This window comes from Peribacillus sp. FSL K6-5616, from assembly GCF_038008245.1.
In the GTDB taxonomy this organism is placed as follows: Bacteria; Bacillota; Bacilli; order Bacillales; family DSM-1321; genus Peribacillus; species Peribacillus frigoritolerans.
This window is the reverse complement of record NZ_JBBOYT010000001.1, coordinates 1,430,914-1,661,599: the sequence shown is the minus strand read 5'-3', so window position 1 is coordinate 1,661,599 and position 230,686 is coordinate 1,430,914. Positions and strand designations below refer to the sequence as shown.

Below are 230,686 nucleotides of genomic sequence, written 5' to 3'. Positions count from 1 at the left end.
TTGGAACGAATGATAGAGGTATATTTCGCCTACTCATTTTTAACCCTTTGCAAGCGTTTGACCTTATATTGTTCAAAATCCCAATTCGACAAAAAATCTTTTGCAGAAGTATAGCCTGATTTATAAAGAAAGTTGATTTCTTCCTCATTCAGTTCAAAATCCGTTGCATTGATGCCGCCAATAGGAATTTGAATCGTGCGTTCAATCGTTTCTTCGTTCATATGTCGTAAATCATGGGCTTGTAGCATCGTTTTAAATATATTTTTGGATAGGTGGATTGGCGTTGGTATAACCCCGCCTATGTTAACTTCATCTTTCACAAAATGGAAACCGAATGTTGGAAAACGAGGATTGTCTGTATCAAATATCCATATCGGGAAGTTACTAAGTAAACCACCATCTAAAATGTAGGATTTTTTCCGGTCTTTTGATTTCCAAATAACCGGGCGGAAGAAAAATGGTAAGGAGGCACTCATCATTACGGCAGTTGAAACTTTTAAATCAGCAGGAGACATCCCATAGCGGTCCAAATCATCTGGCAAAATAAGCATCTTTCCATTCGAAACATCAGAAGCAATGATCTTCAACTTTCCATCTGGAAGATCCGCGAATGTCTTTATCCCTTTTTCTGAAAGAAGTGAATCTACCCATGTCTCCAAATAATCGTTTTTGTAAATCCCAAGATGAACCATAAGTTCCAAAAAGAAGCCCAAAATGGGAATTCGATTCAGAATTGTCCTGCCTCGAAACTTTGAGTAATTGATTTCACTAAACCGTTCTCTAATTTCATGGCTTTTATATCCACTAGCCAAAAGTGCAGCTATTACTGCTCCTGCTGATGTCCCAGCAAGTCTTTCCCATTCGACATTTGCCTCTTCCATTGCTTGAATTGCTCCAATAAAAGCAATTCCCCTGACCCCCCCACCTTCAAAAACGGCATCTGCTCTCATTTTTTTCCACCTCTCGATAAGAGTTATTATCATATTAACAATATTTGAAAATAATGTGAACTTTCACACTCTTTAACCCTTTGATGGCAATCTAACGTAATAACAATAGTAGGATAGCTTCTATTATCATGGTATGTAGAAAACGAAGCATTTGCATGGACAAATTATCAGATTAGGAAGCAGCCTTTGATAAAGGAATTCTTTAAATGATGTCGAAAAGGATATGTAACAATTGAAGGAGTGAAAAAATGGAAAATAACCGTGCCAAGAAAATGTATGATTACCATGTTTGGGCTAATCAGCAAGTGTTCCAAAAACTAAAACAATTACCGGACGGAGTTTATGGAGACACGATAAAAAGTGTCTTTCCATCCATCAATGAAGTCCTTGTTCACCTTTACGCAACAGATATTACCTGGTTGGAGATAATGAAAGGAAGCACAGTTCAAGAAACTTTTAAAAAAGTTGAACAGCGGCGGAAAGAAGTGGACGGAATCTCATTAAATGAACTGGAATCCTCATATGATGAACTTGCAAAGGATTATGACAATTTTCTTAATTCGCAGCCTGATCTTGAACGGACCATTGTAACCGAACATCCGAAAATGGGGGCTTGTGAGTTTGTACTTGCCGACCTCATCCATCATGTAGTGAATCATGGGACCTATCATCGCGGTAATGTATCAGCGATGCTCCATCAACAAGGTGAGAATGGGGCACCAACAGATTATGTATTTTACTGTTTAAAATAAGCGGTTTGACAACCTTTAGGAGTTGCAGTAACATTGCCGCTCATTCCAGATGAAAGCCGATGGTCCTCTTGTGAAGGAATCATCGGCTTTATTTGGATTTATTAAAATTCATACGCCCGTAGTCAGTACAACTTTCTTCTATATATGTTACATGACCTTTAAAGCTTTATCCGTTGAAGGCGAAGTGCATTCAATACGACTGACACAGAACTGAAGGCCATGGCAGCACCCGCTAACCACGGAGCAAGCAGTCCGATTGCCGCAATTGGTATTCCGATTACATTATAGGCAAAAGCCCAGAATAGGTTTTGTTTGATATTTTTCATCGTCTTCCTGCTCATGAGGATGGCATCTGCAATACTGTTCAAATCACCCCGGATCAAAGTGATATCGGCAGCCTCCATGGCTATGTCCGTCCCAGTTCCTATTGCCATTCCTATATCGGCTAGTGCCAGCGCGGGCGCATCATTTATCCCATCACCGACCATTGCCACTGTTTTACCGGCGGCCTGCAGTTTTTTCACTTCTTCCGCTTTCCCTTCAGGTAGGACTTCTGCGATTACATGGTCAATGCCAACTTGATGGCCGATGGCATTTGCTGTTCTTTGATTATCCCCGGTTATCATGATGACCTGGATATCCATTGCTTTTAACCTTTTAATCGCCACTAGTGAGCTCTCTTTTATCGTATCCGCAACGGCAATGAGTCCTGCATATTCCCCTTCAATGCTAGCGAGCATTGCAGTCTTCCCTTGCTCTTCAAATTCTTCCATCGCTGTTAGCGCCTTAGTGATATCCACGTTATTTTGCTTCATCAATTTACGGGTTCCGATGAATATCACTTTTTGATCCGCAACAGCTCTAATCCCGTATCCAGGCATCGCTTCAAATTGCTCAACCGCTGCAAGTGAAATCTGTCTTGCTTGAATTCCTTGAACGATTGATTGAGCAAGAGGGTGTTCAGATTGTTTTTCAGCTGCACCGATTAATGATAAAAACTGTTCTTCCTCCATACCATTCTCAATGAGGACATCTGTCAGCACAGGGGTACCATTCGTTACCGTTCCCGTTTTATCCAAGATGACCGTATCAATATGGTGGGTGGTTTCCAGATGTTCCCCGCCTTTAAATAAGATGCCGAATTCGGCCGCCCTTCCAGATCCTGCCATGATAGAAGTGGGAGTGGCTAGGCCTAGAGCACATGGGCAGGCTATGACTAGCACTGCAATCATCGCTTCAAAAGCTGGTGTGAATTCTCCAGGGTTAACCCAAATCATCCAAACCAGAAAAGTTAAAAGAGCGATTCCGACAACAATGGGAACGAAAACACCGGAAATTTGGTCAGCAAGCCGTTGAATCGGCGCTTTCGAACCTTGAGCATCTTCGACGACTTTGATGATTTGGGAAAGAGCTGTATCCCTTCCTATTTTAGTCGCTTTCATTTTGAGAAACCCATTCTTATTCAATGTTGAACCGATAACAGTATCCCCATTTGTTTTATCGACCGGAATGCTCTCACCCGTTAACATGGATTCATCGACGGCAGAGTTCCCCTCGATTACCTTGCCATCGACAGGGATCTTTTCACCCGGCTTCACCAAAATCGTATCCCCTACGATGACTTCTTCAAGTGGTATTTCCCGTTCTTCCCCATTTCTTAAAACCAATGCCGTTTTGGCCTGAAGCCCCATCAATTTTTTGATGGCCTCGGAAGAACGTCCTTTTGCTTTTGCTTCAAACAGCTTCCCCAAAAGAATGAGGGTGATAAGAATCGAACTGGTTTCGAAATAAAGTTGTGCCGTATTGTGATGGGACCCCATCGAGATGATCGCCTGATAGACACTGTAAAAATAGGCAGCGGATGTTCCCATCGCGACTAATACATCCATATTGGCACTTTTATTTCTCAAGGCTTTATAAGCTCCAACATAGAACTGCTTTCCAATCAAAAATTGAACGGGGGTTGCGAATGCCATCTGCACCCAAGGATTCATGAGGAAATCAGGCATATAGATAAACGAAGTAAAACTAAAATGGCTTACCATCGCCCATAACAATGGAAAAGATAAAATGACCGAAAAGATGAATGTATTCTTTTGTTTTTGTATTTCTTTTTGACGGAAATTCACGGATTCCACTTTATCTTCCTTAATGATCGCCCCATACCCCAGCTTCTCAACTCGTTGAATGATGTCAATTGGGGAAGCTTGGGAAGGATCATATTCGACGGTCGCATTTTCAAGCGCTAGATTGACATTAGCCATGCTCACCCCATCCATCTTATTTAACCCTTTTTCTATTCGGTTAGCACAGGCCGCACAGGTCATGCCAGTAATCGTAAATTCCTTTTTCTCTTTTACTACATCATAGCCAAGATCTTGAATTTTCTTTTCAAAGTCCTGGTTGCTTACTTTTTCCGAATCATATTTAATAACCGATTTCTCAAGTGCCAAATTAACGGTGGCTTCCTCAACGCCTTCCATTTTGTTTAACCCTTTTTCAATTCGGTTTGCACAGGCAGCGCAAGTCATTCCTGAAATCTGTAAACTTGTTTCTTTTATTTGGCTGCTCACTTCATCCCGCCTCCCTATACCGCTATGGGGTATATTTCATTGTAAAAAAGAAGTGCTTAAAAGCACTCTCATAACTTACTCGACATCGTAACCTTGATCATCGATTGTTTCTTTTATTTTCTCAAGTGATACTTTTTCCTTGTCAAACGCTACATCTACTTTTCCTGTTTCCAAATGCACCTTTACGCTTTCAACACCTGCAAGTTTTCCTACATTCCCTTCAACTGCATTCACACAATGACCACAAGACATTCCACTTACATTCAATGTTACATTTTCCATTCTATCCACTGCTCCTTTATTTTTTCATTAATTTTTGTATCGTTACAAGCACTTCATCTATAACCTCTGTATCCCCTTCATTAAGGCGTTCCACCACACAATTCCTTAGATGCCCTTCCAGTAAAATCTTGGCCACACTATTCATCGCGCTTTGTGTAGCTGCTATTTGGGTGATCACATCATCACAGTACGTATCTTTTTCAATAAGACCCTTTATACCGCGAATTTGACCTTCAATTCGATTTAACCGGGTCGTTAAATTCTTTTTTACTGCTTCTGAGTGATGACTCTTTCGGCCATGGGAAGAGGTCGTACAGCATTCTTCTTCATTCATCGCCTCTTGCCCATTCATCATTTCATCCATTGCCCATCCCTCCTCAAAAATTAATATACCATACCCTCCTACCCTATGCAAAGAAAAAGATTTATGTGCATCATTTATTACTATCCGTATTTTAACATTTTCTATTCTTAAGCTCAGAGCCTGCTCCTATCTGCCAAGTCTCGCAGGGGCTCGGCTAGCCAGTCATTTCTGCAGGAGTGTCGCAAATTTCTTCAATCTCTGTGTGGTTTCATCCATAAGAAAAGTAATACAAGTTTGTTTTAAAGTTAGGGTTGAGACCATATCCGAATCAGATGTTTAATTTGTTTTAAGGATTGTAATAGCCATTTAAGCATACTTAGAATTAAAATTCGCATATATTGTTTTCCATCTCCTTTGGATGTTACTATATAACCTTCTAATACTGAAAATTTCGTCCAGTTTCCAGGTATCAGGATTATAGGTTATTTATTCTTACTCATAGAAAACCTCCGTCCATTTCTCATTACACCTAATGAAACATAAAAAAACCCGGATAAGGGACTTTTTGATGTGTGTCCGTTATTCGGGGTATAGTTTATGTTTCTTCAGCGTTATTATTTTCTTTTAGTTTAAGATTCCAATGTGATTATCACAGTTCTTTTGAAATATTATTATTCCTTTTCTTTTTCACTAAAAGAATGATGCCAATGATAAAAGCAACTGCGCTGTATAACCAGGTGTACATAAAGGCAAGGCCCAGTCCGATATTTGCGTCCATATAATCGTTTTTCACATGATCTATGGCTAAATATAAAAGCGGAGCAGCTCCAATGATGAACAGGATGACCCAGAGAACATTTCTTTTCGGATTCTTAGTTGATAAAATAATAATGATGAAGGACAACAAGAGAAACACTTCTGAAACTATCGTCAACGTTACCAGATTGCTCATAATAATTCACTCCTAATCGTGGTTGCATAAAGGGAATTTATTTTATGTTCCCTTATATCTATGCTACTTTTCGTTCCTATATTATTAACTTAATAAAACCTGAACCCTTCCAACAGGAATGAAGGATCCAGGTTTCATGTTAATTTTTCTTGGATAATTGCAAGGCATTCTTGATGCTTTTCAGTGATTTTGAGCTACCGTACATCAAGACTCCGCCACGATAGATTTTTGCTCCGATTATTCCAAGTAAAACAATCGTTAAGATCAAGACAGCAATGCTGATGGCGATTTCCCAGAATGGAACCTCAAGCATCCCTACGCGCAAGAACATGATCATCGGCGTGAAAAATGGAATGAATGATGTAATCGTAATATAACTGGCTGACGGATTCCCCAGTCCAAACATTGCAATCATGAAGGCGATGACAACTAACATGGTCATCGGTGAAATCATTTGCTGGACATCTTCAATTTTGCTGACAACGGATCCAAGGCATGCTGCAAGAGTCGCGTACAGAAAATACCCGAGCAAAGCGAAGATGATTGCATAAATGATCGTTGAGATATCTGTGCTGCCGAAACCGAAAAATGAAAAGAATCCTTCATCCATACCTGTCAAGTTTTGTTTAATCGAGAAATAGCCCACCCCAAAAAATAAAATCATTTGAGTAAGACTAAGTAAAGCAACACCCATTATTTTGGCAAACATCTGTGTGACTGGCGGGACACTTGAAATCAGGATTTCCATGACTCGTGATGTTTTCTCAGTAGCCACTTCCATTGCAATCATCGTTGCATACATCAACACACCGAAGTAAATCACAAATAGGAGCACATACACGAGACCGCGTGCTTGATTGAGATCCTCTTCCGTTTTTGCATTTTTCTGAAGAGCAATCGTATCAAATGCTGGCGGCGTATTCAATTGGGCGATTTGCTGCTCTGTCAAATTCAATTCCTTCGCCGTTATTTGACCCTTCAATTGAGTAAGCGCTAATAGTAAATCATTACTTACCGCAGAATCTGAAATTTGATTCGCTTTGTACGTTCCCTTGAAGCCGAGAGTTTTATCCTTTTGGATTAATAAATACCCAACGATTTCTTCCGCGCTGACCATTTCCTCCGCTTCCTTTTCATCCTGGGCGGATATTATCGATAGGTCATCGTTAACACCTGCTACCGCTTTTTTATAAGAATCAAATAAACCGCCTTCAGTCTGATCGATTACGGCAACCTTTTCCTGTTCATCACTGTCGAATTTATCAATAAGATTCGAAAGATTCGAAAGTAGGAGAATCAGTGCCATCATAATGATTGTAGAAATGATAAAGGATTTCGTCTTTAATTTTGATAGGTATGTATGGGAAAGGACAATCCAAAATTTATTCATAGACGGCACCTACTTTTTCAATGAAAATATCCGTTAGCGATGGTTCTTCCAATTCGAATTTCCGGACGAAACCTCTTGGAACAAGATCACGTAGCATGCTCTCAGCCACATCTTCACCAGTTACTTGAAGAACTTTCCCTTCCATCGTGTTCTTGACTTTTGTTACACCTGCATAATGATCCAAGAAAGATAGATCAAAATCCGCTTTAATTGAGACATTCTTTTTACCAAAAGAACGCTTGATTTCTTTTAACTTTCCAGCCACAACAGGTGAACCTTTATGCATGATGCAAAGATGCTCACACATCTCTTCGACATGCTCCATGCGATGGCTCGAGAAAACGATCGTCGTGCCGCTGTCCCTTAAGTCAATGACCGCTTTCTTCAGGATTTCCACATTCACTGGATCCAGTCCGCTGAAGGGTTCGTCAAGAATAAGTAATTCAGGTTTATGAATCATGGATGCGATCAGCTGGATTTTTTGTTGATTTCCCTTTGAAAGCTCTTCAACTCGCTTATCGATATACTCGGGCACCATAAAGCGGTCCAGCCAATACTCCAATTCTTTCAAAGCATCCCGTTTGTTCATCCCTCTTAATCTAGCCAAATAAACAATTTGATCGCGCACCTTCAGTTTTGGATATAGTCCGCGTTCCTCAGGAAGATAGCCAATCATTGAACTGGTCGTATAATCGATTTTCTTACCATCCCAGACAACTTCCCCTTCAGTAGGGTCAAGCAGGCCAAGTATCATCCGGAACGTGGTCGTTTTCCCCGCTCCATTCCCGCCTAAAAAGCCGAACATTTCTTTTTCGGGAATAGTTAAATCAAGCTTGTTGACTGCTGTGAAATCCCCGAATTTTTTCGTAACTTCTTTAATGTGTAAAACCAATGCGCAACCTCCTATTATATGATTCTAATTATATGTTAACGGAAAGGTTTTCCAATTTCAACTATCACCAAAGACCAAATAAATCTACTTCTCTGCGATTATATGCAAATTTCCAGAAAAAATTAACGTTTCACGTTTGCCCTTTACCCTAATAGTATTTTTTCTGCGAAAATTAAGACAAAACCCCCTTTCCCTTCCAATTGGTAATATTCACAACCCCGTACGTCTCCTGCCTTTCCCTAACGCAAGCATGTTACTAAACTGAAAGCCCTTTTTTTGGAAACGAGGCAATAATAAAAATAGATTGCTCGCTTTAAAGGACACATTTCCCAACTGTCGCTAATAATTCTATTTTATTTTACAATCGTTACTTTTACATTTCTTTTTTCAAGCAATTTTCTTGATGCTTCATCTATTTCTCTATCCGTAATGACCTCATCCACTTCACTAGGCGGAACGATTAATGAAAACGCCTTTTTTCCAAACTTTGAGGAATCCACCATCAGGATCACTGCATCCGACCTTTCGATCATTTTCTTTTTTAATAAAGCCTGCCCTTCATTAGAATCACTGAGTCCTTCTTCTAAGTGAATCCCCTTGCAAGACAAAAACGTTTTGTTGACATGATACATCGTTAATGATTTCTCTGCTATCGGACCAACAAATGATAAAGACTTTGACAGTAATCTTCCCCCGGTTGAAATAACCTCTATTTTTTCTTTTTTACTCAATTCCATCACCACTTTGGTGGAATTGGTAATAACCGTTAGCGGTATGTTTGGTAAGGCTTTTGACATATACCAGGCAGTTGTACTTGCATCTAAAATAATCCTGTCACCTTCCACTATCCGCTTTGCCGCTTCATATGCTATCACTTTTTTTTCGTTGACATTTGTTATCACTCTTTCGGAAAAATGGATTTCCGAATCATCTTCTTGCAGGCTAACGGCACCGCCGTGGCTGCGTTTTAGTTTTGTTTCTTTCTCAAGCTTTTCGAGATCACGTCGGATTGTTTCCTCTGTTACTGAAAAGATTTCACTTAATTCTGTAACACGAATACTCGAACGTTCATTTACGAGATCGACAATTTTTTGGTGTCTTTGAGCTACAAGCATACCAACTTTCTCCTATCTATATAATCTTTGTTTACTTTTGTTTGTTTTTGTATTGTAACATATATAAAGCCCTCTATATAAATAGAGAGCTTAGGAACTGCCTTTTTTCATTGATATGGTTATTTGGCAATTAGCTTAAAACCTTCAATAATTTCTTCAATATCTTCATCACTAATATCGATTACTTCGCCAATACTTTTAGCGTACACCAATGCTTTTGCACTATATTCAGCTACTTCTAGCCTATCAAATACACTCAGTAAACTTTTTCCTGAGACAACTGCATACCCATTTTCAATTAATAGGACAGGATTATCCTCTGCTAGTTTAACTGCAATCATTCTATTATGATTTTCCCCCATTCCAAAAGGCACTTTATCTATATCCCGAAGAACAATGTAGGCCTCTGGAATTATATGTGTATTATATTTAACATCTGTCACAGCATAGGCCATTAAAAATCTTGGGTTCGCAATGATTACGGATGTAAGCTCCGGGTTTAACTCATATATTTTTTGATGAAGCTCAAAAAACTCACATGGTTCCTTTCCAGCTTCACTATACTCCTGATGAATCAGAACCAATTCATCTTCCTTAATATATTTACGGTCCTGTTGAGAAGGCGTGATTAAAATAGAGCCATCTTTAAGGCGGGTTGAAAAGCTGCCTGAGATACTTGTAAAAAGCTGACGATCATATAACCGTTCCAATAACCTGATCATTTCTTGACGGCAAGAAACCTCTTCGACAGAATGGTGCTTCATTTCTATCTGTGTTAATTTATCCGCTTTATATAAATCTATTTCTTGTAAATTTTGTTCGGTCAGTTCAAATGGTTTCCCTATATTCCTTGCATTTATTTCCATACAAGCAGTATCTTCAAGTGTTTCAAACAACATAAAGGCATCAAATATAGTGGGTTTCCCTACCACAATACCATGATTCTCCAATATGACCGCATCCCCTCCTTTTGCAAATTCAGCCGAAATATTTTCCTTTAATTTGTCGCTTCCAGGGATCGCATAAGGTGCAACCTGAAGGGAATCTGCTACACTCATATATGCATGTAAAAGCAACTTTGGGTTTGGTCCTTTACGAGCCATGCTAAAGGAAACCAAAGCCGGGGGATGTGCATGTACGATAGCTTTTATATCGGGCCTTGCTTCATAAATTCCTTGATGAAAAGGAAGCTCTACCGATGGTTTATGTTTCCCTATGAATGTACCGTCCTTTTTGACGCACATGATATCATCCATGGTTAATGCCCCTTTATCAATTCCCGAAGGAGTAATCCAAAGGTCACCATTTTCATCTAGAATAGAAAGGTTTCCTCCTGAAATTGTTGTCATGCCATATTTATAGACACGTTCCATGATCATAACAATTTGTTCGGCTGGATGCAGATTTTCATTCATATTTTATCACTCCTATTATTTACATTCTTCTTTCATGGAAATTGCTTGTTTGAATTTTTCAATCAGGGATGATGATTCAATTTTTTCTTTTGGCTCATATTTTTTTATAAGGAACGAGTGTTCTATTAACTGACGTGCCGTTTGTAAATCGCTTATTTCATTGCCTGAAATCATTTGTACTAGTATATTCCCAATCGCCGTAGCCTCTGTTGGTCCAGCGTATATGGTTTTCCCGCTAAGGTCTGCCGTAAGTTGATTAACGAATTCATTTTTCGCCCCTCCTCCGACAATATGAAGTTGCTCGATACTTTTCCCGGTTATCTCTTCTATTTGCCGAATGGACATCGCATAAATAATAGACATATTTGTAAATATACAGTTCGCTAATTCGCCCACTGTATGTGGAATCTCCTGATTCGTCTCCCGACAATACTGCTGAATTTCTTGAATCATATTTTCTGGATTTAAAAATCGTTTATCATTAAAGTTGATGAACTGCCTGCACACCTTTATTTTCTCTGCCTCATATACAAACTGCTCGAAGTTATAGTCTTCCTTTAAATGCCTTCTGACCTCTTGAATAACCCACATACCAATGATATTTTTCAGAAAGCGGTAGGTTCCGTATGCCCCCCATTCATTTGTATAATTGTTTTTAAGGGCTAACTCATTCACTATCGGTTTATCGCTTTCAATCCCAAGCAACGACCACGTTCCGCTACTAATATAGGCCCATTTCTCTCCATTACCAGGTGAACCGACTATGGCGGAAGCAGTATCATGTGAAGCAACGATAATCACTTCTGTATTGGGAAGATCAAAAGTAGAAAAACGTTCTTTCATCAGTTTCCCTAATCGTTCTCCCGGATTAGCAAAAGGCGGGAATTGATCTTTTGACAATGCAATCAGGTTTAGTAACTCTTCATCAAACTTCTTCGTATTTACATTCAATAATTGCATCGAAGAAGCACTTGTAACTTCTGTGACCTTTTTCCCCGTTAGGCAGTAACCTAAATAATCTGGCACAGTCATGACATTCCTAGTGACTTTCAGGTTCTTTATATCTTCTTCGTACAATTGGTATAACGTGTTAAATGATAAGAATTGAATCCCCGTTTTTTGATAAATGATTTCTTTAGGTAGTGTTCTTGTGACCTTTTCGATTGTATTTTCGGTGCGCTTATCACGATAAGAGAAAACTTCTTGCACTCTGTGTCCATTATCATCCAACAATACGTAATCCGTTCCCCACGTATCAATTCCAAGTGTACAGTGGTCGTATCCAAGCTTTTTTGCTGATTCTAACCCCTTTAAGATTTCATTCAATAAATGATCAATATCCCAAAAACAGGTTTCATTTTGTGTGGTGAAACCATTCGCAAATCGATGGATTTCTTCAATTACTAATTTCCCGTTCTCCATTTTCCCTAAGACCAGCCGGCCACTTGAAGCACCAATATCCACCGCAATATGTATCATTAGTCCACACTCCTCAATTTCTTTAAACCATGCATTATGGAAATATGATCGCGGCCAAAGAAGTCATGCAGTTCTAAATAATAAGCATACAGTTGTTGATAAATACTTACATTTTCTTTAACCGGTATAAAAGTATCTTCTTTTACTTTTGCCATCTTAGAGGATGCCTCCTCTATGGAATCATACCCACCATTTATACGGCCGGCAGCCGTGGCAGCGTATATGGCTGCTCCTAATGCAACCACTTGTTCCCCATCCGCGATTTTAATTTCACGATTTAAAATATCGGCATATATCTGCATTAACAGTTTATTTTTTTGAGGTAATCCGCCACAGGCAAACAAATCGTTTATCTCTATACCATCATTCTCAAAGGTTTCAAGGATTTTCCTTGTTCCAAAGGCTGTTGATTCTAAAAGTGCACGGTATATTTCTTCCGGCTTCGTAGAAAGAGTAATCCCTGCTATCACACCTGACAAGTTCGCATCTACAAGGACTGTTCGGTTGCCATTCCACCAATCTAACGCCACTAACCCAGATTGACCAGGCCTTAAGCAAGAAGCCTTTTTTTCCAGTAAGCTATGTAGATTGACACCTTCTTGCTCAGCTTCTTTCTTTACATACTCAGGAGCAGTTTGCTCAATATACCATGCAAACGAATCGCCAACAGCCACCTGTCCCGTTTCATAACTGAATGATCCGGGAATTATTCCATCCTCCACTACTCCACAAATACCTTCTACTGTTTGTTTTTTCTCGGAAATTAACATGTGGCAAGTAGAGGTTCCCATCGTCATCACAAATTGGCCTGGATGGACAGCTCCTACAGCTGGAACACCTGCATGGGCATCGATTATGGATACAGAAACAGCCGTACCAGATTTCAACCCCATCTTCTTAGCCATCCCTTCTGTTAAACCACCCGACCGTCCAGCGATGGGTAATACTTCACCACGCATTTTTGTATCCAGTATATCCAGAAGACGTTCATCAATAGCCGCTAAAAAAGCAGGGTCCGGATATCCATCTTTTTTATCCCAAAATGCTTTATAACCGCTCATATTACTGCTGCGTACCAGCTCATTCGTCAGACGGAAGGTAATCCAATCTCCGGCTTCCATAAATAGATCCGTTTCTTCATAGATATCAGGTGATTCACGTAACACTTGTAAAATCTTAGGGAACATCCATTCAGAAGAAATTTTCCCGCCATATCGTTGCAGGAATGGTTGATTCGTTGCCTGTGCAATGCGTGTAATATCATCCGCTTCTTTTTGTGCGGCATGATGCTTCCATAATTTGACCCAACTGTGAGGGTCCCTTTTCCACTTCTCATCAAAACAAAGGGGATTTCCTTTCTTATCAACAGGCAAAATGGTACATGAGGTAAAATCGATTCCAATGCCTATCACATCATTCGCATCTACTCCGCTTAACCGAATCACTTCAGGAACAGAAGTATATAAAACGTCCAAATAATCACCTGGATGCTGGAGAGCCCAATCTTTTTCAAGTTTACATCCGTCTGGAAGCCTATTAGACAATACTCCATGACGAAAAGGTGTAACATGTGTAGCCATTTCATTTCCGTTCTCTATATCTACTAGCAGCACTCTTCCTGATTCAGTGCCAAAATCAATTCCGATTGTATATCTCTCATTCATCCCTTCATCATCTCCTAACATGCAAGTCACGCAATGATATTTAATAAAAAGGCCCCTCTAGATAGTTGAGAGGGGACTTTTCGGTCTATCTAACCTTAAAAATTAAAATCAGCTGCATTGTCTTTCGTAAAATCTGTCGGTGGTCCCATGATGATTGTTTTTCCATCCTCCCACACGTCAATTTCACCTACATTTTCAACTTTCAAACCATCTTCTGGTTTCTCCCCTTCAGCTAGACGTTTGGCGAGGGCAACTGTTAAATAACCTAGTTTGTCTGGCTCCCAAAGAATGGCTACATCTAGAGATCCATCATTTAAATATGGTGAAGAGTCTTTCGGTAGAGCAGTTCCAACAACTGTTATATCATCTTGCAGTCCTTTTTCCTGAACAGCTTGGGCTGCCCCAAGAGGTGCCGGAGTAGAAAAAGCCATGATTCCTTTTAATTCAGGATTTGATTTTATTAAATCCAGTGTTTTTTGGTATGCCACCTGTTGTTTTTCATCTGTCGCGATTTTATCCGATACTAATTCAATACCTGGATAATTCTCTTCCAGTTCTTTTTTTGCTGCATCAATCCAGGTGTTTAAGTTTGCAGCTGAAAGCCCTCCAGTTAATATAGCGATTTGCCCTTTTTCAACACCCATTTGTTTTACGAGTGATTTAGCAATATGGCGACCGTATGCTTCATCGTCTATTTGGTGGACGGATAATTCTACAAGGGATTGATCAGCTGGTGTATCCCAATCCATTACAATTATTCCTTCATCCTTCGCCTTTTGAAGGACTGGTGAGAGTGATGCAGCGTCATTTGGTGCTACTGCGATTACATCCACATCTTGACTAATTAAGTCTTCAATGACTTTTACTTGCTGTGCAGCATCCGGTTCCGTAGGTCCTGTGTAAATGGTTTCCACACCAAGATCTTTACCTGCTTGAATCGCTCCTTTTTCAGAAGCATTGAAATATGGTATCCCCATTAATTTTGGAACTACGGCAATTTTCAACTTCTCATTACCACCTCCGCCACTTGTTTCTTTTTCACTGTTCCCCGATGCTCCTTCTTGTGATACACAGCCTGCTAACAGTCCCCCAGCTAAAATAGCTGTTGCCAATATCCCCGTCATTTTCTTCATAATGATCCCCCTTACAATTTTTCTGATTTTTCACTAAAGTATTTTCAGAGATTACCTGGTCATGTAAATTACGCTACAGAGTTTGAAGGTAACTTCTTTTGACTTTTTTCGTCTAATTTCGTTTTCACGAAGTTTATGACCAATACCGTGATTAAAATAACCCCCATCATTACAGTTACGATCGATCGTGGTACACCCATTAAGTTCAATCCACTTGATAACATTTGGAAAATGACCACTGCGTAAACAGTGCCGATAACTTTGCCATAACCACCTTGAATTTCAGTTCCGCCAAGCACGGCTGCCGCTACACTTTGTAATAAATAAGAAGATCCCAGATCCACTTTTGCAGTATTATAACGGGATGTCATAATAATAGAAGCAATTGTGGCAAGAAGTGCCGCATATAAGTAAACCCTCATTAATACCTTGCTATTATTTATACCTGAAAATAATGTGGCGATCGGATTGCTACCCACCATATAAACACTTCTGCCCCATTTGGTTTTTGACAGCAATATAGCTGTTATTATTGCAAATAGTACAAAAATAATGATGGAAAGAGGAACGATCCCCATATAGTAGCCGTTTCCAATTAAGCTATAACCCTCACTGAATCCTGAAATTGAATTTCCTTTCGTAATGCTTAAGATCAATCCTTCAAAAAGCACCATCGTTCCGAGTGTTACCAGTATTGGCGAAACACCGATTTTTGAGATGATTACGCCGTTAATCAATCCGCAGCTCAGCCCGACTAAAACACCGATTAAGATTGCGCCTAGCATTGGGTATCCGCTGCTTGCCATAAGTGCGATTGTCACGCCAGACAAGGCAGCTGTATACGTAATCGATAGGTCAATCCCTCCAGTTACAATCACCACCATCATTGCTAATGCGATTAAACCAAACTCCGGGAGCTGGAACATCATATTGGTTAAATTATTTGAAGAAAAGAATCCAGGTATTGAAAAACTCATTAACACAAACAAGCCTGCTGTAATTACACCTAAAGTATTTTCTTTTGATATTGAAAGCCGTTTCATTTTTTCACCTCTTTCTTACGCTTCCACTTCAATTTTCGCTAACTTATCTTTTGAGCGTTTATATTGAATGTGGTCGTATGACACAGCCAGTAATATAATCAATCCAGTGAATACTTTTTGCCAGAAGGTATCAATTTTTGCCAAGATAAGTCCATTTTGTACAATACCTAGCAGAAGAACGCCCAAAACCGTTCCCAAAATGGTACCGCGCCCCCCCATGATGTTCGCACCGCCCAAAACAACGGCTGCTATGACCATCAGCTCCAGACCAAGCATTCCATTAGGATCCACAGCTTTTGTATATGCTGTTTGAGCAATGGCTGCTATTCCTGCAAGAAACCCCATATAGGAGAAAACAAATATTTGAACTTTGTCAAAATTTATCCCAACCCGAATGGCTGAATCTTTATTACCGCCAATCGCCAATACTTCGCGACCGATTAATGTGTATTTCAAAATATACCAAGTAAGCAGTGCTACGGCGATAAAAATTAGAATGATGATAGATATACCAAACATCTCAAAACTGGCAAACTTGATGAATACGGTTGGAAAACTGCTGCTGTTCAAATACTGTCCATTCGTAATGTACAACACGAGCCCATTAATGATACTCATCATTCCAAGTGTCACGACAATAGCTGGAATTTGAACCTTTGCAACAAGCAGTCCATTCAGTGCACCTAAACAAACCCCAAGAAATGGCCCAATCAAAAAGAGTAATAGTATAGAGATGGGATGGTCAGGCATGAGCATCATTACTTTTCCAACGATGACACAGACAGCACTTGTAACAGCAGCCACCGATACGTCAATCCCGCCAGTGATGATTACAAGTGTCATACCCACCGCCAGAATTCCAAGTACAGCATTCCCTTTTAGTACATCCAGCAAATTGTCTACAGTTAAAAAATACGGGCTTAAGAATGTCAATGTAATACATAGAAGCAAAACAATCATTGCGATGCTGATTTCCTTCGACTTCAAAATGGCGTTCATGCACGTACCTCCTCTTTTAGCGGAAGCCCTTTTTTGGAAGGAGATTGAGAACCAAGCAGAGCATAATTCATGATATTTTCCTGTGTCGCTTCTTCTATACCAAGCTCTCCGGCTATTCTTCCATGTCTCATGACCAAAATCCGATCACTGACAGCAAGTACTTCTGGAAGCTCTGAAGAAATCACAATAATGCCCATTCCTTCAGCAGCCAGTTCCCTCATTAACTTATGAATTTCTGACTTCGCCCCAATATCAATCCCATTCGTCGGTTCGTCAATAATTAGGATTTGTGGTTTAGTAGAAAGCCACTTGCCGATCACGACTTTCTGTTGATTTCCGCCTGATAGGTCACCAGCTGCCCTTTTAGGCAAAGAGGGTCTAACATCTAGCGTTTTCATATAATGATCAGCCAGCTTAACTTCTTCCTTTCGCTTAATCAATTTGAATTTATTTCTCAATTGTTTCAAAACAGGTAATGAAATATTATTGATTATGGACTGGCGAAGGATGAGTCCTTGCGTTTTTCTGCTTTCTGGAATATATGCAATCCCTTGCTTTACAGCATGTTCAGAAGAGTTGATTTTAGTAGAAACCCCATTTATTTTCATACTTCCATCGTAGGGCCTGTTGACCCCGAATATCGCTTGTGCAAGCTCTGTTCTTCCTGATCCGACAAGTCCTGTAATCCCAAGGACTTCTCCAGCTTTCAATTCAAAGGAAATATCTTTAAAGTTACCTTCTTTTGATAAACCATTCAGTTCCAAAAGAGTTTTTCCTGTTTTTCCTTTTACCATATTCTTGTTATATAAAATCTGACGTCCCACCATTAGTGTGATTAATTTATCTTCATCAAGTTCTTCAGTTTCATAAGTGCCTACATATTTCCCATCTCGTAATATTGTAAATCGATCGGAAACAGTAAATAACTCTTTTAACTTGTGGCTGACAAAGATTATGGAAATTCCACGATCCTTTAATTTTTTTATAACTTTATAAAGTTTTTCAACTTCCCCTGCGGATAGGGATGAAGTCGGTTCGTCCATTACAATCAACTTGGAATCAAAAGCGAGGGCTCTGGCGATTTCAATCAGCTGCTGTTGAGCAATGCTTAATTTTTCAACGGGTGTATGAACATCAATCTCAAATTCTAGTTCTTTAAGTGCCCGTTTTGCTGTATCCTCCATCTCCTTCCATCTAATCTTTTTCCATGGTTTTTTGTCACTATCCCGGCCAATATAGATATTTTCAGCTACAGATAGGTTTGAAAATAAACTTAAATCCTGATAAATGATTGAAATGCCTTTTAGCGTAGCATCAATCGGTTTTTGAATTTCGGCTTCTTTTCCTTCAAAGTAAAACTTGGCGCCTGGGTCCGGTCGATAAATGCCAGCTAATATTTTAATGAGCGTTGATTTCCCGGCACCATTCTCACCTATTAACGCATGAACTTCTCCTTTTTTCACTTCAAGCTGAACGCTATCCAGTGCTTTTACACCTGGGAAGGTTTTACTGACATTCGTCATTTGCAATAAGAAATCAGACATGTTTCTCTCCTTTCCAACCTTAATCAGTCATAAATTTTATTCAACTTTTGTTTTTTACCATAATAATTAATGTTATTGGTTTCACAAAAATGTTCCACTTCTGCTAGCCTCGGCACACCATCTTGGGCCCCCATTTTCGTTACCTTCATCGCCGCTACAATTGAAGCAAACTCGGCTGCTGATTCGATCGTCTCCCCATCTGCAATGGCACAAGCAAGGGCTCCTGCGAACGAGTCTCCTGCCCCCACTGTATCAATAGCTTTTACAGCAATGGGCTCGATAAAGTTTGTTTCACCGTTTTGATAAACCAATGCTCCTTTATGTCCCAACTTAATAATGCTATTCTCCACGCCAAAATGATTCTCAAAGAAAACACCCGCTTTGCATGCACTTTCCTTCGAGTTGACGTCAATCCCAGTCAACACTTTTGTTTCCTGCCAATTCGGCGTAATCAAATTGGCATACGTCAGTGCTTCAGTCGTTACCCCTTCTGCCGGAGCAGGGTCCAGGATAATAAACATATTTTTTTCTTTAGCCCTTTTCATGGCTTGTAGAACAGCCTCATTAGGAATTTCCATCTGTACAAGTAAAACAGCATAGTCATCACTGATGGTAGAAAAACAAATGTCAATATCACTTCTTGTCAAATGTTCATTGGCCCCTTTAATGACAAGCATGGTGTTTTCTGCTGTAGCATCTACTGTAATGACTGCGCATCCAGTTGGATGTTCTGCAACATGTTTCAAGGAGGATATGTTCACGTTATTTTGAAGAAGAGAACGTTCTATTTCATGCCCGAATGCGTCGTCGCCAACCGCACCGATCAGTTTTACTGGTTTTCCAAGTTTAGCGCACGTCGTTGCTTGATTTGCGCCTTTTCCACCACTTAATAGTTTCATATTTTCTCCGAAAATCGTTTCCCCATGCGCTGGATACTGATTAGTGACTGCGACAATATCCATATTAATACTCCCTACCACTACAACCCCTTTCATGCACAACCCTCGTTTTTCATTTTCATTTGCTCTAAGAATGCCCGTAGTTGGCCAACGGCATCTTCCAGTAATACATCGTTTTTAAATAAACAGGAAGTCCCGCAAACCAACATGTCGGCTCCATTTTTCAATACACCCGGAATGGTTTCGAACCCAATGTTTCCATCTACCTGAATATCAATTTGGTAGCCTTCCGATTGAATTAATTCTTTTATCTTTTTTATTTTCTTATACATAAGCGGTACAAAGGACTGCCCGGCAAAACCAGGATTCACCGTCATCACCGTTACATAATCGACTACATCCAATACATGTTCAAGCTCTGTGATGGGGGTTGATGGATTTAAGGCTACCCCTGCCTTAATCCCATCATTCTTCAGCTTTTGTAGTGATCTCTGTAAATGGGCAGTTGCCTCTGCATGAATGGAAATCATATCTGCCCCCGACTGAATGAAAAGATCTAAATGGTCTTCCGGTCTTTCAACCATTAAGTGAACATCAAATGGTTTATCCGAGAATTGCCTAATGCGTTTAATTAGATCCGGGCCCATTGTAAAATTAGGAACAAACGATCCATCCATTATATCTAGATGAAAGAAATCAACACCTGCACGGTCTAATCTCATTACTGATTCTTGTAAATTCCCCATATCTGCACACATAAGTGAGGGTCCAATTAAGGTCATATAAACACTCCCGTTCCATTTCGTCTTTTATCAAGAAAGCGTTTCCCTCATAAAGGAAGCGCTTTCTTTTCTGATACTTTCACTATAAAGGGAATTGGCATAAGCTGGTAGGTGATAAAATTCGGGTAGGAGGGATTTTCTTCGGGACATTTTCAATGTAGACATAAAAAAAAAGCTCCGGAATGGAAGCTTCTACTTTTTCACAAAAAACTCATGAGTATCTCGATATTGAGACGGAAGTTGTCCTGTCCATTGCTTAAACAGCCGACTAAAATATTTGGTATCTTGATAGCCTACTTTTGAAGCGATATCATAAATCTTTAAATCTGTATGACTTAATAATTCCTTCGCCACTTTTAACCGTTCATTGGTTACATAGTCAAGCACGGTTTCACCTGTCTGATTTTTAAAATACTCACAAAAATAGGTTGAATTTAAATGGACATGATTGGCGATTTTTTTTATTGTGATGTTATCGCCTATATGTTTTAGAATCCATTCTTTTGCCTGGCGTATGGGATCTGTTTGGTCATTTTGAAATGCTGCTTGCTTTTTTAACATATTCATGACCCAGCGCTCCGTCTCCTTTTTTAAATGATTAAAATGAGAAGAATCCTCGGCAATGCTAAATGCTTCCTCAAGTAAAAGCGGAAGTTCTTTAAAACCATCACTTTTAATCCATTTATTAATAATTCTAATAGACAAATAGCGAACCGATTCTTGTATTACGAAAGGGGACGTGACATCTTTCAGTTCGTTAAAGAATTGCCTGAGAGAACGAATGGCAGCTTCTTCACCATGCTCCATCGCCTCCACTGTCTCTTCTGCCCATTTATAGATGGATGGCGGCACTTCAATCACTTTATTATATGATACATGCTTAAGCATTTCAGTTCTGAAAATTTTATTGCCTCCTTGTATCATTCGATATTGCAAGGTAGATCGTAATTCATCTTTAATATTTACTAAAAGGGTAAGGTCATTAAACTCATTCCCAAGGGCAATGGAAACCGTAAAAGGGGTTTGCCGTTGGACAGTTGTTTTTAATGTTATACACAATTGCTCCAAAGCTGTAGGGGTAGTATCCTTAATCAATAACCAACTGGCATGTAGACTATCTTTCCACATCCAATGCGTTGAATGAACATCTAGTAAGTCTGTTATAAGTTTTTTTATTACATCATTCCATCCACCCCAATCTTCTGGTGAAAAACTTTGGGTTTTGGCAGATGTATGATCGATTCCAATATGGATCAGGGAATAGGTTCCTTCTGGAAATTGCCGCGTCCATTCAAGTAATGATAAGTCCATTGCATCTTTCCACGTAATTTCCATCAGCAATTGAAGCTGCTTTTCATGGGTTAATATCAAGGCTCTTTCTTCTATTTCTCCTATCTTTTCCCTTTCCTTTCGTGCCTCAATTACTTTTTCCTGCACAGTCTTCAACTGCAGTTTAAACTTTTCTCGATCAATCGGTTTCAATATATAATCGACAGCTCCTTCCCTTAGGGCAGTCTGTACATAGAGAAAATCATCATACCCGCTTATAATGAATGGAAATAGCCTTGGTTTAGTTTTTTTCAAATGTTGAATTAACGTTAACCCGTCCATGACAGGCATTTGTACATCTGTTATTAATACATCAACTTCTTCTACTTGATTGATAATTGCATCGTATGCCTCTTGGCCATCGGAGTAAACACCTACAACATGCCACTCTTCCCCACAAGATTGTACTAGTCTTTCTATGCCTCTTCTTATCCTTGGTTCATCATCTACAATGACCGTCCTGACCCTTTGTATCATCTCTTTTCTTCTCCTCTCCTTGAACATACATGCTTACTTGTTGGGCATTTATTTTGGGAAGTCGGATAATCACACTCGTTCCCTTTCCGTATTCGCTATTAATTTGAAGATTATATTGTTCCCCGAACATCATGCCAATTCTTGCATTTACATTGATAATCCCAAAGCCAGAGTCCCGTTTCATCATTGGATCCAAACGTAACTTTTCATTTAATTCAATTAATTTGCTTTCTGTCATCCCTGGTCCGTTATCACTGACTATCAGCAAAAGATATTCCTCACCTGTCTGAGTTTCCTCTTCAGAAATATGTATTTGAATGTCTATTTCCTTTCTTTTTTCCAATCCATATTTAATGGAATTTTCAACGATTGGCTGTAAAACAAACTTGGGTATATAATAATTAACTACATCTGCTCCTTTTTCTATCATAAAATGCAAACGATCTTCAAAACGGAATTGTTGGAGGCTTAAATAATCTTCAATGTGCTGAACCTCACTGTTTATAGGAACCAAGCTTTCTTTATTACTGATTGAAAAGCGCATCATTCTACCAAGCAGAGTCACCATCTTCACGACTTCATCGCTCTCTCCTTCTTCCACAGCCATGCCTATGGTTTCCAGCGTATTATACATAAAGTGAGGATTTATTTGAGATTGAAGGGCGTATAATTCAGCTGTTTTTTTTCGCAGTTCAATGTGGTAGTTTTTATGAATCAGCTCTCTTATCTCTGCAAGCATTGATCGAAAACTGTTCGCGAGCATCCCGACTTCATCCTTGGAATGTATAGGTATTTCTACTAATAAATCACCTTTTTCCACCCTCTTCATTATATCTCCTAATTCGTTTAGTGGACGTGTAACGGTCCAGGCAAAAAAGATAGAGATCAATGTAGTAATGAGTGTAAAAAGGATAAAAACGAAAATTGTCACATTTCGGATAACATCCGTTTTTTCTGTCATGTTTTTGATAGGTATGCTATGAACGAGTACCCATGGCAGCTCATTTGATTCACTTATACTGATTAAATTCCGTTTTCCATCGATTTCTGTACGAAAACTACCATTCAGTAATGGGTAATCATGTATCCCTTTTTCCACTGTACCAATTTTTGAATGATCCTTATGATAAATTATCTTCCCCTGCTTATTCATGATCCACATCGTAACATTCTCTTCCTTTTGCAAATCCTGAAGTGATTGCTCAAAAAAGGCTACATCGATGGCTATATAGAGCGTTCCTAAATTTTTTCTATTATCGAAATCAGTAATTGTTTTGACCAGCATAAAATAGGAGGGATCCCCTTCAAACGTTAAATTAGTCTGATTAGGAAGGAGCAACTGCATCTCGCCTAGCAATCCTAGGTCATCTGCATATGGCAAGGAACCATCTTCAAAACCAAAACTGTCATAATGCAGACTTGTACTTGCAAATGTACGATTCTTGGAAACAAGAAACGCCCCCAAAATATGAGATGAATTGTTATTTAAATAGGTTCTTGTCAAATAACTCTTCATGATATACTCATCGTGTAGCAAAACCGATTTTTTTTTTGATTGGCTGTCTCTTAAAATAGCCATAACATCACCGGAATTATAAATTAAATCAGGTAAGGTCTCTAGTTTTTGAATGTCATTTTCAATGTTGCCATTAACCTGTTTGACAAGACGGGGAATATATTCGCCTACTTCTTCTTCTATTGATTTTGTGTATTGCCAGTATGCAATGAACCCAAGGAAGGCCATAGGTAGAACCGTTAATAATGTATAGGTTGTAACTAGTTTTGTCGTTAAACGCAGGTTTTTTATCTGGATAGGCTTTTTTCCTTTAAAAATCATACTGGTTCACATTTCCCTTTGTAAAATCGATGGGCTCTCCCATAATGACCATGTCACCGGTGAATTTAATCCTACCTATGTTCTTAATGTTCTGTCCTTCATACGGAAATTCATCATTCAATAAGTTTTTTGCTAGGCTAACAGTCAAGTAACCTAACTTTTGTGGACTCCATAACGTAATGGTCTGGGCAGCCCCTTCCTGTAAATACTCATTCATTAAATTAGGAGTCGATGTACCGACTACGGCAACCTTGCCGATTTTCCCTGCATCTTTCACAGCCTGAGCCGCAGCAGGAGGATTAACCGTTGAAATACCAATAATTCCTTTTAGGTCCGGGTATTTTTTAAATAAATTTTGTGTTACCTTATACGCTTTATGAATATCTTCGTTTGTATATTCCACTTCAACTAGTTTCATAGTTGGATAATATTCTTTTTGTTGGATTTGAATCCAATCAATCCATGTATTAAGATTGGCAGCGGTAGGAGATCCCGTCATAATCGCAAACTCCCCTTTTTCTTCCATTTCAATAGCGAGAGTATCCATTACATGCCTGCCAATTATCTCAGGATCTATCATGTTCACAAAAAAGCTTCTGTATGATGCATTAGTATCAGAATCCCAGGTGATCACCTTGATTCCTTTAAGCTTTGCTTTTTTCAGCACCCTGCCTAATTTATATGGATCATTTGCAGATACCGCAATTACGTCCACTTTTTTTTCAATTAATTTTGTTATAATCTCTTCCTGCTTTTCAGAGCTGGGGGTAGGTGGGCCTGTATATATGACCTTAACACCTAAGTCTTTTCCCGCCTCCAACGCCCCCTCCTCTACCGCTTTAAAATAAGGTATTCCGTCAATTTTAGGTATAACAGCTATCGTATACGAATCTTTTTTATTCTCGACAGGTTTTGTATTGACGTCGATACTTTCTTCATCATTGTAAATAATCTCGTATTCTGCAGAATGATCACAGCCGCTTAGTATAAATAAAAACAAAATAAAAAAGATGGGCATCCTTAACATGATTAGCTACCTTCTTTCTTAAATTCTAAACATTAGCACGTATCATGGATATTGTAATAAGGAATGACTTAAGAAGTGCTTTTCTCATCCGGTTACATTCACCGCTGCTTCTTTCTAAGAAAACGGTTTCATAAATGATGGATTTTACCGGGAGTATAACCTTAATTTCTTTACTAAAATAGGAAACCTATATATACTTTCAGGTTTCCCTATAATTTATTGTCCAGCCATGTCCTTCTCTGTTATGTTCAACCACTAACTTACACAAAAAGCGAGATGAAAACTGGAAAAATCGTATTTTAGCAACAAGAATGAGCGCCTTTCTCATTCTCTTCTATATGTATTAAAAATATCTCTATTGTACATTTGACCCTATCATTTTTTTCTTTTTATTATTGATTTTTACTGTTTTTGAAAGGTTTGTCAATTTAAATTTCACGAATATTTTTAAAATTCAAATAATATCTTTATATAGTTTCACTTGCTCATAGTGTTTCATTTTTAGTTGTATTGGAGAATTACAAAGCAGTCTACGTCATTACATTTTCTATATCCTTTTTTCATAGTGCTTTTATTATCTTAAACTGTAGTTTGATACCTTCAATCCAAATCCTCCCCTTTTAGAAAAAGTTACTTTAACGATTCCTCCTCAATCCTCAGTCTAATTTTCAACTGATTAAATCAATTTGGTGCACGAGACTCTCATTCCGGATTTAATACAAATTGACTAGCTTTCATGTCTATTTATTAATGTGCAATCAAAAAAAATAAAATATACCCATAGAAAGACCTGTGTCATAGATCGTTATAGGTATATTTTATAAAGGAATTACCTTTCTAATAAGTTTTCCTTTTTAACTATATTAATTTTCTAATTTAAACAAAAACTTTTTTACTTTTTCTCCACTTCTTCGTTATACTTCGGTAATTCCAGACCATTCACTCGGGACGAATCGATAGACCCCATATTAATACAGCGGAATTAGTCACACATCGGTTTGCGGATTCAGGACAACCTGTTATTTTAACGCTTTGCTAAAACATCATGTTCATATTCTTTCACTTGCGTCAGCCATCTTTCTTTTACCGGCACATTCATTTTTTCACAATAATAATCCCAAATTGCACCAAATGGATAGGTTTTAAATTCCTCCATTAATGCCAGTCGCTCAGTAAAATCGCCTTTTTCTTGAAGTTCTTTCAAATGATCGTTCGGTACAAGTAAGGCATATAAGAGGGCCTTAATCATATTACGCGTACCAATCGTCCAGGCAGCAACACGGTTGATGCTGGCATCAAAGAAATCAAGGCCAATGATCACCTGGTTTAATGCATCATTGCGAACAATTTCAAGCGCAATTTCACGAAGCTCATCGTCTAAAATTACGACGTGGTCACTGTCCCATCGAACCGGGCGCGAAACATGAAGTGCTAGTTTATCACTGTATAATAGCATCGAAGAAATTTTGTTCGATACAGTTTCAGTCGGATGATAATGACCTGTATCCACTAAGCAAATCTTGTTATTTTTCAGTGCGTAGCCAAGGTAGAATTCATGCGATCCTACGACATATGACTCGGAGCCAATACCGAAAACTTTACTTTCCACAGCATCCCAATTACATGTTTCATCCACTTCTGCTGTAAAAATTCGATCAAGGGATTCTTTTAATCTCTTTCTCGGTGTCAAACGGTCGCTTGGAATATCTTTGTAGCCGTCTGGAATCCATATATTTGTTAAGCAGGGATTGCCTAGTTCACGGCCAAAGTACTCTCCGATTTTCCGGCTGGCGATGCAATGATTAATCCAGAATTCACGAATTTCTTCATTTGGATGAGAAAGGGTCAAGCCGTCTGCTGCTTTTTCATGGGAAAATAGTGTCGGGTTAAAATCCAAACCAAGACCGTTTTCTTTAGCCCAATTCAACCAGTTTTCGAAGTGCTTTGGCTCAAGCTGATCGCGTTCGACTGCTTCTCCATTTGTTTCCGCATAAATGGCATGCAAATTGACCCGATGTTTCCCCGGAATAAGAGATAGCGCTTTTTCAAGATCCATGCGCAGCTCTTCCGGCGTAGTGGCTTTTCCTGGATAATTTCCCGTTATATCAATACCGCCAGATAATTCACTTTTGTTCACTTCAAATCCACCAATATCATCACCCTGCCAGCAATGAATCGAAATGGGCACTTTTTTTAGTGTTTCGAGTGCCGCATCAACATCAATTCCCCAATTCGCATACGCTTGTTTCGCTGCTACGTACTGTTCTTTAATTGTCATATCGTCCCATCCTTTTAACGGATTGAATTGATTACTCCATGATTCCTACTACCTTTTCACATATTCTTCACTTATCATAATGGGCAGTACATACTTAATCTATTATTTTTCGATAGATTGATTCTACCTATGACAAACCCTCCACTTAAAGCAAAAAAATCCAAGAAAACAGGCAAAACCTATTCAGCGATTAAAAGCTCCAGGTACACCGCCGTCTACAGTGACCATGCAACCCGTTGTTTTGTCTGCTTTTGATGAAGCGAAAAACGCTATGGACTCAGCAATGTCTTCCGGGAATATGTTTACTAGCAATGTAGTACGTTTTTTGTAATGATCTTCAAGTTGGTCTGGTTCTATTCCGTATGCAGCGGCACGCTCTTGACGCCAACCCGATCCCCAAATGGAAGATCCTTGTAATACGGCGTCTGGCAAAACAGAATTAACACGGATTCCGAAATCCCCGCCTTCCACTGCAATGCATCGTGCTAGATGTGTTTCAAGTGCTTTGACTGAACTGTAAGCAGAAGCATTTTTTCCAGCGTAAACAGAGTTTTTCGATCCCACAAATACCATATTTCCTCCTGTTCCCTGTTGTTTCATTTGCTTAAAAGCTTCACGTGCTACAAGGAAATAGCCTGTCCCTAGTACATTCATGTTTAGGTTCCATTCTTTTAAGGTTGTTTCATCAAACGGGCTGGATGTGGCAAGGCCGGCATTGTTGACGATGATATCAATTCCCCCAAATGTAAGAGCTGATTTCTCAAAGGCATCCTGTACCTGCTCTTCACTGGTAACATCCATTTTAAAAGCTGCAGCACGTATTTCCCCGTATTCTTTATTGATTTCATCCGCAACTTTTTCAGCACCTTCAATATTTAAATCAGCTAGAACTACATGGGCACCTTCAGAAACTAAACGCCGTGCTGTTGCGCTGCCAATACCGCCCGCACCGCCTGTAATGAAGGCTACTTTGCGTGAGAACTCCGCTTCTGCCGGTGAAAGAGACAATTTATAAAGCTCAAGTGGCCAGTATTCAACGTTATATGACTCATTTTCACTGAGAGATACGAACTCGCCAAGTGCTGTTGCCCCTTTCATAACCGCAATCGCTCGATGGTAAAGTGCTCCGCTCACATTTGCCATGGCTACGTTTCTGCCTGTATTGACCATTCCGACACCTGGAATCAAAATAACTCGTGGTGCAGCCTCAAACATCACATCTCCTTCGTTTTTATTTCGCTCGAAGTATTGCTTATATTCTTCCTTATATTGTTGAATACCCGTTTTAACTTTTTCCACCAAGGATTCAGTCCGTTCATTTTGAGGATCCCAGTTAATGTAAAGCGGCTTCATTTTTGTATGTACAAGGTGATCCGGGCAAGCGGCACCGACTTGTGATAGGGCTGCCGCATTTTTGCTGTTCAAAAATTGCAGGACATCATCTGCATCGTCAAAGGTTAAAAGCATTTTTTTCTCCTCACCCACAGCACCGCGGATAACCGGCATAATCGAAGCAAGAACCTTTTTGCGCTCTGCTTCAGGTAAAGAGTCAAATGCCTGTCCACCAAATGCATCTTCTTCATGCTGGCGGCTTTTAACAAACTCTTCTGCTTCCGTTATGATCGATATGGTTTTTTCATAAGCTTCTTTCGATGTTTCACCCCAAGTAACCAATCCGTGTTTTTCCATTAAAACAAGCTCGGCTTGCGGGTTATTTTTCACACCTTTTGCGATCATTTTAGACAAAGTGAAGCCGGGGCGCTCATATGGTACCCAGACAAAACGATCACCGAAAATTTCATTGGCGACTTCTTTTCCATTGTCTGCACAACAAAGACTAATAATTGCATCTGGATGTGTGTGGTCAACATGTTTAAAGGGAAGGAAGGCATGAAGTAAAGTTTCAATCGACATACGTGGATGCTTACTGTCGATCATGCAGTGTGACAAATATTCAACCATATCTGCATCAGTCATGTCATCACGCTCGATTAAAGGGTGAATATCCGCTAGATTCAAACCTGTGAAATTGCCCGCTTTCATTGTTGCAAGGTCGGAACCGCTTCCTTTAACCCACATGACTTCAATTTCCCGGCCACGAAAATCCTTTTCCATTGTTTTCATGGATGTATTGCCGCCTCCCCAGTTGCAGACGGCTCGATCTGTACCGATTAAATTAGACCGATATACCAGTTCTTCTACTCCAGATGTCACTTTTGACGCTTCTTTATCATTCCATAAATTATTAACCATTTTGTTTTACCCCCGTTTATCTTTATTTGTGTTTGTTTTATTGTATAACACTTTTGTTTTCATTTGAAGAAGTTTTTTTAATTGTTTCCAATTTTACGAAAACAAGGAAAATCGTTGAGCGTGAAAGACAATGGATGTATCCGCATTTTCAACAATCCAAATCATTCTGCAAGGTAAATATCATCTAAAAAATCACCATTTTCCTTAGATGAAGTCTGTAAAATAAACGTAAATACAACAAATGACCAGGAATGTAAACACCATGTCCCTTCCATCCTTAGAAAAAGAAAGATGCAAAACTTCCCAAAGACTTCGCAGGACATTTCCTACGGAAAGACATAATTTTCACGGGTAAACAGGCAGCTAGACAAACTTCTTTCTAATCCAAATACCATTGATGCAATAATGCTTCTCAATCCTTTTTACTGAAATTAAGAGATACAGTGTTTTTAATCGAATTCCATTTGAAAAATCGGTGCTGTGGCTTTATTGAGGTAATATGAGTTACTGTTCAAATAAGAAATGGTCTTGGGCTTTCACACCAAAGATGGGGTTAACCTTTTGCTATCGTCTTTCGTTTTAGTACATTTGGAGCTTTTTTTTCTATTTAAAATCAAAGATTCACAAAAGAGTGGATTGGGTACAATATGAAATGAACTAGTAAACGTTATCTTAGTTTCGGGAGGAAGTTTATATGATTAATGAAAAAGTGGCTTTGATATTAGAAGATAAAATTAACGTTATTAAAAGTGATGAAACATCCATTTATTTAGTCGGCCCAATCAAATTACCCGTTAACTTAGAGGGCGAAACAATTATATTCCAGTGGTATTGCTGGTTAAGATGTGAGAATATGGCGGGTCATTTTTGTGGTGACGGCACTTATAATATAGAAAAGATCATTGAAACTTTAGCCTCTTCCAACTTAGCGGAAATGCAGCAATCAAGTGTGTTACTGTATGGAGATTTCCAACATTCAGCTGAAGCCCTTATTCGGATGCATAGTATTTGTCATACTGGGGATATATTTGGCAGCAAACGCTGTGATTGTGGCTTTCAATTAAAGCAGGCTATGAAAATGATTGCAACTCAAGGATCCGGGGCTTTATTTTATTTAGCCAATCACGAAGGAAGAGGCATCGGATTATATAGTAAAGCCATGGCTTATGTTCTGCAAGAAAAAGGATTGGATACGGTGGAAGCTAATTTGGAGCTTGGATTTGTGGATGATGCACGCAACTATGATGACGCCAATCGGGTGTTAAAAAAACTGCGCTCTAATCCAGTGACCCTTATCACCAACAATCCGAGAAAATTAGAAGCCCTTCAAAACTCAGGTGCCAATGTTGCAGGAAGAGTTCCGTTATGGGGAGACATTTCCGAGTTTAATGAAAAATATTTAAAAACTAAAGTGGTACGTTCCGGTCATTTAAAAGATAGTAAAAATGAATGAATTATTTGTTTTATATGAAATTGTTTCTACCCCTAAATAGGTTTGAAGTGAAATAAATCAACTTGTTACCGTATGCTTTTCCTTTTTAAGTTCTTTGATTTATAACATCACAGGTTACCGTAAAATGAAAACACATACGAGTATAAGGGATATAAATAAAATTGCTCACGTCTGGATAATAAGTAAATACATAAAAACAGGATGCAACGGAAAGTTGCACCCTGCCTGAAAAAGGGGTTTGCTTCATTTCGAATCAGCATAAATTCTCTGCGATAAACACCTCATCTACATTAGAGTAAGAACTGGTATCTGACTAGAGTTTACCATCCAAAGCAACCATCCCCTATATCTTAAAAGTTTAATCAACTTTCAAAGCATAAATGACAATTATTGAATGAGTTTTCTGCTTTTACGTGCAAGAGAACCATCTCCTTGCTCGAATCGATTTTTTAATGAAGCTATCAGTAGTTAAGTTAAACGTCTTTAACTAACACCTCATTTACTATATGATGTGAATCATACGTAATCAGTAGCCCCTTCTTCTTTATTTATAATGACCATCAGCGGCTAAAAAATAACTGGTTGTTTATGGATATCAAGAGTTCTTTCAAACGATTTCCAGCAAACAAAAAGGAATTTAATGGGATTCCAAACGAAAATCTTCGCAATCTCAATGGCTTAACAAATGCTTTGTTCCCTAACGATCCTTTTTAGCACATTAATTAGTGGAATTAAGCTAAACTAAACAGATAATTCTCTACACTAAGTTCAACTCCCGTCAGTGGAAATGGCGAGTGAGCAAAAATAAAAAAGGCGCCAGTCAGTTAGTTTTCAACGACTTGTACACCCCCTTCCAGTATTTACTTTATCTTTAATTTAGAAAGGACAAAGCGAATAACCTCGCTTTGTCCCTCCCTCATAGCACTATGAAGATGATTATTGCGCTTTCAAATCTGCACGATAATCGTCAATAATCGCTTGTATCTCCGGGTTAGCCGGAACATTTGTGACGTCGTAAAGGAATCCATCGGATTCGACCAAAGTCATTTTGGCGTCAACGACTTCAAAAGTCAAATTAAGACGGCCCAAATAATGTTCTTGTTCTCCGCCAGCTTGAGTAATTGGCACCATCACCTCTCCGTTGAATTCATATTCGGGAGTTTCGATGACCTTGTGTGTATCTGCCCCGATTACCGCCGAAACTCCGGGAACCTGAGCCAGCTTGTGGTCTTCGGGATTTCCAGCATGCGAAAGGAGAATGTTTACGTCTGACTTCTCACTCACTTCAGGAAGCAACGCATTCAACGCTTCAACCGGTTCGATGAAATCGAGGTCTGCAACATCATCCCAACCTCGAATTTCCGGCTTCATCGAAGTAAGACCAATCATGCCGACTTTAACGCCTGAAAAAGTAAAACTCTTCCAAGTCTTGACATTCTGTATGTACTTTCCTGTTTCCCTTTCAATGACATTTCCAGTAAGGATGGGGAAATTTACGTTGCGGTGGTAATCCTTTAACTGTTCATAACGGCTGTCCGGTGTGCCCTCCCCGGCAGGGTAAACACGGAAATCGTTGTTTCCTAGAGCCATAGCATCATAGTCCAATGCTTTTAACAGAGACGTTTCTAACTCTCCTTGACCAGCTTGAAACTCGCCGCGCAGGAAGACATCCCCGCCATCGACGAGAAGCACATTCTCCTCTTCATTGCGCACATTTTCAATGATGGTGGCGTACTTTGCAATAGAATTGTGATGAACGGTTCCATCATCCAGCGTGACGATGTCATCCAGATGACCGTGAAAGCCATTTGTCTGGAGAATGGCGAGTTTAAACTTCTCTCCTTCCTTGAGCTTTTCCTCCGCAACTGCCGTAACGGGCTTTGCGGCAAAAGCGGCAGCCATCGCCAGCGAAAAGCAGCCCTTCAAATAAATCTTCCTTATTATATTCATACTATTTCCTCCATGCATTTACTCTATTAAATGATAAAAGTAGTTATTTAGTTTCCAGTCTTTTCGGATTTCTCGAGAGCTATTCGATTGTTTTTTTCTTCAAAGTTAGTTTTTTCTTCTTTGTCATTGCTGATCAAATCATTTGTCGCTTTTTTAAATTCTTTTAATGTGTTTCCAAAAGCCTTTCCAATTTCGGGTAATTTAGAAGGGCCAAAAATGATTAATGCTATGACTAGAATGAGAATTAAACCAGGGATGCCAATACTGGATAACAAACGTCTCACCCCCTATTCCATGATGGTTTGTTTAGTAATCAAAAAATGAGATCATTACTTATAAAATTGGCATGCCATGACGCTCTAAAGCTGCTGCTTCTAATATAGACATGCCTTGTTCTTCTGCGAATGCAGTAAGTTTATCCGAAACAACTGGAGCAAGACTTGCTGGCGGCAAAGCCTGGTTCATAGCTCTTCTACGGGTAGAATTTCTGCGTGCAAATGGTCCCCAAATCGCAAAGGTGATACCTGGTGTTTGCATATTCACAAAGAAAGTATTTCCATCTGGAGCAAATGTAGGGCCAGCAAATTCAGAACCGTTCATCATATTCTCAGCGAAAGTATAAATATTTCCTTCAGGAGTTAATCCGACAATACGGTCATTGCCGCCGCCATCTTCGGCGATCCAAAGATCTCCCCAAGGAGTGATCGTAATGTTATCCGGTGCTTCTAAATCATTTTTATCAGTAGACTCATAGAATAGTTCTAAGTTGTTTGTCGCTGGCGTGTAGCGATAAACACGGCCAAGGTGTGCTGAACCTGCACTTGTATCATCAAACCATAAAGTACCTTCAGAAAAATAAGCCCCTTCTAAGCGGCTAAACTGAATGCAGCCTTTATCCTTGGCATCTTGCTGTGCAATTTCAGGATTTAATTTTTTCCAAACAACCCCGAATTTTTGTTCAGTACTAAATTGACTTGCAGCTGCAGCTGGCAATTCATCAATCGCTGCTGCTTCAAGGATACCTCCCTTTTGCAGAGAACCTAGCTTTTGACTTCGGTCATGTGGTGTAAAGCGGTACAAGAAGCTTGGACTTGCGTCTTCGGTTAAATACCAAATTCCTGTTGAAGGGTCAACATGCCCAGCTTCATGAGAGAAATAACCCATATCACGGATCGGTGTTCTTGACATTTCGTTTTCAGGATCAAGCGGATTCACTTCAAATACAAAACCATGTCCCATATCACGAGTTTCTTCCATTGTTAACCAGGTCCCCCAAGTCGTAGCTCCACCCGCACAGTTACGGATCGTACCTGAACTTGATACATACTGATCAATGACCTTGTTATTTTGTCCAACGATTATTGTGGTTGTGCCGCCGGCAGCACCAGCGCTCCAAGGTTTTTTCCCGTTTACAGGGTAATCTGAATTTGTCCCATTTTCATGGTTTCTTACAAGAATGGTTGTACCCTTCTCCCCTTTATAGGCAGCCATTCCATCGTGAGCAGAAGGGACAAGGTCACCATTAGGCATGATATCACCAGTTTTTGAAAGCATTTTGTAATGAAATCCCCTTGGCAGATCGAGAACACCATTTGGATCCTTTACTAGTGGGCCATATCCACCAAATCCGCTTGTTGGTTTGCTGGAATCCGCTGCAAATCCTTTTGTAGCCCCCGCAAGAGAAAATATCCCAGTTGAACCAAGTGTTAATGCTAAAGTACTCATACCGCCCACTTTTAAGAAATTACGTCTGTTTAAACCGCTATTGCTGGATTTCATCAACATTACCTCCAAAAAATCTTTTTGAGGGGTGCTATATTCCTTATAGCAAACCCTACCCTCAAAATTAACAGAACATTTTAAATGCTCTGTTAAGCTCATGTGATTTTATTCCTTCGCATGAAAGATAAACCAAAAGTCACTGTTTTCACGAAAACAATGGAGGTTATAATGACATTTTTAACATGTAAAGGGTTGAAATTGATGGTATGAGTCAAAAGTGGAGAAAAAACTAAGGATTTAGTCATAAAAAGACCGATGCAGAATATTAAAGCTTATTAATCGTTTGTAAATATAAGAGATACACTATGACAAACTAGTTAACCCGATTAATTTTACCAAAATCTATTTAAATTTTTGAAAGGGTATCGGTTAAAGACATGCTATATCATTAATCTGGAAGTATTCTGGTTGTAAACCCAATCCCACATACTCCCCCAAATAAATTAAAGGGCTTGTTTGGATTACTGCCATTTTTCAGAGTGTTAAATGCTAATAATTTAAAAATATCCATCAGTCACAAGCATTTGCTCATATTTACATGCATGATATCTTTTTAATTCGTATAATAGAGTGAAGGGAAATCAAAATGAGTCTAATTTACAAAAAGAGGGAGCAGATTTGTTCTGTGGAACCAAAAGGCGAAGAAATAAACAGTTTAGCATTAAAAGTCAAAGAGATTATTCAATCTTCAGGATGTCAAAACGAAGATGTAATCTTTCTGTGTATTGGTTCAGACCGATCGGTCGGGGATTCATTGGGCCCTTTAGTCGGGACGATGCTTAAAGAACATACGGTGCCTTATCGTGTTTATGGTACCTTGGAAAATCCCGTTCATGCATTTAATTTAAAAGAGACGTTGAAAGAAATTAAAAAGCAATTCAAAAAGCCTCTTATTTTTAGTGTGGATGCATGTTTAGGGTATCAAAACCAGGTCGGTTATGTTTTTTTGAAGGATGGACCTCTTGTCCCAGGGAAAGCTTTAAAAAAAGTATTACCTGAAGTGGGAGATTATCATATTATAGGAATGGTAAATTATATAGATCCGCTGCCAACGATGCAATTTTTAAATGATACTCGTCTATACACGGTTATGAATTTGGCGAATAAAATCGTAAAAATCATTACTCAAGCGACCGGCGAGACTTCTAAACCTTATTAAAAGAATGGGCTGTCCCAAAAACCACTAATAATAATTGGTTTTGGCACAGCCCTAATTGTTTAAGTTCGAGAATTTATTTAACGTTATACTTAAATAATAGCCCCTGTCAAGATAGCAGCAATAATAAGGACTAATGAACAAATTAGAGCCCATTTAAATGCATACCGCTGTAGTTCCCCGATATCTGTCTTTACCATCCCTACCAGTAAAAGAGTCGAGGCCACGAGCGGACTTAAGAAATGTACAGGCTGCCCCAGTACGGAAGCTCTGGCAATTTCTAAAGGACTCACCCCATAAGCGGCTCCTGCTTCTGCTAGAATTGGCAAAACACCAAAGTAGTAAGCATCATTTGATAAAACGAACGTAAATGGCATACTTGTGAACGCAACGACCATCGGTAAAAAAGAGCCTAAAGAATCCGGAATGATGGCCACTAATGAATTTGCAATGGCGTCTACCATTTTCGTTCCGGAAAAGATCCCTGTGAAAATACCAGCCGCAAATACTAATGTGACAACGGTTATAGCGTTTCCTGCATGTGACTCGATTCGCTCTTTTTGCTGTTCTAAATTAGGGTAATTAATGATCGAAGCAAGAACAAACCCGATTAGAAACAACACCGGTACCGGTACTAAGCCCATGACAAGAACGACCATGACTGTGAGCGTCAACAAAAGATTGACCCATATTAATTTAGGGCGCTTTAAATCGTCTTGTATGGCGGAAGCTACCGCTGCTTCAGCAAGAGCCCCTTTCATTTCAGGTGCAGATTTGATATAAACAACGCCAAGCCTTTTGCGCTCTTTTTTACCAAGTACATAAGCGGTAAAAAGAATGGCTGCCATTCCTGATAATAATGTTGGGATAATCGGGACAAAGAATTCATTTGCATCCAAACCTAATGATGCTATTGCTCTAGTTGCAGGACCTCCCCAAGGAGTCATTCCACTCATAATACTGACAGCCAGCATAGAAATAGTGGCAAGAATAAGTGGATTCATACCAAGTCGCAAGTAAAGGGGCAGCATAGCGGAAATCGTAATCATATGAGTCGTGGTACCATCACCATCTAAGGCAACGGTCATTGCGATTACTGCTGTTCCTACCGCTATTTTAACCGGATCCCCTTTTACGATTTTCAACATGGTTTTAATAAGCGGATCAAATAATCCAGCGTCAATCAGAACTCCGAAAAACAAAATAGCGAACAATAGCAAAGCGGCTGAAGGTGCGACAACCTTTATTCCATCGAGCATCATATCTCCGAGCTCTGGGCCAAATCCGCCAATTAATGCAAAGATAATTGGAATGACTACAAGAGAATTAACAGGTGATAACCGTTTAGACATGATTAAATAAGTAAAGACAACGACCATTGAAATTCCAAGTAATGTTAGAATATTAATCCCTCCTATTAAAGAAACCGCTTACAAATTGAATAAAAAGTTTGAATAACTAAAAAATATTACATATTATTTCTGTTTCCCTGTTGCTTTATTTTCTATTTTTAGAATAGTTCATATCATCAAATAAGTGAAATACATATTTTTTGTACTTTTTCGAAAAAAAAACTTATAATCCATTTTATATTAAATTAAGAAATCCAAAAAGCACAATGAAATTGTCAATAATTTCATTGTGCTTTTTCGTTAAAGATTGGAATTTTTATTCAAGAAATCAATAAAGTTTTTCACAGTAGAGAGTTTTAATGAATCCTGGTTATACATTAACCATGTATTTCTTAACACTGGCTTCCCATTTTTGTAGGATAACCCGTATGTATGCAAATTATCTGAAGGCTGCAGGCATATTTCCGGCAGAATGGAAACACCAAGATCATTTTTGACCATCTCTTTGCACGTCTCCTGCCGATCTGTTTCCATAGTTACAAATGGTGGCTCTGGGAATCTATCATGCCACCAGCCATTTATTAAGTTTTTTAAAGAACTGTCGGTCTTATAATTTATGAATGGAAGTTCCGGCAAATTATCCAAGTCTACCTCTTTCTTAGAAATTAAACAAAGTCTTTCTTTATGCAGTAACGATTTGATTCCATACCATTCATAATTTCCACGCAGAATGCCTAATTGAACACTAGAGGAATCCAGAAGATGCATGATTTCAGTACTCCACCCTGTATTCACATTAAATTGTACATGAGGATATTGTGTTGAAAACTTTTTCAATATTTCTGGTAGTTTATATTGGGCAAAGTTGCTGGAAACGCCAAGCCTTAACGTTCCTCTTACCTCATTTTTCATATTCAGCATATAATCTTTCGTTTTTTGCAACTTTTTCACCATTTCTTCCGCATAGCCCGCTAAATGTACCCCTTCTGAAGTGAACTCGATGCCTCCTTTTATTTTGAAAAATAGGTTTGTGCTAAATTCTTTTTCTAAATTTTTAAGCCGGTACGTTAGCGCCGGCTGCGATATATATAAACGTTCTGCGGCACGGCTAATGTTTTTTTCTTCATATAGTACCCTTATCGCAATCCAATCTTTTTCGTCCACTTAACCATCTCCCGATTTTTGGATTATAAGTTTTTTTATCATTTTCATTAAAAAAATATGTATTTTACTTATGAATAAACATATCATACTATATTTTCAAAGGAACCGGTAGTGCTATAAATATTCATTTGAGAAAAGGTGGTTATACAATGAAAGTACCTGTAGTTGTAATGCGCGGCGGGACAAGTAAAGGTGTGTTCCTTAATTTTGAACATATGCCTTCGAATCCCTTACACTGGGAGGATTTCTTACTTGACGTGATGGGCAGTCCGGATCGGAGACAGATCGATGGTCTTGGAGGAGCGAATTCATTGACAAGTAAAGCAGCGATTATCAAAAAGTCAGAATCACCGGAATTCGATGTGGAATATACATTTGCTCAGATCAGCATCGATAATCAAATGGTTGATTTTAAAGGAAATTGTGGAAATATATCTTCCGCTGTAGGACCTTACGCAATTGAGCAAGGATTAGTCCCTATACAAGAACCTGTTACAACGGTGAAAATTTTTAACGTGAATACACAAAAACTGATTATTGCAGAGGTAGAGGTTGAAAATGGACATGTGAAATCAGAAGGATGCTGCTCAATACCTGGGGTGCCTGGTAAAGGATCACCTATTTATCTTTCTTTTACTCGTGCAGAAGGAGCAGTTACAGGAAAACTTTTCCCTACAGGAAATCCGATTGACATGATTAAAACCAAGGATCGGCTAATTCAAGTTTCTATCATTGATGTTGCCAATCCACTCGTTTTTGTCAGGGCACAGGATATTGGTCTAAGCGGAACCGAATTACCCAATGATTATTCACAGGAAAAATTAATTGAACTGGAAGAAATCCGGTCAATTGCAGCTGAAATGTGTCAATTTTCCGATAAGAAATCAGCTACTGTCAAATCTCCTGCTGTACCTAAAATGACTCTAATTGCTCCTCCTATGGATTACGTCGATCTAAACGGATCTGAAAGAAAAGCGTCAGAGATGGATTTGATGATCCGAATGATGTCGATGCAAAAGCCCCATCAAGCGCTTGCTATTACAGGAGCCATCTGTGCAACAGCGGGGGCTTACTTACAGGAAACGGTTTTATCTGAGATGGTGAACATTAAACACGAAATTTTCCGATTAGCCCATCCTGCAGGGATAATGGAAACAAAGGTTGATTTCTTGGCAGGACACATACGTGCTATTAAAGTGGTACGCACAGCAAGAATCATATTGGAGGGCTACGTGTACACGAAAAAAAATTACGAGCATTCCTATCAATTAGCTTGATAGTAAGGGATCTGCAAATTACAGCAAAAAGTTCCCTTTCACTTGGGGGCTTTATCAAATGTGGGTCTTCACTATCTTTTTATAGGAAAATAGTAAAATATTTGAATTAGGCGAAACGAAAGAAAGATTCAAAAATATGAAAGGCACTAAAATTCCCCAGATAAGCTAAAACCCCTAAAAATCTGGTTACAGTTACTAAAACCAGATTTTTATGGTTACTATAATATTTTAAAAAAGCTAATTACTATCCATCATCTTGTTTAGAGAAAAATACCAATACACAAAATCCCTACCCTTTTTCATGCTGAATTTTAGAATCGAGCGGTAAACAGCAATAAGTTAGAACTGTATTCATACGCGTTGATGCCCATCTATCCATTCAAGCTATTGCTGAACTCGAAAAGCTAGTAATGAAGAACCTTAATGTCTCGCCATCAAGACGATTAAAGCTATACAATCACTTCATCTGAAAAAGCTCCAATAGATAAACTGTTACTAAGTTTGACCTTTTATATTCCTATATGATATGAGTTTTAGTCAAAGCATAAAGACTTTAAATATGTTAAAATACCAAACAGCCAAGGACTTTTAAGCCTTGGCTATTTTTCATTCTTCTACTTCACGTATCTCCATTATTTTTTTGGACACATTCTTATCCAATAAACCATTCAAGGAAAAGACTCAGTGATTATTGATCGTTTCAACCTTTTCTTGAGTATAGCGTGCTGCGGATGAGCCAGCTAATTTTCCAAAGACTGCTCCAGACATTAACCCGGATCCACCAGGATAGTTTTCATAAAAAATCCCCCCAATCATTTCACCAGCCGCAAAGAGACCTTTTATCGGTTGTTCTTCTTTGTCTAACACATGACCCGTTGTATCTACATGCAAACCACCGAACGAGAAGGTAATTCCGCACGTTACAGGGAAAGCATAGAATGGACCTTGCTCAATTCGAAGTGCCCAGTTGGATTTAGGAGGGGTAATTCCTTTCGTTCCTTTGCCATCTTTCTCTACGGGTCTATACTCGCCATCTTGTACCGCACTGTTATACTCTTCGATCGTTTTAAGAAATTGTGTTTGATTGACCGGCAGTAAACTAGCCAACTCTCCAAGCGTATCTGCTTTATAAAAAGTCGCTTCTTCAAGGTCATATTCTTTACGCAGCATCAGGCGTACCTGTGCATCATAAATTTGATATGCCACATGTCCAGGCTGTTTTAATACCTCACGGCCGTATTTTGCATAAGTGTAATTTCGCAAATCTGCTCCTTCATCAACAAACCGTTTCCCTTCATTATTAAGCATGACGCTGTACGGATAAGAATGCTTTTTAAAAATATCCCCCGGCTTCGTGAAGTCCCCTACTTTTGGCGCATTATAATCTGTCCCAATAGAATGACATCCAGACCACTGCCCAAATTTTTGAGCCCCTACTGCCATAGCCATGGAAATGCCGTCTCCTGTGTTGAACTCGGTTCCACGAACAATAGCCGCTTCCCATTCTTCACCAATATTTTCACTTCTCATTTTCTTATTGGCTTCAAAGCCGCCACAAGCCAAAATCACACCGGATGTCTGAACTGTCACCATTGTATGATCCTTCTCAACAACGACACCGGTTATTGTATTATGCTCTGATACGAGCTCCACAGCACGTGAATCGTACCAAACGTCGATGCCAATTTCTTCTGTCCGCGCAAAGAGCTGTCTCATTAAGCCAACGCCTTTATCCTCCGTTTTGATAGGCAGTCCTCCCCAGAAATTGCGCTTGCCAGCTTGTACGAAAGATTGATTTTCATAATTCAATTCAAATTTTATTCCCTGATCACGCATCCACGCAATTGTTTCATACGATTTAGAAACCAGCTGCTTTGCTAACTCAGGATTACTTTGTCCACCTGTTACTCGCATTAGATCATTGTAATAATCGGTTTCCGTGTATTCAGGCATTACAATTAACTCGGATTCTTCATCTGTTAATTCAGGTATTATATATCTGATTCCGTCTAAATTATTGTATGCAACGCGAATGGCTCCATCCGTGAAGAAAGAGTTCCCTCCACGCTTTTCCACTGGTCCCCGTTCTAATACAAGAACTCTAGCACCTCCCTCTTTTGCTGAGATTGCGGCACATAAAGCTGCGTTTCCTGCCCCTACTACAACTACATCATAATATTGTGCATTTGACATTTTTACCCCTCCTGTTAAGTAGTGATAACTCTTCATGTAAATAATAAGTGAAAATAATGAATAAAAATAATATTGTTTTTTTATTCATTGCCATAGAAAAATTTTATGAAAGAATGCTGGAAAGGCAAAACTATAGTGAGTCTATTGATTTACATAAAAAGATAGATTTCTTTTTTAATTAGCTGTATTATACTTTTAGAAATTAAATAAATTATCATAATTTATAATTACCCATAAATATTTTTTATGGTTAAAGGAGAAAAATTTTATGGATGAAAAAGACTGGCTTATATTAATTACTCTTTACGAAGAAAGAAATATAACAAAGGCAGCACAGCGACTATTTATTTCTCAGCCAGCTTTATCCTATCGTATAAAACAGCTGGAAAAAGAGTTCAAAACAAATTTGATCTCTAGAGGCAAAAGAGGTGTCGAGTTTACAGTTGAAGGGGAATACCTCGTTCAATATTCGAAAAATATGCGTAAGCAATTAGGAGCGGCAAAAGAACACATTTCAAATTTGGATAAAAAAGTAAAAGGAACTTTGCGATTGGGTGTATCTGGCTTGTTTGCCCGATATAAACTACCAGTATTATTAAAAGAATTTCTAACCCTATATCCAGAGGTTGAAATCAGTTTGAAAACTGGATGGAGTTCTCAAATTCATCAAATGCTTCAAAAAGAAGAAGCACACCTCGGGATTGTTAGAGGTCCTTACAAATGGCAGGAAAATAAAGTGTTATTTCAAGAAGAAAAGATTTGTATTGCCTCCAGTAAAAAAATTGAATTAAAAGAACTTCCTTTTCTTCCTAGAGTTAATTATCAGACAGATCAATCGTTAAGAAATACTATTGAAAACTGGTGGCAGGAAACATTTGCGTTACCACCTAAGATTTCAATGGAGGTAGATCGGATTGAAACATGTAAGGAACTGGTTCTTAATGGTTTAGGATATGCCATTTTACCAGAAATCTGTATTAAAGATGATGAACCGCTGTATACTTTCCCCATTGTATTAAGCGATAATAGCTATTTGCTTAGAGAAACTTGGGTTTTTTATCGGGATGTGACTATGGATTTGGCACAAGTGAAAGCATTTATTGATTTTCTTAATGATTCTAAACAATGAAACAAGACGAAACGAAGTAAAACTAATTCAAAGGAAGAGAATTAATATGAAAAAGTGGGATTTAAATAATGCAAGCAAGACAATCCAATTTTCGGCTGCACTTCTAACTGCTTTTATTGGAGGCGGCCTTTTCTCTCTTTTCAGGTTTCCAATCCCCTGGCTTCTTGGCCCAATGGCAGCCCTATTAATTGCATCACGTTTCAAAAACGTTAAATTGATTTGGCCCGTTTCGATGAGAAATACTGGATTAATTATTGTAGGTTATTCAATAGGCATCTCCTTTACCAAGAGCTCACTGTCTGATATGATTAGTCACCTTCCCTCAATGTTGATCCTTACAATCTTAATTGTCCTTGTGTGTGCATGTTCTGCTTTAGTTATGTCAAAATATTCCGGCATTGACTATCCCACCTCCTTAACGAGTAGTATTCCTGGAGGTTTGTCACAAATCGTTGTGTTTGCAGAAGAAATGAAAGGTATTGATATTACTACCGTAACCTTTTTCCATGTTACAAGAGTGATAATGGTGGTTTTCTTAGTTCCCCTGTTAATTATCAGTCCCCTGTTTGCAGCGAATCGTACCAATGATTCATCTAAAATAATGGATAACGTTATTCCAGAGTGGAGTGATTTATTTCCTCTTATCTTTCTGTTCGCCCTTATTTGTTTTCTCGCAGCAAGAGTAGGTAAAATATTCAAATTACCAGCTCCTTACTTTTTAGGACCAGTAATCGTTACTGCTGCAATAGGTCTTTTAGGTTTGCAGGGACCACCACTTCCTCTTTCACTTCTTGATATATCTCAATTTATGGTTGGCGGTTATATCGGTTTACTATTAAAACCGGAACAACTTGATAACAAAAGAAAAACCTTATTATTGGCTTTGATGAACGGACTAATCTTGATCTGCGCAACAATGTTTTTTAGTTTTCTACTGACCAAGTATTATGATTTATCGCCTATTACGGGTTTTTTAAGTTTAGCCCCTGGTGGAATGGATCAAATGGGAATCATTGCACAAGAAGTAAATGCTGATGTATCTACTGTTACCAGCTATCAACTATTTCGGATGGCGTTTATTTATGCCGCAGTGCCTCCATTACTAAAATTGGTATTAAAATTAAGTTTAAGAAAAAAAGACAAGAACAGTAATGTAAAACTAAATGTTAAATAAAAAAGGGGGAAGCTTTGCTCAAGGACAATGAAAAAGTCTGATTTATAAAGAAAAGAAGGTTATCATGCAAAATATTTAGATGATGACCTTCTTTTTTGATCCTAAAAGTAGCATTAAATTTTTAAAAAATTTCGTTATTGAATCATTTATCCTATGGCTTTATTTACTCTCCTCCCCATTCTTTTTTAAAGAATAAATTATTTTGATACCAATACAAAAAAAATATGTATTTAACTTATTGTTCTCTCTGTATTACCTTTAATAAAGAAAAGCGCATAAGCATAATGTAAAACTTATTAATCTACCAGTTTATTTTTCTGAAAAATCACAAAAATATTTCTTAGTCACCCAGAGATCATTTGAAAGCGCATTCAAAGTATGGGAGGGGATTTAATAATGTTTCTTACAATTTTAGGTATCTCCATGGTTACCGTCTTTACCTATTTAATTATGTCCAAACGTTTATCACCCATTGTTGCTTTAACTTTAGTTCCAATCGTTTTTGCTGTAGTTGGTGGTTTTGGAAGTAAAATTGGCACTATGATGATGGAAGGCATTAAGCTAGTCGCCCCTTCTGCCGCTCTATTATTATTCGCCATATTGTTTTTTGGCATTATGATAGACACGGGCTTATTTGACCCACTTATCAAAAAGTTATTAGAAGTTGTCAAGGGAGATCCTGTCAAAATTTCGATAGGTACCACCATTCTTGCATTGCTCGTGGCCCTAGATGGAGACGGTACAACAACGTATATCATTACTGTTTCAGCTATGTATCCACTTTATAAACGAATCGGTATGAATCCATTGATTTTAGCTACAGTAGCCATGCTAGCTTTAAGTGTCATGAGTGGTATGACCCCCTGGGGCGGCCCTGCTACCCGAGCAATAGCAGTATTGGGACTTGATGCATCCGAATTTTTTGTTCCACTTATTCCTACCATGATCGGCGGTGCTATTTGGGTTATTTTCGTGGCATTTATTTTAGGGAAAAAGGAACGTAAACGATTGGGTGTAATACACATAGAAGAGTTAAAAAATGAAATAGCTGCTACTGTAGAAAATGAAGCCACTGATGCATTACCTCATATTGACATTAAACGCCCTCGTTTTTTATGGGTTAACTTATTAATTGTGGTAGGCATTATGGTCATTCTTATTATGGGATTGGTACCTTCCCCTATTTTATTTTTGGTCGGTTTCACTATTGCTTTAATGATTAACTACCCTAATCTGGAAATGCAAAAAAGACGTATCTTAGCACATTCTGGAAATGCTTTAATTGTTGTTCTACTAGTTTTTGCAGCTGGAGTATTTGCAGGAATTTTTTCCGGTACAAAAATGGTTGATGCTATTGCTAATGGACTGGTTGCGATAATACCAGCTTCATTAGGACAGTTTTTCCCTGTCATTGTTGGCATTACAAGTATGCCATTCACTTTCGTTTTATCGAATGATGCCTATTATTTTGGAGTTCTCCCTATTCTTGCAGAGGCAGCTTCAGCCTATGGCATTAGTCCGTTAGAAATTGCCCGGGCTTCTATATTGGGACAACCCGCTCATTTAATGAGTCCGCTTGTTGCTTCAACCATTCTATTAGTTGGCATGGTTGATAAAGACCTTGGAGAATATCAGAAATTTGCATACAAATGGGCCATCTTGACATCGTTAACCTTAACAGTATTAGCTATAATTAGTGGCGCTATCTCTTTTCTGTAAAGTATACAGGTCCTTGTCTACTTGTTTGCTAGTAAATAACCGCAGGACCCTTTCCAAAAACAACTACTAAGGACTTTTAATCAATTTATCATAAATGTGAGGAACAACAACTATTGAAAGATAGACTCGGCGTATATCATTAACAGATAATCACATGGTAATCCTATATCCCATTTGAAAGATAATGAAAAGAAGTTGAAATTAAGCTGGCTGATTACTACATGGAGGTTTTACATAATTTAATGGAGGAACTTTGGGATCGTACGAATGAATACCCAAACATTGAGCGTGAAAAAACAAAAAATCTTTTACAGCTTCTCAATCAAGAATAACCAAAAGAATGAATTGGGAAGAAATACAATTCTTACTTTAATGTTATTACAAAAAATATATTCTTATTTTTGTTATGAAACTGCCTAAAGTAAAAAGCTGCCTTAAAGACAGCTTCAGACTGTAGACAAACTCGATGAAAATCGAGTTTGTCTATTTTTATGGCTTGTACAATTTGGACGTTGATTTCCACTCCAGGCACTCGCTTTCCGCGGGCGGTCGGGGAGCCTCCTCGGCTTTCGCCTGCGGGGTCTCCCCTAGACGCGCTTTTCCCGCAGGAGTCTCGTACCTTCCGTTCCAATCAACTTTGTCTTACCTTTTAGATAGAACACTTTTGCCTGGAGTCATGTTTGTTTTAAAATAGAAGTATTAAAACTTGAGGTGATGAGGATGCTTTCTAAACATGATTCTATTCAGCGAGATCAACTTGAAATGATTACTTTAGATCAATTGGTGCCACCGAACCATTTGGTTCGTAAAATGGAGGCTGCCATTGACTTCACTTTCATTTATGACTTGGTGAAAGATATGTATTCAGAGGTAGGACGCCCAAGTATTGATCCAGTTATTTTAGTTAAACTGACTTTCATTCAATATACCTTCGGTATTCGTTCCATGCGTAAAACGATTGAAGAAGTTGAAACCAATATGGCTTACCGTTGGTTCTTAGGCTATGGTTTCCATGATAAAGTACCTCATTTCTCTACGTTCGGGAAAAATTATGAGCGACGCTTCAAAGATACAGATCTGTTTGAACAGATTTTCTATCGCATTTTAATGACAGCTGCTAATAAAAAGTTAATAAGTGCTGAACACGTTTTCGTGGATTCCACACATGTGAAAGCCAGTGCGAATAAACGGAAATTTGAAAAGAAAATCGTTCGTAAAGAAACACGAGCGTATCAAGGACGTCTTCAAGAAGAAATCAATCAAGATCGTGAAAACCATGGAAAAAAGCCTTTTCCACCAGATAAATTTGATAAAGAAGAGACCAAAGAGATTAAAGAAAGTACAACGGATTCTGAGAGTGGCTACTATGTGAAAGATGAACGAACAAAACAGTTTGCCTATTCATTCCACGCGGCCGCAGACCGCAACGGTTTTGTATTGGGAACGATTGTAACACCTGGAAATACACATGACAGTCAGATCTTAGAGCCACTAGTTGAACAAGTGATTGAGAAAGTTGGAAAACCGGAAGCCGTTGCCGCAGATGCAGCTTATAAAACACCAGCGATTACAAGCTACCTATTTAACAAAGAAATCATACCGGCTTTACCTTATACACGTCCTCGCACCAAAGAAGGATTTTTCCGCAAACAGGACTATGTATACGATGAACATTTTGATTGTTACCTTTGCCCTTCGGGCGAAACTTTAAAGTACTCAACAACAAATAAAGAGGGCTATCGCGAGTACAAATCGCCAAAACAAATTTGTACAACATGCTCATTTTTATCTCGGTGTACAGAAAGCAAAGACTGTCAAAAAGTGGTGACACGGCATATCTGGCAAACACATGTGGAAGAAGCAGATCATCTGCGTCATCATCAAGATGTAAAACCTATATATGCAAAACGTAAAGAAACGATTGAGCGTGTATTCGCAGATGCAAAAGAAAAGCATGGTATGCGTTGGACTACTTTAAGGGGACTTAAAAAATTGTCGATGCAGGCGATGCTTACTTTCGCTGCCATTAATTTAAAGAAGATGGCCAATTGGACATGGCAAGGTCCAAAAATGGCCTAACATAGTGGGCTCGTAGAGCCCCAATCTCTAAACTTCAGGCGAAAATTCAAAGGGAATTTCAAAAGGGGTTCAGAATTTTTTAATTCCGAACCCCTTTTGTCTACAAACTGAAGCTGCCTTAAAGACAGCTTCAATCTTATTATTTGCTCTCAAATGATAAACAATTGTATTTTAACTACCGTAAATAACTGTTTCAAAAGCTAATGGCAGTTGTATTTCTTAGATGAGATCAACTGCTTTCGTTGTGTTTTTTTGTTCCCTATAGGGAAACCTCTAAAGGTTAAGGCTTTTATGCAATCATTATTTAATAAATCCATTGAGAAATTGATATAACTCTTCTAATTCACTTTCTTTTGCCACAATACAGTTAGGGTATTGTTTTATCTCTGCTACGCTGGATAATTTAAAATCATTCGGAGTCGGGAGGCCAGAAGCACAAATCATTAAAAAGTCAGCAAAGTGAATTAACCCAGTCACTGCTGACGTTTTTATGGTCATTTGCCCCATTGCTCGCCCTGCAAATAAACCCTTCATTGCACTTTTTCCACCTGTTCTTTCTATTACTATTCTACTTTCGTCTATTACTACTTTTGTTCCTGATTTTAAATCAAAAGTTTTCAACTTCTCAACCTCCTACTTTTCCCTTAATATTACAACATCTTTATATGAAAATGGCTTATAAATGTCAATGAAAATAAGCTTCAACTAACCTGCCAAGTTTTTTGAATAAGAAAAAGGTTGCCGAAAAAAACCCTAGTTAAAGTGTTAATATAAAGATTCATCAACAAGTTCTTATTGGCAAATTGAGAAATATTTTTATTTCATCGTAAACTTAGTCCATTTATACACATTATACATCTAATGTTAATGAAAGCTGCATTCGTAAAGATTGTTGCAATAATAAGGAATCATTTTTTTGGGAGTATAATATCGAAAGTTCTTCCAAGAAAGAAACAACCGCTTGAAAATCTAATATTAATCCAACATCTATGAGGTGAATTTTTTGGTATAAAGTATATGGGAAGCAAGTAATGACATAATCATGATCTAAACGCCTCCCGTTAGACAAAATAAAGAAAGGCCCAAATATCAAGGATTTGAGCCTTTGGTAGTTGATGACCTGTGCGGGATTCGAATATACAAGAAAAGAATAAATGGTGTTTGTCCCTAAATAGAAATATAATTTAATAGATATATGAAAAAGTAAGTATGAAAAGGTGGAGTTTCATTGGATATTTTATGGTGGGGGTTAACGATCGTCTTATTTGCTTTAAGTTTTGTAGGAATTGTCTATCCTATTATTCCTTCGGTTGTTGCCATTTGGGGAGGATTTGCAGTTTATCGATTCCTGGTTAATCCTGATGAGTTATCGTTATGGTTCTGGATCAGTATGGTTGTGTTGAGCGGTGTATTAATCGCGGCAGACATTATCGCAAACAGTTATTTTGTTAAAAAGTATGGGGGGTCAAAAACATCCGAGACAATAGCAGCTATTGCCACGATTGTTGGTTCATTTGTCTTTCCTCCTTTTGGAATAATTCTCGTACCATTTTTAGCAGTCCTCGTTTCGGAATTAATCATTCAAAAAGATATAATGAAGGCTGCTAAAGTTGGGTTTGCAACTATCATCGGTTTTTTAGGCGGCAGTTTAGCCAAAGTATTAATTCAATTATTGATGATTGTTTGGTTTATTTTAGCGGTAATCTTTTAATTATTTATAAACGGCTGCATAAGGAAAAAGCTGACTTTCAACAGTCAGCTTCAGACTGTTGACAAACTCGATGAAAATCGAGTTTGTCTATTTTTATGGCTTGTACAATTTGGACGTTGATTGGAACGTAGGGCACTCGCTTTCCGCGGGCGGTCGGGGAGCCTCCTCGGCTTTCGCCTGCGGGGTCTCCCCTAGTCGCGCTTTTCCCGCAGGAGTCTCGTACCTTCCGTTTCAATCAACTTTGTCCTACCTTTTAGATAGAACACTTTTGCCTAGGGTCATTTTTGTTTTAAAATAAAAGTAATAGAACCTGAGGTGATGAGGATGCTTTCTAAACATGATTCTATTCAGCGAGATCAACTTGAAATGATTACTTTAGATCATCTGCGTTATCATCAAGATGTAAACCCTATATATGCGAAGCGTAAAGAAACGATTGAGCGTGTATTCGCAGATGCAAAAGAAAAGCATGATATGCGTTGGATTACTTTAAGGGGACTTAAAAAATTGTCGATGCAGGCGATGCTTACTTTCGCTGCCATTAATTTAAAGAAGAAGGCGAAATTCAGAGGGAATTTCAAAAGGGGTTCAGAATTTTCCGCCCCCCTTTAGTCTACAAATTGAAGCTGACTTTCAACAGTCAGCTTTTTCTATTAACAGAAGTCCGTACAAGATAAAAAAAATGATGGAGGAAAAGGAACTATTAGTGTGGCCTATTGTGAACACTTCTTTAACGATAGAACTTCTCACAACTGCTCCCTTCTGTGTCAAAACTCAAGACATGATCCCCGCCCAAGTTTTTACAGCCGTGGCTAAAATCAATAGAGCCAGTATGACTTGCAGTACTTTTACATTCATTTTTTTACCGGCCATTGCCCCAAGCGGAGATGCTATTAAGCTAGCTACAACCATGATCAACGCCGGATAGAAGTCAACTTGACCAGTTGAGATTTTCCCTGCTGTTGCACCAATGGATGAAATGAAAGTAATGGCCAATGAAGAAGCAATCGTGACCCTTGTTGGAATTCTTAAAACGATAAGCATGATGGGAACTAATAGAAAGCCCCCTCCGGCACCGACTATCCCGGCGCCTAAACCAACGATTAATGCCAGGATGGCCGCAAGCCATTTGTTAAAGGTAACTTGATCTACAGGAATGTCATCTATCCCTTTCTTCGGAATGAACATCATGACAGCCGCTATCAACGCCAAGATGCCATAGACGATATTCACTCCGTTTTCCGACATCGATTGTGATCCAAAACTCCCAACCACGCTTCCGATCAACACACTGATCCCCATGTAGAGAATAAGCGTTTTATTTAAATGTCCGCTCTTACGATAGCTCCATATACCTCCGATGGAAGCGAATAAGACTTGTACAGCGCTAATGCCTGTCACATCATGGGCACTAAATGCCGCTAAACCGAAGATTGGGGGAATAAACAGCAGCATTGGATAATTTATTATCGAACCGCCGATGCCGAGCATCCCTGAAACGTATGAACCTATAAAACCAATCAAAAAGATGGTAATGATAAAGGTTATATCCATTTTAAGTGCCTCCCTTAAAAGAAGGGAAACCAAATGGTTCCCCTCTCTTTATCAACCTTTTCTGATCCAAAATTTCAGTATATCATTTTCTTCTGCTGTTTCCATCAGTTCATGGCCACCGGATTTTGACCAAGCGGCTAAGTCTGCTTTAGCTCCTTTATCGGTTACATGTATTTCCAGCACTTGCCCGGTTTGCAAATCATTCATGGCTTTTCTCGTTTTGACGATTGGCATTGGACATGCCAGTCCCTTAGCATCTAGCACTTTATCTGCATTCATATTTCATCTCTCCCATTTTCTTGGTTTCTATTTTTATCGGTTTTAGCGAACCGCACAGCGATTTGGTCCAATTTCCATTTCGCGCTGTTTATCATCATCGGGTTCGATTTTCCCCATATTAGTTTCGCGAATTTCTTGATAAGCGTTTGGCTGAGGCGGTAAATTACCTGTTACCAGCTCTCTGAATTCCGTTTCATCCGCAATGTTCAATCCGTGATTTTCAGCAAACAGCGTACCCAACTTTTTAGCGACGCTTCCATCTTCATTCAATTCATCAATGATCATGAAATGTGATGGCAATACAATTAACTCTTCTGATAATTCTTTATAACGTGTATACAGTGTTTCTCTCAAGTCCCCTACCCAATCCTCAGCCAAACCAGCTAGGTCCGGTCTGCCAATGGAATCGATGAATAGTATATCCCCGCTTAGCAAGTATTTTTGATCCACCACAAATGAAGTCGACCCAATGGTATGTCCCGGGGAGTATAATGCTTGGATATCAATCGCTGTATGACCGATCGTTATCACTTTCCCGCTTTCTAACGGCTGATATTCAAAAGTTACCTCAGCCGCATCCTTTGGGGGCAGCCAGTAAGCTGCATTTGTTTCTTCCGCGATTCTTCTTCCACCTGAAATATGATCGGCATGTAAGTGCGTATCCAGAACATGTGTAATCTTCACCCCGATATCATCTGCGAAATCAAGATAGGCATCTATCATTCTTGTGGAATCAATAACGGCTGCTTCCCCATTGGAAACGACCATGTAAGATAAACAGCCTTTACCAAGTCGAACAAATTGATAAATTCCGGCGCCATTTGTCAATTCGCCTATCCTCACTGGTTCCAAGTGTTCACTCCATGCTTTCATGCCGCCCTTTAAATAAAAAACATCCAATCCAGCTTCAGATAACATTTCAGCAACCATGACGGATGAGCCTTCCTTTGCACATACTACCAGGATTTCTTTATTGGCCGGGATTTGATCGAGAATTTCTTCCACGCCATCCAGTAGATCAAAGTAAGGGATATTAAGGAATTCGAAATTCCGCCCTTCAATTTTCCAATCATTAAAGTCACTTTCATTTCGAACATCAAAAATAAATAAGTCGGTTTTATTGATTACTTTCTTTGAAACTTCAGCGGCTGTCATTTGCTTAAACGTCATATCGTATACCCCCTATAGTATTAATGTTTTCAAAAAATTTTTCCTTCATTAAAAGGTTAATGTAACATCAGCATCTTTCGCGAACTCCAAAAATGTGACCGCTCCACCTACTTCGATACCACCAACGAAAGCTTCTTTTTCAATGCCCAATACGTCCATGGTCATTTGACACCCAATAAACTTGACGTCCATTTCCTGTGCCATAGTAACTAACTCAGGAATGGAAGGAACATTGGCCTTTTTAAACCCTTCGGCAAAATGCTCCTTACCCTCAGGCAGAGGAAGTTTTCCATTCGCGTCTTTATGAATTAAGTTCAAACCTTCGAAAGTAAAGAAAATGGCCACTTCTTGATCTGTTGCTGCCGCTGCCGTTACGATGTTAAACACTTTATATGCATCAAATAAGCCACCATTACTTGCGATTATGGCTACTTTTTTAGTCATGATCTATTCCTCCATTTTATAGTTTTCATTCATTCACAGATTTTTGGGAAGGACCGTTCCATTGGCTCATGCCTGGTACAACATTGAATACCTGTTCAAATCCAGCACTGGTCAGTTTTTGTGCAGCAAGATCACTCCGGCTGCCTGTACGGCAAATCACGAAAATCTCTGACTCTATATCCAGTTCACCCATACGTTGTTCCAATTCCCCCAATGGAAGGGATCTTGCTCCTGGAATGTGATTAAAAGCATATTCTGCGGATTCTCGTACGTCCAGGATGACCATATTTCTATTTTCTTCCATTACTTGCAGAAGTTCTTCATTGGAAATGGTTTTTTCATGCTTCTTCACTTCTGTTTCTTCTCCGCTTGCTTTCCGAAGATAATGTTTTAGTGTCGTTCCTTCTTCAAACGTACCCAAGTATTGGTGACCTGAACTTTCCGCCCAGGCTTTCATATCGGCGGTTGACCCTTTATCAGTTGCTTGAACTTCCAGTACTTCCCCCGCTTCCAGGCCATTCATGGCTTTTTTCGTTTTTACGATTGGCATTGGACAAGCTAAACCTTTAGCATCCAAAACAGAATTTGTTTTAATCATTTTTAGTTCCTCCTTCTAATATAGGTGTGGGGGTATATCCGAATTCAAAATTTTTCTGTGGGACCTTCCCATTCATTCATACCACCTATCATGTTCAACACTGTATATCCATGATCCTCAAGTAACTGTGCTGCCCTTGAACTTCTGCCCCCTGACCGGCAAACCATGATATACTCTTTTGATTTATCCAAGTCCTGCATTCTAAATTCCACCAGACCCAACGGGATGTTCACAGCATTTGGTATTTTCCCTGTTTTTACTTCATCCGCCTCCCGTACATCAATGATGTGGACTGGGGAGTTCCCCTTCAATAATGAGTTCACTTCATTCGGTAAAATTTCTTTCATCTTTATAAGAACCTCCTTTTATTCGCGATAAGAACTCATGCCGCCTTTTACGTTGGTGACTTCTTTAAATCCAAGTTTTTTCAATGCTTTACTCGCATTACTGCTCCTCATCCCGCTTTGGCAGATTACAATCACTTCTTTATCTTTTGACAGTTCCTGTGCCCTTTTGCCAAGTTCGTTTAAAGGAATGTTTTTAAAGTCCTTTATGTGATTGCTCCTATATTCATTAGGAGTACGGACATCAATCAATTGCTTATTTCCTCTATTTTTCAACACAGCTTTTAGCTCTGCCGCATTTATATTTTTTATCCCCTTTACAGGGACAAAGCGCTGATATAAAAACCAAACAATGAAACCTAATATGATGAGATTAAATATAGTTCCCAATGGACCCATCCCTCCGGTACCCAAATTCATATAAATAAGTTTACATTTCCATCCTCTGCTTCAGCTAAATAAGCAGCAACACCTGCATACTCAATTCCATCCAATAATTCCTCTTGCTGTAAACCCAATAAATCCATTGTCATCGTACAGGCTATAAGTTTGATTTCCTGTTCCTGAGCCAACTCAATTAAATTTGGGAGTGACATGGCGTTATGCTTTTTCATCACATGTTTGATCATTTTAGGTCCCATCCCAGCAAAGTTCATGTTTGATAGACCCATTTTATCAGAACCACGCGGCATCATTTTCGCAAACATTTTTTCAAGAAATCCTTTCTTTAATGAAATCGGCTCATCCTTCCTTAAAGCATTCAATCCCCAGAATGTATGGAAGATGGTCACTTCATGATCGTAAGCCGCCGCACCATTTGCAATGATATAAGCAGCCATTGCCTTATCATAATCACCACTAAATAAAATGATCGTCGTTTTTTTCTTTTCAGTCATTATGCTTCCCCCTGATCGAAATTTCATTTTTACACCTTTATACCCAGTGGGGTATATATTATGCTAAAAAATATAGTTCGTCAATCCACTTCACTAAAATAAATGGTTATCTTTATTTGCTTGGTCCATGATTGATTGAAGTCAAACCTTCATTCACTTCGAAAATTTTTCCATTAACCTTCTCTATACCAAACCCATTTAACCGAGCTGTATGCATCGTCAAGTACTTACATTCGGATTCCTTCGTTTCAAACAGATAAATGCCGCCTGCTTCCTTTGCCTCACTGTCTTCGGTCCAAATCTTCCAGATCAAGCCTTCTTCATCATTAATGCTTTTTGCTAAATCTGTAAATTCTTTTACCATTTCGTTGCCGAAAGGTCCCTCCATTTTAAAATCCACTTGTAAAATATAAGACATGAATAACACTCCTTTTTCTACATTTCAGGTCAATTCTTTTACCTGCTTTTTATCAGTAAATTAACCGCTTCCTTGACTAGATGATCAGTGCCCTCTCCATTCTCGACGTTTTCCCGAACACATTGCTCAAGATTGGCACTTACGATAACACCCATGGTCCTATCGATGGCACTTCGCGCAGCCGACAACTGAGTGACGATTTCCCTGCAATCATTTCCCTGCTCCATCATTCCAAGAACACCCTTGATTTGTCCTTCAATCCGTTTCAAGCGATTAATGACACTTTTATCATACTCCATACTCCGCCCCCCATCTATTTACAATCGTTAATATCATAACTGATTACATTAATCCCATTTCCGATTAAGAAGCTCAGTCCCAAGGTCACTTCTCCAAGCAATTATTGTGAATTTGTTCATTTTCTCTTGAATTTGCGTGCTTTACTCGTGAGTTTGAGCGTTTTACTCGTGAATTTGCACGTTTTACTCGTGAGTTTAGGCATTTTACTCGTGAGTTTGCGCGTTTTACTCGTGAATTTATTCATTGATAACTCGTGAGTTCATATTATACCTATAGGGGTATATTGTCAAGCCGTTTAATTCACACTTTAATAAAAAAATAAGCGCCACTTAGTACTAAAACACAAAATGATATTTTTAGATTAAACTGATTACTTGGAGGGAGAGCATTACGCCCATATAAAGCCAAACCAAGATGATGAATTGGCTGATATTTTCTACAACGCCCTAAGAAGTCACCTTTAGCAAAAAATGTGAGCAAATCACTAATGTTTTCAAAACGCATCCAGTAAGCCAAAATAAAAAGACCCAAACCCCTTTAATTTAAAGGATTTGAGCCTTGGGTCCCGTTTATCTTTGTTTTAACTTGTATATCTAAAATATTGAAGAGTTTACATGCTTTTTATTTGCCAATTTAAAACCTAATATAGATTACTATAATAACAAACATAGAAAGCAAAAATTGGTGGGAATGTGTGGGGTTCAATACCGCCTTCACATTATTCAATTAACAGCTTAGTAAAAAGATTTTGGGGCACAGCTGTTTAACATCCTACTACGCTTTTACCTTAAATGGGGACAATTCTACTGTTCCCCCATCCCATCAAGATTGTTTGACCCAAAGTTTTCGAGCAATGCACGCGCTCCATCTGTTGACTCTGTGTTCATTAATTGAACTCTTAATTCACTTGCCCCTCGAAACCCACGGACATATATCTTAAAAAAGCGATGAAGAGCCTTGAATGAACGTAGCTCTAATTTTGAATATTTATCATGGAGATCCAGATGCAACCTTAAGAGATCAAGCAATTCCTTACTACTATGATCCTTCGGTTCTTTTTCAAAGGCAAATGGATTATTGAATATACCACGCCCAATCATAACCCCATCAATACCGTATTGATGAGCGAGCTTTAAGCCAGTTTGACGGTCAGGGATATCCCCATTGATCGTCAAGAGCGTATCTGGTGCCACCTGGTCACGAAGTTTCTTAATCTCCGGGATTAGTTCCCAATGAGCATCCACTTTACTCATTTCCTTTCTTGTACGCAGATGAATGGAGAGATTAACAATGTCTTGTTTCAATATGTGTGTTAGCCAGTCGTGCCATTCGTCCACATCCGTGAAACCAAGCCTTGTCTTTACACTTACGGGCAATCCTCCTGCTTTTGCTGCTTGTATTAATTCTGCTGCAACTTCTGGACGACGGATAAGGCCACTTCCCTTCCCATTCTGTGTCACATTAGGTACAGGACAGCCCATATTGATATCAATACCCCGAAAGCCTAGTTTCGCCATACCTATGCTCATTTGCCGAAAGTATTCAGGCTTATCCCCCCATATATGGGCTACAATTGGTTGTTCATCCTCTGTAAAAGTCAAACGCCCACGTACACTGCGGATGCCCTCTGGGTGACAATAACTCTCCGTGTTTGTAAACTCTGTAAAAAACACATCAGGTCTGGCTGCCTCACTCACTACATGGCGAAAAACTACATCGGTCACATCTTCCATTGGTGCCAGTATAAAAAAAGGTCGTGGTAGATCACGCCAAAAATTATCTATCATATTCAAATTCCAATCCTTTCATTATGGGTTACCAGGCTAACCCCTTATCCCAAAATTAAAAAGCAGAATGTCCCTGCTTCCTTTACACTTATACCATGCTTAAGCACTTTTTATCAAACTGCAGAAATTTTTTTTTCACGAAACCCATCCGACTTCCATATTCCCCCTCCTAGTTTAGAGCCGCAAATGCTCGAAATGGTTTTTCATACACGCAAGTACATAATTTCTAGAGGGCAAAGCCAACATATAAGGAAAGAAATTGAAATGGTCGAGGAGGGAATAATTTGAAGGCATCTGATTTGTTTGTAAGATGTTTAGAGAATGAAGGGGTTCAGTTTATTTTTGGGATACCTGGTGAGGAAAATACGGATCTTATTGATTCTCTAATAAGCTCTGATATTGAATTTATATTGGTTCATCATGAACAAGCTGCAGCTTTTATGGCAGACATCTATGGCCGGCTAACTGGAAAGCCAGGCGTCTGCTTGGGCACATTGGGACCGGGTGCAACCAATTTATTGACAGGGATAGGAAGTGCTTATCTGGATTATTCCCCTGTTGTCGCGATTACAGGTCAGGCGGGCCTTGATCGCATTCATAAAGAGTCGCATCAATATGTGGACATTATTGGCGTTTTCGAGGAAGTAACGAAATGGAATCAACAAATTAAGGTGCCTCATACGATTCCGGAAATTATCCGTAAAGCATTTAAAACGGCTGTCATTGAAAAGCCGGGAGCTGTTCATATAGAACTTCCGGAAGATGTGGCGATGATGGATACAGAAGGGGAACCTCTTCCGGTTACACCAATGCCTAGATCCCGCCCAGCCGAGGAAGAAATCAAAAAAGCCGTCGAATTAATAAATCGCGCTAAAAAGCCTATTATTTTAGCTGGTAATGGCGTGATCCGTGATGGAGCTTCTGAGGTTTTGCGGAAATTTGCAGAAGAGAAGCAAATTCCCGTTGTAAATTCGTTCATGGCCAAAGGAGTTTTACCTTCCGACCATCCATTGTCCCTTTTTACAGTAGGGATGCAAGCAAGGGATTATGTTCTATGCGGATTTGATTTGGCCGATCTTATTATCACCGTCGGCTATGATTTCGTCGAGTATTTGCCAAAGTATTGGAACGATGAGGCAATGAACCCGATTGTTCATATTGATGCTCGACCGGCCGAGATTGATGCCTATTACCCCGTTCAAGCAGAATTGGTCGGGAACGTTAGCGAGGCACTTGAAGCCTTGACGACTGGTGTAGAAAAAAAAGAACTTTGGCCAGAAGTGAAAAGGTTAAGGTCCCAAATCATTGAAAAATTTCATTCTTCGGATGATGTATCAGGAAGCCCAATCATCCCTCAGCGAATCATTGCCGATTTGAAAAGGGCGGAAAAGGGTGATGCCATTGTCATTTCGGATGTGGGTGCCCATAAATTATGGATTGCCCGGATGTATCAGCCGGAAATCCCTAATCATACGATCATTTCTAATGGCTTTGCATCGATGGGAATTGCCATTCCTGGCGCAATTGCAGCCAAATTGGCAAAGCCTGATAAACCTGTCATTGCGGTTACAGGGGATGGTGGATTCCTGATGAATGGAGTTGAATTGGCAACGGCAAAACGTCTAGGTCTTGCCTTCGTGATAGTCATTTTCCATGATTCAAAATACGGCCTAATTGAATGGAAGCAATTGAATAAATTTGATCGTACGAATGCCATTGAATTTACAGATCCAGACTTTTTAGGGTTCGCAAAAAGTTTTGGGGTTAAAGGAGTGAAAGTAACCCACTCCGATGAATTGCTACCTGCATTGGAAGAAGCGCTTTCGAGTCAGGAAATTGTCTTGATTGATGTGGATGTCGATTATTCGGAAAATGTAAAGCTCTCGAAAACATTAGGTGATTATATTTGTAAATTATAGAAGCAGATATTATTGGAGGGATTTCAGATGAAGAAAAAGTGGCAATTGTGGATCGGTGGTAAATGGCGGGAGGCTAAATCATATGAGCCATTATATAACCCCCATTCAAACGAAGAAATTGCACAAATCGGACAGGCTGAACCAGCGGATGCCATTGAGGCGATTGTGGAGGCAAATGCTGCTTTTCAGAAATACCGATCCTACCCGGCTCATGCACGAGCAGAAATTTTATTTAAAGCTGCTGCAATCATGGAAGAACGCAGTGAAGAACTTGCAAGAATCATTTCTCTGGAGGCGGCGAAAACGATTCGAAATGCTCGTGAAGAAATGAATCGTACGGTTCAGACCTATCGTTTTGCTGCAGAAGCGTCCAAGAACAATTATGGAGAACAGATCCCGATGGATGCGGCAGTCGGTGGGGTAAACCGTTTTGGCTTCACGGTTCGCACCCCGATTGGCGTCGTTACCGCGATTACCCCATTTAACTTTCCCTTTAATCTGGTTGCCCATAAAGTGGGTCCAGCTATTGCCGCTGGAAATTCGATTGTGTTAAAACCTGCCGAACAAACCCCATTGAGCGCACTGGTTCTTGCCGATATTTTTAAAGAAGCCGGGTTGCCGGATGGAGTATTGAACATCATACCTGGCAAAGGCGATGTTTTAAGTGAAGCCTTGACGACCCATCCACATGTAAAAAAAGTGACTTTCACAGGCAGTGTAGAGGTCGGACACCTTATCCAGCAGCAGGCAGGCTTCCGTAAGCTTACACTTGAACTCGGGTCCAATTCCCCTTTCATCATTGATGAAGGAGTCGACATCGATCAAATTATTCAAAGAAGTGTAATGGGTTCATTTACGAATAATGGGCAGGTTTGTATCTCGATTCAACGGATTTATGTCCACAAATCACTATACCAACAATTTTTAGATCGTTTCGTCAGTACCACAAAACAGCTTGTCATCGGTTCACCTCTCGAGGAAAATACAAATATTACAGCGGTGATTTCAAAAAAATCATTGGAGCGGTTACAAAGTTGGATTGATGAGGCAGTACAGGAAGGAGCAAAAATTGAGTGCGGCGGTACAGTGGAAGGCAATGTACTATTGCCTACCGTTTTAACCAATGTAAATCGTGACTCAAAAGTATTTCGTTTCGAAGTATTTGGTCCGATTGTCTGCATTTTCCCTTTCGATACGCTTGATGATGCCATCAATGATGCAAATGATTCGCGTTACGGTTTGAACTCAGGAGTGATGACTCCGAGTATAGAACGAGCTTTTTATGCGGCGGAACGCTTGGAAACAGGTGGAGTCGTAATCAATGATATCCCAACTTATCGAATTGATAATATGCCTTATGGCGGCTGGAAGGACAGCGGTGTTGGCCGGGAAGGCGTCAAATATGCGATGCAGGAAATGATGGAGCAGAAGTTTATCAGCTTTAAAATAAGCGACCATTGAGGAATATTAACCCGTGGTAAATGAGACGGCGATATCTTAAGGATCTCGTCTTCTTGTTTTGTCGTACATTATTTTTTTATTGTAGTCTTTGTTATTAATGGGCACAATCGGAAATTATTATTCTGCCACTTGCCGTATCGAACTTCAAGTCTAAAAGGGGTGAGTCGTCAATTGTTTCCAGAATGAGATAGAAGATTATTCTTAAAAAATAAAAAGCCACCATTTACGGCAGCTAATTACTTCAATTCTTAATTATTTCAGCACCATAAGAGTTGTCGATTATACAGCGCCATGTACCCGTGGAATCCTTTTTAAAAACATATGTCGCTGTTCTTTCCATCGAAAATTCGGAATCGTCCTTTTGATTGGCAATTAGCTGGGCTTGTGCCACAACCAATGCCGTATCACCCGTTTCGATTATTGCCATCTTTTCTTGATTGACGATTAAACTATGATTAAAGTATTCAGCGATAGCAATGAATGCCCGGCGAATTTGCTCTTTCCCTTTTGCGACTGTTCCAGGTTTGACAACTAAAGTCGCATCCTCTGAATAGAATTCCATTAGATGATCGAAATCCTCATTATTTATTGCCCTGTCCGCATTTTTTATGACTTGTTCCAGCTCATGATTCTGCATATTCACCCTCCTATTCAGCTTCTTTTAATCAGTCCTCTCTTTAACTATTTGATGTTCGACTGCCAGGGTGGGATATCCTGCTCATTAAGAGAATAGAATCATTTAAATAAAAGTTGAAATCCCACATATATCTTCATGTAAAATACGCGAAGCAATCAATATGTCAGTTGTTGTTTCCATTGTTCTAATGAGGCAAGCAAGTTAGGCATTCCTTCCTGACCGAAATACTCGAGAGAAACAAAGCCAGTATAATTTCGCTTTCTCAATTCTTCTAGTAAGCGAAGATTGTCAACGTCTCCACTAAAAATGGGTGCTGGTTTGTTTTTATAACGCTCTTTATGATCGAAGTGATAATTTTTTAAATGTACATGGCTGACATGGGGGAAGATGGATTCCAATACCTCTTTCGGATTCAATTGATCAACGTATAAGTTAGCACCATCGAAAATCAGTTTTATCCGTGGATGGTCAATATCTTCTAAAAGCTTTTGAATGGCTTCGAGGTTATCCGCAAAGGAGTCATAGTGAATTTCTATTGCTACATCCACTCCATAGAGATCTGCCATTTGCCCTAATTTATTTAATTCGGTAGCCGTTTCCGACCATTGCTCTGGTGAGGCATTCCTTGAAGCTATATGGCCTGCGAACGTCCTTATTAATGGGCAGTTTAATTGATGAGCCATATCTAACAATTTTCTTGCTTGATTAATTTCATTTTGATGTTCTTTTTGGTTCCAGAGTTTCGAAAAAGTCGTATATCCACTAATGGAAGGTATTTGTAGATCATTGGTTTCAAGTAATTTGGCCAATTTGTCCAGTGGTCCGTGCTTCTCCTGAAATCGTTCTATATGTTTATTCCATAATTCAAGTCCTTTAACATCCGCTTGCAACGGAAGCAGCCAATTTATTATTTCCTCTATGTCCCATTCTTTAAATCCTGTCGTGCATAAACTCAGTTTCAATGTAATTCCGCCTTTCTCCATTTAGTTTTTCATCGTGATTTCTATACGCTGGACTTTTCCGATAAGAAAGATATATGCAAAAGCGCCAATTAGGGCCACTACGGATATGAAGGTTAGCGCTGCTGCATAAGAATGTGTCGCACTTATGATTAAACCGACGATTAACGGAGATAATGCCCCGCCAATGTTAGCTACGAAATATAGTGAGGAGCCCGTTAGGCCTACCATTCCTTTCGGTGCAATATCAGCTAAAAGGGCACCGGTAACTGTTGATGCCATCCCCTGTCCAAAGAATGCTATCGCCATAAAGGTGATGACTATGTTTGGTGAATCCGTATAATTCCCCCCCAGAATCAAACAAGACAATAACAATCCGACAATAATGGGCAGTTTACGTGCCAATCCTGTTGATACACCGCGAGTCAGCATCCAATCGGAACATCGGCCGCCAATCAGAGTTCCTAATATGGCAACAATGTAAGGGATACTCGCATAAATTCCGGTTTTTAACATCGTCATTCCCTTTTCATCGATCAAATAGGATGGAAACCAAGTCATGAAGAAAAACAAAGTAGTTTGAATCGAAAATTGTCCGATGAACATTCCCCAAATTTGACGGTGTTTAAGCAGTTGGCCTATTCGTTTCCAGGAGAAAGGATGCTTCTCTTCAGTTCCGATCATTCCCCCGCCTTCTTTGATATAATTTAGCTCTTCCTGAGAAATCCGCTTATGCTCCCTAGGGTTCCGATAGAATCCATACCAAACAAATCCAATAAGAATCCCAATAATTCCGGCTATATAAAACAGGTAATTCCAGCCAAAGGTTATGATGATCCAAGTAAAGACTGGAGTCAGGAAGGCTAGCCCAATATATTGGGTACCCGTATAAATCCCTACAGCAGTTGCACGTTCTTTTTTAGGAAACCACTCGGATACACACCAGGCATTAGTAGGTATGGAAGGAGATTCAAAGGCACCAAGCCCTATGCGATATGTAATAAGTGACGATATATTTTTCGCGGTTCCTACCATGAATGTAAATACAGACCATAAAATGAGGGAAACCGTGTATACCTTTCTAGGACCGAATCTATCAAGAAAGTAGCCGCTGAATAGCATGGAGAAGGTATAGCTCCAGCCAAATACGGAAAATATGATTCCCATCAAAGCCGGATCTATTTGTAAATCGGCTTGAATATTCGGAGCAGCAAGCGAAATGATGGCACGGTCGATGTAATTAATACAAGTGACTAAAGCAATTAGAAATAAGATGAACCATCGAACAGTTTTCTGTTTTCTTTTTTTTGATCCGTCCGTTACCAGTTCCGATGTGCGATCGTCTATTATTGCCTTTAATTCTGAGCTCAATATTTTTCCCCCTAACCTAATGCCCAACATTAGTACATCGTTCTACTAAATTTTATTGAAATTTCATAAATGCTTATATGTTTCCTGCAATCACTTATCAATCTGAGTTTCCCTATAAACATTGAATTGCAGATCCCCTTGTTGCAAAGTTAAACAACCAAGGGGATGTATTCCGAATTGTGAATCATTTCGTTAAATAGTTACAGTCTTCTCTGATTCTACCTCTTCAGTGTCCTCCTTGACTACCCTGTCAAAAGATCCATGTTTTTCTTGGACCAGAATATAACCGACCGCTGCGATGATACTTGGCAGGGCAAATGTAGCAAAAGCCACCTTCGGATCCATGCCTGTTGATAGAAGAAAGGCAATTAAAGTAGGAGCGAGAATGGAGCCGATCCTGCCGATAGCTTGCGAATAGCCCATACCCGTCGTACGGATTTCACGGGGGTAATATTCTGTGATATACGGATTGGCTAAGTTCATGGCACCAACAGTACATGCACCCCCCATAAAAATAAGTAAATATACTCCGATGGTATTAGTCGTAGCGCTCAATGCGACAAAGGTAACGGCCCCTAAAAAGAATAGTGTAACAAGTATTTTACGATGCCCAATTTTCCCCGCATAATAACCGCCGATTAAGGAGCCTCCTATTTGACCAAGGCATAAAACCAGGTTAAATGAAAGGCTTGAGGTGATACTGAATCCAGAATCCTGCATCATTTTTGGAAGCCATGTATTTAATCCGTAAGCCATCATCAATGTACAGAACACAGCCATCCATATGGAAATCGTGCTGAATGCCCGTTTATTCGTGAATAGTTTTTTTACTGGAGATCCTTTCCCCCTCTGTTCAGCTTCACTAAGCCTGAAATCGTCAGTTTCTTTAAAATCCCCTTCTGGTTTGACCTTATTAAGGATTTCAACAACCTTACCAAATTCCTTTTTTGCTAGATAGTAGGAAAGGGATTCAGGAAACTGCTTCATGAATATTGGAAGTGTAAGTAATGGCAAAATCCCAATAAAGTATAATACACGCCAATCCGTATAAGGAATGATATACATTCCCACTAACGATGCCAGGATTCCGCCGATTGAATAGCCACAATACATCGCAGCTACAATGATGGCCCGATTTTGTTTTGGGGAATATTCAGTCATTAGCGATATAACATTCGGCATCAAAGCTCCCATGCCTATTGCCGCTATGAAACGCATGACGGTAAACCATGTGAGGTTGGGTGCAATCCCTGCCCCCAAGGTAAATACGCTGAACAAAATCATGCAGATGACGAGAACATTCTTCCGGCCATATTTATCTGAGATCGGTGCTAAAATCAATGCGCCCATCATCATGCCGAATAAGGAATAACTGCCGACTGCCCCAGCCTGCATCGAAGTTAAATCCCACTCTTCCATCATCCAAGGCAAACCCACACCGTACATCGCTATTTCATACCCATCAAAAGCGATGGCATAAAAACACCAAAGAAAAACAAGTAAATGAAAGCGGTTAAATTTACTAACAGCAATGATATCCGAAGCAATTACACTACGCATTTTCCGCCTCCCATCATTTTAAAAAATATCCGTTACGAATTTATTTTCCGAGTTCCAAAATAGGAACTCGGAAAAAATTGGAAAAATCAGATAATGAAAATTGAAATTGTTCAACAAACTATCTTTTTTATTTTCATTACATACTAGACACCATTTATTAGGGTCTCCCAGTCTAAAATAATTTTGAAAAGATCAGATGTAACTACCCTTTTTTTCGAGATTCTTTGCTTTCATATTCTTAGCGATGATTAGTTTTTCACGACAGCTTTATTGAAAACAGGTTTATCTTGCAATCTTAATTCAAAATCTAAATGAGCCGTATAATAATCATTTTTCAATCCTTTTTCTGCACCTGAATGTTTTTCCAACTTCGTAATTAAGCTTCCGCGAACACCTTGTGCAACATCATTTTCTAAATATTCATCGCCTTCAAAATATATTTGCGTTACTAATCTATCGCCATTTTCCGGTTGGAACAAAAGATGTAAATGTGCTGGACGAAATGCATGATGATCAATCCACTTTAAGAATTGTCCGGAAGGTCCATCTGTTGGAATTGAATAATTACCCGGTACAACTGTTTTTATTTCAAAATTACCATTCGCATCCGTATAAAAAACACCACGCAAATTATCATTTGGAATACCTTCAGCGAAATAGGAGTATTCACCATTTGCATCAGCCTGCCACATATCGATTTTGGTATTTGCCAACGGATTTCCATTAACATCTTTAACAGATCCTGAGAAGTAAAGGGCGTCACCTGGTTCATTTTCTCGTTGTGGCAGCATTCCGGGATTTTGAACGACTGGCGTATTTTCAATGTAATATGGTCCTAGAATAGTAGGTTCCGTTCCTTTTACGCTTTTATACATTTCCTGAAGTGCATGCGTTTCAAAGAATACATCCATAAATAACGGAATTTCCCCTGCCCTGCCTAATTGATCCATCCAATCAACAAGAGCTTGATAGTCATTATGATCTATTTCGTATTCACTAACTAATTCCTTGAATTTAACTACCAATCCATTATAAACGTCGATTACTTTTTGATTCTTCATAATACTTCCTCCAATTTTTTTAAAGTTTTTATATTTGTTGATTTTCAATGATGGTACTGATTCCTAATCCACCTGCTATACATAGTGTGACTAGCCCATATCTTTTTCCCGTTCTTTCTAACTCATGTATCAATTTGGTTGCTAAAATTGCACCAGTGGCACCAATTGGATGTCCCATGGCAATGGCACCGCCGTTAGGATTCACCTTATTCATATCAAGTTTCAATTCTTTGATTACTGCCAAAGCTTGCGCAGAAAAGGCTTCGTTCAGTTCTATTAAAGCAATATCATCCAGTTTCAACCCTGACATTTGAAGCGCTTTCAAGGTGGAGTTGACAGGCCCCAGCCCCATGTAATTCGGTGATACGCCTGCTGCCGCTTGAGCGATCACTCTTGCCTTCGGCTTTTTACCATGCCTTTTTGCTGCTTCTTCCGACATAAGTATCAGAGCGGATGCACCATCATTTCTTCCACTACTATTTCCAGCGGTCACCGTTCCATTTGTCTTGAAAACCGGTTTTAAACTTGCCAACTTTTCCAGACTGGTTTCTCTTGGGTGCTCATCCACATTAAATTCCAATAACCCTTTTTTCGTTTTAAGTTGATAGGGGACGATTTCTTTCGTGAATATTTCAGTAGAAATTGCCCGTCTTGCATTTTCTTGGCTCCTTAAAGCAAATTCATCTTGTTCAGTCCTTGAAATGGAATATTTTTCAGCGAGATTTTCTGCTGTCATTCCCATCGTTAACATTCCGTAATCTTCAATGGGCTGTGATCCTGGCTGGCTTTCCGTATTCGGGTCCAATAACTGTCCATTCCCTGATTTCAATCCAAAACGGATATTTCTCATATAGTATGGGGCCGTGCTCATTGATTCCGCTCCGCCTGCAATGATTACATCTCCTAATCCGCTTTGTATTTGTTGACTGGCAGAATTGATTGCCTGGATGCCGGATCCGCATTGTCTGTGTACGGTATAACCTGGTACTTCCACAGGAAATCCTGCCCGGAGTGATGCAACTCTTGCCAAATTTGAAGCGTCTGAACTTTGTTTGGCTTGTCCCATAATCACTTCATCAATACTCTCTTTAGGAATATCCGCTCTCTTGATCACTTCATCAAGGACAGCAGCTGCCAGGAAATCGGCAGGAACATTTTCCAATGCTCCCCCTAATTTCCCTATAGCGGTGCGAACCGAGTCTATAATAACTACATTGCTCAATTTTCTACCTCCTGCTATTTTTATTTCTTTCTTCTAAACTATCCTTATATCTCTGGTGAGCTATTTTCAGGGCAACAATCACCGACTGCTGCGATGGAGCTAAAAAGTCCGTTTTAATATTCTCTATTAAAGAATCAATATCCTTACTAAAATCAAAACCAACTATCATTCGCTTGAAAAAATCCTGGGCCAAAGTTGTTAAAAACGTAAATTCTGCATTAATGATGATGTGACTTTCCTTGTGAATTTCCAATACCATCCCAGCGTATTTATAATTTTCATACATGCTCGTATTTTGCGGCGCCTTCGCATAGGCGGTGATTAATAATGTTGGCTGTCCCATATAAAACTACATCCTCTCAAGATTACTTGCATAAACTAGTGGGTTTTCCATAATCCCCTTTCTAGTTTATATTAATTAAAGACCTCTTGAAAAATGTTTTACTTTTTCCATATCTATCTCCATGCCAAATCCTGGACCATCCGGGATGATTATTTCATAATTCTCATATTTTATTTCGTTTAGCGTAATATTTTCTTTGAATAGTAACGGACCGAATAATTCAGTACCGAATTCAAATTTGGGAATGGTTGAATAAAGTTGTGCACAAATGGCCGTGCCTAATGATGATTCAATCATCGTTCCTCCATACAAACCAAAACCTACACCTTCAGCAATTGCAGCCACTTTTTTCGTTTGGGTCATCCCGCCATGTTTACATATTTTCAAGGCAAACGAATTACCTGCTCTATGTTTAGCTATTTGGAATGAATCTTGTAAAGAATTCAATGACTCATCGGCCATGATCGGGACCTTAAAACGATCGGTCAATCTTGACATCCCTTCATTATCCCAAGCTGGCAGCGGCTGTTCGACCATGGAAACCCCGCCTTCCTGTAAAGCTTCAATGCAATACGTAGCCGTTGTTTCATCCCATGCCTGATTAACATCAACCGTAATGCGTGCTTGATCTCCCACGGCTTCAATAATTTTCAATACATGCTCCACATTCTTATATGGATTACCTTTGCCAATTTTCAATTTAAAGATATTATGACGTTTTTGGTGTAAGGATTCTTTCGCTTCTTCGATATCTTTACTCGTATCCCCACTTGCCAAAGTCCATGCCACCGGCAATGATTTATGAATTTGTCCACCGAATAATTCATAAGCAGGGATGTTTCTCCTTCTGGCTACTAAATCCACCATGGCTGATTCAACGACAGCCTTCGCAAAATTGTTTCCTCTAACATTTAGTGAAACTTCATGCATGATTTTGTCGTAATGGACGGGGTTTTTTCCAATGATAAGCGGGGCGATATATGTATCAATATTCACTTTGATCGCCTCAGGTGTCCCCTCACCATATGAAGCCCCGCCTATTGTCGCCACTTCCGCCCAACCTTCCGCACCCTCTTCATCCATGACACGGGCAAGAATGATCGTTTGTTCCACGATCGTATGCATGGCAAGCTGATGAGGACGAATTGTGGGTAAATCAATAATGTATACATCAACTGAACGTATTTTCATTTAATCCACCTTTTTAACATTTAATAGATAAAATCCGCTTCTGTTTTTGCTCTTACTTCTTCGATCGTTACTCCGGGCATCAATTCAATCAATTTCAACTGTTTTTCAATTACTTCAAAGACTGCCAACTCGGTGATGATCAAGTCAACGCTTCTAGTGGAAGTAATCGGGTAGGTGCATTTCTTTAAAACCTTACTTTTACCTTCCTTACTTGTATGTGTCATGGTCACGATCACTTTTTTGGCGCCAACCAACAGGTCCATCGCTCCTCCAACACCCATGATATTCTTGCCTGGTACCGCCCAATTTGCAATTTCCCCGGTTTGACCTACCTGCAAAACACCTAAGATGGCAACATCAATGTGTCCTCCACGGATCATTGCAAACGATTCAGCACTATTAAAGAATGATGCACCAATCGATTCCCCTACTGGCAACTTGCCTGCATTGACTAAATTGGGATCGATTTCATCTTCCTCTACATCAGCAACTCCCAACAATCCATTTTCCGTATGGAAAAAAACATTTTCATCATCAATGTACTTTGCAACCAAAGTCGGAATCCCGATTCCAAGGTTCACTATACAAGGACCCGTCAATTCTTTTGCCGCGCGTCTTGCTATCATATTTTGCATGAATTCTTTGTCACTCATAAACTTTGACACCTTCCTTCGTCAGGATTTTCTTTGCCTTAATGATTCCATCGACGAATAGATGCGGTGTTACAATCTCCTCTGGTGGGAGTTCTCCAGGTTGAACTATCTCATCCACTTCCGCAATTACGACATCTGCAGCTGTTGCCATTCCCGGATTAAAGTTTCGCGCCGTTTTATAATAAACAAGATTACCAAGTGTATCTGCCTTCCATGCCCTGATTAAAGCTACATTTGCTCTTATGGCAGGTTCAAAAATATATGTAGCCCCATTTATTTCCCTTTCTTCTTTTCCTTTAGCTAAATCGGTCCCTACACCCGTTTTCGTATAGTAACCGCCTATGCCAGCACCGCCAGCACGAATGGATTCCGCTAATGTCCCCTGTGGTAATAGTTCTAATTCAATTTCCCCGCGTTGGTAAAACTCCCCAATTTCACGATTGCTTGTAAAATAAGAACCGATCGCTTTTTTTATTTTCTTCTGGCTTAGGAGAACTCCCAGCCCTTTTCCTTTCTCGCCTAAATTGTTGCTGATTACCGTCAAGCCTGCTACATCCTTTTTGGCCAAACCATCTATTAATGTAAGAGGGGCACCGATCAAGCCAAATCCACCTACCATTAATGTATGACCGTTCTTCACACAAGATAAAGCTGCTTCTATATCTTGATGTACTTTCGTCATGTTTTCCCCACCAATCTCACGTTACTTATTTTCAATCAATGAATCACTTGCCTCAAACCAAGCAGGTATTCCAGCCGTCAATAAGCAAATCAGACCCACTTCAGCTAATTGTTCTTCCGAGGCCCCATTTAACCTTGCCGCCTCCATCCATTCCCCAACCTGTTCCCCTTTTAATTCTGTAATGAATATTCCTGTCATCAGAAGATGTTTTAGCCTTTTTGAAACCACTGAATCACTTAATATATAATCTTTAAGGGAGTTTTGGTCTTCCGATTTAACCAGTTTCAAAACATTCGAGACGAATCCCGTCTCCTCATCCCCTAATAGTTCAATCATATAAAGCAGGATTTCTTCTGCTGTTCCTTGATGGCCACTTATTTCGGGATATCGAATGCCTTTAAGTGTAAGAGCATACTCCAAAGACTTCATTCCTGTTTTTAATGCTTCTGTTCCGTTATATAAGTATGAAACTATTAGATATTCTACCAGTTCCGGTAATGTTGCCCCGCCATCGATTGCCCCTTTTGTATGGTAAACCATACTCCGTTCATACAACCTTGCAGCATTCATGCCGACCAGTAATATATCTTTCTCCTTCTTCGTCAAGGCTCCCTCTTGCATGATGTTACTGCGCAAGTTGGTATAGTGATCAAGTGCATTAGGGCTATAATCGTGCATTTTTTGTACCCAGCCTGGTACCACATCATAAACTTCCTTGAAATACAATAATCCTTCGCTCATTCGTCTGCACCTCTTTAAATTAATTGAGAGTCAAGAATCGATAGTGCTCTAATAGGTGAAGCTGTTGCATTTTTTAGTTTTAAAGGAATCCCGAAGAAAAGAAAACGGGAATGTTTGGGTAATTTTTCGAGATTCACTAGATTTTCAACGATATATATATCATGGTTCAGTAATTTTTGATGAATTCCGCTTTCTGAATCCTGGTTCAAATCGGCATTGGGCAAATCCAACCCGACAATATGTATTTGCTTTTCAATAAACCATTGGGCCACACTATCATCTAAGGCCTGCGCTTCAAAAAAGCCTTCTTCCCCCCATGATTTCCCCCATGTCCTGATGAGGACGATATCGTTTTTTTCTACATACACCCCCTGCCTGCGTTCCGCCTCTTCAAGTAAAGCTTTCGTAACCGGTTCATGTGTCGCTTTTAACATGCTTACATCCAGTATGAGGGCATCACCAAACATATTCTCCAGATTGATGTTTTCAACCGACTCCCCGTTTTCAAAATAATGTGAAGGCACATCGACATGTGTCCCACTATGATCAGAAAAAGAAATCAACTTGGAACGGCAGCCTTTAGGAAGTGAATCAGATTTCCCCTTTTGTTCAAGAGGTTCATCTTTAATGCCTATTGCAGGTAAATCATTATTTGTAACTAGACCATCGTAAAGTTCCAATGTTAAATCAATGATTTTCAACCATAAAACCCCCAAATTCATTAAGCGTTTACATTATCACGACAAAAATGGCTACCCTAAACATTACTATCAATAAATGACAGCAGGTGTTTAAGGTAGCCAGTTGTTCACTAGTTGTTATTAAAAAAGGTTATTTCTTAATAGCTAATGAATAGGCAATAATTAAGTTTTTTATATATTCTTAATATTACACTATTTTCTGTTAATTTCAATATTTTTTTAAAAAATTTCTTCAAAAAAATCAAATTCTTTTTAAGAAAGATTTTATTCCTTCGTTAATCTCCACCCTTTTTTCAAAAACCATTGTATAGTGATTACATGTAGAAACTATCATTTCAATATCAGGCGTATATTTCTTCGTATCAGCATAGGCTTCTTCATAAAATAATGGAGGAAATCCCCCTATTTTCCCACTGGCATACACCAATAACGTTTTACAGGAAATTTGTCTACAAATCTCTTTAGGGACAAAAGAATAAAAACTATCAAAATCTCTAAGAATGCTGTCTTCTGATGATTTATTCTCCCAGTGACCATCCACTTCATGAACCTCATACTCCGCCACACTTTGCAGGTGATCCGTCCATTTGATACCCAAACGGCTATAGATTTCCTTAATTTCTGCAATATAGCTTTCTTGAGAGTCATATTCTTTACTTAATCGGCCTAGAGAAGGTTGTACGATGTCCCTTTGTTGTTGAGAGCAATTGGCCGCACCATCCAATAATATCAGGGCCTTTACCGAGGTTAATTTGCTGGCTACAACGCTTGAGATGAAGGCTCCCATTGAATACCCGATCAAAATCGGGTTATTTATCTTTAACTCTTGAATTAACTCAATTACATCTTCTGCATGTTTGAATAGAGAAGTCTGCACATCTGCCCTTGAACTATTCCCCCTCGCTCTCAAGTCAATCGAAATGACTCTGTACTCGCCCTTTAACATTTCTGCATAATAATGCATTTGCTTATGATTACCCGTTAAACCATGTATGGCGATAATTGGCCCTTTCGTTCCAGGATAATCAGCAATTTGGATTCTGTGATCCCCCAATTCCTTTACATACATTTCCATAGCAACTCCTCCATTTCCATGTTTATTAACATTAACCATCCTGCTATTTAATAAAAAAAGCTATCTTAACTTCACATCAAGGTAACTTGATCGAGAAATTAAGATAGCCAGTCAGTTCATTAATTTTCATTAAAAAAGGGCATTTTTTAATGATTAATGAATAGGCAAGATATAAATACATGTAACGATTCCATTTTACATGAAGTTCTAATTATTTCAATCACAATTTGATTATTTTGAATCCTTTATTGTCTTAAAGTCGGTAACTGGGATTTTATTGAAGGAGGTCCTCTATGGTAGCGCTCCATCGTTCAACAACTTCTTTAGGGTTTTTCAAGTCGATTTTAATTCCTGAGGTTATTTCAGCATATTTAGCCATATCCTCCCGTGCCTCTATTATTTTGGCGTGGAATCTTTCTCTATTGTATTGCGCATCAGGCATTTCTTTTAATCTCTCTAATGAAAGGCGAATATATTGTGCTTTACCTTTCCAAAACAAAACCAGCGTGGCTTTATGGGTACGAATGACATTGGCTGTAGTCGAAGTATCCGGCCATAGGCCAATCCTTAATTCCTTCCTGCTTATCGCTACGATCTCACCCACGCTAACCATAGCAGTATGCGGCCATCCTTCTTCACTTACCGTCAACAGCATCATGGCTTCATGCTGCTTGTCGACAAGATCTTTACCATTTAACAAGTCGAATACCTCTACTGGCATTTCCACCCCATTCATTTTTTCACCTTTTTCCTTAATTCACTAGCAATCTGTTATATTTTGGTGCGATATTTCATTCCGTCCCACCGTTTCGCACCGTAAGTATCGATTTCAAATTGATCTAACGCCCGATAAGCAAGATGGTCAATGATATCGTTAACATTCTCAGGATGATTATAGAAAGCTGGCATCGGAGGGAATATAATGGTCCCCATTTTGGAAAGCGCCGTCATATTCTCCAAATGAATCGTATTCAGAGGGGTTTCTCTAGTCATTAGTAATAATTTTTTTCTTTCCTTCAACATGACATCAGCAGATCGCGTTAATAAATTATCCGCTAGTCCCATGCGAATGGAAGCTAGCGTTTTCATACTGCAAGGTGCTACGATCATGCCATCAACCCGGTAAGACCCACTTGATATTCTTGCTGCTTGATCTTTGTAGGAATAGGAATGATCAGCTAATCCCTCCACGTCTTTAACAGAATAAGATGTTTCATGTTGAATGGTGGCATGGGCCCACGGGGACATGATTAAATGGGTCTCCACTTCACTGCTTTTAAGCATCTGAAGAATCCTAATTCCAAAAATGGCTCCAGTCGCTCCTGTTATCCCAACAATGATTTTCATTAATTCCCCTCCTTACATTAGTCATTGAATCGAAACTTTATAGAAACTTACGAATTGGAAAATCCAGGAACGAATCGACTTGGATCCACCTCTTTAAATTCAGACCTTTTAAATTCATTTTTTAAATGAAATGGTACTGTGCAGTCAAATATGGTTTTACAGGAAATCCCCTTTTCCTGAATGGTAGGGCTGTATGCAGGATCTTGTGTAGGATCTAACGGGTGACAGCGCACTCCAGGAATGAAAACCGTATCAACATCACCTTGGTAACGAGTATTTAACGCCCATAGAACATCATTGCTATCGAAGGGATCCACATCTTCATCCACGATGAATACATGCTTCAGTTCAGAAAAGGCGGAGAACGCCAATAGTGCAGCTTGTCTTTGGCGCCCTTCATCACTTGGCTGACTTTTCTTGAATTGAAGAACAGCCATGTATTTACCTCCTCCTGAAGTATGGGCATATACATTCAACAATTTTCCTGGCATGGATTTTTCCACCATTTGCAGAATGCTTGCTTCAGTTGGAATGCCAGCCATATTCACATGCTCCTCACTCGGACCAATAACTGTTTGCATGATTGGGTTGACTCGGTGCGTTACGGCTTTCACTTTGATTAGTGGCAGATCCGCAACAGCTGAACCTGTATAACCAGGGAATTCCGGCATTGCTTTTCCCGTATTGGTGTTTTGATCTTCCCGAACACGCACTCCGGGAACCAATTCCCCTTCTATTACATATTCAGCATTCGCGATAGCTTTTTCATCAATCGTCAAGCATTGGACCAATTCTACCGCTTCTTTCCTGATCGCCCCTGCAACACTCAACTCATTAAAGCCAAGGGGTGTCGTTGGTGCTTCAAAACAAGCAGCGACTTCAATAGCAGGGTCAACACCGATACTAATGGAAATCGGTAACGGTTTTCCTGCTTTTTCAGCCTTTTCACGAAAAACTTCCAAATGACGTCCAGGAACAAAATACATGGTCATCTCATCTTTACTTTGTAAACATAAACGATGTATCGTAATATCAGATTCACCCGTTTCTGAATCGGAGGCATAGCACATGCCTATCGTTATATACGGGCCTGCATCTTCCTCTGTATTCGTAGGCGCAGGTATTAATTTTCTGATATCGAAATCCGGATCTTCTGCATAGTGAACCACTTCCTGAGCCTTCGCTTTATCATTTGAAATGGTGATTGGATCAATTGGATTTTTTACAGCTTCATTTAAAAGGAATCCCAGTCGCTCCGGTTTTGTATCCAGCATGAGACCGACTCTTTCCCGGCTGGCTAAAAGTCCGATCACCACGCTTGAATCTTCATGTCCCAATACATGATTGAAAACCATGGCAGGTCCGATTTTTGTTGGACGCATGACTGTTCCGCCAGCACCGACATGACGATAAACCCCAGATAATTCAGCATGAGGATTGACTGGTTCATCCGTTTCAATCAATTGTCCTGGAATCGACTTCAGTAGTTCCAGCGCAGAACGTAAATCTGTCACTTTATTCATTTTTTCAGACATAATAAATCCCCCTGTCACTTTAAGATCAGTATCCTATGTATAGTTACATTAAAATAACCTATATGTTATCGGTTACAATTGATATTCTAAAGTGTATTTCTACTATACAGTCAATGGATATTTGAAAATTCAAGTAATTTTCTCTACAGGGATTTGCAGCTGACAAAAATCAACACTACTATCATTCTCATAAAAGGTCGTATCCAATAAGCAAGCATCCACGACGTCCCCAACAATTCTATAGTGATTTTCACTGATCCATTGAACCAATTCATTTAAAAACTCAATGTTATATGGCATTCCATATTTATACATACATGCATATTGCCCAGCAGGCAACGTCATCATATTATTCATATCAGGATCGATAAAAGGTAATGCAGTATATATTCCCGCACCCTCGAAAACATCATCCGTCCCAAGGTTATCCTTTAAAATAACCGTGCCAAATCCCTCTGACGGAAGCATCTCATGTTTACTTAATACATTCCAAGCTTTCATCAGCGTTAAATGTAATTCTTCTCGGCACAATTCATTTTCAAATGGTATAAATAATACATGCCTTTCAGGAAATTCTTCGATAATAGGTTTATCCAATTCACTTTTAATATTTTTGGCTTCTGAATATTTCATTAACCTCTGTTGAATGAATGTACGTGTATTCATCAAGGCATTTATTTCTTTATCAATGAATTCTTGATGAAATTCCAAAAGTGACATGGCAGTCGTTAAATTGCGATTTCCTATATGGTCCTTAATATCATTCAGTTTGATGCCAATCGACTTCAAAAAGCAAATTTCCCTTAGAAACGGAATTTGAACGGCACTATAATATCGATAACCATGTTCATCTATATGTACGGGTTTAAATAAACCGATCTTATCGTAATAAATGAGTGTTTGCCTTGAGATACTGTGAATGGTAGCCATTTCACTGATTGATAAGTAATTGCCCATATGAGTTCCCCCTCCGCAAAGCCTTTTTATAAAGTCCCTCTACTTCTTATTATTACTTCTACAGCCATGATTTAATTTATTAATCTTTTGATTTCCCTCCTTCCAATCGCCTGTACAGCCGATTGGAGAGGATCCTCCACTAACTTTACCATTTTTCCATGTAAAATGAATGGAATTTCAACGGCCCTTTCTATCGAAATGGAGCATATCAACATCTTCATTAGTAGGCAATAAGTAAGTGACTGCAATGGATACAGAAGGAAAATACCAAAAGGTTTATTTTCTTACCAGCAATGTGGAGTGAACAGCTAATCATCTTTACAAATGTTTAAAAAGAACTTCATCAATCTATCCACTGAAAAAAGAGCACCTCTTGGGCGCTCTTTTTCCATAAATTTTTTTACATGATTCACAAACATATCTTTTTGCTTTTCGTTCAACACTATATTGTATATCCTCAATTTAAGCATTAACCGCTGTTATGAGTTTAATATAATTAGCAGTAAATCGAACCCATAAAACTATTACTCGTCTCTTTCATGACCTGGAACCACAATCACTTCTACCACATGTTTATTTAAGATTTCCTGCATGTTTTTTGGTACTTCTTTGTCTGTAATCACTATATCAACGGAGTTTAAGTCACATACCTTTTGAAAAAAAGTTTTATTAAACTTCGTTGAATCTGCAATCACAATGACCTGGTCAGAACGCTTAATCATTTCGTGAACGAGGAGACCTTCTTCCTCGATGGATGTAGACAGTCCTTCAGCAGATATTCCGCAAGTACCAATGATGCATTTATTCACCTTATAATCTTGTACATCCCTGATGGCTCTTGAACCATAAATGGCTTGGTGTCTAGTGCTTAATGTTCCGCCTAATAAATTAACTTTTATATCGTCCCTCTGGCTTAATACACTGGCAATGTTAATCGAATTAGTCACGACAGTGTTGTTCCGGCTCGTTAAATATTTAGCTACAAATTGAACTGTTGTAGAGGCATCCAAAATAAGATGATCCCCGTTGTTTATCAAAGAAGCTGCAAATTTTCCGATCTTGCCTTTAGCTTCCGATGCCATGTTCATGCGCTCACCATAATTATGGACTTCATTGGAAAGCAGAGCCTTTTTCGCCCCACCCCGTATTCGAATGATCTTCCTCATCTCTTCTAAATTGATTAAGTCTCTTCTGGCCGTATCTTTAGATACATTATTTATTTTACAAATTGTTTCAATATCAATCCGTTCGTGTTCGTTTAAATATTGAACAATGGCGTCTAGTCGTTCATCCTGTAGCATGATCTCACCTCGTAATTTAATTATAAGTTAATCCAAGTTTAATCACAAAGAAACATGAATTTTTTTAAGGATAATTAAGCTTTTGAGGGTAGATTATTAGTAAATGCCGAACACATTAATCAATATACTTAGTTATCAGAATTTCATATCGGGGATATTAACCAGGGATTAAACATGTCGGTCAGCCCACCAAAATATAGATTCCGACCATTGGAAGGATATTTTCCGGGCATGAAAAAAATCAACCTTAAAATGAAGATGCTACTATCTTGGTGCAAGGCCCTTTTTAGACAGATTCATATTTTTTACTTTCTTTTTCCCTTTGATGTCGATTATATACGAATTTAGATAAGCTGACACTGCTTTCATATAAGAGTAATAAAGGTATTGTAACTAGGATATCTGATAGAAAGTCTGGTGGAGTAATCAAAATTGAAATAACTATTAAAATAAAGTAAGAATATTTCCTGATTTTTTGCAAACGGTATGGATTTATAATTCCTAAACTTGTTAGAAACAGGATAACAACGGGCATTTCAAATAGAAATCCAAAAGGCAATGTCATATGAAGCATAAACCGGAAATATTTCTCCGTTGTAAAGAAAGTAGTAAACATGCCGTTTGATAGAGACATTAAAAAATTCAGGACAATAGGAAATAAAATAAAGTAACCAAAACTGATTCCTAATATGAATAGAATAAAAAGAGCTGGAATATAAGCGCTAGTAACCTTGCGTTCTTTTGCTGTTAACGCTGGATGTATAAACAGCCAAGTTTGGTGAGCAGCAACCGGTATAGTAGCCGCGATGGCAACGACGGTGGCAATCATTAAATAAACGAGTATGATATCACTCGGTCCTAACAGGGCTAGCTTAAACGGCAAGTCTTTAACTATTACATTATAAATATCTTGAACATATATAAATGTCAGTACGAGGAACAGCGTGAAAACGACTAATGTTATAATAATACGTTTACGTAACTCCTCAAGGTGCTGAATCATGCTCGTTTTTATTTGATTTTCCAACTTCATCACTCCAGGAAAAAAAGATGTAAGACAGATCCTACATCCTCTCTTCATTTATTTGATTAGCTTTCTTTCTTATTGGTCACATCTGCATGAGTGTCATCTGCTACAAGGTCTCTGGTAGACTTTTTAAATTCTCTTAATGTTGAGCCAAACGCCCTTCCGATTTCCGGTAACTTTGAAGGGCCGAAAATAATAAGGGCAATCACTAAAATTAGCATCAATCCTGGTATTCCAATATTTTGTAGCATAACTTCCCCCATCGGTATTCATATTTTGTAATTCCTTTAAAACGTTAAACGTTAATGTGCTCATCGAACCTATCCCAATTCTTTTTTACCAAGGTTCATTAACATTGTCATACCCTTTTAATTGGTATGAAGCTTAGGCTTCACGCTATCCAGAGAACCCGAAGAGAGAGTTCCCTTATGCAATACGGCAGCACGCTTAGGCAGTCGGGCTACGGCTTCGGCCGAGCAGCTTGCTGGAATGAGTACAGCGGTCGCGGCATCGCCTACCTTTGGCCATATTTGCTTACCAGCCTCGTCTAACGGTGTAATACCACCGGTAGCAAGGGAAAGTGAGCGAGACAAGTTGTATTCGTTTGACCATCCGTATAGATTTGAGGCGAGATGTGCCTTCTGCAGCGTATCGCCAATCCCGAATGGTGACCAGTGATCCGTAATACTATCATTACCTAGCATGACGTTCACCTTATGCTTCTGAAGGAGCGGAATCGGCATTACGTCTTTGCCGATTGGAACGGTTGAGGCAATGGAAATACCCAGCGATGCAAGGCGCTTTGCCATTTCTACGTCGGCGCCATCCCCTAACGAAGCGAGCGAAAACGCATGACTGATCGTCACTTTTCCCTGCAGACCAGCTTCCTCAGTCAGATCAGCCAATCGACGTATTGCCTTCAAACCCGTTTCGCCACCTTCATGAAGGTGAATATCAATACCTGCTTTGTAGTCAACCGCGATCTGTACCATCGTTTGCAACGATTTTTCCATATCCCCGTCAACTAAGGTTGGATCAAGTCCGCCAACATGTGTAACTCCGAGCTGCATGGCTTCACGTATCAATCCCTGAGAATTTGAACGAAGTAGGCCATGTTGAGGAAATCCAACGATTTCATGTGATATTTTATCTGAATAGTTCGCTAAGGCCAGATTTAGTTTTTCAAGATTTTTCAAGCCAACGACTGGATCGATGTTGCAATGGCTTCTGACATAAGTTGAGCCATAGCCAAGAATTAGTTCAATTAATTTCTCCGCACGCTCCTGAGCTGTTGGAAGGAGCTCCAGCAGCAGTGTCTGCTCCAAGGTAATCATGTCAAAAATGCCATTTTTCCTCGTCGCAGCCGCTCTCCAAGGACCGCCATAAAAGGTTTTATCCAAATGAATATGCATATCTCTAAAAGAAGGAAGTAGCAACATGCCTTTAGCGTCGTAGCAATCGACACCTTTTCCATAAGGGGACTTGGTATCTAGTATTCTGGTAATGATGCCTTTTACAATATGGAGGTTCCTCAATACGGTTTCGGTTGCGACGACCTGGCCATCTTTATACTTGTATCCACTTTCCAATCTAACATTCATCAATATGTAGGAACTGTTCTTTCCTGGTTTTTTGGTGTTATGGCCAGCCTTCCTCTCAGCATCCGCACTTGCCGTCTCAGGCATAAATAATCCCACCGTGTCCGTGACACCGAGAACAGCGGAAGCGCTTCCAATTTTACAGACGTTACCTATAAACTTTCTGCGGGACAAACCTTCTTTTTCCTGATTCACCTGTGAAATCCTCCTTTAGTACGTTTATATTTTAAGATGATCATGATTATAAACTTCATTGGAGAACAAGAGGCATCCAGCCCGGTATTTGATTGGATTTACTCTTTTCCTCCAATCTTTCATATCTCTTCTTGTGATGTTTTTGGATTTATTTTTACAATTTCAATCCATCCATATCTGTTGAAATAGTCACTGTTCCAGTTACATGATGTCACCCTATAGATCCAATTATAATTCTACTTAATTTTAATAGCAATAAAATCTGCATTATTTTAAGTTTTTTTAAGTTTTTCGTGGTAATTAATTGATTTCTCATTTTAATTACGACATAAGATACCTTTGTTGTTTCATTCCTTGTTAATGGAAAACAAAAGGAATGGTAAAATCCATCCCTTTTTTACTGTATACAACGCCTTTGTAGTTAAATGGAACCCTTAACGCCAGAAGGCCGACAATTGGCGGCCTTCTGACATTGAAAGACTGTTTTGAAATTGTCCAAGTTCCTTCTTCTTTTCAGTCCGTTATTCATTCAAATACGCCCATGCATATTGGGCATAAAGTTCTGAACCGGTAGCAAGCGCATCCTCGTCGATGTTGAATTTCCCGTGATGATGCGCCCATTCCGTGTCTTTTTCAGGGTTTCCAGATCCCACTAAAGCGAAGCTTCCGGGTACTTCATCTAAATAGAAGCTAAAGTCTTCTCCCCCCATTGTTGGCTTTTCATTATATTTTGCGTCTTCGCCAAACGCTTGTGAGGCCACCTTTTGCACTAATTTGGCACTATATTCATCATTGATGACAGCTTGCGTGCCACGGTAGTAATCAACCTTTGCGGTCGCACCGTAAATGTTCGCAACATTTTCAGCATAAATCTGGAGCTGCTTTTCAATATGGTCTCGTGTTTTAGGATCAAAACAACGGACAGTCCCTTCAATGACGGCATTTTCTGCAATGACATTAAATCGTGTGCCAACGACCATTTTTCCAACTGTCAAAACAGCGGGATTTTGAGGGTCGACCGTTCTTGATACGACGGACTGTACGTTCATGACGAATGAAGAGGCAACAATAGTAGCATCGATACAATCCTGCGGCATTGCACCATGTCCCCCTCTTCCTTTAAAGGTTACGGTAAAGATATCTGCTGAAGCGAATGAAGGTCCTTGAGTGCAAGCAACCTTGTTTGTTGGCATTTGCGACCAAATATGTATGCCAAAAACATTATCAACCCCTTCAACGGCCCCCTGTTTAACCATTTCCCTTGCACCTGTTGCCACTTCTTCAGCTGGTTGAAATATTAATCGCACATTCCCAGGTAATTCTTCTTTTATTTCGTTTAGTGCCTTCGCTGCAATTAATAGCATGGATGTGTGTGCATCATGACCACATGCATGCATTTTCCCTTCTTCTTTTGAAGCATACGGCAAGTCTTTATTTAATTCTTCTACAGAAAGGGCGTCCATATCTGCTCTTAATGCGACGGTTTTTCCGGCCTTACCGCCTTTAATTTCTGCAATGACACCTGTTGGTTCTGCTTTTCGATAAGTAATCCCTAATTTTTCAAGGTATTCACAAATAAAAGCAGTTGTATTTTCTTCTTCCCATGATAATTCAGGTTCGCTATGAAGTTTTCTGCGTATTTCTGTTAATTCATCACTATAATTTTGAATCGCTTCTTTTATCGTTTGATTAATCATTTTTTTCTACCTCCGTTAAACATTTAGCCGCTTCGTAAAAGATTTGTACTCCATTTGCCAAATGACGTGCATCCGACCATTCCTCCGGACAATGACTTAACCCTGCTTTACTTGGAACAAAGAGCATGCCAACATCAGTCACATCGGAAAAAACCATCGCATCATGACCTGCTCCACTATCAATGGAACAGTATGGAATTTCCAAATCAGAACTTTTATCTTTTAATAAAGCTTTAATCTCATTACTCAATACTTTTGGCGGCATATATAAAAGCTGTTCCGCAGTTGTATGGATCCCCTGTTCATGATAGGATTCGATCAATTCTTTCATCCGTTTGATGACATTGTTAATATGTTCTTCCTTGCTTGATCGAATATCTACCGAAAATACCACTTTATTCGGTATGACGTTTGCTCCATTTGGTAAAACATCTAGTCGTCCTGTCGTTATAACCGTTCCTTCTCCTTCCTCAATTGCAAAGTTTGGTATTTGAGAAATAATTTGAGCGGCAGCAACCAATGCGTCCGTACGGCGATCCATTGGGGTTGTGCCTGCATGTCCTGCCTTTCCTTCAATGGTTACTTCAAATTGAGTTAAACCAACAATAGCTTCTACAACACCAATGGAGATATTCTTCTCTTCAAGGATTGGACCTTGTTCTATATGCAATTCGAGAAATGCTTTAATGCTATTGGGATTTCTTCTTTTCGGAAGAGAGAAATCCAGTCCAATTTTTGACATCGCTTTAATTGTGGTGATACCATCTTTATCCTTTAAATTTTTAAAACTTTCCTCACTTAGCGTTCCCACTATTCCTCTCGACCCCATTAGCCCTCCGCCAAAACGAGCTCCTTCTTCTTCAATCAGGGCAACGATTTCCAATGGATATTTAGGTGTTAATTGATTTTCTGCAAATAGGGCAGCCACTTCAAGTGCGACAATTACACCGGCTGGTCCGTCATACGCACCGCCATTTGGTACGGAATCAAAATGTGAACCTAACAGAACGCTTGGTGCATCTTTTAAAGTACCCTCAAGCTTTCCAAAAATATTTCCAAATCCATCTTCCTTTACTGTCAGGCCGTATTCCAACATTTTATTTTTTATATAATTACGTGTAAGCAAGTCTTCCTTGCTATACGTAAGCCGGGTAGTCCCTTCTCCGGGTGTTGATGTAAATTCGCTCAAATCATTTATTTGCTTTTCTATACGTTCGCTAAGCCTCACTTAGAATCCCTCCTATTTTACAAGAATTGTACGAATATTCCTGCCAAAATAACCGACACGATTGTTACCGATATAAATCCGCCAACAAGCATCGGCGGCAGCATATGGCTTAGCAATGCTTCTTTTTCATTTTCATCTTTTGTTAATGAATTGACGACTTCATTGGTGATAATGTAATCAGCTGGAAATCCGTATAATGCTGTTAAAGATACAGCAAAGGCCATTTCTTTGCTGACTTTTAACAATTTCCCTGCTATGAATGAGAATATATACATACCTATCACAGCTAAGATAATGCAAACAACAAGTGGGTAAAGAATCTCCATCATCATACTTGGTGTTGCATTTTTCAATCCATCAAAGACGAAAAGCATAAGGGCCATGATCGCAAATCCAAATCCATTTGCTTTTTGCAGTGTCTGTCTTTCCAAGAAACCGATACTTTTTCCGATAACCCCGAATAGTAAGCAAAGAACAAATGCGTTTATAGATATAATCGGCTCTAATCCACTCGAAACTAGGTAAGCAAGTAAAGCAACAACTGCAAGTCTTAAAAATTTGAAATACTCCGTATTATATTTTTCAGGAAGTTTCTTAAACAGCCTAAGTTCCGTCAGGCCTTCTGCAGCGGCTGCAGTTTCATCCTTTTTTACCGTTAACTTTCCATTGCGGTATTGCCCCAAAAGCTTCTTCCCTTCTTTCTTCAAGACAATTGAAGTTAAAGGATATCCAGCGAAGCCTTGCATGACATAAATAACAATGGCAAAAACGGACAAGCTCGTAAGTCCTGCATCTGCCGCTCCTTCTGACATGATTATTGAAGAAACCATACCTCCCACTAATGGTGGAACCGCTACAAGGACAGTTTGCAGATCAAAAATAAAGATGCCAATTCCGAATAATAGTGCAACAATGCCAAGAATACCAGATAAGGAGATGACAATCGTCTTCCATTGATTCACCAATTCCCTTATTGAAAGCAATGTTCCCATATTCGTGATCAATAAGTACATCATCATGGTTGCCACTACCGGTGGAACACCTGCTATTGAAACGATGTCTTGCGGGAAGAATGTCCAATAACCACAAAGAAATAGAATCGCGGAAATGAAAACGGAAGGTACCCAGGCTTTTGTTCGAACCGCCACTATGTCCCCTACAAATAAAATCAGAATAACAATAACCAAAGCCAACATCTGTGACATATGAGTTCCCTCACCTTCCAATTTAATAGTTTGAATATTCTTATAAAATAATAACACTGAATCATCTGAATTTAAAGATAATTTCATATTTTCAGGTATTTATACACAGATAATAGGAAATGTAAGTGTTTTAATTTCAATTTCACACACCAAACATTCTCAAATAATTAAGGGATTGGATATATCAAAATAATTTTTCTTTGGATACCTCTTTATCTCGAGTGACTAAAACATCTAACATAAACTAATCAAGACCTATTATTTCAAAAAGAAAAAGCCGTCTAAGGACAGCTCTGGTTAAATCCTGTTATTTTTCACTGTAAAACAGTTCTTGTTTCATTCGGATTCATTCTCTAGCAAGTTTTTCCTTTGTGTATACTCGAAAATGATGGTCCAGATCAATTAGTTCAACTTTTTTAGAATAAAACTGTCTAAAAGTTTATGGGCAATTGTGTTTTTATTCACCCAGTTTTTCTTTTATTATGGTGTCTTCAAGAGACAGGATCGCTTCCTTTTCATCAGTTCCTTCAGCTATGATTTTAATTTGATCTCCATGGGCAATACCAAGTGACATAACCCCCATAATAGACTTTAAATTGACCTTTTTGCCATTGTATTCAAGGTTTACTTCCGAGTTAAATTTGCTTGCGTTTTGAACTAATGTTGTTGCTGGGCGGGCATGGATACCCGTTTTTTCAATTATGGTAAATGTTTTTTCTGTCATTTTTAAATCTCCTTTTATCTAATATTAATTAAAATCAAGCTAAACAATTTTTATTATTTGTTAGGGTTATATGTGTGGTACACGAATTAATATCCTAGAATGTTATATAAGTTGAACTATGAATCGAGATGCTTTGAAAGGATGTTTTGTTAAGTAACTGAAAAGAGACTAGGATTCAAAAAGGGTACGAAATGATTCAGTTCATAGCATAGAAATTATGAGATTATGACGCAATAATAACCTTAATTTGGCTTCCAGCCATTACTGCCTCAAATCCTTCGCGCCATTCTTCTAAAGGAACAATTTTTGTAATCATTATGTCTGTATCAATCTTTTGTTCTTCTAGAAGTTGTAAAGCTATGTGCCATGAGCTGGGTTTTTGGGAACGTGTACCAAGATACTTTAATTCTCTCTGAACAATCGATTCTTGATCCAGCTGGTTCATTTTATTCGCAAAAATACCCACTTGTACAAATGTTCCTTTTTTCCTTACCAATGGCAAGCCTTGATTAAGCGCTGGCACTGCACCAGAGCATTCAAACACTATATCAACTCCATAACCATCGGTATGTTTCATGATAACTTCTTCTAAACTCTCTTCTTGAACATCGACAATTACGTCTACACCAAATGATTTAGCTAATTCTAAGCGCTGCTTATCCTTTGTGATGCCTGCTAAAATGACAAACGCACCTTGTGCTTTCACAACTTGGCATTGGAGTAGACCAATTGGTCCTGGTCCAAAAATAAGAACTTTGTCGCCTTTATTAATAGTTGTTTTTTCTAAAGCCGCATGTACACAACAAGCTAACGGCTCAGTTAGGGCTGCTGCTTCAAGGCTTATATTCTCAGACAAAACGTGAACACTTTCTTCGCGAGAAACTACATATTCAGACATACTGCCATTTACTTGAGTTCCGATTCCTTTACGGGAAAAGCATAAATTATAATCTTTTTCTAAGCAGTATTCGCACAAGCCGCATGTTGTGAATGTGGTTTCGCTTGTAACCCTGTCCCCTACCTTAATATTTTTTACTGCGTCTCCAACTTCTACAACAACTCCGGAAAATTCATGCCCCAAAACAACGGGAGTTTTTGAATTTCTATAATCTCCGGTAAATGTATGAATGTCCGTACCGCAAATTCCAGTGTAAGCAACTTTAATTTTAACTAAATCCCCTATTCCTTCTGGTTCTGGAATTTCTACTAGCGACATATTGTCATAACCTGGTTCTGCTTTCACTAATGCTTTCATTGTACCTTCACTCCTCTCTTGCAAATATTTACGCCTTGCCATAAGATTGTTCAGGGCTAATAATCCTGTTTGAAGACTATCTGGGTTCCTTGAGTCTTTATCTATAAGAGATTAATTTTACAAGATTAATTCTTCCATTTTTTTAAAAGTAAATTTCATATGTTTTTTGATATATACCTATAGAAAATCCCCTTCTCGATTAGAAGATAAAGTTCTTTTTTATCTGTCTATTAGAAGGGGATCTCAGAGAGGATGGAGCTTGTTTAAAATAGCATTTTCCATCCATTGTTGTTTAAGTTCTTTTTGGAGATATAAATAAACCGTTATAAAGTCGCAATATATTTCTCGTCCCGGTCGTCAACGCTTACTTTATGGGCAATTGTGCGTGCTAGGTGAACAAAGCACGTTTTGTGCGTGAGAATTTTCAAAAACACAAAATTTTAATGTTACGCCTTCTAAGACACTCTTGTAAACAATTTCAATAATTTACAGTTCGAACATAACCTTTGTAAATACCTCATTATTACTTATGATCCGTTCAAACATTTCTGGTCCCATCTCAAGGGGAACACGATGAGATATAAGAGGTTTTACTTGTAATTGTCCTGTATTCATACAGTGAATGGTTGCATGAAACTCCCTACCGGGGAACGGCGAGGATATGGCGTTCCATGACCCATAAACATGTAACTCTCGACGAACTATTCTTTCAAAATAGAAACGGTCAATCGGCACATCAGCATACGGAATTCCCATAAAAACTACTTCTCCCCCTTTTTTTGGTAAGGCGAATATTTGAGCAGAAGTAATGGGAGATCCGGCAGATTCAACTGCCAAATCAACTCCATGCCCGTTAGTAAATGTCATGATTTGTTCAAATGTATTTCTATCTTTCGGATTTATTAATACATCGGCTCCAACTTGTTTAGCTAAGGTTAATTTCTCTTTTTCAATATCAATAGCATATACTCTTTCTGCACCAAAAATTTTTGCCCATTGGATTACAAGTAAACCAATTGTTCCACATCCCATAACAGCAACAGAGTATCCTGGCTGCATGTTTGTTTTAAAAAGTCCATGAAGCGCAACTGCAGATGGCTCGACAAAGGCAGCTTCTTCAAAAGAAACACTATCTGGGATACAAATAACATTTTCTCTTGGAACCTTCACGTATGTAGCAAATCCGCCGGGGACTTTTGCGCCTGTTACAAGTAATTCAGGACATGCTGCAAAGTAGCCTGAACGACAATACTCACACTTTCCACAATAAAGCGCAGGACATACAGCCACTCGAGCGCCCACATGCAAATCCGTTACATTATCGCTAAATTCAACTACCTCACCAGCATATTCGTGTCCCCAAATGTTACCGGGAGTCACAGGGCCCAATTTTTTATAACGTGAAATATCTGAACCACAGATACCTGCATTTCTTACTCTAATAATAACTTCATCGTTCTGTTCAATTGTTGGTAGAGGAGACTCTTCATATCTCAAATCCTGAATTCCATAGAAACATAATGATTCCATTTCCAATACCACCTCCGTACTTACTGCATCCCATAAAATTTAATTACAGCATCAGCTGCTTTTCTTAAAGCTTTCATGTGTTAAGCATCAAATCTCCGTCGACTTATATAAATCAAATTCTCTTTTTATTTTTGAGAGTGGAGTATACATCCTGTTAAAGTACTCATCATACAGTTTAAAATTTTCTTGTGATGGAAGATACCTATCAAATGAATTAACGTGTATCTGGTCAATAAAGTTTTGCTTTAATGCTGCTAACATGGCGCCGCCTTTTGAAACAGCTTCCTCTGTTTTATAAGAAAGTACTTCGCAGTTAAGAATATCTGCTTTTAACTGTAGCCATAATGGGTTTAATGTGGCCGGGCCAATAACTTTAATACTCTTGATATCTTGATCTGTTAGATCTATATATGCGTCTTTTAAATTTCTCAATTCGAAGCATAAGCCCGCAAAAATCGAGTATAAAATATCTCTCTTTTCTGTTTGGTCCTGTATTCCATATAAGATTCCTTTAGAATGAGAATCACGATGTGGGGGACCACTTCCTCTTAAATGTGGAATAAAAACCAGCAAATTTTCTATAAACTCCTTCGAGTTTTTCTGGTATTCTTTATATAATCCATCACTCATTTGAGTTAATTCATCAAGAGAGGATAAAAAATTTCTTGTAAACCAATTTATACTATAACCAGCTGTTGGCATTGATCCATAGAGACTGAACAAATTGTCTTTTACATATAAACCATTTGAAATAGCATTTTGCTGAAAGTCACTATTTAAAAATGAATCTTTTTTCAATAAAAGTAACCCTTCTGTTGTTCCAGTTGAGTTTAGCAGTTCCTTATCCACATCCAAATTAGTAATTATTGATCCTGCCATATGATCGTGACCCGCTATTGAAATAGTTGTATTAGGACTTAATCCAACCTCAATAGCCAGAGAATCTTTAAGAAAAGAAATAGCTGTACCAGACTCAACAATAGTAGGAAACGTTTGAACTTCCAGTTCAAAGTCTTCAATTAAATGTTTTGACCATTTTCGGGTAGACATATCTAGCAGTAACGTTCTGGATGCAAGGCTCACATCTGTCGCGTATATTCCAGATAGCTTAAAAGCAATAAAACCTGACAAGCATGTCCATTTTTTTAATTTTAGATATTGATCAGGAAAATGATCTCTAATCCAAAGTAGCTTGGTAAGACTATGATTACTGTGAGAGACTATCCCAGTAATCTTATATATTTCTTCCCTTCCAACAATATTGTTGACTAGTTCAGCTTCAGATTTAGAGCGAGGATCATACCATGTGATGGTGGGTTCTAAGATTTGATTATGTTCGTCTAATAAAACGATAGTTTGAGCTGCACTGGCTATCGAAATAGTTTTTATCTCTTTTGGGTTTTTAATTTTTTTTGAGAGAACGTAAAGCCCTTCCTTCACACCCTCCCAAATTTTATCCATTTCAAACTCTGATTCTTTTTCATTCCATTTAGTAGGAGTAGAAAAACGATACACTTCCACTAATTCGAAATTTGGTAATTGAAATAGACAAAGTTTTACGTTAGTTGTTCCAATATCAATTCCAATTACATACATCTTCAACCCCATCCTTTAGAAACATTATCTATTTAAAGTGCTAAATTTATTAATAACTACTTCTTTAACCTCAGATTGTGCTTCTAGCAATACGCTAATAAGGTTATATTCATTTGGGTTTTGTTCATACCGTTTACCGACAGACGCAATAAATCGTTTACGAAGATCACTCGCAAGATTTATTTTGCGTACATTGTAATTTTTTAATTGCTTTAATATATCATCAGGAATTCCAGAGCCTCCATGAATGACTAATGGAATCTCAACAGTATCTGCTATTTCACGAAGTAATTCCAGGTTAATTTTTGGTTGTTCATCTAAACCATGAATATTTCCTACGGATACAGCTAAAAGATCGATTCCTGTACGCTCTACAAATTCTCTTGCAAGGTTAGGATCTGTTTGTGCCGAATCATCACTCTCGTGATCATCTTCTTTGCCACTTAATTCTCCTAATTCAGCTTCTACCGAAACTCCTCGAGCATGACAATACTCTACAACTTCTCTAGTAAATTGAATATTTTCTTCATACGGTAATTTTGAAGCATCAATCATGACAGAGTTAAAACCAGCTTCTACGGCATTTTTTACATCCTCAAAGGTCATGCCATGATCTAAGTGTAAAGTTACAGGCACTTCTACTTTCTCCGCAGTAGATTTTACAATATTGGCAATGTAATCATATCCAGACAGCTTAACGTTTGTAGGAGCAATTTGGACAATAACTGGAAGCCCTGCCTCTTCTGCTCCCCTGATAATAGACAGTGTCATTTCTAAATTGGTAGTATTAAAGGCTGGAGCAATAAGATTTTTCTCTTCTAATAATTGTAAGAACGATTTCATATTTACTAATGGCATACTAAATCTCTCCTTATAATTTAATCTACAATAACTACTTTCATAACTTCTTCATCAGGACTTGCGGCAAATGTAATCGCTTCGCCTACTTGATCAATGGCCATTTCATGTGTAATCATTTTTTCTGCATCTATTGTTCCATTTGATATGTTTAAAATAGCTTCCTCAAATTCATATGGGGATACACTGTAGGTACCGACTATTGATATTTCGTCCTTAAAGAATCTTCCTGCATCAATAGTCACTTCAGGATATTTTTCAAAGGGAGAAAAACAGATCACTCGTCCGCCGCGTCTTAGCAGTTGTACTGCTTCTGGTAACAGAGAGGAAACACCTGCAGCAATGATAACAATATCTACACCTTGATTATCAGTAACCTTATCAACAACATCCTTGAGACTATCATTTTTAATATTTACTGTGTAATCGATACCAAACTCTTTAGCTTTTGACAGCTTATACGAAGAAACGTCAGAAATAATTACATTACTTACATCCTTATGTTTTAGGAGTTGGCCATGAATCACCCCGATCGGTCCTGCCCCCATAATTAAAACATTATCTCCAGGACGTATTTCTGCAGCTTTTTGTCCATGAATACAACAAGCTACTGGTTCTGCTAAAGTTGCGTGCTGGTAGCTCATACTGTCAGGAATTCCAAAAAGTAAATGGCGTACATGTTTTTCAGATAATCGGATATATTCTGCAAAGCCGCCAGGATCAATATTCGTTTCTCTAAATTCAGGACAAAGTGTATAATGCTGTCGTTGACAATAATGACAAGTGAAACAGGGAACATGGATAGCACCAACAACTCTGTCTCCAATTTTAAATTTCGTAACACCTTCCCCTACCTTAACAATCTCACCTGTATATTCATGCCCAAGAACAGTCCCTGGATTAACGGTTTTATGAATTGCTTTGTGAATATCCGTCCCGCATAATCCACAGGCTTTTAACTTCAAGAGCACTTCTCCGAAACCAATTTTTGGAACTTCAACTTCTTCTATTCGAAAATCATTAACATCGTGAAATGCAATAGCTCTCATTATTAGATCTCCTTTTTAAGAATAAGAGGCGAGGTACCTTACTAAAAGCATTGTCCCTTTAGTTAGCAAGTACCTCCTTGTCTTTAATAAACTAACTTCAGATAGTCTAAGAAACATCCTTCAATTTACCATTCTCATCAAAATCTTTTTTGGTTATTTTATATGCCGACCAAATAACAAGACCTACAACTGGAATGGCTCCAATAGCATAGATATTCCCTTGGGATAACATGACCATCCAATAGCGGAATGGATTACCGCCGTCTAAGAAGCTGTTCACCAATTCTGATGCCCCTTCTGGGAATTGGAAATTAATACTTTTTGCTACTTGTGTAACAAGTGGAGCCAGATAAGAAGCGATGTATAAGTTTGCGATAATAACTGGTATACCAATAATAATTGATCGTATAATATTACCTCCGCAAGCAAGAACAATCATTGCCATTGGCACAGTTAAAGTTGATAAATCACCTAGTGGAATAATCTTATTTCCTGGAAGAATAACAGCTAGCAATATTGTAATTGGTGTCATCAATAAGGCTGTTGAAATAACTGCCGGATTACCAATCGAAACTGCAATATCAAGTCCGATGGTAATATCATCCCGATCAGGGAATCTCTTTTTGAGCAAGGCACGAATTGCATCAGACAGTGGGATTAAACCCTCCATAAGGATACGAACCATACGAGGCATAATAAGCATAACTGCTCCCAAGTTCATTCCTAATTTCAATACTCCATCCGCATCGTATCCTGCGAGAATTCCAATAATAATTCCCAAAATCAGACCGATCATCATCGGTTCACCAAATACTCCGAAGCGTTTTTGAATTGAATCTGGATCAGCTTTTAAGTTCCTTACCCCAGGTATGGAACCAATAATTTTATTTCCTAATACTCCAACTGGAAAAAATATGACTGCCGATAATGTGGGAAGGGAAATACCAGGCAAATTAAATCGTTTCTGTATATATGGAGCAGACCAATCAGCCATTTTAAGAATTGTGACTGTAGCTATGGCGGCAGCAAGCAATCCTAAGAAAAAGTTACCTGTTGCACTATAAACTAGCGCCCCTGCAAAGGCAAAATGCCAGTAGTTCCATAAATCAATATCGACAGTTTTTGTCCAACGAAGCATTATCATGGCAATGTTTAGTAAAACAACCATAGGAATTACAAACGGTGCGATTGGTGATGCAAAAGCAATTGCAGCAAGTGGCGGCCATCCAGTGTCGACCACTGGTAAATCAATTCCTGTTCTATCCACCATAGCTTGAGCTGCAGGTCCAACGCTCTCAATCAGTAGATTGAATATTAGGAAAATTCCAACAAAACCCATACCTATAATTACAGAGGATCTTAAAGCCTTCGCTGGTTTAACTCGAAAACAGATCGCTAGTATAAATACAACAATTGGCAACATAACCGTAGGTCCAAAACTAAGAATGTACTGGAATGCTTCTAATATCTGTTGTCCCATTTAGTTCACCCCTTCAACAGTTTAATAATTTTATCAAGCAGCTCTTCTTCTCCAACCCCTGTAATAATAGGTAATGCGTTGACAAGAGGTGTATTTAATTTTGTTTCTACTTGTGAAGTTACTACAATTAAATCAGTTGAGTTATCTAGTGAAGGTAATTCCCCTATGATTGCCTGTTGATACACAACATCAATCCCATGGCCTTTACAATGCTCTACTACTTTCTCTGCTACTACCGTTGAAGTTGCAATCCCACTCGAACACGCAAATACAATATTTTTTTTCATTTTGAAATCCCCCAATTATTATTTATTGATCAGCAAATCTGTTGTCCGATTTAGTTCACCCTTTTAACAATGTAATAATTTTATCGAGCAATTCTTCTTCCCCAACGCCTGTAATAATAGGTAATGCGTTGACAAGAGGTGTATTTAATTTTGTTTCTACTTGTGAAGTTACTACAATTAAATCAGCTGAGTTATCTAGTGAAGGTAATTCCCCTATGATTGCCTGTTGATACACGACTTCAATCCCATGGTCTTTACAATGTTCTACTACTTTCTCTGCTACTACCGTTGAAGTTGCAATCCCACTCGAACACGCAAATACAACATTTTTTTTCATTTTGAATTCCTCCTGATTTATAATTTTACTCTGCAGTCAATTTCTCTTCTAGATAACTATAAAGATGGGTCTTAGACATACTCGAAATTTCAGCTAGAGACCCTTCTTCTTTAATTAACTCAAAAATTTGTTTTAGAATATTTAAATGCTTTGTACTTTTCGACAAACCTAGTAGAAAAATGACTTTCACATTAATACTATTGTTTTTATCCACCATATCTTGAAATATTATTGGTTTATCCAAAACAGCTACAGCAATAGAATCTTGCTTAACATGTTGGGGTTCAGTGTGGGGAATGGCAATTCCCATGTCATAGGTTTCCAAGCCCGTTGGAAAATTTTTTTCTCTTTTTATCAAGCTTTCATAGAAACTATCATGGATAAAACCTTGATCTAAAAGTGAGTCTGCCAGTATCCTTAATGCCTCCTCTTTATTGGATACTTCTAAATCAGTGAAAATAGATTCTTCTGAGATAATAATTTTGGACATTTTCTCGCTCCTTTCGCTTTTTTCATTTAGAAAACTTCTCAATAACCGAGAATATTTCTTTCTTTGTTTCTGCATCTTTTATTTTTTGTATATCTTTTTGGCTCTCTGCCATTCTTCTAAGCTGTAATATAGGGCGAATATGTTGTTCCTTATCCACTGCAGCAATAACGCAAATAAGCTTTACAAAATTCCCACCTTCAAATTCCACTGGTTCATTCAACTTTAAAAAGCTCATGCCTACTTGATAAACATCGTTTTCTGGTCTGGAATGGGGAATGGCAATATTTTTTGCTAACATAATGTATGTACTATCGTTTTGATATTGTTCGATCATTGCCTCCACATAGTTATGACCAATACAATTGTTTTTTAACAAAGGTTCTGAAGCAAACCATAAAGCTTCTTTCCAATCTTTCACCTTATCTCGGATGTTGATTGTTTCATAATATACTAGGTCCTTAAGCGTTAATTTTGAATTTGTTTCAACATTCGTAGCACTTACAAAACTATTTTTATTAAAAAAACTACTTAAACCTTTCAATAACCCACTGGAATCTTTGACCTCAGCATATTTACTAATGACTTGTATAAGTTCGTTTAAATCAACATTGTTAGGTACAAGCCCATATTTTTCATGAAGTATAGTTTTCCTAATCTCGTTTTGCTCTCTCTCATTTATTAAAGATGGAACAATATACTGTTTAATATCAGTAGGTAATCTTTGTGTAGTAAATAAGACATCAATTTTTCCCTTATAATTAGAAAACTCTCTGTGGGACATAGCCTCAAGGAACATAAACTCAGGAAATAGGGATTTTAAATTCACTTGCAGTAATTTTGATACTGATACACCATTAGGACAGACAACAGCTGCAATTTTCTTGTGGTTTAGTTGAACACCATGTTGAGTCAACCATCCACCAACAATCATGGTTAAAAAGGTACTTTCACTCTCAGGGATGGGACAGCCCATTAAGGATTCGATAGGACTAGCAGATACCTTGACAATCTCATGTAGATCCTCTAATTTCTCATCGAACTTAATAAACATTGACGTCATCAAACCTAAATTATATTTGATTCTATAATAGGCCGGCTTTACATGAAGGAATAACTTATCTATCAATTCCTGTTTGTTTGGAATATCAATAGCACTAATATTTTCAATAATTTTAACCATCTCAAATAGTGAGCTCTTTAAGTCTGACAACTTATTATCATTCAGAACTTGAGATGAAGATATATTCATAGTTAAAAGCTGCAAAGTAAGAAAAAGTAATTCCTTAGGTGGTATAACCTCAAGTTCAGAGAAAACTTTTGTTACGGCATGATATTCTTTAGTTTCTTTAAGATCAGAGAAATCAATATTAAAATTAGGCTCAAGGATTTTCCCTTGTTTCACTCTATTTATCCAAACAGCAATAATATAAGGTAGTGTCACTAACCTCTCGTCCGTAAATTTTATACTTAAGTGAACTTCAATCTGCTCAAGTTTTTTACGAAGAGTTTCCACCTCTCTATCCTTAAAAGAGGAATACTGTAGTAGAACCTTTTCCCCTTTATAGAATGAGACTATCGACTGGATGACCGTAATTAGTAATCGTCGTTTATCAAACTCTTTACCTTGAATTCTGTAACCGCTTTGGCGTGAGTAAATAATTTTAAGCTGATATTTTTCCAACTCGTATTGAGCTGCCTTTATTGTCCTTAATACAGTATTCTTACCAACTCCAAGCGCTGAGACCAAATGAATTAATGACAATTCCTCGTCTCTACTAAGTAGCATGAGAAGAATAACGGCAATACGCTCATTCTCAGAAAAAATATATATCTCCACATTATTATCATCATTATCAATTGGGAGTATATGCTTTAATGACGAAGACACAATGAAATTTCCAGTTTTCGTTCTTTCAATTTTTTTTTGGTCTAAACTGCTTAACCAATTATTGATCTTTTCAAAGCTATAATTAATCTGACGCCGATTAATTCCAAGTTTGCTCTCTAAAACCGATAATGTTGTGTTTTGATTATTTAAAATTTCTTGTAATAATTTCATGCTTCTTTCATCAATCACTTAATACTCACCTCCTCCTTGACTTTATTGTAAGCGTTAGCATCATTGTCGGTATACACTATTTCATCCCCTCTTTTTGTATGTGCATTGATTCACATAAAAATGTTGTTTTAATATTAAATTATTTTAAAAAACTTTACGTCAAGTAAAACTATTACAGGTTTTGTATTGCGGAAGAATTTTCACATCACAATCAGAATGAGTTGGTTATTAAGCCCAGATCAATACTATTATCGAACCGACTATCCAATACTTCTGCTTATCGTTTTTCATCATTTCTTCTGCCTTACATTCACAGTCGGTTAATACAGTCTTTGGTAATATCTTTAATGCAATAATTATCCCTAATGGAACAAGAAATAGTAACCAAGAACGGGTATAAAATCGTGTATTAGGTCAATCGGACTGAATGCATAAGCTACAACACAAGCCGTAAATACTTTTGTATACCAAGGCACCCGTTCATCTTTACAAGCAAAGTAAAGGATAAAAAATCTGTCGTTTTGAATTTCTCGTCCAAGTCTTAATATTCTCCATCATATTATCTCCTAATAATACCCAATAATAATTAAGCTTTTATTCCTATTATAACAAAATAGGATTTACAAAAGATTGTTATTCCACTAACCTCATCATTAAACTAATCACGATTCTCTATAATTCATAGGATTTCATAGCGATATCATTATCCATTATCTATGTAAGTTCAGCTTTATTCCTCAAGGATAGGGATTTATCGAATAGCAGTCTTTACCTTTGCCCTAGCATTGCAAGTACTTCCAATCATTAATGTTTGTATTCAAAAAAAGGCATGCTCCCTTTTTCGGGAATCATGCCTTATGCAATGTTGTAGCAGCCTAGGCGTTTCTAGCAACATTCTCACTTAAATGATAGGTTTGACTGTGTATAGTATACTTTTTGATTTTTTCCATGCTTGGTTCATAGCCGATTCCAGGCAATTCTGGAACACTGATCATTCCGTTTTCCACTGTAACTTCAGGGTCAGTGATATCTTCTGCCCAATAGAGGGAGGAAGCTGCGGTATCACCGGGAAGAGTGAAGTTCGGCAGTGAAGTGATTGCAATATTATGAGCTCTTCCAATGCCTGATTCCAGCATACCTCCACACCATAGCGGAATGCCATGTTCTAGGCATAAATCATGGATTTTCTTAGATTCAGTCAAACCTCCGACACGGCCAATCTTAATATTAATAATTTTACAGCTGCCCAATTTAATAGCTTTCCTGGCATCCTCTAATGAGTGTATGCTTTCATCCAGGCAAATAGGTGTTTTTAACCTTGACTGTAAATCTGCATGGTCAATGATATCATTATAGGCAAGCGGCTGCTCAATCATCATTAAATTAAAATCATCCAAGGCGGATAACCGGTCTATATCTTTTAAGGTATAAGCTGAATTTGCATCGGCCATGAGCGGGATTTCAGGATATACTTTTCGTACCTTGTCTATTAATTCAACATCCCAGCCCGGTTTGATTTTTAGTTTAAAACGTTTATAGCCTTCACCGAGACGAGCTTCAATTATATCCAGGGTCGAATCGATCGAATCCTTTATTCCGATGCTTACCCCCACTTCAATTTTCTTTTTTGTTCCACCTAACACATTTGAAAGAGAAGCACCTTGCTTTTTAGCATACAAATCCCAAACAGCACCCTCTAAAGCGGCTTTTGCCATATAATTTCCGCGAATATGGGTGAAATATTTTTCAGAAATTTCATCAGGATGCTTGATTTCATTTTTGAGGATTATTGGAATTAGATAGTCTTCTAGTATATGCCAGTTTGTTTTTAAGGTCTCTTCATTATACAGAGGGTCGAGCATCGCAACCGATTCAGCCCAACCGGAAATGCCATCATCGCTTATGGCTTCCACAAGGATAAAATCCCTATCGTATTCCGTCCCAAAGCTAGTTGTAAAAGGTTCAAGCAAGTCTAGCTTAAGATGCCTTAGAATAACTTGTTTAATTTTCACTTAGAAATTCTCCTTCTGTGATAAAACTGTTAAAGAACACAGTCTTACAAATTTTTTATTAATAGGCTTACACAGCCTGAAATTACTAAACATTATATATATTCTTCTAGTTCATTTCCTTGAAAGCACATAAAACTGAACGGGAATTTCCGTCATGGAATTCTTCATAAAATCTGTTACCTGCCATCCTTGCTCAAATAATCCGATAAAAATGTCCCTGGTTTTCATCCGCCATTGATTGGCCGCTTGTATATTTGTGACTCTTATTGATTGGAAGTCCTTTGGAAGGGCCACAAAAGCTAGTTCACATTCTTGTTCAGGCAGCGGGCGAGTGAACGATGGAACTGGCAATCCCTTTTCAATGGTATCCCATTGAATAAGCGAGTTTTCCATCACAAAGTCCAGCGGCATTCCCCCTCCGCTAGAATCCGTTGTCTCTTTTTTATCAATATGCCATTCGACAAGAAAGCGGTCAGAAGGAATTCCGCTGTTTAAAAGATCTTCCATTTCACCATAGCAGTTTGCGATATATGTGGAGCATACCCCACCGAGCTTGGCTATATTTAAATACCCATTAACACTTTCCAAAGGATCGTAAGTCCAGGTAATAAGGGGATAGCCGAGCTTTAGCGCTTCCTCACGTTGTGCTAACTTTAACTTCTCGCCTATACCTTTGTTGCGAAATTGCTCATCTATGCCTAGTATATGTGAACAAAGATAGGCTGATTGCCCATTGAATCCCGGAAAGCTGTATTGAAATCCAATCAGCTTTCCTTCGCAATAAGCTCCTATAACCAAACCGCCGTTTTTCACGGCTGTTAAGGTTTGGTGTGTGGGGATTGAGTCGGTTTCTCCCCAAATGCTTGACTCTAGCTTTCTTACGTCCTCCAGCTCTTCAATTCCATGAATAGAACGAATTACAATTTCCTGTGATTTCGTCATGGTCAACCTCCTTGGTATAGCACAAGTGCCCTTATTGACAACATAAGATGACAAGGCAGTCCACAGCTGACGGCATGTCGTTACGAGGCACTGAAGCTATCATGTAAATGGTCTTTCTTAATAAGAAATGCTCTCCTGCTTTTTCACAAAAGAGGTTATTCCACTTTACTGAAATCGGCCTCTTGCAATGGAGTCATTTTTGTTCTCTTTACGATTTTATAACCTAGAAAAGCCAGGAAAAATAAAGGAAGCCCGATATAGGAAATTAAAATTCCATACCAATCAATCTCAGGACCGAAAAATGCAGAGTAATTTTGTCCCAGGATTGCCGTAACACATAAAAGTGTGGCTAATATCGGACCGAATGGATACCATTTTGATACATAAGGCAAATCTTTCAAATCTCTACCTTGTGCAATATATGCCTTCCGGAAACGATAATGTGTAATCGAAATTCCTAACCAGGATAAAAAACCGGATAATCCTGCAGCATTCAATAACCAAGTATAAATCGTGCCTTCACCGAAAAGAGAGGTCAGGAAAGCTGCCATCCCAACGATGGTAGAAAAGTACACAGCGTTCACTGGAATGCCGCCTGAATTCACTTTTTTTAGAAACGAAGGGGCTTTTCCTTCTTTCGCCAGCACCCAAAGCACGCGAGAAGCTCCGTACATGGCCGAATTGCCTGCAGAAAGAACGGAAGTAAGAATGACCACATTCATAACGGAGGCAGCGATGGCAAGCCCAGCGTTTTGAAAAACTAGAGTGAAGGGACTTACCGCAATATCTTCAATATCCGAGCTTAACAAACGCGGATCATTATAGCTTATTAAAAATCCAATCACAATTATCGCCAATACATAAAACAAGAGGAGTCTCCAGAAGATTTGCTTAATGGCCTTTGGTATATTTTTTCTCGGGTTTTCACTCTCACCGGCCGCAATTCCTACTAACTCGGTACCTTGAAAGGCAAACCCTACCACCATAAAGACACTTATAATAGATAAAAAGCCTCCTTTAAACGGTGCCTCCCCTTTGGTGATATTTTCAAAACCTACGGCATCCCCTCCCATGATTCCTACAATCATTAATAAACCTACTGCTATAAAAATGATAATCGTCAAAACCTTTATAATGGCAAACCAGAATTCTGATTCTCCATATCCTTTTACCGATAAAATATTCAGGCCAAATATGAGTGCAAGAAATAATGCGCTCCAAATGATGCCTGGAACAGAAGGCAGCCAATATTTCATTATCAGGGAGGAGGCTGCTAATTCCAGTGCGACTACGATTGCATTGTTATACCAATAGTTCCATCCGACCGCAAATCCCAATGCAGGATCGACAAACCTTGATGTATAGGTACTAAAAGAGCCTGTAATAGGAATAAGGGCAGCCATTTCGGCTAAGCTTGTCATCAGAAAGTAAACCATGATCCCGGCAATTATATAAGCAGCCACAGCTCCTCCAGGACCCGCAGTATGAATAATGGAACCGCTTGCTAAAAATAGCCCCGTTCCAATGGTGCCGCCGATTGCGATCATCGAAAGATGCCTTGGTTTGAGTTTTCGCTCCAGTTGTTTTTCATCAGCAGCTGTTTGGTCCCCGGTTTGTGATGTTTGTGCCGTATTTTCCATAAAACACCCCTTCATTAATTTTTTAAGTGAAAAATTTTACTCTTCTGCCACCATCATGACTGTGTTAATTAAAATTTTCGTTCCATAAATAAGTGCTTGTAAATTAAACTTCATATCCGGATGGTGCAGACCAGGCGTTAGATCGCAGCCTAACCCTATCATGGTTGCAGTTATATCAGGATTTTCGGCTGTATAAAAATGAAAATCCTCTCCTCCTTGAGAAACACAGACTGAAACGACATTTTCCATCCCAAGGATATCTGCAATTGCGGCCTCAGCCAGCTTTATCGCCTTTTCATTCAAGGTCGCAGCTGGGACAAATTCTTCCGCAGACCAGGAGATGGATGTTTCAGTTTGTTCCATTGTCTGTTCAAAAGCTTCCTTTGTTAAGCGATTTAGTTCATTCATTACATCATTTGACTGTGCTCTGGCATCAATAGCAAAGACAGCTGTTTCCGGGATAACGTTTGATGCTTTATTGTTTGTTTCAAATTGAGTCATTTTGATGGAATAAGGAATTTCGGTTTCCAGATTAATCTGCTGTAATTTTTGGACAAGCAAAGCTGCTGCTTCGATTACATTTATTCCATCTTGCGGACGGGATGCATGGGCCTGAAGGCCTTTGATTGTACCCCTTATTGTTTCGGCTGAGCCATGGACAATGACGGGGGAAGCCTTCATATAAGGAACCTCCGTACTGGGTCTTACATGTACCCCGAATATATATGTAACATTCTCCAACGCGCCATCATTGATCATTTGAAGAGCGCCTTCCCCTTTTTCTTCTGCAGGCTGAAATATAAATCGGAGAGTGTGTTTAGGCCGGATTCCGCTGGAGGCAATGGCCAACGCTGTATATAAAACCATTGTGCTATGTGCGTCGTGTCCACATGAATGATTGGCTTTAACAACTCCATCTACTTCCTGAACAAGCGCATCCATATCAGCCCTTAATGCCACAACCTTTTTTGAAATGCCTGGAATCTCGGCAATAATTCCATGATGGCTCTGAAATGTTTTTACGGTGACTCCCGCTCCCCTAAGACATTTTAAAATATAGCAAGACGTTCTTTCCTCCTGCCAGCTTGGCTCAGCCAAAGAATGCAAATCATGGTAGGACTTCATCAATGATTCTTGATGCAAATCAATATATTGAATCGGGTTCATAATGTTGCACCTCCTCCTTTACATGAATTTTAACTTTGTTAAAAACTCATTCATTAAACACCTCATAACTTGAATATAGTCTTTCTAATTTTTGCTGATGGGTATATATCCGTTTTGCGTCTTTTTGATGGATGCCAGCAATGACCAAGTCCAACAAGCTAATAACGGAAGCGATTGAATTGGTTCCGGTTTCTGCGTTTTCCTCAGTTGTCAGTGAAATATCAGCGATGCGTCCAACTGGTGACAGAAGGCGGTCTGTAACTGAAATTAAACAAACTCCTTGTTCTTTGGCACACTCAGCAACTTTTAATGTTTCATTTGCATATCTTGGAAAGGAAAAAACAACTAATGCAGACTTATTTGTGAGATTACAAAACTTTTCATAGAAGTCTCCTGTAGGTGAACATAAACTTACATTTTCCCTTAATGAACTTAGCGTATAGGAGAACCAATAGGCGGCGGCATGGGAAATCCGATGTCCTGCAATCAATATTTGGTCAGCCTGGATCAGAACATCGACTGCTTTCCATATGTCCTGAACGTTCGTATGATCTAATAGATGTCTTAAAATATGAACTTCGTTTTCTATCACTTTTGTAAAGGGATCTTGCTTGTCATCAATGCGGAGAATGGAATCAGTATTGGATAAGTCTATTTGATTTTGGTGCAGCAGCTGTTTTTGAATCCTCGACTGCATTTTACTAAACCCTTCAAATCCCAATGAATACGAAAACCGAATGACCGTTGTTTCACTAACCTCCGCTTCCCTACCAATTTGAAATGCCGTTTTAAAGGCGGCTTCATCCAAATTTTCAATCAGGTAAGCGGCAACTTTTTTTTGACCTGCCGATAGATGATCAAATTTTTCTTTTACTAATAATTTAAATGGAAGATGTTCCACCATATCACTCCTTTCTGATGAATTAAATACTTCTTTTTAAAATTATGATGAAGGTAATACTTCTCTTTTTTTATACACTATCACAATTTAATTAGAAAAAGAAGAAGTTTTTGATTTTTTAGATAATTATTAACTTCAAACTTCCCTACGTTTTTTATAAAATAACATGCCCGTTGATTTCTGAAATCCGCTCCCTTTCCGCCGACTGCCTGCCAAGCCTCCTCGACGCAAGCGTCTGTGGGGTCTAGACTAGCCAGTTTTTCGGCAGGAGTGTCGCAATTTTCTTGAATCTATTATTTATTGCAGTAAAAAAACTTGAAGGATTATCAGTCTTAAAATAATTCGGGATGAGGATAGCCTACAGTTTTTCTTAATGGACGTTCCCGGTGATTTCTGAAATCCGCTCCCTGTCTGCCATGCCTCCTCGACGCAAGCGCCTGTGGGGTCTAGGCTAGCCAGTTTTTCGGCAGGAGTGTCGCAATTTTCTTCAATCTATTATTTATTACAGTAAAAAAACTTGAAGGATCATCCAGTCTTAAAATAATTCGGGATGAGACTATCCTTCATTTTTGTCTTAATGGACGTTCCCGGTGATTTCTGAAATCCGCTCCCTTTCGCCGACTGCCTGCCAAGACTCCTTGACGCAAGCGCTTGTGGGATCTAGGCTAGCCAGTTTTTCGACAGGAGTGTCGTAATTTCTTCCATCCAATGAGGATTACATCTGAAAAACTTAAAGGATAAACTAGTCTAAAACTTGGTTCCGAATAGAGCATCCTACAGTTTTTTCTTTTAAAACACAAAGTTGATTGTAACGGAAGGTACGAGACTCCTGCGAGAAAAGCGGGGCATGGGAGACCCCGCAGGCGCGCCGAGGAGGCTCCCGCCCGCCCGCCCGTGGAAAGCGAGTACCTGGAGTGGAAATCAAATCCACCACCAAATTACATTTCTTGGTCCGGGTCTCTAATTACTTTATTTGTAAAATCAATAACTTCATTGACACCAAGATATGTGTTAGAATATTCTGTAGTTTCAACTTATTCAAGGGGGGGCATTTTAATGGGGGAACCATCTAAAGGAAACGAGCTTTTACAAGTTATTACAGAGGGGAAACAACCTCCGAATTGTGATCTAACGTTACAGATTGAAGCAAATTATGCCCAGGATGGAATTGCGAGAGGTGTATGGAAAGTAGATGAAAAGTTTATTAACGGAATTGGTGTAGCGATGGGTGGATTTGTCACTTCTGCAGCAGATATTATGATGGCTTATGCGATATCATCTAAATTAAGCATCGGACAATCCTTCGCATCCATTGATTTACATACTACTTTTCATCGACCAGTAAGATTAGGAGACGTACAAGTTGAAGCAAAAGTAGACCGAATCGGCAAAAAAACAGCTTATGTACTTGCAGATTTATTTCAAAATGATAAAAAGGTGGCTAGCGTAGTGTCATCAGTTCTGATCCTTTAAACCATAAAAAAAAGCATGTTGCACAAAAAAGCCCTTCGTAACATGCTTCTTTCATTTAGACCCTTCAATAAAATCAAGAGAGCACAAGATTCACCGCTTCGCCTAATCACCTCATTGTAAATCAATTTTATATTTTCTTTGGATAGACACCTCATCAAACAAGCCATCGCAGCACGGTGCTTTTGAGATCCATGGTGAATAGACCGTAATCAATGACGACCATTTCATCATTCTCGTTATATCCGACATTATCTAAACGCAAATCTATTGGGATAATACCGTGCCTCAGGAATTTTAATTCAAACTTGATCAGTTTCGTATATTCCTTGATTGAAAACGGCACTTTCGTGTCCACCTTCTTCATGATTATCCAGCCCGTCCCATACTCCTTAACTGGACATAAATACTTTTTAACTTCCTCATTACAGTTATTGTATATATAGGCTTCATTTGCATTGCTTATTAGTCCTACTTGTGACAATGCAATTTTTAAAATATAGCCATTATTTAAATCATAGACGACCCGGTTAAAACCATGCCCGATTATTTTATACTTGAACTTGAGCGTTTTTCTGGCGGTGGATACTAATTGTCCAGCGGTTATATATATTTGGAATATCCCTATTTGAGATATCCAGGACTCAATGGCTTTTATCTCTTGCATGGACAGCATTGCACTTTTATTTGGCTGATGTAACCTTTCCTTACCATTGTTAATTGGCCACAACATATCCTAAACGTCTCCTTTTTTTAAAATTTGTTACTGCAGAGGTCTCCAGGGATGAGAAAACTATAAAAGAATAAAAGCATGTTCTCAGTTTTTCAAGATTTCCCCTTCGTTATAAATATGATATGCATCTTTTATAAAACGGCTTGTACTGTAGCTGAGAAATCATTATCATTGACAGGGAACTTCGAATCATTTGGATGAACATGTTCTAGGCACTCCCCTTTCCTTCTTTTGCAAAAAAAATGGTATATTATTCTTTGACCCTCATGCTTTAAGACAAGGAGTGATGAAGTATTCGTAAAAGTTGGATCATTTCAGCAATGGTTGGATTATTGCTTATTTGTTTAAGTGTGATTGCCTTAAATTATTTCAAGAGCGATAAAACTGAAAAAGGGGAAAATGCGGAAGCCAAGGAATCCAAAATTCCTGAGGTTGATGAATATGGCGGGATCCATCTTGAAAAAGTCGGGGATAAGGTTCGCCAAAAAAATTGGGGAACCTTCAGATTACTAGAAACGAAGTCTATTAATGAGGCTTTTGAATTGGCACCGATGGTCATCACAGTCAAGGATATCCGCAGGATTCAATTATCTTCACTCACAGATGAAGTAAAAGAGGAACTCAAGTCCTATACGGGATTGAGTTTTGAAGAGGCCTATTCGATATATTTTAAAGAGAATTTATCCATGGAGGAAATCGATCAACAGGCGGCGATGTCTAAAACGGATATCGATGAAGAGGTTTCTTATCTAGAGATAACTTATTCTGTTGAAAATAAAGATTCGAAGGAACTTCAGTTCTTCAGCATGGAAAATGTTACTTTCAATGATGATCTTACATATGATGTGCCTTCTAAAAATTTCATCCATTCCGGGGATACTTTTATGGGGACAAAAAAAGTAAGTCGATCCGATTACCAACCAGGAGAATTGAGAAAAGGCACAATTGGTTTATTGGTTGATCCAGAGGCAAAATTAGATCGGCTCGATTCCTTTTCATTCACTACCGATGATATAGCGGATGGTGAGTCTCATGAATTATTGGTGGATGGGACTTCATTTGAAATTCCCCTAAAAGGAAAGTAGATTTATCGTCTATAAACCCTAAATAAGGGGAACCTCGAATAAAGGTTTCCCTTATTTAGGGTTTCATCTGAGCTCCCTTACGATAACTGATATGCTTATCTCCCCCCGGCAGTAGGGCTCTGTGCTTCCTCCATTAATATTCTGCGCAATATTTTCCCGACAGCTGATTTTGGAAGTTGCTCCCTGAACTCAAAACTTCGCGGCACTTTATATCTGGCCAATCGTTGCATGCAAAACTCCTTTATTTCCTGCTCCGTGACTGACTTGCCTTTCTTTAAAACTATGGCCGCTTTTATCGTTTCCCCACGGTATGAATCCGGTACTCCATATACACATGTCTCTTTCACGGCTGGATGCTGATAAATAATATCCTCGACTTCAATTGGATAAACATTATAACCGCTTGCAATGATCATATCTTTCTTCCTGCCTACAATATAAAAATATCCCTCTTCATCCATCGTCGCGATATCCCCAGTGTAAAGCCATCCATCCCGCAAAGCTGTTGCCGTTTCCTCTGGATTTTCCCAATATCCCTTCATTACTTGCGGACCTTTAATGATCAGTTCGCCTCTTTCTCCTGCTGGCAATTCATCAACGCCTGTTTTCAAATCGACGATTTTAGCATCGGTATTTGGGTATGGAATTCCGATACTTCCTTGTTTTTTCTGTCCTATGACTGGATTACGGTGGGTAGTGGGGGAAGTTTCCGACATCCCAAATCCTTCTAATATTGTAACCTGTAATTTTTTTTCGAACTGTTGAGTGATTTCTATCGGGAGCGGCGCAGAACCACAGCTGCAGTACTTAAAGCAGCATAAATCGTCCGCCGTCAAATCCGGGTGATTCAATAAAGCAATATACATGGTCGGGACACCAGGAAAAATGGTTGGCCGATGTGTTCGAATCAAATCTACCACCTTATCTATTTCAAATTTCTCTAATGTGATATAAGTTGATCCGGCATATATGGCACTATTCAATCGTCCATTACCAAAGACATGGAATAATGGGGTCAATCCAAGCATCCGTTCGCCAGGACTTTGGAGTTGAAGGGCATTAGCCGTGAAAGCAAAATCTTGAAATACATTCGAGATCAAATTAAAATGCGTGAGCATGACCCCTTTTGATTTCCCTGTAGTTCCCCCTGTATATTGAAGAACAGCCACAGCTTCCTTTGGATCGATGTCCAGAACAGGAAGTTCCTTATCTTTCCTTGATAAATCCGTTCCAGTTTCCATTAATTGCTCGGCAGATATGAACGTTAACCTTTCAGAAAAACTTGTTAGCGCTAATATTTCCCGTTGTATCTCCCGCCCAATGAACCAATTGGCTCCGGAATCCCGTAATATATAGTCCAATTCACTCGACTTATACAGTGGGTTCACTTGAACGACCATACCTCCCAAACGATGGGTGGCATAATAGGCAATGATATATTCTAGACAATTTGGCAGCATGAATGCTATACGATCGTCTTTTTGAAATCCACGGTTGTCTAAATTCACAGCAAAACGATCTGCGGCATCCTTTAATTCCATATATGTCATTTCCCGATCCCCATCTATTACGGCCTTGCAGGTTGGGTAAAGTCGGGCTGAACGTTAAGGAGTCCATATAAGGACAATACTGGAATGTCAATTTCTGCTGGGGTTTCTTTCGGATAAAATCGATGCCAAGCTCTAGTCAATTTTTTCACACCTCATTTTTTACTATTAAAATGGAGCATAGCCACTTGTCAGCCAATTTGATCATCCTTACCTCATTTATCGCGAATGATTTTAAAAATTCCTGTGCCCTTAGCAATGATGTTGCCTTCAGCATCTTTTATTTCTCCTTCAGTAAAGGCAATTTTGTATCCTTTTTGCAGGACTTTTGCTTCCGCAAATAGTTCCCCGCTTGATATGCTGGCTAAATAATGTACTGTTAAACTTGTCGTCACGACTTTAGATTTGGTAACGGAACGAGTCACCATTCCTAGAATGGTATCCAGCATGGTGGCATGAATGCCCCCGTGCAGTGTTCCATTGACATTAAGTAAATGTTCTTCAATGTTTAGCTTTATTATTACATTCCCTTCTTCAAACCGAATGATTTCAAACCCAATATGTGAAAAGAATGCACTACTTTCGAATTGATTCCGAATATCCTCCACTTCAACAGGCAATCTTCCTCCCCCTCACTTATGCGCGATTCAAATTATATACGGAAAGGAGCAGAAACGTATGGGGTTTCCGCTCCTTTATCGTTGGACTATATCGTTTCAATCATGATTGCCATTCCCTGGCCGCCGCCTACACAAAGTGTAGCAACTCCATATCTTTCTTTCCTGCGAATCAGTTCATGTATTAGCGTTGTCACGATCCTTGCACCCGTCGATCCGACTGGGTGCCCAAGTGCAATGGCGCCTCCGTTTACATTCACCTTGTTTTCATCCAGCGATAAATCCCTGATTACTGCCAATGCCTGTGAAGCGAACGCTTCATTTAATTCGAAAAGCCCAATTTCTTCAACTTTTTTCCCGGTGCGCTCCATAAGTTTTCCAACGGCTGGTACTGGACCAATTCCCATCACTTCAGGAGAAACTCCGGCAGTCGCCCAATCGACGATCTTTGCGATCGGCTGTACTTGCAACCGTTCCGCTTCACTGGCCTTCATTAACACCAATGCAGCTGCCCCGTCATTTCGGCCACAGGCATTCCCTGCAGTGACGGTTCCGTTTTCCCTGAATGCCGGTTTTAAGCTTGCAAGCTTTTCCATTGTGGTATCCGGGCGTGGATATTCATCCGTTTCAACGGTAACCGTACTCTTCCTGTCAGAGACCTGGACAGGAACGATTTCATCCTTGAACTTTCCTTCTTTTAACGCTTGCGCCGCTCTTCGTTGACTTTCCACTGAAAAGGCATCTTGTTCTTCCCTGGAAATGTTGTATCGCTGTGCGACATTTTCAGCGGTGATTCCCATCCCCAAACTTTTTCCATAAATTTCTTGAGGCTGCTGCCCAGCTTCAGTATTAGAATCAACTAGTTGGGTCCGGTCTCCCCCAAAACGGGCACTTCTTAAATAAAGCGGTGCCCGGCTCATGCTTTCCGTACCCCCGGCAACGACTATATTTGCTTGACCTGAGCTTATCTGCTGTGCTGCTGAGGTGATGGCTTGCATTCCAGATGCACATAACCGGTTTACCGTAAAAGCCGGTGCAGAATCGGGAATCCCTGATCGCAATGCTGCCACCCTCGCGACATTCGAGGATTCGGTCGTTTGCCTAACCTCCCCGAAAATGACTTCATCCACTTGTTCCGCTGCAATATTTGCCCGCTTGATCGCTTCTTTAATGGCAATGCTAGCCAAATGACCGGAACTAATCTCTTTAAATGCTCCACCGTACCTACCAATTGGTGTTCGTACAGCACTCACGATCACGATATCTTCTCCCATTTCGTTCCTCCCCCTTGAAATTCCGGATACTTGGGCAAAAGACTACCTGCCCGAATAAAACAGTAAACATTCAGCACTCTTCCAAGACATTTCTTGCAATGATTAAACGTTGGATTTCATTCGTTCCTTCATAGATCTTCGTTATGCGGGCATCCCGATAAAAACGTTCTACTGGATATTCAGCCATATATCCCATCCCGCCATGAATTTGTACCGCTTTATCCGCCACCCGATTAAAAACGTCAGAAGCGAACAGTTTTGCCATTGAAGCTTCCTTGATCACTTTTTTTCCTTCATCAATCTTTTGTGCCGCCATCATCGTCAATGCTCTTGCGGCTTCCGTTTCGGTTGCCATATCAGCAAGCATCCATTGAATCGCTTGGTTGTCAGCGATCGGTTTACCGAATTGGATGCGTTCTTTGGCATATTTGGCTGATAATTCAATTAATTTCCCACTTGAACCCACTGCTCTTGCAGCCAATCCTACTCGCCCTTCACCTAAAATTTTAAGTGCAGAAATATATCCCATTCCAACTTCGCCGATTACATTTTCTTCAGGTATGATACAATCTTCAAAAATGACCTGTGAGGTATATGATCCTCTTAATCCCATTTTTTTGTCCTTTTTGCCGACAGTCAAACCAGGAAAGTCTCTTTCCACTAAAAAAGCGGTAATCCCTCCCTTTGCCCCTTTATCTTTATCCGTTAAAGCGAATACGGTATAAACATCAGCTATCGGCCCATTCGTGATGAAATGTTTCGTACCGTTCATCACCCAGTAATCACCCTTCTTTTCTGCACTCGTTGCCAAATTGGTTGCATCCGATCCCGCTCCGGGTTCAGATAAAGCAAAGGCGCCAATTTTCGTGCCTGCTGCCATTTCAGGCAAGTATTTATTTTTCAAATGTTCGGATGCCAGCTTAACCAGACCTGTACTACCAATCCCGGTGTGAGCGCTTATTAATGAAACGAAACCATTATGGGTCCTTCCTAACTGCTCTAAAACGGTAGCCTTTCCCACCGCATTTAAGCCAATTCCACCGTATTGCTCGGGAATGCTTATCCCGAATAAGCCAAGGTCTTTCGCTTTTTCCACCAAATGCCCCGGGATGGCATCTTCTTCTTCAATTTGTATGGCGAAGGGCTCCACTTCCCTTTCAACAAAATTACGGATCATTTCCTTCATTTGCTGCATTTCCTTGGTTAAAGTGATTGTCATGAGTTTATTCCTCCTTAGTACTGTTCATGTATAGTAGCCATCGACAAGTAGGGCATTTAGGTCTGAATACTGTGCTAAATTCATTGTTTTTTTTGTAAACACACATGTAAAATCAGGCTTCACGTTCAATTATCGTAGCAATTCCCTGTCCGCCCCCAATGCAAGCTGTAATAAGGGCGAACCTTCCGGCAGAACGCTTCAATTCATGAACCGCTTTCGTAATGAGGATGGCACCCGTCGCACCTAGTGGGTGTCCATGTGCAATGGCTCCCCCGTTCACATTCACTTTTGCTAGATTCATATCAAGCTCCCGATTACAAGCAATCACTTGAGCGGCGAATGCTTCATTAATCTCAATGATGTCCATTTCATTTAAGGAAAGTCCTGATTTCTCCATTACCTTCCTTATAGCGGGAACAGGTCCTATTCCCATATAATTTGGATCTACCCCTGCAACTGCCTGTGCCCTGATCGTCGCTAAAGGTTTAATCCCCAATTCCACCGCTTTTTCCCTCGACATGATGACCAATGCTGATGCGGCATCATTCAATCCCGAACTATTGCCTGCAGTCACGGACCCGCCTTCCAGAAACGCAGGCGATAATTTGGCTAGCCCTTCTTTCGTTATTTGCGGTCGTGGATGTTCATCCAAATTAAATTCGATATCGTCACCTTTTCTGACGGGAATGTGGATAGGCACAATTTGTTCATTGAACCGGCCCTCTTCCACGGCTCTGGCCATATTTTTTTGGCTTTGTAGAGCAAAGGCATCTTGTTCTTCCCTGCTGACCTCATATTTTCCCGCTAAGTTTTCAGCCGTGATTCCCATCGGGGGATCGCCAATCTCTTTAGGGGACAACCTGGACTTTCTGAACTGCGGCGGCTTTGCACTGTATGGTTTTTCCGGTCGGTCCATCAAGTATGGCGCCCTGCTCATGCTCTCGACCCCACCGGCGATATAGACATCACCTTCGCCAGCACGGATCGCTTGTGCAGCCAAGTTGACAGCATTTATTCCCGAGCCGCATTGACGGTCGACAGTCAGTCCCGGAAGATGAATCGAGAGGCCCGTTTCCAGTGCAGTTAACCTGGCAATGTTTCCACCCCCGCTTAACACATTCCCCATGATTACATCATTTACCATACGAGGTTCTACATTCGCTCGTTTCAAGGCTTCTTTCATCACTTCTGCTCCAAATACGTGGGCAGGAACAGATGCAAGTGCACCTCCCTGTTTTCCAATTGCTGTTCGAACTGCAGAAACTATGACGGCTTCTCTATTCATGTCCCATCCGCTCCTTTTCCTTTTATTCACTCCATTATTTGAAGGCATTCCTTCTCTTCACTAGTTTCATTGAATGTAAGCAGGTTCGACCCTGCTTATGAGGACTTAAGGTCAAAATTATCAGAACTTTTATTTTTAAGTTTCCCGGCCGGTTTAACGAATATCGCAAACAGGATGCCAAAAGCCAGGACAAGGATGGCCATGAACAATATCGATAGGTTATAACCCAATAGTTGATTTCCTCCAGCTAGACTTATGATATAGCCAGTTAATAGAGGTGCAACAATGCCCGCTAGATTTCCTGATGATGTTAAGATGCTTGTCATCAATCCCCCCCGCTCCTGCATTTCATTGATCATGATCGTTGGTCCGATTGGTAAAATGGCGTATGTAAGGCCCTTTGCTAAACACATGGCGACTATCACCCAGATTGGATTTTGAAATATCATGATTGAGGAAAAGAACAATGCACCAAGAATCATGGCGCCCGCAACGACGAATACCCTTGATGATCGCCAATTCTGATTCTTCTTGAATAAATGATCGGACGCCATCGAAACCCCCATATAAATACATACGGAAACGACTCCGATTATCGCAACGCTGGTTCCCATTTGACCTGGAGTCATTTTAACGGCTTCCACTAAATAAATCGGGAGCCAAACAGAAAACCAAACAACTAAAATATACGTTGAAAAATAAGCTAGTGTAGTAAACAAAGCAGTAGGTGAGGCCAATAGCAGCAAAAAGTCTTTCACTTTTATTTTTTCCAGTTTTTGTTTCTTTTTCTTTTGGACGTTTTCATATACTTCAACTGGATTTTCCTTTGTTAAAAATTGGAAGAGGAAGAACCAAACAAGGCTTGCTGCACCAAGTGCTGCAAAGGCAACCTTCCAGCCGAATATCGTAATTAAGGAAACGAGGATCGGTGCCACGATCATCGCACCAACGGTCCCTCCGCCAACAACAACCGAATTTGCAAAGCCTTTCAGTTTCGGCGGAAACCACTTATCGGCATGGCTGTAAGCAATTGGGCTATAAGGCCCTTCGAATGCGCCAAGTAAAATCCTGTATAGAATTAATAACGGAAGAGCGGTGATGGCTAAAACGCCGAATTGCAAAACGGTCCATGTCAGCATGATGAACCCCAGCACTTTTTTAGCCCCCAGCCGATCAGCCCATGCTGCCCCAAAAATCCCTGTTACTGGGTAAAGCCAATAATAACTGCTTCCAACAAGACCCCACTCTGCATAGGTAAGATTGAATTCCTTCATGATGGGAACGGCTGCGAGGCCCACGATCGATTTATCTGCAAAATTGATGACGGCTCCAAAGAATAATAGAATGAGAACAACCCAACGCATATGAATCCCTCCTCTTCTTTATTTGTCTACAATGGCATACCAACCAACGTAAGGTTCAACTTAGATGGTTGAAATCCACTTTCAATCCTTCTCTAATTCCTCTTTAACTAACAATCTTTTTAATAGTTTACCCACTGTATTACGCGGAAGTTCTTTTCTTAATTCAAATACTTTTGGTACTTTATAAGGCGTCAATTGGGAATAGCAATATCCTTCTATTTCTTCAAGATCAACGGAAGCGCTTTCTTTAGGTACGATGAATGCTTTCACTATTTCTCCTTTTTCTTTATGTGGGATGCCAACCACAGCTGCCTCTTTAATGGACGGATGTTCATACAGAACCCCTTCTACCTCCTGCGGGTAAATATTGAATCCGCCGACGATGATCATTTCTTTTTTCCTGCCGACGATATAGAAATATCCTTCGTCATCCATCACAGCAAGATCGCCAGTATATAGCCAATCATTCTGTAAGGCCTTTTTGGTTTCGGCTTCGTTATTCCAATAACCCTTCATGATTTGCGGGCCTTTTATGAGCAACTCCCCGACGCATGTGTTAGGCACTTCATTATTTTCATCGTCAATGATCATACAATCCGTGCCTGGAAAAGGGATGCCAATGCTTCCTATTTTCCTTTTTCCGAAAGGCGGATTACGATGAGTGGAAGGTGAAGCCTCAGACAAACCGAAACCCTCTCCGATTTTGGCACCGGTCAGCCCCTCAAATCGCTTTATTACTTCAACCGGCAGGGGCGCCGATCCACAAGAACAACTTTTTAAACAATTCAGTCCATAGTTTTCAATTCCTGGATGATTGACGAAAGCGTTATACATCTTTGGAACTCCTGGAAAGAAAGTCGGACGGTACATTTTTATTTTTGCAAGTACATCTTCAAGTTCGAATTTAGGAAATAAGAGGATGGCAGCTCCAATATAGATACCTAGATTCATTGCACTTGTCATGGCATAAACATGGTAAAGAGGCGTAGCTGCCAAAACGATTTCTTCGCCAGGTTTCAGGGAATCTCCATACATTTCAAAGCTCTGCACGACATTGGAGGTTAAATTATGGTGAGTAAGCATGACACCCTTCATCTTCCCAGTGGTGCCGCCCGTATATTGAATGACTGCCGTATCTTCATGCGGGTTTATCACTTCGGGCTTCTTAATCGCATCCCCGGTATCAATCATCGTTTTAAGGGAATTGGAGCCATTTTGATCATTTTCCGTATCAATGCATACATCAAATTCATATATCGCTTTCGTTTCTTCGATTGTATTTGCGGCCGTTTGGTCAAATACAATTTTCTTGGTATCCGAGTCTATTAATATTTGCAATAGTTCCCGCGGTTTATACATGGGATTAATTTGTACAACCAACAGACCCAGTGCCTGGGCAGCATAATAACTGATTATGAAATAAGGGTGGTTGGCCATCATCAGTCCAATCCGTTCACCTTTAACAAAGCCCATTTCTCTCCATTTACCTGCAAGTTTGTCTACCTGCATTTTTAGATTCTTATAATCCATGGACTGGTCTTCATAAATGATGGCTGTATGGTGTGGAAACTTACTCGCTGTTATATCAAGCAGTGAATAGACGGATATTTCCGGTAGCTTCATAGATTTCATTCTTTCAACATACCATTGCTCCCATGGTTTATTTATAGTTTTTCGCACCATTTATCCCCCCGCACATAAACGAATTTCATATCGTGCATGTTTGATTTATAACTATTATTATGCAACTTGCATGCCAAGTCCCAATTTAATGTAAAGTCGCTTATTATTAACATCAGTCAATTCATAAATGAATTTTATTCGCAAATAATGCCTTTCTATAGGGGATTCATCGAAATGCCCATAATTCATTTTTGAATTTAAACAAACTCAGATCTTTACTAACGATATTGAAAAGTTGGTTTTTACCATATTATAGATTATACCTTCTCACAAATCGTGATATAGACTTTCTCTATGGTTAATTATAAAATTCGAAAAGCCCATCCAGCTGAGGATGGGCTTTTCGAATTTTATAGAAACTTGGCCTACGAGAAATCTATATACTAAATACCTTTCCAGGATTTTTCGTAGACAGTTTTTTTCGCCGTCTCCATTGATCATCCTCAAGGTTGGAAGGAATAATATAGTTGTTAAAAAATAAGACCCGCTACTTTTGAGGACAATTAAGTGAAATCAATTGCCACTCGGATATCCGCTAAAGGGCATAATATAAAAAACTATAATTGTTTTATAAATGGCACAATCATATAATTGTATGAAAAAGGATGCGTATCATGCCGATTAATTCTTTTGAAAACTATCCGATGAGCTGGAAGCCATCGATTGATAAAACTGAAAAGCCTATCTATCAAGCACTAGCAGGGCAATTGGAACAGGATATTTTAAACGGAGTTTTATTACCTGGAACAAAACTTCCTCCACAGCGAGAACTTGCCGATTATTTAGATTTGAATTTGAGTACCATTTCAAAAGCATTTAAAGTGTGTGAATTAAAGGGCTTGATAAGTGCAACTGTTGGAAGTGGCACATTTGTATCGTATGATGCGTTATCGAATGCTTATTTGCTTGACGATATAAAGCCCAGTCATTTGATTGAAATGGGAGCCACCCTGCCAGATAGTGCTTCATACGAGCCACTGCTACTCCAACTGAAGAATATGCTGCAAGAGACAGATTATGAAAAATGGTTTGGTTATGGTCGTTCTGGAGAAAGCCGGTGGCAAAAGGATGCAGCTATCAAGCTAATCCAAAGGGGTGGGTTTGAAACAACAGTTGATCACATATTATTTGCAAATGGCGGTCAAAATGCGATTGCAGCCACACTGGCGAGTCTTTGTCAGCCTGGAGATCGTATTGGTGTTGATCATCATACTTACCCGGGCTTAAAAACTGTGGCAGCGATGCTTAGTGTGCAAATAGTACCGATAAAATCAGAGAACCATGAAATGAGTCCGACTGCCTTTGAATATGCGTGTAAAAATGACAATATTAAAGGCATTTACTTAATTCCGGATTATCATAATCCGACAGCTCACTGTATGTCTGTCGAGAATCGAAAAATGATTGCAGCAATTGCCAAAAAGTATAACCAGTTCATTATTGAAGATGCGACGTATCATCTTCACAACATTAAAACCACTGCCAGCAGTTGCATCATTTGCACCGGAACAGGTTATCTATATTGCGAGTTTATCGAAATCAATAGCACCAGGATTACGACTAGCCTATGTAGCCGTTCCGAGTCAATACAAGGAGCCGATTTCAAAGGCACTTTATAATTTAAATATATCGGTTTCGCCGTTATTAGCAGAACTGTCAGCACGTACGATTGTATCGAATCAATTTGAAGTCTTAATTGAGAGTCATCGGGAACAAGCTTTTCGCAGAAACCAAGTCCTAAATCGTTATTTGGCAAACTATACATGTTTAGGCACTGAAACAGGCATCTTTCGTTGGTTGCTATTACCAGGCAAGATTACAGGTGCTGAGTTTGAAACGTTGGCTGCAAAGCAGGGGGTACAAGTTTATGCAGCTGAACGTTTTGTAGTTGGAAATAGTTGTCCAGAGCGGGCTGTAAGGGTTTCTGTCTGTGCACCGGAAACGCTTGAAGAGCTTGAGCGAGGATTGATTATCCTTGAACGTTTACTAAACGATTTGACGTAATATTGTTCGCCATACAATTATATTATTGTATGGTTTTTTTGTGCGTGATACGATGATTCAAATCTAGTTGGAGGATTATGTTAAATGGAATTAGCATTCTAGAAATGGAGGTTGTTATGTTACATAAAGATCGTGTAAAAGAGTTAGAGGTCCGATCGGCTAGGTTACAAGGTTACATTAGTTCTTCAGAAAAACAACAACAATTATATAAAAGAACATTAATGGTTGTTGTCATATCCCAAATTTTTGGCGGTGCGGGACTTGCAGCAGGAATAACAGTGGGTGCACTTCTTGCACAACAAATGCTTGGCACGGATGCATTTGCTGGCCTTCCTTCGGGTTTATTTACTTTAGGGTCAGCAGGGGCTGCACTAATTGTTGGACGGCTATCTCAGCGATTTGGACGTCGTTCTGGACTTGCTGCAGGATTTTTGGCCGGGGGTATCGGTGCCATTGGAGTAGTCATTTCAGCATTAGCAAATAGCATTCTACTTTTATTTATTTCACTGCTTATCTATGGGGCTGGATCAGCTACAAACCTTCAAGCACGCTACGCAGGAACTGACTTGGTAAACTCAACTCAAAGGGCAAAGGCTATTAGTATGGCCATGGTTTCCACCACATTCGGTGCTGTTGCAGGTCCAAACCTGGTGGATGTAATGGGTGAATTTGCGATATCCATGGGAATTCCTGCTTTAGCTGGTCCATTTATATTAGCTGCCGCAGCTTATATACTTGCTGGTTTGGTACTCTTAATTTTACTTCTTCCTGATCCCTTTATTGTTGCAAAAGCAATATCAGATGCTCAAAGAACAACCAGCAATTCACTTTTAGAGGAAAATTCTAATTTGTTATCGATAAACAGGCGAGGAATTTTTGCAGGAGCTTCAGTAATGGTTCTAACTCAATTTGTAATGACGGCAATTATGACGATGACCCCCATACATATGGGACACCATGGACATGGATTGAATGAAGTGGGACTTGTCATTGGGTTTCACATAGGTGCTATGTTTTTGCCTTCTTTAGTAACTGGTTTTCTTGTTGATAAAATTGGCCGTGCTGTTATGGCCATTGCTTCTGCCATTACGTTACTTGCTTCTGGCATTCTAGCTGCTATGGGACCTGCTGATTCGATCGTGGTTCTCATTACAGCACTTGCTTTACTTGGGCTTGGCTGGAATTTTGGTTTAATTAGTGGCACAGCAATCCTTGTAGATGCAACTCCTCCATCCACTCGGGCTAAGACGCAGGGTTCTGTAGATGTTTTGATTGCTTTGTCAGGAGCATTAGGAGGAGGCTTATCTGGAATGGTTGTAGCACATTCTAGTTATGCAACCCTATCAATTGCTGGTGCTGTGCTTTCATTACTGCTTATTCCATTTGTTTTTTGGGCAGGTATCAATCATAGTAAGGTCTAACCACATTAAAATGACTGAAAATTCAAAATTCAGCTAGAGTAAAGATAGCCTATTAAACTTTTAAAATTCAATTTCAAAAAATAAAAAAAGGAATGACTATTGATGAAAAATAAATTTGCGGAGAGAGCCCGTTTAGTAAAATCTTCTGAGACACGTGAAATATTAAAAGTAACAGAAAGACCAGAAGTCATCTCTTTTGCAGGAGGCCTGCCAGCTCCAGAGTTGTTTCCTGTAGAAAATCTTAAGATTGCTTGCAATGCCGTATTGGATGAAGAAGGTGCGGCTTCTCTTCAATATGGTACGACTGAAGGATATATTCCTTTAAGAGAAGCTATTAGTCACAGAATGAAAGGTATTGGGATCAACTCTACTATTGAAAATGTTCTCATCACATCAGGGTCCCAGCAAGCAATCGACCTTACTGGAAGATTATTTATCAATGAGGGAGATACCATTATTTGTGAAAGCCCAACCTATCTTGCAGCAATCAACGCATTCAAGTCATACGATGCCAAATTTGTTGAAGTAGTTATGGATGATGATGGAATGGTTATAGAAGAGCTAGAGAAAAAGCTGAATAATCATCCTGACACCAAATTCATCTATACTATTCCAGATTTCCAAAACCCTACAGGTCGCACATTAAAACTCGAAAGGCGAAAAAGAATGATTGAGCTTGCTAATCAATATGATGTACTGATTGTGGAGGATAATCCCTATGAAGCTGTAAGATTTGCTGGAGAGGAACTCCCCCCTGTGAAACATTTTGACACAGAGAATAGAGTAATTTATATAAGCACATTCTCTAAAATTTTCACTCCCGGTCTTCGACTTGGATGGATTTGTGCAGATGAATCTTTCATTGAAAAGTATGTTGCTTTTAAGCAAACAGCTGACTTACACACGGACAGCCTTGCTCAAAGAATTACAGCTAAGTATATGGAAATTTACGATATGGAAGAGCACATTAAAAAAATCAAAGCAGTATATAAAACAAAATGTACAGACATGATGCGCAGTATTGAAGAATTTTTCCCAAAGAACTTGTCTTATAGTAAGCCGGAAGGTGGTTTATTTATTTGGGTTGAGCTCCCTGAGGGCATTGATTCAGCACATATATTTACAGAGTGTCTAAAAAATAACGTTGCTTGTGTTCCTGGAACTCCATTTTTTCCTAATGGTACACAAAAAAATACATTACGTTTAAATTACTCAAATATGTCTAACGAGAAAATTATTGAAGGATAAAGCGTATGGGAGAAGTATTACATCGTGAATTGGAAAAAGAATTAACTCTTTTATGATTCAGCGCTGACAGTTTAGTCCGAGGAAGACACACAAAGAAACAATGTATCGTGCTATATTTTATACATGTAATAAACAAACTTAAATCTGCTGGGGAAAAATCCATTTTGATTAAACTTTTTTCAAAGTGGATTTTTTAATTTATAGGAATAACGAAGCAACTTTGGTCAATCTATTTTATAGATTTAGTAGCTCAAACACTGCCAAGGGCTTATTAGGCATAAGTGAACCTCTCTTATATAAACATGTCCTTCCGTCCAAGTGGCATAACTGGTCCAATCGATCCGACCATTTGGTAAAGGTCTTAGATACACGTTCAAGGTTTGGGATAATCCGCATTTATCAAGTCTTCCTAATTACAGTACTTTGGGTATTTTTGATGAGCCACATTAACGAAAATCAGGCTGCCGTTTCCCCGTAATCCTTAGGTGAAACGGCAGCCCCGCAAACCTATTATTTTCTATGCGTTCATTTTGTTTAAAAAGTTCGTCATGGATGTGGAAGGAAATAAGATTCTATCGGATTTCACATCATATAACCCAAAGGGATTTAAACGCAGACCAGGAAGAAAGTCGCAAGTTAAGAATAATAAAGTATACAAAATGTCGTGAAAAGGAAAGCCTCTCGCTTGGAGCACCTTTAATAATTTATCATTAAATTCAACTGCACTATCAAATGAAGGATCAGAAGTCATCATTCCCGTAAGCTGTAATGGAATTTCAAGTATTATTTCATTATCATCGACAATTACGATTCCTCCTCCCAGTTCATGTACTCTTGAAGCAGCTTTTGCCATCGCCTCTGGTTTTCTTCCGATGGTGAGCAAGTCTGTCGTTGTATTAAAGGTCGAGGCCATCCCATCTAAATTCAATGCAAACCTTTCTAAAATACCTTTTGTAACCCACTCTCCCTTTCTATCGATTAGTGCTGCATACATTAGACCCTCTTGGGCCGAAAGATCGACATACCCATTCTTGGCTGGGAGAAACAAATTCTCCTGTTCGGTTATTACATTACTGACAAAATGAATAACAGGGACTGGATCATTCGAAGAGGTGTGTGGATATAGATACAAATCAGGATTTGCCAGAATTCCTCTTGAAAAGGGAAATGTATTTTCAGGTAAATGCTTATCCCAATCCAAATCTGGCATCTGGGTCGTCAGTTCTCCTTTTTCTGCAACGATTCTCCCGTTTGAAATCACTAAGTCTGGACGAAACTGCACCAAATCAGGCAATAATAATATATCCGCCTTTTTACCCGGGGCCAATCCGCCAATGTAATCGTCCTGTTTAAGGTATGTAGCTGCATTGATCGTGACCATCTGAATAGCTTCGATAACAGGGACTCCATATTCCACAGCTTGTCTTACTAGTCCATCGACGAATCCTTCTTTTTCAATGAAAGTTGGATGCGGACCATCTGTCGTCATCAAAATCCTGCCCGTACTTACCTGTCCATCTGTAATCAGCTTGATTATTTTTGACAAATCCGGACGAAGCGAACTATTTCTGAGAACTGTCCATAAACCCAACCGTAAACGATCCAGGGCCTCTTCTGCCGTTATCGCTTCATGACAGGCACTTATACCTGAAGCTGCAATAGAATTTAATTTTTCATAAGAGCACCCCGCATTATGCCCATCAGCTATTTTCCCCATTTTTTTAGCTGCATCTATAATATCGAGTAAAACCGGATCCCCTTTGTAGAGTAAAGGCCAACGAGTCACTTCTGCCGTTCCAAGTACTTCTTCACTCGAAAGAAGGTCCATAATATCCTCTTTATTGAACCAGTCCCTTTCACCTGGATAACTAGCCTGTGAAACTAATCTTATTAACCAAAAAAAATTCCCTGGCAGGTTTTTCAACTCGCCTAGAAGCCTTTTAAAGCCCGAGTGACCTAAGTGCAAATAAAAAAATAAATTATCATTCACTGTAGTGGTAGTCCCCAACGGCAATACTTTTGCGGTGATACTTATAGGATTGTATATAACCCAGGGATGTGCATGAGTTTCGATGAACCCTGGAGATACATACAAACCATTGGCATCTATTACAGTGGTATTTTCATTTATCTTCACTTCATTTTGGCCTATATATGCAATGCAATCTTTATACAGCGCAATATTTTGCTGAAGAAATTCACCAGAATAAACATTAATAACCGTTCCGCCTTTGATGAACATATCTGCGGGTCGTTTTCCTTGCGCCACTTCAACCAATTCATTCCGGTTCGCTTTAGCATTCACTTTTCCTCGCCCCCACCATTCAAATGACAATTGAACATTTTTTCATGCTGAATGAATCCCCCATTATAATTTGTAGACATTCTTGGAGATTGAATCATCCTTTTTGTTTACGATTGTGATTTGATCTCTGGTTCTCTTAATTTAAATCTTTGGATCTTTCCTGTCGAAGTCTTTGGTAACTCGTTCACGAACTCAATGACGCGGGGGTACTTATACGGTGCTAACACTTTTTTTACAAATCCTTTTATTTCCTCTTTCCTGCCTTCATCTGGATCCGCACTTGTTTTCAATACTATATAGGCCTTGGGTTTTATTAAATCATTTTCATCCTTTACAGCAATAACAGCAGTTTCCAGTACATCGGGATGTGATAATAGGGCGTTTTCAATTTCTATTGGTGATACCCAGATCCCATTTACCTTCATCATGTCATCAATGCGGCCAGCGTACCAAAAGAAGCCATCTTCATCCTTAAAGTATTTATCTCCCGTCATAAGCCAATCACCAATAAACTTCTTTTTGTTTTCTTCATTAAGATTCCAATAAGAGGCTGCAATGCTATCTCCCTTAATTAAAAGGTCCCCCACTTCATTCACCTGAGTTTCATGACCTTGTTCATCCACTATTTTAGCTTCGTAACCGGGAACGATTTTCCCTGTGCTTCCTTGCCGAATATCATCTACCTGATTGGAGAGGTATATATGAAGTGATTCGGTCGAACCAATTCCGTCTATAATATCCAGTCCGAAAACTCTCTTCCATTGTTCGATATAAGAAGCCGGCAGTGCCTCTCCTGCCGATACGCAAAGTCTAACTGAAGAAAGATCATAGGTTTCCTTCGTCTTCTCAAGGTAATTGAGCATCGATCCATACAGAGTCGGGACACCAAAAAATATGGTTGGACGATACTTCTCTATCGTCTCGAACACCTTTTCTGCAGTCGGTCGGTCTGGCATTAAAACAGTGGTAGCCCCGGCTCCAAAAGGAAAATACATCGCGTTTCCCAAACCATAAGCAAAGAAAAGCTTCGAAGCCGAAAAAGTAATGTCATTTTCGGTAATTTGCAAAATGTTCTTTGCGTAGTTTTTGAAAGCTTCTTCCATATCGGTTTGAAGGTGAATAACCCCTTTTGGCTCACCTGTACTTCCTGATGTATAGAGCCAGAACGCTTGATCATTAATGTTGCTAAAACAAGGCGGCAGGTCTTTATTCTGTCTGCGAGTAAGACTATGGAAAGAATATTCGTTATCTTCCTTCAGGTTCTGATCATCCCCATCAACCAAGATGACATGCTTTAAGAATAGTAATCTATTTTTAACAAGCTTTAACTTCTCCCACTGTTCACAAGTAGTAACCAGCACTTTGGAACGGCTATTATTCAAAAGATACTCATAATCCTTTGTCGGTAAAAGTGTATTGGATGGAATCGGTATTGCCCCAACCTTTATTGCACCGAAGAAACTTATGATGAATTCTGGAGAATCATGTAATATAAGCAGGACACGCTGTTCCATCTCCATGCCCAGTTCCTTTAATGCCGCACCAAATTGATTGCCAAGGGTATCGATTTCTTGATAGGTATAAGATTGATTTTCATAATAAATAGCCGTTTTATCCCCTCTGCCCGCTTCAATATTTTTCTGGAAAAATTTATAGGAAGCATTGTACATCGAGCCCAATCCTCTAATTTTACATTCGGTTTTTATCACACATTTTACCTCCTCAAAAAGCTACTGGTTTTAGAAGCGTCATCCCACCGTCTTCTTTTATTCCAAATATTCAAAAAAGAAGACGGCTGCCTGCCATTACAAAGCCGAATCAATCAATTCTCTATCCTTCCATTTTCAATATCTCCTTTGCGGAAAAAGGCATTCATTTGGAAACGCTATGTGAACTAATTTGAGCAAATCCCCTTCCTGACAATGCTCTTTTTCACCCAGAAACCGCTTTCAAATCAAGCAAACCTCCAATCAAGGGTAGTGATTACATCAGGCTATGAAACTTATAGTCTGATATCTCCCCCAATATTTTACACATTCACAAGTGCATTTTGCACTGGAAAGGCTTTTAAAGTAATGACTACCCATTCAGATCAGAATGCTCATGAGGTCGATCAGTAGAAATAGAACCTTTCCATCGTATGCTTTCAAAAACCGTTTTACAGTTTAGGCAATAGTATTGCCTAACGAGCTGTGCAGTACCGAAGGATGAATATAATTCAACATTTTTGCCATCACAAAATGGACATGTCGGATTTTCCTTTTCAACGGGCATTTATTATCTCCCCGTCCCTTAAACGCGGGATCAAAGCTTCCTTATAGGAGTTTACTAAATTACTATTTACAGGAAGGATCTCGTTTTCAATAAGCACACTATTGTTTTCCACTTGTTTTAACCAAGTAGTTATTTCTTGTTCACAAAGTTTAAAAGCTCTCCCGAAACGGGCAGGAATGGAGCCTCCATCATTCAGTAACTTGAGTGCCCAGTTCTTCGAGTACAAAATATGCTCCAACTGTTCTCTTGCCAATTTATTGAATTGCAGTTCGATTTCACTGCCCTTTTGGTGGCTGGTCAAAGCGGTTATCAAAATATTGAGTGCCGTATTCATAGAATAAAGTCCCGCAATAAGTTGTATCCACTCCCCGATTTGAACAATGCTGCCAAACGCTTTACCCGTTTGTTCCTTCACTTCCTTTTTGCTGCCTTTTCCGCTCTTCAAATTCGTTCCCCAGTTATAGAGAAGCCGAGCATGGCCTAGCTCCGACTGTGCCATAGCAATTGCGGCAAGGGTTGCTTCCAAGTCTGGACCACTGACACCGACTTCAACAAGACGATCTCCCAAAATGAATTTATTATCAGCAATCGTTTCTATTAAGGTAATCAATTCAATGTTGCCATTTGTTGAATTCACCATATTAAATCACCCTCTTCTTAAAAAATGGATCTGCCTCTCTAATGCAAATCATGTTTTCCCGCTTGACTATAAACATTTCCAGCCATTTTTCTTCATCATAAATATAACGGGCATAAACACGTGCCAAATCATCATTATTTGCCTCAACTGTTCCAATATGCATTAAGTCATCACCACGATTGATTCTTGAAAACACATCATATTCAAAGTTTTGGACCTTTTTTTCACTCATTTTGAACTGACCCCCCAGGACTTTAATATCTTCTTGCCTGCTTCACTCATTTGGTCGACCGTCCAAGCTGGACTCCAAACAACCTCTATTTCCACTTCAAGAACACTTTCTTCTTGAAGAAGCCTTTTTTTTATATCACTCTCAATCCACTGCATGCATCCGCATCCTGTTGAAGTATAGGTCATCGTTACATGCGCTGTATTTCCTTGCATTTCTACACCGTAAATCAACCCCATATCCACAATGCTAATCGGAAATTCAGGATCAGAAACTTCTTGTAACGCTTGGATTAATACCGGATCCATATTTAAAACCCCACCCATCTATATCGCCTCATTTCGATATGCATCAAGTAGCTGGTATCCTTTTTGAATCCTGTTAACGAACTCTTGATTTTGTGGTCCACGCTGCTTAAAACGTTTGATGACATTATCCCACGTATCAGGTTCATCATAATTCCACCGCTTGTTTTCCGCATCGAATTTACATGGAAAGGGAACTTTCAATTCATACCTTCCAGCCCCTTCATCGTAGTGAGCAGGTAGATTAAGTCCGAGGGATTCACAGAAAGGAACGGCTGTCGACATCCATTTCTGCCGTAATTCATCATTAGTCTTTCCTTTCAATTTATAATCCAGCTGGGCTGACCTGCTTTTTAAGTTATCGGCTACACCGAAGAATTCCAGGGACATGATGAACATCCAATCAATCGCTTCTTGTACCTGCTTAGCCGTTTCAGGATCTTTCATGGCTGCCTTCATTATGATTTCACCGTTTCTTAAATGGAATAGTTCCTCCTTATCAACTTTTACCAATGCCCGTTTCCAAGGTCCGTATGATGTATGTTGGTGTGCATCCCCCAATAAGGTGTAACCTGCTCGATCAAATAATCCGTTGAATACTCCTAGTTCAACCCAATTATCCAATTTAAAATCAAATGCATATGGATTCTTCCATTTATTTGGTGAACGCTCATATAACATGTATTGAACATTTTCCCCTAAATCCTTTAATAACCTGTACGCAATATGCGCATGCCCGATTTCATCCTGCATTACTGCAAGTGCTGTGATTTTGTAATTTAAATTAGGAGCATCTTTATAGACTGTCAGAAGAGGCGGAACACTTAATAATTCTGTATCCGCAACAATCATCAATGTTTGCTTCAATGCCTTTTTATAGTTTTCATCCATATCTTCCAGTCTCTCAACCACAAACCCGGCTTGGATCTTGCCCATCAAATCATTTGTTAATCCTGTCATCTGTTCCTCTCCTATCGTATTATGTTTTTAAAACTATCGTCTTATATAAGTAATATAATAATTTACTTTATCTGGTTAGTCAACAGTTTATCAGATTTTTCAGAAAACAAATAAAGCGAGATGCACAAAAGTGCATCTCGCTTTATTTGTTATAATTCGTATCGAAACATTCCGCCATGTGAAATTTTTTGTATTCTTTTTTCTTTCACTAAATATTCCAGATGTGCTAACGTTTCCGCGATGGCGAATCGCCATTGATGATCAGTGAGCTTCTTATGCTGAAACAGCTGTTCCGTAATCTTATACGCCACTTTATTTGATTCCAGAATGGTTAAAATGACCGCTAAACGTTCATTATGATGTTCAATGATTTCCTTAGCCCGCTGAGCAAGATTTACTATTGGCGTTCCATGGGCTGGATATGCAATGCTCACATCCTGTTCAACAAGTTGAGACAAAGTTGAGAAGTAACTTTTTAGTGGATTTTGATCGGAATTGGGCCAAAGACTAATATTCGGAGTGATTTTATTCAAGACTACATCGCCTATTAACATTATTTTCTGGGTCTCTTGATAAAAACATAGATGGCCCTCCGCATGACCACCATATGTTTTGATGCTCCACCTGCCTTCAGGGCTATCCAAATAGGTATCTTGAAAAATTTCAATTTCAGGAAGCGGATTCACTTTATTCGAGAGAAACAATACGTTTTCTCTCACTTTAGTCAACAAAGGCTCAGGAACGGAATGTTTACCAAATAATTCATAAGTTGCTTCAGCCTGTTTCGCATTACCGCCAAAGACAGTCTTAATCATCCGGGCTTCCACATCACTCATATAAACGCGAGCACCGGTTCTTTCCTGCATCCAGCCGATTAAACCAGTATGATCGGGATGAAAATGGGTCAGGATAATCTTTGATATATCTGTGGGTTTTATGGACAACTCTTCAAGGACATCTTCCCAATATCTCTTGGCGGCTTCTGTTGGAAACCCAACATCCACCAGCACGATTTCTTCTTTCATTCGAAATAAATAACAATAAACATGCTTCATGGGGAATGGGACTGGAATGCCTATGCGAATTAAATAATCCGTTATTTGTTGATGGTTCCCTGATGGCTCAGTAATGATCATCACTTCCCAAAACCGGTTTCCACCTTTGTTGAACGGCAAGCAAAGCTTCCTTTCCATCCACAGCTCCAATTGTTAATTCATACGATTTTTGATTCAACGGAAATGTCTGTCCGTAAATCAGAGCATACCCCTTATTTATTCCATATTTCTCATAATCAAGGCCATTCAGCTCTTCCAAACCTTTTTCTGTAACATGGATTTTTTGCTGCATAAAAAACCTCTCCTCTTAATCATGATAGATTTCTGAAAAAGGGTTAATGGCTTTTTCACGATTTACGAATCCCGCTTTATCAGGAGGATACTCCATGATCGATTCAAAATATTTCACTGCCTTTACCGATGTAAGCTGATGAATATTCCAAAATAGCTCCCTAGCCTTGGTCCCATGCCAGTCTTCAGGTAATAAATCTAGCGGGAAACCAGGATCCAGGAAAAGGAACTTCCTATATTCGTGAACAAGCCGGGTTCGTTCATAAAAACATTCTTCATTTGAAATATCATCATCCCATACAGCCTGCTGCATGTCCTGAAGCTTCGTTTCATATTGCTGTATGAAAGTTAAATAGTTTTTGTTTATTTCATTTAAATTCCAACAAGCACGTAAAATCTCTTCATTTGAGTGGGTGATCACTTGACTGGAACTGAAAATAACCAGGTAGTCCTTTAAATCATATGTATCCATCAAGCTCAGAACCTGTTTTTCCAATGGATTGGGACTGACCCAAATACTATTGGACAAAAGCCCGAATCCTGTCCAGCTCAATTCCTTACGCACTTGATTCCTCAGCACCCGCTTCTCTTCAGGGATGGAGTATGTAACCACTCTCCACAACCCATCCCAATGATTATTCCGGATCGTATAAACACGTTTGACACCATCATCCATATTGCGTTTCCCTTTTTGAGTTAATGAATAATAACTTTTATTGCCTATTTTCCGCCCAGTAATTAAATCCTGTTGAACGAGACGCAGAATAGCTCCACGCACAGAGGATTCCGAAACACCAAAATGTCCCATCATTTTAATCAGTGTCCCAATCCATACTTCCCCACCGTAGAATTGGACGAAATCACCAAAAAGAGTATACAATAATGACCTTGGTTTCATGTTGATTCTCCTGTTCTCATAAAGCCTTTTCTTCTTAATGTAATCTAAATTGGCTCAATTTTCAAACTTGTCAGAGATAAACATCCCTTCATATCCCGCTATATGACTTTCAATATTCTTTTTATATTTTCTGGAATTGGTACAGCCTTAAACCCATCATCCCCGATGGAAGTCCAAGCGCGAATTTCATAACCATACCCAGTCCTTATTTCCCTACAATAAACTTCATGCTGAAAACGAAAGGTTTTTGTTTTCACCTCATTCACGTGAGTGTATACTGTCACTTCATCGTCGTAGTACAGAGGTTTTTCAAAAGTACATTTCGCTTCGAGTAATGGAATGATGATTCTCTTCTCTTCTTCCAAATATTTAGGGCTCATTTCTATAGAACGAAAAAAATTATGACCCGCTAAATCGAACCATTTATAATAATTCGGATAATAGACAATTCCTGCCCGGTCTGTATCACCCCACTGAATTTGAAATTTCGTTTCGTTCACACGCCTTTTCAAATGAGTTTCTTCCATTATAGATAAACCATCCTCCCATTAGCATTCTTAGTAAAAAAGCAATATCGGCAAGAACCGATATTGCTTTTTTACTTTAAAAGGACAAATCAATCATTTACCTTTCCACTGTGGTTCACGTTTTTCAAGGAAGGAAGCCAAACCTTCTTTAGCATCTTCAGAGCGGAATAGAAGATTCTGTATTTCCCCTTCATAACGGATCGCCGCGTTTAAAGGCATTTCTTTACCGTTCATTATCGATAGTTTAATGTTAGTTACTGCATAACTAGCCTTACTTGCGACATTTTTGGCATATTCCAAAGTTTTTTCACGTATTTCATTTTGTGGGAAAACCCGATCTACAAGTCGTATTTCCTTAGCTTCCTGAGGTGAGATAGACTCCCCTGTGATATTCAGGTCGATTGCCTTGGAGTGACCAACTAATCTAGCCATACGTTGTGTCCCCCCTGTACCTGCAAGGACCCCCAGATTAACTTCCGGTAAACCGATTTTCCCTGCATTATCCCCCATAAAGCGAAGGTCACAACCCATCGCCATTTCCAGTCCCCCACCTACCGTGTGACCTTCCAGGCATGCAATCCAAATTTGCGGTGAACGTGCAATTTTATCTAGAGTTTCATTGCAGAATAAGCAGAATTGTGTTTTAAAAACCGGATCAGCAGCTTTAAGGAAGTTAATATCCGCTCCGACCGAGAAAAATTTAGGCATATCACTCATTAGCACAGCCACTTTCATATCTGGATCAAAACGAATATCATCAATTGCAGCATTTAATTCTTTGTAAAAATCAAGCGTATAGGCATTAGTCTTATTAATATGAAGATGTACTTCCGCTACCCCAGTTTCTTTGTTTTTTTGGATTGTAAGCGTTCGCTTCGCTTCGACTGCTGTACTCATTTTCATCAACACTCCTTCGATTTTGTATTACGTTTTATTTCCTTCCGTTTATATTACATAATATACTACTTAATTTTCAGAATTGCAATTATTTTTGGTAAATTATTTAATAATTAAATCCAGTGTAGCATTTGGTATTGATTAACAAAGTTTGAATTATTCATTTTGACACAGTAAAAAACTGGTTTCGAATATAAAGATGGCATTAGGTTACGAGCTTAATAGAAAACATCATTGATTATAAAGGAATGACCAACTCATGTAGAATTGGTCATCTCTTTTATTAACTTCTTGCTAATTTTCAATCCCCTTAACTCCCACACACATTGTTCCTTTGTTTTGATTACTTTTCTAAAGTACTTGTTTGCCATTACATTTTTTGATCCACTCTTCCGGAATCTTTTATCATCATTCATTTTCACTTTTTCATTCACCATTCTTCATGCTCCATCATATAATACCTCAAAGGAAAACCGGGGGTATCAACATGCAAGACAATCAACATGGATCGCAAATGACTGAGGTTGAAAAGTTTGATGAATGGGTGAAAAGTTTTTTTCTGGATCCGGAAACTTGTGCGTTGGATCATCAACTTTTTTCAATTGATATATACGAAAGTGACGATGAGTATATGGTGGAAGCGGTTTTGGAAGATCATGATGTGAAAGATATTAAAGTATGCCTAAGTGATAATGAGCTATCGATCATCGTTGACGATACTCATAAGCCATTTCTTGAAAAAAAAGAAGATAAGCTACCCACACAGAGAAAAATCCCTTTCCCCTTTTCGATTTGCTCACGCAGAATTACCGCTGAATTCTCGAATCCGATTTTGGTGATTCGCATCCATAAGTTTTCCCCCGGAAAAACAGCTGAAGATATTAACATTGAGTAGTCCGTTCATTAAAAATAAAAAGAATGGCTAAGGGGAACCTCCCCTTAGCCATTCTTTTTTCTTGATTAACCAGCAAAATAAAAGGACGTCCGACTTCCTTTTTGTGTCGAAATGACTTGAAGCTGGGCATCGATTCTTTCTTTCAATTCCGGGACATGGGATATTATCCCGACCAATCTCCCGGTGCTTTGTATATCCATTAATGCTTCAATTGCATGATCAAGAGATTCAGGGTCGAGCGTACCGAAACCTTCATCGATGAACATCGTTTCAAGTGAAATTCCGCCTGCATTCTGCTGGACAACATCCGCAAGACCCAAGGCAAGTGCAAGGGAAGCCTTAAAGCTCTCTCCTCCCGAAAGGGTTTTGACATGCCTCTCTTGTCCTGTATATTGATCATACACAGATAACTCCAGACCGCTCTGGATATTCCTTCGTGTAGGATCAAGCTTTCGCAATAACTGATATCTTCCGCTTGTCATTTTCAGCAGCCTTGAATTGGCTTCTTTTAAGATATCATCTAAAAAGGCTGCCAGTACATAACGTTCAAAAGTTATTTTGAAGGAGTTTTGACCTTTGGAAATCTCAGACAGATGACCGACGATACTGTACCTTTCATCCAAACTTTTCTGTTCTTCCCTAATTTGCGCCAATTTCCTTTGGATTTCTTCGTTAGTCCGTTTTTCAGCCTGCAACTCATTCTGTTTTTGGCGTAACGACTCCAATTCTTCATCTATGAAATCGAATGTCTTTTTCAATCCTTCAAGATCCGGTTTGGTCACATCTTTTAATTTCATTTCCAAATCATGAAACAGACTTAAAACACTTTGCCAATTTTGATTATACTGCTGAACTTGATCCTCCAAATTTCCAAGAGCTGCTTCCGATATTTTTGCTGCCGTATATTCTTTATAATTGGAAAAACCTTGATTGGTCATATCTGCAATTAACTTTTCCCGCTCCTCTTTCAATTCTGTATTTAAAGCCTCGATATTTCCACTTAGGGATTCTTTTTTTGCACGGATGGCCGATTCTCTTTCCTTCACCAGTTGAAGGTTTTTTTGTGCATCTTCCAAGGCCGATTGTAAGCGTTTCTGTGTATTTACAGCCATTAGATAAGCTGCATTATATTCTTCCTCTGTCCGTATTCCGTCTGGCAGGGAATCGGTTAATCCTGTTAGTTTTGTAGAGTTTTCAATATACCTAGTTTTCCCTTGGTCCTCTTTTCTCTCTAAAGAGATCAGATTTTCCTTTAGCTCGGATGCTTTCTCTTTTAAATCCAGCAACCTTTTTTCCAGATCATTTAATACTGACTTTTTCCGCATCAATTCTTTTAGCTGTTCTTGCAGCACTTTTCCTTTTTGTACAAACTGCAGCAAATGCTCATTAATATCTTCATTCCTAAACTCCGGCATGTCATTTTGTAAGTCACTTAGCTTCTCTTGTGAAGACTCTAACAGTGCGTCATATTTGGATTTCGCTTGATAATATTCACTTTCAGCTTGGCTTTTTTGTTGTTCCGCCGTTTTCAGCTTGTTTTCTTGCTCTTTCAGTTCCAAATCCGTCGGCATATGCTCATGCATCTGCGCTGGTTTTGGATGACTTTGTGAACCGCACACAGGACAATTTTCTCCAGAGTGCAGCATGGAAGCAAGCATACCCGCTTGGCCTGATCGCCAGTTTCGGTTCAGGGTTTCCAGTTTTTCCTTCTCCTGAATTTGTATTCTTTGTAACTCCTGGAACCGATTATTCTTTTCATCCAGCACTCGTTTCGTATTCTGGATTTCATAAAGAACTTCTTGAAGCTTTTTAATTTTCGATAAAGCTGAATGATTTCTTTCTGCTTCAATTTCCTGATCACGATAAAGAACAGCCGCTTTTTCCGCTTCTGTTTTTTCTTGAGCGACTTTCTCAACTTCCGCTTCGACCGACAGATGTTCCGAAACAGTTTTTTCACGAAGTCGTTTACAAGTTTGCCACTCTTTTTCATCTAAGGTAACCTGTGCTTTTAAGCTTGCAAAAGTCATGACAGCCTCTTTTACCTGCTCAAGCTGATGAACAGCTCGGACTGCCTGCTCTCTTTCATTTTCCTTCAACATTTCCTTATCATAGCAATCCTGCTTCTCAATGCGCTCAGTTCGTAACTTCTCGGACTGCTCACTTAACTTTTGAAGTTCGGCATTCGCATCTTGCACTTGTTTGCCAATTCGCAAATAGTATTGTTCCTGCTTTTCAAGTGAAGCCGCTTTGTGTGCCATTTTCATTTGGACTTTCACTAGTTCCATTTCTGGCAGCTTTGCTTCAAGGGCCTCTTTTTCTTTTCGAAGTTTTTCTTTTTCAGAAAATCGATTTAATAAATCGACAGCTTTTGAAAGCTCTTGATTTACTTGATCACGAGCTTTTTGCTTTTCCTGTATTTGGTTGTTAATATATTCATTTTTTTCTGTTGCTTTCACAATGACTTCCTGTAACAACGGTAAGACCAGCTGTTCATTAGGCTCTTCCCCTTGCAATTGCGCCTGCAGCTCTTCATGATTTCCAGGATGGATGCCTTTCATCAATTCCATTCGCCGCTGAGCACTTTTTTCGCTTTGCTTTCTTAGGATGGAAGCCTCTTCTTTTAATTTTTCTTCTATTCGTTTATATAGCTCAGTATGAAATAATTTCTGGAGAATTTGTTCTTTATCCTTGCTGTCGGAAGTTAACAGTTTTCGGAATTCATTTTGTGGAATCATCAGGATTTGCCGGAATTGGTTCGCATCAAGTCCAATGAGTACTTTTATTTTTTCTTCAACTTCCCGTACATTTGCACCCAGCAATTTTTTTCCTTCAGGCAATACCTCATATAATTCAGCCTTTGCTCCAACCGTAGTTGTTCCTTCACCTGCTTTTTTCTTCCGTTCCTGCTGTGGCGACCGGGTCACCAAATACGTTTTTCCACGCAGGGTAAATTGTAAAGATACTTCAGTCAACAGATCATCTTCGGCAAACTGACTTCGTAAATCTTGCCCGCTCCGATCTTCACCGCTGGCTTTTCCATATATAGCAAAACTAATCCCATCAAATATCGTTGTTTTCCCTGCGCCTGTCTTTCCAGAGATTACAAACATGGTCCGTTCCCCAAGGGAATTAAAGTCAATGGTTTCCCTTCCTGCATATGGTCCGAATGCCTGCATCGTTAAAATATCCGGTCTCATTTCAAAGCCTCCTCTTTCTTAACAGCTTCAATTACCGAAACCATCAAATCATGCTTTTGTGAATCAAAGTCCCTATCTGTCATTTCTTGATAAAACGTTTCAAACAGGTCCAATTCTGATTTCCGTTCATCTTTTACAGAAGTGAAGGAATTTTTCCTCCTAAGGTCAGTCAAATCCCATTTTCGCTCCAGATGAAGTACGTTCGGATAAAACTGACGCAAGCGGTTAATAGGATCGATCAGTGCGCCCTCATCATTTAGTGTTATTTTCAAATAGTCATCCCTTTTTTGCGATTGATAGAAAGCGGGATCAAGCAACTCTTCCATAACCCCGGATATTTCCCTCATATCGAATTTGGGTGTCAAAGAACGATAGCGTATATTAAAACTTCCATCTTCTTGCATATCGACGATGGACAGCGATTTATTCTGCTTGGCCTCGGAAAAAGAATATTTTAATAGTGATCCAGAGTAAAACACCTTAGGATGACGTATCGCGTCTGGGCTATGTAAATGCCCAAGTGCCGTATAATCGAACGCATCGAATAAGTCGGATGAGACACAGCCAGAACCACCTACCGACAAGACCCTTTCCGAATCGCTCGTTTTTCCGCCTAATACAAAAGCATGTCCTACAAAGACATTCGGCTCATCCATATTGAAATTCTCGGCTATCGTTCCGGTTATCCGCTTCATTGCTTCTTGATGGGAATGGATACTATCATCTTCAAAAAGATGGCGGACCGTCCCAGGTTCTGCATAAGGAACACAATAAAAGTTCACGCCCTTGATGCGAACCGGCTCACATGTTTTTGTCAATTTCCCATGAATGTATAACTGACTATGACGATACCATGATGAACCGAATGCGAGTCTTTCCGCAGAATCATGGTTTCCCGAGATCGCAACGATCGGTGTATTCATTTTCACATTAATCGTATAAAGGATTTCATCAAGAAGCTCCACCGCTTCAGTCGGCGGAACGGAACGATCATATAAATCACCGGCAATCACCACGGCATCCGGTTTTTCCTCTTCGACAATTTCTATGAATTGCAAGAGTGCATGCCTTTGGTCATCTGTCATATGTACCCCGTGAACGATTTTACCTAAATGCCAATCAGCCGTATGGATAAATTTCATAGTTTCACTCCGTCCTAAATTTTACTTACTATTATTATATCAAAAATTTAACGAATAGCATGGTTTGGGTACAAACGTTCTAATTTTTACCACACAGCTCCATTCTTTTGCATGATTCAAAATGAAAAAAGCAGACTCCAAATGAGTCTGCTTTTTTCATCATTAGCTGAATAAATGTTCATATGGAACCATATTCACCTTTCTTTCAGCTAACTTTTTTTGTAAAAATTTATGATCACGTTTTGGTGTGGCAATGATATAGCCGCGTATCACTAAATCTTCCGTAATATCGCCCGCTTTTTCCTTTAACGCCAACTCTCCGATTTTCCCTGCGATTTTATGTCGTGCAACATCACGAAAAAGTTCTGGCACAGGGCTCACTAAATCTTCCAGTAATTCCTTTTGCTGCTTTGACCATAAGTGCTTTGTTTGTTCCAAATAGTATTCTTCCCAATCCATATCGGATTTCCCATCCTCTTTGGGAAATCTTTTCAGGAACTTTCGAAACATGAAAAAGCCACCTATGCTCATCAATATAATTAAAAGGGCTACCCAAAATAGAATGAACCATAAAAACCATCCGCTAAGCAAAGTACCACCTCATATGTATAGAATGATCGTTACTATTTATTATAGACAGTAACCCATATCTTTACAAGACTGGCAATGCAATCATTCTTGACCGTTCACTTCCAGCAGGACGAGCGAAAAATCCCCTACCGCATTTTCTTCATAAAGATTCGTGACCGAAGTTGCATAGTTAAAGATCTCTGCACGAAACTCCTCGTTTGACTGTGGTATCTTTAAATCAAAAACCATCTGATAAAGCAATGTAGTAATATCATGATATTCACTATGTGTGACCTTGAAATTGAAACTGACTTTTCTGATTTCTTTACCTTCAGAATCCTTTACAGTTTCAGATAGAAAATCCGTAACTTGCAGTGGAACATCATTTAAAATGACCTCGTCAACCATTATAAACATCTCCTTAATAAAGTGGTTAAAGACATATTATCACTAGAAACTTTCAGCGCCAATTATTCAACCTTGAAAAAATGAAAAAACGTGCACAGGAAACCTAAGCACGTTTTTTTCAAATCAATTTACTTTCCCTTTTTAACGATTATACGCCATTTAGCGTCATCGATTTGCTCGAACTCGGTGATTTCATGACCTTCTGTAGCAGCCCAACGCGGAATGCTCTCCGTTGCTTGTGTGCAATCGAAATTAATGATCAATTCCTCACCTTTTGCCATGTCCACGATCGCTTCTTTTGCTTCCACTAAAGGAAATGGACATACCATTCCAGTCGTTTCCAATACTTTTGCCATTTAATATTCCACTCCTTGATTAAAAAGTTTTTGACTTGTAACTTAAGCCGCTTTGGATGCAGCGGCCGCCTGCTTTTGCTTTCGGATGATCGTGAAATAAGTCGCTACCCAAGTACCCAGCAGGAAAAAGACAATTGCAACCCAACCTTGCCAAGCAAATAACGCCGAGTTCACCAGGCCATTTCCGATTGTGCATCCCCCGGCAACACTTGCACCGAATCCCATGGTTATACCGCCAATTGCATTATTACGTAACGTTTTCATATCAGGCAAACGCCAACGGAATTCCCCGCTCCCTTTGGCAGCAATGAAAGAACCTAGGAAAATGCCTACTACTAAAAACGTGCCCCAATCGATTAACGCATCATCTCCGGTGATAAGGAAAGTTAAAATGTTCGCGGAAGGCGCTGTAATTCCAAGTCCGAACATCCTCCCTGTCATTGCACTCAGCGGCCAAGCCATGATTGCAATAAGGCCGACCAATAATGCTGTAACAAAAGGATGCCAGCGTTTCTCGAATAAGATGTGGGCCAATCCCGTTTTTTTCGGTTTCATTTTAAAGATTGGAAGTTTCGGTTTTCTCAATTCACGAATCACCAATATGCCAACCAAGAGTGTCACAATAATCACAAGCACCCAAGGCGAAACATTTAACGTTTCATGAATATACGTATCATTAGTACGATAAGATAACAGATTATCCCCTGCCACTTTCCATACACCATATTTCGTCATTGCTGCCCCTAGCATATATCCAAAAAGGGCAACCCAACTTCCGATCATGCCCTCTCCGGCACGATACCATGTTCCAGTGGCGCAACCTCCTGCCAGAACCATACCAATACCAAAAATAAAACCACCCACAATGGTTCCCAGCCATGGAAAACCATCATTTCCAAACTGAATGATCCCTGTATCATTCAATGCATAAACTCCAATACTTTGTATCGCTATAACAACAAATGTAGCCAAAAACATCCGTCCATCTTTAGCTAAAATCAAATCACGATATGCACCAACAACACAGAAACGGCCTCTTTGAAGCACAAATCCCAGCAGTAAACCACAAATAATCCCTAACACAATCATTTGTAACATGTACCGTTTCCTCCTTAAGTAAAATAATAATAATACTAATATAATATAATCCGGATGAAATTACTAGGTTTTTGGCATGATTTTTTTCTAATGAAGTACCCATGGAAATGAAAAACCCGAGTCATCATGAATAACGACTCGGGTTTTGTAGTTTATTCCTTTGATTATCAAACCATACTGCCTCCGCCGAAACTGGCTGCTTTAACTTTCTTATATTGATAAAGCATGGCAATTCTCCACGGAACGATCATCGCAAAAGCAAGTAAGAAAAACATTCCGCTCAATACACCGATTTCAATCGTGCTTCCCAGCATCAGCTTTGCCACCAGTCGAATCACCATGAGACCAATCAATATGAATATGAACGCTTTAGAGCGCAGAATATAAATTTTTTCATCTCTAACTTCAAATTTAGATGTTTTGATCAATAAGATGGAAAATAACATCCCTGCAACAAGAGCCTCCAACAATTCGTATCGAGTGACCCTGAACATCGGGAAAATAAACATCAAGGCACCGGTACTCATAAACAGCGGCGGTAAAATGATTTTCCTTTCATTCACTGGTTTTTTCGTTTCCTTCATCCGTAATATGAAAACACCTATAGCCATCACAATCGCTATACCTGTTGATATATATATCATCTCTTAACCATCCCTTTTAACTAATAATAGGTAAGTACCATTAAAAATTATATATGACTTCAATTTATAAACAAAGTATATAGTACCTATTTAAGATAAACAAGGAGGTGTTTATTAATTAAGCTCGCTTTTGATGATGCTTCCAATTCCCGCCCTCGACAAAAGGCTTGACGATAAAACCTTGGCCCCGGCTTCTGTAGCCTTCGTCAACCATTTTTGCATTATGACCTTCGCTGCCTGAATTCCCTCTTAATTTCTTAGATCAGGATTTAATTTCTATATAATATTTAATGCTTACCGCTTAATCCCGCCTTCATCAACCACTTAGTGACTGACCTTATACCGAAAATCAACGAAATGGACACCATAAGACCTAATAGCAGGCCACAATTAGAATAATATTGAAAAATTAACTTATTATGGACTAAAAACCTGTAAAGCCACCGAATAGTCTAGACAGGACTGCAATTATTTTGGTCATCCAATCAAAAAATAAAACCACACCCATTATAATCATCAAATATCCGCCAATCTTCATGATGTATTGGCTGTACTTTTTGATCCATTTCAACTTTCCGACAAAGAAGGATAATATGAAGAACGGGATGGCAAATCCTAAAATATAGGCAGTCATATAGCTCATGGCAGCACTTGGATTCGTTGCACCCAATGATATGACAGCACCTAACAGCGGACCTGCACAAGGAGTCCATCCAGCGGCGAAGGCCAGTCCGATAAGAATGGAACCTATATATCCGCTAGGTCGATTCTTGAATTCAAAACGACTGTCTTTCATCAATGATTTCGGCTGAAAGATTCCTACAATGAATAAACCAAAAATGATAATCAGGATAGCACCAATCTGACGAATTAACTCTTTGTAATCCGAGAAAAAAGAACCTAAGTATGAAGTGCTAAAACCAATTGCAATAAAAACCAGGGAAAACCCAAGAAGGAAGAATAAAGTATGCAGCATGCTTCTTCTTTGGAGCATGGCGTTCTCGGATTTGATTTCACCTACACTCATACCAGTGATATAAGATAAAAAGGCCGGATATAGCGGTAAGCAGCAAGGCGAAATAAAACTCAGGAATCCCGCCCCAAAAGCTAAAAACATATTAATATCATTCAAATAAGCTCACTCCTATGTATGTCAACCTATAAACATTGTAACAAATAAGATAAAAAAATACATTTATGGAACTGTGAATATTTCATGACAACCAATAGCTTATAACTGGATGGGCGACGGGCTAAGTTAACTTATTTGAATTCATTAGTCCAAGCCGATATAATTGTTATATTCATACAGATTTTACAACGAATACATAAATTAAGGGTACCTTGAAATAAATGTTGGGGCCAGAAAGGAAATATAATGGCTAAAAAGAATGAATTTCTCGAACAGATTGAAATAAAGAGAAATGAACTTATCAAAATTGTCGCTAAAGATGGTTTAAACTCGCATGTTGCCGTTGAATATAGCCAGCAACTTGATCAGTTACTAAATAAATATAATGAACTTTTTTATAAAACCGGTACAAATTTTTAATCCGGTACATCTCCCATTGATAACCACATAAGTTATTATATGAATTATTTTGCTGTCAATCTCCCCTTTTTACCTTCTTTCTCAATTAGGTTACTTAGGCATGACCTTTGCAATATAAGAAAACAGGCAACCGCCATAGGCACTGTCTGTTTTTCCATTTAAAATAATGCATATGAATCATTTTGCAATATCAACATCGGGATGTCGGAGCATAGTTTGTCACAACTAGAACAGCAGGAGATCCAGCAAAGACGGAAGAACCGTCCGGACCACTTACTACCCCAATGTGACACCCGGTTGTGTACGTTATTTAATCCTCGTTGCAGCACCCTACACACCATATATGAAGTATTCTCGATTATCTAAAAATGGCGGCCGGATCTTAAACAATTCCTTAACTGTACTTCCAAGTCGGCGGCCTCAATTGATTTCAATATATATTGATCACGAGTAAATGCGGAATTCACGAGTAAATCAGCTAAACTGACGAGTAAATAGAGCGAATTCACGAGTAAATCAGCTAAACTCACGTGTAAACGCAATATTTACGAGGGAAACAGCTAAATTTACGAGTAACAGTGTGAAATTCATGTGTAAGATGTATGTAGCAGGAGGCATTCGTTTAAGAGATATCCGTTACAAATAAAAGGAATGGTTTTTTCTACCTAAATATATTTATTTTCAAATTCAACCTGGAAACCTCACCTATCCTCGTTCCTTTTTCTAAGCAATTTCTATAAATTTAAATGATAAAAATTGTGTTTGACAAATCGATCATAACATATTATCTTTAATTAAAGATAAATTAACTCGAGATAATATCACTGTGTTTTTTTTAAACATAAATCTCGGATTAAAGATATCTAAATTCAAAATAAACTCTAGGAGGAATCATAAATGATTGGTATTGGTTTATTAGTTATACGCATAGTAATAGGGTTATCGTTTGTTGGACATGGAGCTCAAAAATTATTTGGGTGGTTTGGCGGTCATGGCTTGAAAGGTACAGGAGGCTGGTTTGATTCAATTGGCATGAAGCCAGGAATTACCATGGCCCTATTTGCCGGTCTATCTGAACTTATAGGCGGAGCTTTCTTTGCTTTAGGTCTCCTTACACCCTTTGCAGGTATATTAATTGTCCTTACAATGCTCGTTGCAATCTTTAAAGTCCATGGAGCAAATGGCTACTGGGCAACTCAAAACGGTTATGAATATAATCTTGCCATTCTTGCAGTGGCGATTGGCGTTGCGCTAACCGGAGCTGGACCATACTCTCTTGATTCCTTTCTATTTTAAGGAAGCTTGGGTTTTATAATCCCTATATTATGAAAAACACGGAGTTGGATGAAACCACTCCGTGTTTTTACTTTTTCCCCATAGTTCAGAGATTTTTCTAGTCGTTATTAAAGCCAATAACTCGAATAACAGATACTTCGATTATAGTGTTGAGGAAATAGGAACATAGGTTGTCCCATATTTAAATTAGATGGTTTCAATATTGAAATGCAAACTACCTAAGCATCACTCTTGTACAGTAATTTTCACAAAGGAGTTGGAATAATGCCGCTAAATTTTAAAGGACTATCGAATCCTATTCATTCTGTTTCTCCTCTTCCCGTATGATTTGAATTTCCCACAGGACTAGTGCCTAAATAAAATTTTGGATTGAAAACAAAAGTACCAAATTTGAAATATCATGTCTAAAACCTAAAATCGTGAAAAATAGACTACAGTAATAGTGAGAATGATCATATCCTCATGTTTTTTTTATCTTCGGAGAGTCCTCATTGAATCAAAAGAACGGCTGTAAGTTAAGGAATAAATGAGGTTTTTATCCTATGTGGCAGTATTTTTATTTTCCTTTAGTCTTGCTGCAGTGGGTTTTGCCGAAGAAAATGGTACAAGCGTTAGCGAAGAAAGACTGACACCAGAAGAGTTGAATTATCTTGTAAATAAAGTCGGCAATACTCAAGAAGAAGCCGAGGATTTACCTGTTGAAGTTTCAAGACGATTAATTGAAGAGCAGGCTAATGTTATTGATTCTGGATTGGAATTTATGTTCATATATGATCCAGAAGTTACTAAACCAGGGCAAATCAGCACTTTTGCAGCATCAATTGCTGCAACAACTTTAAAAATAGGAGGAACTGTATATAAAGTAAAAAGTGATCGTTCAAAAGAAGATAAATTATATATATGGTAACTTTCAATGGCTAAAAACACCTTCATTTACTTTAGTGGATAAAATGTCAATTGGTTTCCCTTCAGGTTCAGGACTATATCTGCCAACAAGTGGAGGGAAAGTAAAACAACACCAGCACAGATATTCTCAAGATCAACAAGGAAATGGACGTTGCATATGCATTGACGCTGTCTTATTGATCTGTTGTTAGAATGGGGGCCCATGATGCAAGTCATTATTAATTTCATTTTCATTTTAATAATATCAGTGATTTTATTTTTTATCTTTAGCTATGATGCATCTTTAGATGAACATTTTATATTGTCTCTTTTACTTATCATTTCTCTGCAAATATCTTTAATATTAGCTATTCTGTTAACTAGCGTCCTTCCTACCTTTTCCACGCGTTCTGTAAAGAAAGCCCAAAATTTCCGAATGTATCTGCGGTTGAGGCTTAAGTGCTAGTCAATAAAAATTCTAAACTTTCCCCTGTTTTATTTCTGAATCAGCTTAGAAATAGAATGCTCAGTTACTCATTCGGTCTCAATTTAAAATCACTTATTAGATTCTCATTCATATAAATGACTTTTCTATACATAAAAAACCGGATAAGAACACTTTTATATGTGTTTCTTAACCGGGTTATATAAAAACCAAATCAGTACTTTTACAAACTTTTATTTATTCAATCCCCGGAAACCATCCTGGAGAGTGGATGATCGCTTGCCATAATGGGTCTGGAATATCAAGTTGCTGCTGATTTCCTTTGTTTATTTTGGTCACGATTTCAGCTTCCCTGCCTTGTTCCACTTTTTGTACCCATTCAGGATCAATTATGATTTCACGCCCTAATGCTATTAACGGAACCCCCGATTGCAATGCTTTGATCGCATCATCTGCTGTATAGATGGAACCAACCCCAATTAATGGAACTTGATCTCCGATACGTTCTTTAATGATCTCTATCCGAGGTCGGTCAACGTCGGTTCCCCGTCTTGCTTTCGACCAGAAATCCATTAATGAAACATGAAGATAATCCAGATCCTTTGTTACAAGCCCATCAATTAATGCAAGTGTATCATCCATGGTGATTCCTGGTGTTTCCGGTTCTTCCGGTGAAAAACGGTAACCTACGATGAACGGATCCTTGGCATGTTTGGCAACCGCCTTTTTCACTTCATCCACAACCGCTAATGGAAAAGTCAGGCGCTTTTCAAGAGAACCGCCCCACTTGTCTTCACGACGGTTCGAATGCGGCGAAAAGAATTGCTGTAGCAAGTAACCATTTGCACCGTGAATCTCGACACCGTCAAATCCCGCTTCAATGGCACGTCTGGTGGTTTCACCAAAGTCGAAAATGATCGATTCTATTTCCTTTTCAGAAAGTGGACGTGGAACTGCTTTCCCTTCACCTTCCGATGGGATGTTGCTTGCACTGACAACATCACCATTTACCAATTCGGGTGGAACCTCTCGGCCGCCATGAAAAATCTGAAGAATTGCCTTTGCCCCTTCCGTTTTAATCGCTGATGCCAAACGATTTAGACTAGGTAGCAATTCATCCTGATCTCCGCCAAATTCCCCGTGAAAACCTTTGCCATTAGCCGTCACGTAAGTACATGCCGTTATAACCATGCCGACCCCTTTTGACCGACGTTCATAATAATTAACTTCGGCGTCGGTTACAGTCCCGTCAGGATTAGAAGAGAAATTTGTCATAGGTGCCATCACCAATCGATTTTTCACTTCTAATTTCTTTCCTAAATTAAACGATTCAAATAATGGTGTATATTTAGAATTCATTTAGTAATCCTCCATTTAGTTACCCACCCTGTTGGTTGGTATAACCCTTAATTAAATATCAAACGCGTATTATGATTATAATCATGCATATTTTGCGATTAATGCCGATATGGCTTCTTTTGGCTGGAAACCAATAGCTTGATCTACCTTTTCTCCATCTTTGAATAGAATAAGGGCTGGAATTCCCATCACTCCATATTCGCTCGTCGTATTTGAATTTTCATCCACATTAAGTTTAACGATCTTAACCTGATTACCCATTTCCTCATCGATTTCATTAAGAACTGGGGCAATCATTTTACACGGACCGCACCATGGGGCCCAAAAGTCAACCAATACTAAACCTTCCTTGATTTCACTAGCAAAATTATCATCTGTAACATGTTCTATTGTCATGATCATATCCTCCTTGTATTATCCGAAATATTTGTGATCTTTACTCACCATCTATTTAAAATCAAGTTTTGCGATTCTATTTCCCGGGATTTGAACCTCTGATTTCCGGGCAGTTATTTTCGGGTGGATTTTGATGGATTCCAATTTACCGGATAACTCCATAAACCATGTTTCATCTTTAGAAAGTAAAGCCAAATCAATTAAGGCCAAAAGATGAGCTTCGTTACTGATTTCTAGATCCGGCAGTTTTTCAGTCCATTTACTCGGAATCCAAATCGATTTCCCAACCGCTTTTTCATTGTCGCTTTCAACTACATTCACTTTAACGATTTCTCGATTATCGCTTACGGTTTCAACGAAACCATGGATTAGTTCCCCATCTCTTGATTTTCCCTGTACCCAATCCCCATTTTTGAACAGATTATTTTCAACCATTTCCTTAGCACCCCTTTTATGTTCATTTAAATTAAAACTATAGTTATTAACTGTATTAATAAAATATACATTTTGTGCAAAGAAAAAACTAAATCAATATCACGGACATTGTTTAATTTTTTCCAAAAATGTGCTGAGAGTTATATCTTCTAAATATTTTTCGAAATATAATTCAGCTTCATCAAATATTTGATCCATGACTACCTGGGTATTTGAAGATATGACACATTTTTTCTCCGGATCACCTGTACACCACTTTGGTTTCAGGGTTCCATGTGAGACCGCTATATAAATATCCGCCAAACTTACCTCTTCAGGGTTACAGTCTAGAATATAGCCTCCGCCCACACCTTCTTTAGTCTTAACAAATCCCTTTTTTCTTAAGCTGCTCATCATTTTCCGAATCCTAGCCGAGTTTGTACAAACGTTTTCTGCGATGGACTCACTGCTTGCCATATGATCTGGTAGATAAGCTAAATAGACCAAACTATGCACAGCTATTGTAAATTCACTATTCACTTTGCGTATCCTCCTTAAGGGGATTACTGTAATATTAATATTTACAGTTAGAAAAGTCAACTCAAAAACCTCAACAGCTTCCTCCACTATATTTGATCGATTTATTAATGCAGTGAAATCCCCACTTTACGCTTTTAATATTGCCCAAGTTAATGAGCCTTAATGTAAGACTCGGTGATAATATTTAAACCTTTATTATAGATACACTAAATTGACAACGAATCCATTCTTTCTTCATGAATGGTTTTTCTATTTACAAACATTCAAATAAAAAACACCCGATTACTCGGATGATTACTTTAATCAATTTTATATTCACTAACTCATTATTGTATAGTGCTTAAATAAAAAGATTAATAGAAAAGATTTATTATTTTTTACATTTAGATTTCAATTTGAATTTTGATTCCCATTTGTTGTCTTTAAATTTACATTTGTGTTCAAATTTAAGTTCACATATGGGAAAACACACCTTACATTTTTTCACAAGATCTTTTATCAATTCTAACCACCCTCCTTAATACTGTATATGCATCTTTTGATAGAAAGTGTGGACAAGTATAATTTTTTGGCGTTTTAACTTTCCAAATAAAAAAGCCCTCACATAGATTGAGGACTTACCTTACCCTTCCAAAACAAAAACCACCTTTTCTGAAACATTCATTCAGAAAAAAGTGGCTTAAGAAACAAAAATGAAAGATAAACCAAAATTTTATATAAAATCGGTGGAAGGATTCAGACTAAATCCATTTCGATATTATATAAAATTTTGCATCCAATCTTCCAAGAACATTGATATATCAAGGTTTCATGCTATCTTATTTTGTTTGTTGTTTATTCATGGCGCTCATCATTTGATTAATTTTCTTTTGGGATGGTTTCATACCCATTTGCATCATCATCATTTTCAACATTTGTTCGTTAATTGGCGGATTTTTCTTTAAGTAATCCATCATGTATTTACGAGCGATGAAAAATCCCAGCACTACTCCAGCAATCAATGCCAGTACGCCAACTAGAATGTAAACCCACATACTATTTCCTCCTTCATGTTGTCTAACATCAGTGTACTAGACCAAAGGTTATTATACAATACCCGCTACCGAAAAGTCCCCCATTTAGACAAATTTTCTTTCTTTTATCGGTTTTAACCAACCGTATTTTTCATGTTCAAAATCAATGGCCAGAAAACTCGCTTCATATTTTCGAATACTTTCAAAGAAAGCCGTCTCCGCTTCATAGTCTCCTTCAGCTTCAAGAGTAATGGAATCATTCTGAATGATTAAAACGGCTTTACTTGATCCGTTTGTTTTTTCTAAATAGTATTTTCCATTTTGAGTCCAATAATTCATCTTTTTTTGCAAACGTTGTTCAATGGCTAACTGCAACTGGATAATCGGGACTTTTTTGGTGACATATTCGATTTGTTTTTGCAAAATACTCTTCAGTCTGCCCCTTGCTTGAATATATTCCAAAAACAAATTGAAAAATAGCTTTTCTCTTCCATAATAATGATGGGCAAATTCATCTTCGATTAAATAAATTTGATAGGTTCTCATCAGCCAATGCCTCCTAGCTTTCCTATTTTAGTCACGAAAACATCTAACCACCAGCACCCTGTCCACTATTTTCCACTTTTGATGACTTTCCCCTTTAACTGACACATTTAAACGAAATTTATTTATTCTCATTATATATTGACAAACTAAAAAGATATGTTGTTTGCTGGAGAAATTTTCTTCTTTTTTTGTCGAATGGAAGATTTCCTTTAGTATAGAAGCACATTCAATATATTTAATAGGATTTTTTGATAAAAAAACTGACACCAATCTAGTTGGTGTCAGTTCCGCATTACTGTTATTTAAGCATTTCTTTCACACGGGCAACTACATTTTCTACAGTGAAACCGAATTCCTCCATGATTTTACCGCCTGGTGCAGAAGCTCCAAAATGATTGATGGCCAATATTTCACCCTCATCACCTGCATAACGATCCCAGCCAAACGGTGAAGCCACTTCGATAGCTAAACGTTTTTTCACTGCCGGATTGATTACGCTTTGTTTATATTCTTTTGATTGAGTTTCAAATCGGTCCCATGATGGCATGCTGATTACCGCAACATCAATTCCTTCGTTCGCTAAAGCATTCTGTGCTTCCACAGCCAAGTTCACTTCGGAACCAGTCGCAAGTAGTAATGCATCGGCTACTTCTTTCTTAGAAGCAGAGATGATGTAAGCACCTTTTGAAACACCTTCATACGCAGTTTCGGAAGTGTCTTTAATTGTTGGCAATCCTTGACGAGTCAGTACAAGAGCAGTTGGTTTATTTGTAGACTCCATAGCCACTTTCCAGGCTGCTGCCGTTTCATTGCCATCAGCTGGGCGGATTACCCCTAGGTTAGGCATTGCACGTAATGATGCCAATTGTTCGATTGGCTCATGAGTCGGTCCGTCTTCCCCTACAGCAATGCTGTCATGGGTGAATACATAGTTTACAGGCAGTCCCATCAGTGCTGCCATTCTTATGGCAGGACGTAGATAATCAGAGAATACGAAGAATGTTCCTCCGTATACTTTTAAGCCACCATGAAGTGCCATTCCATTTAAAGCCGCACCCATAGCGAATTCACGTACACCGAACCATATATTACGGCCGCTGTAATTACCAGGTAATAGATCTGTCTCACCTTTGATGGCAGTATTATTAGATCCGGCTAAATCCGCAGAACCCCCAATGAAGCTAGGGACCTTTTTGGCGATCGCATTCAGTACTTCCCCACTTGAAGCACGGGAAGCTAATGTTTTACCTTCTTCATAGACTGGAATTTCCTGATCCCAATCAGCAGGCAGTTCACCTTTGATGGCAAGCTCCAATTGCTGTGCTAACTCAGGATGTGCTTCTTTGTAATTTTTGAACAATTCATTCCAAGCTTCTTCTTTTTGAGCACCTGCATCAACAACAGCTTCATTGAAGTGTGAATACACTTCTTCAGGTACATGGAAGTCCTCTTCGAATGTCCATTTATATGCTTCTTTTGTCAATTTAAGCTCATCTGCACCAAGCGGAGCGCCGTGAACGGCAGATTTACCTGAACGGTTTGGTGAACCGTAACCAATAACCGTTTTCACTTCGATTAATGTTGGGCGTGCATCGTCGGTTTTCGCTTCTTCAATCGCTTTAGCAATTTCCTGAAGATCATTGCCATCCTCAACGCGGATATATTGCCATCCATAAGATTTGAACCGGTCTGCTACGCTTTCACTAAATGATTGACTTAAGTCGCCGTCAAGGGAAATATCATTAGAATCATATAAAACAACAAGTCTTCCCAGTTGTAGATGTCCAGCTAATGAAGCGGCTTCTGCAGAAACACCTTCCATTAAATCTCCATCTCCACAAATGCTATATGTATAATGATCGACCACATTATAAGAATCGCGGTTATAGCTTTCTGCCAAGTGACGTTCAGCCATTGCCATTCCGACTGCCATTGCGATACCTTGTCCAAGCGGCCCGGTAGTTGCATCTACACCAGCCGTATGTCCGAATTCAGGATGTCCTGGAGTTTTACTGCCCCATTGACGGAAGCTTTTCAAATCATCGATAGATAAGCCATAGCCCGATAAATGAAGAAGGCTGTATAACAGCATAGAACCATGTCCAGCTGAAAGAACAAAGCGATCTCTATTAAACCAATCTGGATTTTTCGGGTTATGGTTCATATATTCGGTCCATAGTTTATACGCCATTGGCGCTGCCCCCATTGGCATACCTGGATGGCCGGAATTAGCCTTTTCAATTGCATCAATTGATAATGTACGAATCGTATTGATAGAAAGTGCATCTAATTTATCTAACATATTGTAAAAACATCCCTTCCTGTAATGTACCTCTTTATATTATAGTGACAAGCATAATATCACAACTAAAATCACTATTTACTGCCTCAATATTAAAATTTTCTAGAAATAAGAGAAGCCTCTATTTAGATTAAACTAAATAGGAGAATACATACATGAATGCACTCTCTTTTTACTCCAAAATGCCAAAGAATCCTCAAATGGAATGTTCCATCAGAGGAATCCAAGCATTAATGTAAATTTCGTTTTTCTTTTATATTTTTTATCTTTTGAGGAGTGACGTCATTACCCTCTGGATCCACGACCTTCACATGCTCCAACGTGTCGGACATGGATTTTCTGAATGTTTCCAAATATTCACTTCTCAATTGGGTTTGCTCTTTCGCTTCAACTTCCGTCAAGCCTTCAGCCTTTGCCTTTTTAGAAAGTACATTTATACGGGCTATTTTGTCTTTTGATAACATAATTTCGCTCCTTCATAATCTGCGGATATTGTCATGGTATTAAAAAAAAAGCGAAATTACAAGTTCTATGATTTACTTTCCTTTTTATTCATTTGATGTTCGAGAAAACGCCTGTTCACAGTAGCCTTAGATACATTGTATCCAAAGCCCCTTAATGTGGCTGCGATTTCTGAGAATGTCAACCCATTGGCACGCAGTTTAATAATTTCTTCAATAGGAATCTCCATACGGTCCCTTCCAGTGGAATTCCTTTGGTTGTGAAGATTTTTTTGAGGACGGTACCCTTTTTCAACGGCTCTCATCATTCCGCGCTTTATTTTAAGATTATGTAGTTTCCTTTGATATTCTTCTACAATGCCCACTATCTGGATGACCATGGCATCCGAATCCGATAACTCCAGCTCCCCATCGTGTGAGAGCGTATAAATTTTCACATCTTCTTTAAGGATGACATGGAAAAGGGCTATTTTGGCATTCCCTCTTCCCAGTCTTGTTTCGTCCTGGATTAATAGGACTTCAGCTTCTTTGGTTTTAAATAGTTCGAGCATGTCAAAAATGCCATCCCGATTCAACTCATAACCACTTGCCTGTTCTTTTATAATGGAGACAACTTCCACATCCATCTTTTCAGCCAATTTGACTAATTCATCTTCCTGCCTTGCCAATGATGTTTCCTGTGACTCTTTTTCGGTGCTGACCCTACAATAGATTACCGCCTTCATAATACCCTACCTTTACTACTTACTGCTCACTGGCCAAATTCTGGACAAGTTCTTCCCCTTTAACCGGTATGACAATGACTTGTCCAGGTTTTATCGAATCCGCACTGACTCCATTATTCTCTTCTATCCAACCAATGAATTCTTTTTTTGTCAAATTTGTTTCTTCATATTCTTCGGCAATTCCCCATAGGGTGTCACCTTCGCTTACTTCTATAGAAAGGAAATCCTTTTTTTGATCATTGTTCAATGTACAAGAGAATAAAATTGAAAAGATGAATACTGATCCCGCTAATAGAATCGTATAAATATAATTTTTGTATAATTTTTTCATAATAATCCCTCCAAAGCGAATGTTCGTTCGTATGTTATGATCAAATTATAATACGAACGTTTGTTTCAGTCAACAACAAAATTCGAACTTATGTTTGTATAGAGATGGGGGCCATGCTATAATGTAGCAAAGAACATTGGGGAAGAGGTGCACAAATGACAAAACTATCAAAACGGCAGCAAGATATTCTTGATTTCATTAAAGAAGAGGTCCGCCAAAAAGGGTATCCGCCTTCCGTACGGGAGATTGGCGAAGCAGTGGGACTTGCATCAAGTTCAACAGTACACGGACATTTATCCCGCCTGGAAAGTAAAGGCCTTATTAGACGTGACCCAACCAAGCCAAGGGCCATTGAAATAATGAATTTGGAGGAAGCGAACAATATTCCCAAAGCCAATGTCGTGAACGTGCCGTTACTTGGAAAAGTAACAGCGGGCATGCCGATAACGGCCATTGAGAACATTGAAGAATACTTTCCGCTTCCCGAAAGCATGGTTCCACATGATGACCATGTATTCATGCTGGAAATCATGGGTGAAAGTATGATTGAAGCAGGAATTCATGATGGAGATTATGTCATCGTGAAACAACAAAGCAGTGCCAATAATGGAGATATCGTCGTGGCGATGACGGAAGATGATGAAGCCACTGTAAAACGATTCTTTAAGGAACCGGATTACATAAGGCTTCAGCCTGAGAACTCAAATATGGAACCAATTATTTTACGAGATGTTTCGATACTTGGAAAAGTAATAGGCTTATATAGACAAATACACTAAAAGCGCTTCCCGCGCTTTTTTTGTTTGTTTAATTTATGTCCAGAATTCTCTCAATATGCATTTGGAAGAGTAGATATTGAAATATTTTTTAATAGAATCTAGTTTCATGGGAAATTAAACATCCTTTATAACGGATGAAAGTTATACCATCGCCTTTCTGGTAATATGTACTTTGGAAGCAAGCTCATTGAAATAAAAAAAAGGGTTTAAAATCCCCCCTTTACAATTAATTTCACTCTTAACCTTTGGTTCACTTTAATAAGGTTAGATCGACCAAGTCATTCCACCAATATGTCCTGTTTAATTTTCTGGCCATAAGGAGCAATTTGCTTAATGAATGTTTCCTTGCTCATTAGATCTCTCATTACCAAGCATAAATCTTTATTTCCAGGGAACTCACTCCTAAATATATCCACCTAACACCCGTTGAATTAATACTTTTATATAGGAGTACGGCTGTTTACATTGGCGGAATTACCATCTCCCTAGTTACCCGTACCTACCTCATATTTCATCAAAAAAATGCCTCCTCAACTAAGAGAAGGCATTTCGCTATTTCTCAATATAGACCGAACGAATCAGCGTCCGGGTTCTTTCGGTACCATCCACATTTTTTTCCTTAACATCTATTGTTACATTATAAACACCTGACTTAGGTACTTCTGGAAGGGTGCCAGTAAAATTTTCAGTATCCATTGCCTTAATGGAGTTTTTTCCACTAATTTCTTTACCGGTTTCATCTAGCAGATGAACCAAAAATGTTGTGCTGATTGGTCTTTTTTTATCATTCATTGGATTCTTTATTAAAAATTTTGCATCTTTTTGCTTTACTTTTCCGGCCATACTTAATGTAATGGGGTTCTTTTCGTTAAATTGTGCTGTGAACAGGTAGGCGTCTTTTGGCGATTCAGTCTTCATTCGTACTTTCCAGTCACCAATTTCAAGGTTATTTCTGTAGAATGATTGGATGGTTGCACCATTAAAAAAGGAAGTTTCATTTTTGGCTGAATGGGCCTTTAAGGAAGGTGAATACTTTTTATTGGATGGAGAAATCAATTCAACCTCGACATCATTTGAGGCTGTATATATGCTTATATTACCTGGGGCCGCTTCATTTACATGGAAGCTTTGTTCGACCCAGACATTTTGTTTCAGGACATCACCCAGAATGGTTTGAGCGAGTGCGGTTGTAATGACATCATCTTCAACTCGTTCTTTATAATTGACATGATATGCAGGAATCCCAGTGGTGGATGTGCTTTTTAAATAGGGTTCAATTCTTGAAAATACAGCTGAGCCAACTCGAATATTGTCGTGATCAAAGTTGGGATCCGTAAATAAATGTGTTGCATAGGGTATTTTTGTACTCCATACATTCACCAGTCCATCATTTTCCCCATATGATGATAAATATTGTCCCCCCATTGATAAGGCTGATAGTACCGGGCCTCTGTTCATACCTGCCACAGTGAAATACAAGTTTTTACGAGAGTTAACATGGTTATCCGTGACAGAACGAAATTCAGCCATTTTACCAACTTGTAAAGAATAAGTTCCCTCATCTTTTTGACCTAATAAGGAACCAAGCCAGCCCGCATACCAGCTATAAGCCAAATCAGCTAGGTGAGAACCATGATGTGGGGAAGCTAAAGTGATCACCCTTCCAACATATTGGTGTGCTCCATAGTGGACTAGAGCCGCTTGGGTGTCTGGGCCCCCTTTGCTGTGAGCTATAATATTTACTTTTTCGCCCCCGAAATGGTTACTGATTTCTGAAAGCATTTGAGCTAATAGCCTTCCATTGGCATATTGGCTCACTGATCCATTTCCAGCTGAATCATGAAGCTGAACAAAAACCGTTTGGTAGCCTGCTTCATACGCTTTGGTATACATATCATTGACGCCATGATATTCCGTTTCACCATACCAGCTGGTTGAACTGCCGTTTTTCCCTTGTACAAACACGATTGGTGGTTTGTTTGTATCAAGATTGGGGGGAATACTACCAAGAAACCAATCCCCTGGACTGAAAGTTTCGGAGGGCGGTTTCAATTTTCCTGCTGAGGAAATGTCTGGCTTTGCCATAATTAATATGGTTAGAATGAGGACAAGAAAAACGACATAATTGATTACATTCCTTTTCAAGGGTTATCTCCTCCAATATCATCTGGAATTTTTTTGAACTCATCCAATTATCAATGCCCTCCTTCCATAGCCTTCTTTAGCCTTCATTAATATATAATTGTACTTTTGCATACCATTACCTGCTATCTTCATAAAGATGGGAGAAAAAAACTAGAAGAAGTTTTATTGATAATGGAGAAAAAGTATGAAGATTTGCCTTCCATTCATTTAGCTATGGGGTCTTTTTCATTTTATGAAGACGTGCTTTGGGAGGAAAACATGCTGCCAATTCACGAAAATAGAGTACAAGCCCTTATCCTGCAAAGGATAAGGGCTTGTTCATCCAGATTAACTTTTCCTTCGAATTTGCCATTGTCCATTTGCTCCTATTCATGGTGTTTAGAAGTCCGCCCTATACATTAAGTAAATAATTTTCTTTCACAGCAATTGGCTGACATTTTTGGAATCTCTGTATCAATCGTATATTTGCACAAGAAGTTTGGATTTGTACACCTTTTACTACATACAGGTATTTTACAAATGTTCTAATGTCAGCAGCTCCTATGCAACTTCAAAAGAATTAATTTCCCTTTCCTCTTTGTTCCCCTTCTTTCCATCGTTACTTGAATCTTGTCCTATGGAAGTCAGGATTTTATGGATTCAAATGGCCAATCTGTTGAGGAAATGCTTGGTACAATTGAACTTTCAACTACATTTGAAGTGTAGGTCAGGGTCAAAAAAAATGATATCGTCAATCGAGAACCCTACACATTCAGCAAATAAATAAGCCTTATCGATTCGCAAAGGAATCTTATATTGCTCATAGTCAATGTAAGTCCTCTTGGCCATCTTCAGCACTTTAGCCATTTCATCTTGAGTTAATCCTTTATACTTCCTGGCTTGTTTAAGTGTGAACTTAACGCTTGTCATATCTTGTCACCACCTATCTAAAAAAATAATATCACACTTGAAGTATAGTTACCAACAATTTTTCGCAAAATTCACGCACTTTACGTTTACTCACTTTCACTCATAGTGTATATTCAAGTAAGAGGTGAAGAAATATGCACATTGGTGAACGGATTAAAATGTTAAGAAAAGAAAGAAAAATGACACAAGAAGATTTGGCAAATGTATTAAAAGTAGCTCCTACGGCAGTATCAGCTTGGGAATCCGGACGGAATAAACCTTTAATGGATAAATTGAGCATGATGTCCACTTGTTTTGAAATACCGCTATCCCACCTCATTGAAGGAGCGCCAATCGTTAGAAATAATCCTGGAATGGAATTCCTAAATGAAAAGAATGTAAGATTAATTGGTGTCTACGGAAATATCCCTGCTGGAGAGCCTAATTTCACCAACGAATATATAGAAGCCTATATGCCGACATTAAATTCGATGCTTAAATCGGATAAAGAATATTTTTTCCTTAGAGTGAATGGCAATAGCATGAATAAAGAATTCAGAGACGGATCATTGATTCTCGTTGAAAAAACAACCTACCTTGATAACGGGAAAATTGGAGTGGTCTTGGTAAATGGACACGATGCTACGGTCAAAAAAGTGAGAATCAATGAAGAAAACATCATACTCACTCCCTGCAGCACGGATCCTTTTTATGAAGAAAAAACCTACAACATAAAAAATGATAGAGTCCGTATTTTAGGAAAAGTGGTTCAAGCCATTAAAATATACGATTAATATCCAACTCGAGGGTTTCATACGGAAAGAAAGTAAAATAAATGAATAATGAGCAGCCATACATAGATTCAATTCTTACAGTTTTTATCAACTTAATGCTGTTGCATTTTAGGTACAAGCCATCATGGTTTGTGCTTTTTAGTATTGTTCTTTTATTTGTCTTTACATAAAATCCTTTTAATTTGTGTCAGCCCATAAAAAAAAAGGCATACCTTACATTAGTAAAGGAGTGGAATAATTCATGCAAAATTATCCATATGGAAGCCAAGATAACGTATTACCGCCAGGTCATTATGCGTATACGAGCAACTTTCCGCAAACGATGAAAACTTTATCACCGACTTATACAATTCCCACAGAACCAGTTTTCTTTGACCATCTAATGATGAATTTAGGTAAAACGATCACTATCGTAACAATGAAGGAATCATTAAAGGGCAAACTTACCGGCGTCGCTATTGATCACCTGCAATTATCAATCGGCGATTTAAAATATCATATCCGTTATCCCCCAGATTACTTATTTCATTGAGTGAATGTATTTGGAAACTTTAGTAGGGGCCATTTTTAGTATATTTTCCTTTCATGCAAAAGAATAAAATTGTTTATATCGGGCAATAAAATCATCATATTTTTATAATGCGGTTCACAACCCCCTATAAGAATCTTATAATTAAGCATTTGCCTCTGTAGCTCTAGAAGGGAAGAGCGCCGGAAAACATTGTAGCCACCGGGTCGCAAGGTAAGGGTTTCAGAAGCACCGAAAAGCAATTACGCTGAGGCAGGTGGAATTCCTGCCGGTGAAAATCCGTAGGGAAGCGTGTTCTCCCCTAGCCTATGCTTACGAAAGGAGTGCGGGTTCGAATCCCGTCAGAGGCTTACTTCCTGAATAATGCGATTATATATACTCACAGAAAGTGACTCCCAATTGCACAAGTCCACTTTGGCCTTCTGTGTAAATTATTTTCCCCTTTCATTCCTCCCGCTTTTATCGAAGGACCGAATCAGGACGGCAGAATGTACAGTTTTTCGTTACATGCATATTCCTGAATCAAAAAGGCCCCTCTCTTTTTGAGAAGGGCTACTGCGTGGTGTGCTTCTGGAAATTATAAATAATTATTAATTATTCATTTCACCCGCAATTTCTGGTTAACCGTAATGGTGTACTGACTGTCAAGACCGTTCCAATCTTTAATTTGCTGAACCGTACTGCCATAAGAATTGCTTAAGGAATATACTGTATCCCCACTAACGACAGTGTGGTATACAGCTGTACTTTTCTTAGTTAGATTGAAGCATTTAACTAAACCGTTTACATGTCCGCGAGCCAGTGATTCGATAAAGGATGACGTTTTCAACTTTGCTGCGTCATTTACATTATCGATAAATCCATTTTCAGTCAGGAGTGCAGGCATGTCCGTTTCACGGAGTACATATAAATCTCCTGTTTTTTGTCCTCTGTCCTGGATGTTGATAAGCTTCATGACCTCTGAATGAATATGATCTTGATACGTTTTCGTTATCTGGTTAGTGGACGTATAAATGTAATCCTCGTACCCAGTTCCGCCGCCGGCATTAATGTGGATGGAGAGAAAAAAGTCAGCTCCCCACGCGTTCGCTGCATTCGTACGATCGTTTAAGGAGGGGTAGGTATCTTGGGTCCTGCTCATTTTCACAGAAACGTTATTATATTCTATCAATAAGATGTCTTTGATTCGAGTTGCAATGGATAAAGTTAAATCCTTCTCTCTCAATCCATTCCCGACCGAGCCTGGATCCGTACCGCCATGGCCGGGATCAATAAATACTTTCACCATTTCTATCACCTCTATTAATCTTATGTTACGTATTAACAAATGCTTGTACACATAACTATCGGATTAAAGAAATTCTGCCGTTCTCAAAAAAAAATACACCCCCTAAAGGTGTAGTGGCATTATTTGATGATATTCGCCCAATGGACGGGAATTCTTTGAAAAAGACTTTTTCTATTTTTTTACTTTCGCATCAGGAATTTTTGGAGAATAAGCAATCTATAATCAAATGAACAAGAAGATTGAGAGATATTAAGAAAAGTCAACATTAACACAAATTTATCGGTTTTTGGTTTGTTTTATTTATCGCTTCTGCGCACTCTTTAATTGAGTCAATCACTATAGTCGGTTCTGATAATTGCGGAAAATGTCCACTCTCTTCAGCGACAATGTGTTTGCTGTTTCTTGTCAATGAAAGTAATGCCATTAATCAAAACTATATTGGGTTTGCCGTTTCCACTAATATTATATTGTAGCGTCCCTTTCGCAGTTTCCACCTTATATTTTTCTATTTTCAATGTCAGCACCACACCTCACTTTGTTTAGATTAATTCACGTGTGTAACAAGCTATTGGTTTCATTTATAAAAATTGCTAAATGGATTCTTTGAATTTTTTACGAAAGCTATAGAAAATGATAATGTGAACTTTCATTCCTAAACATTGTACAGGATTTTAAAAGGAGAGATCGTATGATAAATGAATATGATAAGTTTGAACAATTAGTTAAAAAGTTGGATCAAGGAAACAAGCTAATTCGCGCATGGGAATTAATGGGCGGAATTTCTGCAAATGTGACAGGACTGGAAATATTACAATCGTCAGGGCGTATCGTAAAAATGATCGTTCGTCAGCATGGTGATAATGACTTGAAACGGAATCCAAATATTGCTTCATATGAACACAAGCTCTTAGGGATATTGAAAGCTGCCGGTTTGCCTGTACCAATGCCATATTACTTTGAGCAATCCTGCGAGATATTTTCCAAGCCATGCATACTTATCGAGTTTATTGAGGGTAAGTCAGAATTCACTCCCTCAAATCTTAATGATCATATCTTGCAATTGGCAATCAATCTAGCAAAAATCCATCGTGTTAATTGTGTAGATTTATCTTTACCATTCATGCCTAAACTGGAAAATACATATGTCGAGATGTTAAATAATAAAGATAGGGTAATCCTGGACGAAACATTAAATTTGAGCTTGATTAGAGATCTGCTGAAATCCTCCATGCCCCTACCCTCCATGAATAAGGAAGTGATCCTTCATGGTGATTATTGGCCAGGAAATATATTATGGAAAGAGGATAAACTAGTTTCCATAATTGATTGGGAAGACTCAGGTTTAGGGGACCCTTTGACTGACCTTGCCAATAGTCAACTCGAAATTTTATATCATTTTGGAATGCAAGCGATGAATGACTTCACCAATCAATATAAATTCATGATGCCGGAGGTAAATTTTACTAACCTACCCTTCTGGCAATTATTTGCCGCATTACGGTTATCTACATTTCCCGAATGGGGCTTGGAAAAAAGCAAGGAAAATAACTGGCGGAAAAGACACAAGTCATTTGTTCTTAAAGCGATTAACCGAATTCGGTAAATTAATGTTTATTCATTTTTTTTGAAAATGATTGAAGGATCTGATATGCCCGTAATTTTTGATAAAGGCATTTATACCAGTCCCTTTATCATTTATTTTCATAAACTAATAATGACTTTCAAAAAAATCCCAGGAGGTGTTTACATGTATAATAAGCCCTGGGGGCATCCGAAAGGCGGTCAATGTCCACTACAATATTGCCCACCTCACAGAATGCCCAATCAATATAATCCATCTCAAACCTCCCCGACCAAGCAATATGTTAAAACCAATGTCATTAACACTGTTATTCCGGTTTTTCACCCGACACATACAACAACCGTGAATAAACACTTCAACACCTATATACCGCATACCCGAAGTATCGTAAAAGAGTGTTATTCACAAAGTTTTGTTTGTGGAGTACCTCAACCCCCCAGTTATTCGAGGAGAATGTTAAGATATTAATTAAAAAAACCCCGAATCGGGGTTTTTATTAATTCCTTCAACCTCTTGAATTGAGTTACAAAGGATTTACAACTGTCTGAATGCAAACTCCCTATACTTTTTAAAATTTTGTTTCTTATAAAACTCTTTTGCTGCCATGTTTTCAAACCAATAATCCAGTTCAATTAAATCTATATCATTCTTTTTAGCAATATCATAGACCTCATTCATTAGTTTTTTACCGTAACCTTTATGGGTTTGACCTTCAACGATACTAAGCTGATGCACATATACTGATTTATACTCATTTTTAAAAGCACTTTCAGGATAGTTTTTAATTTCAATCCATGCGTAACCAATTGGCACTTCATGTTCTTTTAAAACTAGAAAAACAAAATTATCATTTTCAACCAAATTTTTAAAAGTTTCTTTCATTGCATTATAATTATATTCCTTAAAATACTTAGGATATAGTTTTGCATGCAGATTGTGAACATTTCGATTTAATTTTGCAATTACTTCATGATCCCTGGATTGACTTACATACATAATTATCCCCCCTGCCTATACTATATTACAATCAAGCAACGTCCACATTCCAAATGTACAATCCTAGCCACTATCTGATAAATTTATTCCAAAACATCAGTTCCACCAAACCTACTTTAGTTACTTTAAACGCTTCGCCCCCACAAGCTGCTGGCAATGGATCACAGACAACTTGCCTAAATGAAGGAACATTAATCTTATAAAAGCAGATGGAGCCTCTGATGAAACGCTTACGGCTTATTCGAAAGCCAAACTTGTCTGCCGCTGGCTTTCTTAACGCAGTCTATGAATTGTACTTATTATAAGGAATCCTATTTTCATAGGATAACGTCAGCCAAGTGAAAAAGGTATCGGAAACGGTTAATGAGCGAAAAAAATATTACGGAGAGAATCTTCTTAATGTCCTTGCATATGTAATAGTTGAATATGTGAGTTCAAGCACGATAAAACACGATCCTTCCTTCTTGAAAGCGGATAAGGATCATGAGCTTTACAACTTAAAAGCGTGACCCTTTCCTTCCTGCACGGTTTGATTTTGCACATTCGAAATACGTTTTATGAAGGGTTGCTAGTACACTCTAAACCGCACTAGAGAACATTGTTTAAACGCCAATATGGATGATATTGCGTTGATTTTTCCACAGTTGGGTATACCTTAAAACGGAGCCATATAATCATGCCGGATTAACCAAAAACTTTTGTTAAGCTTTGATTTAAGGGTCTTTCGTTGAATAAGTAGTAAAAAGGGGTCTTCATACAGAAGATCCCTTCAGATTGTGGACAAACTCGATGAAAATCGAGTTTGTCTATTTTTATGGCTTGTACAATTTGGACGTTGATTGGAACGTAGGGCACTCGCTTTCCGCGGGCGGTCGGGGAGCCTCCTCGGCTTTCGCCTGCGGGGTCTCCCCTAGACGCGCTTTTCTAAGCAGGAGTCTCGAACACCCGCTCCAATCAACTTTGTCTTACCTTTTAGATAGAACACTTTTGCCTAGATTCATTTTTGTTTTAAAATAGAAGTATTAATGAGGATGCTTTCTATACATGATTCTATTCAGCGAGATCAACTTGAAATGATTACTTTAGATCAACTGGGGACACTGAAAAAAACACGTGAAGCGCAACTGCTTCCGGGAAAACTTCAGCTTGATCCCTTTGCGTTTAGTAGTTGAGCTTCCTCTTAAATGAGTATTTTGCCCATAGTATATGAAATTTTAACAGTTGGATGCACAATTCCACTACTTACGCCAATAAGTGAAACCTCCCCGTTCTTAGGAAAAACAATTGGCGGTCAAGGTTTCCTTCTTGGAGTGTTCCTAACTGGACATAGGAGAAATACATCCTACTAACAAACCAATAGTGAGTATTTTGCTATTGTTGGATCACATGCATATTATATATTCTATCGAGGTATATCTTAAAATAAACTATGTCTTTACAAAGGTTCTTCAAACTGCCGACAGGTTTTTCCATTCAATTGATGGACGGATGTATTTGGCTAGATGAAAGGTTCTACCTTTACCTTCGAAATCAAGTTGCCGGCCTTACACCAAGAATGAAGACCCTTTTTCCTATCACTATGAATATAATGGGTCCAGATTTTACAGGATCTCTTTTTCTTGGTGATTGACCGTTACCATATCTTCGACCTGAAGTAATAGGCTGTTGCCGTTCCCCCGTTATTCGTTTCTTAGGCTTTGTTCCTCAGTATGTTCTCACTGGTGATATAAGATGACGATAGGAGGAATTATCGCTTGGCTCGATTAAGACAGGTCTCATTGGACCGCCAAAACTTAGCTTTACCTCGTTTTCTTTTATCGCTTTTAAGGCATCCAATAAAAAGCTTCCATCCAGTGATACACTTAACCCCGCCTCACCTCTGATTGACATGATGCTTTGCGTTTCTTCTATTTTCCCTAATTCCGATGAATTAGAAGATATCCTTAACTTACTTTTATCTAGGATTTCTATAAGTACATTGTTATTTCTCCATTCACTTGCAAAAAGGCAGGCCCTATCAATACCCTTTAATAGTGTTTTGGTATCCACGGTGATGATCGTTTTCAAATCTTTTGGCAGCAATTCTGATACATTCGGATAATTACCTTCAATCAGCCTTGAAAAAAGTGAGATATGATTTGTTTGAAAGACGATATAGCTTTCTGTGATGAAAATATGTATGGTATCCGCTTCATTATTAAATAACTTGGTTAACTCATTAAGGCTTTTACTTGGAATGATGAAAGACCCCGTCACCTTCGATTCCAACGGAAGTTCTCTTAACGCTAAACGATGGGAATTCGTTGCAACACAAGTAAGCTTGTTTTCCTTGATAGACAAATTGACTCCTGTAAGTAGAGGTCTGGTCTCGTTTTTAGACACGGCAAACGCAGTCTGTTTTATGATTTCCAATAATTCAACACTTGGGATATTAAAATAACCAGCTCCATCTATTTGAGGAATATTTGGGTATTCCCCGGAATGTAGTCCATTTAGGTTCATGACTATTTCATTTGATTTAATAGTAACTGATTGATTTCCGTTCAGCTTTACATGGATGACATCAGGTAATTTTTTGACGATTTCACTTAAATATTTGGCTGATAAAACAACCGTACCCTTTTCAAAAACCTCCAATCCTGATACACCATCAATCGTTAAAGGAATGGTTTTTTCAATGACAATATCGGAATTACTACCAAGAAGGGTTAAGCAATCGTCATTAGCCACTATCTTTATTCCTGATAAAATGGGTATTGCCGTTTTTATGGAAACGGCATGGCTGACATCTGAAATCGCCTTATTGAAACATTCTTTGTTTATAATAAATTCCATGAAATACGTCACTCCTATATAATCGTTAAAGGAGTCTTTCGACAAAATCCCTGTTCAACCCTCTTTTTATGTTGCTATCAGGTTGGAGGAAGCGGCTTATTTTATCACTTTCAGTCTAATATTGAGCGTAACTGGATGTTTTCTGCCATTACAGAAAATATGTAACTGAATAAAGGTGGTATGGGTTTTAATATGAGACCTTTAGATGTTAAGATTCTTGGGGGAAGAGATTGAAAAATAGTAATCAATATTTAGGAGGAGTTCATCTTGAATCCTTATGCATTTTTGGCAATTGCCATCCTAAGTGAAGTGTTTGGCAGTTCGATGTTAAAAGTATCAAACGGGTTTAAAAGGTTATTCCCTTCCATTGGTGTGGTTATTGGGATGGGTTTGGCTTTTTATTGCCTATCGTTATCTCTAATAACCATCCCTCTTGGAACGGCTTATGCCATTTGGTCGGGAATAGGCACAGCTTTAACTGCTTTAGTGGGGGTTATCGTTTATAAAGAAAGCTTTAACCTAACAAAATTTTTAGGTTTAGTCCTGATCATTGGCGGAGTGATTGTATTGAAACTCTCTAGTGAAGGCACTTCTTAATAAATTAGTAATCGGAGGTAACAATATGAAAGGATACATAGCTTTAGGAATTTCAATCATAAGCGAAGTATTTGGTACGACCATGCTTAAGCTGTCTGAAGGCTTCACACATTTATTCGCTACATTTGGGGTTATGATAGGATTTGGTATAGCATTTTATAGTTTATCTGTATGTCTTAAAACAATTCCGTTAAGCTTAGCATACGCCATTTGGTCAGGAATAGGCACAGCTTTAACAGCATTGATTGGTGTGCTTTTATGGAATGAGCCATTTAGTATCACTACATTAGGCGGCTTAGTATTAATAATTGGCGGAGTGGTTTTACTAAATGCTTCCCATACCTCCAAACAAGCGGAAGGAGAATCAAACTAAGTTTGACTCTCCTCCTCTCCCCGCTCATTCAAAAATATTAGTAGACTTCACCACGTTCTCCGTGCAAAGTCCGTGAACTTGAATTTATCGGGTCTATGCCTGGATTCGCTATACTGAAACAAGCTTCCATCGATTAAATGGACTGTACTTTTCACAACTGCCACCATATCGAAGTCTTCAATGTCCAATAATTGTTTATCTTCTTCACTGCATGGCTCCACGGTAATTTCCTTATTTGAAAAACCAATCTGGAGCCCAAGTTCCTTTTCGATATATCCATAAATCGAATCCTCACAAATTTCCTTTGTCAGGCTGTTTACGAACTCGCTTTTGAAATAGTCTTTGTCCAGTATGATTTTCTTCCCATTGATTTGCCGTATCCGGAAAACCTTCCATACTTTACCCCCATCAGTTAAGTCTAGAAGCTTGGCCATATTTGAGTCGGGGGTCTCAAGCTCCAACTTATGAATGATCGTTTTGGAATGCAAATTCAACTTTTCCACCATTTCTTTATAGGAAATCAACCCTGCTACAGGAAAATTAAATTTGCTGAAGTCCAAGACAAATGAACCCTTGCCTTTGATTTTATGGATATATCCATTTTGTTCAAGCAACTGTAAGGACTTTCTCACAGTATCCCTGGATATGTCATACTCTTCCATGAAGCTGCTTTCGGAAGGAAGCTTTGAATTTGTCGGAAAGGTTCCTTCTTCAATTTTTGAAACGATATCACCATATAGCGATAGATATTTGCTGTTCATTTCATCACCACAATATATTTTTCTTAGTCTGCTACTCGTCCTTTTTCAACAAATAGACAACCGATTCATAGGGACGGAGGATAAAATCACCTGCAAGTTCTTTCGAATCGATATAGTTTGAGAGCAGGAGCTCTGAGTTGTACCCGGATAGGTCAATATTCTTTGGAATTTCGAAGGACGCTTCTTTTGCATAAAAGTTATTGATGACCAAAAGTTTCTCGTTTTCATAACTGCGTATATAAGCGAACAAAGCGTCATGGTCGCCAAGAATTTCCTGATAGTCCCCATATGCAATGATATCATGTTTCTTGCGTAAGAATATAAGTTTTTGGTAATGATGAAAAATGGAATCCTGATCCATCAGTGCGTGTTCAGCGTTGATGTTCTTAGCATGATCAGGCACCGCAATCCATGGCGTCCCTTTTGTAAAGCCTGCATGCTCCGTATTTTCCCACTGCATGGGAGTTCGCGAGTTATCACGGGATTTAGCTTGAAGGATTTCAATAATTTCCTTTTCATCCTTGCCTGCCTCTTTTAAAATATTATAATAATTAATCGATTCCACATCCCGGTATTGTCCAATATCATTGAACTTCGGGTTGGTCATCCCTATTTCCTCCCCTTGATAAATATAAGGGGTTCCCCTAAGCATATGAATGACTGTTGCCAGCATCTTGGCAGATTCGTTATGATACTCTTGATCATTCCCGAACCTGGATACAATCCTCGGCTGGTCATGATTGCACCAGAACAGGGCATTCCACCCATTTCCTTCTTGCATCCCATGTTGCCAGCTGCTTAAGATTTCCTTTAACTGCCTGAAGTCAAAATCTGCAAGTGACCACTTTTCCCCGTCCTTATAATCCACCTTTAAATGATGGAAACTGAATACCATGGACAGCTCCTTTTCAACAGGAGATGAATATTTGATGCAATGGTCAATGGTCGTCGATGACATTTCCCCTACTGTCAGCACCTCATCATCCTTCCCGAAAGTTTCTTCATTCATCTCTTTGAGGAATTGGTGAATCTTGGGACCGTCTGTATAAAAACATCGTCCATCTCCATCTTTGTCATTTTCATAGATGTCAGGTTTCGAAATAAGATTGATGACATCCAAACGGAATCCTTTGACACCTTTATCCATCCAGAAGTTTACTACATTGAAAATCGCCTGCCTTACTCTGGGATTTTCCCAGTTTAGATCAGCTTGTGTCCGATCGAACAAGTGAAGGAAGTATTCATCATGTTCCGCTACATATTCCCATGCAGGGCCCCCGAATTTCGAAATCCAATTGGTAGGGGGCTCTCCATCTTTCGATTTCTTGAAAATATAATAGTCCTTATATTCTTTATCTCCAGCCAATGCTTTTTGGAACCATTCATGCTCTGTTGATGTATGGTTGAATACCATATCAAGCATGATTTGGATATCCCGCGAATTCGCTTCTTTCACCAGTCTTTCGAAATCATCCATCGTCCCAAAAACAGGATCAATGGATGTATAATCGGCTACATCATATCCATTATCATTTTGCGGTGAACGATAAAAAGGGGTGAGCCAAATATAATCCACTCCCAGTTTATTCAGATAATCAAGTTTTTCAATAACACCATTTATGTCCCCGATGCCGTCACCGTTCGAATCCTTAAATGATTTAGGATAAATTTGATAGATGGTACTTTTTTTAAAATCCTTCATTGTAATTCCTCCTCTTCGATCCCCGATGTTTCTTTCGTAAGTATCGTAAAAAAGAGGGAGAATGCTTCTCCCTCCACGTTATCAAGCATTTAATTTCGTTGTTTTCGTTCTAGTTTTCAAGTTCATTTTAGGACGTTTGGAGAATGCTATAGTCAAAATGAACGGCACAACGAAAGCAACCAACATCGCGAGTGCAAACATCCCCATATGCTGCGGCTGGATGGATAGGATACCTGGGATCCCTCCAACACCGATTGAGTTTGCCATTACTCCAGACCCGACTGAAACGATGCCTGCAAAAAGTGAACCGATCATACCGGCTAAGAAAGGAAAGCCGTATTTCAAGTTAATGCCGAACATGGCTGGCTCGGTAACACCGAGATAACAAGAAATCGTGGCAGGTATGGAAACTTGCCTTTCCTCCTGGTCCTTTCTGTTAATGTAAATCATCGCAAGCACTGCTGTACCTTGTGCAATATTGGATAACGCGATCATCGGCCATAGGTTCGTACCGCCAAGTTCACTCATAAGCTGAAGATCGATTGCGTTTGTCATGTGATGTAGGCCTGTAATGACAAGCGGTGCATAGGCAAAGCCGAAAACGGCAGCAAATAGCCAGCCAACTGATGAAGTCAATCCGGAATATACAATCGTAGAAATGACAGAACCGATTTTCCAGCCTATAGGCCCCAGTATGGTATGGGCAATGATTACAGTTGGAAGTAAAGCGAAAAATGGAACGACGATCATGGAAATGGAATTATGCACTTTATCTCTCAAGAACCGTTCTAAATACGCCAAGACAAACCCTGCAAGTATCGCTGGGATGACTTGGGCCTGGTAGCCGATCATATCGACCTGGGCAAAGCCGAAATCCCAAAAAGGAATATCACTTGCCTTTGTATTTGCCACTGCATATGCATTAAGAAGCTGTGGGGAAACCAAGGTCAAACCAAGGACGATGCCGAGAATCTGAGTCGTGCCCATTTTCTTCGAGATCGACCATGTAATCCCAACAGGAAGAAAATGAAAAATTGCTTCACCTATCAGCCAAAGGAAAGCGTGGACCCCTCCCCAAAATTGTGAAATATCCACAAGGGTCTTTGTGCTGTCATCGAACATTTTAATATCGCCAATGATATTGCGGAATCCAAGAATGAGTCCGCCAACGACTATGGCAGGAATCAGCGGGGTGAAAATATCCGCAAGATGTGCAATCATACGCTGCAGCCAGCTCATATTCTGTTTTGCTGCATTTTTCACATCTTCTTTTGACGCTTCCTGAAGTCCAGCTATGGAAACGAATTCATTATAAAACGATGATACTTCGTTCCCGATTATGACCTGGAACTGACCAGCTTGTGTAAATGTTCCTTTCACAAGCTTAATCGATTCGATATTCGTTACATCCGCCTTGGCGGGATCTTTCAACGCAAAACGCATCCTTGTTGCACAATGCGTAACCGTCGCAATATTTTCTTTCCCTCCGACATGTTGGAGCAAATCCGTTGCTGGTTCTGTGTATTTACCCATTCCAATACTTCCTTTCCCTAGAAAGCAAAATATAATTGTTTTTATAACCTGTACGTATAGGTTCTGTATACGCTTTCATATTATCCTGTACGTACAGGTTATGTCAAGAACTTTTTCCCTGACTTTAAAAGAATTGATTATCATGGACTTTCATTTACGATTCTGTTCTTGCTCATTTGGATTTTGATAGCATTCATATTATCCCGTAATTTAAGACGAGTAGCTGAAAAATTCAGAAATAAGGTATAATGAAGATATAACCTCTCAATTAATATTTTAATGGTTAGAATTTAGCAGGGAATGGGAGATGAACTTATGTCTGAAACTAATAAATTTCCACTTATATCAGGTAATCTTTCTCTGGATTTAGTGAATACGGAACTGGTCAGTCGTGGCCAGCGGCAAGACTTATTACTATCAGAACGTGATGTGCTGGACTGGCTTACTGTAATAAAAGGGAATAACTCATATTTGGATAATCAATTATCATCAAAAATTAAAGAGAGAATTCAACGAGTATTTGCAGGCATTCTAGAAATGCGTACTATTTTAAGAAAACAATTTGAATTAATAGCAGATGGGAATCCGATTCCTGATGAGTTTATCGCCTATTTAGAAAAAAAAATCGAAAAATCGCCTTTCACATATAAATTAAGTGATCAAAAACTGGTTCCCATACCTGTTGGAGAAGCGGAAGATATCCTGCAATCTTATATTGCCTTTGACTCATTAACTTTAATTGAAAAAAATAAGCTGTCATCATTAAAGCGATGCTCGAATGACGATTGCGTCCTGTTATTTATCGATGAAAGCGGAAGACGCAAATGGTGTTCAATGAAAATATGCGGGAATAGGAAAAAGGTAGCCCGATTTCAACACCGGAAATCTGATGATGAATGAAGATCTACCTTATTAAATAAGTTTGTCAGAATGTAAACAAATTTGAAGTAAGCTGGTTGCCTGCCAGTTTATTCATTATAAAATGGTTCCAGTTGATTTAAGAAATCCGCTCCCTTTCCGCCGACTTCTGCCAAGCCTCCTCAAAGCGAGCGACTGTGGAGTCTTGGCTAGCCAGTCATTCGGCAGGAGTTTCGTAAATTTCTTCACATCCATTTAGGATTTCATAAAAAAGTAAAATGATTCGAGATCTGAACCTCCTCTTGTCGACACACTGAGTTGGCTTTTTTTATGGATTTTTAAACTAACCACTAAAAATAACTTTGACAGGTTAGTTTATTTCATGTAAAGTCTAATTATATAAAAAAGGAGGGTTCACTTTGGACCGTATTTCAGCCGCGAGGCATAAAGAAAAACGCTATTTTCATATTCATTATTTATCGAAGATGAAGGGAAAAGGAAGAAGCCCTTTACAAATAAATGTAAAGGACGCAATAACGGGGTTGATTGGGGGATTTTTAACTATATTCGCCTTAATTCTCTTAACAAAAATAACATCAGCAGTGTGGTTAATGGCTCCATTTGGTGCCAGCTGTGTGCTGGCGTTCGGTCTGTGGAACGCACCATTATCACAACCGCGGAATATTATAGGCGGTCATTTTGTTTCAACATTCGTAGGTTTAGCTTCCTATCATTTTTTTGGCGATGAACCTTGGGCAATCGGCTTGGCTGTCGGATTAGCAATTGCGGTGATGATGCTGACAAAAACGACGCACCCGCCAGCTGGAGCAGACCCGCTTGTAGTCATGCTTGGCCAGTATGGCTGGAGTTATTTATTTACTCCTGTTTTAACTGGTGCTGTGATAATCGTTTTACTGGCATTGTTAATTAATAATTTGCGCAGCAATCGGAGCTATCCAACCTTTTGGATTTGATTGCTTTTTAATGTGTTATTTGCAATGTTTCACTATCATGAAATAATAAACTGGAACGCTCAGGCTCCTCGTTTTTGTCAGCCATAATTGCTGGTATTCCTGTTAACTTTTCAATAACCTTTATCATCCATCATTTAGTTTGACTTGCGTTTCTGCAACTTCCACTCCGTTCACAAGGAGTGATATTCGATGGATCCCCATATAATGTCGACGTGTCGTCAGGTCTTTCCAATTGTGAATCCTCACTCTTTCAACTCCTTCACCATCTGAGAAATCCCTATTTGCCAATAGGAAAATTTTACGGGAAGTTTTCTGATTTGCTTTCACAAAATCGATGGCATACTCGATGCGAAGTTTCACAGAGTTCTTTTCTTGAACTTGAAAACCGAAATGAAGTTCACTCGTTTCCCCAATACAAATCGAGTCTGGTTCATTTCTAATAAATGCGTTTGTAATGATATTCGGATTATTCAATATATCCGTGTATCCAAATAAAGAAAGGACTTCTGGATCTGCTTGGCGAACTAAGGTCCTGCATCCCCGTCGAATAATCCAAATCGTGTTGGGTTCTCCGCTTTCATGCCAGCGCTTGGCTGTTTCTATTACAGTTTTCGGATGGTCTTTGGCAATATCATTCAAGTTATTGGCCACACTTTTGCGAACATATAGGGATGGATCGTTTTTCAGGTTCTCAAGTAATTCCAAGACGGGTGCCGGATCGGATTTGAACATCGGTAAAGCTTGCCCCCAAGGTAACCTGGGCCTGCATCCCTCACTAGCCAGCCTGCGGACATGCTCATCATCATGATTGGTCCATTCCTTCATCTTCTCGATCATTAAAACGGGATCAAGCAAGATAAAAGCACGGATTGCAAACTCGGAGGATGACCTTGCTGTAAAACGCTCCAACGCGTCTAGCGATAACGGCCAATCTTTCTTAATCAATCCATGTACCTCTACAAAATCCGGGAAAAATAAATATCTAAAACCTTCACAATCCTTATCAAGCCGATACAAAATATCCAAAGAATCTTGATAATCACTTGGAAGATGCTTTCCAAGAGTAATGGAAATGTGCCTTATCCGTTCTTTTAACTTCCTCTCGTCCCAATGCTCATCTATTACTTCCCCTATAAACGATTCAGTAGAGAAGGACGGATGGACACCCTTTACTTTTTCACCGAATTCACGAATGAACGTTTCATTATATAAATCCTTTAAAGGCTCAGCCATTTTTTTCACTTCTTTTCTTCAAGTTAAATTTGCTTTTGGATACTTGCACTACCTATCAGCAATCATTTCAAACTATGTTATGCACGATACAATCATTAAAAAGGACAGCTTACTTTACAGAACAAGTCTGTCCAAAATCAAGTGAAGTTCATTCATCACTATTTGGAATGGCTGCATAATAGCTGATTCTATAGGAATCTATATACTCTTTCCAATGGATGTAATCTTTGCAGCAGAACCCGTTTCCCATAAGTCCATCTTATATCCCCATACAAAATCCCTCCAAGAGTTTTCCTTTGTGTATAGTATGATAGTAGTAGCATATAAAGTAAAATATTCCTACCATATTAATGAATTAATCAAAACGACAAAAAGCCCACTCTGAAGAGCAAGGGCCTGCTTCTAGCTTTTATCAAAGAAAAAGGGACAGTCCCACTGAGTTAATACTTTAACAAAGTGGGGACTGACCTAATTGTCTATTAGACATTTTGATTTAGCTTTATCTGACCTTTCTACTTATCAATTTAATTGTTTCACTTTTACAGGCTTTTTTTCCTTGCTTAATTTGATGATTTGACCAATAATACTGATGGCAATTTCTTCTGATGTTTCCGAGTCAATTTCCAATCCGATTGGAGAATGGACCTGCTCCAACTGTTCTTGCGTGACCCCTTCACTTTTTAACTTTTCAAATATGCTTATGACCTTGCGTTTACTGGCTACCATCCCAACATACGCAATCGGAAATTGCAGTGCCGTCTTTAATACGATATCATCACAATCTTTTGTAACAATTACCACATATGATTTTTCATTTAGGTTGGCTGCGAGCAAAGCCTTTCCAATATCCTCGTTCACAAAAAGGTTTGTCGCATTAGGAAAGCGTTCCTTTGTACAATAACCAACGCGATCATCGACAATGCAATAAGGATATTCGAGGAAATCAGCGAGCTTTGCCAACGCATGGCCTAAATGACCGGCCCCAGCCAGAATGAGTTCAGGCCTGCTTGTATAGACTTCAATAAAGACCCTTAACGTGCCGCCACAATTCATCTGAATTCCGTCTTTTGCATGTTTATTCAATTTATATTCTACGATTTTCGATTGGCCATCTTGGATCGCCTTTACACTATCTTCGATCACATAGTGTTCAGCCAAGCCCCCTCCGACAGTCCCTTCAATGGTACCATCCCGGTAGACAATCATTTTTCCAACATGCCTGGGAGTCGAGCCCTTTGATTCAATAATCATGGCTAAAGCAAAGGTTTCGTTTTGACGCGTCAGCATGGCCACTTTTTCCATCAGCTGCATGAAAAGCTCCCCCCTATCTTTAAACATTAATTCGGTTGATATTGCTTCATGCTAAGAAAATAACGTAAAAGATGTAACGCAACGGTTTTTCTGTAAGCCGCAGTGGAGCGTTGATCGTCGATTGGTCTAATGATCTTATCGAAGGCTGCCACAATTTCAGCGATGTCTTCATCGGCTAATGGTATCGTTTTTCCAACCAGCTTCTTCTCAATATCAATGGAACGAACCATCGTAGGTCCGACCGCCCCGAAGGCAAACCGAATGTCATCGATTCGATCTTTGCTTATCCGGGCGAAACCCGCAAACGATACTTTGGCAATGGCATCTGCGTTGCGGTTGCCGACTTTCTCGAAAACGACATGGGAATCTCCTAATACGAACGGAAGGATAATCTCCGTTACCATTTCATTGTGAAAGCGTTGAACCTGTCGTGGCCCTTGAATGAAATCGCTAATCGCAACCATGCGATCACCATTTACGGAGCGCAACAGAAGCTTTGCATTGTATACATATAATAAAGGAAGCATGTCACCGGCTGGAGAGGCGTTGCATATATTACCGCCTAATGTTCCCCGGTTTCTAATTGCCGGGGCAGCAATTGTTTTAATTGCATTCTTTAAAGCAAAAGGAATCAACGGATTTTCAAGTAATTCACTATAGGTACAGCAGGCCCCGATGTGGAGATCCTTTTGATGTTGATACACCTTCTTTAATTCGGAAAGATGATTAATAAAAACAATCGGTTTAGGGATTTTTGGAGGTACTCCCCTTCTACTTTTGTGAAGAACCATAACATCGGTGCCTCCGGCTATGATTGCACAATCTTCTCTATTCAATTGGCTCAAAGTTTCGTCTAAACGCTCGAAGCGATACGCTGTTATTTTCTCTATCATAAACCATCACCTTTTTTAGCTGCTAGGTTAATCGCCTCAACAATCATATTGTAGCCCGTACATCGGCACAGATTTCCGGAGATGCCCTCACGAATTTCAGCCTCTGAAGGATGAGGATTTTCAGTTAACAAAGCTGCACTTGCCATAATCATTCCCGGTATGCAATAGCCGCATTGCACTCCCCCGGCTATGGAATAGCTTTCATCTAAAATTTTAAATTGTTCCGTTTCAATGATGCCTTCGATCGTTTGAATATCGGCACCAGCAATCGAGCCAATTGGAATAAGGCAGCTGTTTTGCAGGAGGTTATTCACAAATACACTGCAGGCTCCGCACTCCCCTTCGCCACAGCCTTCCTTTGTTCCGATTAACTCAAACTCATCTCTTAATAAATCTAGTAATCTTGCTGTAGCAGGGGCGTCAGTTTCTACCGTTCTTCCATTTAGTGTGAATTTAATCAACCCTCTTCACCTTCTTTCATCCAAAGACTTTCAATAATGACTTCCTGTGTAATCGGAATTTGCTGAAAAGAAGTGTGCAGGGCATCCTCAATCGCAGCTTGGACTGCTGGAGCGCCTCCGATTAAAGTCAATTCACCTGCGCCCTTCGCCCCGTATGGACCATCAGCATAGGGGTTATCAAAGACCTTGCTTTCAATTGAAACAATATCCAAGGAAGTCGGCGGTCCATAATCCGATATGCTTTTTTGTTGGATTCTACCTTGTTTTGACGTCATCTTTTCTAGATAACCGTATGCTAGCCCTTGAGCCAAACCACCGTCAATTTGGCCTTTCATAATCCGTTCATCGATGACCTTCCCAACTTCATAATTGCCGTATACTTTTTCTAACTTTAAATTACCTGTTAACGTATCAACTTCTACTTCAACGATATTAACGCCCCATGAATAGGCCGGGTACGCATCTCCAGTGAAGGTTTTCTCGTCCCAAGGAATCATTTCACGGTGAACATAGTGCTCAACCACTTCCTGTTCCACCCCTGTTTGCCACTGATTCTTAAGTTTTTTTGCGGCCCGTTCAAGCAATTTTCCGACAATCATCGTCGTCCTGGAAGCTACGGTCGGACCCGAGTCGGGAACCTCTTTTGTGTCGGGATAAGGGTACAAAATATCTTCGAACGGGAGGTTAAGTTCTTTGGCGACAATTTTACACAACGTCGTCAAAATACCTTGTCCCATATCAGAGTTTGAGATTTTTAGTGATACCTGATCGTCCTTTGATTTAACCAGTTTCACCGTTGCTTTAATATGATCTCTTTCGCCACTGCCAGTAAATCCACAGCCGTGGAGGAACAGCGAAGTTCCTATGCCTTTTTTATAGCGCTGATTTTGTTGATTTAAGCGCTGAAAGTCTTCTTTTTTCTTGTTGTATTCTGACACGTTGAGTACGTCCTCAATCATATCTTCCACTAATATCGGGTCGCGGAATTTACCATTGGTGATGGTGGGGTCTCCTTGTTTGACGAGGTATTTTCGTTTATATTCAAGCGGGTCGATTTTTGCCAGTTTACTAAGATGTCCAATATGACTTTCGATTCCGGCAAAGCTTTGAGGAGCACCAAAGCCTCTAAAGGCGCCGTTCGGAACGGTATTGGTTTTTAAGACATAGCCTTTTGCATGAAAATGCGGAATTTTATAAACACCAGCACTGTTTAATAATGCGCGCTGCAGCACGACAGAGCTCAACCCAACATTTGCCCCTCCATCGAGAAAGATGTCAACACACATGCTCAAAATATTTCCTTCCTTATCAAGGGCCGTCCGATATTTGAGTTTGGCCGGATGCCTTTTCGTCGTTACCAGCATATCCTCAGAACGGTCGAACACGAGCATTACCGATTTTTTTACTGCTCTTGCGGCAACGGCTACGTGACAAGCCATCATAGAAGGATAATCTTCTTTGCCGCCAAAACCTCCGCCGGTAGGACTTTGAACGACCCTGACTTCATCGTCACCACAGGCTAATGCGCTTAGCAATGCATTTTTTATATAATAAAGACATTGCATCGATCCCTGGACGACAATTTCATCATCCTTATAAACGGCGAGCATTCCTTGCGGCTCAAGATAGACATGCTCCTGATAACCCGTATCATATTCTTCTTCGATGATTTGATGGGCTCCCTGCTCGATAGCTGAAATGTTTTCTAAGCTTTCCCCAAATTCATAGCTTGCCAAAACTGAGGATACTGATTTTTGCTTGATCGCTTCGTCCAATGTATAGATAGCCTGATGTTCTTCAAATTCAACCTTCACTTCATTTAACAAACTGTACAGGATATCCAGGTCTTTACCCGTGAGCATGAGAATTGGCTCACCAATATAATTGACCCACTCATTGGCAAAAATGGGCTGATCTTCTTTGATAATTTTGACATAATTCGGTCCGGGGATATGCTCTGCTCCAACAGCTTCATACCCTTCCGGAAGATTAGGTAATTGAATGGATATTATTTTCCCATAAGCAATTGGCGATCGATACAAAACACCATAAACCATATTTTCCACTTTTACGTCACTAATATAGGGCAGCTGGCCCGATACTTTACCTTTATGGTCCTTTTTGGGCACTGAGGTGCTTATGTCTTTGAGATTCATTGCAACAACACCCTTCGACTCATTTTTTTAATTGGACATATTCTGAATAGAAACCTCTTCCAATGATTTTATCAATGAGAATGATCTTTTATGATTCATTTCTATTCAAGATTTTCGTAGTTTTTATTTTTATTTTTACTTCGAGAAATTTAAAGCATTATCATAATCAATGGCTTTTTGGTAATCCTCCGGTGTATCAACATCCATTAATACTCCCGCATCATCTACATTCATGTATTGCTTTTCGTAACCGCCCAGGACCACACGCAAATTACCTTCTGGATTGGTTTCAAGAATTTTCTGTTTCACTACGCTTGATAATTTAATGGGATGGCCGCCTTTATAGTCAAAGCTGGGAATAACCACGTTTCCTTTGTGTTTTGCTAGTAGCTGAACAGTCTCTTTTTTTACAAGCGGACAATCGCCGGGTGTTATAAAGAAGGTTGGGGCATTCACTTCGTTGCAGCCCTTTTGAATGGAATGAAACATTCCCTGGTTAAAGTTTTCATTATAAACAAACTTGATCTGAAATGAATAGGCGTTTTCACTGATGATTTTGACAATTTCCTCTTGGATGATTTCCGCTTGAAATCCAGCTACGACGATGACCCTGCTGCATAAACCTTCAAATTTAGAGATCGTTTGCTCCAACACGCTCATTTGCCCCATCGGCAAAGTCATTTTAAATGCATTCGCTCGGCTGGAATATCCAGCAGCTAGGACGATTGCTTCCATATTTGTCACCTTCTACCTATCATTTTTCTTAAATCTCGTAATAAAATCACAAGCTGAGGAAGGATTTGCTGTATGGACTATTAAGAGAACATAGTGTTTTTTCTTTATATGCGTAAAAGCCTCATAATATTACTTATTAACCAACTTGATACTATTTTTAAATTATCAAAAGATATAAAGAGATAATACATAGTCCTTATTTTAAGAGAATGAGTGTAAAGTATTGACCAAGGTTTAATCGAAGAAGCTAAAATTATTGAATTATCAAATAACGGTGTTTTTTTTAGAATATAAAGAAGCCTTTGCTCTAATGAGCAAAGACTTCAGTTTGTAGACATACTGGAATGGGGACCTCTTTAAGGAGGTCCCCAATAATGAAACAAGGTTTCTTGTTCAAAGGTACAATTCATTACGGAATATCATGTCCCATCGAGCTAGTTAATATGTTAAACCATTGCTCTTTTTCCATGGTTAGGTTTAGTGAATCAATGGCGCTGTCCAACCGTTCTTTCTTACCGGATCCAACGATCGGAATGATTTTTGCGGGATGCCTTAACAGCCAGGCATACATCACTTCATCGATTCCATTGGCACCAATTTCTTCTTTTACGGTTTCTAATGTTTCTCTTAAGCGGACAGCCTTTTCGTTCGATTCCTCAAAGATGCTGCCTCCTGCAAGCGGTGACCATGCCATAGGCGCAACGCCCTTTTCCTGACATAAGTTCAAGGTTCCGTCTTCGAAGTTTTCAAGATTGTATGCCGAAAGCTCCAGCTGATTCGTCACAAGCGGATAGTCTAGATATGATTGGAGCATATCCCATTGCGGTTTTTTAAAGTTCGATACTCCAAAGTTCCGGACCTTTCCTGATTCCTTTAATTGATTAAACGCCCCAGCCGTTTCCGCTGGGTCCATCAGGGGATCCGGACGATGGATAAGTAATAAATCAATATAATCCGTTTTAAGATTCATAAGGGATTGTTCAACAGACTTTATGATATGGGTTTTACTAGTATCGTAATGGTGACTTTTATGGGAAGGACGGTTTTTTGATTGAAGAACGATGCCACATTTCGTAACAATCTCCATTTTATCGCGTAATGAAGGCTTTAATGAAAGTGCGTTCCCAAAAATCTCCTCACACGTATAGCTTCCATATATATCGGCGTGATCATATGTAGTGACGCCCCGATCCATTCCGTGTTCAATAAGAGATAGGATATCCTGGGCAGAAAATCTCCAATCTGCCAATCTCCACATACCGTGTACAATGCGTGAAAGACTAAGATCTTCAGTTAGATTGACTCTTTGCATGTTTTGCTCCCCTTTTATAAAATGATTGCGCTTGCTAATTAGTTGTTTGTTTTTCTATCATGACTACCCTTCGTTAATCAGTGACAGTATCTATTGCTACTGTCATGAACCTAGTATAATTTAAATTTTCGGAGAATCCTAATCTTGAGTGACCCTTATCTGCGATATTCATTTAACTTAGGTTCATGAAGGAGGATATCTCCGCCTTCTCGTTGAAGTTCACTCGTTATGAACATAAGAAAAAGGCTGCCGCAGCAACCTCCTGAATATTGTTAGTTCTTTTGTGTTTTCTTGTGTAATTCCACGATTTCTATCGCTAAATCTTTTGTTGTCATGGAAGTCATCAAGTGATCTTGAGCATGGATTAAGAGCATTGGAATATCGAATTTCTCACCATTCACTTCTTGTTGAATCAATGCGGTTTGGATTTTATGTGCAGCAACAAACTCATGTTCCGCTTCCTTTAATTTATCCTGGGCATCGCTTGATTTACCTTGTTTTTGCAAGTCGATGGCCTCCATTGCACAACTGCGGGCATTCCCGCTATGGAGAATTAATTGAAATGATAATTCTGATAGATCCTCTTTTGTTTTCGTCATTTTACCACTCCTTTTGATAGTATGTTATTTTGAAATTAATTGGAGGGCCGTACGCAATACTTCCTTGCCATTACATGTTCCATAATGCATTGGATTTATCGTATCTACAGGTATTCCTTTTTCATCCCCTATTTTCTTTATATCATTAAGTTGATACCGAACTTGAGGGCCTAAAAGAATAACATCCACCTCATTTATATGGTTTCTTACTTCCATAGTGGCAACAGCCTGGATTTTCACGCTCAAGCCTTCTTCCACCGCCGCTTTCTCCATCTTATTAACCAAAAGACTAGTGGACATACCTGCAGAACAGCATAATAAAATATTCATCATTATTCCTCCTTAAAAATTAGGGTCAGGTTATTTAATCAATCTAAATGTGCCCCATGGTTTAATATAATCCAGTAAAAAAAGTTCCTCTTTTACAACATGGGCGACTGCATTTTTACGTTCATCCAATGGCATATCCCTTAAGATGACTTGAAGTTCGCCTTTGTATTTTCCAAAAGAATCATTGCCGATGAAAACGGCCCCTTTGCGTTGTGGGATACTTTCCCGGACTGCAAAATCTTCATTCGCATATTTTTTTCGGACCTCCACTGAACGGACCATATACTCGCTGATATCACCACGGCGAAGGTGTAATTCATCCAGCACAACCTTTTGCTCAATTGGTGACGCATCCGAATGGAGTTCCACTTTCAACTCGATCATGTCACGCTGTAGGGCCCCCAGCATTCTTAGTTCCTCTTCACTCGCGTAAGCATTCCCAATGATGACATCATCAATTAAACCCGTTGCCCATAGATGCTTGGCTTGTACATCAATTGAAAGTTCACGGTGCTGCTCTAATGTGCATAATCCATCATTTATACTCCAAGGACCTATATCACCGGTTTGTGAAGTAACGAATGCAGCTGTACGAATGCCATGTTCTTTAAACCGTTTACTGCATGAGATGAAGAAGTCGTAAGGAAGACCTGTGAATTTTTGGGGATAGAAATTATGACAGCCAATGATTTGATTTTTATTGCCCTGATGCGTCAGAATGTTCGATAAATAATCGACATCATTACTCATATTCAATTCGATTTTCAATCCAAAAGGATTATATGTCATTTTAGCTTCTTTCAAGCCATCGAACCCAAGATCAAGACGAACGCCATCAGCTCCCATTTCTGCGAAAAAACTTAAATCATCATAGCTAATATCAAACTTATCGAAAACAGCAGGAGCAACATCAAGTATGACTTCCATATGTAGCTCTTTCGCATAAGAAATAATATTTTTATATTCTTCCATGACAATTTCATATGGTTTTGAAACCGATAATAAACACGTGAATATTCGTTCAAAACCATAACTATGGGCAAGTTTAATATATTGCTTGTCTTTATCCGGTGTAGAGTGTTCCGGATAAATTGAAATACCTAATCTTCTCATAAGCTATCATTCACTCCTTTTCTACTTTCTTTCCATTGAGCCCGCTTAGTTTGTAATCCCATTAAATAGTCATGGTAGCGGGAGGATACCATTACAGAACAAATAATCGTTGGTACAATGACAATCAAATAATAAGTCGATCCCATTGCGGTAAACAGAAAGATAGAAAAGCTAATGATTAAAATGGACAGGCCAACCGATTTCCAGGGTGTTAATTTTTCACCAAGCCGAGTACGAGAAAAAATGATTTGCGCCCCTACAAATGATAGAATTGCGGATATTATTTCAAGCATATTTAATGCCCGCTTTCTTTTCTTCCGGTCCAGCTTCTATTTTATTTTCATCACGTAGATGCTGCTTCTCGAACATCTTGAAAAATGGAAAATAGATCATTAATGAGATGACAAAATTCAATAAAACGAGAACCCCTGCCATGATTGTCCAATTTGTACTGATGACAGCGGCAATTGGACTAAAGACCGTAAACGGCAGCTTAGCCATTATCATCGGTATTAACCCTAATTGAAAAAATGTATAAGAAACGATCACATTTACCAAAGGGGCAACGATGAATGGAACCATTAAAATGGGGTTCATGACAATCGGCGCTCCAAAAATGATAGGTTCGTTAATATTAAAAATCCCTGGAACAAAGGACAGTTTACCCAGCTCTTTCAAATACTTCGATTTTGAAAATAGGAATAGTACAACAAGTGATAATGTCGATCCCGCCCCGCCAATCCAGACGAACCATTGAATGAATTGTTCGGTAAATAGATTGGGCAAATTCGCCGCATTACCCGTTCTTGCAAATGCATCCATATTCTCGAGAATCGCCGAATCCCACATCGGCCGTATAATCGGACCCAATATTGCCGGTCCATGAATACCAAGCGACCAAAAGAAAACGATGAGAAAGACTGTAAGCAAACCTCCTATTAAACTATTACCAACCAATAAATTTTTGAGAGGTGACACCAGAGTAGTGATGATCGAGTTAATGTCAAAGCCCAAACCATAACGAATGCCCCAGAAAAGAAGGACCACGATCAATGTTGGAATCAGGGCTGCAAAGGAATTCGAAACCATTGGCGGAACGCTTTCCGGTAATTTGATTTTTATTTCGCGTTTAATCAAAAAATGAAATATCTCAACGGAAATCAGTGATGTTACTATTGCACCGAATAAAGAGGCTGCGCTTAAAGAGCTGATAGGTAACCAGCGACCGGCTTCTATTACTCCTGGAACGGATTCCATGACTTGGGTAGGCACAACACATGTAATCAGAAAAGCTAAGACTGATAGAAGGCCTGCACTGAGCTGATCTAATTTATAATGTCCTGCAAGCGCTGACCCCACCCCAAAAGCTGCATATAAAGCCATTGCTCCGACCGTAAACCGAAACGGAACATCCAAAGCGGCACGATAAGGTGCAATCCATTCGTCATACCCATTGATTGGAAAATTCAACAAAATAACAAAGAATGATCCAATGATCGTCAGTGGAAGTGTCGCCAGAACACCGTGCCTGATTGCCAGCAGATGTCTTTGTGAACCAATTTTGTTTGCGACTGGAAGCACTTTCATTTCGAGTATCCCCATAAAATTATTCAATAACTTTTCCCCCTTTTATTAAAAGTCTGAAAAAACACAAAATTACAATAAATAAACATTATAACGTTATATTGATTATGTCAATATTTTTATTGAAAATATAGTTTGTGTTATAGACTTTGAAATCCAAGAATACATAGTGCAGTAATAAATCCTCTGTTGATAAAAGAGGCGCAAACCTTCTTGTGACTCCCCAAGTGCACAAAAAAAGAAAACTGGAAAATTGATCACTGCCAATTTCCTGCTTTCTTTTTTGAAATCACTTTTCACTTCCAGAATTGAGTGCGAAGATGAACCACAGCCTACATACATTTCCCTACACTATATTTGTTAACCCTCAATTAAAGGTATATGATAGATTAAAAGACTGAAGGTGGAACGGCCTATCAATTCTGAAACGAGAAAACCAATAAACATTACCCTCAATCCGTACTTGAATAATAGACTCTCTAATTTGGCTGAAGAAAGAGGTATCCCCATCGAAAGACTGATGGATAAAGCGGTAGACTTGCTGCTTGAATACATGGAAAATAATGATACCGTTAATCAGGTGAAATACAGTAATAACGAAGCGATTGAAAAGAATAATGAATTGATAGCAAAAAGCAGAGAGTTCATAAATAAAAAACAAGCACAGATCCCTAGGTAAAGTACTTGTTTCATACTGTAGGCAAACTTGATGAAAATCGATTTTGCCTACATTTTTTTATGTTTTTTATAATTTGAACGTTGATTTTCACTCCAGGCACTCGCTTTCCGCGGGCGGACAGCCCTCGGCGCCTTTAAACCTGCGCGCTCTCCCCTAGACTCTGATCTTCATGGAATGAATAAAACTAGAGTATCAAAATGAACCCTAAACATGATTCTATTCACCATCCCACTGCGGATTCCAAACGACTTCCCAAAGGTGTCCATCAGGGTCTTGAAAGTGTGCAGAGTATCCTCCCCAGAAAGTGTCATGTGCCGGGTCGGTTATGATAGCGCCAGCTTTTTTGGCTTTTTCCAGCACCATATTCACTTCCTCTTCACTGCCTACATTGTGACCAAGGGTAAATTCAGTAGGACTTGTCGGAGACAAAGGAACCTTGGCCTCATGAGCTATATCCCTTCGACTCCATATGGCAAGCTTCAGGCCTTCTTGCAGGTCGAAAAAGGCAACGGCTCCATGCTCAAATTCTTTGCCCACTATTCCTTCTGTTTGAAACCCCAGGCCCTCCCGATAGAATTGCAGCGATTTTTCCAAATCATCCACACCTAATGTAATGACAGTAATACGCGGTTTCATGATTGTCCCCCCTCTTACTTACTTACTTACTTACTTACTTACTTACTTACTTACTTACTTACTTACTTACTTACTTACTTACTTACTTACTTACTTTCTCCTTCTATTGTTTACCAACGCTTTTAGTTCAAACCAGATCAAAATAAACAGGTTTTTTTGTCAATCTAAACTGAATTCCTGTATAGTAGAATGATTAACTGATCAAGCTCGAATATCAGGATTTACTCATTCACTTTACTTAAAATGTAATGATCCGAAAGGAAAAGCGATTACCAATGATTTCATTTATCCTCACCTTGAAACGTTTTCTAAAAGCACTCTGGTCCGCTTTTAAATTGAAGAATTTCCAGGTTCTTTTCGTCTTGGTCCTCGTTATGTTATTTTCCGGCACGATTTTCTATGTTAAGCAGGAAGGTCTAACTGTGATTGATTCCCTTTACTTCTGTGTTGTTACTCTTAGCACGGTTGGGCATCCCAGCTTTGAACCGCAGACAACATTAGGAAAAGTGTTTACAATGATTTATATTGTAGGCGGCACCGGATTATTTATGGGCTTAATAGGATACCTAGCATACGCAATCATAAAGAAACCGGAAAACGAGAGCAATAGCAGCAAAACCTGAATCTATAGGAATGCTTATTATAATTGGCATTCCTGTTTGATTGGTGTAAATAACCGCTTCTAATCGAAACCCAATCTAAATGAGTCCCTTCTACATAAACTTGGTTAATTTTAACATTATCCATCTTTTTTTTCATTAATCAACTTATTGGTATTTTAAAGTGTAAAATATCTCTCCACTTTAACCGCTCTTAAATCCAAGAAAAGGCCCCTCTCGATTGAGAAGGGCCATTAATGGATTTCATTCATCCTTCAAGCTCTTTTTTCTGGTTCAAGAGTTGGAGGTATTCCCTATCCAATTCCGCTTTTTCCTCTTCCTTCACAACACTGGACAGTTTCCCAAGTGTCTCGATGATTTGGACTTCAATCATAAGAAGCTCAGCCTGTTTATCTTGATGATCATCCTTGTTTGTAGCCGTTTTAGTTGCTTCCTGATTGATGGCAATTATTCTCGAAGGTTCATTTTCAAATGAAAGTGAATGTGTTGCAAGAGATTGGATCAATGAACGATCATGAGTCACAAAAACGATCGTTCCTGGATATGCTTTTAACACTTCGGTTAAGGCCTCTTTAGTATGAAGATCCAGGTAATTTGTAGGTTCATCCAAAACCAGTACATTATAGTTTCCCAAAAAAACTTTGGCTAGGGAAGCCCTGACTTTTTCCCCGCCGCTTAAAAGTGATACTTGTTTGTGAACGTCATTTCCTTTAAAAGCTAATCGTGATAATAGTGTACGAATAAAGGCTTGATTGTAGGGACTGTCCTCCAATATATTTTCGAGAACCGTTTTACTTTCATTCAAATTTTCTTGTTGTTGGGCAAAAAATCCAATCTTTGCCGGCTTCGCGACATATACATCTGGGTGCCTTTCCACTATCTTTTTCAATAATGTCGTTTTTCCTGAACCATTTTGACCATTGATGGCGAGTCTGCAAGCTAAGGGGACATCTCCGAAAATATGTTGTTTCAGCACCCGTGACCCGACTTTCAGGGAACAGCCATTAAATCGAATGACCCTTTTGCTATGCAAAGATGGAAATTCTGAAATATCAAAAATGATGGGGGGATCTTCCCTCGGTTTTTCTTTTTTTGCCAGTTTTTCGATTCGGGTTTCGATCGCTTCAGCAGAACGGTTCAATTTTGCCTTCTGTTTCCCGGAGCTCCGTTTATGCAGCCTTGCTTCTGAATTACCCATTCGTTTAGGGGCTTTCCTAATTGAATCGGATTTGGCTTGAAGGTTTTGTGCTGCCTGTTTCAACCGGTTCTTTTCACGGGTATACTCTTCATATTGCTTTTTTTCCTTTTCTGTTTTTGCTTGCTTTTGTTCTATATACGCTTCGTAATTCCCTTCATATACCGTTACCTTGCCTTGCTCAACTTCCCATATGGTTGTACACAGATGATTCAAGAATGCTTTATCATGTGAAGTAAGCAAAATAGCGCCATTAAAAGATTTTAAATCCTTTTCCAATTGTTCAATTCCAGATATATCTAAATGGCTGGTAGGTTCATCCGCGATCAATACATCGGCATTGGAAGAAAGGGCTGCGGCTATTTTTCTTCGAGTTCGTTCACCGCCGCTTATGATTTCTTGTTCCTCATCGGGCAGTTTCCATATGCTCGTTAATACCCCGCTTATTTCTTGTTCAGTTTCTTCCATCTGCGGGATATAGCTGACTGTTCCATAGCTCTCGATATGACCGGAATCGGGTTCCCTCACTCCCGCTAGTATAGAAAGCAGGGTCGTTTTACCTTCTCCATTCCTGCCAACCAAACCAACACGGTCATGACTGTAAAGATGAAGTGTATCGATGGAAAGAACTTCACGGCTTCCGTAGCTTTTCTTTAAATCATTCGCTTTTAAAAATAACATAAAAAAATCCCCCTCCATTTTTTCTAGAGAGAGATCGCCTGTTACTAAATTAATATACATAAACCAAATATACCTCATCTGATTGGATATCAGAAAAAGTAATTGTATATGAATCAGTACCTATAAACGAACAGACGAATCCCATCTCTAAACATAATCATTAAAAATCTCACATGGGTATCTAAAAAGATTCTTGTTCAAATGAAAAAATGAATTCACTTTACTTACCGATAAAGCAAACAAAGTGAGGCGTATTTGCATTGAACATATCTAACCGATTACACCCATTGAAATTGATTCAGATTTACTGTTTATTAGATAAGATTACTGCTTCATTGTATAAGGTACCTTTTCCTTCCAATGTAATGAATTAATGATTGCATATTATTCATATGTTTGTAAAGCAGATTTAGACCCTTTTTTGTTCATTCATAATGAAAGAGAGAGTTAATTGGGCTCTACATGGACATGAACATCATACACTCCATGATCTTTCATCATCACTTTTTCTACATGTGTCGCTATATCATGTGCCTCTTTAATATCCAAGGTGGAATTGACAAGGATCACAACATCAATCACTTCATTGTTCCCGTAATTTCTTCCTTTAATTTCTTTTATCCCCTTGACTCCATCCACATTTGTAATTACATCCTTATATAGATGAATTTTATTTTCATCAAAACCGTCAGAAAGTTCATGCGAGGCATGACTGAATATATCCCAGGCTGTTTTGCATATTAATAATCCAACAATGATGGCGGTAAGGGGATCAAGCCAAGGCATGTTTAATTGGGAGCCGAAAATCCCTATAGCTGTTCCTATACTTACCCAAGCATCGGAAATATTATCTTTCGAAGCTGCCATAACTGCTTTACTGTTAATTTTCATAGCAAGCTTTTTATTATATCGGTATACAAAATACATGGCTATTGCTGATAAAACACCTACATATCCGGCAATAATGTCAGGTGATTCCTTTCCACCTTTAAGCATGGAAGCAACAGCATCTATCAATACTTGTACACCAACAGCAAACATGATAAACGAAGCTACCATTGATGCAATCGTTTCACTCTTCCAATGGCCATAACCATGATCTTTATCGGGGGGTCTTTGAGCTAGCCTTAAACCGATCAGTACGGCAAGTGACGCGATAATATCAGTCGTGTTGTTCAACCCATCCGCTTTTAAAGCCGCTGAGTCGCTTATGTATCCGATAGCCAGCTTCATGATTGATAGACAAATATAAGCAATAATACTGATGATTGCACCACGTTCGCCTAATTTGAGGTCATTATATTTTTGTTCTTCCATTCAACTTCCCCCCACAATTAAGTACCTGAATATCATATCAACTTAAAAATGGGTGGGTCTATAGCAACCTTTTTGTATCGCTTTATATAAGTAAGTGATATATAACTATGTTGCATAAGGCAAACTATCTGAAAAGAAAGATATTGATGAATCCCTGACGAAATCCCCGGATGTCATCCCAGCAAAATAACCTAGTTCAACTGAGATTCATATGTATTTTCGACTGTAAAACTAAATAAAGTTCCGCTTTCATTAGATTCCAAATTATATTTTATATATAGTGTCTTAGCTATATCCTCAATTATTTTTAAGCCAAGTCCCTTACTTTTACTTTCGATATCAAAACCAATTCCATTATCCTTGATACTGACCACATTATTTTCAATGGTTATCACGAGTTTATCAGCCTTTGAATGGTTTAAAACATTTTGGAAGACGTTATCGAATAACCTTTGCAGCCACAAGTCATTACTCATCCATTCCAGCTCTCCATTTAAAGGATGATATATTAATTCAATACCATGCATGTTATACAAATAGCCCCATTTTTTAACCATCATTTCTAATAAAGCGTGCATATTCACTTTATCATTCAAGATATAAGAATTATCTAATTCAGCTGTGGATTGAATATTATATTCATTTGTTAATTCGGAAATATAATTTATTTGTTGATATAGTGATTGTAATAGTGGAGCTTGTTCCTTATATTGGCCTTCTAAATAAAATAATTGTAACCTTACTGCTGTTAAAGGTGTATTGATGTCATGCCTTAATTTATTTAAGAGTTCCTTTTTCATTTCCTCTTGTTGCTTTAACTCCAATTCCCGATAGGTCGTTCTTTCAATGAGTAAGTTTACCGATTTAGTTAATTTCCCGATTTCATCATTGTTATTAACCTCTAATTTATTCGGAATCTCCTCATCACTGGCTAAATTCCTGATAGTTTCATTCAATATATTTATTTTATTTAATAGTGAGTTAATAGATTTGGAAAATAAGAAGGCTAACAATAATAATGATAAAATGAATACTCCCAGCATTGTAGGATATGCAAAAGATTCATGAAAAGGAATGTCACCATTTTTAGTTTTAAAGGCCCAATCATAAATTAGTGACATAAGGATACTGATCATCAGTAATATACATGGCACGCTAATAACGGCACTGAATAACAATAGCTGGTATTTTTCCTTTAAATTCATTTCTTTATATAGGTATTCAATCTATACCCTTCTCCATATATATTTTGGATGATTTCACCTGTGTTATCATTGATTTTGGTTCTAACTTTTTTTATATGTACATTCATGATATTTTGATTCCTATCTTCGAGCTGCCATAAATATTCAAAGAAATGTTCTTTCGTTAAAATCCGATCCCTATTTTCATATAAATAGAAAAAAATTTTACGCTCTATCGCAGTAAAAACCACTTCATTATGCAAGTCATTATTGAATACCCTCTTATGTTCGGCATCAATATATAAATGTTTAATTTGTGCGAAAGTACCATATTGATTTTCCAGCAACTTCTCCATTCTTAGTAATAGCTCCCTGGGATCAAAAGGCTTAGTCATATAATCCTCACCAATTTTCAAACCTTGCAGTTTGCTATCCATATCATTTCGGGCAGATAGAAAAATAACTGGAATATTCAATCCTAGACTTTTTAGTTTCTTTGTAATTTGATAGCCATCATCTCCTGGCAGCATAACGTCCATAATGACTAAATCGATTTCATTGATGATATCATTAATATCTTTTCCTTCTTTTATCCAACATACATTGTACTCTTCGCGTTGCAAAATTTTTTTCAGTAAATCACCAATCATCCAATCATCTTCAACAATTAAAATATTATATCTTTTCATCACAAAGCCTTTCTTCATTATTTGATAAATTCCATGGAAAGATCATAAATTTCATCAGGCGCGTATAAATAAATGCTGTGCGTCCCTTTCAGTTTTATTACATCCGCTTTTAATAGTTTCTCTGCAAAATCCTCATAATCGTCGTTTTTTTGTTTTGTATATTTTGAATTTTTATTTTCATCGGCTATCGCATCCAAGAATAAAATGGGGGTATCTTTTGGTATTGGCATGTTAACTGATTTTTTACCATTATTGTAACTCTGTAAAAGTTCTTGCTCCATATCATCATTAAAAAACTGTTTATAAGATAGTGTTTTATACATTTCCTTTTCATGGTCAGTCAAAAATGATTGCCGGATCACTTCGGGATTATAAACATCAGAAGGTACAAGACGGTGCAAACCCATTTTCGTTAAAAGATTCACTCCTCTTACTGTCAATGAATCAACCATGCCCATTTTATGAGTCACATATTGGTGCGGTAAACCAATATCCAAAGCAATAATTCCCTTTACTTCACTCGGGTATTTTTGTGCCCAGTAAATAGCCTCAATACCTGATACCGAGTGTGGAACCAAAATATAAGGAGGTTTATTTCCACTTTCCATTAACGATTTCCTGCTTTGTTCCAATATTGTATCGATATCCCTATCATCATGAAAAACATCACTGTATCCATATCCAGCTCTTTCAATGACTGCAATCTTATTTTCTTTTGCAAACTTGCTATATAATCCTTTCAATTCATAAACAGGAGCAGCAATTCCGGAACCGGACATAAAAACGTATGCATCCTCACCGCTGCCTTCCGTATATACATTAATTTCTTTGTTATTAAAATCAACGGGCGTTCCTTCACTAATTAATGATGATTCCTTTCCCTTTTGATAATTATGGTAGATAAAAACAGCTATCGCTACAAATAAGATCATAGCAAAGAAGGTAAAAAATATATTCTTTGATACTTTTACTATTTTTCTCATATAGAAAACTCCTTTCAAGTTATACTGAAAGGATATATGTTAAAAATAAATTTCTAATAAATTTTCTTTGTATATTTTCACTAAGAAAAGTTTAACTTTTAATGACCAGTGAATTTCATCAGAAAAAGGCTGCGCCAAAGCAGCCCTAACTATTGAAGGAAAGCAACCCTTTACCATATTCCTACGTATAAATAATACTATATGTAGGTTTAAGCACCCCGTTTGGATATTGTTTCATTTCAACTAAATCCAATTTTAGACTGGGCTTAACACTGCCGAAAAGAGGGATGCCTTCACCGATTATGACTGGATTCACTTTCAGCACCAATTGATCAATGAGTTTATGTTCCAATAACGTTCCAGCCAGTTCTCCGCCCCCGCAAAGCCATAGCTTTCCGTCACCTTGCCGCTTGAGGTTTTCAATAAACGAAACGGCGTCACCTTCGATAAGTTCAACCTCCTCATTCGATTCAAACTGAAGGGAGCTCGAAAATATATAATGTTTCAAACCCTTATAACCTGGTTCACCCGGTTTGGCTCCGAATTGAAATCCAAATTCATATGTTTTACTACCCATCAACACCGCTTCATAATGCTGGATATCGGATAAAAAGTCCGGGACATGCTCTCCTTCAAATAAGAAAAAAGAATGATTGATATCCCCTTCCAACATTGCTTGGTCGGCAATGAAATTATCCAGTGAAACTGCTACATGATATACCAATTCTGCCACTTAGCATCCCTCCAAAAGTGATTACACATTTTACGCGAACAAAGAGTGTGCCATAACCGATTGTAAAAGGTATCAGATAGCCATATCGATTATTCTTTTGATATGGTCTTCATTTGTTTCGACACCCAATCGAGTACATAAGTATTCATTTAGTCTGAGGAATTCCGGGATCATACGCCTTAGCGTTTTAATAATTTCATTAGAATTGCGCCCACAATCCCAACTTTCCAACAGGGATAATTGCTTTCCAGCTAATTTACTTCTATTGCCCTCGATTTTTGTCCATGCTCCATAGGGGACATCCATATGTTGTTCCATTTCCATATACCAACCAGACACAATCAGCCACCGTATCCTATCAAGATTGGATAGTGCATATAACAATTCCCTTCTCATAACGGCCCTGTAGGTTTCATGGACAAAAGCAAGCAGCTTTCCTCTCCAATGCTCAACTTCATCCGGTGTAGGTTTATACACTTTCTTTGCCGATTCCTTAATAACAGGACTCATAATATTAAAAGGATCATAGATGACTTCTACCTCTTTTAACCAAAAGGAGGGAACAATTTCCTCAGGTGCATGATACCAGCTATCCACTTTCACAAATGTATCATAATGAGTGACGAGATATGGTGAATAAGGATTGCAGTCTTCGTGAAATGAAACATCTCCCCATTTATTGGCTCTATCCCTTTTTCCCATTAAAAATTCTGCTTTACGTTTTGGAATTACAATGGTGTGCAAATCTATATCGGAGTAATGATCATCGTTTCCTTTTGCTAATGAACCAGCTATGTAAATAGCCAAAACATCAGGATCTGCCGTTAAATCTTTTAATGCTTTTTCCAAAAGAATATCGCGTTGTTTCGGTAAATACGCATCTCTTTCTATATGTTTGCTAACGAATCCCGCACACATGACCATCTCCTTTTTTTGTAAAACCGTCAAAGTAATATATATTCGTGAATTAGAATAAAATCCCTTTAACAGTATTGCCGTGTCAAAGATATATACTGCTTCTTACCGCCTTGTTTTCTTTGCTGAGTACCCGCTTTACCGGCATCTATCCATGCACTTGCCGATATGACATTATTTTGAATATTAAGTTAAAAGGAGGCATTATTTCATGTTTTTTGCAAATACCCCCGAACCGCCTTATTACGCTTGCATTTTCACTTCCCAAAGAAGCGATAAGGATGCCGCAAGCTATAATTCAACCGCTGAATTCATGGATGAACTTGCCGCTCAACAAGATGGCTATTTAGGAGTCGAAAGCGCGAGAGATCAAAACGGGTTAGGAATTACCGTATCCTATTGGAAGTCCTTGGATGCCATAAAGCTTTGGAAGGAAAATGCAGCTCACAAAAAGGCACAAGAAAAAGGTATGAAAGATTGGTACTCGTCATACACTACCCGAATTTGTAAGGTTGAAAGAGATTATACAAGCAAATAATGACTTCAGTTTAAAAAACGTTCTAACCGCAAGTGACTTTGGTATCTGCCAGTTACTCTCCAGGAGTAAGGGTAAATATCTTTAATCTAATAAGTGTTTCATAAAACAGTAAAAACCCATAATGGAAACTAGTTTAAACATGGTTTAGGATGAACAGCCTAAATTGTAAAATAACTCTAGTTGATTGGAATGGAAGGTACGAGACTCCTGCGGGAAAAGCGAGGCCAAGGGAGACCCCACAGGCGCAAAGAGCGCCGAGGAGGCTCCCGGACCGCCCGCGGAAAGCGAGTGCCTGGAATGGAAATCAACGTTCAAATTTACAAACCCTTAAAAAGTAAAATTGGTTTTTTTATGGGTGAAATTCATAAATTTCAGTTCTAGCTTTCCATTGAGTTTGTCTTCGGAATGAGACCGCTAAAATCCCAATTGGTAATCATCCCCTCAGTAAAATCGTAAAAGGGCTTTGGGATGAGAGCATTCCGAAATCCACTCTTGTCGACAAACAGGGACCGCTTCTTAAAGGATCTTCACAATGAATTAATTAAAAGGAAATGCCGTTAAGATCTTCTTTTAAGAGTGAGTACATGTATAAATCATCGAATTTGCCACGGGTAAATTCATAATGCCTAAGAAGTCCTTCTCTTCTAAATCCTTGTTTTTCCACTAGTTTTTGGGATGGGTGATTATCAGGTTCAATTAAAGCTTCAATCCTTTCCAGGTGAAAGTGGCGATAACCATACATAACAACGGCTTCCAACGCTTCACTCGCAATGCCTTTTCCCCAATGGTCTTTACTTAATTCATATCCAATTTCAGCACGATGGTGTTTGGTTACCATATTCAGAAAACCACAACTTCCTATAACCTTACCGGAATCTTTTAATGTAATTCCCCATCTAATTCCCGAACCTTTTTCGAATATAGATTCATACCACTTAATTTCATCCCATACATCATTTACTGTCTCGAATGGATCTAACCCCATTGGCTTCACCACATCTGTATCAGATAGATATTTGAACATGTCACCCGCATCTTCCAGTGTTACTTCCCTTAATATCAATCGTTTTGTTTCAATAACCGGATATACCTTCTCCATTCAATTTCCCTCCTCCAAACTCCCATTTCCATATTTAACTATTTAATCATTACCTAATTAAAGTCGATAATCAACGCTTAATTGCATAGAAAATTATGATAGTAAATAAAAAGGCGTCCCTACTTTCGTAGAAACGCCTCAGTTTGTAGACAAAAGGGGTTCGGAATTAAAAAATTCTGAACCCCTTTTGAAATTCCCTTTGAATTTTCGCCTAAAGTTTAGAGATTGGGGCTCTACGAGCCCACTATGTTAGGCCATTTTTGGACCTTGCCATGTCCAATTGGCCATCTTCTTTAAATTAATGGCAGCGAAAGTAAGCATCGCCTGCATCGACAATTTTTTAAGTCCCCTTAAAGTAGTCCAACGCATACCATGCTTTTCTTTTGCATCTGCGAATACACGCTCAATCGTTTCTTTACGTTTTGCATATATAGGTTTTACATCTTGATGATGACGCAGATGATCTGCTTCTTCCACATGTGTTTGCCAGATATGCCGTGTCACCACTTTTTGACAGTCTTTGCTTTCTGTACACCGAGATAAAAATGAGCATGTTGTACAAATTTGTTTTGGCGATTTGTACTCGCGATAGCCCTCTTTATTTGTTGTTGAGTACTTTAAAGTTTCGCCCGAAGGGCAAAGGTAACAATCAAAATGTTCATCGTATACATAGTCCTGTTTGCGGAAAAATCCTTCTTTGGTGCGAGGACGTGTATAAGGTAAAGCCGGTATGATTTCTTTGTTAAATAGGTAGCTTGTAATCGCTGGTGTTTTATAAGCTGCATCTGCGGCAACGGCTTCCGGTTTTCCAACTTTCTCAATCACTTGTTCAACTAGTGGCTCTAAGATCTGACTGTCATGTGTATTTCCAGGTGTTACAATCGTTCCCAATACAAAACCGTTGCGGTCTGCGGCCGCGTGGAATGAATAGGCAAACTGTTTTGTTCGTTCATCTTTCACATAGTAGCCACTCTCAGAATCCGTTGTACTTTCTTTAATCTCTTTGGTCTCTTCTTTATCAAATTTATCTGGTGGAAAAGGCTTTTTTCCATGGTTTTCACGATCTTGATTGATTTCTTCTTGAAGACGTCCTTGATACGCTCGTGTTTCTTTACGAACGATTTTCTTTTCAAATTTCCGTTTATTCGCACTGGCTTTCACATGTGTGGAATCCACGAAAACGTGTTCAGCACTTATTAACTTTTTATTAGCAGCTGTCATTAAAATGCGATAGAAAATCTGTTCAAACAGATCTGTATCTTTGAAGCGTCGCTCATAATTTTTCCCGAACGTAGAGAAATGAGGTACTTTATCATGGAAACCATAGCCTAAGAACCAACGGTAAGCCATATTGGTTTCAACTTCTTCAATCGTTTTACGCATGGAACGAATACCGAAGGTATATTGAATGAAAGTCAGTTTAACTAAAATAACTGGATCAATACTTGGGCGTCCTACCTCTGAATACATATCTTTCACCAAGTCATAAATGAAAGTGAAGTCAATGGCAGCCTCCATTTTACGAACCAAATGGTTCGGTGGCACCAATTGATCTAAAGTAATCATTTCAAGTTGATCTCGCTGAATAGAATCATGTTTAGAAAGCATCCTCATCACCTCAAGTTTTAATACTTCTATTTTAAAACAAACATGACTCCAGGCAAAAGTGTTCTATCTAAAAGGTAAGACAAAGTTGATTGGAACGGAAGGTACGAGACTCCTGCGGGAAAAGCGCGTCTAGGGGAGACCCCGCAGGCGAAAGCCGAGGAGGCTCCCCGACCGCCCGCGGAAAGCGAGTGCCTGGAGTGGAAATCAACGTCCAAATTGTACAAGCCATAAAAATAGACAAACTCGATTTTCATCGAGTTTGTCTACAGTCTGAGGCGTCCCTACTTTCGTAGAAACGCCTTTTTTTCGTTTACTTCATTATTTTCGGTTCCTTTACTGCTGAGATCATTAAAAACATGGGCCTTCGATGTTCATCTTTCATTTCAGGAACACTTTTTAACATGTCATCAGAAGGCATCGGTTCCTTTACTGCCTTTATGCTGAAACCAGCACCAATCAAGTCATTCATATATGTTGAAATCGTTCGATGATACTTTACTACGTTTTCGGTTAAGAAGGTTGTTTCTCTCACACCTTCGTACTGATAGTTGTCAACTGGCCAATGCAGATGATTTCCGTAATCATCGTCATACCAAGCTTGTTCGTTCCGAGAAGTAAAGATTGGATGTTCAACCGAGAAAACAAAAGTGCCTCCGGGCTTTAAACAATCATGGACCTTTTTGCAGATTGCCTCATATGACTCAATGTAATGAAAAGCCAATGAACTGATAACCACATCAAATTCAGAGCCGGAAAAATCGATATCTTCAATCGGCATTTTAATATATGAAATACAAGGGTCATCCGTTTTTTCACGTGCTCTTTGAAGCATATTGCCGGAAATATCCACACCCACGACGGAACTTGCCTGTTGCTCTCGGGCAAATCGGCAATGCCAGCCGAAACCGCAGCCCAAATCAAGTACCGTTTTATTACGCAGATTTGGCATTAGCTCTTTTAATACATACCATTCTCCGGCAGCTTCGAGTCCTTTGACTGATCGTGGCATTTGCTCATACGCAGAAAAGAAATTTGCATCATCATATTTGTTTTGTTTCATAACTCATACATCTCCCATAATTCAAGATAGCCTCCTAAGATTTATACCACATCTATTACAGGAGGCTACCTATCTCCTTCTCACCATTTTTTTCACCTCATTATCTTGATGGATCACTGTCCTAACACTAACACATTGCTTGTTTTCCTACCCTCCCACATAAAGAACAAAATACTTCAAATTAGTTGTTATCCTTAATTTCAAATTGTAGGCATTAGGCCTTATCTCCTAATGCCTTTTTTAGTAATAAGTCTTTTTTACTCATCCTTAATAAGTTATCGAGAAGATAAGCAAACTATACCTTATTGCAGCTTATACGGAATCTCCCCTACCTAGGCTTATTTCTCAAAAATTACCCAGGTAGTAAGTAAAGAATACATGTTTAACCATTATTCTTAAATTGCTTAATCTAATTTAAAGGGGTGAATATATTATGAGAATGAAAAAAGCATTTATAGGTCTCTCACTCTTATGTATGATTGTTCCTGGTATTGCCAAGTCAGCCGATTCTTTAAATTCCGTTGCTGAAAATGATCGGAGCAGTATCGTTGCAAATTGGAAATTCACAAAACAACATGTTAAAAGCGGTTCAATCGATAAAGGTAATTTAATTATTGAAGATACAACCAAACAAGGAAATGATTTAGAGTTAGTGACGATCGGTGACCCTGCATCACCCGAATTAAAAAATATGTTGAAATGGTCTGAAGAAGATTATTATGCTCAAGATAAAGTTGATAGCTTGAAATTCGCCAATTACGAAAACGCCCCTGCCGGAAGATATTTTAAAACCAAACGGGATGCACCTATCAATTCAGAGAATTTCGATAGGGGTTTTACCATTGAATTTGTATTTAAGATGCCAAGGAAACCCAAAAGTGACATGGGGCTTTTTTCAAGACAAGGACAGGCGGCAGATCTTAATAAAATGGAAGGCGAGAAAAAAATCCTTTCTGCTTTATCTATATCCAGTGATCAAAAATTGCACTGGACAAGCCATCCATCCAATTTAAACTATAATGTAAGCAATTGGTCTCGATCTTTAAATGCTGGTGAATGGTACCATTTGGCAGTCGTTAATGATGGAAGCACGACGACTCTAACTTTAAATGGCGTTAGTGATTATGGAGAATCAGAAAGGGCCATAGGTATTGCAGCATTAAAAGGTAAAGGCTGGAATATCGGTGCAACAGAGTGGGGAAATAAGTTGGATGCGCTTTTCGGAGGGAATATCCAGGAAATACGAATTGCCAATAAGGCATTAACTGAAAAAGAATGGCTAGTACAGGAAGCTCGTGACGATGAACCCTTTGAAGGATCAAACAAGTCCTTCCCCATTCTAACGAATAAGAAGAATTATAATTTCCTCTTTATTCCAGATACCCAAAAATATTCAAGCCAAAATCCTGAGATTTTCAATAGCCAAATGAACTGGATATCCAATAACACCAAGAAGAACAATATTATCATGAATACATTTGTTGGGGACATTGTCGATAGTGATTCAGAAAAACAATGGCAGAATTCACTCAGAGCCATTTCCTTTTTGGAAAAAAAGGAAATTCCATATATGATGGCGGCTGGGAATCATGACTATGCTGCCGGAGATCCTTTTTTAACACATTATGGGCCACAGCGTTTTATGAATAAAAAATACTATAAGGGGTCGGCTCCCTCTGGATATAGCTCATATGCAATCGCTAAGGCAGGGAGTTATGAATACTTAGTTTTAATCGTGGATATGAAAAATCTCCATAAGGACTTGGAATGGTCAAAAAAAGTTCTGGAACGGCATAAAGATAAACCGACAATCCTCGTCTCACATGATATTATTTTTCCGAAAGTTAAAGATGATAAAACCATTGCCGTCGATTCGACCAATGGCCGGCTGATATGGAATGAACTTGTAAAGAACCATAATCAAGTGTTCATGACGGTAAATGGACATTTTTATGGGATAGCGCATCGGGTAAAACAAAACTCAGCAGGAAATGATGTCATTCAAATGCTGGTCAATTACCAAACGAATTATCGAGGGGGAAATGGCTGGCTAAGACTTGTAGAATTTGATGAAAAGAAAAATGTATTATTATTCCGTACTTATTCCCCATATGTCGATGGAATGACTAGGAAAGAAAAGTCCTATATCGATTATAAATTTTTAACAGGTGAAAATAATTCATTTAAATTGGATTGGGACTTTAAACATAGATTTAATTTCAGGTAATGTACAGGGCGGAAAAATCCAATTCCCCAGGTGTATCTGATTAACCTCATCAACCTGGGTGAATTCCTTTTATTAGGCTGCCCTCCTATGTGTTGAGTCGTAAAAGAAAGATATACGCTCATTCATGATGATCTGGGATGCCGCTATTTTTTCTAGTTTTCATGCTGCTTTTTTCACCACTGATTTATACTTTCCGAAACCATTAACGACAAGGACCCCCAATATCGCAATACTGCCGCCAATGACTGAAAGGGTACTAGGTACCTCCTGCAGCCAAACCCAAGCGACGAAAATGGCAATCACAGGTTCAATGTACAACAAACTGGAAACGGAACTGGCTTTTCCTAATGATAAAGCGACTGCCCAAGTTACATAACCGATGGCCGCAGGGAAAATACCAACAAAAATCGCTGATAAATGACCTTCCAAAGTAGCTTGTTGAATTTCTTGAAATAGCCCAGGAAAAAATATAAAAAAAGGTATTGTACCGATCCATGTAAAGTAAGCTGTCAATTCAATCGGATTATAACGGCTAAACAGTGGCTTTTGGAATACAAAAAACACCGCAGAAGCAATAGCTGACATCAGTACTAAAAAAGCTCCTTCAGAAATATTCAGGGAAGGTCCTGCGGTACCTAATGTTATTAAGGTGATCCCTGTGAATCCAATTCCTAAACCAATCCATCCGTATAGTCCGAGGCGTTCTTTTAAAACGAACGCAGCAATGATCGCGATGAAGACAGGTGCTGAACCGATCAGCATTCCAGCCGTTCCCGCCGAAACTGTTTGTTCCCCGAATGTCACACCGATATGGTAAATACTAATACCAATAAATGCAAGGATCGAAATCCTCAACAAATCCGCTTTTTTCGGGAGTCGAAATTTCACCCCAGGCCAGAGAGCATATAGGATAAAAACCCCTGATGCTATAAGATAACGAACAAGTACCAAATGGCCGGCTGAATATCCGCCATGTAAGCTTGCACGAATAGCAGCGAATGTAGATCCCCAAATAATAACTGTAATAGATGCCAATAAAAATGCCTTTGTGTTCAAAACATATTCCTCCCAACCATTCCCTATAAACTGAAGGTATCATGGATACGTGAGAACTTCAATACAATTTCTATCTCGCTGTGAAGTGTCACAGTAAAATTGCGAATTAGAGCACTATCTGTCAGTAATAATCGCCGACGAAGTAAATACCAGATAGGCTTGGAAAGGAAATCTTTTTGGATCCCGCTTAGAAAAGCATGCTAAACAAAAGCTGCTTCGTATAGGAAGCACCTTTTGTTTAGACTGTAGACAAACTCGATATTAAGATTGCCTATATTTTTTTGAGTGAGTGTAAAATATGAACGTTGATTGGAACGTAGGGCACTCGCTTTCCGCGGGCGGTCCGGGAGCCTCCTCGGCGCTCTTGGCGCCTGTGGGGTCTCCCTTGGACGCGCTTTTCCCGCAGGAGTCTCGTACCTTCCGTTCCAATCAAATTTGTTTAAAAATTCAGATGGAAACCCTTTGTCTACAAACTTGTTTACAATTACCTTTTCCAAATTTAAGCTTACTTGAAATATTGTCTTGAGGCTGTTACACTGTAACCGTTTGTTCTGCAATACTGAAAAATAACGTTTAAAGTGTAAATTTAATTAACTATTTTCAGGTTTCCAAGATGAAAAGCGTCTTTCAATAATGCCTAATAATGAAGTAAGAATGATTCCCGTAATCGTAATGACCAACACGCCAACAAACATGCGATCTGTTTGTAGATTTTGACCATTGCTTGTCAATTGGTATCCGATACCAGCTGTCGAAGCGAATAATTCACCTACAACTACTGCAATTAATCCTTGACCGATACCTAAGCGAATACCGTTTAAAAGGAATGGTACCGTCGAAGGCAATGCAATTGTTTTAAAAATTTGAAATTCACTTGCACTAAATGTCCTTGCTGCTTTTATTAAGTTTTGATCTAATGTTAACATAGCTTTTTGAGCGCTCATCACTATTGGAAAGAAGGCCATCAAAAATACGATAACAATTTTTGATGCTGGTCCTATTCCGAATGCGATGATGATCACTGGTAATAGGGCGACTTTAGGAGTTACATATAGTCCTGAAATGAAAGGGTTAACTACAGCATTAAAGGTAGAGTTCCAACCTGATAACACACCAATTGGGATTCCAATAAGTATGGCTAAAACAAAGCCTGAAACAAATTCGTAACCACTTACTTTCATATTTTCCCAAAAGGAAACTTCTTGGACCATTAAAACTGCCGCGTGTGCAATTTCAATTGGTGAGCTAATGAACAATGGATTTATCCATTCATTTTGAGAGGCTGCTTCCCAAAGCAACAGGAATAGTAAAACAGACGCAACACTGATAAAAAATGACTTTTTTTCTTTTTTCATTTTCTTCGCCTTTTTTATCTTGTGCTTTGATTGTGTAAGTTCTATCATACCCTTCGTCATAGTATTCTCCTTTCACATTAATTATTTTTCTTTATTATCGAAACCTTGTTTTGAAGACTCCTGTTCAATAATGGACCAAATATGATCAACAAACTCTATAAATTCCGGGCTACGCTTCACATGGAGATCTCTCGGTCTAGGTATATCTACATCCACAACCTCCACTACACGTCCTGGTCTTGCCCCAAAAACAAAAACTCTATCAGCTAAAAATACCGCTTCATCAATTTGGTGTGTAATGAAAAGACTTGTCTTTTTTGTCTCATCCCATATTCTAAGTAACTCACCTTGCATAAATTCCCTAGTTTGTGCGTCCAATGCCGAAAATGGCTCATCCAGTAAGATTAATGACGGGTTTACCGTTAATGCCCGAGCCAAGTTTACCCGTTGCTGCATCCCCCCTGACAATTCATGTGGATAATGATTTTCATAACCTTTTAAACCGACCATTTCAATAAATTCTTTGGCCTCTTTCTTTTTCTCTGCGGTTATTTGCTTTAACAGTTCAACTCCATAAAGAACATTTTCCAAAACAGTTCTCCAAGGTAAAAGACTCGGGTTTTGAAAAACCATTGCCCTGTCCTTGCCGGGACCATCGATTTTTTGCTGATCCAATAGAATTTCCCCCTTACTTGGCTTTAGTAATCCAACCACAGTATTTAAAAAAGTGGTTTTTCCACAGCCGCTCGGCCCAACAATACATATAAATTCACCATCTTTAATATTTAAATTTATATTCTGCAGGGCCATCACTTCTGCACCAGTTTTATTGTTTACGTAAGTAACATCTAAAAAACGAGTAGACAATTTATAGTTTTCCATTTGTGCATTTTCCACCTTACCTATCATCTCCTTTCTATCTAATTATTTTTTAAATGCTTCTTCTATATAACTATTTGTCCAAATAACATCTTCAGTTGTATCCTGTTTAGTAGAAACGCCTGATATCTTGCCGAATTCAACTAATGGATCCTGGGCATTATCCCAAGCTTCTTGATTCATTTCTCCATAGCCTTTAAAAGTGTTTTTCAATCCGATTAGTGATTCCTCTAGGATATCAACATCAATTCCATCAAAATAAGATTCGATTGATTCGGCTGCCTCTCTTGGGTTATTACGTGTGAATTCCATACCTTTCCCTATTGCCCGAACTACTTTCAAAGATGTTTCCTGATTTTTTTCTAAATATTCCTTTTTAGCAAAAACGGCTTCCCAGACCATATTCCCATACATTGGCTCTTCACTTGTATTGATTACAATCTCGCCTACATCTTTACTTTCCGCCTGTAAACCCATTGGAGGCGATGCTATCCCCCCGTCAACAATCCCCTCTTGCATACCGCCAATCTTCGATCCATCTCCTGCTAATTTGACGGTTTTAAGATTATTGTGATCAACACCATGCTTTTGCATTAAATAGCGGGTATATACGTCCCCAGAATCACCAACAAGGTTTGTACCAATGGTTGCCCCATCCAATGAAGCCACTCTATCTTCAAATGATGAGTCTTTAGAAACATTCTTTTTCTTTAGATATTGTTCAGAGAGTGTAATTTGATAGGTTAGCGCCGAATTTAATGATTGAATAGCCAATAAATCCTCACCTTTGTCAAGAGGTGTGAACATACTTCGAGGACCTGAGACCGCAAATTGAGCCTCACCTGATAATACCGAAGCGATTACTTGTGCTCCTCCACCACCAGAAACAATTTCAGCTTCAATTCCTTCCTTTTCAAAAAAGCCTTGCTCTATGGCTACATACAATGGGGCAACTGACAATAACCGTGCAGGTTCCGTAAAAGTAAGCTTAACCGCTTTTCCTCCGGAACTCCCTTTATTTTCTGTTGTTGTTTTGTCACTTTGACCGCATGCAGATACTATTAACACCAAACAAAGCAGAACGAACGCCAATTTATTCTTAAACATATTACTTACCTCCCTAAATCTTTTTTACTTAATTCCTAACTTTTAGAACACTATTAAAAATTGTCCATTAGACATATATCCCCCCTAAATAGTTTTATATATAAAACATAATTTCATATACATATCAATTCTAAATCAGCTGTCCCGTTTGGGTCAATTGAAATTTGGAAAATTTAGATAATTCAGTAGATTACAACACAAAAAAACACTCATTTAAAATCATGAGTGCCCTTTAACTCTTGAGATACAATTTTATGCCAAATAAAGGAAAAATACTTAATGCTTCAGTAATTTTAAAGATTACAATATAAGAATCGAAGTCAGTACTAAGAATATGTTTTTGTTAAGGCTAGAGACACCTACCATTCTTCATATTGGGATAAATTAAGATGTCATTATGCCTCAATAAATCAAGTTATTTAATTAGGCCTCCAATGGAAAGGAGTCTATATTCATCTTGTATTTTTACTATTACGAACGCTTTACTTTACTCTTCAGCATACTAGGTTTATTTTTTCTCAGAAAATAACAGGGATTTAATCCGGATCCAGGGACGCTCATTCTCCCATTCTACTTTGACTGGGACACGAAAGGTCTTTTCCAATAATGTTTCGGTTAATACGTCCCTTTTTTCTCCTTTATCCATAACGTTCCCCGAATTGATTAACATAGCATGGGTTATGGATGGAACAATTTCTTCAATATGATGTGTAACATATAAAATGGTTGGGCCATTTGGTGCAGCAGTCATATCTTCAATAGATGCTAACAGCTCTTCTTTAGAGTAAATATCCAGTCCATTGCAAGGCTCATCTAAGATTAATAATTGCGGTGAAGACATGAGGGCCCTGGCAATCATTACTTTTCTTTTTTCACCTTGAGAGAGTGTGTGGATAAATTGGTTAGACAAAAGTTGGATTCTGAATTGGTCAAGTAATGCTTTTGCTTTCTTTACATCATCCTCTGTAATTTCCTCATATAATCCAATTGAAGCAAATTTTCCGCTTAAAACTACTTCAAGTGCTGTATCATTTGGGCGTGACTGATATTCCTGATCTAATGAGGAACTGACCCAGCCGATGGATTTCCGCAGTTCAGGAATATTCGTTTTTCCAAAAAGATTTCCTAAAACGGACACTTCACCACTATTCGGCCATTGATAACCTGCAATCATTTTTAAAAGAGATGTTTTCCCTGATCCATTTAGTCCTAGAAGTGCCCAATGTTCCCCTTTTTGGACCTCCCATGAAACCCCATCCAATAACAGCTTTCCATTTCGCTTCCAGATAATATTTTTAAGTGAAATTATGCTTTTCGTTCGACTCACTTTTTCGCCTCCTTAAGGTATTAAAGCCTTTTACAAACGATTTTCTCCATGTACAAAATTTTTAAAATGTTTGCTTGGTCCCTTGCTACGTTCATAGACGAGAACCAATGTCCCCTAGCAATCAGGGTTAGGGGACAAAACAATTTAACTGAATAATGTAATTATATTAAATTTTTCACGTTTTGTAATTTTTTCCTAAGTATTGTTTTGATTTTTTCTATTTTTTTGTTGATTCCCTTCACCCAAGGGGTAAAACTAGTAGACATATATATCATGTATATCCCAACCTAGTCAGAAAGCAAAGACCTTTTTTCCGCTTTCAATAATCCTATTTGATACTGCTAGTGTATTTTATCAATGATAGTACGGATAGTTAAAAACGAAAAATAGCTAAAAAGAAGAAAGAAATGGTGGTAAATGAAATACAAAACAATAAATGAAGATTTAATTCTTAGATTTATTGGGGGCGCTTCTGTTTCGTTATGGAATTATAGATCAAGAATGGCACCTTCTCACCGTAAAGATGAAATTCTGTCATGTCTGTGAAGCATTTTGATTTGGCATTGTTGCCTTAAGGCACGCTCGAGAATATTGGACGCTACGAAATTACCAAAACGTTCATTGATATAGTACGGACAAACTGATCCTTTTTTCTCCAAATCGATGTCTTTAAAAAAAACACCCTCTTAAGGCGTGATCCTCCGGCAAGTAAGTTTGCTCTCCCCTATTCTACCTTCAATAACAGATTGTTGAAGGAGTTGCAACAGACACTAACATCCATACATTATAAAAAAAAGAGAAGTTGATTATCTACATAATAGTAGGTTATCAACTTCTAAATCTTATTTAAATAGACTTTATAACTGGTCGTAAACCGTCCCCTCGTTTACGGTTTTATGCCTTTATATCCCCCAAAGCGTTTCTTTTATCCTTAGATCGGTCAAACATACTGAAATATATTGCTACTATACTAATGAGAATTATTACTGCTCCAGAGATAATTAAGGATGCATCTAATAATAAAATAAACCCTAATCCCGCTACAGAAGTAATAGTGGAAAGTATTGTCCATGTTGAAAACGTTTCCTTCATGCTTAACCCAAAATATTCTTTAATCATCCAAAATCCTGCATCATTAACATGCGAGCAAATTGAGCTGCCTGCCCCAGTTGCAAGAGTTACTAAGGCTAAATTAACATCGTATTGAGCCAACATTGGAATTACTAATCCTGCAGTGGACATAGCTGCAACTGTGGCTGATCCTAAAGATAACCGTAATATCGCAGCAACTAACCAAGCAAGTATGATCGGTGACATTGAAGTTCCTGTAAATAATTCTGCTACATAATCCCCTACACCACCATCAATTAGTACTTGCTTGAAAGCACCCCCACCTCCAATAATTAATAGCATCATACCAATTGCAGCAATTGATGACGTACAAGAATCCATCACTTCTTTTATTGGAGTATTTCTTGCTATTCCCATTGTATAGAATGCAAGAATTAAAGATATCAACATTGCAGAAGAAGGGTTTCCTATAAGACGAACAATTTCTAATAATGTATTCCCTTCAAATCCAATTGATTTTTGAATCATATCAACAATTGTAGAGATAGCCATTAATAAAACGGGGAACATTGCAGTCAATACACTTATACCGAAAGCTGGTGTTTCTTCAAGCTGGAATGTTTTTTGTTCGCCTAAAGAAGCTATATTACCTGTTTTGTTGAATGCATCAGGTACAATCTTTTTAGCCACCTTAGTATATAGAGGGCCTGCTATAATGACGGTTGGTATTGCGACAATAATACCGTAAAGTAAAACTAATCCAATATCTGCACCATATTCACCAGCTATTACTGTTGGCCCTGGATGTGGAGGTAAGAAACTATGAGTTGCTAATAAGGCTGCAGCCATAGGAATACCTAGGTGCAAAATAGAAACTCTTAATTCTTTCGCAATTGAAAATACAATTGGAATCAATAAAACTAATCCTACTTCGAAAAATAGTGCTATACCCACAATAAACGAAGCAACTACAACAGCCCACTGAATTCTTTTTTCTCCAAATTTATTAATTAAGGTCATTGCAATACGCTGGGCTCCCCCTGCATCAGCAATTAACCTACCAAGCATTGCACCAAGTCCAAATATTAAAGCTATATGACCAAGTGTACCTCCTAATCCACCTTCAATCGATGCAACAACATTTTCAAGCGGCATTCCTAGTGCTAAAGATACAATAAAAGATACAATAATTAATGAAACAAATGTATTTAATTTGAATCCAGTAATCAAAATTAGCAACAGGATAATCCCAATCGCTACGATAAGTAATGGCATAATAAACCTCCAAAAAAATAATTAAAATATTTCTATTTGCTCAACATACAAAAATACCGAACCTATATTTTAATTAGTAAGTAACTCTAGGATGCTTATGCTATTTTGTTTACTAGTCATAAAGTGTAGATATTTGAAAAAACGAAATATAGTAATCGCTTTCATTTGAAGCAATTACAAAATTTAGCGTGCACTACTATTTAATAAAATGGGATAATAAACGATTAAGTTTAAAAAGTAAGGTCTTAAATGTGCTTTAAAGTTTCGCAATTATAGATTAATTTTGAACTAGTGTTTTTTCTTCACCTAATGCTTTTACTCCCGCATTTAGAACTTCAATAATTCGATCTGTATCATAGATATTTCCGCGCCAGGTTCCTCCACTTACTGATTGAAGCGCAGCCCATAAACGAGTATCATCTGGAAGACCAGGATCCGGTTTGAGGTCTGGATGAAGGTCACGTTCTTTCAAGACTTTAGTTGCCTTTTCTAAAGAAAGTCTTTCATTCTCAGTTCCAACAAAATTAACGGAACCCACTAACTGATTGCGGTCAACAATGATTTCAATAACGTCTCCATCACGCAATTTGCCAATTGCTCCCCCAGCCAATGCCTCAGGTCCAATATGTCCAATGCATGCGCCAGTAGAAACACCCGAAAAACGCGCATCTGTAATCAGGGAGACATGTTTGCCAAAAGACAAATGTTTTAATGCCGATGTTAGTTGATATGTTTCCTCCATCCCGGTTCCTGAAGGACCACCGCCCATAACAACCATTATATCTCCTGCTTCAATACCCCCTGTTTTAATAGCTTTTATAGCTGTCTTTTCTGAAGTGAAGACTTTAGCTTTTCCTGTATGTCGATACACTCCGTCTTCTCCTACTACAGATGAATCAATGGAGGTTGATTTTATTACTGATCCTTCAGGAGCAATATTTCCTTTCGGGAATGTAACAGTAGAAGTTAGACCTTTTTCTTTTGCTTTGACTGGATCCATGATAATATCATCAGGATTAATTCCATCAATTTCCAACAATTGTTTTTTCATCATTGTACGTCTTTCTGATTTTTCCCACCAATCGAGGTTTGCACCAAGGGTTTCTCCAGTAACGGTTAGTACATCTTCATGCAACACACCTAATTTTCTTAGATGAAGCATAACCTCTGGAACCCCACCTGCTAGGAATACCTTAACGGTTGTGTGACCTACAGGACCATTTGGTAGTACATCGACTAAGCGAGGAACTTTCTTATTGATTCTAGTCCAATCTTCAACAGTGGGTATCTTACAATTAGCTGCATGAGCAATTGCTGGGATATGAAGTAATAAATTTGTTGAACCTCCGAAAGCTGCGTGAATCACCATAGCATTTTCTATCGCTTTATCCGTAATAATATCTTTGGTATAGATCTTTTTCTTCTCCAACTCTAAAGCTGCACGTGCTGATTGCCTAGCCATCTCCATCCATATTGGCTGACCTGAAGGTGCTAGTGCCGAGTGAGGTAAGGCCATTCCAATAGCTTCAGCAACTACTTGGGAGGTGCCAGCTGTACCAAGAAATTGACATCCTCCTCCCGGTGTAGCACAAGCACGACATCCGAGATCAGCAGCTTCTTGTAAAGTAATTTCGTTGTTTGCGTATCTTGCCCCAATTGTTTGAATCTTTCCTGCGTCTTCTCCATTTGTAGGTGGAAGAGTAACACCTCCAGGGACAATGATAGTTGGCAAGTTGTGCATTGACGCCAGAGCTACCATCATTGCTGGAAGACCTTTATCACACGTAGCTACCCCAATAATTGCACGACGCGTAGGCAATGATCGAATTAATCTACGATAAACTATAGCTGCATCGTTTCGAAAAGGAAGGGAATCAAACATACCGGTAGTTCCTTGAGAACGACCATCACATGGATCACTTACGAATCCTGCAAAAGGAACCCCTCCTTGTCTACTAATCTCTTCAGCTGACGCCTTCATTAATAAACCTATTTCCCAATGGCCAGTATGATACCCTAACGCAATTGGAGTACCATCATGATTCCTAATTCCACCTTGAGTACCGAGGATTAGAACTTGTTTTCCAAGGAGGTTTGAAGGTGCCCATCCCATTCCAACATTTTGGGATAATCCAAAAAGGTCACCACTTGGTGAATCTAGCAACATTTCTGATGTAAGTGGGAGTGAACCATCTGCCCCTTTTGAATGAGTTTGAACTTTGTAAAAAGATACATCCTCTTCACCAAATATCGATTGTAATGACATATGTATTCCTCCGTTAATAAGATTTTTTTATTTCAAAAAAAGAAATATAATTATGTTGCTCACATAATTAACTGCTAATTATTGACCTATATTTATAGCAATTACTATCATGCTTGCCTACTGCTATTTCGATTTTTATAATCTGAAATATTGAATATTCTAAGGACTGTTTATCTTGTATACTCTCTATAAAAACCTCTCCTTTAGTTTTATAATATAAAACGCAGTTCATCTATATTGAACTTTGGTTGCCATTTAAAATAATCACATTTTTTCTGAAAAGTCAATCAACTTTCCGAAGCTAATTATAGAGTAGGATTTCATGTTATTTACAATAAACCTCTATATTTTACTCATATCTACGTAAGGAGTCTAAAACAACAGAGGGTATAATTCTAAAAAAATACTAGTTTTTGTATAAGATATTATCTCCTATAAATCTTACGTAGATAATTGTATGACTTAATAACTTCGCTTTGTAGAATGAGAATGATAAATGAATTCTTTATAATTTTTCTTTGGATAAAGGAAATCCATGTATTTAATTAAGTTTCTTGACATTTTTAAAAAACTAGTATTATATTTGAAATGTAAGAATGTTTGTAATAGTAAAAATAGGTTTTATAATTTAAAACAAGTAGGTGAAATCCATGCCTGTTATTCAATCAGTAGACCGTGCTCTTCGTATTCTTGATTTGTTTGACGAACATACAGCAGAATTGAAAATAACAGATATAAGTAATCAGTTAGGACTTCACAAGAGCACTGTTCATTCTTTATTGAAAACGCTTTTAAATCATGGCTATATCAGTCAAAATCCTGAGAATGGGAAGTATGGTTTGGGAATGAAGCTCTTTGAAAGAGGAAATTATGTCATTCAGTCTTTAGACCTTAGAGATTTATCAAAAAAATACTTAATGGATTTATCGGTAAAAACCGGACAGACTGCCCACTTAGTTATACTAGACGGCAAAGAGGGAGTTTATATTGATAAAGTTGAAGGTCCTATGGCCGTTATTCTTTATTCAAAAATAGGGAAAAGAATTCCACTTCACTGCTCCGCTGTTGGTAAAGCTTTAATAGCTTTTAAAGATCAGGAAGAAATTAAAAAAATTCTAAATGAATATGTCTATTTTAAACAAACTGAATATACCATTACAGGTGAATCTGAATTTTTGCGTGAGCTTCAACAAGTTCAATCTCAAGGGTACGCAGTTGATAATCAGGAAAACGAGCCAGGTGTTCGCTGTATTGCAGCACCTATTCGAAATCATGAGAATAAAGTTATTGCAGCTATTAGCCTTTCTACACTTATAGCTCGTATAGATGAGGTTCAGCTAGAAACTTTTATTGAACAACTGGAACAGGCGGCTTTCCAATTATCAGAACAAATGGGAAATGGGATACCAATTTCATAGAGGTGGTTCCCTTCTCTTTTGTCTATATATGAAAACTCAGTTTTATAATATAAAACATTAGGAGGCTATTTTTATGCGTATTATCCGATATTTAAATGAGCATTCAAAAGCAACTCTAGCAGCTATTACAAATGAGGGAAAAGTATACCCTCTTCCTCAAGAAGGATTGATTGAATTAATCCAACAGGCAAACGAACAAAATGTTTCTCCCCTCTCTTTTGTAGAAATTACTATTTCCAAGTCAAAGCCTATTCCATACTCTGTAGAAGATTTATCGTTACTTGTTCCTATTGAAGCTGAAGAAGTATGGGCCTCCGGTGTTACATATGAGCGTAGTCGCGATGCACGTAATTATGAAGCAACAGGTGGAAAGCTTGATGCAACTACTTTCTATGACAAGATATATGAGGCTGAACGGCCAGAAATTTTCTTTAAGTCTACGGCTGCTCGTACGGTTGGTCCAGGACAGGACGTTTACATACGTAGTGATTCTAATTGGCAAATTCCTGAGCCAGAAGTGGGCATTGTTATTAATCGAGATGGTGAAATCCTTGGATATACGATTGGAAATGATATGAGTTGTCGTGACATTGAAGGAGAGAACCCTCTTTATCTACCACAAGCAAAAATGTGGAAAAATTCTTGTTCCATTGGACCGGCAATTATCCTTGCAGAGTCCGTGGAAGATCCCTACAATTTTGACATCACATGTCGAATCTACCGCAATGACGAGCTTAAAGTAGAGGGAAAAGCGAATACTAGCCAGTTAAAAAGAAAATTTGATGAATTAATATCTTTCCTCATACGCGACAACGAAATTTTTGACGGTACTGTATTATTGACTGGTACATGTATAATTCCACCAAATGACTTTACCTTATTAGATGGCGATGAGATTGAAATTGAAGTCTCTAATATTGGTGTCTTGAAAAATAGTGTAAAGTTACCAAAACACATATTAGTTTGAGTAAAACCGATAACACACTAATCATGCAGAAAAATACTCATTGAATTCTTGGAAAAACACTAGTTTAACGAGAGTTCTCCAACTAAACCATAAAATTAACTTCAATAAGGACTTTGGCATTCAATGTTTCAGGATTAAGCAAACTGTTTCAAGGAATATGGGGGTATATAAGGTGAACGTAAAAACTGACGTAAAAACGTATTTAAACTATATCAATGGTAAATGGGTAACTGCTTCTATTCAAAAGGTTGATACTAGTATCAATCCAGCCAATCGTCATGAAATCATCGGTTATGTACAACAGTCTGAAAAAGAAGATTTAGATAACGCTGTTCTTGCTGCGAAGGAAGCACAAGTTTTCTGGGGGAAGCTATCTGGTGCTACCCGTGGAGAGTATTTGTATAAAGTCGCGAACGCACTCGAGCAACGTATTGATGAAATTGCGGAAACGATGACTCGTGAAATGGGAAAAACACTTCTGGAAGCAAAAGGGGAAACAGCTAGAGGTGTCGCTATCCTTCGTTATTATGCAGGAGAAGGAATGAGAAAAATAGGTGATGTGATTCCCTCATCGGATTCTGAAGCACTGATGTTCACTACTCGTGCTCCCCTTGGAGTTGTAGGCGTTATCACACCTTGGAATTTCCCAGTGGCAATCCCCATCTGGAAAATAGCGCCGGCACTCATCTATGGAAATACTGTTATTCTTAAACCAGCTCAAGAAGCCGCAGTAACCGCAGCCAAAATAATAGAATGCTTTGACGAGGCAGGGCTTCCAATGGGTACTATTAATATGGTGACAGGCCCTGGGTCTGTCATTGGTCAGGCGATTACTAACCACCCAGATATTAATGGAATTACATTCACAGGATCTGATGCGGTTGGTAAATTAATTGGGCTAGGAGCTCTAAAGCGTGGTGCTAAGTATCAGTTAGAAATGGGTGGGAAGAATCCTGTCATTGTAGCCAATGACGCCGATTTAGAAGAGGCAGTAGAAGCAACTATTAGTGGAGGCCTCCGTTCTACGGGACAGAAATGTACAGCTACAAGTCGTGTAATCGTACAAAGTAAAGTTTACGAGCAGTTCAAAAATAAACTTATTGAAAAGATAAAGGAAATAAAAATTGGGAATGGTTTAAAAGAAGATATATGGATGGGGCCATGTACAAGTGAGAACCAGTTGAATACAGTACTTTCTTACGTAAAGAAAGGAATTGAAGAGGGCGCGACATTGATTTATGGCGGTAAACGTTTGGAGGAAGATGAATTAGTCAATGGATTCTTTATGGAACCTACTGTTTTTGAAAATGTAAGTAATAGAATGTCTATTGCCCAAGAGGAAATTTTTGGACCAGTGCTTGCCCTTATCAAAGTTGAGACCTTAGAAGAAGCATTACAAATTGCAAACGACGTGAAATTTGGACTAAGTGCTTCTATTTTCACTAAAAATATTGGTCACATGCTTTCTTTTATTAATGAGATGGATGCTGGTCTCGTACGTATTAATGCTGAATCTGCTGGAGTTGAACTGCAAGCCCCATTCGGGGGAATGAAACAATCCAGCTCCCACTCTCGTGAGCAAGGAGAAGCTGCAATTGAGTTTTTCACTTCTATTAAAACCGTATTTGTAAAGCCATAAATGATTTTTTAGAAGAATATATACCAGATATGTTTTAGCTATTAATTATGTTCTCATGAAATAAACCTAATAAGAACTAACCCTCAAAAACTTATAATTGATACTTAGAAAGTGCATAAAAGCTATTGCTTTTATGCACTTTTTATAGTAGAGAACTGAACAAAGCTTGATAAATCAAGGATGTATAAAAACCTCCATATATAAAAAAAATAAGGCGCATAAGTATTCATAAATTCATCCCCTTTATATTCATTCCCTTCCAATATTATTGAATTAATAGGATTAAAGGGTGTGAATTCAGAAAAAGAATATTCCTCTTCTTAGGCAGCGGCATCCGGTTGAATGAGTTATCCAATTTAAGGTTACGAGACTTAGATTTTGAGGAAAAACAGATACACGTTTTACGTAAGGGTGGTAAAAAGGATGTAGTGGCAATCTCTCCTCCATCTATGCAGGACATAAAAGATTACCTAGCTGTGCGAACGGAACGTTATAGGGGCTCAAACGATGATACGGACTATGTATTCTTGACTAGGGTGAATGATGGAGCCACCCCCCTTTCCAACCGCGCCATCGAGGCTCTAGTAAAGAAATACACGAAGGCATTTAAGATCAATAAATCGATGTCTCCACACAAACTTAGGCATACCTATGGGACGAATTTAATGGAACAGTCAGGGCATTCATCTACTGATGACTCAACTTGGTCATACTTCAACCACAACGGCTGCCCTCTATACAAACCCTGAGCAGGAGAAGGCTAAAAAGGCTGCGAAACTGCTGGGAGAGAAAAGAACCAATTATCTTGAAAAGGATTAAAAAAAGGAGAACAACGGATTAGGCTTCATATAGCATAAATAGACTTTATATTACCATTTACTGCTTGGCCAAGATTATCAAGAATCTTAGTGCTGCCGAAAATTTTATAGTTCATTGGAGCATAAGATACGTACCCATGCTTCGTCGGGTATCCTTTGGTGTTTTGATTGGCTTAAAGTCCTCATGATTGGTGTATCAATGAAACCTTTCTTGTAGCAATATCTAATGAAGGCTCGCATAGTACGTATACCAATATTGACTGTCATAGGAGCTTATCTAATTATAATGAGTTCGTGACCAAAATGTGCCCAATATTTATGACCCTCTAAGGGCAGACTAGCGGAATAAACTGCTATCTATCATAGCAGCTTATTATGATATTCTATGGGAATGAGCAGGATGGAACCCAAGAAAAATAAAAGTAGCCCATAGGACTACTTTCAGACTGTAGACAAACTCGATGAAAATCGAGTTTGTCTATTTTTATGGCTTGTACAATTTGGACGTTGATTTCCACTCCAGGCACTCGCTTTCCGCGGGCGGTCGGGGAGCCTCCTCGGCTTTCGCCTGCGGGGTCTCCCCTAGACGCGCTTTTCCCGCAGGAGTCTCGTACCTTCCGTTCCAATCAACTTTGTCTTACCTTTTAGATAGAACACTTTTGCCTGGAGTCATGTTTGTTTTAAAATAGAAGTATTAAAACTTGAGGTGATGAGGATGCTTTCTAAACATGATTCTATTCAGCGAGATCAACTTGAAATGATTACTTTAGATCAATTGGTGCCACCGAACCATTTGGTTCGTAAAATGGAGGCTGCCATTGACTTCACTTTCATTTATGACTTGGTGAAAGATATGTATTCAGAGGTAGGACGCCCAAGTATTGATCCAGTTATTTTAGTTAAACTGACTTTCATTCAATATACCTTCGGTATTCGTTCCATGCGTAAAACGATTGAAGAAGTTGAAACCAATATGGCTTACCGTTGGTTCTTAGGCTATGGTTTCCATGATAAAGTACCTCATTTCTCTACGTTCGGGAAAAATTATGAGCGACGCTTCAAAGATACAGATCTGTTTGAACAGATTTTCTATCGCATTTTAATGACAGCTGCTAATAAAAAGTTAATAAGTGCTGAACACGTTTTCGTGGATTCCACACATGTGAAAGCCAGTGCGAATAAACGGAAATTTGAAAAGAAAATCGTTCGTAAAGAAACACGAGCGTATCAAGGACGTCTTCAAGAAGAAATCAATCAAGATCGTGAAAACCATGGAAAAAAGCCTTTTCCACCAGATAAATTTGATAAAGAAGAGACCAAAGAGATTAAAGAAAGTACAACGGATTCTGAGAGTGGCTACTATGTGAAAGATGAACGAACAAAACAGTTTGCCTATTCATTCCACGCGGCCGCAGACCGCAACGGTTTTGTATTGGGAACGATTGTAACACCTGGAAATACACATGACAGTCAGATCTTAGAGCCACTAGTTGAACAAGTGATTGAGAAAGTTGGAAAACCGGAAGCCGTTGCCGCAGATGCAGCTTATAAAACACCAGCGATTACAAGCTACCTATTTAACAAAGAAATCATACCGGCTTTACCTTATACACGTCCTCGCACCAAAGAAGGATTTTTCCGCAAACAGGACTATGTATACGATGAACATTTTGATTGTTACCTTTGCCCTTCGGGCGAAACTTTAAAGTACTCAACAACAAATAAAGAGGGCTATCGCGAGTACAAATCGCCAAAACAAATTTGTACAACATGCTCATTTTTATCTCGGTGTACAGAAAGCAAAGACTGTCAAAAAGTGGTGACACGGCATATCTGGCAAACACATGTGGAAGAAGCAGATCATCTGCGTCATCATCAAGATGTAAAACCTATATATGCAAAACGTAAAGAAACGATTGAGCGTGTATTCGCAGATGCAAAAGAAAAGCATGGTATGCGTTGGACTACTTTAAGGGGACTTAAAAAATTGTCGATGCAGGCGATGCTTACTTTCGCTGCCATTAATTTAAAGAAGATGGCCAATTGGACATGGCAAGGTCCAAAAATGGCCTAACATAGTGGGCTCGTAGAGCCCCAATCTCTAAACTTTAGGCGAAAATTCAAAGGGAATTTCAAAAGGGGGTCAGAATTTTTTAATTCCGAACCCCTTTTGTCTACAAACTGAAAGTAGCCCATAGGACTACTTATTTTTGCTAACAATAAACCTTCTGGAGTTGATTGAATAACACCACTGTTTTTTTGAAATGCTTTGAAAGAAAGTTCGTCAATAAAAGGAAGCTATTTTTTATTGTGGACTTTCAATAGGCTGTTGCACATTGTTTTGCTGTGCTGCGTGTTGCTGTTCAGCTTCTTGCTGCTACTCGTTCATAATATAGCATTTACGAATCTTGTTGTTGCCCTTAGTGTCCACATAAACCTTATATGGTCCCACCTGATAAACGTCTGCCACGTTATTCCTGATTAGTACCTCTTCAGTGAAAGGCTCCGCCGAATCGTCGGAGTATTCTTCCGTAACGGTAACTGTCAGTCGTTTTTGATTACCATTGAGTTTCTTTACCGTAGCCGTTGGCGTCGCGCTGACGACAGTGACTACCGGGAGAATTACCACGCCAAGTATTTTGGAACCATCATACACTACGACTGCATAATTCGCGCCGGCGTCAACATCGCTGCCTTTAACGCTTAGCACCGCTTTGCCGTTTGCGAATGTAGAGGAAGCCACTGAAACGCCGTCCTTTTTCAACACCGCTTTGGCACCGTCAGGTACATCCGCCGTAATGGGGATATTGGCGTCACGCTCACTCACGATACGCTCCACCGGGTCGAGGCTTATTTCTGCGCCCAGACTCGTTAAGTCTTCATACGAATAGTCGGACACGTACTCATACAGCTTAACACGGCTAGCAGCTGCATAGTCCTCCAGAGGGGCCGTGCCTCCTTGGCCGACAAAACCGTTTTCGCTTCCGTGCAGCGCATAAGTGTAATTGTTTGAACCAGTATGGGAAAATAGCGTCGTCTCGCCGGTATCGGGGTCTATACCCGTGTTAAACCATACCGCTCGATCTAATGCACTATCTCCAATAGTTGTGTCTGTGCGTAATGGAGCCGTCATGTCGCTGCTTAAATCCCGCCACAAAATAGAGGGGGCCACAAGGCCGCCGTGAACCAGACTTAACATTGTGTATCCAGTGTAACCATTCGCCCTTGTGTATGGTCCCGGATCGGGGCTGGTACTCTCATTAAAGATAAGTCTCGTATTGTCCTGGATCAGCTCCGGCGCTACAATAATGTCGTCAACTATGGTGACAGGCGTCCCCGAAAGCCCTCGTTTGGCGTTTGTTACACCGCCGGTCGCCGGGACGGATGTCACGTTCCTATTGGTCAGCGCCAGACCTGAGTTGGCGGATACAACGATATAAGTCTTACCGGATTTGATAGTTTTGGCCAATCTCCAAAAATTTTCTGGGACAGTGAAGTCTGTAACACGCGCCTGATTAATCGGAGCCCAGTTCTGATCCCACAGAGACTTCTTTAATTTCAATGTTTTCAAATGATCATCGTCTATACTACTATCTGTATTAATAGTGAGCTTACCACCTGTATGTTTTGGTAAGGGCTGGAATTCCTTACTGTTAAGCATTGCCAGTTTACCGTCGTCTCGATTATAGAACTCCTGAAACAGTTTGAATTGGGTTTCACCGTCGCTGAAGCGGATATTGACGGATGAGCGGTAGCCCGTATCCTTATAGTTTTGGTCTTTCTCCCATTCGGCGGTCATATGCCCGAAGTTTATCGTATACGTCGTCGATATTTTAGGGGAGTCCTTCCGGGCGATTTTCACCGTCGCCACGGCAGGCTTTTCTGCGCCCACCGCGCCGCTTGCGGGGTTGAGTGTAACGCTGACGTCAACATCATCGTCAGGGTATTTGTGTGCGATGTTCGCGGCAGAGAAGTCAATCTTTGACACGTCCTTTGTCACGTTAACATCAAATTCGGTTTTGCCCGCGACATTGAAAACATCACCACCGAAGTCAAACGACGTAAGCTTTGGCGGCAAATCATCTAGCCCGAGATAGGCCTCCGGATTTATTATGGCCCAATATGCTTCTTTTGGTGCACCACTGGAGTCGAATGGCAGTGGGTAACCCGTCCTGCGCCAGCTGTTGTTATCAGCCACGCCCCAGAATGTAACGCGTTCTATATTATCGGAGTACTTCTTATATAGCATGAACAGCTTGGCATACAATTCCGCCTGCTCCTTCAATTGCGCCTCGGTAGGGGGAACTTCGGCTGACGTGCCGTTGAATTGTACGTCGAGTTCGGTTATGCTGATTTCACACCCGGTTTCACTATAGACCTTTAAAACTTCCTCTAAATTATCTACATTGAGTCGGAGGTTGTAATGCCCCTGTATCCCGATGCCCTCGATCAGTTTCCTTCCGTTTACCTCAGGGTGCTCACTCGCGTATCTTTCGTTGAGCTCGTTGACCATTGAGGCAATCGCGATTGCCTTGTTGGCAAGTTCCTCGTCGTTAAAATCATTGTAATACAGAATTGCGTCCGGGGCGGCCTCACGCGCAAACAGGAAGGCATCATAGATATAATCCCACCCGTTTCCGCCGTTAGCGTAAGCTTCAAACCATCTGGACGGCCGTTCCATTGGTTGAATGCCGGAGCGAAGCGCGTTCCGCCAATCGGTCGGATTTTCCGGATTATCCCTCATTGCTTCATTAACAACATCCCAGGTGTTGAGCTTATAAGGACCCTGACTATAGTGTCCGGCGATTGTAGAAATATACCTTTTCAAGCTGGCCCTTGCCTCGGTATAATTCTGACCACTTTGCGGCCAGCCAGCTGACTGATTATGCCACGCCAAGGCATGTCCAATCGTATAGAAACCGTCGGCTTTGACTTGAGTTAACATGTTGTCGGCTGATGTGAATGACGGATCTCGAGTTGGGTTGGACCATATGGAGTCCGGCTTGGTAGCGTTTTCTGGCGTCATCGCGTTATAGTGGAACTTCATAAAATCATACTTTGCTGCATTCGTTAAGTCGGCCGGGCTAATAGTATTGCCGATAAGAAAATGGTCCTTGTAGACTTCTTTCAGCGACACAACCTCTTTCGCTGAAGTTCCCGGATCCTTCCCATTGTCAACCTCTGCCGCTGAAGCATTGATGACCGGCAATACGGTAGCGGGAAAAGAACTCAAGGTAAAAACCAGAGCTAAAAAATATGTCAGTAGGTTTCTAGCTTTTTTCTTAAAAAAAGTCATTCCTTTCATAACTTTGATCCCTTCTTTTTTGTTATTTGTTGTTTTGATGGTACATCACTAATAGATACAATAATTCATTCCGATAGTCCCATCATAATTTGGATTTATACGAATACTCTGGTTGATTATACATACCAAATACACCATGCATACACTCTCTAAAAAGATATTTCTGTATATCCGTATTTACCTCCCTTCTGGTTTACGTAGTGTCAAAATACTAAATGAATTTTGACTAATACCTTTATTTCTCTGGCTTTCACCAGTTGTTTCTAACCTCCACCCGTAACGGCTGCAAATCTTTCAAGCTGCATACTATGGGTGTTTCATTGTGTGAAAGGTGTTTTATTCCTTTGTGGTCTCCAGCTCTGAGTGGTGTTGTTTTGAGCCTTTAGGGTGCTATTTTCCCTGTCTTTTTCAATGCAAGCATCAAGTCCCTACATGACATGTCCTTTGTCTTTCCATCATTAGCCACCACTTTACCATTCGTGAGTTCAGGCACACTAGACTTTTACAAATACAGTTTTAATAGAGGTAAAAATTCAAAAGCGGCCTCCTCCTCTTAAGTTTTGTGACCGCTTTCATTCGGCTGAAACCCATTGTTTTATATTATAAATTTTCAGGATTTTTCTTTTTAAGAGAATAATTGTTTTATAATATAAAACTGTGTTTTTCATTAATGAACTATCTGCTTTCAATACTAGCTCAGTGTCCAATTTGTGTCAATATCATTTACTGAATCTTTCAATTATTCAATCAATCGTTATTCTAGAATTATTTATTCTGATTTGGGGCTTATTTAAAAGGAAAAAACCTCTTTCTTAGCGGTTTTTTGTCAAAAAATTAAGCTAAGTGTCTAAAGGCTTGTAAGAGCTGCCGAATATACCTCATAAAATGGCACTTCATGTTTCCTTGCCGGATCCTTCACATCGCCATATTCAGGAAACTGCCTTATTACCCTCCCATCCATCATGCCTTGTTTGAACCTGATCGTTCCATAAGGAGTTTTGATGCAACAATTTCCCTTTCCAAAATCCTTCTGTAGATCACCTCTTTCGTACTCCAACAGTGGTTGTTTCCAATAGGATGATTTTTTTAATTTCACAGGCCGTTCAGGCAAGACAAAACAGTGACAAGGGTTCCGGACAGTTTTTCTTTCATATAAACCGGAGTGTAAAAAGTGTCGAGGGCTCCCGCATCCAGGATGAGCTACATAAAATATCCGGGAGAATTTATTTAGGTCCTCACACCTTCAGGCATACTTTTTCAATCATTTCTCACTTAAAAGGAGTGGATGTCTATCAGATTATGAAGAGTCTGGCCATGTGCAGCTTTTCACTTTAGAAATATATTTAGTGAAAGTTTTTGAAAAAGGACGCCATGCGATTCATTTGTGGTCGGAGGAATATGGGGGAATATATATAAGAAGGTCTTTATATTCAAAGGGGTTTTTGCTGATTTTGGACTTTATTGAATGGCGCGCTCTTAAACGATCCAGTTTCTAAAATGGTTAAATTAAGAAAATGAAAAAAGAGGGAGAACAAATCATCTGGATGACTTGTTTCCCTCTTTTTTATAATCCCTTAGGTAGGCACGACATAGGAATGTTAGGGCCTGGGAGGGAAAGCCGCCAGGGGCGGCGTTGGAAAATGTTCATAACAAGTTAAAAAATGGAGTTCTAATTATTTAGTTAAAAACTCGAATTCTAATATTTAATTCTTCTCCCCGAACTCTTTTCCTGCTGATTTTTGATCCTTTATTTTAAAAGAAATGAGGAAGCTAATTAATGAAAGTACAGCGATGACAATAAATGAGATTTGCGCGCCATACATATCAGGATGGACTATCTCGGGACGCCGCTGAGCATTTTCGGTAGCTGATGTCATCACAGTAACAAGTATTGCAGTACCTACAGATGCGGCAATCATTTTCATCGTATTATCCATAGCTGCACCATGGGCGATTAACCGTTTAGGCAGCTGGTTTAAGGCGGCCGTTGAAACAGGCATCATAACCATGGCTAATCCGAACATCCGAATACTGTACATTACCATAATAAATGTAAAACTTGTCGAAGGACCAACATCCATAAAAGTAAAGGAGGAAGCGGTTATGAGGAGTAATCCGCCAATAACCAGCCACCTGGCCCCAATCCGATCAAAAATACGTCCAATGAACGGTGACATTATTCCGGTAATAAGTGCTCCAGGAAGTATGGCTAATCCAGCTTCAAAGGCAGTAAATCCTCGCATGTTTTGCATAAATAGCGGGATGAGCGTTTCGGCACCTATCAGACCCATAAAGGTAATGGCTCCAATAATGATAGCAATCGGGAATAATGAATACGTGAACACACGGAACTCCAGCATTGGATGCTTCAGTCGCAATTGCCTGTTGATGAACCAAACAAGTGAAATTGTCCCAATGCCTAGGGATATGATTGTACTCCAGTCTGTCCAGCCATAATTACCAGCCGCTGTAAATCCATACAATAATCCACCGAAACCTACGGAAGATAAAACAATCGAAAGCACATCCACTTTTGGCCGTGTAACTTCTGTTACATTTTTTAAAGCGAAGAACGCAACTATGATATCAATAATAGCAATTGGAAGAATGATAAAGAATAACACCCTCCATGAGTAGGTCTCCGTAACCCAGCCAGATAAAGCGGGACCAATAGCCGGCGCGAAAGAAATGACCAGCCCGACCAGTCCCATGGCTGCACCCCGTTTATGAACAGGGAAAATCATTAGGAAGACTGTTTGCATTAACGGGAGCGTAATTCCTGCTCCGCTCGACTGAATCATCCGCCCTAGCAGGAGCATTCCAAAGTTTGGAGCTAGCCCCGCTACCAATGTACCAATAGCAAAAATCCCCATCGCGGAAAGGAAAAGCTGTCTGGTGGTAAAGCGCTCCAGTAAAAACGCGCTAACAGGGATCATGATCCCATTAACCAGCATAAAAACGGTTGTTAGCCACTGTGCACTATTTGCCGTAACATTCATCTCCTCCATTACAGGAGGAATCGCGGTAATCATTAATGTTTGATTCAAGATCGCTATAAATGTACCCGCAAGCAAAAGAGCAACAATTGTTGTCTGTTTACGATTTGTTGAACTCAATTATGGTCCCCCCTTTACGATTTGGAAAAAAACATACTTTTGTAGATTACACGAATTCACATCAGATTTCCAGTAATTTGCTGTTGAAAATAAAAGCAATAAAGTCGGCATTCAATACTTACTTTCCCTACAAATAATATAGAAGAAAGTCGTCATATTCAGAGTGGTTTTGCTGAATTTTGTACTCTATTGAACGGCGCTCTCTTTTTTTAATAATTACTATAACAAGAATTATAATAAACACATTTACATTCACTAGTATTGGTTTGAACTGTGTGGTTTATAAATATAACTCTTCTATTTCCTTCTTTAAAAAGCTCAATATTTTCTTTATCCTCCTGCAAATTAAAAGCACCCAATTTAATGGATGCTTAGATTTCCTTTCTTTCGTAATCTTATTTCAAATTTATCACTGAAAAACTCATTTGCATTAAAAATAGTACTAATGTCTGAAATATCACCTATGTTCACAATTAAGGCTTCATCAACTTCTTGATCTGTGAGAACTATGCGATATTCATATTGATTTTCAAAGTATCTATCTTTCCAAAAATAAATATCAGTCCCTTGATTTTTATAAGAGCTCATCCTTGCTGAGGAATTGATGTTATAATCATCATATTTTACCAAGCCCCCTCTGTAAGCATAGCCTTTTTCATTGAGTGTTCTAGTAATTCTGTCAATAAATTGCGATGGGGTAACAAAAATTAAGCTATCTCCGAACTCCCTGATCATTTTATCGATTTGTTCATTAGGTAAATCAAATTTGGTATAGTAATACTTTTCATCCTCGTTAACCACTTTTAACATATCGCCAATAATTGCAAACATACAATATAATGGTCTTTTTTCATTTATATTTTTTCTGAAATTCAATTTTTTAGTTCGCCCCGACATTATTAATTCATTGGTATCTTGAGTAAAGAAATTCATTGTTAATTCCGTAAAAACATGTGCTGCTTCAAATTTGTCTCCTACACCTTTTTCTCCTGAAGCACTTTCTATATCAATATACTTTTTGAAATTATTCATATATAAATCTCCAGACAAAAAACTTTCCACAAAAGGTGTGAACTTTATAAATCCAAAAACTTGACCTTTAAATCCAACGTCTGACATTTTCATACGCTTCATTCCCTCCTATTTAACTACTAAATTCACAAAAGGGACTATTCACCGGTATTTATTCCCAGACTATTATGAACGTTTACTATTAGTGAACATGTAAAAATGTATGCCTAGTTTACAAAGAATATACTTCAGTAAAAAACGCTTATCCAAAGGTATACAGTCTTCTTTTTAACCTCTCCTGATTTCATAATCTCTCCCCAAAAAAGCAACCAATTTATCACGTGCATTTTATCAAAAAAATCCTTGTAGAGACGACTCAAAATTAATGTTTAGAAAAAATACGTAATAACGCTTTCCATTTTATTGTTGGGTCCAATATTCTTTTTTTTAAAGCAGGAATCGTGAATATACCGAATATCCTAGGGCAGCGGTACTGTATAATGGAAGTATAAGTTTACTTATTTTTAATGCTAATTAATTGGCGTTCAACTTATTTAATCCATCGGCAGAAAGGTTGGTAACTATTTTGAGTATAAATCCAAATATGGTGGAGATAGCCTCCCTCCTTGGGGAAACGTCACGTGCAACAATACTTGCAAGTCTGCTTGATGGGCGTTTTCATACGGCAGGTGAATTAGCATTGATGGCTGCAATAACACCTCAAACCGCCAGCTTTCACCTTTCTAAATTAGTGGAAGGTAACCTTGTTATAGTTGAAAAACACGGACGACATCGCTATTATCAGCTAGCAAATGGAGAAATTGCGCACATTTTGGAATCGTTTCTGGCCATTTCCCCACCTCCTGAAGTACGGTCGTTAAAACAATCAAGTCAAGTCAAAATGCTTCAGGAAGCAAGAACGTGCTATGATCATTTGGCAGGAAAACTAGGCGTCCAATTAACTGAATCGATGTTGAAAGCCGGATATTTGAAAAAAGAAGAGAGAGAGTTTACAGTTACACCCAAAGGGGATCATTTTTTTTCAGAATTCGGCATCGATTTACTTGATTTAAGAAGAAAACGCCGTTCATTTTCCCACTCCTGTTTAGACTGGAGTGAACGTCACCATCATCTTGGCGGAGCTTTAGGAAATGGGCTTCTTACCCATTTTTTTGATTTAGGCTGGATAGTCCGTGTTCCATCTATTCGCGCAGTAAAAGTCACACCTAAAGGGAAAGAAGGATTTAAAGAAGTTTTTTGTATAGAGGTATAATTTAATAATCCCTCATTATGAAAAAGAAAGGTTCTTTTTCACCATGAGGGACTTTCTGTCTTTAGCGGCTTAAATCCATGCGATTACTATAAAGCTCTTTTAACTAATTTATTTTCCTTTTGGAAATTGCTATTTACAAGATAGATGCCAATAATGATAAACAGTCCGCCAATTAAGAGTGAAGTGTATATCTGTTCACCTAATAGTGCCCACCCTGATAATACACCGAAGAAAGGTGCCAAAAATAAAAAGGCACTTGTTTTTCCTGGATCACTCTTTTGTAAAAGGTAATACCAAACAGCAAATTGCACGATCGATGACATGATACTTAACCATAATAAAATGAACAACGAATTACCATTCAGTATGAAAAATGGTTTTTCAAGAATAAAGCTGCCAAGTAAAAGCAGTAAACCGCCAAAAAGCATCTGATAGGCAGATAATACCCATGTATCGGAAATCGCCCCCCATTTTTTCGCCAATAAAGTGGAAATCGCCCAGAAAACAGAAGAAAGAATGCCGAAAAGAATACCAACCTTAAATTCAAGTTGCGCTCCCATCGTTATCATTACTCCGACTAATCCTAATAAAACACCAATCCATTGATATAGTTTATAGCGTGTCTGTGAAAAGATCGTACCGAAAACAACAACAAGCAACGGGTTCGTGAATGTAAGAATGGAGGATTCACTTGCTGTAATCGTGCGTAAACTCAGGAAAATGCACCCCATTACTCCGGCTGTTTGAAAAGTGCCGATAATGAGCATTTTTATCCAATCCCCTTTAGAGTTTGGATGCGGTCTTTTTAACAAGATTACGATCATCGCCATTATGAGTCCGGCAAGTGTGAAGCGTAATGCTGCTAATAATAATGGGGATGAATAAGGTAGACCAATTTTAACTACTGCAAAAGAAGAACCCATCAAAAATGTCGTTAAAAGTATCAACAGTGTAAATTTGTAAACATTCATTTTTTTATCTCCTGACATATTTAAATGACCGATCTACAGATATTATAGCTGTTGATTATTTCAGCCCTAATCGAAATATGGAATACAAGTTTATCAAACTTAATGGTATCGACATATCATAGGGAATCTTTATAGTTTAATTGTTATAAGTAACCTCTTTAAATCATCGTATTCATCTTTGAAATCAACTTAAGAAATAGAGGTAACCTCATCCTATTTTTCATATATTTCAAGAGGCAAATCATCCGGATCACTAAAAAAAGTGAACCTTTTTCCTGTTAACTCATCAACACGGATTGGTTCGACTGGAATGTTTTCTTTTTCCAAATCTTCAATCGCTTGATTAATATCCTCCACTTCAAAAGCAAGATGTCTAAGCCCCCTGGCTTCAGGATAACTAGGACGATGCGGGGGATCAGGAAATGAGAACAATTCCAGCTGATATTCCCCTCCGACGATTAAGTCCAATTTATACGATTTCCTTTCTGACCGATATGTTTCCTTCTCGATATCGCACCCTAAAATATTCACATAGAAGTTTTTTGATTTTTCATAATCGGAACAAATTATTGCTACATGATGTATTTTTTTAACCTTCATTTGTGTCCTCCCTAAGAACATTGATTATTTTTATAAACTAATTTTACCAAAGTTATACATTAATAAACACTTAGATTTCAGTGCTTCCTTCGGACTCCACTGCACGATACTGGTACATCCATTTTCCTTTCATCGGATATTGGTCTAAACACTACTCCAAATAGATTAACTGCAGCACATTAGAAAAATTGTATTTTAAACATGAAAAATACCCAGGACATACTGTTTGAATAATATTATTGATAATATCGTATAAAAAAATAAAAAGCCCTGTTAACTGAAATTCAGTAACATCAGGCTTGTCAAGATAGAAGCTGAAGACTTTTATCACTCTCTATATACTATTTCGAACAAACTTTTATAAATCTGAACCCCCACTTTTGCCTTCATTTATATCAATCTATTTTACAGCAGGAATTGTTTGTGGATTTTCTGATATGAAATTTTCCCTACCCGATTTCAAGGTCATAAAAGCGATAAAACAAACGACCCCGAATGAAACCAATAACCAAACAGCCCCATTAAACGATCCATCGAAAGCGTCTATGACAAACCGATCGTTAAAGGAGCGATGAAGCCAGCCACTTGCATCCCTAAATTGACCACTCCCACTGCAGATCCTCCGATTGCTTCCGGTAAATACTTTAGCGGCAGACTAAAAATGATAGTGGATAAGGCTGCGGAAAATATAGGTATAATGGATTGATAGATGATAACTCCCGTTACCGTTTCTGCATGAAACATGAGATACACGAATAACGCTAGTCCTAATCCACTAAAGACCCCTATCCATTTTTCCCGACCAACTTTCACTTTATCCAGTACATAACCGGCGATAATATAGAAAGCCACCGAAGCTATTGCAGGGATCATCTGTAAAAGACCCATGGAAATTAAATTCAGGCCACGTTCCTGCACCAAGTAAGTCGGCATCCATGACATCACTCCCCAGCTGATGAAACCATATGCAAACGAGGCAACCATCAAACTAAGGACCAAGGGGGTTTTAAACAGCTTAATAAAAGAACCTTTGACAGGAACTTCCGTTAAGGAATCTACTTCTCGCGGGCCCTGACTCCCTACTCTTGGTTTTAAAAAGAACAAATATAGCAACCCAATCGTAAACCCAAAAATCCCAATAATGCCAAACATCATCCTCCATCCGATACTAACAAGCAGAGTGGCTGCGAGAATGGGTGAAATGACACCTGCAACAGTGAGTGCGGAAAGAAACAAAGACATTGCCCGGGATCGCTTTTCTTCCGCAATGGACACTGCTATCATTTTGGCCCCAGCAGGAAAGAAACTTCCTTCCCCCAATCCGAACATAAAACGAATGACCAACAAAGATACAAAAGACCATGCCAATCCTGTCAGACTGGTAAAAATGGTAAAACTAAAGACAGAGACAATAAGCACGATTCTAGCGCCGAAACGATCGGCCATCCAACCGCCGGGAATCTGCATGATTGCATATCCTAAAAAGAAGATGCTCAATATCAGACCTGTGGAGGATGCGCTCAATTGGAGGTCATCGGATATATGGACAATCCCATAATTAATGACGAAGCGATCCAGTGCCGAGAACAAATTACCTGCAAAAAGTAATAACAAAATCATTTTTGGATTTTGACCGAATGCTAATTTGTTCACTAGCATAGCCCCCTAGTTTAGCTTTAATTTTCATCACAATTTTTTAAACTCTAAGGAAACAGGATCATGGAGTATATAATGTCGAGGATGCGGGTTCAATGATAATCGGTGCTTTATGTCAAACATATAGGATTTTCTTTTATAATTAGACGCAGTAAATTTCCGGTAAGAAATTAAGTAGTCATTACCTTTTCTTGTCCATATACTGGGTTTCCATCTATGAAGGTGGCCAAAATTGCTATGTCCCTAATTTCTTCTGGATGAACAGCTGTAGGGTCAGCCTCGAGAATGGTAAAGTCTGCTTGTTTTCCAATTTCTATGCTACCTGATCGTGACTCATCAAAATTTAGTTTTGCGCCAAAAATAGTCATCGACTTTAAAGCTGTTTCTACATCAATGCGCTGTTCTGGACCTAAAACATGACCTTCTCTCGTTATTCTATTAACTGCAGCCCATACTGAAAATAGGGGTGAGATTGGGGTAATTGGACAATCGGAATGCAGCGTGAACAATAAATTGTGTGCAACAGCTTCAGCTAACGGACTTATACGCCTTCCACGCTCCGGACCCAGGAAAATTTGTTTATGCCTGTCCCCCCAATAATATACATGATTGATGAAGAAGGATCCGGCTACATCAAGTTCCCTCATCTTCATGATGTCCTCGGTGGTTGCGGTTTGGACATCTTCGATTCTATGACGATGCCCTGTACGAGGGCTATTGGATAAAGCATATTCATATGCCGCTAATATCGAGCCGATCGCACGATCCCCGTTTCCATGCGTTGTGATCCTAAACCCTCGTCTGTGCAGGTCTAAGACTTCTTCATTAAATGCTTCCTGATGATGAATGAAATCTCCATATACATCTTGATTTTGATAATATGGAAGACGTAAAGCTCCTGTTAATCCTTGTATGGAGCCGTCCTGAAACATTTTTGCGCTATCTAATTTAACCCATCCCCCAGACCTTTCCCTGAGTTCCAGGTCCAGTTGAGCTGGAGAATAACCCCCGAATGGCTGTCCTTCACGAAGCTGCTGATGCATGATCATCAGTCTCGTTCGCATCGGATTAATTTTTTGTTCAGCCGCTTTAAGATGAACCTCTAAATCTTCCAAATTATTAAATCCAACTGCAGCATCTGTATTCGTGGTAATTCCTTGAGCTACATAATCTTTTGAAGCCTTTCCTAACATGTCAACCTGTTGCCCTATTGTCATTTGTGGTATGTGATTATTTATTGGTGCCATTGCCGCTGGTTCATATATTACCCCATTCAGTCTTCCGTTCTCATCCCGTCCATAATGTCCGCCTTGGGGATCAGAAACATCATCAGTTAAACCTGCGATTTGCAAAGCAAGCGAATTTACTGCGGATAAGTGCCCTGAAGTGTGTGTGATGACTACAGGGTTATTTAAAAAGACTTTATTTGGCCATAAATGCTAATTAACCTAAAAACAGGAATCCAGAACTTTTAATGTTAAGCTTATTTATTAGAACTTCATAATAATCAGAAGGTAAATAAAGATTATGTTGTATTCTACTATTCAGGGATATTAAATAGCAGCTTAGGTGCTTTTTACCCTAAGGTGTCAATCAGAACTGCCATGGTTAATTGACAAGTGCGATTGATAGGGTTAGACAAATAGATACAGCTTGTTTATATGTCCAATCGCTAACAGTTTCTTATCATCCATGATGATGAAGATGGAAAGTGATGAAATATAACCAAACCCGAGAAAAAAAGTTCGTTGTATACGAAACATTTTGTAAAGCGCTTTAAAACATCGCATTTATTACCGTTCTTATGAAAAATATCTATATATCCTTTCTCATCTTTTATAAAACGACCTTAAAAGGTACAAAAAGGCATATTTTGGTACATGCAAGGGCTCAATTGCAATAACTCTCCCATTTTCCAATGTGGAGTTATGTCCACATTGGTAGCAGTCTTAAATCTTTATCCCCTATAATAAAGAAAAGCATACCCGAAGGGATATGCTTTTCTTTACCAGTTATCCGTTTTATCTAATAATTGATCAATATCAAATGCATCGAGTTGAAATGGAATTGACTCTTCAGCAAGTTCTTCGGTAGCTAAAAGCAATTGGTCAATATCTATTATAGTCAAAAACAATTCGCCTCCCTTTTAATACCTTTACCCTCAAACATTACTTCTAATAGTTGATGCTTTTCCGGGTATCATAACTACATTTAACATTTATTTAAGGGGCAGCAGTTCACAGGAACTGACAGCGCTCTTTGTCTCCAAAGGCTCTCCAGACTAGCCAAAAAAGTAGGTTTTGTTCAAAGGACGAACAAGTACCAAGCTAAGATTTAAAAGCCTTGTAGGTTAAGCCAAAAAGCAGGAGTACTTCACCATAGTTATATAGCTGTCGATTTTTAACTCGAGTCTTGATAAGTCTGAAGGATTGCAATGGTTGTACTTATATCGTAGATTCTATTATTCATAGCCTTCAGGCTTATTAGTTTGGAACACGCTGCATCTTTCGCCTTTCTATTGGCGTTATACTATTTTTAGAATATATTCGGGTAAGGGGGACCTTCCTTGTATTCCAGGAATCAAACTTGCTGGGGACGTTAGAGCGTCCTTATGAAGATCTTTTTAAATTCTAGAATTTTGAAGAAATGAATAGCTCCCCTATTTGTAAATATTCATACACCATAATACATTTCTAATAATTCCCATTATACCGAAAATGAAACTGTATAATTTTACAATTGTATAACAATTATAAGTTAGTAATTAAAGCGGATGTATTGAATCTTCAGTTAATTCAAAATACCTTATGGGTCTTTTGTAAGAATGCTAATAAAATGGAAGGTGCAATTGGATTTATTATTTTTATGGAGCCTTAAAAAAAATAACTCACCCGTAAGTTCTATAAGTAAAGCGATTTTTGACCGCTCCCTATTGTGGAAAAAGAACCGGTTGACATAAAACTAATTTCAGGAAGTTTCAACCATATTCTTTTCTGTTTATTACTGGTATAATATGGATGATTTTGTTAATGAGAGGAGAGAGGAAAAGATGAATCAACTTGTATTTAAGCAATTTGAGATGACAAGAGAATACTTCATCAAGAATGTAGAATCCGTTCCTAAGGAACAAACCGATAAGCAGCCAGAAGGTTTTAATAACACAATTCATTGGCATACTGGCCACGTTTTGACAATTACAGAACAAACTATGTTTGGTTTCCCGCATGTAACCACCCATCTGCCCACGAATTATATAGAATTGTTTGGGAATGGCACAAAACCAGCTGATTGGCCAGGGAATATACCTGCTATGGATGAGCTGGTTGTACAGTTGAAAGATCAATTAACTCGTTTAAAGCAAATTCCTCCTGAACAGCTAGATCAAGAATTGGATACACCATTCCTAGGTTGTAAGACTGTTAGAGAACTTGCAGGTTTAACATTAATGCATGAAGCAACTCATATGGGGCAAATTCAGGCAATGAAGCGTATGATTGAACATGTAAGTCTTAAAAACTAATTTAACAAAGTGTTATATTAAGATGAAAAAACCAGTCTAATAAAGCTGGTTTTTTCTTTTGATATATTTTATACATCATTAGTCTCCATAACATTCTCTATTTTCATTTACTCCACAAACTATGGAACACCCTTATTGAGCTATTCTGCCCCGTTAGCAATCCTGTAGAGCATTAATTATCGGATTTAAAAAACAGAGCCCCTCAGTATGATGAGAGTACACATAAACCAAAACTCATCTAGATAATTATTACTTCAATTAACCTGTCATAAAGTTAAAACTTTTAAAAACGCTCTCACCATAAACATTCGTTAATGGTGCCTCCTTCTTCAAC

208 protein-coding genes and 4 pseudogenes are annotated in these 230,686 nt (G+C 38.8%); 44 read left to right on the top strand and 168 right to left on the bottom strand.

The window, feature by feature from the left end:
* Positions 1-29: 29 nt before the first annotated feature.
* Positions 30-950, bottom strand: coding sequence for a patatin-like phospholipase family protein (locus tag MHB45_RS07955; RefSeq protein WP_048679359.1), 921 nt, complete (start codon positions 948-950; stop codon positions 30-32).
* A 248-nt stretch (positions 951-1,198) separates the two neighbouring features.
* On the opposite strand from MHB45_RS07955, the gene MHB45_RS07950 reads away from it, so the two are divergent.
* Positions 1,199-1,702, top strand: coding sequence for a DinB family protein (locus tag MHB45_RS07950; protein ID WP_072272864.1), 504 nt, complete (start codon positions 1,199-1,201; stop codon positions 1,700-1,702).
* A gap of 158 nt (positions 1,703-1,860) precedes the next feature.
* Here the strand turns inward: MHB45_RS07950 and MHB45_RS07945 are convergent, their stop codons facing one another.
* The 21 genes from MHB45_RS07945 to MHB45_RS07845 all read right to left on the bottom strand — a co-directional run bounded on the left by MHB45_RS07945 (position 1,861) and on the right by MHB45_RS07845 (position 29,369).
* Complete coding sequence (locus MHB45_RS07945; RefSeq protein ID WP_048679356.1) at positions 1,861-4,275, bottom strand: heavy metal translocating P-type ATPase; 2,415 nt, start codon at positions 4,273-4,275, stop codon at positions 1,861-1,863.
* A gap of 75 nt (positions 4,276-4,350) precedes the next feature.
* Positions 4,351-4,557, bottom strand: a complete 207-nt coding sequence (copZ, locus tag MHB45_RS07940; protein WP_048679353.1) for a copper chaperone CopZ — start codon at positions 4,555-4,557, stop codon at positions 4,351-4,353.
* Between the two features lie 16 nt (positions 4,558-4,573).
* A complete protein-coding gene (locus MHB45_RS07935) occupies positions 4,574-4,912 on the bottom strand; it encodes a metal-sensitive transcriptional regulator (protein WP_275452466.1) in 339 nt (112 codons plus the stop codon).
* A gap of 598 nt (positions 4,913-5,510) precedes the next feature.
* Complete coding sequence (locus MHB45_RS07930; RefSeq protein ID WP_048679343.1) at positions 5,511-5,813, bottom strand: hypothetical protein; 303 nt, start codon at positions 5,811-5,813, stop codon at positions 5,511-5,513.
* A 139-nt stretch (positions 5,814-5,952) separates the two neighbouring features.
* Positions 5,953-7,203: an ABC transporter permease gene (locus tag MHB45_RS07925; RefSeq protein WP_048679338.1), complete on the bottom strand. Its 1,251-nt coding sequence runs from the start codon at positions 7,201-7,203 to the stop codon at positions 5,953-5,955.
* On the bottom strand, positions 7,196-8,095 hold the full coding sequence (locus tag MHB45_RS07920) for an ABC transporter ATP-binding protein (protein WP_048679334.1): 900 nt from the start codon (positions 8,093-8,095) through the stop codon (positions 7,196-7,198). The genes MHB45_RS07925 and MHB45_RS07920 overlap by 8 nt, the downstream gene beginning before the upstream one ends.
* A 353-nt stretch (positions 8,096-8,448) precedes the next feature.
* The gene (locus tag MHB45_RS07915) at positions 8,449-9,210 is read right to left on the bottom strand and encodes a DeoR/GlpR family DNA-binding transcription regulator (protein ID WP_072272863.1); all 762 of its coding nucleotides are present in this window, start codon (positions 9,208-9,210) and stop codon (positions 8,449-8,451) included.
* Positions 9,211-9,329: 119 nt separating this feature from the next.
* Complete coding sequence (locus MHB45_RS07910) at positions 9,330-10,625, bottom strand: class II aldolase/adducin family protein (RefSeq protein WP_072272862.1); 1,296 nt, start codon at positions 10,623-10,625, stop codon at positions 9,330-9,332.
* A gap of 15 nt (positions 10,626-10,640) precedes the next feature.
* Positions 10,641-12,104: a rhamnulokinase gene (gene rhaB / locus MHB45_RS07905; RefSeq protein ID WP_048677831.1), complete on the bottom strand. Its 1,464-nt coding sequence runs from the start codon at positions 12,102-12,104 to the stop codon at positions 10,641-10,643.
* Positions 12,104-13,768, bottom strand: coding sequence for a ribulokinase (locus MHB45_RS07900; protein WP_048677835.1), 1,665 nt, complete (start codon positions 13,766-13,768; stop codon positions 12,104-12,106). The genes rhaB and MHB45_RS07900 overlap by 1 nt, the downstream gene beginning before the upstream one ends.
* A gap of 95 nt (positions 13,769-13,863) precedes the next feature.
* Entirely contained in the window at positions 13,864-14,901 is a 1,038-nt protein-coding gene (locus MHB45_RS07895) for an autoinducer 2 ABC transporter substrate-binding protein (protein ID WP_048677830.1), read from the bottom strand.
* Between the two features lie 68 nt (positions 14,902-14,969).
* The gene (locus MHB45_RS07890; protein ID WP_048677829.1) at positions 14,970-15,944 is read right to left on the bottom strand and encodes an ABC transporter permease; all 975 of its coding nucleotides are present in this window, start codon (positions 15,942-15,944) and stop codon (positions 14,970-14,972) included.
* Between the two features lie 15 nt (positions 15,945-15,959).
* Entirely contained in the window at positions 15,960-16,943 is a 984-nt protein-coding gene (locus MHB45_RS07885; protein ID WP_048677828.1) for an ABC transporter permease, read from the bottom strand.
* Positions 16,940-18,487 (bottom strand): sugar ABC transporter ATP-binding protein, encoded by a 1,548-nt coding sequence (locus MHB45_RS07880; RefSeq protein WP_048677826.1) that lies wholly within the window; start codon positions 18,485-18,487, stop codon positions 16,940-16,942. The genes MHB45_RS07885 and MHB45_RS07880 overlap by 4 nt, the downstream gene beginning before the upstream one ends.
* 23 nt (positions 18,488-18,510) lie before the next feature.
* A complete protein-coding gene (gene rbsK, locus MHB45_RS07875; RefSeq protein WP_072272861.1) occupies positions 18,511-19,482 on the bottom strand; it encodes a ribokinase in 972 nt (323 codons plus the stop codon).
* Positions 19,479-20,168: a ribulose-phosphate 3-epimerase gene (gene rpe / locus MHB45_RS07870; protein WP_048677821.1), complete on the bottom strand. Its 690-nt coding sequence runs from the start codon at positions 20,166-20,168 to the stop codon at positions 19,479-19,481. The genes rbsK and rpe overlap by 4 nt, the downstream gene beginning before the upstream one ends.
* A gap of 192 nt (positions 20,169-20,360) precedes the next feature.
* Positions 20,361-21,974, bottom strand: a complete 1,614-nt coding sequence (locus MHB45_RS07865) for a response regulator (RefSeq protein WP_048677820.1) — start codon at positions 21,972-21,974, stop codon at positions 20,361-20,363.
* Complete coding sequence (locus MHB45_RS07860) at positions 21,940-23,811, bottom strand: cache domain-containing sensor histidine kinase (RefSeq protein WP_161922626.1); 1,872 nt, start codon at positions 23,809-23,811, stop codon at positions 21,940-21,942. The genes MHB45_RS07865 and MHB45_RS07860 overlap by 35 nt, the downstream gene beginning before the upstream one ends.
* Entirely contained in the window at positions 23,801-24,838 is a 1,038-nt protein-coding gene (locus MHB45_RS07855; protein ID WP_048677818.1) for an autoinducer 2 ABC transporter substrate-binding protein, read from the bottom strand. The genes MHB45_RS07860 and MHB45_RS07855 overlap by 11 nt, the downstream gene beginning before the upstream one ends.
* Before the next feature lie 1,024 nt (positions 24,839-25,862).
* On the bottom strand, positions 25,863-27,116 hold the full coding sequence (rhaA, locus tag MHB45_RS07850; RefSeq protein WP_161922627.1) for an L-rhamnose isomerase: 1,254 nt from the start codon (positions 27,114-27,116) through the stop codon (positions 25,863-25,865).
* 183 nt (positions 27,117-27,299) lie between these two features.
* Complete coding sequence (locus MHB45_RS07845) at positions 27,300-29,369, bottom strand: bifunctional aldolase/short-chain dehydrogenase (protein WP_161922628.1); 2,070 nt, start codon at positions 29,367-29,369, stop codon at positions 27,300-27,302.
* 694 nt (positions 29,370-30,063) lie between these two features.
* On the opposite strand from MHB45_RS07845, the gene MHB45_RS07840 reads away from it, so the two are divergent.
* Positions 30,064-30,822 (top strand): GTP cyclohydrolase II, encoded by a 759-nt coding sequence (locus tag MHB45_RS07840; RefSeq protein ID WP_340907616.1) that lies wholly within the window; start codon positions 30,064-30,066, stop codon positions 30,820-30,822.
* Positions 30,823-31,758: 936 nt separating this feature from the next.
* Here MHB45_RS07840 and MHB45_RS07835 read toward each other — a convergent pair.
* Genes MHB45_RS07835 through MHB45_RS07825 form a run of 3 tightly spaced genes read right to left on the bottom strand, consistent with a single transcriptional unit; the run spans position 31,759 to position 34,551 of the window.
* Positions 31,759-32,772 carry a bifunctional metallophosphatase/5'-nucleotidase gene (locus tag MHB45_RS07835; protein ID WP_072272857.1) on the bottom strand — a complete coding sequence of 338 codons (1,014 nt, stop codon included), beginning with the start codon at positions 32,770-32,772 and terminating at the stop codon, positions 31,759-31,761.
* Positions 32,773-32,819: 47 nt separating this feature from the next.
* Positions 32,820-33,047, bottom strand: a complete 228-nt coding sequence (tatA, locus tag MHB45_RS07830) for a twin-arginine translocase TatA/TatE family subunit (RefSeq protein ID WP_072272856.1) — start codon at positions 33,045-33,047, stop codon at positions 32,820-32,822.
* Positions 33,048-33,105: 58 nt separating this feature from the next.
* Entirely contained in the window at positions 33,106-34,551 is a 1,446-nt protein-coding gene (locus tag MHB45_RS07825) for an alkaline phosphatase PhoX (RefSeq protein ID WP_095394384.1), read from the bottom strand.
* 589 nt (positions 34,552-35,140) lie between these two features.
* Here MHB45_RS07825 and yyaC point away from each other — a divergent pair.
* Positions 35,141-35,713, top strand: a complete 573-nt coding sequence (gene yyaC, locus MHB45_RS07820) for a spore protease YyaC (RefSeq protein WP_340907613.1) — start codon at positions 35,141-35,143, stop codon at positions 35,711-35,713.
* A gap of 89 nt (positions 35,714-35,802) precedes the next feature.
* Here the strand turns inward: yyaC and MHB45_RS07815 are convergent, their stop codons facing one another.
* Both MHB45_RS07815 and MHB45_RS07810 read right to left on the bottom strand, forming a co-directional pair.
* A complete protein-coding gene (locus tag MHB45_RS07815; protein WP_048677806.1) occupies positions 35,803-37,113 on the bottom strand; it encodes a CitMHS family transporter in 1,311 nt (436 codons plus the stop codon).
* 249 nt (positions 37,114-37,362) lie between these two features.
* A complete protein-coding gene (locus MHB45_RS07810; protein ID WP_048677804.1) occupies positions 37,363-38,226 on the bottom strand; it encodes a LysR family transcriptional regulator in 864 nt (287 codons plus the stop codon).
* 149 nt (positions 38,227-38,375) lie between these two features.
* Between MHB45_RS07810 and MHB45_RS07805 the strand changes: the two genes are divergently transcribed.
* Positions 38,376-39,503 (top strand): 2-methylaconitate cis-trans isomerase PrpF family protein, encoded by a 1,128-nt coding sequence (locus tag MHB45_RS07805; protein ID WP_048677801.1) that lies wholly within the window; start codon positions 38,376-38,378, stop codon positions 39,501-39,503.
* 681 nt (positions 39,504-40,184) lie between these two features.
* Here the strand turns inward: MHB45_RS07805 and tcuA are convergent.
* Complete coding sequence (gene tcuA, locus MHB45_RS07800) at positions 40,185-41,696, bottom strand: FAD-dependent tricarballylate dehydrogenase TcuA (protein ID WP_253349296.1); 1,512 nt, start codon at positions 41,694-41,696, stop codon at positions 40,185-40,187.
* Positions 41,697-41,964: 268 nt separating this feature from the next.
* Here tcuA and MHB45_RS07795 point away from each other — a divergent pair, with 268 nt between their 5' ends.
* The 4 genes from MHB45_RS07795 to MHB45_RS07780 all read left to right on the top strand — a co-directional run bounded on the left by MHB45_RS07795 (position 41,965) and on the right by MHB45_RS07780 (position 47,797).
* Complete coding sequence (locus tag MHB45_RS07795) at positions 41,965-42,825, top strand: LysR family transcriptional regulator (RefSeq protein WP_048677798.1); 861 nt, start codon at positions 41,965-41,967, stop codon at positions 42,823-42,825.
* A 46-nt stretch (positions 42,826-42,871) separates the two neighbouring features.
* Positions 42,872-43,999: an AbrB family transcriptional regulator gene (locus MHB45_RS07790; RefSeq protein WP_072272853.1), complete on the top strand. Its 1,128-nt coding sequence runs from the start codon at positions 42,872-42,874 to the stop codon at positions 43,997-43,999.
* Positions 44,000-44,395: 396 nt separating this feature from the next.
* Positions 44,396-45,718 (top strand): CitMHS family transporter, encoded by a 1,323-nt coding sequence (locus tag MHB45_RS07785; protein WP_072272852.1) that lies wholly within the window; start codon positions 44,396-44,398, stop codon positions 45,716-45,718.
* Between the two features lie 720 nt (positions 45,719-46,438).
* The gene (locus MHB45_RS07780; RefSeq protein WP_072272405.1) at positions 46,439-47,797 is read left to right on the top strand and encodes an IS1182 family transposase; all 1,359 of its coding nucleotides are present in this window, start codon (positions 46,439-46,441) and stop codon (positions 47,795-47,797) included.
* 300 nt (positions 47,798-48,097) lie between these two features.
* On the opposite strand, the gene MHB45_RS07775 is transcribed toward MHB45_RS07780, so the two are convergent.
* Positions 48,098-48,418, bottom strand: a complete 321-nt coding sequence (locus MHB45_RS07775) for a hypothetical protein (protein WP_063593101.1) — start codon at positions 48,416-48,418, stop codon at positions 48,098-48,100.
* Positions 48,419-49,025: 607 nt separating this feature from the next.
* On the opposite strand from MHB45_RS07775, the gene MHB45_RS07770 reads away from it, so the two are divergent.
* Together MHB45_RS07770 and MHB45_RS07765 are read left to right on the top strand one after the other, a co-directional pair.
* Positions 49,026-49,508: a DUF456 domain-containing protein gene (locus MHB45_RS07770; RefSeq protein ID WP_072272851.1), complete on the top strand. Its 483-nt coding sequence runs from the start codon at positions 49,026-49,028 to the stop codon at positions 49,506-49,508.
* 378 nt (positions 49,509-49,886) lie between these two features.
* Positions 49,887-50,120 (top strand): annotated as a pseudogene (locus MHB45_RS07765) (transposase); the annotation flags it as partial.
* A 162-nt stretch (positions 50,121-50,282) separates the two neighbouring features.
* Here MHB45_RS07765 and MHB45_RS07760 read toward each other — a convergent pair.
* From MHB45_RS07760 to MHB45_RS07710, 11 genes are all read right to left on the bottom strand, one after another.
* Positions 50,283-51,062, bottom strand: coding sequence for a sulfite exporter TauE/SafE family protein (locus MHB45_RS07760; protein WP_048687710.1), 780 nt, complete (start codon positions 51,060-51,062; stop codon positions 50,283-50,285).
* 51 nt (positions 51,063-51,113) lie between these two features.
* The gene (locus tag MHB45_RS07755; protein WP_034312794.1) at positions 51,114-51,341 is read right to left on the bottom strand and encodes a sulfurtransferase TusA family protein; all 228 of its coding nucleotides are present in this window, start codon (positions 51,339-51,341) and stop codon (positions 51,114-51,116) included.
* A gap of 42 nt (positions 51,342-51,383) precedes the next feature.
* Positions 51,384-52,511: an MBL fold metallo-hydrolase gene (locus tag MHB45_RS07750; protein ID WP_072272850.1), complete on the bottom strand. Its 1,128-nt coding sequence runs from the start codon at positions 52,509-52,511 to the stop codon at positions 51,384-51,386.
* Between the two features lie 48 nt (positions 52,512-52,559).
* Positions 52,560-52,955: a DsrE/DsrF/DrsH-like family protein gene (locus MHB45_RS07745; protein WP_072272849.1), complete on the bottom strand. Its 396-nt coding sequence runs from the start codon at positions 52,953-52,955 to the stop codon at positions 52,560-52,562.
* A 25-nt stretch (positions 52,956-52,980) separates the two neighbouring features.
* A complete protein-coding gene (locus MHB45_RS07740) occupies positions 52,981-53,553 on the bottom strand; it encodes a sulfurtransferase TusA family protein (RefSeq protein ID WP_048687707.1) in 573 nt (190 codons plus the stop codon).
* A 44-nt stretch (positions 53,554-53,597) separates the two neighbouring features.
* On the bottom strand, positions 53,598-53,900 hold the full coding sequence (locus tag MHB45_RS07735) for a rhodanese-like domain-containing protein (protein ID WP_072272848.1): 303 nt from the start codon (positions 53,898-53,900) through the stop codon (positions 53,598-53,600).
* Positions 53,901-53,918: 18 nt separating this feature from the next.
* Entirely contained in the window at positions 53,919-54,287 is a 369-nt protein-coding gene (locus MHB45_RS07730) for a rhodanese-like domain-containing protein (RefSeq protein ID WP_237766604.1), read from the bottom strand.
* 26 nt (positions 54,288-54,313) lie between these two features.
* Complete coding sequence (locus tag MHB45_RS07725) at positions 54,314-54,793, bottom strand: DsrE/DsrF/DrsH-like family protein (protein ID WP_048687705.1); 480 nt, start codon at positions 54,791-54,793, stop codon at positions 54,314-54,316.
* Positions 54,794-54,905: 112 nt separating this feature from the next.
* Complete coding sequence (locus tag MHB45_RS07720; RefSeq protein WP_072272847.1) at positions 54,906-55,211, bottom strand: monooxygenase; 306 nt, start codon at positions 55,209-55,211, stop codon at positions 54,906-54,908.
* 38 nt (positions 55,212-55,249) lie between these two features.
* Positions 55,250-55,510 carry a metal-sensitive transcriptional regulator gene (locus tag MHB45_RS07715; RefSeq protein ID WP_048687703.1) on the bottom strand — a complete coding sequence of 87 codons (261 nt, stop codon included), beginning with the start codon at positions 55,508-55,510 and terminating at the stop codon, positions 55,250-55,252.
* Positions 55,511-56,314: 804 nt separating this feature from the next.
* The gene (locus MHB45_RS07710; RefSeq protein WP_072272846.1) at positions 56,315-57,298 is read right to left on the bottom strand and encodes a tRNA dihydrouridine synthase; all 984 of its coding nucleotides are present in this window, start codon (positions 57,296-57,298) and stop codon (positions 56,315-56,317) included.
* Between the two features lie 284 nt (positions 57,299-57,582).
* On the opposite strand from MHB45_RS07710, the gene MHB45_RS07705 reads away from it, so the two are divergent.
* The gene (locus MHB45_RS07705) at positions 57,583-59,217 is read left to right on the top strand and encodes an acetolactate synthase large subunit (RefSeq protein ID WP_048687701.1); all 1,635 of its coding nucleotides are present in this window, start codon (positions 57,583-57,585) and stop codon (positions 59,215-59,217) included.
* 27 nt (positions 59,218-59,244) lie between these two features.
* Positions 59,245-60,678 carry an aldehyde dehydrogenase family protein gene (locus tag MHB45_RS07700; protein ID WP_048687700.1) on the top strand — a complete coding sequence of 478 codons (1,434 nt, stop codon included), beginning with the start codon at positions 59,245-59,247 and terminating at the stop codon, positions 60,676-60,678.
* Between the two features lie 241 nt (positions 60,679-60,919).
* Here the strand turns inward: MHB45_RS07700 and MHB45_RS07695 are convergent, their stop codons facing one another.
* The 41 genes from MHB45_RS07695 to MHB45_RS07495 form a co-directional block, all read right to left on the bottom strand.
* Positions 60,920-61,315 carry a YybH family protein gene (locus MHB45_RS07695; protein ID WP_072272845.1) on the bottom strand — a complete coding sequence of 132 codons (396 nt, stop codon included), beginning with the start codon at positions 61,313-61,315 and terminating at the stop codon, positions 60,920-60,922.
* 155 nt (positions 61,316-61,470) lie between these two features.
* Entirely contained in the window at positions 61,471-62,277 is an 807-nt protein-coding gene (locus MHB45_RS07690; RefSeq protein ID WP_065421209.1) for a sugar phosphate isomerase/epimerase family protein, read from the bottom strand.
* A 21-nt stretch (positions 62,278-62,298) separates the two neighbouring features.
* Positions 62,299-63,645: an MFS transporter gene (locus MHB45_RS07685; RefSeq protein ID WP_202187079.1), complete on the bottom strand. Its 1,347-nt coding sequence runs from the start codon at positions 63,643-63,645 to the stop codon at positions 62,299-62,301.
* Between the two features lie 192 nt (positions 63,646-63,837).
* The gene (locus MHB45_RS07680; RefSeq protein ID WP_072272844.1) at positions 63,838-65,205 is read right to left on the bottom strand and encodes an MFS transporter; all 1,368 of its coding nucleotides are present in this window, start codon (positions 65,203-65,205) and stop codon (positions 63,838-63,840) included.
* Positions 65,206-65,453: 248 nt separating this feature from the next.
* On the bottom strand, positions 65,454-66,314 hold the full coding sequence (locus tag MHB45_RS07675; RefSeq protein ID WP_253349294.1) for a dioxygenase family protein: 861 nt from the start codon (positions 66,312-66,314) through the stop codon (positions 65,454-65,456).
* Complete coding sequence (locus MHB45_RS07670; protein ID WP_072272843.1) at positions 66,295-67,488, bottom strand: thiolase family protein; 1,194 nt, start codon at positions 67,486-67,488, stop codon at positions 66,295-66,297. The genes MHB45_RS07675 and MHB45_RS07670 overlap by 20 nt, the downstream gene beginning before the upstream one ends.
* Before the next feature lie 4 nt (positions 67,489-67,492).
* Positions 67,493-67,831 carry a DUF3870 domain-containing protein gene (locus MHB45_RS07665; protein WP_048687694.1) on the bottom strand — a complete coding sequence of 113 codons (339 nt, stop codon included), beginning with the start codon at positions 67,829-67,831 and terminating at the stop codon, positions 67,493-67,495.
* Between the two features lie 75 nt (positions 67,832-67,906).
* Positions 67,907-69,022 carry a muconate cycloisomerase family protein gene (locus MHB45_RS07660; protein ID WP_048687693.1) on the bottom strand — a complete coding sequence of 372 codons (1,116 nt, stop codon included), beginning with the start codon at positions 69,020-69,022 and terminating at the stop codon, positions 67,907-67,909.
* 20 nt (positions 69,023-69,042) lie between these two features.
* Positions 69,043-69,675 carry a 3-oxoacid CoA-transferase subunit B gene (locus MHB45_RS07655; protein WP_072272841.1) on the bottom strand — a complete coding sequence of 211 codons (633 nt, stop codon included), beginning with the start codon at positions 69,673-69,675 and terminating at the stop codon, positions 69,043-69,045.
* Positions 69,668-70,357, bottom strand: coding sequence for a CoA transferase subunit A (locus MHB45_RS07650; protein ID WP_048687691.1), 690 nt, complete (start codon positions 70,355-70,357; stop codon positions 69,668-69,670). Before MHB45_RS07650 ends, MHB45_RS07655 begins: the two co-directional genes overlap by 8 nt.
* A gap of 21 nt (positions 70,358-70,378) precedes the next feature.
* Complete coding sequence (locus MHB45_RS07645; RefSeq protein ID WP_048687690.1) at positions 70,379-71,098, bottom strand: carboxymuconolactone decarboxylase family protein; 720 nt, start codon at positions 71,096-71,098, stop codon at positions 70,379-70,381.
* Positions 71,099-71,112: 14 nt separating this feature from the next.
* Positions 71,113-71,799: a cyclase family protein gene (locus tag MHB45_RS07640; protein ID WP_072272840.1), complete on the bottom strand. Its 687-nt coding sequence runs from the start codon at positions 71,797-71,799 to the stop codon at positions 71,113-71,115.
* A gap of 241 nt (positions 71,800-72,040) precedes the next feature.
* Positions 72,041-72,874 (bottom strand): alpha/beta fold hydrolase, encoded by an 834-nt coding sequence (locus MHB45_RS07635; protein WP_072272839.1) that lies wholly within the window; start codon positions 72,872-72,874, stop codon positions 72,041-72,043.
* A 274-nt stretch (positions 72,875-73,148) separates the two neighbouring features.
* Positions 73,149-73,610: a pyridoxamine 5'-phosphate oxidase family protein gene (locus tag MHB45_RS07630; RefSeq protein ID WP_048687687.1), complete on the bottom strand. Its 462-nt coding sequence runs from the start codon at positions 73,608-73,610 to the stop codon at positions 73,149-73,151.
* A gap of 35 nt (positions 73,611-73,645) precedes the next feature.
* Positions 73,646-74,221, bottom strand: a complete 576-nt coding sequence (locus MHB45_RS07625) for a non-oxidative hydroxyarylic acid decarboxylases subunit B (protein ID WP_072272838.1) — start codon at positions 74,219-74,221, stop codon at positions 73,646-73,648.
* A 47-nt stretch (positions 74,222-74,268) separates the two neighbouring features.
* On the bottom strand, positions 74,269-75,756 hold the full coding sequence (locus tag MHB45_RS07620; RefSeq protein ID WP_048687685.1) for a UbiD family decarboxylase: 1,488 nt from the start codon (positions 75,754-75,756) through the stop codon (positions 74,269-74,271).
* A 129-nt stretch (positions 75,757-75,885) separates the two neighbouring features.
* On the bottom strand, positions 75,886-76,713 hold the full coding sequence (locus tag MHB45_RS07615; protein ID WP_072272837.1) for a MerR family transcriptional regulator: 828 nt from the start codon (positions 76,711-76,713) through the stop codon (positions 75,886-75,888).
* Positions 76,714-77,237: 524 nt separating this feature from the next.
* Positions 77,238-78,014, bottom strand: coding sequence for a DeoR/GlpR family DNA-binding transcription regulator (locus MHB45_RS07610; RefSeq protein ID WP_048687683.1), 777 nt, complete (start codon positions 78,012-78,014; stop codon positions 77,238-77,240).
* Positions 78,015-78,300: 286 nt separating this feature from the next.
* Positions 78,301-79,017 carry a twin-arginine translocase subunit TatC gene (gene tatC, locus MHB45_RS07605; protein ID WP_373689794.1) on the bottom strand — a complete coding sequence of 239 codons (717 nt, stop codon included), beginning with the start codon at positions 79,015-79,017 and terminating at the stop codon, positions 78,301-78,303.
* A gap of 86 nt (positions 79,018-79,103) precedes the next feature.
* The gene (locus tag MHB45_RS07600) at positions 79,104-79,292 is read right to left on the bottom strand and encodes a twin-arginine translocase TatA/TatE family subunit (RefSeq protein ID WP_048687681.1); all 189 of its coding nucleotides are present in this window, start codon (positions 79,290-79,292) and stop codon (positions 79,104-79,106) included.
* A 117-nt stretch (positions 79,293-79,409) separates the two neighbouring features.
* Positions 79,410-80,834 carry an amidohydrolase gene (locus tag MHB45_RS07595; protein ID WP_081088581.1) on the bottom strand — a complete coding sequence of 475 codons (1,425 nt, stop codon included), beginning with the start codon at positions 80,832-80,834 and terminating at the stop codon, positions 79,410-79,412.
* Between the two features lie 521 nt (positions 80,835-81,355).
* Positions 81,356-82,531, bottom strand: a complete 1,176-nt coding sequence (locus MHB45_RS07590; protein WP_072272835.1) for a M20 family metallopeptidase — start codon at positions 82,529-82,531, stop codon at positions 81,356-81,358.
* Positions 82,524-83,759 carry a Zn-dependent hydrolase gene (locus tag MHB45_RS07585; protein WP_048687678.1) on the bottom strand — a complete coding sequence of 412 codons (1,236 nt, stop codon included), beginning with the start codon at positions 83,757-83,759 and terminating at the stop codon, positions 82,524-82,526. Before MHB45_RS07585 ends, MHB45_RS07590 begins: the two co-directional genes overlap by 8 nt.
* Before the next feature lie 17 nt (positions 83,760-83,776).
* Complete coding sequence (locus MHB45_RS07580) at positions 83,777-84,964, bottom strand: hypothetical protein (protein ID WP_072272834.1); 1,188 nt, start codon at positions 84,962-84,964, stop codon at positions 83,777-83,779.
* A 457-nt stretch (positions 84,965-85,421) separates the two neighbouring features.
* A complete protein-coding gene (locus MHB45_RS07575; RefSeq protein WP_072272833.1) occupies positions 85,422-85,688 on the bottom strand; it encodes a phosphocarrier protein HPr in 267 nt (88 codons plus the stop codon).
* 223 nt (positions 85,689-85,911) lie between these two features.
* A complete protein-coding gene (locus tag MHB45_RS07570) occupies positions 85,912-86,943 on the bottom strand; it encodes a zinc-binding dehydrogenase (protein ID WP_072272832.1) in 1,032 nt (343 codons plus the stop codon).
* Between the two features lie 486 nt (positions 86,944-87,429).
* Complete coding sequence (locus tag MHB45_RS07565; RefSeq protein WP_072272831.1) at positions 87,430-88,473, bottom strand: galactitol-1-phosphate 5-dehydrogenase; 1,044 nt, start codon at positions 88,471-88,473, stop codon at positions 87,430-87,432.
* An 87-nt stretch (positions 88,474-88,560) separates the two neighbouring features.
* Entirely contained in the window at positions 88,561-90,069 is a 1,509-nt protein-coding gene (locus tag MHB45_RS07560; protein WP_072272830.1) for an FGGY-family carbohydrate kinase, read from the bottom strand.
* Between the two features lie 24 nt (positions 90,070-90,093).
* Positions 90,094-90,927 (bottom strand): class II aldolase, encoded by an 834-nt coding sequence (locus MHB45_RS07555; protein ID WP_072272829.1) that lies wholly within the window; start codon positions 90,925-90,927, stop codon positions 90,094-90,096.
* A 20-nt stretch (positions 90,928-90,947) separates the two neighbouring features.
* Complete coding sequence (locus MHB45_RS07550; protein WP_253349288.1) at positions 90,948-91,976, bottom strand: alcohol dehydrogenase catalytic domain-containing protein; 1,029 nt, start codon at positions 91,974-91,976, stop codon at positions 90,948-90,950.
* A 106-nt stretch (positions 91,977-92,082) separates the two neighbouring features.
* Positions 92,083-93,456 carry a PTS galactitol transporter subunit IIC gene (locus MHB45_RS07545; protein WP_072272827.1) on the bottom strand — a complete coding sequence of 458 codons (1,374 nt, stop codon included), beginning with the start codon at positions 93,454-93,456 and terminating at the stop codon, positions 92,083-92,085.
* 5 nt (positions 93,457-93,461) lie between these two features.
* The gene (locus MHB45_RS07540) at positions 93,462-93,743 is read right to left on the bottom strand and encodes a PTS sugar transporter subunit IIB (RefSeq protein ID WP_161922635.1); all 282 of its coding nucleotides are present in this window, start codon (positions 93,741-93,743) and stop codon (positions 93,462-93,464) included.
* 55 nt (positions 93,744-93,798) lie between these two features.
* Entirely contained in the window at positions 93,799-94,080 is a 282-nt protein-coding gene (locus MHB45_RS07535; RefSeq protein WP_072272825.1) for a PTS sugar transporter subunit IIB, read from the bottom strand.
* 25 nt (positions 94,081-94,105) lie between these two features.
* Positions 94,106-94,570 (bottom strand): PTS sugar transporter subunit IIA, encoded by a 465-nt coding sequence (locus MHB45_RS07530; RefSeq protein ID WP_340907600.1) that lies wholly within the window; start codon positions 94,568-94,570, stop codon positions 94,106-94,108.
* A 22-nt stretch (positions 94,571-94,592) separates the two neighbouring features.
* Entirely contained in the window at positions 94,593-96,647 is a 2,055-nt protein-coding gene (locus MHB45_RS07525) for a BglG family transcription antiterminator (RefSeq protein ID WP_161922636.1), read from the bottom strand.
* Positions 96,648-96,991: 344 nt separating this feature from the next.
* Positions 96,992-97,105 (bottom strand): YkvA family protein, encoded by a 114-nt coding sequence (locus tag MHB45_RS07520; protein WP_309247766.1) that lies wholly within the window; start codon positions 97,103-97,105, stop codon positions 96,992-96,994.
* 399 nt (positions 97,106-97,504) lie between these two features.
* Positions 97,505-98,641: an o-succinylbenzoate synthase gene (gene menC, locus MHB45_RS07515; protein WP_072272823.1), complete on the bottom strand. Its 1,137-nt coding sequence runs from the start codon at positions 98,639-98,641 to the stop codon at positions 97,505-97,507.
* A 111-nt stretch (positions 98,642-98,752) separates the two neighbouring features.
* Entirely contained in the window at positions 98,753-99,583 is an 831-nt protein-coding gene (locus tag MHB45_RS07510) for a GNAT family N-acetyltransferase (RefSeq protein ID WP_072272822.1), read from the bottom strand.
* A gap of 155 nt (positions 99,584-99,738) precedes the next feature.
* Positions 99,739-101,223 (bottom strand): amino acid permease, encoded by a 1,485-nt coding sequence (locus MHB45_RS07505; RefSeq protein WP_072272821.1) that lies wholly within the window; start codon positions 101,221-101,223, stop codon positions 99,739-99,741.
* Between the two features lie 36 nt (positions 101,224-101,259).
* On the bottom strand, positions 101,260-102,390 hold the full coding sequence (locus MHB45_RS07500; protein WP_072272820.1) for an amidohydrolase: 1,131 nt from the start codon (positions 102,388-102,390) through the stop codon (positions 101,260-101,262).
* A gap of 46 nt (positions 102,391-102,436) precedes the next feature.
* Positions 102,437-103,291 (bottom strand): MurR/RpiR family transcriptional regulator, encoded by an 855-nt coding sequence (locus tag MHB45_RS07495; RefSeq protein ID WP_081088577.1) that lies wholly within the window; start codon positions 103,289-103,291, stop codon positions 102,437-102,439.
* Positions 103,292-104,347: 1,056 nt separating this feature from the next.
* On the opposite strand from MHB45_RS07495, the gene MHB45_RS07490 reads away from it, so the two are divergent.
* Positions 104,348-104,764, top strand: coding sequence for a PaaI family thioesterase (locus MHB45_RS07490; protein WP_048686020.1), 417 nt, complete (start codon positions 104,348-104,350; stop codon positions 104,762-104,764).
* 154 nt (positions 104,765-104,918) lie between these two features.
* On the opposite strand, the gene MHB45_RS07485 is transcribed toward MHB45_RS07490, so the two are convergent.
* The gene (locus MHB45_RS07485) at positions 104,919-105,494 is read right to left on the bottom strand and encodes a hypothetical protein (protein ID WP_048686019.1); all 576 of its coding nucleotides are present in this window, start codon (positions 105,492-105,494) and stop codon (positions 104,919-104,921) included.
* A gap of 320 nt (positions 105,495-105,814) precedes the next feature.
* Here MHB45_RS07485 and MHB45_RS07480 point away from each other — a divergent pair, with 320 nt between their 5' ends.
* The gene (locus MHB45_RS07480) at positions 105,815-106,579 is read left to right on the top strand and encodes a hypothetical protein (RefSeq protein ID WP_048686017.1); all 765 of its coding nucleotides are present in this window, start codon (positions 105,815-105,817) and stop codon (positions 106,577-106,579) included.
* Positions 106,580-106,674: 95 nt separating this feature from the next.
* Here the strand turns inward: MHB45_RS07480 and MHB45_RS07475 are convergent, their stop codons facing one another.
* The 7 genes from MHB45_RS07475 to MHB45_RS07445 form a co-directional block, all read right to left on the bottom strand.
* Complete coding sequence (locus MHB45_RS07475; protein ID WP_340907593.1) at positions 106,675-108,129, bottom strand: long-chain-fatty-acid--CoA ligase; 1,455 nt, start codon at positions 108,127-108,129, stop codon at positions 106,675-106,677.
* Positions 108,130-108,341: 212 nt separating this feature from the next.
* On the bottom strand, positions 108,342-108,746 hold the full coding sequence (locus MHB45_RS07470; RefSeq protein WP_048686014.1) for a PaaI family thioesterase: 405 nt from the start codon (positions 108,744-108,746) through the stop codon (positions 108,342-108,344).
* A gap of 86 nt (positions 108,747-108,832) precedes the next feature.
* The gene (locus MHB45_RS07465; RefSeq protein WP_072272817.1) at positions 108,833-110,017 is read right to left on the bottom strand and encodes a thiolase family protein; all 1,185 of its coding nucleotides are present in this window, start codon (positions 110,015-110,017) and stop codon (positions 108,833-108,835) included.
* A gap of 70 nt (positions 110,018-110,087) precedes the next feature.
* On the bottom strand, positions 110,088-111,236 hold the full coding sequence (locus tag MHB45_RS07460; protein ID WP_072272816.1) for an acyl-CoA dehydrogenase family protein: 1,149 nt from the start codon (positions 111,234-111,236) through the stop codon (positions 110,088-110,090).
* Between the two features lie 112 nt (positions 111,237-111,348).
* Complete coding sequence (locus MHB45_RS07455) at positions 111,349-112,521, bottom strand: thiolase family protein (RefSeq protein ID WP_072273772.1); 1,173 nt, start codon at positions 112,519-112,521, stop codon at positions 111,349-111,351.
* A 95-nt stretch (positions 112,522-112,616) separates the two neighbouring features.
* Entirely contained in the window at positions 112,617-113,885 is a 1,269-nt protein-coding gene (locus MHB45_RS07450) for an MFS transporter (protein WP_048686008.1), read from the bottom strand.
* An 81-nt stretch (positions 113,886-113,966) separates the two neighbouring features.
* On the bottom strand, positions 113,967-115,565 hold the full coding sequence (locus tag MHB45_RS07445) for a long-chain-fatty-acid--CoA ligase (RefSeq protein ID WP_081088575.1): 1,599 nt from the start codon (positions 115,563-115,565) through the stop codon (positions 113,967-113,969).
* A gap of 617 nt (positions 115,566-116,182) precedes the next feature.
* Between MHB45_RS07445 and MHB45_RS07440 the strand changes: the two are divergent.
* The 3 genes and pseudogenes from MHB45_RS07440 (at position 116,183) to MHB45_RS07430 (ending at position 120,241) form a co-directional block, all read left to right on the top strand.
* Positions 116,183-117,572: pseudogene (locus MHB45_RS07440) on the top strand (aminotransferase-like domain-containing protein).
* 116 nt (positions 117,573-117,688) lie between these two features.
* Positions 117,689-118,993, top strand: coding sequence for an MFS transporter (locus MHB45_RS07435; RefSeq protein WP_048686037.1), 1,305 nt, complete (start codon positions 117,689-117,691; stop codon positions 118,991-118,993).
* A 102-nt stretch (positions 118,994-119,095) separates the two neighbouring features.
* Complete coding sequence (locus MHB45_RS07430; protein WP_237766603.1) at positions 119,096-120,241, top strand: aminotransferase-like domain-containing protein; 1,146 nt, start codon at positions 119,096-119,098, stop codon at positions 120,239-120,241.
* Positions 120,242-120,758: 517 nt separating this feature from the next.
* On the opposite strand, the gene MHB45_RS07425 is transcribed toward MHB45_RS07430, so the two are convergent.
* The 13 genes from MHB45_RS07425 to MHB45_RS07370 form a co-directional block, all read right to left on the bottom strand.
* Entirely contained in the window at positions 120,759-122,546 is a 1,788-nt protein-coding gene (locus MHB45_RS07425; protein ID WP_048686006.1) for an adenine deaminase C-terminal domain-containing protein, read from the bottom strand.
* A 107-nt stretch (positions 122,547-122,653) separates the two neighbouring features.
* Positions 122,654-124,216 (bottom strand): benzoate-CoA ligase family protein, encoded by a 1,563-nt coding sequence (locus MHB45_RS07420; protein WP_048686036.1) that lies wholly within the window; start codon positions 124,214-124,216, stop codon positions 122,654-122,656.
* Positions 124,217-124,625: 409 nt separating this feature from the next.
* Positions 124,626-124,820, bottom strand: a complete 195-nt coding sequence (locus MHB45_RS28260) for a PaaD-like zinc ribbon domain-containing protein (protein WP_048686004.1) — start codon at positions 124,818-124,820, stop codon at positions 124,626-124,628.
* Entirely contained in the window at positions 124,810-125,460 is a 651-nt protein-coding gene (locus tag MHB45_RS07415; RefSeq protein WP_048686002.1) for a Phenylacetic acid catabolic protein, read from the bottom strand. The genes MHB45_RS28260 and MHB45_RS07415 overlap by 11 nt, the downstream gene beginning before the upstream one ends.
* Position 125,461: 1 nt before the next feature.
* On the bottom strand, positions 125,462-125,692 hold the full coding sequence (locus MHB45_RS07410) for a hypothetical protein (protein ID WP_048686000.1): 231 nt from the start codon (positions 125,690-125,692) through the stop codon (positions 125,462-125,464).
* Positions 125,689-125,997 carry a metal-sulfur cluster assembly factor gene (locus MHB45_RS07405; protein WP_048686034.1) on the bottom strand — a complete coding sequence of 103 codons (309 nt, stop codon included), beginning with the start codon at positions 125,995-125,997 and terminating at the stop codon, positions 125,689-125,691. Before MHB45_RS07405 ends, MHB45_RS07410 begins: the two co-directional genes overlap by 4 nt.
* Positions 125,998-126,015: 18 nt before the next feature.
* Positions 126,016-126,954, bottom strand: a complete 939-nt coding sequence (locus MHB45_RS07400) for a Phenylacetic acid catabolic protein (RefSeq protein ID WP_081088574.1) — start codon at positions 126,952-126,954, stop codon at positions 126,016-126,018.
* Between the two features lie 149 nt (positions 126,955-127,103).
* The gene (locus MHB45_RS07395) at positions 127,104-128,129 is read right to left on the bottom strand and encodes an MBL fold metallo-hydrolase (protein ID WP_161798626.1); all 1,026 of its coding nucleotides are present in this window, start codon (positions 128,127-128,129) and stop codon (positions 127,104-127,106) included.
* Positions 128,077-128,301 (bottom strand): hypothetical protein, encoded by a 225-nt coding sequence (locus MHB45_RS07390; RefSeq protein ID WP_048685996.1) that lies wholly within the window; start codon positions 128,299-128,301, stop codon positions 128,077-128,079. Before MHB45_RS07390 ends, MHB45_RS07395 begins: the two co-directional genes overlap by 53 nt.
* 15 nt (positions 128,302-128,316) lie before the next feature.
* Positions 128,317-129,198 (bottom strand): PaaX family transcriptional regulator, encoded by an 882-nt coding sequence (locus MHB45_RS07385; protein ID WP_048685994.1) that lies wholly within the window; start codon positions 129,196-129,198, stop codon positions 128,317-128,319.
* A gap of 98 nt (positions 129,199-129,296) precedes the next feature.
* Entirely contained in the window at positions 129,297-129,725 is a 429-nt protein-coding gene (locus MHB45_RS07380; protein WP_176702847.1) for an acyl-CoA thioesterase, read from the bottom strand.
* A 93-nt stretch (positions 129,726-129,818) separates the two neighbouring features.
* Positions 129,819-130,622 (bottom strand): enoyl-CoA hydratase/isomerase family protein, encoded by an 804-nt coding sequence (locus MHB45_RS07375; RefSeq protein ID WP_048685992.1) that lies wholly within the window; start codon positions 130,620-130,622, stop codon positions 129,819-129,821.
* Between the two features lie 257 nt (positions 130,623-130,879).
* Entirely contained in the window at positions 130,880-131,059 is a 180-nt protein-coding gene (locus MHB45_RS07370) for a hypothetical protein (RefSeq protein ID WP_048685990.1), read from the bottom strand.
* 50 nt (positions 131,060-131,109) lie between these two features.
* Here MHB45_RS07370 and MHB45_RS07365 point away from each other — a divergent pair, with 50 nt between their 5' ends.
* Positions 131,110-131,517: an Hsp20/alpha crystallin family protein gene (locus tag MHB45_RS07365; RefSeq protein WP_034312897.1), complete on the top strand. Its 408-nt coding sequence runs from the start codon at positions 131,110-131,112 to the stop codon at positions 131,515-131,517.
* Positions 131,518-131,582: 65 nt separating this feature from the next.
* Here MHB45_RS07365 and MHB45_RS07360 read toward each other — a convergent pair whose 3' ends face one another.
* From MHB45_RS07360 to MHB45_RS07325, 8 genes are all read right to left on the bottom strand, one after another.
* On the bottom strand, positions 131,583-134,714 hold the full coding sequence (locus tag MHB45_RS07360; protein WP_048685988.1) for an AAA family ATPase: 3,132 nt from the start codon (positions 134,712-134,714) through the stop codon (positions 131,583-131,585).
* Positions 134,711-135,856 (bottom strand): exonuclease SbcCD subunit D, encoded by a 1,146-nt coding sequence (locus MHB45_RS07355; RefSeq protein ID WP_340907592.1) that lies wholly within the window; start codon positions 135,854-135,856, stop codon positions 134,711-134,713. Before MHB45_RS07355 ends, MHB45_RS07360 begins: the two co-directional genes overlap by 4 nt.
* 162 nt (positions 135,857-136,018) lie before the next feature.
* On the bottom strand, positions 136,019-136,447 hold the full coding sequence (locus tag MHB45_RS07350) for a DUF2621 domain-containing protein (RefSeq protein ID WP_048685984.1): 429 nt from the start codon (positions 136,445-136,447) through the stop codon (positions 136,019-136,021).
* An 81-nt stretch (positions 136,448-136,528) separates the two neighbouring features.
* Positions 136,529-136,834, bottom strand: coding sequence for a DUF3219 family protein (locus MHB45_RS07345; RefSeq protein ID WP_048685982.1), 306 nt, complete (start codon positions 136,832-136,834; stop codon positions 136,529-136,531).
* Positions 136,835-136,962: 128 nt separating this feature from the next.
* A complete protein-coding gene (locus MHB45_RS07340) occupies positions 136,963-137,190 on the bottom strand; it encodes a sulfurtransferase TusA family protein (RefSeq protein WP_048685981.1) in 228 nt (75 codons plus the stop codon).
* Positions 137,191-137,232: 42 nt separating this feature from the next.
* Positions 137,233-138,288, bottom strand: a complete 1,056-nt coding sequence (locus tag MHB45_RS07335; RefSeq protein ID WP_176702846.1) for a YeeE/YedE family protein — start codon at positions 138,286-138,288, stop codon at positions 137,233-137,235.
* Positions 138,289-138,455: 167 nt separating this feature from the next.
* Positions 138,456-138,932, bottom strand: a complete 477-nt coding sequence (locus tag MHB45_RS07330; protein WP_048685979.1) for a CcdC family protein — start codon at positions 138,930-138,932, stop codon at positions 138,456-138,458.
* 424 nt (positions 138,933-139,356) lie between these two features.
* A complete protein-coding gene (locus MHB45_RS07325; protein ID WP_034312916.1) occupies positions 139,357-140,064 on the bottom strand; it encodes a cytochrome c biogenesis protein CcdA in 708 nt (235 codons plus the stop codon).
* 246 nt (positions 140,065-140,310) lie between these two features.
* On the opposite strand from MHB45_RS07325, the gene MHB45_RS07320 reads away from it, so the two are divergent.
* The 3 genes from MHB45_RS07320 to MHB45_RS07310 all read left to right on the top strand — a co-directional run bounded on the left by MHB45_RS07320 (position 140,311) and on the right by MHB45_RS07310 (position 142,687).
* Complete coding sequence (locus MHB45_RS07320; protein ID WP_072272814.1) at positions 140,311-140,484, top strand: aspartyl-phosphate phosphatase Spo0E family protein; 174 nt, start codon at positions 140,311-140,313, stop codon at positions 140,482-140,484.
* 897 nt (positions 140,485-141,381) lie between these two features.
* On the top strand, positions 141,382-141,780 hold the full coding sequence (locus tag MHB45_RS07315; protein WP_072272813.1) for a DoxX family protein: 399 nt from the start codon (positions 141,382-141,384) through the stop codon (positions 141,778-141,780).
* 544 nt (positions 141,781-142,324) lie between these two features.
* Positions 142,325-142,687 (top strand): hypothetical protein, encoded by a 363-nt coding sequence (locus MHB45_RS07310; RefSeq protein ID WP_053087420.1) that lies wholly within the window; start codon positions 142,325-142,327, stop codon positions 142,685-142,687.
* A gap of 660 nt (positions 142,688-143,347) precedes the next feature.
* Here the strand turns inward: MHB45_RS07310 and MHB45_RS07305 are convergent.
* The 10 genes from MHB45_RS07305 to yneA form a co-directional block, all read right to left on the bottom strand.
* A complete protein-coding gene (locus MHB45_RS07305; RefSeq protein ID WP_072272812.1) occupies positions 143,348-144,469 on the bottom strand; it encodes an NADH-dependent flavin oxidoreductase in 1,122 nt (373 codons plus the stop codon).
* Positions 144,470-144,550: 81 nt separating this feature from the next.
* Complete coding sequence (gene trxA, locus MHB45_RS07300; protein WP_048685973.1) at positions 144,551-144,865, bottom strand: thioredoxin; 315 nt, start codon at positions 144,863-144,865, stop codon at positions 144,551-144,553.
* Positions 144,866-144,916: 51 nt separating this feature from the next.
* On the bottom strand, positions 144,917-145,300 hold the full coding sequence (locus MHB45_RS07295; protein WP_048685971.1) for an IDEAL domain-containing protein: 384 nt from the start codon (positions 145,298-145,300) through the stop codon (positions 144,917-144,919).
* A gap of 99 nt (positions 145,301-145,399) precedes the next feature.
* Entirely contained in the window at positions 145,400-145,819 is a 420-nt protein-coding gene (locus MHB45_RS07290) for an RrF2 family transcriptional regulator (protein ID WP_048685970.1), read from the bottom strand.
* A gap of 818 nt (positions 145,820-146,637) precedes the next feature.
* Positions 146,638-146,853 carry a YneF family protein gene (locus MHB45_RS07285; protein WP_034312934.1) on the bottom strand — a complete coding sequence of 72 codons (216 nt, stop codon included), beginning with the start codon at positions 146,851-146,853 and terminating at the stop codon, positions 146,638-146,640.
* Between the two features lie 84 nt (positions 146,854-146,937).
* On the bottom strand, positions 146,938-147,378 hold the full coding sequence (gene sirA, locus MHB45_RS07280; protein WP_034312935.1) for a sporulation inhibitor of replication protein SirA: 441 nt from the start codon (positions 147,376-147,378) through the stop codon (positions 146,938-146,940).
* Positions 147,379-147,676: 298 nt separating this feature from the next.
* Positions 147,677-149,680: a transketolase gene (gene tkt / locus MHB45_RS07275; protein ID WP_048685965.1), complete on the bottom strand. Its 2,004-nt coding sequence runs from the start codon at positions 149,678-149,680 to the stop codon at positions 147,677-147,679.
* A 230-nt stretch (positions 149,681-149,910) separates the two neighbouring features.
* On the bottom strand, positions 149,911-150,144 hold the full coding sequence (locus MHB45_RS07270) for a DUF896 domain-containing protein (RefSeq protein WP_048685964.1): 234 nt from the start codon (positions 150,142-150,144) through the stop codon (positions 149,911-149,913).
* A 65-nt stretch (positions 150,145-150,209) separates the two neighbouring features.
* Entirely contained in the window at positions 150,210-150,866 is a 657-nt protein-coding gene (locus MHB45_RS07265; RefSeq protein WP_072272811.1) for a YneB family resolvase-like protein, read from the bottom strand.
* A 19-nt stretch (positions 150,867-150,885) separates the two neighbouring features.
* Positions 150,886-151,197, bottom strand: a complete 312-nt coding sequence (gene yneA, locus MHB45_RS07260; RefSeq protein ID WP_048685961.1) for a cell division suppressor protein YneA — start codon at positions 151,195-151,197, stop codon at positions 150,886-150,888.
* Positions 151,198-151,352: 155 nt separating this feature from the next.
* Here yneA and lexA point away from each other — a divergent pair, with 155 nt between their 5' ends.
* Entirely contained in the window at positions 151,353-151,976 is a 624-nt protein-coding gene (gene lexA / locus MHB45_RS07255) for a transcriptional repressor LexA (RefSeq protein WP_048685959.1), read from the top strand.
* Positions 151,977-152,528: 552 nt separating this feature from the next.
* Here the strand turns inward: lexA and MHB45_RS07250 are convergent.
* Together MHB45_RS07250 and MHB45_RS07245 are read right to left on the bottom strand one after the other, a co-directional pair.
* Positions 152,529-154,061 (bottom strand): esterase/lipase family protein, encoded by a 1,533-nt coding sequence (locus MHB45_RS07250; protein WP_048686028.1) that lies wholly within the window; start codon positions 154,059-154,061, stop codon positions 152,529-152,531.
* Between the two features lie 744 nt (positions 154,062-154,805).
* Complete coding sequence (locus tag MHB45_RS07245; RefSeq protein ID WP_034312951.1) at positions 154,806-155,030, bottom strand: helix-turn-helix transcriptional regulator; 225 nt, start codon at positions 155,028-155,030, stop codon at positions 154,806-154,808.
* 134 nt (positions 155,031-155,164) lie between these two features.
* Between MHB45_RS07245 and MHB45_RS07240 the strand changes: the two genes are divergently transcribed.
* Positions 155,165-155,803 carry a LexA family protein gene (locus MHB45_RS07240; protein ID WP_048685953.1) on the top strand — a complete coding sequence of 213 codons (639 nt, stop codon included), beginning with the start codon at positions 155,165-155,167 and terminating at the stop codon, positions 155,801-155,803.
* A gap of 241 nt (positions 155,804-156,044) precedes the next feature.
* Positions 156,045-156,335: a DUF2642 domain-containing protein gene (locus tag MHB45_RS07235; RefSeq protein ID WP_072272810.1), complete on the top strand. Its 291-nt coding sequence runs from the start codon at positions 156,045-156,047 to the stop codon at positions 156,333-156,335.
* Positions 156,336-156,930: 595 nt separating this feature from the next.
* Here the strand turns inward: MHB45_RS07235 and MHB45_RS07230 are convergent.
* Positions 156,931-157,620 carry an N-acetylmuramoyl-L-alanine amidase gene (locus MHB45_RS07230; protein ID WP_072272809.1) on the bottom strand — a complete coding sequence of 230 codons (690 nt, stop codon included), beginning with the start codon at positions 157,618-157,620 and terminating at the stop codon, positions 156,931-156,933.
* Between the two features lie 688 nt (positions 157,621-158,308).
* Between MHB45_RS07230 and MHB45_RS07225 the strand changes: the two genes are divergently transcribed.
* Entirely contained in the window at positions 158,309-159,223 is a 915-nt protein-coding gene (locus MHB45_RS07225; RefSeq protein WP_072272808.1) for an aminoglycoside phosphotransferase family protein, read from the top strand.
* A gap of 27 nt (positions 159,224-159,250) precedes the next feature.
* Positions 159,251-159,670 (top strand): CotD family spore coat protein, encoded by a 420-nt coding sequence (locus tag MHB45_RS07220; protein ID WP_309247790.1) that lies wholly within the window; start codon positions 159,251-159,253, stop codon positions 159,668-159,670.
* A 66-nt stretch (positions 159,671-159,736) separates the two neighbouring features.
* On the opposite strand, the gene MHB45_RS07215 is transcribed toward MHB45_RS07220, so the two are convergent.
* Positions 159,737-160,198 carry a GNAT family N-acetyltransferase gene (locus MHB45_RS07215; RefSeq protein WP_063592965.1) on the bottom strand — a complete coding sequence of 154 codons (462 nt, stop codon included), beginning with the start codon at positions 160,196-160,198 and terminating at the stop codon, positions 159,737-159,739.
* Positions 160,199-160,536: 338 nt separating this feature from the next.
* On the opposite strand from MHB45_RS07215, the gene MHB45_RS07210 reads away from it, so the two are divergent.
* Positions 160,537-160,707: a hypothetical protein gene (locus tag MHB45_RS07210; RefSeq protein WP_161922643.1), complete on the top strand. Its 171-nt coding sequence runs from the start codon at positions 160,537-160,539 to the stop codon at positions 160,705-160,707.
* A gap of 522 nt (positions 160,708-161,229) precedes the next feature.
* Complete coding sequence (locus MHB45_RS07205; protein WP_161922644.1) at positions 161,230-161,370, top strand: hypothetical protein; 141 nt, start codon at positions 161,230-161,232, stop codon at positions 161,368-161,370.
* 532 nt (positions 161,371-161,902) lie between these two features.
* Here the strand turns inward: MHB45_RS07205 and dnaN are convergent.
* Positions 161,903-163,033: a DNA polymerase III subunit beta gene (gene dnaN, locus MHB45_RS07200; RefSeq protein ID WP_072272806.1), complete on the bottom strand. Its 1,131-nt coding sequence runs from the start codon at positions 163,031-163,033 to the stop codon at positions 161,903-161,905.
* 267 nt (positions 163,034-163,300) lie between these two features.
* Between dnaN and MHB45_RS07195 the strand changes: the two genes are divergently transcribed.
* Entirely contained in the window at positions 163,301-163,630 is a 330-nt protein-coding gene (locus tag MHB45_RS07195; RefSeq protein WP_048685945.1) for a DMT family transporter, read from the top strand.
* Between the two features lie 25 nt (positions 163,631-163,655).
* On the top strand, positions 163,656-164,003 hold the full coding sequence (locus MHB45_RS07190; protein ID WP_048685943.1) for a DMT family transporter: 348 nt from the start codon (positions 163,656-163,658) through the stop codon (positions 164,001-164,003).
* 47 nt (positions 164,004-164,050) lie between these two features.
* On the opposite strand, the gene treR is transcribed toward MHB45_RS07190, so the two are convergent.
* The 3 genes from treR to treP all read right to left on the bottom strand — a co-directional run bounded on the left by treR (position 164,051) and on the right by treP (position 167,999).
* On the bottom strand, positions 164,051-164,764 hold the full coding sequence (gene treR / locus MHB45_RS07185) for a trehalose operon repressor (RefSeq protein WP_048685941.1): 714 nt from the start codon (positions 164,762-164,764) through the stop codon (positions 164,051-164,053).
* Between the two features lie 31 nt (positions 164,765-164,795).
* Positions 164,796-166,466 carry an alpha,alpha-phosphotrehalase gene (treC, locus tag MHB45_RS07180; protein ID WP_048685939.1) on the bottom strand — a complete coding sequence of 557 codons (1,671 nt, stop codon included), beginning with the start codon at positions 166,464-166,466 and terminating at the stop codon, positions 164,796-164,798.
* 81 nt (positions 166,467-166,547) lie between these two features.
* A complete protein-coding gene (gene treP / locus MHB45_RS07175; RefSeq protein ID WP_048685938.1) occupies positions 166,548-167,999 on the bottom strand; it encodes a PTS system trehalose-specific EIIBC component in 1,452 nt (483 codons plus the stop codon).
* Positions 168,000-168,314: 315 nt separating this feature from the next.
* Here treP and MHB45_RS07170 point away from each other — a divergent pair, with 315 nt between their 5' ends.
* The gene (locus tag MHB45_RS07170) at positions 168,315-168,899 is read left to right on the top strand and encodes a CGNR zinc finger domain-containing protein (protein WP_048685936.1); all 585 of its coding nucleotides are present in this window, start codon (positions 168,315-168,317) and stop codon (positions 168,897-168,899) included.
* Between the two features lie 377 nt (positions 168,900-169,276).
* Positions 169,277-169,831: an HPP family protein gene (locus tag MHB45_RS07165; RefSeq protein ID WP_048685934.1), complete on the top strand. Its 555-nt coding sequence runs from the start codon at positions 169,277-169,279 to the stop codon at positions 169,829-169,831.
* A 123-nt stretch (positions 169,832-169,954) separates the two neighbouring features.
* On the opposite strand, the gene MHB45_RS07160 is transcribed toward MHB45_RS07165, so the two are convergent.
* Positions 169,955-171,064, bottom strand: coding sequence for a DNA alkylation repair protein (locus MHB45_RS07160; RefSeq protein WP_072272805.1), 1,110 nt, complete (start codon positions 171,062-171,064; stop codon positions 169,955-169,957).
* A 99-nt stretch (positions 171,065-171,163) separates the two neighbouring features.
* On the opposite strand from MHB45_RS07160, the pseudogene MHB45_RS28255 reads away from it, so the two are divergent.
* Positions 171,164-171,243, top strand: a pseudogene (locus MHB45_RS28255) (IS6 family transposase); the annotation flags it as partial.
* A gap of 340 nt (positions 171,244-171,583) precedes the next feature.
* Here the strand turns inward: MHB45_RS28255 and MHB45_RS07155 are convergent.
* The 11 genes from MHB45_RS07155 to MHB45_RS07105 all read right to left on the bottom strand — a co-directional run bounded on the left by MHB45_RS07155 (position 171,584) and on the right by MHB45_RS07105 (position 181,588).
* Positions 171,584-172,375, bottom strand: coding sequence for an XdhC family protein (locus MHB45_RS07155; RefSeq protein WP_048685929.1), 792 nt, complete (start codon positions 172,373-172,375; stop codon positions 171,584-171,586).
* Between the two features lie 26 nt (positions 172,376-172,401).
* Positions 172,402-173,268 carry an FAD binding domain-containing protein gene (locus MHB45_RS07150; protein WP_072272804.1) on the bottom strand — a complete coding sequence of 289 codons (867 nt, stop codon included), beginning with the start codon at positions 173,266-173,268 and terminating at the stop codon, positions 172,402-172,404.
* Positions 173,265-173,729, bottom strand: a complete 465-nt coding sequence (locus MHB45_RS07145) for a (2Fe-2S)-binding protein (RefSeq protein ID WP_048685925.1) — start codon at positions 173,727-173,729, stop codon at positions 173,265-173,267. The genes MHB45_RS07150 and MHB45_RS07145 overlap by 4 nt, the downstream gene beginning before the upstream one ends.
* On the bottom strand, positions 173,726-175,885 hold the full coding sequence (locus MHB45_RS07140) for a xanthine dehydrogenase family protein molybdopterin-binding subunit (protein ID WP_072272803.1): 2,160 nt from the start codon (positions 175,883-175,885) through the stop codon (positions 173,726-173,728). The genes MHB45_RS07145 and MHB45_RS07140 overlap by 4 nt, the downstream gene beginning before the upstream one ends.
* A gap of 135 nt (positions 175,886-176,020) precedes the next feature.
* Positions 176,021-176,620, bottom strand: coding sequence for a nucleotidyltransferase family protein (locus MHB45_RS07135; RefSeq protein ID WP_048685921.1), 600 nt, complete (start codon positions 176,618-176,620; stop codon positions 176,021-176,023).
* A 409-nt stretch (positions 176,621-177,029) separates the two neighbouring features.
* Entirely contained in the window at positions 177,030-177,932 is a 903-nt protein-coding gene (locus MHB45_RS07130) for an aldo/keto reductase (protein WP_072272802.1), read from the bottom strand.
* Positions 177,933-178,204: 272 nt separating this feature from the next.
* Positions 178,205-178,531 (bottom strand): PTS lactose/cellobiose transporter subunit IIA, encoded by a 327-nt coding sequence (locus MHB45_RS07125; protein ID WP_048685917.1) that lies wholly within the window; start codon positions 178,529-178,531, stop codon positions 178,205-178,207.
* Positions 178,532-178,555: 24 nt separating this feature from the next.
* Positions 178,556-178,861, bottom strand: a complete 306-nt coding sequence (locus tag MHB45_RS07120) for a PTS sugar transporter subunit IIB (RefSeq protein ID WP_048685915.1) — start codon at positions 178,859-178,861, stop codon at positions 178,556-178,558.
* Between the two features lie 30 nt (positions 178,862-178,891).
* Positions 178,892-179,974, bottom strand: a complete 1,083-nt coding sequence (locus tag MHB45_RS07115) for a DUF871 domain-containing protein (RefSeq protein WP_048685913.1) — start codon at positions 179,972-179,974, stop codon at positions 178,892-178,894.
* Positions 179,971-180,267: a hypothetical protein gene (locus tag MHB45_RS07110; RefSeq protein ID WP_048685911.1), complete on the bottom strand. Its 297-nt coding sequence runs from the start codon at positions 180,265-180,267 to the stop codon at positions 179,971-179,973. Before MHB45_RS07110 ends, MHB45_RS07115 begins: the two co-directional genes overlap by 4 nt.
* On the bottom strand, positions 180,260-181,588 hold the full coding sequence (locus tag MHB45_RS07105) for a PTS sugar transporter subunit IIC (protein WP_072272801.1): 1,329 nt from the start codon (positions 181,586-181,588) through the stop codon (positions 180,260-180,262). Before MHB45_RS07105 ends, MHB45_RS07110 begins: the two co-directional genes overlap by 8 nt.
* A gap of 373 nt (positions 181,589-181,961) precedes the next feature.
* Here MHB45_RS07105 and MHB45_RS07100 point away from each other — a divergent pair, with 373 nt between their 5' ends.
* On the top strand, positions 181,962-182,237 hold the full coding sequence (locus MHB45_RS07100; RefSeq protein ID WP_072272800.1) for a ribbon-helix-helix domain-containing protein: 276 nt from the start codon (positions 181,962-181,964) through the stop codon (positions 182,235-182,237).
* Between the two features lie 216 nt (positions 182,238-182,453).
* Here the strand turns inward: MHB45_RS07100 and MHB45_RS07095 are convergent, their stop codons facing one another.
* Positions 182,454-182,873 (bottom strand): VOC family protein, encoded by a 420-nt coding sequence (locus MHB45_RS07095; protein WP_161922646.1) that lies wholly within the window; start codon positions 182,871-182,873, stop codon positions 182,454-182,456.
* Between the two features lie 275 nt (positions 182,874-183,148).
* On the opposite strand from MHB45_RS07095, the gene MHB45_RS07090 reads away from it, so the two are divergent.
* Positions 183,149-183,496, top strand: coding sequence for a potassium channel family protein (locus tag MHB45_RS07090; RefSeq protein ID WP_048685906.1), 348 nt, complete (start codon positions 183,149-183,151; stop codon positions 183,494-183,496).
* Positions 183,497-183,740: 244 nt separating this feature from the next.
* Here MHB45_RS07090 and abc-f read toward each other — a convergent pair whose 3' ends face one another.
* The 7 genes from abc-f to MHB45_RS07055 form a co-directional block, all read right to left on the bottom strand.
* On the bottom strand, positions 183,741-185,369 hold the full coding sequence (abc-f, locus tag MHB45_RS07085; RefSeq protein ID WP_072272798.1) for a ribosomal protection-like ABC-F family protein: 1,629 nt from the start codon (positions 185,367-185,369) through the stop codon (positions 183,741-183,743).
* A 447-nt stretch (positions 185,370-185,816) separates the two neighbouring features.
* A complete protein-coding gene (locus MHB45_RS07080; RefSeq protein ID WP_072272797.1) occupies positions 185,817-186,686 on the bottom strand; it encodes a cation diffusion facilitator family transporter in 870 nt (289 codons plus the stop codon).
* Between the two features lie 191 nt (positions 186,687-186,877).
* Complete coding sequence (locus tag MHB45_RS07075) at positions 186,878-187,891, bottom strand: sensor histidine kinase (protein WP_072272796.1); 1,014 nt, start codon at positions 187,889-187,891, stop codon at positions 186,878-186,880.
* Positions 187,888-188,559, bottom strand: a complete 672-nt coding sequence (locus MHB45_RS07070) for a response regulator transcription factor (RefSeq protein WP_072273771.1) — start codon at positions 188,557-188,559, stop codon at positions 187,888-187,890. Before MHB45_RS07070 ends, MHB45_RS07075 begins: the two co-directional genes overlap by 4 nt.
* 17 nt (positions 188,560-188,576) lie before the next feature.
* Positions 188,577-189,542: an alpha/beta fold hydrolase gene (locus MHB45_RS07065; RefSeq protein WP_340907574.1), complete on the bottom strand. Its 966-nt coding sequence runs from the start codon at positions 189,540-189,542 to the stop codon at positions 188,577-188,579.
* 181 nt (positions 189,543-189,723) lie between these two features.
* Positions 189,724-190,275, bottom strand: a complete 552-nt coding sequence (locus MHB45_RS07060) for a dihydrofolate reductase family protein (RefSeq protein ID WP_072272794.1) — start codon at positions 190,273-190,275, stop codon at positions 189,724-189,726.
* A gap of 72 nt (positions 190,276-190,347) precedes the next feature.
* Positions 190,348-191,193, bottom strand: coding sequence for an aminoglycoside 6-adenylyltransferase (locus MHB45_RS07055; RefSeq protein WP_072272793.1), 846 nt, complete (start codon positions 191,191-191,193; stop codon positions 190,348-190,350).
* Between the two features lie 208 nt (positions 191,194-191,401).
* Here MHB45_RS07055 and MHB45_RS07050 point away from each other — a divergent pair, with 208 nt between their 5' ends.
* Complete coding sequence (locus tag MHB45_RS07050) at positions 191,402-191,728, top strand: antibiotic biosynthesis monooxygenase family protein (protein WP_048685894.1); 327 nt, start codon at positions 191,402-191,404, stop codon at positions 191,726-191,728.
* A 541-nt stretch (positions 191,729-192,269) separates the two neighbouring features.
* On the opposite strand, the gene MHB45_RS07045 is transcribed toward MHB45_RS07050, so the two are convergent.
* The 3 genes from MHB45_RS07045 to MHB45_RS07035 all read right to left on the bottom strand — a co-directional run bounded on the left by MHB45_RS07045 (position 192,270) and on the right by MHB45_RS07035 (position 195,495).
* A complete protein-coding gene (locus MHB45_RS07045; RefSeq protein WP_048685892.1) occupies positions 192,270-192,827 on the bottom strand; it encodes a GNAT family N-acetyltransferase in 558 nt (185 codons plus the stop codon).
* 249 nt (positions 192,828-193,076) lie between these two features.
* Positions 193,077-194,435: an IS1182 family transposase gene (locus tag MHB45_RS07040; RefSeq protein WP_072272405.1), complete on the bottom strand. Its 1,359-nt coding sequence runs from the start codon at positions 194,433-194,435 to the stop codon at positions 193,077-193,079.
* A 310-nt stretch (positions 194,436-194,745) separates the two neighbouring features.
* Complete coding sequence (locus MHB45_RS07035; RefSeq protein ID WP_048685889.1) at positions 194,746-195,495, bottom strand: class I SAM-dependent methyltransferase; 750 nt, start codon at positions 195,493-195,495, stop codon at positions 194,746-194,748.
* Positions 195,496-195,928: 433 nt separating this feature from the next.
* Here MHB45_RS07035 and MHB45_RS07030 point away from each other — a divergent pair, with 433 nt between their 5' ends.
* Positions 195,929-197,722 (top strand): LamG-like jellyroll fold domain-containing protein, encoded by a 1,794-nt coding sequence (locus MHB45_RS07030; protein ID WP_081088569.1) that lies wholly within the window; start codon positions 195,929-195,931, stop codon positions 197,720-197,722.
* Between the two features lie 159 nt (positions 197,723-197,881).
* Here the strand turns inward: MHB45_RS07030 and MHB45_RS07025 are convergent, their stop codons facing one another.
* The 7 genes from MHB45_RS07025 to MHB45_RS06995 form a co-directional block, all read right to left on the bottom strand.
* Positions 197,882-198,778, bottom strand: coding sequence for a DMT family transporter (locus tag MHB45_RS07025; RefSeq protein ID WP_072272792.1), 897 nt, complete (start codon positions 198,776-198,778; stop codon positions 197,882-197,884).
* Between the two features lie 590 nt (positions 198,779-199,368).
* Positions 199,369-200,133 carry an ABC transporter permease gene (locus tag MHB45_RS07020; protein ID WP_161798615.1) on the bottom strand — a complete coding sequence of 255 codons (765 nt, stop codon included), beginning with the start codon at positions 200,131-200,133 and terminating at the stop codon, positions 199,369-199,371.
* A gap of 81 nt (positions 200,134-200,214) precedes the next feature.
* Positions 200,215-201,030: an ABC transporter ATP-binding protein gene (locus MHB45_RS07015; RefSeq protein WP_226990413.1), complete on the bottom strand. Its 816-nt coding sequence runs from the start codon at positions 201,028-201,030 to the stop codon at positions 200,215-200,217.
* 27 nt (positions 201,031-201,057) lie between these two features.
* On the bottom strand, positions 201,058-202,119 hold the full coding sequence (locus MHB45_RS07010; RefSeq protein ID WP_048680089.1) for an ABC transporter substrate-binding protein: 1,062 nt from the start codon (positions 202,117-202,119) through the stop codon (positions 201,058-201,060).
* Positions 202,120-202,627: 508 nt separating this feature from the next.
* Complete coding sequence (locus tag MHB45_RS07005; RefSeq protein WP_072272791.1) at positions 202,628-203,446, bottom strand: ABC transporter ATP-binding protein; 819 nt, start codon at positions 203,444-203,446, stop codon at positions 202,628-202,630.
* 894 nt (positions 203,447-204,340) lie between these two features.
* Positions 204,341-205,792: a GntP family permease gene (locus tag MHB45_RS07000; protein WP_048680085.1), complete on the bottom strand. Its 1,452-nt coding sequence runs from the start codon at positions 205,790-205,792 to the stop codon at positions 204,341-204,343.
* A gap of 277 nt (positions 205,793-206,069) precedes the next feature.
* Positions 206,070-208,058 carry a YjhG/YagF family D-xylonate dehydratase gene (locus MHB45_RS06995; RefSeq protein WP_048680082.1) on the bottom strand — a complete coding sequence of 663 codons (1,989 nt, stop codon included), beginning with the start codon at positions 208,056-208,058 and terminating at the stop codon, positions 206,070-206,072.
* 650 nt (positions 208,059-208,708) lie between these two features.
* On the opposite strand from MHB45_RS06995, the gene MHB45_RS06990 reads away from it, so the two are divergent.
* The 5 genes from MHB45_RS06990 (at position 208,709) to MHB45_RS06970 (ending at position 214,974) form a co-directional block, all read left to right on the top strand.
* Positions 208,709-209,476, top strand: coding sequence for an IclR family transcriptional regulator (locus MHB45_RS06990; protein ID WP_048680079.1), 768 nt, complete (start codon positions 208,709-208,711; stop codon positions 209,474-209,476).
* 73 nt (positions 209,477-209,549) lie between these two features.
* Positions 209,550-210,443, top strand: coding sequence for a fumarylacetoacetate hydrolase family protein (locus MHB45_RS06985; RefSeq protein WP_048680076.1), 894 nt, complete (start codon positions 209,550-209,552; stop codon positions 210,441-210,443).
* Between the two features lie 172 nt (positions 210,444-210,615).
* Positions 210,616-212,082 carry an alpha-ketoglutaric semialdehyde dehydrogenase GucD gene (gene gucD / locus MHB45_RS06980; RefSeq protein WP_072272790.1) on the top strand — a complete coding sequence of 489 codons (1,467 nt, stop codon included), beginning with the start codon at positions 210,616-210,618 and terminating at the stop codon, positions 212,080-212,082.
* A gap of 338 nt (positions 212,083-212,420) precedes the next feature.
* A complete protein-coding gene (locus MHB45_RS06975) occupies positions 212,421-212,831 on the top strand; it encodes a tyrosine-type recombinase/integrase (RefSeq protein WP_053087370.1) in 411 nt (136 codons plus the stop codon).
* A gap of 784 nt (positions 212,832-213,615) precedes the next feature.
* The gene (locus MHB45_RS06970; RefSeq protein ID WP_072272405.1) at positions 213,616-214,974 is read left to right on the top strand and encodes an IS1182 family transposase; all 1,359 of its coding nucleotides are present in this window, start codon (positions 213,616-213,618) and stop codon (positions 214,972-214,974) included.
* A 303-nt stretch (positions 214,975-215,277) separates the two neighbouring features.
* Here the strand turns inward: MHB45_RS06970 and MHB45_RS06965 are convergent, their stop codons facing one another.
* The 5 genes from MHB45_RS06965 to MHB45_RS06950 all read right to left on the bottom strand — a co-directional run bounded on the left by MHB45_RS06965 (position 215,278) and on the right by MHB45_RS06950 (position 222,455).
* Positions 215,278-218,205 (bottom strand): endo-1,4-beta-xylanase, encoded by a 2,928-nt coding sequence (locus MHB45_RS06965; protein WP_072272788.1) that lies wholly within the window; start codon positions 218,203-218,205, stop codon positions 215,278-215,280.
* An 847-nt stretch (positions 218,206-219,052) separates the two neighbouring features.
* A complete protein-coding gene (larC, locus tag MHB45_RS06960; protein ID WP_048681068.1) occupies positions 219,053-219,262 on the bottom strand; it encodes a nickel insertion protein in 210 nt (69 codons plus the stop codon).
* Positions 219,263-219,297: 35 nt separating this feature from the next.
* On the bottom strand, positions 219,298-219,399 hold the full coding sequence (gene larC / locus MHB45_RS28250; protein ID WP_373689792.1) for a nickel insertion protein: 102 nt from the start codon (positions 219,397-219,399) through the stop codon (positions 219,298-219,300).
* Positions 219,400-219,908: 509 nt separating this feature from the next.
* Positions 219,909-221,321, bottom strand: a complete 1,413-nt coding sequence (locus MHB45_RS06955) for a DHA2 family efflux MFS transporter permease subunit (RefSeq protein WP_072272787.1) — start codon at positions 221,319-221,321, stop codon at positions 219,909-219,911.
* A 360-nt stretch (positions 221,322-221,681) separates the two neighbouring features.
* Positions 221,682-222,455 (bottom strand): hypothetical protein, encoded by a 774-nt coding sequence (locus tag MHB45_RS06950; protein ID WP_161922657.1) that lies wholly within the window; start codon positions 222,453-222,455, stop codon positions 221,682-221,684.
* Positions 222,456-222,918: 463 nt separating this feature from the next.
* On the opposite strand from MHB45_RS06950, the gene MHB45_RS06945 reads away from it, so the two are divergent.
* Positions 222,919-223,605, top strand: a complete 687-nt coding sequence (locus MHB45_RS06945) for an ArsR/SmtB family transcription factor (protein WP_048681058.1) — start codon at positions 222,919-222,921, stop codon at positions 223,603-223,605.
* Positions 223,606-223,691: 86 nt separating this feature from the next.
* Here MHB45_RS06945 and MHB45_RS06940 read toward each other — a convergent pair whose 3' ends face one another.
* The 5 genes and pseudogenes from MHB45_RS06940 to MHB45_RS06920 form a co-directional block, all read right to left on the bottom strand.
* Positions 223,692-224,576, bottom strand: coding sequence for a DMT family transporter (locus tag MHB45_RS06940; protein ID WP_072272785.1), 885 nt, complete (start codon positions 224,574-224,576; stop codon positions 223,692-223,694).
* Positions 224,577-224,789: 213 nt separating this feature from the next.
* The gene (gene gloA2 / locus MHB45_RS06935; protein ID WP_072272784.1) at positions 224,790-225,176 is read right to left on the bottom strand and encodes an SMU1112c/YaeR family gloxylase I-like metalloprotein; all 387 of its coding nucleotides are present in this window, start codon (positions 225,174-225,176) and stop codon (positions 224,790-224,792) included.
* Between the two features lie 543 nt (positions 225,177-225,719).
* Positions 225,720-226,829, bottom strand: coding sequence for an MFS transporter (locus MHB45_RS06930; protein ID WP_161922658.1), 1,110 nt, complete (start codon positions 226,827-226,829; stop codon positions 225,720-225,722).
* A gap of 173 nt (positions 226,830-227,002) precedes the next feature.
* Positions 227,003-228,244 (bottom strand): annotated as a pseudogene (locus tag MHB45_RS06925) (amidohydrolase); the annotation flags it as partial.
* 593 nt (positions 228,245-228,837) lie between these two features.
* Positions 228,838-228,960 carry a hypothetical protein gene (locus MHB45_RS06920; RefSeq protein WP_260089085.1) on the bottom strand — a complete coding sequence of 41 codons (123 nt, stop codon included), beginning with the start codon at positions 228,958-228,960 and terminating at the stop codon, positions 228,838-228,840.
* A gap of 921 nt (positions 228,961-229,881) precedes the next feature.
* Between MHB45_RS06920 and MHB45_RS06915 the strand changes: the two genes are divergently transcribed.
* Entirely contained in the window at positions 229,882-230,352 is a 471-nt protein-coding gene (locus MHB45_RS06915; protein ID WP_048679588.1) for a DinB family protein, read from the top strand.
* The last annotated feature ends 334 nt before the right edge of the window (positions 230,353-230,686 follow it).

What these genes read in the sequence shown, in the direction of transcription:
- MHB45_RS07955 (WP_048679359.1), bottom strand. Translation starts at nt 950, where the DNA reads ATGAGAGCAGATGCCGTTTTTGAAGGTGGGGGGGTCAGGGGAATTGCT.
- MHB45_RS07950 (WP_072272864.1), top strand. Translation starts at nt 1,199, where the DNA reads ATGGAAAATAACCGTGCCAAGAAAATGTATGATTACCATGTTTGGGCT.
- copZ (WP_048679353.1), bottom strand. Translation starts at nt 4,557, where the DNA reads ATGGAAAATGTAACATTGAATGTAAGTGGAATGTCTTGTGGTCATTGT.
- MHB45_RS07935 (WP_275452466.1), bottom strand. Translation starts at nt 4,912, where the DNA reads ATGATGAATGGGCAAGAGGCGATGAATGAAGAAGAATGCTGTACGACC.
- MHB45_RS07930 (WP_048679343.1), bottom strand. Translation starts at nt 5,813, where the DNA reads ATGAGCAATCTGGTAACGTTGACGATAGTTTCAGAAGTGTTTCTCTTG.
- MHB45_RS07925 (WP_048679338.1), bottom strand. Translation starts at nt 7,203, where the DNA reads ATGAATAAATTTTGGATTGTCCTTTCCCATACATACCTATCAAAATTA.
- MHB45_RS07915 (WP_072272863.1), bottom strand. Translation starts at nt 9,210, where the DNA reads ATGCTTGTAGCTCAAAGACACCAAAAAATTGTCGATCTCGTAAATGAA.
- MHB45_RS07910 (WP_072272862.1), bottom strand. Translation starts at nt 10,625, where the DNA reads ATGAATGAAAATCTGCATCCAGCCGAACAAATTGTTATGATCATGGAA.
- rhaB (WP_048677831.1), bottom strand. Translation starts at nt 12,104, where the DNA reads ATGATACATATTGCGGTGGATATTGGTGCTTCAAGTGGCCGGCTGGTC.
- MHB45_RS07900 (WP_048677835.1), bottom strand. Translation starts at nt 13,768, where the DNA reads ATGAATGAGAGATATACAATCGGAATTGATTTTGGCACTGAATCAGGA.
- MHB45_RS07895 (WP_048677830.1), bottom strand. Translation starts at nt 14,901, where the DNA reads ATGAAGAAAATGACGGGGATATTGGCAACAGCTATTTTAGCTGGGGGA.
- MHB45_RS07890 (WP_048677829.1), bottom strand. Translation starts at nt 15,944, where the DNA reads ATGAAACGGCTTTCAATATCAAAAGAAAATACTTTAGGTGTAATTACA.
- MHB45_RS07885 (WP_048677828.1), bottom strand. Translation starts at nt 16,943, where the DNA reads ATGAACGCCATTTTGAAGTCGAAGGAAATCAGCATCGCAATGATTGTT.
- MHB45_RS07880 (WP_048677826.1), bottom strand. Translation starts at nt 18,487, where the DNA reads ATGTCTGATTTCTTATTGCAAATGACGAATGTCAGTAAAACCTTCCCA.
- rbsK (WP_072272861.1), bottom strand. Translation starts at nt 19,482, where the DNA reads ATGAAAGGGGTTGTAGTGGTAGGGAGTATTAATATGGATATTGTCGCA.
- rpe (WP_048677821.1), bottom strand. Translation starts at nt 20,168, where the DNA reads ATGACCTTAATTGGACCCTCACTTATGTGTGCAGATATGGGGAATTTA.
- MHB45_RS07865 (WP_048677820.1), bottom strand. Translation starts at nt 21,974, where the DNA reads ATGATACAAAGGGTCAGGACGGTCATTGTAGATGATGAACCAAGGATA.
- MHB45_RS07860 (WP_161922626.1), bottom strand. Translation starts at nt 23,811, where the DNA reads ATGATTTTTAAAGGAAAAAAGCCTATCCAGATAAAAAACCTGCGTTTA.
- MHB45_RS07855 (WP_048677818.1), bottom strand. Translation starts at nt 24,838, where the DNA reads ATGTTAAGGATGCCCATCTTTTTTATTTTGTTTTTATTTATACTAAGC.
- rhaA (WP_161922627.1), bottom strand. Translation starts at nt 27,116, where the DNA reads ATGACAATTAAAGAACAGTACGTAGCAGCGAAACAAGCGTATGCGAAT.
- MHB45_RS07845 (WP_161922628.1), bottom strand. Translation starts at nt 29,369, where the DNA reads ATGGTTAATAATTTATGGAATGATAAAGAAGCGTCAAAAGTGACATCT.
- MHB45_RS07840 (WP_340907616.1), top strand. Translation starts at nt 30,064, where the DNA reads ATGATTAATGAAAAAGTGGCTTTGATATTAGAAGATAAAATTAACGTT.
- MHB45_RS07835 (WP_072272857.1), bottom strand. Translation starts at nt 32,772, where the DNA reads ATGAATATAATAAGGAAGATTTATTTGAAGGGCTGCTTTTCGCTGGCG.
- MHB45_RS07825 (WP_095394384.1), bottom strand. Translation starts at nt 34,551, where the DNA reads ATGAAATCCAGCAATAGCGGTTTAAACAGACGTAATTTCTTAAAAGTG.
- yyaC (WP_340907613.1), top strand. Translation starts at nt 35,141, where the DNA reads ATGAGTCTAATTTACAAAAAGAGGGAGCAGATTTGTTCTGTGGAACCA.
- MHB45_RS07805 (WP_048677801.1), top strand. Translation starts at nt 38,376, where the DNA reads ATGAAAGTACCTGTAGTTGTAATGCGCGGCGGGACAAGTAAAGGTGTG.
- tcuA (WP_253349296.1), bottom strand. Translation starts at nt 41,696, where the DNA reads ATGTCAAATGCACAATATTATGATGTAGTTGTAGTAGGGGCAGGAAAC.
- MHB45_RS07795 (WP_048677798.1), top strand. Translation starts at nt 41,965, where the DNA reads ATGGATGAAAAAGACTGGCTTATATTAATTACTCTTTACGAAGAAAGA.
- MHB45_RS07790 (WP_072272853.1), top strand. Translation starts at nt 42,872, where the DNA reads ATGAAAAAGTGGGATTTAAATAATGCAAGCAAGACAATCCAATTTTCG.
- MHB45_RS07785 (WP_072272852.1), top strand. Translation starts at nt 44,396, where the DNA reads ATGTTTCTTACAATTTTAGGTATCTCCATGGTTACCGTCTTTACCTAT.
- MHB45_RS07780 (WP_072272405.1), top strand. Translation starts at nt 46,439, where the DNA reads ATGCTTTCTAAACATGATTCTATTCAGCGAGATCAACTTGAAATGATT.
- MHB45_RS07760 (WP_048687710.1), bottom strand. Translation starts at nt 51,062, where the DNA reads ATGGATATAACCTTTATCATTACCATCTTTTTGATTGGTTTTATAGGT.
- MHB45_RS07755 (WP_034312794.1), bottom strand. Translation starts at nt 51,341, where the DNA reads ATGAATGCAGATAAAGTGCTAGATGCTAAGGGACTGGCATGTCCAATG.
- MHB45_RS07750 (WP_072272850.1), bottom strand. Translation starts at nt 52,511, where the DNA reads ATGACGTTTAAGCAAATGACAGCCGCTGAAGTTTCAAAGAAAGTAATC.
- MHB45_RS07745 (WP_072272849.1), bottom strand. Translation starts at nt 52,955, where the DNA reads ATGACTAAAAAAGTAGCCATAATCGCAAGTAATGGTGGCTTATTTGAT.
- MHB45_RS07740 (WP_048687707.1), bottom strand. Translation starts at nt 53,553, where the DNA reads ATGATTAAAACAAATTCTGTTTTGGATGCTAAAGGTTTAGCTTGTCCA.
- MHB45_RS07735 (WP_072272848.1), bottom strand. Translation starts at nt 53,900, where the DNA reads ATGAAAGAAATTTTACCGAATGAAGTGAACTCATTATTGAAGGGGAAC.
- MHB45_RS07725 (WP_048687705.1), bottom strand. Translation starts at nt 54,793, where the DNA reads ATGACTGAAAAGAAAAAAACGACGATCATTTTATTTAGTGGTGATTAT.
- MHB45_RS07720 (WP_072272847.1), bottom strand. Translation starts at nt 55,211, where the DNA reads ATGTCTTATATTTTACAAGTGGATTTTAAAATGGAGGGACCTTTCGGC.
- MHB45_RS07715 (WP_048687703.1), bottom strand. Translation starts at nt 55,510, where the DNA reads ATGGAGTATGATAAAAGTGTCATTAATCGCTTGAAACGGATTGAAGGA.
- MHB45_RS07710 (WP_072272846.1), bottom strand. Translation starts at nt 57,298, where the DNA reads ATGATAGATAATTTTTGGCGTGATCTACCACGACCTTTTTTTATACTG.
- MHB45_RS07700 (WP_048687700.1), top strand. Translation starts at nt 59,245, where the DNA reads ATGAAGAAAAAGTGGCAATTGTGGATCGGTGGTAAATGGCGGGAGGCT.
- MHB45_RS07695 (WP_072272845.1), bottom strand. Translation starts at nt 61,315, where the DNA reads ATGCAGAATCATGAGCTGGAACAAGTCATAAAAAATGCGGACAGGGCA.
- MHB45_RS07680 (WP_072272844.1), bottom strand. Translation starts at nt 65,205, where the DNA reads ATGCGTAGTGTAATTGCTTCGGATATCATTGCTGTTAGTAAATTTAAC.
- MHB45_RS07665 (WP_048687694.1), bottom strand. Translation starts at nt 67,831, where the DNA reads ATGGGACAGCCAACATTATTAATCACCGCCTATGCGAAGGCGCCGCAA.
- MHB45_RS07660 (WP_048687693.1), bottom strand. Translation starts at nt 69,022, where the DNA reads ATGAAAATACGTTCAGTTGATGTATACATTATTGATTTACCCACAATT.
- MHB45_RS07655 (WP_072272841.1), bottom strand. Translation starts at nt 69,675, where the DNA reads ATGAGTGACAAAGAATTCATGCAAAATATGATAGCAAGACGCGCGGCA.
- MHB45_RS07650 (WP_048687691.1), bottom strand. Translation starts at nt 70,357, where the DNA reads ATGACGAAAGTACATCAAGATATAGAAGCAGCTTTATCTTGTGTGAAG.
- MHB45_RS07645 (WP_048687690.1), bottom strand. Translation starts at nt 71,098, where the DNA reads ATGAGCGAAGGATTATTGTATTTCAAGGAAGTTTATGATGTGGTACCA.
- MHB45_RS07635 (WP_072272839.1), bottom strand. Translation starts at nt 72,874, where the DNA reads ATGGAAATGTATGTAAAGGAATTGGGGGATCACAGAATCCAAATTGCT.
- MHB45_RS07630 (WP_048687687.1), bottom strand. Translation starts at nt 73,610, where the DNA reads ATGAATGGGGTGGAAATGCCAGTAGAGGTATTCGACTTGTTAAATGGT.
- MHB45_RS07625 (WP_072272838.1), bottom strand. Translation starts at nt 74,221, where the DNA reads ATGAAAATCATTGTTGGGATAACAGGAGCGACTGGAGCCATTTTTGGA.
- MHB45_RS07620 (WP_048687685.1), bottom strand. Translation starts at nt 75,756, where the DNA reads ATGTCTGAAAAAATGAATAAAGTGACAGATTTACGTTCTGCGCTGGAA.
- MHB45_RS07615 (WP_072272837.1), bottom strand. Translation starts at nt 76,713, where the DNA reads ATGGGCAATTACTTATCAATCAGTGAAATGGCTACCATTCACAGTATC.
- MHB45_RS07610 (WP_048687683.1), bottom strand. Translation starts at nt 78,014, where the DNA reads ATGCTACAGGATGAACGACTAGACGCCATTGTTCAATATTTAAACGAA.
- tatC (WP_373689794.1), bottom strand. Translation starts at nt 79,017, where the DNA reads ATGATTCAGCACCTTGAGGAGTTACGTAAACGTATTATTATAACATTA.
- MHB45_RS07600 (WP_048687681.1), bottom strand. Translation starts at nt 79,292, where the DNA reads ATGCTACAAAATATTGGAATACCAGGATTGATGCTAATTTTAGTGATT.
- MHB45_RS07590 (WP_072272835.1), bottom strand. Translation starts at nt 82,531, where the DNA reads ATGATTAATCAAACGATAAAAGAAGCGATTCAAAATTATAGTGATGAA.
- MHB45_RS07580 (WP_072272834.1), bottom strand. Translation starts at nt 84,964, where the DNA reads ATGTCACAGATGTTGGCTTTGGTTATTGTTATTCTGATTTTATTTGTA.
- MHB45_RS07575 (WP_072272833.1), bottom strand. Translation starts at nt 85,688, where the DNA reads ATGACAGAAAAAACATTTACCATAATTGAAAAAACGGGTATCCATGCC.
- MHB45_RS07570 (WP_072272832.1), bottom strand. Translation starts at nt 86,943, where the DNA reads ATGAAAGCATTAGTGAAAGCAGAACCAGGTTATGACAATATGTCGCTA.
- MHB45_RS07565 (WP_072272831.1), bottom strand. Translation starts at nt 88,473, where the DNA reads ATGGAATCATTATGTTTCTATGGAATTCAGGATTTGAGATATGAAGAG.
- MHB45_RS07560 (WP_072272830.1), bottom strand. Translation starts at nt 90,069, where the DNA reads ATGTATGTAATTGGAATTGATATTGGAACAACTAACGTAAAACTTTGT.
- MHB45_RS07555 (WP_072272829.1), bottom strand. Translation starts at nt 90,927, where the DNA reads ATGCCATTAGTAAATATGAAATCGTTCTTACAATTATTAGAAGAGAAA.
- MHB45_RS07550 (WP_253349288.1), bottom strand. Translation starts at nt 91,976, where the DNA reads ATGAGAGCTATTGCATTTCACGATGTTAATGATTTTCGAATAGAAGAA.
- MHB45_RS07545 (WP_072272827.1), bottom strand. Translation starts at nt 93,456, where the DNA reads ATGGGACAACAGATATTAGAAGCATTCCAGTACATTCTTAGTTTTGGA.
- MHB45_RS07540 (WP_161922635.1), bottom strand. Translation starts at nt 93,743, where the DNA reads ATGAAAAAAAATATTGTATTTGCGTGTTCGAGTGGGATTGCAACTTCA.
- MHB45_RS07535 (WP_072272825.1), bottom strand. Translation starts at nt 94,080, where the DNA reads ATGAAAAAAAATGTTGTATTTGCGTGTTCGAGTGGGATTGCAACTTCA.
- MHB45_RS07530 (WP_340907600.1), bottom strand. Translation starts at nt 94,570, where the DNA reads ATGTCCAAAATTATTATCTCAGAAGAATCTATTTTCACTGATTTAGAA.
- MHB45_RS07510 (WP_072272822.1), bottom strand. Translation starts at nt 99,583, where the DNA reads ATGACGAAATCACAGGAAATTGTAATTCGTTCTATTCATGGAATTGAA.
- MHB45_RS07505 (WP_072272821.1), bottom strand. Translation starts at nt 101,223, where the DNA reads ATGGAAAATACGGCACAAACATCACAAACCGGGGACCAAACAGCTGCT.
- MHB45_RS07500 (WP_072272820.1), bottom strand. Translation starts at nt 102,390, where the DNA reads ATGAACCCGATTCAATATATTGATTTGCATCAAGAATCATTGATGAAG.
- MHB45_RS07490 (WP_048686020.1), top strand. Translation starts at nt 104,348, where the DNA reads ATGGGGGAACCATCTAAAGGAAACGAGCTTTTACAAGTTATTACAGAG.
- MHB45_RS07485 (WP_048686019.1), bottom strand. Translation starts at nt 105,494, where the DNA reads ATGTTGTGGCCAATTAACAATGGTAAGGAAAGGTTACATCAGCCAAAT.
- MHB45_RS07480 (WP_048686017.1), top strand. Translation starts at nt 105,815, where the DNA reads ATGGTTGGATTATTGCTTATTTGTTTAAGTGTGATTGCCTTAAATTAT.
- MHB45_RS07475 (WP_340907593.1), bottom strand. Translation starts at nt 108,129, where the DNA reads ATGACATATATGGAATTAAAGGATGCCGCAGATCGTTTTGCTGTGAAT.
- MHB45_RS07465 (WP_072272817.1), bottom strand. Translation starts at nt 110,017, where the DNA reads ATGGGAGAAGATATCGTGATCGTGAGTGCTGTACGAACACCAATTGGT.
- MHB45_RS07460 (WP_072272816.1), bottom strand. Translation starts at nt 111,236, where the DNA reads ATGACAATCACTTTAACCAAGGAAATGCAGCAAATGAAGGAAATGATC.
- MHB45_RS07455 (WP_072273772.1), bottom strand. Translation starts at nt 112,521, where the DNA reads ATGAATAGAGAAGCCGTCATAGTTTCTGCAGTTCGAACAGCAATTGGA.
- MHB45_RS07450 (WP_048686008.1), bottom strand. Translation starts at nt 113,885, where the DNA reads ATGCGTTGGGTTGTTCTCATTCTATTATTCTTTGGAGCCGTCATCAAT.
- MHB45_RS07435 (WP_048686037.1), top strand. Translation starts at nt 117,689, where the DNA reads ATGTTACATAAAGATCGTGTAAAAGAGTTAGAGGTCCGATCGGCTAGG.
- MHB45_RS07430 (WP_237766603.1), top strand. Translation starts at nt 119,096, where the DNA reads ATGAAAAATAAATTTGCGGAGAGAGCCCGTTTAGTAAAATCTTCTGAG.
- MHB45_RS07420 (WP_048686036.1), bottom strand. Translation starts at nt 124,216, where the DNA reads ATGTACAATGCTTCCTATAAATTTTTCCAGAAAAATATTGAAGCGGGC.
- MHB45_RS28260 (WP_048686004.1), bottom strand. Translation starts at nt 124,820, where the DNA reads ATGCCCGTTGAAAAGGAAAATCCGACATGTCCATTTTGTGATGGCAAA.
- MHB45_RS07415 (WP_048686002.1), bottom strand. Translation starts at nt 125,460, where the DNA reads ATGGTGAATTCAACAAATGGCAACATTGAATTGATTACCTTAATAGAA.
- MHB45_RS07410 (WP_048686000.1), bottom strand. Translation starts at nt 125,692, where the DNA reads ATGAGTGAAAAAAAGGTCCAAAACTTTGAATATGATGTGTTTTCAAGA.
- MHB45_RS07405 (WP_048686034.1), bottom strand. Translation starts at nt 125,997, where the DNA reads ATGGATCCGGTATTAATCCAAGCGTTACAAGAAGTTTCTGATCCTGAA.
- MHB45_RS07400 (WP_081088574.1), bottom strand. Translation starts at nt 126,954, where the DNA reads ATGACAGGATTAACAAATGATTTGATGGGCAAGATCCAAGCCGGGTTT.
- MHB45_RS07390 (WP_048685996.1), bottom strand. Translation starts at nt 128,301, where the DNA reads ATGCAGCAAAAAATCCATGTTACAGAAAAAGGTTTGGAAGAGCTGAAT.
- MHB45_RS07385 (WP_048685994.1), bottom strand. Translation starts at nt 129,198, where the DNA reads ATGAAACCAAGGTCATTATTGTATACTCTTTTTGGTGATTTCGTCCAA.
- MHB45_RS07380 (WP_176702847.1), bottom strand. Translation starts at nt 129,725, where the DNA reads ATGGAAGAAACTCATTTGAAAAGGCGTGTGAACGAAACGAAATTTCAA.
- MHB45_RS07375 (WP_048685992.1), bottom strand. Translation starts at nt 130,622, where the DNA reads ATGAGTACAGCAGTCGAAGCGAAGCGAACGCTTACAATCCAAAAAAAC.
- MHB45_RS07370 (WP_048685990.1), bottom strand. Translation starts at nt 131,059, where the DNA reads ATGGTGAATGAAAAAGTGAAAATGAATGATGATAAAAGATTCCGGAAG.
- MHB45_RS07365 (WP_034312897.1), top strand. Translation starts at nt 131,110, where the DNA reads ATGCAAGACAATCAACATGGATCGCAAATGACTGAGGTTGAAAAGTTT.
- MHB45_RS07360 (WP_048685988.1), bottom strand. Translation starts at nt 134,714, where the DNA reads ATGAGACCGGATATTTTAACGATGCAGGCATTCGGACCATATGCAGGA.
- MHB45_RS07355 (WP_340907592.1), bottom strand. Translation starts at nt 135,856, where the DNA reads ATGAAATTTATCCATACGGCTGATTGGCATTTAGGTAAAATCGTTCAC.
- MHB45_RS07345 (WP_048685982.1), bottom strand. Translation starts at nt 136,834, where the DNA reads ATGGTTGACGAGGTCATTTTAAATGATGTTCCACTGCAAGTTACGGAT.
- MHB45_RS07340 (WP_048685981.1), bottom strand. Translation starts at nt 137,190, where the DNA reads ATGGCAAAAGTATTGGAAACGACTGGAATGGTATGTCCATTTCCTTTA.
- MHB45_RS07335 (WP_176702846.1), bottom strand. Translation starts at nt 138,288, where the DNA reads ATGTTACAAATGATTGTGTTAGGGATTATTTGTGGTTTACTGCTGGGA.
- MHB45_RS07330 (WP_048685979.1), bottom strand. Translation starts at nt 138,932, where the DNA reads ATGATATATATATCAACAGGTATAGCGATTGTGATGGCTATAGGTGTT.
- MHB45_RS07320 (WP_072272814.1), top strand. Translation starts at nt 140,311, where the DNA reads ATGGCTAAAAAGAATGAATTTCTCGAACAGATTGAAATAAAGAGAAAT.
- MHB45_RS07315 (WP_072272813.1), top strand. Translation starts at nt 141,382, where the DNA reads ATGATTGGTATTGGTTTATTAGTTATACGCATAGTAATAGGGTTATCG.
- MHB45_RS07305 (WP_072272812.1), bottom strand. Translation starts at nt 144,469, where the DNA reads ATGAATTCTAAATATACACCATTATTTGAATCGTTTAATTTAGGAAAG.
- trxA (WP_048685973.1), bottom strand. Translation starts at nt 144,865, where the DNA reads ATGACAATAGAACATGTTACAGATGATAATTTTGCTAGTGAAATCAAG.
- MHB45_RS07295 (WP_048685971.1), bottom strand. Translation starts at nt 145,300, where the DNA reads ATGGTTGAAAATAATCTGTTCAAAAATGGGGATTGGGTACAGGGAAAA.
- MHB45_RS07285 (WP_034312934.1), bottom strand. Translation starts at nt 146,853, where the DNA reads ATGTGGGTTTACATTCTAGTTGGCGTACTGGCATTGATTGCTGGAGTA.
- sirA (WP_034312935.1), bottom strand. Translation starts at nt 147,378, where the DNA reads ATGAGAACCTATCAAATTTATTTAATCGAAGATGAATTTGCCCATCAT.
- tkt (WP_048685965.1), bottom strand. Translation starts at nt 149,680, where the DNA reads ATGTTAGATAAATTAGATGCACTTTCTATCAATACGATTCGTACATTA.
- MHB45_RS07270 (WP_048685964.1), bottom strand. Translation starts at nt 150,144, where the DNA reads ATGTTATCAAAAGACAAAATAGCCCGTATAAATGTACTTTCTAAAAAG.
- MHB45_RS07265 (WP_072272811.1), bottom strand. Translation starts at nt 150,866, where the DNA reads ATGAAGGCGGTAATCTATTGTAGGGTCAGCACCGAAAAAGAGTCACAG.
- yneA (WP_048685961.1), bottom strand. Translation starts at nt 151,197, where the DNA reads ATGAAAAAATTATACAAAAATTATATTTATACGATTCTATTAGCGGGA.
- lexA (WP_048685959.1), top strand. Translation starts at nt 151,353, where the DNA reads ATGACAAAACTATCAAAACGGCAGCAAGATATTCTTGATTTCATTAAA.
- MHB45_RS07250 (WP_048686028.1), bottom strand. Translation starts at nt 154,061, where the DNA reads ATGGCAAAGCCAGACATTTCCTCAGCAGGAAAATTGAAACCGCCCTCC.
- MHB45_RS07245 (WP_034312951.1), bottom strand. Translation starts at nt 155,030, where the DNA reads ATGACAAGCGTTAAGTTCACACTTAAACAAGCCAGGAAGTATAAAGGA.
- MHB45_RS07240 (WP_048685953.1), top strand. Translation starts at nt 155,165, where the DNA reads ATGCACATTGGTGAACGGATTAAAATGTTAAGAAAAGAAAGAAAAATG.
- MHB45_RS07235 (WP_072272810.1), top strand. Translation starts at nt 156,045, where the DNA reads ATGCAAAATTATCCATATGGAAGCCAAGATAACGTATTACCGCCAGGT.
- MHB45_RS07230 (WP_072272809.1), bottom strand. Translation starts at nt 157,620, where the DNA reads ATGGTGAAAGTATTTATTGATCCCGGCCATGGCGGTACGGATCCAGGC.
- MHB45_RS07225 (WP_072272808.1), top strand. Translation starts at nt 158,309, where the DNA reads ATGATAAATGAATATGATAAGTTTGAACAATTAGTTAAAAAGTTGGAT.
- MHB45_RS07220 (WP_309247790.1), top strand. Translation starts at nt 159,251, where the DNA reads ATGATTGAAGGATCTGATATGCCCGTAATTTTTGATAAAGGCATTTAT.
- MHB45_RS07215 (WP_063592965.1), bottom strand. Translation starts at nt 160,198, where the DNA reads ATGTATGTAAGTCAATCCAGGGATCATGAAGTAATTGCAAAATTAAAT.
- MHB45_RS07205 (WP_161922644.1), top strand. Translation starts at nt 161,230, where the DNA reads ATGCTTTCTATACATGATTCTATTCAGCGAGATCAACTTGAAATGATT.
- dnaN (WP_072272806.1), bottom strand. Translation starts at nt 163,033, where the DNA reads ATGGAATTTATTATAAACAAAGAATGTTTCAATAAGGCGATTTCAGAT.
- MHB45_RS07190 (WP_048685943.1), top strand. Translation starts at nt 163,656, where the DNA reads ATGAAAGGATACATAGCTTTAGGAATTTCAATCATAAGCGAAGTATTT.
- treR (WP_048685941.1), bottom strand. Translation starts at nt 164,764, where the DNA reads ATGAACAGCAAATATCTATCGCTATATGGTGATATCGTTTCAAAAATT.
- treC (WP_048685939.1), bottom strand. Translation starts at nt 166,466, where the DNA reads ATGAAGGATTTTAAAAAAAGTACCATCTATCAAATTTATCCTAAATCA.
- treP (WP_048685938.1), bottom strand. Translation starts at nt 167,999, where the DNA reads ATGGGTAAATACACAGAACCAGCAACGGATTTGCTCCAACATGTCGGA.
- MHB45_RS07170 (WP_048685936.1), top strand. Translation starts at nt 168,315, where the DNA reads ATGTCTGAAACTAATAAATTTCCACTTATATCAGGTAATCTTTCTCTG.
- MHB45_RS07160 (WP_072272805.1), bottom strand. Translation starts at nt 171,064, where the DNA reads ATGGCTGAGCCTTTAAAGGATTTATATAATGAAACGTTCATTCGTGAA.
- MHB45_RS07155 (WP_048685929.1), bottom strand. Translation starts at nt 172,375, where the DNA reads ATGCAGCTGATGGAAAAAGTGGCCATGCTGACGCGTCAAAACGAAACC.
- MHB45_RS07150 (WP_072272804.1), bottom strand. Translation starts at nt 173,268, where the DNA reads ATGATAGAGAAAATAACAGCGTATCGCTTCGAGCGTTTAGACGAAACT.
- MHB45_RS07140 (WP_072272803.1), bottom strand. Translation starts at nt 175,885, where the DNA reads ATGAATCTCAAAGACATAAGCACCTCAGTGCCCAAAAAGGACCATAAA.
- MHB45_RS07135 (WP_048685921.1), bottom strand. Translation starts at nt 176,620, where the DNA reads ATGGAAGCAATCGTCCTAGCTGCTGGATATTCCAGCCGAGCGAATGCA.
- MHB45_RS07130 (WP_072272802.1), bottom strand. Translation starts at nt 177,932, where the DNA reads ATGCAAAGAGTCAATCTAACTGAAGATCTTAGTCTTTCACGCATTGTA.
- MHB45_RS07125 (WP_048685917.1), bottom strand. Translation starts at nt 178,531, where the DNA reads ATGACGAAAACAAAAGAGGATCTATCAGAATTATCATTTCAATTAATT.
- MHB45_RS07120 (WP_048685915.1), bottom strand. Translation starts at nt 178,861, where the DNA reads ATGAATATTTTATTATGCTGTTCTGCAGGTATGTCCACTAGTCTTTTG.
- MHB45_RS07115 (WP_048685913.1), bottom strand. Translation starts at nt 179,974, where the DNA reads ATGAGAAGATTAGGTATTTCAATTTATCCGGAACACTCTACACCGGAT.
- MHB45_RS07110 (WP_048685911.1), bottom strand. Translation starts at nt 180,267, where the DNA reads ATGCTTGAAATAATATCCGCAATTCTATCATTTGTAGGGGCGCAAATC.
- MHB45_RS07095 (WP_161922646.1), bottom strand. Translation starts at nt 182,873, where the DNA reads ATGAAACCGCGTATTACTGTCATTACATTAGGTGTGGATGATTTGGAA.
- MHB45_RS07090 (WP_048685906.1), top strand. Translation starts at nt 183,149, where the DNA reads ATGATTTCATTTATCCTCACCTTGAAACGTTTTCTAAAAGCACTCTGG.
- abc-f (WP_072272798.1), bottom strand. Translation starts at nt 185,369, where the DNA reads ATGTTATTTTTAAAAGCGAATGATTTAAAGAAAAGCTACGGAAGCCGT.
- MHB45_RS07080 (WP_072272797.1), bottom strand. Translation starts at nt 186,686, where the DNA reads ATGGAAGAACAAAAATATAATGACCTCAAATTAGGCGAACGTGGTGCA.
- MHB45_RS07075 (WP_072272796.1), bottom strand. Translation starts at nt 187,891, where the DNA reads ATGAATTTAAAGGAAAAATACCAGCTATTGTTATTCAGTGCCGTTATT.
- MHB45_RS07070 (WP_072273771.1), bottom strand. Translation starts at nt 188,559, where the DNA reads ATGAAAAGATATAATATTTTAATTGTTGAAGATGATTGGATGATTGGT.
- MHB45_RS07065 (WP_340907574.1), bottom strand. Translation starts at nt 189,542, where the DNA reads ATGAGAAAAATAGTAAAAGTATCAAAGAATATATTTTTTACCTTCTTT.
- MHB45_RS07055 (WP_072272793.1), bottom strand. Translation starts at nt 191,193, where the DNA reads ATGTGTGCGGGATTCGTTAGCAAACATATAGAAAGAGATGCGTATTTA.
- MHB45_RS07050 (WP_048685894.1), top strand. Translation starts at nt 191,402, where the DNA reads ATGTTTTTTGCAAATACCCCCGAACCGCCTTATTACGCTTGCATTTTC.
- MHB45_RS07045 (WP_048685892.1), bottom strand. Translation starts at nt 192,827, where the DNA reads ATGGAGAAGGTATATCCGGTTATTGAAACAAAACGATTGATATTAAGG.
- MHB45_RS07040 (WP_072272405.1), bottom strand. Translation starts at nt 194,435, where the DNA reads ATGCTTTCTAAACATGATTCTATTCAGCGAGATCAACTTGAAATGATT.
- MHB45_RS07035 (WP_048685889.1), bottom strand. Translation starts at nt 195,495, where the DNA reads ATGAAACAAAACAAATATGATGATGCAAATTTCTTTTCTGCGTATGAG.
- MHB45_RS07030 (WP_081088569.1), top strand. Translation starts at nt 195,929, where the DNA reads ATGAGAATGAAAAAAGCATTTATAGGTCTCTCACTCTTATGTATGATT.
- MHB45_RS07020 (WP_161798615.1), bottom strand. Translation starts at nt 200,133, where the DNA reads ATGAAAAAAGAAAAAAAGTCATTTTTTATCAGTGTTGCGTCTGTTTTA.
- MHB45_RS07010 (WP_048680089.1), bottom strand. Translation starts at nt 202,119, where the DNA reads ATGTTTAAGAATAAATTGGCGTTCGTTCTGCTTTGTTTGGTGTTAATA.
- MHB45_RS07000 (WP_048680085.1), bottom strand. Translation starts at nt 205,792, where the DNA reads ATGCCATTACTTATCGTAGCGATTGGGATTATCCTGTTGCTAATTTTG.
- MHB45_RS06995 (WP_048680082.1), bottom strand. Translation starts at nt 208,058, where the DNA reads ATGTCATTACAATCGATATTTGGTGAAGAGGATGTATCTTTTTACAAA.
- MHB45_RS06990 (WP_048680079.1), top strand. Translation starts at nt 208,709, where the DNA reads ATGCCTGTTATTCAATCAGTAGACCGTGCTCTTCGTATTCTTGATTTG.
- MHB45_RS06985 (WP_048680076.1), top strand. Translation starts at nt 209,550, where the DNA reads ATGCGTATTATCCGATATTTAAATGAGCATTCAAAAGCAACTCTAGCA.
- MHB45_RS06970 (WP_072272405.1), top strand. Translation starts at nt 213,616, where the DNA reads ATGCTTTCTAAACATGATTCTATTCAGCGAGATCAACTTGAAATGATT.
- MHB45_RS06965 (WP_072272788.1), bottom strand. Translation starts at nt 218,205, where the DNA reads ATGAAAGGAATGACTTTTTTTAAGAAAAAAGCTAGAAACCTACTGACA.
- MHB45_RS06950 (WP_161922657.1), bottom strand. Translation starts at nt 222,455, where the DNA reads ATGAAGCGTATGAAAATGTCAGACGTTGGATTTAAAGGTCAAGTTTTT.
- MHB45_RS06940 (WP_072272785.1), bottom strand. Translation starts at nt 224,576, where the DNA reads ATGAATGTTTACAAATTTACACTGTTGATACTTTTAACGACATTTTTG.
- gloA2 (WP_072272784.1), bottom strand. Translation starts at nt 225,176, where the DNA reads ATGAAGGTTAAAAAAATACATCATGTAGCAATAATTTGTTCCGATTAT.
- MHB45_RS06915 (WP_048679588.1), top strand. Translation starts at nt 229,882, where the DNA reads ATGAATCAACTTGTATTTAAGCAATTTGAGATGACAAGAGAATACTTC.